The 218366-nt window shown below is 61.9% G+C and carries 261 protein-coding genes, 3 tRNA genes and 8 pseudogenes (2 of these 272 running past the window's edge); 97 read left to right on the top strand and 175 right to left on the bottom strand.

Features of this window, described 5'->3' with window-relative positions; all coding sequences use genetic code 11:
* The 3 genes from V6657_RS06850 to V6657_RS06840 all read right to left on the bottom strand — a co-directional run.
* A protein-coding gene (locus tag V6657_RS06850; protein ID WP_248694682.1) for an autotransporter-associated beta strand repeat-containing protein crosses the window boundary here: on the bottom strand, window positions 1–202 show its 5' portion. Its footprint begins 2141 nt before the window's first position; 202 of the gene's 2343 nt are visible here — the first part of the coding sequence; it begins with the start codon at window positions 200–202; its stop codon lies off the left edge, out of view.
* A gap of 354 nt (window positions 203–556) precedes the next feature.
* On the bottom strand, window positions 557–1264 hold the full coding sequence (locus V6657_RS06845; protein ID WP_048932662.1) for an outer membrane beta-barrel protein: 708 nt from the start codon (window positions 1262–1264) through the stop codon (window positions 557–559).
* 133 nt (window positions 1265–1397) lie between these two features.
* Window positions 1398–2417, bottom strand: a complete 1020-nt coding sequence (locus tag V6657_RS06840) for a M23 family metallopeptidase (protein WP_053166321.1) — start codon at window positions 2415–2417, stop codon at window positions 1398–1400.
* Window positions 2418–2829: 412 nt separating this feature from the next.
* On the opposite strand from V6657_RS06840, the gene V6657_RS06835 reads away from it, so the two are divergent.
* The 4 genes and pseudogenes from V6657_RS06835 (at window position 2830) to V6657_RS06820 (ending at window position 6626) form a co-directional block, all read left to right on the top strand.
* A tRNA-Ser gene (locus tag V6657_RS06835) sits at window positions 2830–2920 on the top strand.
* A 421-nt stretch (window positions 2921–3341) separates the two neighbouring features.
* Window positions 3342–4160: a site-specific DNA-methyltransferase gene (locus V6657_RS06830; RefSeq protein ID WP_048932663.1), complete on the top strand. Its 819-nt coding sequence runs from the start codon at window positions 3342–3344 to the stop codon at window positions 4158–4160.
* Window positions 4157–5605 (top strand): ISL3 family transposase, encoded by a 1449-nt coding sequence (locus V6657_RS06825; protein ID WP_048932664.1) that lies wholly within the window; start codon window positions 4157–4159, stop codon window positions 5603–5605. Before V6657_RS06830 ends, V6657_RS06825 begins: the two co-directional genes overlap by 4 nt.
* An 83-nt stretch (window positions 5606–5688) precedes the next feature.
* Window positions 5689–6626 (top strand): annotated as a pseudogene (locus V6657_RS06820) (SOS response-associated peptidase family protein).
* A 3-nt stretch (window positions 6627–6629) separates the two neighbouring features.
* On the opposite strand, the gene V6657_RS06815 reads toward V6657_RS06820, so the two are convergent.
* From V6657_RS06815 to V6657_RS06740, 16 genes are all read right to left on the bottom strand, one after another.
* Window positions 6630–6887 (bottom strand): hypothetical protein, encoded by a 258-nt coding sequence (locus V6657_RS06815; protein ID WP_048932666.1) that lies wholly within the window; start codon window positions 6885–6887, stop codon window positions 6630–6632.
* The gene (locus V6657_RS06810; RefSeq protein ID WP_048932667.1) at window positions 6884–7297 is read right to left on the bottom strand and encodes a hypothetical protein; all 414 of its coding nucleotides are present in this window, start codon (window positions 7295–7297) and stop codon (window positions 6884–6886) included. The genes V6657_RS06815 and V6657_RS06810 overlap by 4 nt, the downstream gene beginning before the upstream one ends.
* Entirely contained in the window at window positions 7281–7472 is a 192-nt protein-coding gene (locus V6657_RS06805; protein ID WP_338755022.1) for a hypothetical protein, read from the bottom strand. The genes V6657_RS06810 and V6657_RS06805 overlap by 17 nt, the downstream gene beginning before the upstream one ends.
* Window positions 7436–7837, bottom strand: a complete 402-nt coding sequence (locus tag V6657_RS06800) for a hypothetical protein (RefSeq protein ID WP_338755021.1) — start codon at window positions 7835–7837, stop codon at window positions 7436–7438. The genes V6657_RS06805 and V6657_RS06800 overlap by 37 nt, the downstream gene beginning before the upstream one ends.
* A gap of 59 nt (window positions 7838–7896) precedes the next feature.
* Window positions 7897–8442, bottom strand: a complete 546-nt coding sequence (locus V6657_RS06795; RefSeq protein ID WP_048932669.1) for a glycoside hydrolase family 19 protein — start codon at window positions 8440–8442, stop codon at window positions 7897–7899.
* Window positions 8435–8758: a hypothetical protein gene (locus V6657_RS06790; RefSeq protein ID WP_232317462.1), complete on the bottom strand. Its 324-nt coding sequence runs from the start codon at window positions 8756–8758 to the stop codon at window positions 8435–8437. Before V6657_RS06790 ends, V6657_RS06795 begins: the two co-directional genes overlap by 8 nt.
* Before the next feature lie 157 nt (window positions 8759–8915).
* Window positions 8916–10967, bottom strand: a complete 2052-nt coding sequence (locus V6657_RS06785) for an acyltransferase family protein (protein WP_048932670.1) — start codon at window positions 10965–10967, stop codon at window positions 8916–8918.
* Between the two features lie 42 nt (window positions 10968–11009).
* A complete protein-coding gene (locus tag V6657_RS06780) occupies window positions 11010–11546 on the bottom strand; it encodes a hypothetical protein (protein ID WP_048932671.1) in 537 nt (178 codons plus the stop codon).
* 9 nt (window positions 11547–11555) lie between these two features.
* On the bottom strand, window positions 11556–13226 hold the full coding sequence (locus V6657_RS06775) for a hypothetical protein (RefSeq protein WP_338755012.1): 1671 nt from the start codon (window positions 13224–13226) through the stop codon (window positions 11556–11558).
* Between the two features lie 55 nt (window positions 13227–13281).
* Entirely contained in the window at window positions 13282–13761 is a 480-nt protein-coding gene (locus V6657_RS06770; RefSeq protein ID WP_338755011.1) for a hypothetical protein, read from the bottom strand.
* A gap of 187 nt (window positions 13762–13948) precedes the next feature.
* Window positions 13949–15076 carry a baseplate J/gp47 family protein gene (locus V6657_RS06765; protein ID WP_048932673.1) on the bottom strand — a complete coding sequence of 376 codons (1128 nt, stop codon included), beginning with the start codon at window positions 15074–15076 and terminating at the stop codon, window positions 13949–13951.
* A 1-nt stretch (window position 15077) separates the two neighbouring features.
* Window positions 15078–15458, bottom strand: a complete 381-nt coding sequence (locus V6657_RS06760) for a hypothetical protein (RefSeq protein WP_048932674.1) — start codon at window positions 15456–15458, stop codon at window positions 15078–15080.
* Window positions 15455–16099: a phage baseplate assembly protein V gene (locus V6657_RS06755; RefSeq protein WP_338755009.1), complete on the bottom strand. Its 645-nt coding sequence runs from the start codon at window positions 16097–16099 to the stop codon at window positions 15455–15457. The genes V6657_RS06760 and V6657_RS06755 overlap by 4 nt, the downstream gene beginning before the upstream one ends.
* 20 nt (window positions 16100–16119) lie before the next feature.
* Window positions 16120–17265 (bottom strand): hypothetical protein, encoded by a 1146-nt coding sequence (locus V6657_RS06750; RefSeq protein WP_048932676.1) that lies wholly within the window; start codon window positions 17263–17265, stop codon window positions 16120–16122.
* A gap of 55 nt (window positions 17266–17320) precedes the next feature.
* The gene (locus tag V6657_RS06745; RefSeq protein ID WP_048932677.1) at window positions 17321–18283 is read right to left on the bottom strand and encodes a hypothetical protein; all 963 of its coding nucleotides are present in this window, start codon (window positions 18281–18283) and stop codon (window positions 17321–17323) included.
* Window positions 18284–18291: 8 nt separating this feature from the next.
* The gene (locus V6657_RS06740) at window positions 18292–20070 is read right to left on the bottom strand and encodes a hypothetical protein (RefSeq protein WP_048932678.1); all 1779 of its coding nucleotides are present in this window, start codon (window positions 20068–20070) and stop codon (window positions 18292–18294) included.
* On the opposite strand from V6657_RS06740, the gene V6657_RS06735 reads away from it, so the two are divergent.
* A complete protein-coding gene (locus tag V6657_RS06735; RefSeq protein ID WP_152959354.1) occupies window positions 20069–20305 on the top strand; it encodes a hypothetical protein in 237 nt (78 codons plus the stop codon). The genes V6657_RS06740 and V6657_RS06735 overlap by 2 nt on opposite strands.
* On the opposite strand, the gene V6657_RS06730 is transcribed toward V6657_RS06735, so the two are convergent.
* The 35 genes from V6657_RS06730 to V6657_RS06560 form a co-directional block, all read right to left on the bottom strand.
* Window positions 20302–20772, bottom strand: a complete 471-nt coding sequence (locus V6657_RS06730; protein WP_048932680.1) for a bacteriophage-related protein — start codon at window positions 20770–20772, stop codon at window positions 20302–20304. The genes V6657_RS06735 and V6657_RS06730 overlap by 4 nt on opposite strands.
* Before the next feature lie 126 nt (window positions 20773–20898).
* Complete coding sequence (locus V6657_RS06725) at window positions 20899–21303, bottom strand: hypothetical protein (RefSeq protein WP_338755020.1); 405 nt, start codon at window positions 21301–21303, stop codon at window positions 20899–20901.
* Window positions 21303–21734, bottom strand: a complete 432-nt coding sequence (locus V6657_RS06720; RefSeq protein WP_048932682.1) for a hypothetical protein — start codon at window positions 21732–21734, stop codon at window positions 21303–21305. The genes V6657_RS06725 and V6657_RS06720 overlap by 1 nt, the downstream gene beginning before the upstream one ends.
* 60 nt (window positions 21735–21794) lie before the next feature.
* Entirely contained in the window at window positions 21795–23327 is a 1533-nt protein-coding gene (locus V6657_RS06715; RefSeq protein ID WP_048932683.1) for a tail protein, read from the bottom strand.
* Between the two features lie 78 nt (window positions 23328–23405).
* On the bottom strand, window positions 23406–23555 hold the full coding sequence (locus tag V6657_RS06710; protein ID WP_182570810.1) for a hypothetical protein: 150 nt from the start codon (window positions 23553–23555) through the stop codon (window positions 23406–23408).
* A gap of 3 nt (window positions 23556–23558) precedes the next feature.
* On the bottom strand, window positions 23559–24401 hold the full coding sequence (locus tag V6657_RS06705; RefSeq protein WP_048932684.1) for a hypothetical protein: 843 nt from the start codon (window positions 24399–24401) through the stop codon (window positions 23559–23561).
* Window positions 24402–25052, bottom strand: coding sequence for a hypothetical protein (locus tag V6657_RS06700; protein WP_048932685.1), 651 nt, complete (start codon window positions 25050–25052; stop codon window positions 24402–24404).
* Window positions 25053–25061: 9 nt separating this feature from the next.
* On the bottom strand, window positions 25062–25487 hold the full coding sequence (locus V6657_RS06695; protein WP_048932686.1) for a hypothetical protein: 426 nt from the start codon (window positions 25485–25487) through the stop codon (window positions 25062–25064).
* A gap of 1 nt (window position 25488) precedes the next feature.
* Window positions 25489–25884, bottom strand: coding sequence for a hypothetical protein (locus tag V6657_RS06690; protein ID WP_053166325.1), 396 nt, complete (start codon window positions 25882–25884; stop codon window positions 25489–25491).
* A complete protein-coding gene (locus V6657_RS06685) occupies window positions 25885–26151 on the bottom strand; it encodes a hypothetical protein (RefSeq protein ID WP_048932687.1) in 267 nt (88 codons plus the stop codon). It lies immediately after the preceding gene.
* 66 nt (window positions 26152–26217) lie between these two features.
* Complete coding sequence (locus tag V6657_RS06680) at window positions 26218–27507, bottom strand: P22 coat - protein 5 family protein (protein WP_048932688.1); 1290 nt, start codon at window positions 27505–27507, stop codon at window positions 26218–26220.
* A 62-nt stretch (window positions 27508–27569) separates the two neighbouring features.
* Window positions 27570–28346, bottom strand: coding sequence for a DUF6651 domain-containing protein (locus V6657_RS06675; protein WP_048932689.1), 777 nt, complete (start codon window positions 28344–28346; stop codon window positions 27570–27572).
* A gap of 139 nt (window positions 28347–28485) precedes the next feature.
* Window positions 28486–29889, bottom strand: a complete 1404-nt coding sequence (locus tag V6657_RS06670) for a DUF4055 domain-containing protein (protein WP_048932690.1) — start codon at window positions 29887–29889, stop codon at window positions 28486–28488.
* A 14-nt stretch (window positions 29890–29903) separates the two neighbouring features.
* A complete protein-coding gene (locus tag V6657_RS06665) occupies window positions 29904–31307 on the bottom strand; it encodes a terminase family protein (protein ID WP_048932691.1) in 1404 nt (467 codons plus the stop codon).
* The gene (locus V6657_RS06660) at window positions 31261–31731 is read right to left on the bottom strand and encodes a DUF2280 domain-containing protein (RefSeq protein WP_008783755.1); all 471 of its coding nucleotides are present in this window, start codon (window positions 31729–31731) and stop codon (window positions 31261–31263) included. The genes V6657_RS06665 and V6657_RS06660 overlap by 47 nt, the downstream gene beginning before the upstream one ends.
* 49 nt (window positions 31732–31780) lie before the next feature.
* Window positions 31781–32416, bottom strand: coding sequence for a putative metallopeptidase (locus tag V6657_RS06655; RefSeq protein ID WP_048932692.1), 636 nt, complete (start codon window positions 32414–32416; stop codon window positions 31781–31783).
* Between the two features lie 136 nt (window positions 32417–32552).
* Window positions 32553–32628, bottom strand: a tRNA-Met gene (locus V6657_RS06650).
* 565 nt (window positions 32629–33193) lie between these two features.
* The gene (locus V6657_RS06645; protein ID WP_171017934.1) at window positions 33194–33367 is read right to left on the bottom strand and encodes a hypothetical protein; all 174 of its coding nucleotides are present in this window, start codon (window positions 33365–33367) and stop codon (window positions 33194–33196) included.
* Window positions 33368–33735: 368 nt separating this feature from the next.
* A complete protein-coding gene (locus V6657_RS06640; protein WP_048932693.1) occupies window positions 33736–34035 on the bottom strand; it encodes a hypothetical protein in 300 nt (99 codons plus the stop codon).
* Between the two features lie 26 nt (window positions 34036–34061).
* Window positions 34062–34421: a phage protein NinX family protein gene (locus tag V6657_RS06635; RefSeq protein WP_048932694.1), complete on the bottom strand. Its 360-nt coding sequence runs from the start codon at window positions 34419–34421 to the stop codon at window positions 34062–34064.
* The gene (locus tag V6657_RS06630; protein WP_048932695.1) at window positions 34418–34843 is read right to left on the bottom strand and encodes a hypothetical protein; all 426 of its coding nucleotides are present in this window, start codon (window positions 34841–34843) and stop codon (window positions 34418–34420) included. The genes V6657_RS06635 and V6657_RS06630 overlap by 4 nt, the downstream gene beginning before the upstream one ends.
* An 11-nt stretch (window positions 34844–34854) precedes the next feature.
* Window positions 34855–35130: a Ref family recombination enhancement nuclease gene (locus V6657_RS06625; protein WP_048932696.1), complete on the bottom strand. Its 276-nt coding sequence runs from the start codon at window positions 35128–35130 to the stop codon at window positions 34855–34857.
* Complete coding sequence (locus V6657_RS06620) at window positions 35127–35489, bottom strand: hypothetical protein (RefSeq protein WP_137884590.1); 363 nt, start codon at window positions 35487–35489, stop codon at window positions 35127–35129. Before V6657_RS06620 ends, V6657_RS06625 begins: the two co-directional genes overlap by 4 nt.
* 263 nt (window positions 35490–35752) lie before the next feature.
* Window positions 35753–36292, bottom strand: a complete 540-nt coding sequence (locus V6657_RS06615) for a DUF1367 family protein (RefSeq protein ID WP_053166329.1) — start codon at window positions 36290–36292, stop codon at window positions 35753–35755.
* The gene (locus V6657_RS06610; RefSeq protein WP_137884589.1) at window positions 36289–36699 is read right to left on the bottom strand and encodes a hypothetical protein; all 411 of its coding nucleotides are present in this window, start codon (window positions 36697–36699) and stop codon (window positions 36289–36291) included. Before V6657_RS06610 ends, V6657_RS06615 begins: the two co-directional genes overlap by 4 nt.
* Window positions 36700–36817: 118 nt before the next feature.
* Complete coding sequence (locus V6657_RS06605; RefSeq protein WP_048932698.1) at window positions 36818–37030, bottom strand: hypothetical protein; 213 nt, start codon at window positions 37028–37030, stop codon at window positions 36818–36820.
* Entirely contained in the window at window positions 37027–37860 is an 834-nt protein-coding gene (locus tag V6657_RS06600; RefSeq protein ID WP_082170127.1) for an HNH endonuclease, read from the bottom strand. Before V6657_RS06600 ends, V6657_RS06605 begins: the two co-directional genes overlap by 4 nt.
* The gene (dnaB, locus tag V6657_RS06595) at window positions 37857–39224 is read right to left on the bottom strand and encodes a replicative DNA helicase (RefSeq protein WP_048932699.1); all 1368 of its coding nucleotides are present in this window, start codon (window positions 39222–39224) and stop codon (window positions 37857–37859) included. Before dnaB (V6657_RS06595) ends, V6657_RS06600 begins: the two co-directional genes overlap by 4 nt.
* Window positions 39221–39496, bottom strand: coding sequence for a hypothetical protein (locus V6657_RS06590; protein WP_338755019.1), 276 nt, complete (start codon window positions 39494–39496; stop codon window positions 39221–39223). Before V6657_RS06590 ends, dnaB (V6657_RS06595) begins: the two co-directional genes overlap by 4 nt.
* 32 nt (window positions 39497–39528) lie before the next feature.
* Window positions 39529–40053, bottom strand: a complete 525-nt coding sequence (locus V6657_RS06585; RefSeq protein WP_338755018.1) for a hypothetical protein — start codon at window positions 40051–40053, stop codon at window positions 39529–39531.
* Window positions 40053–40217, bottom strand: coding sequence for a hypothetical protein (locus V6657_RS06580; protein ID WP_160315277.1), 165 nt, complete (start codon window positions 40215–40217; stop codon window positions 40053–40055). Before V6657_RS06580 ends, V6657_RS06585 begins: the two co-directional genes overlap by 1 nt.
* Window positions 40214–40507 carry a hypothetical protein gene (locus tag V6657_RS06575; protein ID WP_048932700.1) on the bottom strand — a complete coding sequence of 98 codons (294 nt, stop codon included), beginning with the start codon at window positions 40505–40507 and terminating at the stop codon, window positions 40214–40216. The genes V6657_RS06580 and V6657_RS06575 overlap by 4 nt, the downstream gene beginning before the upstream one ends.
* Window positions 40508–40520: 13 nt before the next feature.
* On the bottom strand, window positions 40521–40709 hold the full coding sequence (locus V6657_RS06570) for a hypothetical protein (protein WP_048932701.1): 189 nt from the start codon (window positions 40707–40709) through the stop codon (window positions 40521–40523).
* On the bottom strand, window positions 40706–41101 hold the full coding sequence (locus tag V6657_RS06565) for an XRE family transcriptional regulator (protein WP_338755017.1): 396 nt from the start codon (window positions 41099–41101) through the stop codon (window positions 40706–40708). Before V6657_RS06565 ends, V6657_RS06570 begins: the two co-directional genes overlap by 4 nt.
* Before the next feature lie 103 nt (window positions 41102–41204).
* Window positions 41205–41477, bottom strand: coding sequence for a YdaS family helix-turn-helix protein (locus V6657_RS06560; protein WP_338755016.1), 273 nt, complete (start codon window positions 41475–41477; stop codon window positions 41205–41207).
* 74 nt (window positions 41478–41551) lie between these two features.
* Here V6657_RS06560 and V6657_RS06555 point away from each other — a divergent pair, with 74 nt between their 5' ends.
* From V6657_RS06555 to V6657_RS06415, 29 genes and pseudogenes are all read left to right on the top strand, one after another.
* Window positions 41552–42370 carry a S24 family peptidase gene (locus V6657_RS06555; RefSeq protein ID WP_048932703.1) on the top strand — a complete coding sequence of 273 codons (819 nt, stop codon included), beginning with the start codon at window positions 41552–41554 and terminating at the stop codon, window positions 42368–42370.
* Window positions 42371–42444: 74 nt separating this feature from the next.
* On the top strand, window positions 42445–42723 hold the full coding sequence (locus V6657_RS06550) for a hypothetical protein (protein WP_182587381.1): 279 nt from the start codon (window positions 42445–42447) through the stop codon (window positions 42721–42723).
* Between the two features lie 194 nt (window positions 42724–42917).
* Window positions 42918–43229: a hypothetical protein gene (locus tag V6657_RS06545; RefSeq protein WP_048932705.1), complete on the top strand. Its 312-nt coding sequence runs from the start codon at window positions 42918–42920 to the stop codon at window positions 43227–43229.
* A 7-nt stretch (window positions 43230–43236) separates the two neighbouring features.
* Complete coding sequence (locus tag V6657_RS06540) at window positions 43237–43398, top strand: hypothetical protein (protein ID WP_160315278.1); 162 nt, start codon at window positions 43237–43239, stop codon at window positions 43396–43398.
* Between the two features lie 15 nt (window positions 43399–43413).
* Entirely contained in the window at window positions 43414–43674 is a 261-nt protein-coding gene (locus V6657_RS06535; RefSeq protein ID WP_048932706.1) for a hypothetical protein, read from the top strand.
* Window positions 43675–43708: 34 nt separating this feature from the next.
* Window positions 43709–44026 (top strand): hypothetical protein, encoded by a 318-nt coding sequence (locus tag V6657_RS06530; RefSeq protein ID WP_048932707.1) that lies wholly within the window; start codon window positions 43709–43711, stop codon window positions 44024–44026.
* A 73-nt stretch (window positions 44027–44099) separates the two neighbouring features.
* Window positions 44100–44459, top strand: a complete 360-nt coding sequence (locus V6657_RS06525) for a hypothetical protein (protein WP_338755015.1) — start codon at window positions 44100–44102, stop codon at window positions 44457–44459.
* Window position 44460: 1 nt separating this feature from the next.
* Complete coding sequence (locus tag V6657_RS06520; RefSeq protein ID WP_171017933.1) at window positions 44461–44625, top strand: hypothetical protein; 165 nt, start codon at window positions 44461–44463, stop codon at window positions 44623–44625.
* Window positions 44625–44816 (top strand): hypothetical protein, encoded by a 192-nt coding sequence (locus V6657_RS06515; RefSeq protein ID WP_048932709.1) that lies wholly within the window; start codon window positions 44625–44627, stop codon window positions 44814–44816. Before V6657_RS06520 ends, V6657_RS06515 begins: the two co-directional genes overlap by 1 nt.
* A 19-nt stretch (window positions 44817–44835) precedes the next feature.
* Window positions 44836–45960, top strand: a complete 1125-nt coding sequence (locus V6657_RS06510) for a hypothetical protein (protein WP_053166333.1) — start codon at window positions 44836–44838, stop codon at window positions 45958–45960.
* Between the two features lie 45 nt (window positions 45961–46005).
* Window positions 46006–46806: a hypothetical protein gene (locus V6657_RS06505; RefSeq protein ID WP_048932710.1), complete on the top strand. Its 801-nt coding sequence runs from the start codon at window positions 46006–46008 to the stop codon at window positions 46804–46806.
* Window positions 46799–47416 carry a lambda exonuclease family protein gene (locus tag V6657_RS06500; RefSeq protein WP_082170129.1) on the top strand — a complete coding sequence of 206 codons (618 nt, stop codon included), beginning with the start codon at window positions 46799–46801 and terminating at the stop codon, window positions 47414–47416. The genes V6657_RS06505 and V6657_RS06500 overlap by 8 nt, the downstream gene beginning before the upstream one ends.
* Window positions 47417–47464: 48 nt before the next feature.
* Entirely contained in the window at window positions 47465–47743 is a 279-nt protein-coding gene (locus V6657_RS06495) for a hypothetical protein (protein ID WP_048932712.1), read from the top strand.
* Window positions 47744–47900: 157 nt separating this feature from the next.
* Entirely contained in the window at window positions 47901–48269 is a 369-nt protein-coding gene (locus V6657_RS06490; RefSeq protein WP_048932713.1) for a DUF1566 domain-containing protein, read from the top strand.
* Window positions 48270–48299: 30 nt separating this feature from the next.
* The gene (locus V6657_RS06485) at window positions 48300–48755 is read left to right on the top strand and encodes a DUF1566 domain-containing protein (RefSeq protein ID WP_048932714.1); all 456 of its coding nucleotides are present in this window, start codon (window positions 48300–48302) and stop codon (window positions 48753–48755) included.
* Between the two features lie 19 nt (window positions 48756–48774).
* Window positions 48775–48942: pseudogene (locus tag V6657_RS06480) on the top strand (four helix bundle protein); the annotation flags it as partial.
* A gap of 20 nt (window positions 48943–48962) precedes the next feature.
* Complete coding sequence (locus V6657_RS06475; protein WP_053166335.1) at window positions 48963–49568, top strand: hypothetical protein; 606 nt, start codon at window positions 48963–48965, stop codon at window positions 49566–49568.
* Between the two features lie 5 nt (window positions 49569–49573).
* Window positions 49574–49726 (top strand): annotated as a pseudogene (locus V6657_RS06470) (reverse transcriptase); the annotation flags it as partial.
* Window positions 49720–50364 carry a hypothetical protein gene (locus V6657_RS06465; protein WP_048932715.1) on the top strand — a complete coding sequence of 215 codons (645 nt, stop codon included), beginning with the start codon at window positions 49720–49722 and terminating at the stop codon, window positions 50362–50364. The pseudogene V6657_RS06470 and the gene V6657_RS06465, both read left to right, overlap by 7 nt.
* Window positions 50361–50699 carry a hypothetical protein gene (locus V6657_RS06460; RefSeq protein WP_338755014.1) on the top strand — a complete coding sequence of 113 codons (339 nt, stop codon included), beginning with the start codon at window positions 50361–50363 and terminating at the stop codon, window positions 50697–50699. Before V6657_RS06465 ends, V6657_RS06460 begins: the two co-directional genes overlap by 4 nt.
* Window positions 50696–50920 carry a hypothetical protein gene (locus tag V6657_RS06455; protein ID WP_338755013.1) on the top strand — a complete coding sequence of 75 codons (225 nt, stop codon included), beginning with the start codon at window positions 50696–50698 and terminating at the stop codon, window positions 50918–50920. The genes V6657_RS06460 and V6657_RS06455 overlap by 4 nt, the downstream gene beginning before the upstream one ends.
* Window positions 50913–51191: a hypothetical protein gene (locus V6657_RS06450; RefSeq protein WP_137884582.1), complete on the top strand. Its 279-nt coding sequence runs from the start codon at window positions 50913–50915 to the stop codon at window positions 51189–51191. The genes V6657_RS06455 and V6657_RS06450 overlap by 8 nt, the downstream gene beginning before the upstream one ends.
* The gene (locus tag V6657_RS06445) at window positions 51184–51417 is read left to right on the top strand and encodes a hypothetical protein (protein WP_137884581.1); all 234 of its coding nucleotides are present in this window, start codon (window positions 51184–51186) and stop codon (window positions 51415–51417) included. Before V6657_RS06450 ends, V6657_RS06445 begins: the two co-directional genes overlap by 8 nt.
* A complete protein-coding gene (locus V6657_RS06440) occupies window positions 51417–51806 on the top strand; it encodes a hypothetical protein (protein ID WP_048932718.1) in 390 nt (129 codons plus the stop codon). Before V6657_RS06445 ends, V6657_RS06440 begins: the two co-directional genes overlap by 1 nt.
* A gap of 319 nt (window positions 51807–52125) precedes the next feature.
* Entirely contained in the window at window positions 52126–52386 is a 261-nt protein-coding gene (locus tag V6657_RS06435; RefSeq protein ID WP_248694665.1) for a DUF4224 domain-containing protein, read from the top strand.
* Between the two features lie 32 nt (window positions 52387–52418).
* Window positions 52419–53492: an integrase gene (locus tag V6657_RS06430; protein WP_338755004.1), complete on the top strand. Its 1074-nt coding sequence runs from the start codon at window positions 52419–52421 to the stop codon at window positions 53490–53492.
* 592 nt (window positions 53493–54084) lie between these two features.
* On the top strand, window positions 54085–54903 hold the full coding sequence (locus V6657_RS06425) for a site-specific DNA-methyltransferase (RefSeq protein ID WP_048932663.1): 819 nt from the start codon (window positions 54085–54087) through the stop codon (window positions 54901–54903).
* Window positions 54900–56347: pseudogene (locus V6657_RS06420) on the top strand (ISL3 family transposase). The gene V6657_RS06425 and the pseudogene V6657_RS06420 overlap by 4 nt, the downstream one beginning before the upstream one ends.
* Window positions 56348–56430: 83 nt before the next feature.
* Window positions 56431–57368: pseudogene (locus tag V6657_RS06415) on the top strand (SOS response-associated peptidase family protein).
* 3 nt (window positions 57369–57371) lie between these two features.
* Here the strand turns inward: V6657_RS06415 and V6657_RS06410 are convergent.
* The 16 genes and pseudogenes from V6657_RS06410 to V6657_RS06335 form a co-directional block, all read right to left on the bottom strand.
* Window positions 57372–57629 (bottom strand): hypothetical protein, encoded by a 258-nt coding sequence (locus tag V6657_RS06410; protein WP_048932666.1) that lies wholly within the window; start codon window positions 57627–57629, stop codon window positions 57372–57374.
* Window positions 57626–58039, bottom strand: a complete 414-nt coding sequence (locus tag V6657_RS06405; RefSeq protein WP_048932667.1) for a hypothetical protein — start codon at window positions 58037–58039, stop codon at window positions 57626–57628. Before V6657_RS06405 ends, V6657_RS06410 begins: the two co-directional genes overlap by 4 nt.
* On the bottom strand, window positions 58023–58580 hold the full coding sequence (locus V6657_RS06400) for a hypothetical protein (protein WP_048932668.1): 558 nt from the start codon (window positions 58578–58580) through the stop codon (window positions 58023–58025). Before V6657_RS06400 ends, V6657_RS06405 begins: the two co-directional genes overlap by 17 nt.
* Window positions 58581–58640: 60 nt before the next feature.
* A pseudogene (locus V6657_RS06395) lies at window positions 58641–59184 on the bottom strand (glycoside hydrolase family 19 protein).
* Window positions 59177–59500 carry a hypothetical protein gene (locus tag V6657_RS06390; protein ID WP_232317462.1) on the bottom strand — a complete coding sequence of 108 codons (324 nt, stop codon included), beginning with the start codon at window positions 59498–59500 and terminating at the stop codon, window positions 59177–59179. The pseudogene V6657_RS06395 and the gene V6657_RS06390 overlap by 8 nt, the downstream one beginning before the upstream one ends.
* A gap of 157 nt (window positions 59501–59657) precedes the next feature.
* The gene (locus V6657_RS06385) at window positions 59658–61709 is read right to left on the bottom strand and encodes an acyltransferase family protein (RefSeq protein ID WP_048932670.1); all 2052 of its coding nucleotides are present in this window, start codon (window positions 61707–61709) and stop codon (window positions 59658–59660) included.
* 42 nt (window positions 61710–61751) lie between these two features.
* The gene (locus V6657_RS06380) at window positions 61752–62288 is read right to left on the bottom strand and encodes a hypothetical protein (protein WP_048932671.1); all 537 of its coding nucleotides are present in this window, start codon (window positions 62286–62288) and stop codon (window positions 61752–61754) included.
* Between the two features lie 9 nt (window positions 62289–62297).
* Window positions 62298–63968 carry a hypothetical protein gene (locus V6657_RS06375; RefSeq protein WP_338755012.1) on the bottom strand — a complete coding sequence of 557 codons (1671 nt, stop codon included), beginning with the start codon at window positions 63966–63968 and terminating at the stop codon, window positions 62298–62300.
* Between the two features lie 55 nt (window positions 63969–64023).
* A complete protein-coding gene (locus tag V6657_RS06370; RefSeq protein WP_338755011.1) occupies window positions 64024–64503 on the bottom strand; it encodes a hypothetical protein in 480 nt (159 codons plus the stop codon).
* Window positions 64504–64690: 187 nt separating this feature from the next.
* A complete protein-coding gene (locus V6657_RS06365; protein WP_048932673.1) occupies window positions 64691–65818 on the bottom strand; it encodes a baseplate J/gp47 family protein in 1128 nt (375 codons plus the stop codon).
* A gap of 1 nt (window position 65819) precedes the next feature.
* Window positions 65820–66119 (bottom strand): phage tail protein, encoded by a 300-nt coding sequence (locus tag V6657_RS06360; RefSeq protein ID WP_338755010.1) that lies wholly within the window; start codon window positions 66117–66119, stop codon window positions 65820–65822.
* 76 nt (window positions 66120–66195) lie between these two features.
* Window positions 66196–66840 (bottom strand): phage baseplate assembly protein V, encoded by a 645-nt coding sequence (locus V6657_RS06355; protein WP_338755009.1) that lies wholly within the window; start codon window positions 66838–66840, stop codon window positions 66196–66198.
* Window positions 66841–66860: 20 nt separating this feature from the next.
* Window positions 66861–68006 (bottom strand): hypothetical protein, encoded by a 1146-nt coding sequence (locus V6657_RS06350; RefSeq protein WP_048932676.1) that lies wholly within the window; start codon window positions 68004–68006, stop codon window positions 66861–66863.
* 55 nt (window positions 68007–68061) lie between these two features.
* Window positions 68062–69024 carry a hypothetical protein gene (locus V6657_RS06345; RefSeq protein ID WP_048932677.1) on the bottom strand — a complete coding sequence of 321 codons (963 nt, stop codon included), beginning with the start codon at window positions 69022–69024 and terminating at the stop codon, window positions 68062–68064.
* A gap of 8 nt (window positions 69025–69032) precedes the next feature.
* A complete protein-coding gene (locus V6657_RS06340; protein WP_338755008.1) occupies window positions 69033–69200 on the bottom strand; it encodes a hypothetical protein in 168 nt (55 codons plus the stop codon).
* A gap of 56 nt (window positions 69201–69256) precedes the next feature.
* Window positions 69257–70810: a hypothetical protein gene (locus V6657_RS06335; RefSeq protein WP_338755007.1), complete on the bottom strand. Its 1554-nt coding sequence runs from the start codon at window positions 70808–70810 to the stop codon at window positions 69257–69259.
* On the opposite strand from V6657_RS06335, the gene V6657_RS06330 reads away from it, so the two are divergent.
* Window positions 70809–71045, top strand: a complete 237-nt coding sequence (locus V6657_RS06330) for a hypothetical protein (protein ID WP_152959354.1) — start codon at window positions 70809–70811, stop codon at window positions 71043–71045. The genes V6657_RS06335 and V6657_RS06330 overlap by 2 nt on opposite strands.
* On the opposite strand, the gene V6657_RS06325 is transcribed toward V6657_RS06330, so the two are convergent.
* The 34 genes from V6657_RS06325 to V6657_RS06160 form a co-directional block, all read right to left on the bottom strand.
* Window positions 71042–71512, bottom strand: a complete 471-nt coding sequence (locus V6657_RS06325) for a bacteriophage-related protein (protein ID WP_048932680.1) — start codon at window positions 71510–71512, stop codon at window positions 71042–71044. The genes V6657_RS06330 and V6657_RS06325 overlap by 4 nt on opposite strands.
* 166 nt (window positions 71513–71678) lie before the next feature.
* Window positions 71679–72044 carry a hypothetical protein gene (locus V6657_RS06320; RefSeq protein ID WP_048932681.1) on the bottom strand — a complete coding sequence of 122 codons (366 nt, stop codon included), beginning with the start codon at window positions 72042–72044 and terminating at the stop codon, window positions 71679–71681.
* Window positions 72044–72475: a hypothetical protein gene (locus V6657_RS06315; protein WP_048932682.1), complete on the bottom strand. Its 432-nt coding sequence runs from the start codon at window positions 72473–72475 to the stop codon at window positions 72044–72046. Before V6657_RS06315 ends, V6657_RS06320 begins: the two co-directional genes overlap by 1 nt.
* A gap of 60 nt (window positions 72476–72535) precedes the next feature.
* Complete coding sequence (locus V6657_RS06310; RefSeq protein WP_048932683.1) at window positions 72536–74068, bottom strand: tail protein; 1533 nt, start codon at window positions 74066–74068, stop codon at window positions 72536–72538.
* A 78-nt stretch (window positions 74069–74146) separates the two neighbouring features.
* Window positions 74147–74296 carry a hypothetical protein gene (locus V6657_RS06305; protein ID WP_182570810.1) on the bottom strand — a complete coding sequence of 50 codons (150 nt, stop codon included), beginning with the start codon at window positions 74294–74296 and terminating at the stop codon, window positions 74147–74149.
* Window positions 74297–74299: 3 nt separating this feature from the next.
* Window positions 74300–75142: a hypothetical protein gene (locus V6657_RS06300; RefSeq protein WP_048932684.1), complete on the bottom strand. Its 843-nt coding sequence runs from the start codon at window positions 75140–75142 to the stop codon at window positions 74300–74302.
* Window positions 75143–75793 carry a hypothetical protein gene (locus V6657_RS06295; protein WP_048932685.1) on the bottom strand — a complete coding sequence of 217 codons (651 nt, stop codon included), beginning with the start codon at window positions 75791–75793 and terminating at the stop codon, window positions 75143–75145.
* A gap of 9 nt (window positions 75794–75802) precedes the next feature.
* Entirely contained in the window at window positions 75803–76228 is a 426-nt protein-coding gene (locus V6657_RS06290) for a hypothetical protein (RefSeq protein ID WP_048932686.1), read from the bottom strand.
* A gap of 1 nt (window position 76229) precedes the next feature.
* On the bottom strand, window positions 76230–76625 hold the full coding sequence (locus V6657_RS06285) for a hypothetical protein (protein WP_053166325.1): 396 nt from the start codon (window positions 76623–76625) through the stop codon (window positions 76230–76232).
* Window positions 76626–76892, bottom strand: coding sequence for a hypothetical protein (locus tag V6657_RS06280; RefSeq protein ID WP_048932687.1), 267 nt, complete (start codon window positions 76890–76892; stop codon window positions 76626–76628).
* A gap of 66 nt (window positions 76893–76958) precedes the next feature.
* A complete protein-coding gene (locus V6657_RS06275) occupies window positions 76959–78248 on the bottom strand; it encodes a P22 coat - protein 5 family protein (RefSeq protein ID WP_048932688.1) in 1290 nt (429 codons plus the stop codon).
* 62 nt (window positions 78249–78310) lie between these two features.
* The gene (locus tag V6657_RS06270; protein WP_048932689.1) at window positions 78311–79087 is read right to left on the bottom strand and encodes a DUF6651 domain-containing protein; all 777 of its coding nucleotides are present in this window, start codon (window positions 79085–79087) and stop codon (window positions 78311–78313) included.
* Between the two features lie 139 nt (window positions 79088–79226).
* Window positions 79227–80630 carry a DUF4055 domain-containing protein gene (locus V6657_RS06265; RefSeq protein ID WP_048932690.1) on the bottom strand — a complete coding sequence of 468 codons (1404 nt, stop codon included), beginning with the start codon at window positions 80628–80630 and terminating at the stop codon, window positions 79227–79229.
* Between the two features lie 14 nt (window positions 80631–80644).
* Window positions 80645–82048: a terminase family protein gene (locus V6657_RS06260; RefSeq protein ID WP_048932691.1), complete on the bottom strand. Its 1404-nt coding sequence runs from the start codon at window positions 82046–82048 to the stop codon at window positions 80645–80647.
* The gene (locus V6657_RS06255) at window positions 82002–82472 is read right to left on the bottom strand and encodes a DUF2280 domain-containing protein (RefSeq protein ID WP_008783755.1); all 471 of its coding nucleotides are present in this window, start codon (window positions 82470–82472) and stop codon (window positions 82002–82004) included. The genes V6657_RS06260 and V6657_RS06255 overlap by 47 nt, the downstream gene beginning before the upstream one ends.
* A 49-nt stretch (window positions 82473–82521) precedes the next feature.
* Window positions 82522–83157: a putative metallopeptidase gene (locus tag V6657_RS06250; protein ID WP_048932692.1), complete on the bottom strand. Its 636-nt coding sequence runs from the start codon at window positions 83155–83157 to the stop codon at window positions 82522–82524.
* Window positions 83158–83297: 140 nt separating this feature from the next.
* Window positions 83298–83373: transfer RNA gene (locus tag V6657_RS06245), tRNA-Met, on the bottom strand.
* A gap of 565 nt (window positions 83374–83938) precedes the next feature.
* Window positions 83939–84112 (bottom strand): hypothetical protein, encoded by a 174-nt coding sequence (locus V6657_RS06240; RefSeq protein WP_171017934.1) that lies wholly within the window; start codon window positions 84110–84112, stop codon window positions 83939–83941.
* 368 nt (window positions 84113–84480) lie between these two features.
* Window positions 84481–84780 carry a hypothetical protein gene (locus V6657_RS06235; RefSeq protein ID WP_048932693.1) on the bottom strand — a complete coding sequence of 100 codons (300 nt, stop codon included), beginning with the start codon at window positions 84778–84780 and terminating at the stop codon, window positions 84481–84483.
* Between the two features lie 26 nt (window positions 84781–84806).
* Window positions 84807–85166 (bottom strand): phage protein NinX family protein, encoded by a 360-nt coding sequence (locus V6657_RS06230; RefSeq protein WP_048932694.1) that lies wholly within the window; start codon window positions 85164–85166, stop codon window positions 84807–84809.
* Complete coding sequence (locus tag V6657_RS06225) at window positions 85163–85588, bottom strand: hypothetical protein (RefSeq protein ID WP_048932695.1); 426 nt, start codon at window positions 85586–85588, stop codon at window positions 85163–85165. The genes V6657_RS06230 and V6657_RS06225 overlap by 4 nt, the downstream gene beginning before the upstream one ends.
* An 11-nt stretch (window positions 85589–85599) precedes the next feature.
* The gene (locus tag V6657_RS06220; RefSeq protein ID WP_048932696.1) at window positions 85600–85875 is read right to left on the bottom strand and encodes a Ref family recombination enhancement nuclease; all 276 of its coding nucleotides are present in this window, start codon (window positions 85873–85875) and stop codon (window positions 85600–85602) included.
* Window positions 85872–86234 carry a hypothetical protein gene (locus V6657_RS06215; protein ID WP_137884590.1) on the bottom strand — a complete coding sequence of 121 codons (363 nt, stop codon included), beginning with the start codon at window positions 86232–86234 and terminating at the stop codon, window positions 85872–85874. Before V6657_RS06215 ends, V6657_RS06220 begins: the two co-directional genes overlap by 4 nt.
* Before the next feature lie 263 nt (window positions 86235–86497).
* Window positions 86498–87037, bottom strand: a complete 540-nt coding sequence (locus V6657_RS06210) for a DUF1367 family protein (protein ID WP_053166329.1) — start codon at window positions 87035–87037, stop codon at window positions 86498–86500.
* Entirely contained in the window at window positions 87034–87444 is a 411-nt protein-coding gene (locus tag V6657_RS06205) for a hypothetical protein (protein ID WP_137884589.1), read from the bottom strand. The genes V6657_RS06210 and V6657_RS06205 overlap by 4 nt, the downstream gene beginning before the upstream one ends.
* Before the next feature lie 118 nt (window positions 87445–87562).
* Window positions 87563–87775 carry a hypothetical protein gene (locus V6657_RS06200; RefSeq protein ID WP_048932698.1) on the bottom strand — a complete coding sequence of 71 codons (213 nt, stop codon included), beginning with the start codon at window positions 87773–87775 and terminating at the stop codon, window positions 87563–87565.
* The gene (locus V6657_RS06195) at window positions 87772–88605 is read right to left on the bottom strand and encodes an HNH endonuclease (RefSeq protein WP_082170127.1); all 834 of its coding nucleotides are present in this window, start codon (window positions 88603–88605) and stop codon (window positions 87772–87774) included. Before V6657_RS06195 ends, V6657_RS06200 begins: the two co-directional genes overlap by 4 nt.
* Window positions 88602–89969, bottom strand: coding sequence for a replicative DNA helicase (gene dnaB, locus V6657_RS06190; RefSeq protein WP_048932699.1), 1368 nt, complete (start codon window positions 89967–89969; stop codon window positions 88602–88604). Before dnaB (V6657_RS06190) ends, V6657_RS06195 begins: the two co-directional genes overlap by 4 nt.
* Window positions 89966–90796: a hypothetical protein gene (locus V6657_RS06185; RefSeq protein ID WP_338755006.1), complete on the bottom strand. Its 831-nt coding sequence runs from the start codon at window positions 90794–90796 to the stop codon at window positions 89966–89968. The genes dnaB (V6657_RS06190) and V6657_RS06185 overlap by 4 nt, the downstream gene beginning before the upstream one ends.
* Window positions 90796–90960 carry a hypothetical protein gene (locus tag V6657_RS06180; RefSeq protein ID WP_160315277.1) on the bottom strand — a complete coding sequence of 55 codons (165 nt, stop codon included), beginning with the start codon at window positions 90958–90960 and terminating at the stop codon, window positions 90796–90798. Before V6657_RS06180 ends, V6657_RS06185 begins: the two co-directional genes overlap by 1 nt.
* Complete coding sequence (locus V6657_RS06175; RefSeq protein WP_048932700.1) at window positions 90957–91250, bottom strand: hypothetical protein; 294 nt, start codon at window positions 91248–91250, stop codon at window positions 90957–90959. Before V6657_RS06175 ends, V6657_RS06180 begins: the two co-directional genes overlap by 4 nt.
* 13 nt (window positions 91251–91263) lie before the next feature.
* A complete protein-coding gene (locus V6657_RS06170) occupies window positions 91264–91452 on the bottom strand; it encodes a hypothetical protein (RefSeq protein ID WP_048932701.1) in 189 nt (62 codons plus the stop codon).
* Complete coding sequence (locus tag V6657_RS06165) at window positions 91449–91871, bottom strand: XRE family transcriptional regulator (protein ID WP_338755005.1); 423 nt, start codon at window positions 91869–91871, stop codon at window positions 91449–91451. The genes V6657_RS06170 and V6657_RS06165 overlap by 4 nt, the downstream gene beginning before the upstream one ends.
* Before the next feature lie 85 nt (window positions 91872–91956).
* Window positions 91957–92220, bottom strand: coding sequence for a YdaS family helix-turn-helix protein (locus tag V6657_RS06160; protein WP_048932702.1), 264 nt, complete (start codon window positions 92218–92220; stop codon window positions 91957–91959).
* Window positions 92221–92294: 74 nt separating this feature from the next.
* Between V6657_RS06160 and V6657_RS06155 the strand changes: the two genes are divergently transcribed.
* The 25 genes and pseudogenes from V6657_RS06155 to V6657_RS06035 all read left to right on the top strand — a co-directional run bounded on the left by V6657_RS06155 (window position 92295) and on the right by V6657_RS06035 (window position 104238).
* Complete coding sequence (locus V6657_RS06155) at window positions 92295–93113, top strand: S24 family peptidase (RefSeq protein WP_048932703.1); 819 nt, start codon at window positions 92295–92297, stop codon at window positions 93111–93113.
* Window positions 93114–93187: 74 nt separating this feature from the next.
* Complete coding sequence (locus V6657_RS06150; protein WP_182587381.1) at window positions 93188–93466, top strand: hypothetical protein; 279 nt, start codon at window positions 93188–93190, stop codon at window positions 93464–93466.
* Between the two features lie 194 nt (window positions 93467–93660).
* Window positions 93661–93972, top strand: coding sequence for a hypothetical protein (locus V6657_RS06145; RefSeq protein WP_048932705.1), 312 nt, complete (start codon window positions 93661–93663; stop codon window positions 93970–93972).
* Between the two features lie 7 nt (window positions 93973–93979).
* Entirely contained in the window at window positions 93980–94141 is a 162-nt protein-coding gene (locus V6657_RS06140; RefSeq protein WP_160315278.1) for a hypothetical protein, read from the top strand.
* A gap of 15 nt (window positions 94142–94156) precedes the next feature.
* Window positions 94157–94417 carry a hypothetical protein gene (locus V6657_RS06135; protein WP_048932706.1) on the top strand — a complete coding sequence of 87 codons (261 nt, stop codon included), beginning with the start codon at window positions 94157–94159 and terminating at the stop codon, window positions 94415–94417.
* A 34-nt stretch (window positions 94418–94451) separates the two neighbouring features.
* Window positions 94452–94769, top strand: a complete 318-nt coding sequence (locus V6657_RS06130) for a hypothetical protein (protein ID WP_048932707.1) — start codon at window positions 94452–94454, stop codon at window positions 94767–94769.
* A gap of 12 nt (window positions 94770–94781) precedes the next feature.
* Window positions 94782–95204 carry a hypothetical protein gene (locus V6657_RS06125; RefSeq protein WP_048932708.1) on the top strand — a complete coding sequence of 141 codons (423 nt, stop codon included), beginning with the start codon at window positions 94782–94784 and terminating at the stop codon, window positions 95202–95204.
* Between the two features lies 1 nt (window position 95205).
* On the top strand, window positions 95206–95370 hold the full coding sequence (locus tag V6657_RS06120) for a hypothetical protein (protein ID WP_171017933.1): 165 nt from the start codon (window positions 95206–95208) through the stop codon (window positions 95368–95370).
* The gene (locus V6657_RS06115; protein WP_048932709.1) at window positions 95370–95561 is read left to right on the top strand and encodes a hypothetical protein; all 192 of its coding nucleotides are present in this window, start codon (window positions 95370–95372) and stop codon (window positions 95559–95561) included. The genes V6657_RS06120 and V6657_RS06115 overlap by 1 nt, the downstream gene beginning before the upstream one ends.
* 19 nt (window positions 95562–95580) lie before the next feature.
* Window positions 95581–96705: a hypothetical protein gene (locus V6657_RS06110; RefSeq protein WP_053166333.1), complete on the top strand. Its 1125-nt coding sequence runs from the start codon at window positions 95581–95583 to the stop codon at window positions 96703–96705.
* A gap of 45 nt (window positions 96706–96750) precedes the next feature.
* The gene (locus tag V6657_RS06105; protein ID WP_048932710.1) at window positions 96751–97551 is read left to right on the top strand and encodes a hypothetical protein; all 801 of its coding nucleotides are present in this window, start codon (window positions 96751–96753) and stop codon (window positions 97549–97551) included.
* Entirely contained in the window at window positions 97544–98161 is a 618-nt protein-coding gene (locus V6657_RS06100; RefSeq protein ID WP_082170129.1) for a lambda exonuclease family protein, read from the top strand. Before V6657_RS06105 ends, V6657_RS06100 begins: the two co-directional genes overlap by 8 nt.
* A 48-nt stretch (window positions 98162–98209) precedes the next feature.
* Complete coding sequence (locus V6657_RS06095; RefSeq protein ID WP_048932712.1) at window positions 98210–98488, top strand: hypothetical protein; 279 nt, start codon at window positions 98210–98212, stop codon at window positions 98486–98488.
* 157 nt (window positions 98489–98645) lie between these two features.
* Window positions 98646–99014 carry a DUF1566 domain-containing protein gene (locus V6657_RS06090; protein WP_048932713.1) on the top strand — a complete coding sequence of 123 codons (369 nt, stop codon included), beginning with the start codon at window positions 98646–98648 and terminating at the stop codon, window positions 99012–99014.
* A 30-nt stretch (window positions 99015–99044) separates the two neighbouring features.
* The gene (locus tag V6657_RS06085) at window positions 99045–99500 is read left to right on the top strand and encodes a DUF1566 domain-containing protein (protein WP_048932714.1); all 456 of its coding nucleotides are present in this window, start codon (window positions 99045–99047) and stop codon (window positions 99498–99500) included.
* A gap of 19 nt (window positions 99501–99519) precedes the next feature.
* Window positions 99520–99687 (top strand): annotated as a pseudogene (locus tag V6657_RS06080) (four helix bundle protein); the annotation flags it as partial.
* Between the two features lie 20 nt (window positions 99688–99707).
* Window positions 99708–100313, top strand: coding sequence for a hypothetical protein (locus V6657_RS06075; protein WP_053166335.1), 606 nt, complete (start codon window positions 99708–99710; stop codon window positions 100311–100313).
* Between the two features lie 5 nt (window positions 100314–100318).
* Window positions 100319–100471, top strand: a pseudogene (locus V6657_RS06070) (reverse transcriptase); the annotation flags it as partial.
* Window positions 100465–101109 carry a hypothetical protein gene (locus V6657_RS06065; RefSeq protein WP_048932715.1) on the top strand — a complete coding sequence of 215 codons (645 nt, stop codon included), beginning with the start codon at window positions 100465–100467 and terminating at the stop codon, window positions 101107–101109. The pseudogene V6657_RS06070 and the gene V6657_RS06065, both read left to right, overlap by 7 nt.
* On the top strand, window positions 101106–101666 hold the full coding sequence (locus V6657_RS06060) for a hypothetical protein (RefSeq protein ID WP_048932716.1): 561 nt from the start codon (window positions 101106–101108) through the stop codon (window positions 101664–101666). The genes V6657_RS06065 and V6657_RS06060 overlap by 4 nt, the downstream gene beginning before the upstream one ends.
* Entirely contained in the window at window positions 101659–101937 is a 279-nt protein-coding gene (locus V6657_RS06055) for a hypothetical protein (protein ID WP_137884582.1), read from the top strand. The genes V6657_RS06060 and V6657_RS06055 overlap by 8 nt, the downstream gene beginning before the upstream one ends.
* A complete protein-coding gene (locus tag V6657_RS06050) occupies window positions 101930–102163 on the top strand; it encodes a hypothetical protein (RefSeq protein ID WP_137884581.1) in 234 nt (77 codons plus the stop codon). The genes V6657_RS06055 and V6657_RS06050 overlap by 8 nt, the downstream gene beginning before the upstream one ends.
* Window positions 102163–102552, top strand: coding sequence for a hypothetical protein (locus tag V6657_RS06045; protein ID WP_048932718.1), 390 nt, complete (start codon window positions 102163–102165; stop codon window positions 102550–102552). The genes V6657_RS06050 and V6657_RS06045 overlap by 1 nt, the downstream gene beginning before the upstream one ends.
* Before the next feature lie 319 nt (window positions 102553–102871).
* Entirely contained in the window at window positions 102872–103132 is a 261-nt protein-coding gene (locus V6657_RS06040) for a DUF4224 domain-containing protein (RefSeq protein WP_248694665.1), read from the top strand.
* Between the two features lie 32 nt (window positions 103133–103164).
* Window positions 103165–104238, top strand: a complete 1074-nt coding sequence (locus tag V6657_RS06035) for an integrase (RefSeq protein ID WP_338755004.1) — start codon at window positions 103165–103167, stop codon at window positions 104236–104238.
* Window positions 104239–104558: 320 nt separating this feature from the next.
* On the opposite strand, the gene V6657_RS06030 is transcribed toward V6657_RS06035, so the two are convergent.
* Window positions 104559–104840, bottom strand: coding sequence for a hypothetical protein (locus V6657_RS06030; protein ID WP_048932720.1), 282 nt, complete (start codon window positions 104838–104840; stop codon window positions 104559–104561).
* Between the two features lie 516 nt (window positions 104841–105356).
* Here V6657_RS06030 and V6657_RS06025 point away from each other — a divergent pair.
* Both V6657_RS06025 and V6657_RS06020 read left to right on the top strand, forming a co-directional pair.
* A complete protein-coding gene (locus tag V6657_RS06025; protein ID WP_048932721.1) occupies window positions 105357–107363 on the top strand; it encodes a CocE/NonD family hydrolase in 2007 nt (668 codons plus the stop codon).
* 542 nt (window positions 107364–107905) lie between these two features.
* On the top strand, window positions 107906–109477 hold the full coding sequence (locus tag V6657_RS06020; RefSeq protein ID WP_048932722.1) for a methyl-accepting chemotaxis protein: 1572 nt from the start codon (window positions 107906–107908) through the stop codon (window positions 109475–109477).
* Between the two features lie 67 nt (window positions 109478–109544).
* On the opposite strand, the gene V6657_RS06015 is transcribed toward V6657_RS06020, so the two are convergent.
* Together V6657_RS06015 and acs are read right to left on the bottom strand one after the other, a co-directional pair.
* Complete coding sequence (locus V6657_RS06015) at window positions 109545–111608, bottom strand: sodium:solute symporter family protein (RefSeq protein WP_082170131.1); 2064 nt, start codon at window positions 111606–111608, stop codon at window positions 109545–109547.
* A 28-nt stretch (window positions 111609–111636) separates the two neighbouring features.
* Window positions 111637–113619: an acetate--CoA ligase gene (gene acs, locus V6657_RS06010; protein WP_048932723.1), complete on the bottom strand. Its 1983-nt coding sequence runs from the start codon at window positions 113617–113619 to the stop codon at window positions 111637–111639.
* A 203-nt stretch (window positions 113620–113822) separates the two neighbouring features.
* On the opposite strand from acs, the gene V6657_RS06005 reads away from it, so the two are divergent.
* The 4 genes from V6657_RS06005 to murI all read left to right on the top strand — a co-directional run bounded on the left by V6657_RS06005 (window position 113823) and on the right by murI (window position 118035).
* Entirely contained in the window at window positions 113823–114782 is a 960-nt protein-coding gene (locus V6657_RS06005; RefSeq protein WP_082170137.1) for a DMT family transporter, read from the top strand.
* 34 nt (window positions 114783–114816) lie between these two features.
* Window positions 114817–115368 carry a hypothetical protein gene (locus tag V6657_RS06000; protein ID WP_048932724.1) on the top strand — a complete coding sequence of 184 codons (552 nt, stop codon included), beginning with the start codon at window positions 114817–114819 and terminating at the stop codon, window positions 115366–115368.
* A 275-nt stretch (window positions 115369–115643) separates the two neighbouring features.
* Window positions 115644–117167 carry a fumarate hydratase gene (locus V6657_RS05995; protein WP_048932725.1) on the top strand — a complete coding sequence of 508 codons (1524 nt, stop codon included), beginning with the start codon at window positions 115644–115646 and terminating at the stop codon, window positions 117165–117167.
* Window positions 117168–117186: 19 nt separating this feature from the next.
* The gene (gene murI, locus V6657_RS05990; protein WP_048932726.1) at window positions 117187–118035 is read left to right on the top strand and encodes a glutamate racemase; all 849 of its coding nucleotides are present in this window, start codon (window positions 117187–117189) and stop codon (window positions 118033–118035) included.
* Between the two features lie 41 nt (window positions 118036–118076).
* Here murI and V6657_RS05985 read toward each other — a convergent pair whose 3' ends face one another.
* The gene (locus tag V6657_RS05985; protein ID WP_048932727.1) at window positions 118077–119354 is read right to left on the bottom strand and encodes a dicarboxylate/amino acid:cation symporter; all 1278 of its coding nucleotides are present in this window, start codon (window positions 119352–119354) and stop codon (window positions 118077–118079) included.
* Between the two features lie 357 nt (window positions 119355–119711).
* Between V6657_RS05985 and V6657_RS05980 the strand changes: the two genes are divergently transcribed.
* Window positions 119712–120071 (top strand): DHCW motif cupin fold protein, encoded by a 360-nt coding sequence (locus V6657_RS05980; protein ID WP_048932728.1) that lies wholly within the window; start codon window positions 119712–119714, stop codon window positions 120069–120071.
* Here the strand turns inward: V6657_RS05980 and V6657_RS05975 are convergent, their stop codons facing one another.
* Window positions 120072–122387, bottom strand: a complete 2316-nt coding sequence (locus V6657_RS05975; RefSeq protein ID WP_048932729.1) for an ATP-binding protein — start codon at window positions 122385–122387, stop codon at window positions 120072–120074. It lies immediately after the preceding gene.
* A 543-nt stretch (window positions 122388–122930) separates the two neighbouring features.
* Here V6657_RS05975 and V6657_RS05970 point away from each other — a divergent pair.
* The 5 genes from V6657_RS05970 (at window position 122931) to hemP (ending at window position 127378) form a co-directional block, all read left to right on the top strand.
* Window positions 122931–123581 (top strand): energy transducer TonB, encoded by a 651-nt coding sequence (locus V6657_RS05970; RefSeq protein WP_048932730.1) that lies wholly within the window; start codon window positions 122931–122933, stop codon window positions 123579–123581.
* Window positions 123582–123626: 45 nt separating this feature from the next.
* Complete coding sequence (locus V6657_RS05965; protein ID WP_021194889.1) at window positions 123627–124355, top strand: MotA/TolQ/ExbB proton channel family protein; 729 nt, start codon at window positions 123627–123629, stop codon at window positions 124353–124355.
* A gap of 11 nt (window positions 124356–124366) precedes the next feature.
* Window positions 124367–124780, top strand: coding sequence for a biopolymer transporter ExbD (locus tag V6657_RS05960; RefSeq protein WP_021194890.1), 414 nt, complete (start codon window positions 124367–124369; stop codon window positions 124778–124780).
* Between the two features lie 141 nt (window positions 124781–124921).
* The gene (locus tag V6657_RS05955; RefSeq protein ID WP_082170132.1) at window positions 124922–126937 is read left to right on the top strand and encodes a BCCT family transporter; all 2016 of its coding nucleotides are present in this window, start codon (window positions 124922–124924) and stop codon (window positions 126935–126937) included.
* A 165-nt stretch (window positions 126938–127102) separates the two neighbouring features.
* Complete coding sequence (gene hemP, locus V6657_RS05950; RefSeq protein WP_048932731.1) at window positions 127103–127378, top strand: hemin uptake protein HemP; 276 nt, start codon at window positions 127103–127105, stop codon at window positions 127376–127378.
* A gap of 223 nt (window positions 127379–127601) precedes the next feature.
* On the opposite strand, the gene V6657_RS05945 is transcribed toward hemP, so the two are convergent.
* The 5 genes from V6657_RS05945 to V6657_RS05925 all read right to left on the bottom strand — a co-directional run bounded on the left by V6657_RS05945 (window position 127602) and on the right by V6657_RS05925 (window position 130276).
* Window positions 127602–128015, bottom strand: coding sequence for a heme-binding protein (locus tag V6657_RS05945; protein ID WP_021194893.1), 414 nt, complete (start codon window positions 128013–128015; stop codon window positions 127602–127604).
* A 284-nt stretch (window positions 128016–128299) separates the two neighbouring features.
* Window positions 128300–128530 carry a hypothetical protein gene (locus V6657_RS05940; RefSeq protein ID WP_048932732.1) on the bottom strand — a complete coding sequence of 77 codons (231 nt, stop codon included), beginning with the start codon at window positions 128528–128530 and terminating at the stop codon, window positions 128300–128302.
* Window positions 128531–128805: 275 nt separating this feature from the next.
* Window positions 128806–129126, bottom strand: coding sequence for a hypothetical protein (locus tag V6657_RS05935; RefSeq protein WP_048932733.1), 321 nt, complete (start codon window positions 129124–129126; stop codon window positions 128806–128808).
* Window positions 129127–129275: 149 nt separating this feature from the next.
* Window positions 129276–129515 carry a hypothetical protein gene (locus tag V6657_RS05930; protein ID WP_048932734.1) on the bottom strand — a complete coding sequence of 80 codons (240 nt, stop codon included), beginning with the start codon at window positions 129513–129515 and terminating at the stop codon, window positions 129276–129278.
* A gap of 263 nt (window positions 129516–129778) precedes the next feature.
* A complete protein-coding gene (locus V6657_RS05925) occupies window positions 129779–130276 on the bottom strand; it encodes a phasin family protein (RefSeq protein ID WP_048932887.1) in 498 nt (165 codons plus the stop codon).
* Window positions 130277–130454: 178 nt separating this feature from the next.
* Here V6657_RS05925 and V6657_RS05920 point away from each other — a divergent pair, with 178 nt between their 5' ends.
* The 4 genes from V6657_RS05920 (at window position 130455) to V6657_RS05905 (ending at window position 133034) form a co-directional block, all read left to right on the top strand.
* Window positions 130455–130706, top strand: a complete 252-nt coding sequence (locus tag V6657_RS05920) for a CsbD family protein (RefSeq protein WP_338755003.1) — start codon at window positions 130455–130457, stop codon at window positions 130704–130706.
* Between the two features lie 148 nt (window positions 130707–130854).
* Window positions 130855–131055, top strand: a complete 201-nt coding sequence (locus tag V6657_RS05915) for a glycine zipper 2TM domain-containing protein (RefSeq protein ID WP_048932736.1) — start codon at window positions 130855–130857, stop codon at window positions 131053–131055.
* Between the two features lie 155 nt (window positions 131056–131210).
* Window positions 131211–132173 carry a nodulation factor ABC transporter ATP-binding protein NodI gene (gene nodI / locus V6657_RS05910; RefSeq protein WP_048932737.1) on the top strand — a complete coding sequence of 321 codons (963 nt, stop codon included), beginning with the start codon at window positions 131211–131213 and terminating at the stop codon, window positions 132171–132173.
* A gap of 39 nt (window positions 132174–132212) precedes the next feature.
* Window positions 132213–133034: an ABC transporter permease gene (locus tag V6657_RS05905; protein WP_048932738.1), complete on the top strand. Its 822-nt coding sequence runs from the start codon at window positions 132213–132215 to the stop codon at window positions 133032–133034.
* A 70-nt stretch (window positions 133035–133104) separates the two neighbouring features.
* Here the strand turns inward: V6657_RS05905 and purF are convergent, their stop codons facing one another.
* The 22 genes from purF to V6657_RS05795 all read right to left on the bottom strand — a co-directional run bounded on the left by purF (window position 133105) and on the right by V6657_RS05795 (window position 157462).
* A complete protein-coding gene (purF, locus tag V6657_RS05900) occupies window positions 133105–134643 on the bottom strand; it encodes an amidophosphoribosyltransferase (protein ID WP_048932739.1) in 1539 nt (512 codons plus the stop codon).
* 97 nt (window positions 134644–134740) lie between these two features.
* Complete coding sequence (locus V6657_RS05895; protein ID WP_021194903.1) at window positions 134741–135238, bottom strand: CvpA family protein; 498 nt, start codon at window positions 135236–135238, stop codon at window positions 134741–134743.
* An 81-nt stretch (window positions 135239–135319) separates the two neighbouring features.
* Window positions 135320–136186, bottom strand: a complete 867-nt coding sequence (locus V6657_RS05890) for an SPOR domain-containing protein (protein ID WP_048932740.1) — start codon at window positions 136184–136186, stop codon at window positions 135320–135322.
* Window positions 136187–136288: 102 nt separating this feature from the next.
* Complete coding sequence (gene folC / locus V6657_RS05885; protein ID WP_048932741.1) at window positions 136289–137599, bottom strand: bifunctional tetrahydrofolate synthase/dihydrofolate synthase; 1311 nt, start codon at window positions 137597–137599, stop codon at window positions 136289–136291.
* A 105-nt stretch (window positions 137600–137704) separates the two neighbouring features.
* Window positions 137705–138577, bottom strand: a complete 873-nt coding sequence (gene accD / locus V6657_RS05880; protein WP_021194906.1) for an acetyl-CoA carboxylase, carboxyltransferase subunit beta — start codon at window positions 138575–138577, stop codon at window positions 137705–137707.
* Between the two features lie 37 nt (window positions 138578–138614).
* Window positions 138615–139412, bottom strand: coding sequence for a tryptophan synthase subunit alpha (trpA, locus tag V6657_RS05875; protein ID WP_048932742.1), 798 nt, complete (start codon window positions 139410–139412; stop codon window positions 138615–138617).
* 15 nt (window positions 139413–139427) lie between these two features.
* The gene (locus V6657_RS05870; protein WP_048932743.1) at window positions 139428–140246 is read right to left on the bottom strand and encodes a site-specific DNA-methyltransferase; all 819 of its coding nucleotides are present in this window, start codon (window positions 140244–140246) and stop codon (window positions 139428–139430) included.
* Window positions 140247–140262: 16 nt separating this feature from the next.
* Entirely contained in the window at window positions 140263–141456 is a 1194-nt protein-coding gene (gene trpB, locus V6657_RS05865; protein WP_048932744.1) for a tryptophan synthase subunit beta, read from the bottom strand.
* Between the two features lie 98 nt (window positions 141457–141554).
* A complete protein-coding gene (locus V6657_RS05860; protein ID WP_048932745.1) occupies window positions 141555–142256 on the bottom strand; it encodes a phosphoribosylanthranilate isomerase in 702 nt (233 codons plus the stop codon).
* Window positions 142257–142270: 14 nt separating this feature from the next.
* Window positions 142271–143095: a tRNA pseudouridine(38-40) synthase TruA gene (gene truA, locus V6657_RS05855; protein WP_048932746.1), complete on the bottom strand. Its 825-nt coding sequence runs from the start codon at window positions 143093–143095 to the stop codon at window positions 142271–142273.
* A gap of 82 nt (window positions 143096–143177) precedes the next feature.
* Entirely contained in the window at window positions 143178–146099 is a 2922-nt protein-coding gene (gene tapV, locus V6657_RS05850; RefSeq protein WP_048932747.1) for a FimV/HubP family polar landmark-like protein TapV, read from the bottom strand.
* A gap of 401 nt (window positions 146100–146500) precedes the next feature.
* Window positions 146501–147604 carry an aspartate-semialdehyde dehydrogenase gene (asd, locus tag V6657_RS05845; protein ID WP_021194913.1) on the bottom strand — a complete coding sequence of 368 codons (1104 nt, stop codon included), beginning with the start codon at window positions 147602–147604 and terminating at the stop codon, window positions 146501–146503.
* Between the two features lie 331 nt (window positions 147605–147935).
* Window positions 147936–149006 carry a 3-isopropylmalate dehydrogenase gene (leuB, locus tag V6657_RS05840; RefSeq protein WP_048932748.1) on the bottom strand — a complete coding sequence of 357 codons (1071 nt, stop codon included), beginning with the start codon at window positions 149004–149006 and terminating at the stop codon, window positions 147936–147938.
* 29 nt (window positions 149007–149035) lie between these two features.
* Window positions 149036–149686 carry a 3-isopropylmalate dehydratase small subunit gene (gene leuD, locus V6657_RS05835; protein ID WP_048932749.1) on the bottom strand — a complete coding sequence of 217 codons (651 nt, stop codon included), beginning with the start codon at window positions 149684–149686 and terminating at the stop codon, window positions 149036–149038.
* A 23-nt stretch (window positions 149687–149709) separates the two neighbouring features.
* Complete coding sequence (leuC, locus tag V6657_RS05830; RefSeq protein WP_048932888.1) at window positions 149710–151119, bottom strand: 3-isopropylmalate dehydratase large subunit; 1410 nt, start codon at window positions 151117–151119, stop codon at window positions 149710–149712.
* 221 nt (window positions 151120–151340) lie between these two features.
* Window positions 151341–152642: a citrate synthase gene (gene gltA / locus V6657_RS05825; protein WP_021194918.1), complete on the bottom strand. Its 1302-nt coding sequence runs from the start codon at window positions 152640–152642 to the stop codon at window positions 151341–151343.
* 119 nt (window positions 152643–152761) lie between these two features.
* Complete coding sequence (locus tag V6657_RS05820; protein WP_048932750.1) at window positions 152762–153049, bottom strand: succinate dehydrogenase assembly factor 2; 288 nt, start codon at window positions 153047–153049, stop codon at window positions 152762–152764.
* A gap of 56 nt (window positions 153050–153105) precedes the next feature.
* Entirely contained in the window at window positions 153106–153807 is a 702-nt protein-coding gene (locus V6657_RS05815; protein WP_048932751.1) for a succinate dehydrogenase iron-sulfur subunit, read from the bottom strand.
* An 18-nt stretch (window positions 153808–153825) separates the two neighbouring features.
* Window positions 153826–155604 (bottom strand): succinate dehydrogenase flavoprotein subunit, encoded by a 1779-nt coding sequence (gene sdhA / locus V6657_RS05810; RefSeq protein ID WP_048932752.1) that lies wholly within the window; start codon window positions 155602–155604, stop codon window positions 153826–153828.
* Window positions 155605–155607: 3 nt separating this feature from the next.
* On the bottom strand, window positions 155608–155973 hold the full coding sequence (sdhD, locus tag V6657_RS05805) for a succinate dehydrogenase, hydrophobic membrane anchor protein (RefSeq protein ID WP_048932753.1): 366 nt from the start codon (window positions 155971–155973) through the stop codon (window positions 155608–155610).
* 10 nt (window positions 155974–155983) lie between these two features.
* On the bottom strand, window positions 155984–156394 hold the full coding sequence (sdhC, locus tag V6657_RS05800; RefSeq protein WP_048932754.1) for a succinate dehydrogenase, cytochrome b556 subunit: 411 nt from the start codon (window positions 156392–156394) through the stop codon (window positions 155984–155986).
* 255 nt (window positions 156395–156649) lie between these two features.
* Window positions 156650–157462, bottom strand: coding sequence for a GntR family transcriptional regulator (locus V6657_RS05795; RefSeq protein ID WP_048932755.1), 813 nt, complete (start codon window positions 157460–157462; stop codon window positions 156650–156652).
* 355 nt (window positions 157463–157817) lie between these two features.
* On the opposite strand from V6657_RS05795, the gene V6657_RS05790 reads away from it, so the two are divergent.
* The 10 genes from V6657_RS05790 to V6657_RS05745 all read left to right on the top strand — a co-directional run bounded on the left by V6657_RS05790 (window position 157818) and on the right by V6657_RS05745 (window position 170441).
* Window positions 157818–158807: a malate dehydrogenase gene (locus tag V6657_RS05790; RefSeq protein WP_021194926.1), complete on the top strand. Its 990-nt coding sequence runs from the start codon at window positions 157818–157820 to the stop codon at window positions 158805–158807.
* Between the two features lie 101 nt (window positions 158808–158908).
* Complete coding sequence (locus V6657_RS05785; RefSeq protein ID WP_048932756.1) at window positions 158909–159889, top strand: CoA ester lyase; 981 nt, start codon at window positions 158909–158911, stop codon at window positions 159887–159889.
* Between the two features lie 12 nt (window positions 159890–159901).
* On the top strand, window positions 159902–160798 hold the full coding sequence (gene prpB, locus V6657_RS05780; RefSeq protein WP_048932757.1) for a methylisocitrate lyase: 897 nt from the start codon (window positions 159902–159904) through the stop codon (window positions 160796–160798).
* Between the two features lie 256 nt (window positions 160799–161054).
* On the top strand, window positions 161055–161600 hold the full coding sequence (locus V6657_RS05775; RefSeq protein ID WP_048932758.1) for a hypothetical protein: 546 nt from the start codon (window positions 161055–161057) through the stop codon (window positions 161598–161600).
* Between the two features lie 36 nt (window positions 161601–161636).
* Window positions 161637–163088: a bifunctional 2-methylcitrate dehydratase/aconitate hydratase gene (locus V6657_RS05770; RefSeq protein WP_048932759.1), complete on the top strand. Its 1452-nt coding sequence runs from the start codon at window positions 161637–161639 to the stop codon at window positions 163086–163088.
* Window positions 163089–163164: 76 nt separating this feature from the next.
* Complete coding sequence (acnA, locus tag V6657_RS05765; RefSeq protein ID WP_048932760.1) at window positions 163165–165870, top strand: aconitate hydratase AcnA; 2706 nt, start codon at window positions 163165–163167, stop codon at window positions 165868–165870.
* 198 nt (window positions 165871–166068) lie between these two features.
* A complete protein-coding gene (locus tag V6657_RS05760) occupies window positions 166069–166365 on the top strand; it encodes a hypothetical protein (RefSeq protein ID WP_048932761.1) in 297 nt (98 codons plus the stop codon).
* Between the two features lie 83 nt (window positions 166366–166448).
* The gene (locus V6657_RS05755) at window positions 166449–167660 is read left to right on the top strand and encodes a DUF2863 family protein (RefSeq protein ID WP_048932762.1); all 1212 of its coding nucleotides are present in this window, start codon (window positions 166449–166451) and stop codon (window positions 167658–167660) included.
* Window positions 167661–167866: 206 nt separating this feature from the next.
* The gene (locus V6657_RS05750) at window positions 167867–169453 is read left to right on the top strand and encodes an ABC transporter substrate-binding protein (protein ID WP_048932763.1); all 1587 of its coding nucleotides are present in this window, start codon (window positions 167867–167869) and stop codon (window positions 169451–169453) included.
* 148 nt (window positions 169454–169601) lie between these two features.
* The gene (locus tag V6657_RS05745; protein ID WP_048932764.1) at window positions 169602–170441 is read left to right on the top strand and encodes a hypothetical protein; all 840 of its coding nucleotides are present in this window, start codon (window positions 169602–169604) and stop codon (window positions 170439–170441) included.
* A 62-nt stretch (window positions 170442–170503) separates the two neighbouring features.
* On the opposite strand, the gene V6657_RS05740 is transcribed toward V6657_RS05745, so the two are convergent.
* The gene (locus V6657_RS05740) at window positions 170504–171649 is read right to left on the bottom strand and encodes a M14-type cytosolic carboxypeptidase (protein WP_048932765.1); all 1146 of its coding nucleotides are present in this window, start codon (window positions 171647–171649) and stop codon (window positions 170504–170506) included.
* A 14-nt stretch (window positions 171650–171663) separates the two neighbouring features.
* On the bottom strand, window positions 171664–172437 hold the full coding sequence (yaaA, locus tag V6657_RS05735; RefSeq protein ID WP_048932889.1) for a peroxide stress protein YaaA: 774 nt from the start codon (window positions 172435–172437) through the stop codon (window positions 171664–171666).
* 37 nt (window positions 172438–172474) lie between these two features.
* Here yaaA and V6657_RS05730 point away from each other — a divergent pair, with 37 nt between their 5' ends.
* Both V6657_RS05730 and V6657_RS05725 read left to right on the top strand, forming a co-directional pair.
* Window positions 172475–172978: a putative toxin-antitoxin system toxin component, PIN family gene (locus V6657_RS05730; protein WP_048932766.1), complete on the top strand. Its 504-nt coding sequence runs from the start codon at window positions 172475–172477 to the stop codon at window positions 172976–172978.
* A gap of 12 nt (window positions 172979–172990) precedes the next feature.
* Window positions 172991–174175 (top strand): pyridoxal phosphate-dependent aminotransferase, encoded by a 1185-nt coding sequence (locus V6657_RS05725; protein ID WP_048932767.1) that lies wholly within the window; start codon window positions 172991–172993, stop codon window positions 174173–174175.
* 8 nt (window positions 174176–174183) lie between these two features.
* Here the strand turns inward: V6657_RS05725 and V6657_RS05720 are convergent, their stop codons facing one another.
* From V6657_RS05720 to V6657_RS05710, 3 genes are all read right to left on the bottom strand, one after another.
* Window positions 174184–175086: a DMT family transporter gene (locus tag V6657_RS05720; RefSeq protein ID WP_048932768.1), complete on the bottom strand. Its 903-nt coding sequence runs from the start codon at window positions 175084–175086 to the stop codon at window positions 174184–174186.
* 541 nt (window positions 175087–175627) lie between these two features.
* Window positions 175628–175906 (bottom strand): hypothetical protein, encoded by a 279-nt coding sequence (locus V6657_RS05715; protein WP_053166337.1) that lies wholly within the window; start codon window positions 175904–175906, stop codon window positions 175628–175630.
* A 411-nt stretch (window positions 175907–176317) separates the two neighbouring features.
* Complete coding sequence (locus V6657_RS05710) at window positions 176318–176974, bottom strand: glutathione S-transferase (RefSeq protein ID WP_048932769.1); 657 nt, start codon at window positions 176972–176974, stop codon at window positions 176318–176320.
* Window positions 176975–177096: 122 nt separating this feature from the next.
* Here V6657_RS05710 and V6657_RS05705 point away from each other — a divergent pair, with 122 nt between their 5' ends.
* Genes V6657_RS05705 through V6657_RS05690 form a run of 4 tightly spaced genes read left to right on the top strand, consistent with a single transcriptional unit; the run spans window position 177097 to window position 181279 of the window.
* Entirely contained in the window at window positions 177097–178605 is a 1509-nt protein-coding gene (locus V6657_RS05705) for a 3-hydroxyacyl-CoA dehydrogenase (protein ID WP_048932770.1), read from the top strand.
* Between the two features lie 30 nt (window positions 178606–178635).
* On the top strand, window positions 178636–179415 hold the full coding sequence (locus tag V6657_RS05700) for an enoyl-CoA hydratase (RefSeq protein ID WP_048932771.1): 780 nt from the start codon (window positions 178636–178638) through the stop codon (window positions 179413–179415).
* A gap of 10 nt (window positions 179416–179425) precedes the next feature.
* Window positions 179426–180157: a histidine phosphatase family protein gene (locus V6657_RS05695; protein ID WP_048932772.1), complete on the top strand. Its 732-nt coding sequence runs from the start codon at window positions 179426–179428 to the stop codon at window positions 180155–180157.
* 33 nt (window positions 180158–180190) lie between these two features.
* Entirely contained in the window at window positions 180191–181279 is a 1089-nt protein-coding gene (locus V6657_RS05690; RefSeq protein ID WP_048932773.1) for a phosphotransferase, read from the top strand.
* 9 nt (window positions 181280–181288) lie between these two features.
* Here the strand turns inward: V6657_RS05690 and V6657_RS05685 are convergent, their stop codons facing one another.
* Together V6657_RS05685 and V6657_RS05680 are read right to left on the bottom strand one after the other, a co-directional pair.
* A complete protein-coding gene (locus V6657_RS05685; protein ID WP_048932774.1) occupies window positions 181289–181699 on the bottom strand; it encodes a glyoxalase in 411 nt (136 codons plus the stop codon).
* Complete coding sequence (locus V6657_RS05680) at window positions 181696–182400, bottom strand: SDR family oxidoreductase (protein ID WP_048932775.1); 705 nt, start codon at window positions 182398–182400, stop codon at window positions 181696–181698. Before V6657_RS05680 ends, V6657_RS05685 begins: the two co-directional genes overlap by 4 nt.
* A gap of 119 nt (window positions 182401–182519) precedes the next feature.
* On the opposite strand from V6657_RS05680, the gene V6657_RS05675 reads away from it, so the two are divergent.
* The gene (locus V6657_RS05675; RefSeq protein WP_048932776.1) at window positions 182520–183479 is read left to right on the top strand and encodes a LysR family transcriptional regulator; all 960 of its coding nucleotides are present in this window, start codon (window positions 182520–182522) and stop codon (window positions 183477–183479) included.
* Window positions 183480–183495: 16 nt separating this feature from the next.
* On the opposite strand, the gene V6657_RS05670 is transcribed toward V6657_RS05675, so the two are convergent.
* Together V6657_RS05670 and V6657_RS05665 are read right to left on the bottom strand one after the other, a co-directional pair.
* The gene (locus V6657_RS05670; protein WP_048932777.1) at window positions 183496–184533 is read right to left on the bottom strand and encodes a transporter; all 1038 of its coding nucleotides are present in this window, start codon (window positions 184531–184533) and stop codon (window positions 183496–183498) included.
* A gap of 133 nt (window positions 184534–184666) precedes the next feature.
* Window positions 184667–185611 (bottom strand): LysR family transcriptional regulator, encoded by a 945-nt coding sequence (locus V6657_RS05665; protein WP_048932890.1) that lies wholly within the window; start codon window positions 185609–185611, stop codon window positions 184667–184669.
* A 92-nt stretch (window positions 185612–185703) separates the two neighbouring features.
* Here V6657_RS05665 and V6657_RS05660 point away from each other — a divergent pair, with 92 nt between their 5' ends.
* The 4 genes from V6657_RS05660 to V6657_RS05645 all read left to right on the top strand — a co-directional run bounded on the left by V6657_RS05660 (window position 185704) and on the right by V6657_RS05645 (window position 189129).
* On the top strand, window positions 185704–186168 hold the full coding sequence (locus V6657_RS05660; RefSeq protein ID WP_048932778.1) for a PaaI family thioesterase: 465 nt from the start codon (window positions 185704–185706) through the stop codon (window positions 186166–186168).
* A 56-nt stretch (window positions 186169–186224) separates the two neighbouring features.
* The gene (locus V6657_RS05655) at window positions 186225–187484 is read left to right on the top strand and encodes an acyl-CoA dehydrogenase family protein (protein ID WP_048932779.1); all 1260 of its coding nucleotides are present in this window, start codon (window positions 186225–186227) and stop codon (window positions 187482–187484) included.
* 162 nt (window positions 187485–187646) lie between these two features.
* Complete coding sequence (locus tag V6657_RS05650) at window positions 187647–188339, top strand: glutathione binding-like protein (RefSeq protein ID WP_048932780.1); 693 nt, start codon at window positions 187647–187649, stop codon at window positions 188337–188339.
* A gap of 130 nt (window positions 188340–188469) precedes the next feature.
* The gene (locus V6657_RS05645; RefSeq protein WP_048932781.1) at window positions 188470–189129 is read left to right on the top strand and encodes an isoprenylcysteine carboxylmethyltransferase family protein; all 660 of its coding nucleotides are present in this window, start codon (window positions 188470–188472) and stop codon (window positions 189127–189129) included.
* A 16-nt stretch (window positions 189130–189145) separates the two neighbouring features.
* Here the strand turns inward: V6657_RS05645 and V6657_RS05640 are convergent, their stop codons facing one another.
* The 30 genes from V6657_RS05640 to nuoF all read right to left on the bottom strand — a co-directional run.
* Window positions 189146–189448: a hypothetical protein gene (locus V6657_RS05640; protein WP_048932782.1), complete on the bottom strand. Its 303-nt coding sequence runs from the start codon at window positions 189446–189448 to the stop codon at window positions 189146–189148.
* A gap of 77 nt (window positions 189449–189525) precedes the next feature.
* On the bottom strand, window positions 189526–190158 hold the full coding sequence (gene ureG / locus V6657_RS05635) for an urease accessory protein UreG (protein WP_031329372.1): 633 nt from the start codon (window positions 190156–190158) through the stop codon (window positions 189526–189528).
* Between the two features lie 5 nt (window positions 190159–190163).
* Window positions 190164–190853, bottom strand: a complete 690-nt coding sequence (locus V6657_RS05630) for an urease accessory UreF family protein (protein WP_048932891.1) — start codon at window positions 190851–190853, stop codon at window positions 190164–190166.
* Window positions 190846–191484 carry an urease accessory protein UreE gene (gene ureE / locus V6657_RS05625; RefSeq protein ID WP_048932783.1) on the bottom strand — a complete coding sequence of 213 codons (639 nt, stop codon included), beginning with the start codon at window positions 191482–191484 and terminating at the stop codon, window positions 190846–190848. The genes V6657_RS05630 and ureE overlap by 8 nt, the downstream gene beginning before the upstream one ends.
* Window positions 191485–192121: 637 nt before the next feature.
* Window positions 192122–193840, bottom strand: a complete 1719-nt coding sequence (gene ureC / locus V6657_RS05620; protein WP_048932784.1) for an urease subunit alpha — start codon at window positions 193838–193840, stop codon at window positions 192122–192124.
* 22 nt (window positions 193841–193862) lie between these two features.
* A complete protein-coding gene (locus tag V6657_RS05615) occupies window positions 193863–194168 on the bottom strand; it encodes an urease subunit beta (protein WP_048932785.1) in 306 nt (101 codons plus the stop codon).
* A 12-nt stretch (window positions 194169–194180) separates the two neighbouring features.
* Window positions 194181–194798 (bottom strand): HupE/UreJ family protein, encoded by a 618-nt coding sequence (locus tag V6657_RS05610; protein WP_048932786.1) that lies wholly within the window; start codon window positions 194796–194798, stop codon window positions 194181–194183.
* A gap of 26 nt (window positions 194799–194824) precedes the next feature.
* Complete coding sequence (gene ureA, locus V6657_RS05605) at window positions 194825–195127, bottom strand: urease subunit gamma (protein ID WP_021194965.1); 303 nt, start codon at window positions 195125–195127, stop codon at window positions 194825–194827.
* Between the two features lie 51 nt (window positions 195128–195178).
* On the bottom strand, window positions 195179–196066 hold the full coding sequence (locus tag V6657_RS05600; RefSeq protein ID WP_048932787.1) for an urease accessory protein UreD: 888 nt from the start codon (window positions 196064–196066) through the stop codon (window positions 195179–195181).
* Between the two features lie 90 nt (window positions 196067–196156).
* Window positions 196157–196849: an urea ABC transporter ATP-binding subunit UrtE gene (urtE, locus tag V6657_RS05595; protein ID WP_048932788.1), complete on the bottom strand. Its 693-nt coding sequence runs from the start codon at window positions 196847–196849 to the stop codon at window positions 196157–196159.
* A 1-nt stretch (window position 196850) separates the two neighbouring features.
* Complete coding sequence (gene urtD / locus V6657_RS05590) at window positions 196851–197702, bottom strand: urea ABC transporter ATP-binding protein UrtD (RefSeq protein WP_048932789.1); 852 nt, start codon at window positions 197700–197702, stop codon at window positions 196851–196853.
* Entirely contained in the window at window positions 197699–198883 is a 1185-nt protein-coding gene (gene urtC / locus V6657_RS05585) for an urea ABC transporter permease subunit UrtC (RefSeq protein WP_048932790.1), read from the bottom strand. Before urtC ends, urtD begins: the two co-directional genes overlap by 4 nt.
* A 1-nt stretch (window position 198884) precedes the next feature.
* Window positions 198885–200516 carry an urea ABC transporter permease subunit UrtB gene (gene urtB, locus V6657_RS05580; protein WP_048932892.1) on the bottom strand — a complete coding sequence of 544 codons (1632 nt, stop codon included), beginning with the start codon at window positions 200514–200516 and terminating at the stop codon, window positions 198885–198887.
* Between the two features lie 108 nt (window positions 200517–200624).
* Complete coding sequence (urtA, locus tag V6657_RS05575; RefSeq protein WP_048932791.1) at window positions 200625–201887, bottom strand: urea ABC transporter substrate-binding protein; 1263 nt, start codon at window positions 201885–201887, stop codon at window positions 200625–200627.
* Window positions 201888–202153: 266 nt separating this feature from the next.
* On the bottom strand, window positions 202154–202633 hold the full coding sequence (locus V6657_RS05570; protein WP_048932792.1) for a MaoC family dehydratase: 480 nt from the start codon (window positions 202631–202633) through the stop codon (window positions 202154–202156).
* 39 nt (window positions 202634–202672) lie between these two features.
* The gene (locus tag V6657_RS05565) at window positions 202673–203143 is read right to left on the bottom strand and encodes a MaoC family dehydratase (protein ID WP_048932793.1); all 471 of its coding nucleotides are present in this window, start codon (window positions 203141–203143) and stop codon (window positions 202673–202675) included.
* A gap of 58 nt (window positions 203144–203201) precedes the next feature.
* A complete protein-coding gene (locus V6657_RS05560; RefSeq protein WP_048932794.1) occupies window positions 203202–204332 on the bottom strand; it encodes an acyl-CoA dehydrogenase in 1131 nt (376 codons plus the stop codon).
* A 24-nt stretch (window positions 204333–204356) separates the two neighbouring features.
* The gene (locus V6657_RS05555; RefSeq protein ID WP_048932795.1) at window positions 204357–205553 is read right to left on the bottom strand and encodes an acyl-CoA dehydrogenase family protein; all 1197 of its coding nucleotides are present in this window, start codon (window positions 205551–205553) and stop codon (window positions 204357–204359) included.
* Window positions 205554–205762: 209 nt separating this feature from the next.
* On the bottom strand, window positions 205763–206224 hold the full coding sequence (locus V6657_RS05550; protein WP_048932796.1) for a DUF1178 family protein: 462 nt from the start codon (window positions 206222–206224) through the stop codon (window positions 205763–205765).
* Between the two features lie 136 nt (window positions 206225–206360).
* On the bottom strand, window positions 206361–206981 hold the full coding sequence (locus V6657_RS05545; RefSeq protein ID WP_048932797.1) for an NUDIX hydrolase: 621 nt from the start codon (window positions 206979–206981) through the stop codon (window positions 206361–206363).
* Between the two features lie 45 nt (window positions 206982–207026).
* Window positions 207027–207332, bottom strand: coding sequence for a DUF2818 family protein (locus V6657_RS05540; protein WP_048932798.1), 306 nt, complete (start codon window positions 207330–207332; stop codon window positions 207027–207029).
* A 13-nt stretch (window positions 207333–207345) separates the two neighbouring features.
* Complete coding sequence (nuoN, locus tag V6657_RS05535; RefSeq protein WP_048932799.1) at window positions 207346–208821, bottom strand: NADH-quinone oxidoreductase subunit NuoN; 1476 nt, start codon at window positions 208819–208821, stop codon at window positions 207346–207348.
* A 16-nt stretch (window positions 208822–208837) separates the two neighbouring features.
* The gene (locus tag V6657_RS05530; protein WP_048932800.1) at window positions 208838–210304 is read right to left on the bottom strand and encodes an NADH-quinone oxidoreductase subunit M; all 1467 of its coding nucleotides are present in this window, start codon (window positions 210302–210304) and stop codon (window positions 208838–208840) included.
* Window positions 210305–210316: 12 nt separating this feature from the next.
* Complete coding sequence (gene nuoL, locus V6657_RS05525; protein ID WP_048932801.1) at window positions 210317–212377, bottom strand: NADH-quinone oxidoreductase subunit L; 2061 nt, start codon at window positions 212375–212377, stop codon at window positions 210317–210319.
* A 29-nt stretch (window positions 212378–212406) separates the two neighbouring features.
* Window positions 212407–212718, bottom strand: coding sequence for an NADH-quinone oxidoreductase subunit NuoK (gene nuoK / locus V6657_RS05520; RefSeq protein ID WP_021194982.1), 312 nt, complete (start codon window positions 212716–212718; stop codon window positions 212407–212409).
* Between the two features lie 17 nt (window positions 212719–212735).
* Complete coding sequence (locus V6657_RS05515) at window positions 212736–213368, bottom strand: NADH-quinone oxidoreductase subunit J (protein WP_048932802.1); 633 nt, start codon at window positions 213366–213368, stop codon at window positions 212736–212738.
* Between the two features lie 146 nt (window positions 213369–213514).
* Window positions 213515–214006 (bottom strand): NADH-quinone oxidoreductase subunit NuoI, encoded by a 492-nt coding sequence (gene nuoI, locus V6657_RS05510; RefSeq protein ID WP_003261939.1) that lies wholly within the window; start codon window positions 214004–214006, stop codon window positions 213515–213517.
* A 20-nt stretch (window positions 214007–214026) separates the two neighbouring features.
* Window positions 214027–215091 (bottom strand): NADH-quinone oxidoreductase subunit NuoH, encoded by a 1065-nt coding sequence (gene nuoH, locus V6657_RS05505; protein WP_021194984.1) that lies wholly within the window; start codon window positions 215089–215091, stop codon window positions 214027–214029.
* Between the two features lie 8 nt (window positions 215092–215099).
* Window positions 215100–217451 (bottom strand): NADH-quinone oxidoreductase subunit NuoG, encoded by a 2352-nt coding sequence (gene nuoG, locus V6657_RS05500; RefSeq protein ID WP_048932803.1) that lies wholly within the window; start codon window positions 217449–217451, stop codon window positions 215100–215102.
* A 12-nt stretch (window positions 217452–217463) separates the two neighbouring features.
* A protein-coding gene (gene nuoF, locus V6657_RS05495; RefSeq protein ID WP_048932804.1) for an NADH-quinone oxidoreductase subunit NuoF crosses the window boundary here: on the bottom strand, window positions 217464–218366 show its 3' portion. 393 nt of this gene lie beyond the right edge of the window; 903 of the gene's 1296 nt are visible here — the last part of the coding sequence; its start codon lies beyond the right edge, outside the window; the stop codon is at window positions 217464–217466.

Raw genomic sequence — 218366 nt, 5'->3', positions numbered from 1 at the left:
CGGTGGCCGTTGAATCGATATTGATGGTGACATTGGTGCTACCGGCAACCGCATTCACCGACGGAATGCCCGGATTCGAGCAATTGACCGTCGTACCACTGGTCGGCGCTGTCGACGAACAGGCGGCGTAGGCACCAACGGGCATCGTGCCAGTAATAATCGCCATCCCGCCAACACCCAGACTCCACGCATTCTTATTCATTTTTTTCTCTCGCAATATGATGGGGGCCATTGCTACAGATTGTTGCGCTCGTGTTTATAACATCGGCCAGGATTGCCTAGCAACAACTGGAAATGAAGCGAAGATTGATTTGCAGTACCAGCCAAACCGACCTAAATTCCTCTGCTGTGCCTGCACATGGCGCCCTGCCGGAGCCCTACACGAAGTCGGCAATCAAGCGCCGTTTCGCGTAAACGAAAATCGCTCGGAAACGCAGCCCGAGCGATTTTTTTCCATCAGATGCGAAAACGCCCGGCGCGCATCAACGCTCCGGGCGTAAAACCAACACGGTGGGTTCTCCAACGTGGTGATTAGGAAGGTATCGCAGACAGGTTTTTAGAACTTGTAACGTGCACCCAGATAGATTTCGTGCGAAACCAGTTTGGCGCGCAGCATTTCATCTTGCATGCCGACAGCGTTGGTGAATGCGTTCCAACCGCTTTCCGTCTTGCCCATATCGACATAGCGGTAGCCCAGGTCCAGGGTCAGCTTCTTGATCGGGGAGTACGAAACACCCGCACCCAGCGACCACGCCAAATTAGTCTGGCTTGCAGAGTTGAACGGACCGCCAAAACCATTGGCCGGATTGATCTGCGCGCCTTCCGATTTCAGCATGGACAGACCCAGACCGCCCATGGCGTACACCGACACGTTCTTGGCCACCGCGAAGTCGCGGTACACATTGGCCATCAGGCGTTGCGATTTGATGTCGTGATAGTTGTTGCTGGGCCAACGGGTCGAACCGCTCACAAAGGAATCAGTACGCGGCAGCGTGTATTCACCTTCGACGCGCCAGCCGTTGGCGAAGTCGTAACCCAGCGCGAACGAACCCGTGACGAGATTGGCACTGTCGTCAATCGAAACGAAGCTACCGATCCGCGGGCGCGCAGTGGAAGCCATGTCGTCGGCCTTGTGCTTAGCACCCACGATGCGAGCAGCGCCGTAGTAGCCCTCTTCCTTTGAAGCATCGGCGGTGGCTTGGGCGAATGCCGCGCCCGAGAACAGCAGCGCCAGCGCGCCGGGCAGTGCAAGAGTCTTGATCATGAAAACGGTCCTTGAAACGATGAGAGGAGAGAGACCTCCATCGTAAGAAGCGCACCGTTCTCGTTGAACCCGGTTGGCTACGGGTGGCGCCTCCGTAGCGCTACGGAGGCGGACCGCAGACTTGGCACACGCATCAACACACGTTGCTCTGGGCGGCAGAAGTCGCCACCACCGATGCCGGCCCAGCGCCGGCAAGACGCGTCATCGCCAAGGTGGCAACACGCTGGAATGCCGCGAGTTGATCGCCGCGTAGGGCTTGCGTACTTGCTTTGTGAATCAAGGCAAGCGGATCGATAGGACGATCGGCACGACGGACTTCGAAATGCAGGTGCGGTCCGGTTGCCGTGCCGGTACGACCAACCGCACCAACACGTTGAGCGCGATCGACGGACATTCCCACCCGGAGCTTGGGTTCGATCTTGGAGAGATGCGCGTAGTAGGACGTGTGGCCATCTGCATGCCGGATGACCACATATTTTCCGTAGCCGCGCCGCTCATTGCCGATATGCGCAACCACGCCTGCCTCGGAAGCTCGCACAGCCCTGCCGATCGGTGCCGCAAGGTCCACACCGGAGTGTCCGTGATGGACACCCGTGACAGGATGCGTGCGCTCGCCAAAATCCGAGCTGATGCGGGTTGCCTGAACCGGCAAGGTGAAACGCAGCCCCGCCATGAGCGTGCCGTCGAATCGGTAGTAGTCGCCCTGCGGACGCTCGTTCGTTGCAAACCAAACGCCTGCATAGCGCTTGCCCTGGAACTGCACTTCGATTGCGGTCAGACGGATGGCCTGCTCGCAGCAAGCCTCTGCAACGGGTTCGTAGGCGACACGGAAGTAGTCGCCCGCCACGCCTCGCGCCGACATGTCGACGTTTCCGCGAAGCAGTCGCGTGATCTGCTGCAGCAGGTCACCCGGCAGATCCGCACGCGCGAGCGCCTTGCGAAGCGTGCTCGCAATCTCGCCTGCTCGCATGCCGGATTGCGAATCTGCTGTCGGCGACGACATCGCAGAGGCACCCCACGGCGCACGGGAGGGATTGGAGAAACGCACATCGACAAGGTTGCCAGCCGTCGGCGTGAATGCCACGTTCGACACTGCTGGCGCATCCGCTACCGGCGTCACGCCCAATGCGGGTACGGGGATGACAGCCGTCATGGATCCGTACAGCAGGGCAAGACAAGCGCATAGCGACCGCCGGACTCGACGCGCCGGGATAATGTTGCCTGCAAGGCGACCTTGTTCGCGTGCGAGACGGGAGAAAGGCAGGTCGAACTGCATGGCGTCATCACTCGCTTGAGAAAGAAACTGAAAATCGGGTCATGCCGCACGACACAAAAATTTGCGTCACGCTAGGCACCGGGGTCGAATGTACCGATGCGTTCCGTGCGGGTGTATAAGACCTGTCCGATTTGGCGCAGCGAATTGCGCCCTGGCTGGCGGCAGCGTGTTGGCAGGTGGCGAATGGCTCGCTTCCCGTGAGATTCGTGTCGACGCATCACCGAACTTGGGCCGAGACCACGTGCGGGGCTTGGCGTCCTTGCGCGGTGTGCTACAATCGCGGGCTTCCGGAGAGATGGATGAGTGGTTGAAGTCGCACGCCTGGAAAGCGTGTATAGGTTAATAGCCTATCAGGGGTTCGAATCCCCTTCTCTCCGCCAAGTATTCATAAGGCTTTGCAGGCCGCCAAGCGCAATGCTTGGGTCATAGATCGCCTGCTGGGTCATTGCGATTCGCCAAAGCGCGGTTTTCGCAAAAACTTTCCCCTTCAGTCGACACCAGGTTCGCGCTCGTATGAGTCACACGGGTAGCTGCTGTTCCGCAACCCCCGATCACACCCCGCCACTACGTTCAAAAATAGCCCATCGCCTTGTCCTTCAAGCTCGCAGATGGCATGTGAGCACGTGCAGCACGTGCGCTCACGGTAGAACCAGACGATGTCGCTGGCCGCTAGATCTCCTCTGAGACCTGGGCATATTGGTTTGCTCATACTGTATAAATATGGCTCTGCGGAATAACGTGTGTAATTCATGATTCTCGAATATAATTAAAATTCGGAATAACGTGTGGAACGAGGGATTCATGAGCAGCGTAACCAAAGTGAAAATTGGCTCGGCAACTTTGTATTGCGGTGATTGCCTGGAAGTGATGTCGGAGATGAGCGATGAGTGCGTCGACGTCACGGTCACCAGTCCGCCCTACAACATGGGACTCATCCCGGGCGGCGGCGGGAAAGGCATGTACAAGCCTGGGGCGGCCAACAAAGGAGGACGGTTCCGGGATGGTTACGGCCTGCATTCGGACGCGCTTCCTCAGGGCGAATATGACGACTGGCAGCGGAAATGTCTTTCTGAAATGTGGCGGCTCTCCAAGCAAGCCGTCTTTTACAATCATCGGCCACGCGTCGAGCATGGAACGATACGAGTTCCCTTGTCCTTTAACTTCGGAGAGGCCCTTCTTCGACAAATCATCATTTGGGACCGCGGAACTGGAATTGATGTGAATCTTAGGCATTACTGCACGCGCCAAGAGTGGGTGATGCTTTTCGCAAAGCAGTCGTTTTCGCTGAAGAGCCATTCCGCTTCTGGAAGCGGAGATGTGTGGCGGCTTGGCATGGAGCGGCAGGAAACAGGGCATCCGGCTCCGTTCCCAGTCGCACTTCCCGAAACTGTAATCGAGACCACTGGTGCGGGCGTTCTGTTTGACCCATTCATGGGCAGCGGAACGACTGGGGTTGCGTGTGCGCGGCGCGGGAAACAATTCATTGGCATTGAACTTGAGCCGAAGTTTTTCGACATCGCCTGCGAGCGCATCTCAAATGCCGAACGGCAAGGCTGCGGGCTTTTTGCTCCTGCCGAAATTGCAGAGCAACACGGCCTGTTCGACGCGAGTGTTGCATGACTGACATTCTTGACCTTCCAGGCTGGGAGCCGACCGCCGTCCGTACCGAAGACGACCAGTACGTTATCTCGGCTGACTACACAGTTTTGCCCGAAGCATGTCAAAAATGCGGCGTAATTGGCCGAGTTTATAAGCACGGCCCCAAAATGATCATTTTCCGAGATAGCCCTATTCGGGGCCGTCCGGTGAGTATCGAAGCCAATGCCCAGCGCTTCAGGTGCCGCGAGTGCGGCGGCACGTTCATCCAGCCGCTGGGCGGCATCCACCCGGCGACGCGCATGACGGCTCGTTGCGTCCAGTACATCGAAGAGCAGTGCCTCCGGGACACCTTCACTCGTATCGCCGAGCACGTCGGCTGCGATGACAAGACCGTCCGCACGTTGGCCGGCGACTACATCGAACGCCTGAACGCTGAGTACAAGCCTTGGCTGCCAGAATGGCTGGGCATCGACGAGACGCAGATTGACGGCAAGCTCCGGTGCATCATCACCGACGTCGTCAACCGGGTTCCCATCGACATGCTGCCCGACCGCGACAAGCCGCTCGTGACTGCGTGGCTGCATCAGTTCAAGGAGCGCGGCGGCGTCAAGGGCCTCGCTATCGACATGTGGAAGCCGTACAAGGATGCCGCGCAATCCGTCTTCCCTGGCCTGCCGGTCGTTGTCGACAAGTTTCACCTGGTAAGAATGGCGAACCGCGCCATGGACGACATCCGAATCACGCTGGCCAGGGACCAGGAGAAGGCCGTGGGTCGGGACTGGATGCGGCGCAAGGCATTGCTCCGGATGCGCTACAAGAACCTCGACGAGCAGGGTCGCTTCAACCTCCAGATGTGGCTGGACAACGAGCCGCACGTGGCGACCGCCTACCGGCTGAAGGAAGCGTTCTACGACATCTACGACGCGCCGTCCAAGGCCGACGCCGCGGAGCGACTGGACGAATGGCGCAAGTCTGTGCCAGCCGCCATGAAGAAGGGCAAGAAGAGCTTTCAGCCGTTGCTCACGTCCACCCGTAACTGGCGCGAGGAGATGCTCGCCTACTTCGACCACCCGATTTCGAACGGCTACACGGAAGCCCTGAACGGCGTGGCGAAGGTCATTAACCGTGCCGGCCGGGGCTACAGCTTCGAGGTGCTGCGCGCCAGGCTGCTGTACGGAAAACTGCACAAGAAGGAACCAGTGGAGGGCCACATGAAGAAACGAACTGCCTACCAGGTGGAAAGGCAAGTCGCGCTCGTCGAAGCGCTCGGAAGCCGGTGTGGGTCGTGCAACGGCATCTTCGACCCCGACGAGTTGGAGGCACATACACTTCCACCCATCACAAAGGATGAGATTCGCCGCGAAGCGAACCGGCGCGCCTACCCGAAACGGGCGTACGTCTGCTCGACTTGCTATCAGCGATTCCACACGGAGAGGGCTAGTCATGGCTCACAGCCTTCCACATGATTTTCCGCAGAGCCATAAATATACAGCACTCTGGACATGCCAATCGGCTGCTTTAACATGGCCCCACCCCACGGGAGCAAACCATGTGCTACTCCGCCCAGATCAAGGCCGACTACAAGCGGTTCGTTCGCGAGTACGGCGCCGTCATGTCTCTTGACGCATTCTCGCGCCTGGTGACGGAGTACTTCCAGAATCCGGGGTCGGTGAAGTTCCCGAAGGCAATGGCCGCGCCGTTCTTGGAATCACCCGAGACCGAAGAGGAAAAGAAGATCGCCGACGTGCTGCGGGCCAGCATGGAAGCGGAGGAAATCCGGCTGCTGCAGGAACTCGCCAAGCAAACGGAGCGCCTGGAAAACGCGCAGGCGTCGCTGGCAGCAAAGCCAACAAAGAAAGCGGCCGACGAGGTGCGCATCGCCTCCAACAAGATCGCGTGGGCCAAGGGCAAGCTCGAAGACCTGAAGAGCACTGAGATCAAGCCGCGCGACTCGCGCATCTTCCCAGGCTGGTATGCGCCAGTGATGGTGTGGGAGAACGGCCGCCGCGTGGTCAAGCCCATGCGATACCAGTGTCGGCCGGCCGGCAAGCCGGCGTTCTACGACACCAAGTACCCGAGCACGTACAACGCCAGGATGGACAATTTGCGGGGATTTTGGAAGGGGCAATACGGCCACACGCACGGCGTGGTGCTGGTCGATGCGTTCTACGAGAACGTGGCCGGGCCGGAGGAAAGAACATCGTGCTGGAGTTCCGGCCGGATCCGCCGCAGACGATGCTGGTGGCTTGCGTGTGGTCGCACTGGCGCGCGACGAAGCCGGGTGAACAGGATCTACTGTCGTTCGCGATTATCACCACGGACCCGCCGCCGGCGATTTCAGAGGCTGGCCATGACCGCTGTCCGGTGCCAATCAAGCCAGAAGACCTCGATGCGTGGCTCAACCCAGACCCGAACGACCTCGACGCGATGGACGAGATCCTGCGCGACAACGGGATGCCGCGCTTCGTGCACAGCGTCGCTGGCTGACGGCTACTGGCAAGCGGCCAAAGCCGCGCGCAAACGCGCCTCGTACCCCTTTCGCAACTCGACCTCAGCCAGCGCGGCCTTGTAGAAATCGAAGTCACTGGCCGACGAAGGCACCGCGGCGAGCGGCCACGCCGGCACGGGGACGTCCGGCGCCTTGCATGGCACGGGAACCGGCACTTTCACCTCCACGGGCTTCTCAATGACCTGCGGCGCGTTGGCGCAGCCGGCCAACAGTAGGCACAGCAATGCGGCCCGGATCATGGTTGGCTCCCGCTGTAGCTCACGCGCAGGGCGTGCAGCGACGCGCAGGCATCGACGCCAGGCTGTTGTGCCAGGATGCGGCCGGCGGCAATGCTGTACTTGGCCTGATCGGCTTGGGCCGCCTTGTCGGCGGCCGCAGCTGCTGCCTCGCGCGCAATCGCCGCCTTCTGCATGTCGGTAACGGCCTGACTCTGCCGCGCCAGGGATGCGCCCAGTGCCTGGTTGTCGCCCTCGGCTTTCGCGAGAGCCGTTTGCACTTTCGCCAGTTCGGCGCGTGCCGCATCTCGCTCGTGCTTGTAGATCATACCGACGGCGGCGGCCATGCCGATCACCAGAAGGACCGCCACGATCAAGATGCGCTTCACGTCGCCAAAAAGCCAGTCGATGGCCTTCTCAATCAGCATCAGCATGGTGGATCACCTCGTTCGGTGTGAATTGGTAGCCCTCGATCGCGTACCGCTGTGCGATCCAGAGCGGGAACGGCATGTCGTGGATGCCGGCGTCCTTGCCCGTGTGGTGCTGCTTGCAGAGCAGTAGCCCATTCACGGTCATGTCGTCGACGAACAGGTATGGGTCAGCCGGCACCAAGTACTGCGCTGCCGCCCTCCCTTCAACGGCGGGTGCCGCCACGGCCTTGGCACCCTTGAAGAAGCCATCCCAGTCGAACGCCGCTGCGCGCGCGCAAACTCGCCGGCCTTCGCCTGTGCGGCGACGCGCTCCCAGTTGATGAGATTGGCCAGCGACCGCTCGATCGGATGGTGATGCGCCTCCAACGGGTGGCCGCTCTCTTCCGCCGTGGCGTTGCAAATGAAGCAGCGGCCGCCCTCGCGCTCGATCAGCTGCTTCTTCGTGTGCGTGAACAGCGCGGTCGTGACGCGGGCTTCGTGCCCGGGCAGCAGCACGTCGACGGCCAACGTCTCTTTCTCTTCGTGGGTATCAGTGACGGCCATATGGCCCTCCAGAAACGCAAAGCCCCGCGCGCGGCGGGGCTGTGTCGAGTGAGTGTGGATCAGCCTTTCAGCGCAGCCTTTGCGCGCTCCCAGAGCGCCCGGCGGTCGGCAATGCCGTTCGTGCCACCGTTGATAGCCCGCGTGAGCCCAACGAAGTCGCCGCGATCGGCAAACCGGTTCAGGTTGTGCTGCACCCAGAACCACGCGGCCGATGCGGCTGCGTTCTGCGGCTTCTCCAGCAGTTCGGGCTGTGTGATCAGGTCGAGGCCAAGGGCCGCGCCGCAATCGGCGTAGTTCTTGCGGCCAGTGATCTGAATGAGGCCTCGCCCCATGAACCGTTTGCCGTCGCCCGGCTGCGCGTTGCCGAGGTCCGCCCTGCCCTCGTATCGCACCTGGGCCGGCGTCGGCCCCCAGATCTCGCGCAGGTAGCGCAGCTGGCCGGATTCATGCCCGACCTGTGCCAGGAAGGCTGCAGCACGTGCCGGAGTGTTGATCTGCCGGAACAGCATCACGTCAGACAGGATGGGGGCGAACACATCCGCGCGCGCGCCGGCCAGCGGCATGATCGCGTGCAGCTGTGTGGCAGTGACAAGAGGGTCAGACATTCGTGCCACCTGCTGCGATCTTGCGCGCGTCGTCCACGACCTCGGCGGCAATCTCCGCCAGGTCCTTGTCCTTGCGCTTGTTCAGGAAGTTGAAGGCCCAGCGGACAATCGACCAGCCTGGCAGCCCGCAAACGAAGTAGATGCCACCCAGCGCCATGGCCCCGTTGGTCGTGGTCATCCAGGTGGCCAGTCCCCAGTACTGGATCACCGCCGCACCTCCGCATAGGCTGGCCACCACCGTCGAGATCAGGGCAACTGCCCATTCACCGCGCGTTCGCGGCAGCGTCATCACCATCACCACAATCGTCGCAAGCACGCTCGCACCTCCTGCCACGGCGGCCGGGCCGCCTAAGGCTTTGAAAGCGGCCGCACCTGCGGCCCCGCTGCCGCGCTGCCGCTGATTGGTTCAGACATTCAGACCCCCAGAAATGAGAAAAGCCCGCACGTAGCGGGCTATGTTGTTTGATCACAAATCAGTTTGCTGTTGCCAGCGGCTTTGTCCCTGGCGGCGGTCCGGCGATCTTTTTCTTGCCAAAAATGCTTTGGAGGTCAGAGAACCCTTCCCGCACCAAAAATTGACTACCAGCGCGGCTCATGTGGCCGCTGTCAGCCCACAGGATCTTGTCGCCGTCTGTGGTCTTACACTTTACGTCCCCGCACATAATCTTGAACGGATCGAACACTTCCACGTTGTGGGTCGTGAGGTAAGGAAGCAACCGCGACCGATACTCCCCATCGATTTCTTTCGCAACCCAGACATTCGAGTCACATAGATTCTTCTTCGTGAATTTGAATACTCGAAGCGTGCAGGATCGCGGATCTATCCCAGATGGCGGCGTCAAGAATACGACCACCTTTTTGCCCAACTTCTGGTAGTAATCGACCGTTCTTGCGAAGGATTGATAGAAGCTCTCAGGCGTTTCCTTGTACTCACCCTTCAAATTTGCCAGTCCCTTAGCCCAGTCCAATCCCTTGGCGTACAGAGGCCAATTCGAAGGGAGCACTACGGTGTCCACAGACGGTGTTTCGGCAATGTACCGCTTCGCGAAGTCCGTTATTTCTCTGCAGTACGAGGGGCCGTAGTCCAGCAGCATCGGGCACAGACCACGCCCGAACTGGTAATAGGAAACGTCGCCTGTCCGGCGCACGTATTCGTTCATCACCTCTGAATACGCGTTCGAAACGCTGTCGCCGATCAGGACGACATTCGGCGGTGTCGTCGGCAGACGATCAGCACCGCAACCGTCGCGATTGGGCGCCAGCCCAGTGGAATACTGACACGTGTGAATGAACGGGTAATCGAACTTGTTGGCGCTATTGATGATTGCGGCCTGGCGGAACTCAAGCCCGTTTTTCGCGAAAGTCACATACCCGACGATGCCGACCACGGCCAAGCTAAACACGAGCCCGAGTTGCGCGAGAGAAGATTTCGATGAGCCAAAGCGAATTGGGCGCTCGATCAATCGATACGTCAACCAGGCGAGGAAAAAGCTCAAGGCAACGGCGCCGACTCGAACTTCGATCGCAGGCTCGCCGGCATCGATAATGTGCGGGAACGACAGAAGGGGCCAATGCCAGAGATACAGGGGATAGCTGATCAAGCCGACAAACACCATCGCCCTGTTGCCGATGACATACCGGTTGATCAACGTATTGGGGCCCGCCGCGATCATCAACGCTGCACCTACGACTGGCAACAGTGCGAGCCATCCTGGGAAATGTTCGCTCTTGACGAGCGAAAACGCGACCGACCCGATAAGCGCGAGGCCGAAGGCCGACATTACATTCGCACAAACCACCTTCGTGCGCTGGGGCCAAACAGACAGCAACGCGTTGACGGTATTGCGCTTGAATGTCGTCAGGTAAGCCAGAATCGCGCCGACCATCAATTCCCAGCCACGTGATTGCGGGAAAAAGAAAGTCTCAGTCGGCGCAGCAGCCACGTCACGCACATTCAACGAGAACGAAATGACGGTCAGCACCAGAATGACGGCCAACGCATTGAAACGAAGGCGCCATACAACCACCATCAAGAGCGGGTAGAAAATGTAAAACTGCTCTTCTATGGACAACGACCAGAGGTGAAGAAGTGGCTTCAGCGCAGACTGATTATCAAAATAACCCGCCTCACTCCAGAGCACGAAGTTCTGCGCGAAGCCGGCGCCAGCAGCTATGTGCTTGCCAAGCTGCTTGAGCTCGTCCGGCAATAGCAGGAACCATCCAAGCGCAAAGCATGCTACCAGCGTCAGAATCAATGCTGGGAAAATCCGCTTGATGCGGTGCGAGTAGAACCGCACGAAGCTAAATTCGCCTCGCTCAAGACCATCAAAGATGATCCCGGAGATCAAGAAGCCGGAGATCACGAAGAACACGTCTACCCCAACAAATCCACCAGGGAAATAGTCAGGAAAAGCGTGGAAAGCCACTACGGTGAGGATCGCAATGGCTCTGATCCCGTCAATATCTGGGCGGTATGAAGCGGGCACTATATTGCCCACAGCGGCATCTGGTTTCATGGCGCGCATAATATCGCGTTTCCCCGTACCAGCCCTAATATACGAGCTGCATCAGCCCCAAGTGATGGTCAGCACATCGGATACGCTCGTCGCGGCATTGATTTGCGAGACAAGGTCCGCGTACTTCTGTTGTGCGGCCACGCGGAACGCCAGCCAATCGGTGTTGACCTGTTGGACTTGTGCAGCAGAGTGCGGAGCCAGCGACCAGACATCGGAGTTGGCGCACCAAATCGGCGTCGCCCACGTCGTGGCTGCGCCGACGGCAGCGGACACGGCGCTTTGAAGATTTCGCTGGTCGGTGTCCTGCGATGGATAGTTGCGTACTGTGCCTAGTGCCGAGGACGGAAAGCCTGACACCAATGCTGCTGCGCAGGCAGCGTTGATCTTGTTGATCTGAGCAGCCCGCGCGGCTGCGAGTGGTTGGACCGAGGCTGGCGCAGAAGATGAGTGCGGCTGCAACGTCACTGGCACATTCAGCGTAGTGCCATCCTGTGCCTTGAATGAATAGACGCCACCCATTGAGGTGACCACCACATCGTTCTCGAATGCATAGATCTGCTGCGTTGCGGTGTCAATGAATGTTTTCATGAATTACCTTTAACGAAGTTCGGACCAAGACAAGGTGTTAGCGGAGCCGACACTTACGACATAAGTCCCACCACTGGGTACGAGCGCGGTAGCCGCTACAACAGACCCAGAAATGGGCTGCACGCTAAACCCACATGTAACCCCATTCACTGCGATTGAAAGCGCGCCGTTAGAAGCTGTTGTCGTTGCGTTCACATAGACAATGATTGGTTTACCCGTGGAATTCGTGTAGGTCGTCCCGGATGCGCGCGACGCGGTGACATTCGTGAATGTCTGCCCAACACCAACAACCTGGCTCTGATTCACCGCATGGCCGCTTTGCGTGGAGGCTCCGACTGCCAATGGCGAGTACTGCAGGGATGCGGAGCCCTTCTGTGCCCATCGCGTACCACTCCCATCCGGCGTCAACGTAACTTCGCAGAATTGCGGCACATTGATCGATGAAAGTGCAGATGGTCCTGCATCAATTGTGTCAGTGCCGTTTGCTGCAACAGTTAGGCTGCCGCTACCAATGTTGATGATGTTGAACTGGGAGCCTTGCGGTATCAAAACTGAGGGCAGCGTGATTGTTTGGCCGGGACCACCATAGAAAATGATGAGTTGTCCAATCTGCGAATTTGTGAGGGTCGCAGATGTTGAATAGGACGACGAGCCGTTGTAGCTGCCACGCATCGCCTGCGCTTGTCCCAACTGCAAGGCGTGTTGGCTCTGCGTGGCGGGGGCGACTTGAACGGCCGCGCCCGTGCACTCGATCAGCACAAAAGAGCTGATGTCAGCCTTGTAGACGACTTGGCATTTGCCGTTCGCAACGACCTCATTACCCTGAAGTGCAGCGTGCGCGCCGCCCACGAGAGGAACAGCGCCGAGGCCGTTCACGTTGAGCGTGGACGCTCCGGTGTTGGCAGTCTTGGCCTTGAACCACAGCACCATGCCATCGGTCAGTGCCGTGACCGGCGGGCTGTAGCTGACAACGTAGGTGTTGGCGCTGCCGGTGTCCGACGCTACCGTCAGCAACGACTGCTGGATCGCGTGGAGCAAATCGGCCGGCAGGATTGGCGCATTCGTCGCCTGCGTGATGTTTGCGGACGTGATCGTCGACTGACCATTGGCTACGGTGACAACCCATAGACCGGTGTAACCAGAGTCTGGCGCTGGTGTTGTCTGAGTGCCGGTAGTCGCGGCGGTACCCGCTTTGGCGCTGATCACGACTGCGCCCTTGCGGGTCGTGGACTGCGGTGTGCCGCTGTTATTCGGGCCCGACCAAGCTTGCGACGGATTGCTCGCGTTGTAGTACGGCAGCGTGGTGTTGTCGGTGTCCGAATCCTGGTACGTGGCCTGGATCAAGTAGTTGATGCTCTGGCCACCGGTGGCCGGCGCCGGGCAACTCAGCGTGACGGCATCGAGCGAGATGCCTTGCTTCAGGATGCTGTGCGTCGTGTCCGCAGCGAGCGACGAGTAGGCTGTCGCGTCCACATTGACCAAGCTGTACATCTCGCCGGGATTGACGTTCACCTGCAGCGACGCTGGCGACGTAGGTACGCATGCAAGACCGTTCACAATGGTCGACGTGCCGAGCATCGCGGCTGCGAGCTTGGCGACAGCCAGCATGCCGAACTTGTTGGTCCGGAGAACATCGGTTTCCAGAGGGATCTGGCCCGGATAAACGATGACGCGATCCATCGCGACTCCATAAAAAAGGCGCCCGAAGGCGCCTTGCGTGGTTATGTGAGGTAGGTCAGTTCGAAATGCGGGTCCAGACGACTGTTGCCACGGGCTTTACGCTATCGATGGCCGCGTAGATGTCTGCGTCGCTTACGGCGCCCTGAATCATCGAGAGCGACGCGTACTCTTCCTGCGACGGCGTGTTGTACGCGCCGGTTGAGTAGCCGTAGCCTGCGACGTTCGGAATGCCAGCGCCGGCCGGTCTGTAGGCAATCACAAAGGCCTGATACGGCATGAGCATCGAACCATAGGCTCCTGCCATTCCGTAGCCGATGTACGGACCGCCATACACGCCGGTGTCTAGCGGTCGTAGTGGCTCGATGATCGTCGGCGTGCGGCCCGTCAGATCCTGCAGCACCTTGATGAGCCCTGCGCGCGTTGCGCGCTCGCGGAACAGGTTGATCAGGATGCGATTGCGGAACGACGTGTCGGACTGATTGGCCGCCCGCAGCAGCGCGGCGCCGAAAAATCCGCGGCAATCATGTCCAGCCACCCATCGGTGGCCGTCTTGATCCGCGTCTGCAGACGGCCGTAGGCCAACAGGCTGTAGAAGTATGCGAGCGCGTATGCCAGCCCCTGCAGCAGTCCATTCAGAACGGGCGAGGACGCTTCATCGCCAAACCACTGCGGCAACTGTGAGCGAATCCGGTGGTAGATGTCTTGTTGGTCACCAGTTGCCATCACGCCACCGTCACAGAAGTTGCCTTGATGACTTGCTGGCTTGTGGCCGTCAGGTCAGCGGTGCCGCTGTTCAATGTCACGCCTGTAACGTTCGTCACGCTGGGGGAAGCGTCGTATGCCACCTGCGCGAGCCGGGAGAACGGAAGTGTCGTGCCCAGCGGCAGTGCGTTGATGTACGACGTGAGCGCGTTCTTGACCACCAGAGCCGTCGCCGCATGGTCGGCGCCGGCGGCTGTTGAGATCGTCATTGCAACACTCGCGTTCACAACCACCGGCGCGAACACGCCGAACGTGCTGGTCAGCGGGCGCACTGCATCAATGGCATTAGCCACGGTTGCGAGCAACGTACTCGACGGCGAGCCGGTTCCATCATCCACCACAACGTAGAAATAGCCGTACTGCGTCGCGCCGGCGTAGGTCTGATTCTCGACAAGCGAGTACACCAGACCCTGCTTCAGCGACGTGATGGCATATCCGACTGCGTTCTTTGTCGCCTTTGACAAGCTCGCCACGTACGCAATGAAGCGCGTGCGCAACGCCGTGTCAGACTCGGCATCGGTGCCGTTCGTGAATGCGGCCGTATTGGTCACCGTATCGACGCCTGAAATCGCGCCGGCGATGACGGAAACTGACCCTGCGACGGCGTTACCAGCAGCGCCAGCGGTGAGCGCCTGAACCGGCACCGTCACGTTTCCGACGCCGGCCGCGATGACATATCCGCCCAGGCCTGCGTTGTATGCTGGGTTCGTCGTGTCGATCGTGACGGTGAATTGCTGTGTGCCGTCGGCCGTCTGCACGGTCGCCCCCACGGGCACCAGGACCTGCTGGGTCGTAGTGAACCGGGAGAAGGTGACGATCCCGGTGGCGGCCACCGCAGGCAAGCGCGTCACACCGAAGTCAGCAACCCAGGAATCGAGGTCAGCGCCACTCGATGTCGCCGCGCGAGTGATAGCCAGCACCTGCAACAACAAGCCCTCCAGCCACACCACAACGGCCGCATTCGCCTCGACGATCGCGCGCAACACCGATCCGACCGTCAGGTCGACTAGCACCTTCGCATAGCCCTGGATCGCGGAGACCTGATTCCGGACGAGCGTCACCCAATCCTGCGTCTGCAAGCTGGCCATGTCAGTTGTTCACGTTGAATTTGAGGGTTACGGGACGGCGCGTGACCGAGCTGGTGTAGCGGATGTGCACGCTCACGCCGTTCGTGATCGCCGCGACATCGACCTCCGGCTCAGGCGTCTGTGCAACACCCTTCTCCTGCTTCACCTGGGCGCGAATCAGCCCGCGCAGCGCGCCGACATCGAGCGTCTGGCCGATCTTCTGCGGCAAGCCGGCGCCATAGTCCTGGTGGAAGATGTAGTCGCCCGGATTGGTCACCAGCCGGCGCACGATCCGCTGCTGGGTGCGTGTATCCGCGTTCACCAAGCCGATGTCGCCTGTCGGAGACGTGCCGATGTCGCCCCCCACCCAGTGGTTGACGTCATTCAGGAGCTGCTGAGTCATACGACTGTCCCGGTGTTGCTGCTGCCTGTCTGCACGCCGGTGTGCTTGTGCGTGTCGTCGATCCGGTGGCCATTGGCGGACACTTGACCCGTGAACTGGGTGTTGCCGTTGATGCTCATGGAATTGCCGGAGCCGTTGTTTCCGGAGACAGCCATGCCGGCCTGGCCGGTGATGGTCTGTGTCACAAGTAGAGTGCCGTTGATCTGCATCGGCCCAGTGTGGTTCCACTGCGGCGCCTGGCTGGTGAGCGTTCCCGCGCTGATGAGCGTGACCGTGCCGTCGTTGTGGAACTGCAGCTTGGAGCCTGAAGCGTGCGTCAGGAAGAATTCGCCTGCTTGCGCGCCAGTGGGACGCTGCTGATCGCTGAAAATCCGGCCGCTGATGACGCCGTTCTCGATCTCGCCGTCGATGAATTGAACGATCACCTGATCGCCGATGCTCACTGGCGCATCAAGACCCCAACCATTGCCAACCCACGGTGTGCCCACTGGTAACCAGCCCGTCAGGGTGTTATCCGGCAAGTCTGGATCGATCGGCATGAGGTGAACACGCGCCGACGCTGTACCCGGATCGTAGCTGGTGACAATACCGACCTTGCTGTGCGACTTGCCGTCTTGCGCCAGCTGTGCCGCCAGCGCCATCTGATTGCGCAGTTGACTGATCATATGGACGGCACCGTCTCAGGATTGATGTTCTTGGCAGAGATGTCCATGACATACCCCTCGTCGAGGCTCATAGACCGCGTGATGCCGTCAACGTAGTAGTCCTGGTCGAACTTCGTGCCAGTGCCAGTCAGCCGAAGCATGGAAGTTTGGGTCAGGATGTTGTCGGCCGGCAGGCGTGCGCGCAGCTTCATCTCGTGCTGCGTGATCTCGTGGTGGATCTGTGCTGCCAGTTTGTCCGCGCCGGCCTGGTCAAGACCGCCACGGGTAATGCTATAGACCTGGGTATTTCCGAACGGTGAAGCTTTCCCTGCCTGGGTAGTCTTCGGCTTGCTCGGGTAGTAGCCAGTCACGGACTTGCTCGTCTTGAGGCTCGGCGACTTCACCACCACAGTGATGCCCTTTGCTACTGTCAGGCTGCGCGATGTTCGCAGGGTCTGGAAATTCGCGGTTGGAACGCCTTGTTCATTGACTTCCCAGCGCAATTCGTAGGGTTCCGGGGGCGCGGGCGGCCGTGGGCCAAAGTTCAACGTGCGGCCCGTGACATAGCAAGCGAAACCCTCTTGCTGGGCCAGCCAGGTCAACAAGTCCCATTCGCTGCGACGGTCAGTCATGCTGACGTGGTCGCGGGCGTAGAGGCTGCCTGCGAGCGTCGTCGTAGCTGGCCCTGCCACGCTCAGCCCGTGTGAAGCGGCCAGCTTGGCCGCGACCTGAGACGACGTCAGGTTCTGATACTGGATCGTCGTCTTGGCGTCGATGAACACCGCCGTCAGGTCGCGACCAGTGAGTGACAGCATCGTCGACACAGGGTCGAACTCGATGTCATCGATCCGGCCGTAGATCAAGCTATCCAGATCGGCCTCAGTGAAGCTGAGTGGATCGTCGGGAAAACCGGCAAGGATCTCAATGAACGCCTCGCTCTGGCTTGAGAACCAGTTCGCGTCCACCTCCGGCGGCAACGCGCTCGACGGAATCGACACCCGAAACGTATCCGCTTGGTAAAACGTGTTGTTGTCGACCGACCATGACTCCCACGGGACGATCACGGCCGGCGGATACACGCCATTCGTCGCTGCGCCAGTCACTTTGACCATGGCGCGCGGGCGCCGCGCAATTGGCTGCGCCGGGAGGTCGTTCAGGCTCATGGAAATGAAAAGCCCCGCACAAAGCGGGGCTGATGTGTTGAGGCTAGTTGGTCGGCTATGCGTTCACTACGCCGCCGACATCGTCTTTGGTCGGAGGAATCGTCACGGTTGCAATGCCATTGATCTGAGGGTCGCCGCCGAGCTGCGGGTTGGCCTTAGCTAGGCCGGTCCACGCCATCGCGTCACCGTACTCCTTCGCGGCGATCTTCATCAGGTTGCCGGCCGCCACGGTTTGCTGCTTGGCGCTGCTGTAGATCGAGCCGATGTTGCCCTGGATTCGCCCGACGACGCGGTCCAACTGCACCAGCGTCGGCAGGTTCTGCGCCGCGACGATCTGCTGTGTGATCTTGCTGACCTGCGTGCTGATGGGGTTGTTCGGCAGGATGCCGCCCAGTGTCGTCACGTTCATCAGCGTGTTGTTGGTCTGCGCAATCAACGTCTGCGCCTGCGTGCGGAACGCCGCGATCGGCTGCAGCACGCCGTTCAGCGTCGATTGGGCGGCGTTGGCGAAGCTGGATACGCCTTGGATCGCTGACTGCACACTGCTGAATAGGCTACCCAGCGTCGAATCGCTGATCGATGACATCAGGCCTGACGCTGTGCCCAAGTCGCCCGAGATCAGGTCGTCGATGCCAGGCTCTCCGAGGCCGGCGGTTGACAGCGTCAGATCCTGCACCACCTCGCATGTGATGGTGTACGGGATCTGGTAGAAGCGCTGGAAGTCCGCGCGGAAATCGCGGATGACTACCACGAAGTCCAGTTCCGACCACGTGAGTTGTTGTGGCTCTCCCGCCTCACGCATCATGTCCAACTGCCGCGCGCGGACCAGCGCGCTCTCACCGAGCAACCAGCCAGACCACGAGATTGGGCGCGTGAAGCCGCCCATGGCGTCGACGACTTTGACGCCGCCGACGAGGCGGTGCACAGCAAGCGCCTGCTCGCCACCGAACGGGATCGACTCGGGGATTTCCTGCTGCTGGAACTGGAAATCGCCGAGTTGGAGGATGAGGTCTGGCATGGATCAGGTCACAGTGCTGAGGGGCGCAGGGATGCGGCGGGGTCGAAAGTGCCGGGGCCGGTCTGTGGGCGTCCCAGCTCGGTTCCAAGCTGATTCCACATAACGGTGCCCACCTTGCGGCCATCCATGTTCACATCGCCTTTGAGCACGATCGGCTTCTGGTCGGCTGGCTTCACGTACTGGCTTGGCGCGCCTAACTCACCGGCATCCACACGAGATTGTGCAGTGGGCGTTAGACGGGCTCCGCCTTCATGCTTTGCCGCTTCAATCTCTGTGGGGGAGATCGGCCGGAACGCATATGCAGCCGCCGCCAGCGTTCCAAGGACCGCCACAACAAGTCCAATAGGGCTCACAAGAGCGCCAAGAGCACCCACTAGCGTCGCCGAGCCGGCGCCAGCGATCGAAGACGCAATGCCGGAGATGCCAATCAGACTGAGTGCCGACAAAGCGCTCTTCAGAAGCAGCACGCCGCCGCCCAGTAGCATCAGGCCCGATAGCGCCAAGCCAGTCGCCACGGCCAGTTTGGTGATCGTCGGGTGGTCATTGGCGAACTTCGTCAGCCGCTCCACACCGTTGGCGAGCATCGTCAAGCCCTTCGTGGCCAAATCGAGCAAGCCGCCATTACGAGCCAGCGCCAACTGGAAATCCTCGATTTTCTTGGCCAAGTTCTGCTGTGCCATCAGTCGCTGGTTGGCGGGGTCGTTGGCAACGTCAGATGCGCCCTTGGACTTGTCGTATGCCTCAAGCGATTCATGCAGCACAGCCATCTGGCTCATGATCTTGTTGAAGACCTTGGCGCCATTGGTGCCGAAGATGATCGCGTTTTCGCGCTCGCGGTCTGTCTGTGAAGTGATCCCCGCCGACTGATACCGGCGCATGATTTCTTCGGTGTAGCCGATGATGTTGGTCGCCTGCAGCCGAGCCAGATCGGTTGTCTGCTGCTTTCCCGTCTCATCGGTCATGCCGAGGCGCTGCATTTCCTCTTTCAGGCGCCGCGGCATCAGCGCCATCATGCCGTTGGTGCGCGTGTACGCCGTACGCAGGCCCACGGCGGTGGTGCTGCCGCCCAACTCGCCAATGATCGGCTCCAGACCGCCGAATACCGTCCGCAGATCCTGCTGGTTTGTGGCCGAGCTGCCGTAGGCGAAAAACTGCTTGAGTTGGCGCTCATCAACCATCTTGCCGCTCGATTGAACGGTCTTGAAGACACCGTCAGCGATTTCCTGAGCGCGCTTCGTGTCGCCCAAGCCGCCCATCATTTCGACGGTCTTGTTCAAGTTGCGCATCGCGTGCTCGGCTGCCGCGTGTGTCGGTCCGCTGAGCGTCTGCATAGCCACCTCGTAGGTGGCGAGCACAGGCGTCATGGTCTTGGCGGCTTCGAGCGCCTTGTCCCCGGACATGCCAGACTGCCGGAATGCGCCCTGCGCCTCCGAGAAGATACGCATCCGGTCCAAAACGGACGTGTTGATGATCTTGGTCGCCTCAACGAACTTCTCAGCGTCCTTGATCTGACTATCGCCCAAGCCCATTTGGCGCATCCGAGCGAGGAATCGCTCGTACTCCATGGCCTTGTCTAGCGGCGCCTCGAACATCTTCAGGCCGGCCGCACCAGCACCGGCTAGAATACTGCCAGCGGCCGCCATCTTGCCGATTTTGGCGATGCGCGCTTCAAGGGCCTTGGCATCGGTGTCAGCGGCCTTGAAATACCGCGACAGCGTGGCCAATCCGCGAGTGACGTTCTCGACCAGCGAGATCTGTACCGCGATTTTGTAGGCGTCGATGCTCATGGGTGTTTTCTTTCGCGTTCACGAATGGCTGGCTGACCGGGTGAGCTTCATCCAGTACCCCAGGATTCGCCGCATCCGCCCAGCGAAGATGCGGAGCGCCTATGTGCCTCAAAAGCCCAGCACGCCGACAGCTGTCATTCTTGGAGTCGCCAGCATCGCCGGACTGCTTGTCGGCGCGGCGCTTATCGCCGCTGGCGCGTTCGTGATTTACCTAGCGGTCTCGAATCTTTTCTAGACCTTGTAGTCGAGCGAATTGCCGCCGACGATCCAGGTTATCACGGCCCCGCCGACCAGCTTTTTCACCTCGTCGATACTCTCGTAGGCCGCAGCCCCAAGAAACGGCCGGGGCGGAATCTTGTCTGTGCCCAGCTCTTGGTAGACGGCAATGTCCGACGTGGACCCGATCGCCGCTTCCAGGCCGTGCGTCTCATGACTGATGGAATCGCGCAGCGCGCCCGTGCGCAGCAGAGGATCGTTCTCGGTGAAACCTTTGCGAACGCGGTCTTCCTTCGTACTGTCCGCCAGTTCCGGCCAAGCGTCGTGCATACCGTTGGCGCCCTGGTATTCGCCAATCTTGCCCTTGGCCGCGCGCTCGATATGATCTGCAGCCTTATCGAGGCCCTTCTCAAGAGCCTTGTGCGCTGCAACCTCAGCCAGCGCCAAGTGCGCGGCAAAAGAAGCGAGATCTCCAAATTCCTTCATCGCTCCCGCTCCTTGAATGACATGGTGTTGAGATCGAACTCCGCACCATGGAACTCGCTGCACTTGATGGCCATGGCGTGGCGCATCGTTTCGTCCACAGAAAATGCGACGTCGAACGGAACACCGTTATGCACGAGCCACATTGCCTCGTGAAACGGGCCGTCCGTCAGGAGTTTTTAGCTCGGCCTCCGGCGCGGCTTGGCGCACGAAGTTGTCGGCTACGCCGCGCTGGGCGGCCTCGTTGCCCTCGTCACCCAGGCGCTGATACAGCGCGCGCAACTGGGCTTCGGTGGCAGGTGTCGGCACCGGATCGCCGTCGATCGCGCTCACGTACTTCAGATGCGCAACCTCGGCCAGATAGAGCATGTTCAGCTCGCTTCCACCGGCCGCCTTCGCGAAGTCCAGGTTCGCCAGAGGATTCGGCTTGCGCAGTGTGATCTTTCGTCCCAGCGCGTCGTCCACCACGACTTCGCGCGCGGCGCTCTTGATCAGTTGTTCAGACGGGGTCGGGTTAATGGTCACACTGGTCATCAGGCCACCTTGATGCGGCGCGAGGCCACGAAGTTGATCGACTGCTTGATGGTGGCGTCGCCCGCGCGGTTGCCGGCATCGGCCAGCGTCATGAGAACGCCGTCATAGCGGAATTGGGACACCGCGCCGTTGGCTTCCTGAATCGTCTCGTAGATCTGGGCGGGCGATTCGTTGATGCCGGCGTAGTAGTTCGCCTCAAGCTGGGCGAAGTAGTTGTCGAGCGTCGCGTCCTGACGCTCAATGTCGAATGAACCCGACCAGCCGTCGAAGAAGCGCACGTGATCGGTGATGCCGTCCAGGCGCTTGACGCGCACGTCGGTCACATCCTGCTTGCTCTTGAAGGCGGTGATCTTGTTCGGCTGCAGTGCGCCCGTGGAGGTCTGAATGACCAGCGTATAGTCGCGCCCGACCGAGTAACCTTGAATCGGCATTGCGTTCTCCGGAAAGAGAGCGCCCCGCGCGCGGCGGGGCAATCAGATTGGGTGGGTGCGTTACTGGTTGCTGGTCGAGGTCCGAATCACCGTGGCCTGCGAGCCTTCCACGTTGACCAGGAACTTCTCGATGACCGACAGGTAGATCACCTTCACGTCGGCTTGCATATAGCCAAGCGCCACGCGGTTCGTCGGGTTGTTGTTGGCGTCGATCTGCACCGAAAACGCCGGGCCGCCATTGACCGCGCCGATCATGCCCTGCTGCTCCATCGAGCTCAGGAAGTTCGACAGCGTGGCCGCCGCCTGCGCGCGCACCGTAGCCGACTGCAGCTGACCCACGTACTTGCCCATGCCTGCATTGATGGTGCTGGCGATGTAGTTGGTCATGCGCGTGTAGTTGTCACCCTGCGTGAGCGCGTTCGAGCTGCTGTTGTGGCCGCAGCGGCAGCCGAAGTAGGAGCCGCCCGGCACCGGGTTGGTAATGAGGTCGATTCCTGCTTGGATCAGCGTCTGCAGCTCAGCCGAGCTGTACGTCTGGTTGGCGAACGACTTCTGCGTGCCGACAACACCGTAGATCGGCTTGTTCAGGCTGCTGTTCTGCGGCGACAGGTTGGCCAGCAGGCCGGCGACAAACGCCTGCGGCGAGACCAGCCGCGTCACGCCGTTGACCGTGTCCAGCCAGTACACCCAGTCACCAAACAGCAGCTTGAAGGCGTAGCTGTCGATGCCGGCCGTGCTCTTGGTGCTGACCGCGTTGGTGATCGTGTCGCCGGCCGGCCCCACCCCGATCATGTAGATGCCCTCGGACAGCCCGAAGGACACCTGCGTCGCCCAGGTGGTCGAGTCCGAGCAGTCAGCCAGCATGGCCACCGACACGCCCTGGTTGCGCAGCGCGTACATGCCCTTGCGCGGGATCGTGTCCTGGCCGATCAGCACCGAGCCGGAGATCGTCGTTGCACCGTCCGTTCCGCCGGACAGCGTGAAGCTGGCCGCCGTCGGCGCCGTGGTGCCAGCACCGGCCGCCGCAGTGATGATCTGCGAAGGGCCGCGCTGCACGCTGGTGCCGTTGTTGATGGCGGCGGCGATGGCAGCCCACAGCGGATTGCCCGACAGGCCGGCGCCGATGTTGTCGAACACTTCCGGGTTGAGCGTCGGTGCGGCAACCGTCACCTTCCAGGTGCCAGCGGCGCTGCCATTGGCCAAGGCCACAGTGACGGTGTTGCCCAGCGTGCCGGTGTACTTGGCCGTCAGCGTCAGGCAGTTGGTCTGCACCGCAGCCGTTGCGGCCGTGTCCGTGCCGTCCGTCACGCGCACGCAGCGGAAGTTGTTGGCGCCCTGTTGGACCGCCACAGCCACCGCCGTGCCCATGTCGTACGTGCGATTCTGGATCGCACCAAAGGCCTGGGCGTACATGGCCATGTTGCCGATGATGGTCGGCGAGTTGGTCGGGCCCCAGGTTGCCGTGCCGACGACGCCCAGCACATTGGTGGGCACGCCGTTTAGCAACGCCACCTGCGGCGGAACAATCTGGACGTACAAGTCCGGGACGATGAGGGCAGTCGTATTGATGCTGCCCTGCTGGACGATCGGCATTCGCGCCTCCGAGAAACGAAAAAGCCGCCCGGAGGCGGCACAAAGATGGGGATGCCGCGCGCTGGCGGCGAGGGTTGGCTACTTCTTCGCCTTCGGAGGCGCGTCGTCAGCGACCTGCACGACGTATGCGGACTGCTCACTGGCCAGCACGGCCTGGATGGCGTCCTGCTCAGTGATCTCGTCGCCCTGCTTGTAGGTGCCGAACGGCACGTTCACAACCAGTTTCATGTGTCACTCCACGATGGTCTTGATGGGGAATTGCGCGTCGAGCGACGGGCCGGCGCTGACGTTCTCGACTGTCGCGGTGATCTGCGTGAGCGTCTGGCTCTGGAACGTCGAAAACTCCACCGCATACATCAAGTCGCGGCGGTAGATGCCCTCTTTCTGCTGGCTGTCGTCCTGGCGGCTGCTCTTGTAGCGCAGCGTGGCGCTGCTTTGGTCGGCCAGCGTCAGGTGGATTTGGCCAGAAAGCGCCGAATCGATCGCAGAAGCAATCGGGTCGCGCTGATCAAAGCAGTTGGCCCAGACAGTGACCATAAAGCCCTGCTCCTGCCGGCGCGTCTCGCGCACCGCGACGCCCTGGCCGCCGACGCGCGGCGAGATGTACTTTGCGCCCGGGATCATCACCACCGCGCCGGCCGCCGTCGCCGTCTGGTCAACGTTTACCAGTGCCGCAAGCGCGGTTGCGATGCTGGCCAGCGTGTCGCCAGCCTGCACCGCATAAACGTATGCCTTGTTGTCGACCACCAGCGCTGCGTTCTGCGGCGTGCTGACCGATCCGCCGACCGTCACGGCCTGGCCGGATAGTGTCAGGGTGACGGTATTGACCGGCGCCGTCGGCGTCGACCAGTCCGACATGCTCGAATCGACCACGCGCAGCATGTTCGGCTGCGGGAAGACCGACACGTGAACGTTGCCGGCGGAGAGATACGTGCGCAGCTGACCCGAATCCGGCCATCCGCTATACACCAACACTGGCGCGCCGGTAATCGACGGCTGGCTCGTCCCGTTCGGGTACACGATGCCGGCAATCGTCGTCACCAGCGCCGCGGAGACGTCAGAAATGTCGGCCATTTACGGGTGAACCTCGTTGACGTTGAGTTTCCAGCTCTGGTCGGTTCGCTGAGCGCCCGCCACCTGAAAACGTCGCGCCATGTCGTCGATGAGGATGTCGCCCGAGCCAAACTGGATAGGGACGCTCGCAGGCATCATGACCACAAAGCCGTGCTCATCGGCCGATGTCGGCAGCACATCATGCTTGCGCGTGCGGCCGCCGAACAGGATCGATGCCGGCCAGCCTGCGCCGCCCTTAGTGCCCAGCACATAAGTGTCTTCGGTCGCGCACTTGCCGGAGTAGCCTACGGCCCCAACGCCGCTCGGCGTCGTCGTGCGCGTGACCCACACCTTTGCGTTGCACTCCACCGTGAGGATGGGCAACTCGTCCTGCATCCCAGCGATGAAATGCAGGTTCGTGCCGCGCTGCAGGTAGTCACCGACCTGCGTGAGACGGCCGTCGATCAGGCAGTACCAATACGGCTTATCCGGCAGATTCGGCTTCGTGTACGTCCAGTCCTGGGCGTTGAATGAGGCATTCAGGCTGGCGACCTTGTTGGTCAGCGGGTTGGCGGTGCTGGCCGGGCGGTAGACGTCATAGACGTAGCCGATCCGCTTGGCCGACTTCGCGTAGCCTGCGTAGATCTTCGCTTGCAGCTTGGCTGCGTCCATCGGTTTTCCTCAATCCAGCGTCAGAGCGTCGACGCCGTTGCCGCAGTCGGTCTGAAAGTGGCATGCCACTGATACTGCCTCTATCGCGGAGCAGCCGAGATGCATGGCCGCCTCTGCAAAGTCGCGCCCAGAGCCGAACGCGACCTTTTCGGATTCGATCGGCATGGGGAAAGGACCAGTGCTGTACACCGCTAGGCTGCCGCGACAGACCACGATCAACGAGGCCAGATCCTCGCGGGCCTTAGCCGGAAAATCTCGCGGCACTGCGCCAGCTTTGAACCACTCGCGTATCTCGGCTGCAACATCCCAATCGCCGGTCATTGCGAGCAACTGCTCGCCGTGGCGTTGAATCTTGGTGACGGTACGTGCCAAGCCCACGGAAGTGGCGCGCTTGTCTGCGGCCAGTGTCTTGCCATCCCACACGATCACGGTCATGTCAGGCCCTGCCGATGCTGATACCGCCATCGCCCAACGCTGGGCCAGGCGCAATGCCGATGAAGCCGCACATGCGGCGACGCCACGAGTCGAAAAGCGCGTCCCGATCGCGTTGCTCGCGCGGGTTGTGCTTCCATACAGCCGCAGCATCGGTGTCGAGGTTGTCGCCAGTCGCCGGGATCGCGCTTTCCAGCGCCGCAAGGTTGGTCAGGTAGACGTTGATCAGCGTCGTCTCTTCCTCCGGCCGGAGGTTGGTCAGGCGATGGTTCAGTGTCTGCCACGTGCCAGGCGAGACCCACCCGTAGGCGAAGTCCCGGTTGTCATCGACAACCGAGTCCGCGAGCAGCGGGTAGCCGGCGTAGCGACGCACGTCCGAAAGCTGCTGCGCGGTCAGCATTTATTCGATCTCCCAGCCGCCCGGACGGTAGTTGTCCACCTCGTCGGGGTGCACTTGAGCGCTATGCGGCTCTGGATACTGCTCGGGGTCGCGCACCATCGTGACGAACTCGATTTCGTCCTGACCCTTCGGCGCATCAGCGAGGATCTTGGCCTGCTCTTCTGCCGACAGGGCGTTGAATTGCTCTTCGGTCAAGCCAGCGGCTGCCAGCGCCGCGGCGCGTGCGTCGGCCACCTTGGCCACAGTCTTCTTTGTGGTTCCTGCCATGGGAATCTCCTGTGACGCGGCGCCCGGAGCATCCGCCCTGGGCGCCGCGGCGCGTGCGTCGGCCGATTAGCCGAGCAGCAGCGCGGTGTGTTCCGGCTTGATGTTGGCCCAGCCGTATGCCACCGCCACTTCGTAGCGGACGCGACGGTATTGCTTGTACATCGACACCTCGAACGCGAGGCCGCTTCGTGCGTCCTGAATCATCATGCGGTCATCGGCCATGTCGCCCTCTTCCGGCAGAGCCGGGGCGCGGGTAGCCAGCACGATTGCGGTGCGCGCAAACGCCATGTTGGTAGTGAACGCTGCAGAGACAGTCACGGCGGCTCCGGTATTGAGCGCTTGCATCAGCCCAGGGGCGGCGATGGTGAATGCGCCGCCGCTCAGCGCGCCAGTCACAACGTACTTACGCGGATCGCCATTGAACGACACAACATCGCCGGCAAGCACGGTGCCGGTACCGGTCTGCACCGGGATCGACGTTGCGCCCTTGGCCAGCGCGCCATTGGTGACGTAGCTGGCGCCCGTGCCAGGCGTGTGGATGCCGACGCCCGCCGATTCACGCACCTTGAAGCCTTGCAGCTCAAGCAGCGTGCCTTGGGCGCGCAGCTCGGTCGTGCCGGCTTCGTTTGCCTTCGTCAGCTGGGCCAGCGTGCGCAGGTTCGCGCCAGCAGTCGTGTCGATCACGCATTGCAGGTCCGAGAGCGGCGCACCGTTGTCCGACAGGATCTTGCGAGCCTGAGCGGTGTCACCGAGCGCAGTGGCGAAGGGCGTGGTGCCTGCAGTGCCCGTGGCGCGCGAAGCCGTAGCCGCGAGCGTGGCGACGTTGGCTTCGATTTCGTTCGTCAGGGTACGCATAGCCTGAGCGACCTGATTCACACGGATGTTGGTGTAGCCAGGGCCGCTGTTGACGCCCTTTTGCTCTTCACCGGTCCAGCGGAACGGCACCATGCGCGACTTGGTGATGATGATCGGGGTGTTACCCACGGACTGATCACCGTCATCCGGCGGCAGCTGGCCGGGCGTCACGTCTTCTGCAGCCGAGGCCGGTGCGATCGGCACGCGAACCGCTTGATTGAGCGCGGCACGCTCTGCGGACGCATCGAGCGTCACCGATGGGATGAAACCAACCAGTTCGCGCGAGACGATGTCGAGCGCCTCATACAAATCCGGCACCAGTTGCGTCAGCGTGTTGGAGCCGGCGACGAAGCCGTCACGCATCGGTCGCGCCACCTGGTCGACCAGCGCGTCATAGAGCCATGCGCCGACCTTGGCCATGGTAGCCATCGGGTAGACGGCCGCAACGGCCGCAAATGCCGCGAGCACAAGCACGCGGACCTTGGAAAAGATGCTTTTCATGTGGGCGGGCCCTCAAATGAAAAAGCCACCCGAAGGTGGCTTGAATCTTGATGGAAGGACAGTCAGTCCGTGATGGTTACGTTCGGGTCACGCGCCGTTTTGGATTGCTCCGCAGGCGAGAGACTTGCGAGCTGTGCGCGGGTAATCGTGCGCACACCACTACCGCCACCATTGCCGCCAGAGGCGCCGCCCCCGCTTGCACCTGTGCCCTTCAGGATGGTGTCCCGGTGGGGGTAGTGCTCGATGAGGACTTCCAGCGCTTCGTCGAAGGCTGCCAGTTCGCCAGGATTGGTGCGGCTGAAGATCTTGTTACCGGACTTGTCGTACGCGACGACATTGCCGTTTTCGACCTTGAACGCGTCACCAAAACGGGCCTGCACGAGGTCGGCCGGGATGGTCAACTTTTCCGCGATCATCTTCGAACGCGCGAAACTGCCGCCGACCTTTTCCTGCACCAAAGCCGACTGAAGATCGTCACGCTCCTTCATAACCGGCGCGTACTTCTCTTCCACAGCTTTGATTGCTTCGGCCTTCACCCGCTCGACTTCGCCGGCATCCACCAGCTTCTTGTCGTCCAGGTTCTTGACGATCGTCAGAGCCTTCGCCGCAGCGGCCGCATCGGTCAAACCGGCGTCCTTGAACGGCTTCAGCGCAGCTTCTGCTGCTTCCTTCGCTTCACGGTGCGTCTTGGCCTCGCCGTTCAGCCGGCCGATCGTGGCGACCGTGCCGTCACCGTCGAACGGCGCTTCTTTGCCGTCGGGATGAACGAACACGGGCAGCTTCTGACCGTTGACTTCCTGCAGAACGATGTGACCTTCGGCGTCGTACTTGAATGGCATGGTGGCTTACTCCGGGCATCCGCCCAATGTTCCTGTGCGGCATCCGCCGCGTTTCGTCCTCAGGCATCCGCCGTCTGGACACGAAAAAGGCCGCAGGGGTTAGCTGCGGCCTCGGTTAATCGGTGCGGCACTTGGCCGCTCAGTCGTTGATCTGTGCCGTCCCAGGCTTGGGTCGGTTCTTCTTGATGCGCTCCTGCTCGCCGACCCAGTTCAATTCGGGGCTTACAACGCCACGGCGCTGGGTTTCGCGGAACAGCGTCTCATCCGACAGCGTGCCGTCGACGTTCATGTCCCGCAGCAGTTCTAGCGATGCCTCGGCCAGCGATGCGACGCCGAAGTCCTGGAAGATCTGGATGTGACCACCTTCCTGCTCGCCAACCCACTCGGCGGCAAGCTGCAAAGCGCCATCCAGGCTGTCTTCTAGCCCCTGAACGATCCGCTGCAGCGCGCATGTGCCAGGCTCGTTATCCGCCCGTGTCTGCGTAACGCTGGTGTTGCCGGGCTTGATGACCAGCAGCTCGGCGCCGATCTGGCGCATGCGGTCTTCGAGATCGAGCAACGAGAGTCGCCCTGCTTCGATGGCTGCGCCACCGTGCTCGACGTACTTCAGGTCGCCGTTTTCATCTTCGCACTTGACCGCCGCAGCACCGCCGACGGTGATCTTGTTGTCGCCGAGCATCTTGGCGAACAGGATCGGCACGCGCGCGACATGCAGAATCGTCTGCTGGTCGCTCTTCGACTGCCAGTGCTCGACGTTCATGTAGGCCAGCTCGGCCAGCGGCGGCACGCCAGTCATGAAGCCGGTGCGCTTGCCGTAGAACGGAACGAACGGGATACGCTTCAGGCTGACGGCGCCCTTGTCGTACAGAATCCAGTCCGGCTTGAGCGCATCGACCGACTTCTCCGACTTTCGCCAAACCTCCCACCGGCCCGGATACAGCACGCGGACCTGCTCGATCTCGACCTCGCCGAATTCGCCGTCTTCCTCCACGACGGTTTCCAGCAACCGAAGCTGCGTCAGCGTCTCGACGCCATTGATGCGCTGCGATCGCCAGCCCAAGATGTTGCCGGCAAGAATCTGCACGAAGTAAGGCCGCACGCCCGCCTGTTTCTCATCGGCGAGCGTCTTGTAGAGCCGGCGGCCGCGCTTGTCCGTCGTTCTGGGGAAGTCGACCAGGATGCCGCCAATCCCGCGCGCCAGCGCCTCCATGCACAGGCTGTCGGCGAAGCTGTGCAGGTTGCGGCCCTGGAGATCGATGTCCTCCGACCATTCCTTGATGCGCGCAGGCACGTCATCACCGTAGGTGATCGGCTTGGCGAACGGCTTGCCCGTCAGAACCTCGACCGTACGCGAGAACGCCGGGAACAGGGTCGCCGTGGCTACGCGGTTCTTGTAGGCATCGTCCAGCTCGTTCGGCCACTGCGGCAGATACAGCTTGCCAGCCTTGCGCATGGCCGATGTGCCGCCCATGAGGGCATCGATCAGCGGCCAGTCTTCGGCCATTGCTGACACGGCCTTAGATGGTGTGCGGACGTCGCTCATGCGTGGGTTTTCAGTTATGCGGCCAGCGGCTCGACAGTTGTTTCGGTTTTCTTGGCGCTGCAGCGGTACCGGACTACATCAGATGCGTGGTCTTCGGCCGCAGTGTCAACGTCGTCTTGGTCGCGCTGGTCGCGCGGAAGCACAGGCAGCGTCCGGATGATGTGTGTGCAGGTGTTGAACACGTAGAAGCCAGGCAATTCGTTCCCGCTCGCCTGCTTGAGCAGCTTGCGGATCATTTCCCAGCCGTTCTTCCGGCTGCCTGGCGACTTATCAGCCTTGTTCCACCGGACACGCTCCTTTGCCATGTCATCGGCGATGCAATTGCCGTTCTGCGTGTCGAAGATCGACGTATCGGCCGGGCCGGGCCGCACTTGGTACGGCATCGCCTTCTCGCGCTTGACGATCTCGCGCGCAATGTCGACGGCCAGCATCTTGCAGCCCTCATTTGGCTTGCCGTTCCAGCCGTACCACTCGGCAATCGCGAAGATCGACCCGCGCGGGAAATGCCGCTTGGAGCCATCCGCCAGCGTTGCCGCAGTGCCATCGCTCTCAGCGAACCAAATGACCGAGAAAGGCTTGCTGCTGCCCCAGTCGAATCCGCGGTCAACGCGCCACGACGACGGGATAGCGAATGGCGCCAAAACGTGTACCGGGCGGCTCCACAGGTCGTCGAACATGCCGCCTGCAACGATGTCCCAGTCACCATCCCTCATCGCGCGGACAAGCTCTGGACTGCCCAAGCCCTCCAGAGTGCTGGAATAGTCCGGGTCAGACTCGGCCATCGACGGGTTGTCGGCCAGCTTGGCCGGGATGTACTGCCGGCGCTTGCCGCCCTCTTTCGGCGGCATTTGGGTTATCGCCTTCGGCGGCGCAATGTCGATGAACGCCGCTTTTACCCAGTTGTGCCCGACGCCCCCAGGGTTAGAGCCGCAAATGATGCGCGGGAACAGGCCGCGATAGCGCTCTGGCACCTTCAAGCCACCCAGGCGGCAGCGGCCGCGCAGGTAGCGGTAAATCTTCTCGGTGAAGTGCGTCAGCTCATCGATCAGAAGCACATGGATCTGCGCGCCCTGATACTTGATGACGTCCTTCTCGTACTGGCAGTGGCAAAGGTGGATCTTCGAGCCGTTCCAGAACTCGATGAAGTTCTTCGACCAGTTGATCTTGGCGTGGCCGCCTTCGATCCACTCTGAAAGCAGCGCCGGAAAGCCAGAATGGCCCTCCATGTGGTTCTTATGCAGGTCGTCCGACAGGCGCCGGAAGATGTAGACCTGCAGGCCGGGTATGTCGACGCACCAGGCGATCGATGCGACCCGCATCAGGTGCGACTTACCGCCGCCGGCAGCACCGCCATACAGCAGCTCGGTCGCTTCAGTTAGAAACGCCTCCGTCTGGCGCTCGTGTAGGCAAAGTTCCATTGAGCACCAACCTCAGTTCCGGCGTCTTCACCTCGCCCGAATGCTCCAATCGATGCTTGTTCGTGAAAGTGCCGCCAGCCTCTTTCGCCGCCTGCTCAAGCAGTTGGCTGACCATCGCGACGTTGCCCTGCTTCTCAGCCTTCACCAGAAGGCGGTTCAGCACCCGCAGGCGGTAGGCCTGATTTGCGATCGGGATCGACCCGGTTTCGGCAAGGAACTGCTTTCGGGTCTCTTCGAAGAGTTCGCGCCATTTCTTGCTTAGGGCGGCGCCGATCTTCTTGCTGGGGTCGTACGCCTCGCATTGCTGGCGACTGACCGTCAATCCGAATTGCTCTTTGACGGCGTCGGATACCTGATGGGGTGTGTCAAAGCAGGCCAACGCCTGCACGATGAACGCTTTCACGTCATCAGTGAGCGTTGCCATAATGTGAAATCTCGTCTAAGTCGCGTCTAAGCTATGCGGCTCTAGCCAATCATGTCCCACACGCACGTGCGACATCGATGCGCGCCACCTCCGGAGTGCAGTTCGCCGCAGACACCAGCTTGGCCAGCATCCCGTTGGAATCGCCTATGCCGTACCTACGCACCACGCCAACGAACTCCTCGACGTCATGTCCGCGCAGGAACAGCTTCGGTAATCCATCCTTGGTGAAGGCCGGGGCGCCGAAGGCATCCGTCTCTTGGCCGATGTGGTAAAGCTCGTGCTCCACCAGCGCGCAGAACTCAGCGTCTGAGCAATTAGCGCAGTACTCGGCATCCAGCGTGATGAGCCAGGCTGGCACGCGGCCGAACCACTCTGCGAGCTGCTGCTCCTGCCGCCCGCGTTGCCAGCGCCCTACCCGGAACACAACCTCCTCGGTCTGCCCAAGCACGTGGCGGCCCTGCTTTACGTACCGCTCGGCCGCCCAGAGAAATGCGATGTCAGCATCCAACAGATGGGCGTGCTCATCGTTATGGAGCGGCCCTTCCTCGATGATCTGCGACCTCACCCAGTCGGCCATGTCCTTGGCCGGCTCGTAGTGGTGGGTCCAGTTCTCGGGATCAAGCAGGAACTCAGGCGGCCGCGGGCGAGCTAGCACGTCAACTGCGCTGGTCAGGCGTTTGGCCACCGCTCCGCCTTGGGGTGCCGTTCGGACTGGTGTGTGTGCATGTTGGTCTCGACAAAAACAACGCGCCGGCCGAAGCCAAGCGGGCGCTAAGGTCGCCTTTCGAGCGACGGAGGAGACAGCGATGAAGTCGTGAAACTGGTTGCGGAGGGTGGATTTGAACCACCGACCTTCGGGTTATGAGCCCGCCGCTCGTTCCGCTGAGCTACCCCGCATTGATCTGTGCGCGGGCTCTGCACCCACCTGCCGGCTTGCGTACCGGGGCTTTCCTCTGGCGGGCAGCGTAGGAATCGAACCCAACTCGGCGCGGATTTGGAGACCGGCCTGCTCCCTGAGCTACCACCCTCACGGCTACGCTCGCATCCTCATTCGGCCTTCCGGAGATAGCCCGGGGCTTACTGCGAGAGCGCCACACGCGGCCTTCGGGGCATCGTCCCATCGGCGAGCGTATGCGTGAAGGTGCCGGTTGCGCCCGGCGTTCCCTGCTACAGGAACCGCTTCGCCACCCTTTCGAGCGCGTGCAAGTTGAGGGGCCGGTGCTGAATTCCTCCGGCATATCCGTCTGGGCCACGGACGCCTCCTGATTAACGGCTTCCAGCGCGCATCAGCCTGCGCATTCCCTCACCCAAACCGCCAGCCCGTTCGCCTGTCGGGGCAAATCCCTGTTGGCGCGCTTAGCCCGTGTGGGCAGCCTGCGGTTTGGGTGAAGCGGCTGGATTCAGCCGTACAGGGCGCAAAGCCACACGCCCCACCAGATGTACATCGAGATCGGGGCGAACATCAGTCTGCGTCCTTGGTGAACAGCGATTCGGCCCGGATGCGCGCCAGCGACATACGTGCGAGCTTGCGGGCCTGCTCGCGCTTCTCGGCCGCCGCTTCCTCTTCCTGCTTCCGCTCCAATACCAGCATGGGGTCGCGGTAGCAGTGCGACGGGAGAGCGGTGGAGGTTTCCATGGGCCGGAAAGCAAAAAGCCCGCTCATTGGCGGGCTTGGGTGCTGCGCTTCGTCTGAGGACAAGCATCCCTCCGAATGGATGCTGTCGCGGTCAGAGCCGGAAACGCCGCAAGGGCTTCAGTAATCTACGCGCAGGATAGTACAGGCGAGATCAGTTTACAAGGGGTTTTGATCTTGGCCTAGTAGCTTAGCGATGCGCCTCCCCTAGTACGCCACCTATGGCGCGTCTTTCCAGAAAAATCCCTCGGAGCCGTCATGGCACCGCGCCCAATACCGTAGTTGCAACCGCATGGGCTGCCATTCCGACGGCTGATGCCATCGCCATTCACCTGTCGGACTCATCTCTGCGATCTCGCTCATTCCTCCTCCTAGCCAGCCGATCCCGGCAGCGAGTCCTCCCCATCTGCCCTTGCGATCAATCTGCGCAATCGTCGCCCCAACTTGTTCGCTTGCCAGCAGCAGCAATGTTCCTGTTGGCCCTCAACTACACACGCATGACATGGTTTGATGCCCTTCAACTGCGCGACAATATCTTCGATGTCAGCGCCAACCTCGGCGTTGATGCGCTCAATGACATGGGCAATGCGCTCATCGAAACCTGCCGACGCATTCAGTGCAAGCTGCTTCGCATCGCCCAACTCCATGATGATATAGCGCTTTTCGCTCATCACTCCTCCTATCCTGCCGATTGCTGCTACGCGTTAATGTCCGGCACGTCGTCGCCGAACTTACTGGCAACGTGGGCGCGCATGGCGGCAACCAATGGTGAGGCACTCTCAAAAGATGGGCCTTCCGAATTGGTGAATGCCTCCCACCTGTCCTGAGTCCTATCCGGTGAATCCGCTGGAAGAAACAGCAGGCTAATAAGACCCCGCTCAATGAGCGGGCCGCCGTCGCCCCAGTTGCTACTTGGCGCGAAGTCCGCCAGATCGCCATCGACGAACACATACAGATGGGGATGCAGACCCTTCTCGAACGCGCTATCGATTTCTAGGCCCTCAGCTTTCGCCACCCAGTAGTCAAGAAGCGCGCCCTCCAGTTCCGCCACCTTCATACCGTTTCCCCTTGCGTCATCCGGCGCACCGTTTCCGCCATTGTCACACGCGCCACCTCCCCGTCAATCACGTGCGCCGCGATCGAATGCGCCTTCGCCAGCCGCACCTTCCAGTGCTTTAGGGTGTGGTGCGACGCGCCGTACTTGCGCACGAGGATGCGGCAGACGATCTCTGGCGGGAACTGGTGGACGTAGTAGTACTGGAGCAGGCGCTTCGAGATGGGATCGGCGATGCGCTGCCAGGCGCGCTCAACCAGCCAGCCGTCTTGCACGTCGCGCGGGATGGGTGGCTCGGCCACGGTGCCCTTCTCGGCGTCGCGCAGGGCCGTGGCCAGCTTTGCCCACGAGGCGCAGCACTGCGGTTGCGAGCGCGGGTCACGGACCACTGCTGCCCAATTTTCGAGGCGCTTCTCAATTCCCATTCCCCGCTTCCTCAGCTGTTCAGTTCTTCAATCGTCCAGGCCAGCAGATCGACCTCGTCTGCCTTCACCTGCTTGAGCGCCATGCGGTTGCCATGGATTCCGGTCTTGCCGCGGTGATGCTCCGGGCAGAGAGGTACAGCCAGCCAGTTCTCCGCGCGCTGCGCCATCCCCTGCCCTTCACGCACATGGTGGATTTCGGCCGGCGTCTCGCCGTACCCCAGTCGCCGGCACAAGATGCATCCCAGCGCGGCTACGCGGCCTAGGTAGTCCTTTTCGGCCCGGGTCAATTTCGCCCCCTATCCCGCAGAGCGATCTCCAAAGGATGCTTCGCAAGCGCCTCCAGCAACGTTGAATTGTTGATGCCCAAGTGCTTGGCCCATTGCGCAACGTTCATGCGCTTGCCGTCAAACTCAATCCAGCGGACGCTTTTGCGGTTTTCGTTCTGTTGTTGGCGTGTCGCCCAGCGGCAGTTTCCGGGCTCATAGCCGCGTGACCCGTCAAGCCGATCAATCGACATGCCTGCAGGCGGCTCTCCCATATCTGCAAGGAAGTTCTCGAAACTCTTCCATCGATCACAAACCTTCACTCCTCTCCCGCCGTATTGCTCGTAGCCCGAGGCCGATTTGATTTCGCAGCGAGCGATCATTCCAGACCAAATCTTGTACGCGCGGGTAGGCTTTCGGCTCGCGCACGCTCCGTGCCTGGTCATCTTCTTCGCAACAAGTTCGCGACGCAGGCAACCGCAACTCTTGGTCTTTCCGCTTTTCAGTGAAGGATGGCCAACCAGTTTCTCTGTGCCGCACGTGCATACACAAAGCCAAGAGCGGTGCGCTTTGTCGGACGACATCTCGCGAAGAACAGTCAGGCGTCCGAACGTCTGTCCCGAAAGGTTTTCACGCCATGCCCTGGTCATAGGAACCCCATCACCTTGTTCACAACCTCATCTAGCTGCGCACGGTTCGCGTAGTTGCTCAGCACGTGCTCAAGGAGAACATCAGCTACAGCCGAATACAGTTCCTCGAACTCAGGCTGTTCCATGTTCGCGAAGCTGATCGATCGGGCTTTCAGTTTCATGGCACCGTCGATGCGGAAGGTCTGTTCGTAGTAACCGGCCAGAATCGTCACATCCTCGCGAAACTGCTCAAAGTTCTTAGCGACGGGCAGACCTTTGTGCGTCTTGTGCTTTCGACCGGGATCCCAAGCCTCATAGCCCACATTGAGCAGCGCGAAGAACTTGCGATGGAATTTGGAGTTCCGCTTTTGTACGGTCTTGATCTCCACCATCTCGCCGGGCTCCAGGTTGAACAGGCCGTTCACGAACCGGCGCCATTGCTTCTTGCCCTTTTCGCCCAGGCCGTCGATGGCGCCGAACAGCACGCGGCGGGCGGCGGCGCGATCCACCTCGGGGATTGCTACGGGCGCCTGCTTCACGAGGGTGATTTCGCTCATCGTCCAGCCTCCTGAAAAACGGTCTTGATCGCGGCTGCCACTGTGCGGCGGTTGGCCGAATCGGCCAGTTCCGCGCCCAGCGCGAGTGCCGCACCGATGGCGCGGTACTCATCGCCCGAACAGCCCCACTTGCCGGCGGCGTTGCCGCGCTTGAACACGCCGCGAATGGCCTCTAGGCCCTCGGCAGCGATGCGCTTTTCGTGATCGGTCAATTCGCGCGACAGGACGGCGGCGAGGTTCACGGCAGCGGCCAGCGTGTGGGCGCCACGCTCAGTTCCGGTGCCTTCCTTGAAGCCCTCCAGCGTGCCCAGCGGCGTGAGCTGCAGGTCGGTCTTCATTTCCTGCGACAGGCCGAACACCAGCGGCAAGCCGCAGGCGCGCGGGCGGTAGCTTGAACGCTTGCGCATCACGCCCTCGCCAGCCGAACGCGATTCCACCGACAGTTAGGCGCCCGGTGCCCGAAGCCTCCGCAGTAGCAACAGAAGCCGTTCCAGTCGTCTGCTCGCGTACCCTTTTCTGCGTCCATCACACGATCCCCTGTTTCCGAAGCCACTCGACCCGCGCATCGGCCACCTGCTCAATCGCCGCCACGAACTTCTTGCACGGCTTCTTGCGCAGCGCGTCGTAGCGCACCGACTTGATTTCCTCTTCCGCGCACTTGCCGCGCCCCATCAGCGCAGCGCCGCGGTCCTCCTGCAGCGAGAACTTTGTGCAGTCCACGCAGCGAACGTCGCTCATGCAGCCCTCCCGATTGCCTGTTGCAGCATGCGCAGCGCCATGCCGCTCTTAACCTGATCCGTGGTGAAGCGCAGGACGCGCCAGCCGAGCACGGCGGCAGTGGAGTACTTGATGCAGTCGGCCTCAAAACCGGAGCCGCGCGAATGCCTGCCATTGACCCAGTGACCGCCCTCCACCTCGACTGCCAACATCTCGTCGACAAAGGCCACGTCAAAACGCCATTTGCGCTCAGGGGCGAACTTGTATTCGCGGCACCAGCCGGATATAGCCTTCTCGGAAAGTTGCTGGCAGAGCATTTCTTCTCCCGGCGAGCGGGGCTTACCCTCAGACCAACTTTTCCCGATCGCGATGTATCGAACCAAGGTGTCTGAAATGCCGTACGTTCTCGCAATCGCCTTTTTTGCGATGCCCTGCTTTACCAACGAGCGGATCTCCGCAACCTGGCTTTCTGTCAGCTTGGCTCTGCCGTTGCTCTCACCATTGGCGGCACGACCCTTGCGCTTCTTGTCGACCATGTTGTCCGCGAGGCTGCCGGCCTGAAGATGGTCGGGCCTTACGCATAGCGGGTTGTCACAGACATGCATCACACACATCCCCGCAGCCAAAGGACCATGGGCTGCGACGTACGAAGCGACGTGCGCGCCAACGTTCTTGCCGTCGACTCGGCATGCGCCGTAACCATTTCCGGTGCGACCGCCAGTCCATTCCCAGCAGTACAAGCTGCGCTTAATCCGCGCACCGAATTTGCGCAGAAACTCGTTATCGGTCACATCATCCTCAATGCCAGCAGCCCGAAGGTGCAGCGCGAAGGTTTCTTCGCCCAGGCTCACATGTCACCCCGCAAGCTGTGCCGGGATGCGTGCCGCGGTTCCGGCGGCGTGTATCCGCGCTGCAAGTCGTGAAACAGCGTGAACTCGCCCTGATAAGCCAGCGGCACCATGCCGGTTTCGCCCTGGCGCTGCTTACCGATGAGCACCTCGCAAATGCCTTTGGCCTGGCTGTCCGGGTGATACACCTCGTCCCGGTACAGGAACATGATCGTGTCCGCGTCCTGCTCGATTTCGCCAGAGTCGCGCAGGTCGGCCATGCTCGGGCGCTTGTCGGCGCGGTTCTCCAGCCCGCGATTGAGCTGCGCGAGTGCAATGATCGGAATGTCAAGTTCCTTGGCTAGCGCCTTCAGGCCGCGCGAGTAACTGCCAACCTCTTGGTTGCGGTTTTCGCTCGGGCCGCCGGTCATCAGGCCCAGGTAATCGATCACGAGTAGATTCAGACCATGCTTGCGCTTGATGATGCGTGCCTTGCTGCGGACTTCAAGCAGCGTGAGAGCGGGCTGATCGTCCAGGTACAGGTTGAGATCGGAGATCTTTGCCGTGGCCGCGGTAAGCGAATTCCAGTCCTCGTTAGTCATCAGCTCCGGCACCCGCAGGCGGCGAAGCTGAACCTTGCCAAGCATGGCGATGTTCCGCTGGTGAAGCTGCGCCTTCGGCATTTCCATCGACAGCACCAGCGCGGAATAATCGCGTGCCACGTTGTTGCAGATGTTCAGCGCGAAGGCGGTCTTGCCCATCGCAGGGCGGCCGGCAACGATCACCAGTTCGCCGCCGCGCATGCCGCCGCCCAGTTTGTCGTCCAGATCCCGGAAGCCGGTTGGGATTGCCTTAACCTTTCCCTCTGCCTCGGCCTGCAACTGGTCAAAGTAGTTACCAAGGTCATCACTCGCCTTGACGGGCTCGCTCTTGACACGTTCTCGCGCCAATGCCTCCAGCTTCGATTGAACGCGATCAACCACAATCCGTGCCTCGTCCGCGCCAACAATCATTTCTGGCACATCCGCTGCCAGCAGCAAAAGCTGTCGTTTGACGGCCTTGTCACGAACCACGGCGGCATAGCGGCGGATGTTGGCCGCGCTGGGCGTGTTCTGCACCAACGCGTTCAGGTACGACAAGCCGCCAACTTGCTCGGCTGCGCCCTTCGCTGCAAAGCGTTCGTAGACCGTCACCACGTCCGCAGGTTGCCCTGCGGTGATGAGTTCACAGATCGCGCCAAAAATCTCGGCATGGTCTGCACGGTAAAAGTGCTCGCGGGCCAGTCCATCAATGCGGTCAACGGCATCGTTGTCGAGCATCAAGCCGCCGAGCACCGACTGTTCAGCCTCAATGCTTTGGGGCGTTACAAAATCATCGCGCGCGGTCATGCAGCCTTCCGGTTGTGAAATTGCTTTGCTTGCTGCCCGACGCTTGTCAGCTCGAACACCCCATCGGGCTTGCAGACCCACAGCCGGTAGTAGCCCTTGGTCACGTAGTTCGTGAAATGTCGTTGCCAGTCGGCCTGCAAGCGCGCTGCATTTGCGCCGCCGTCCAGGTGCTCATGGCAGAACACATCCCATGCCAGTTCGAGAAAATCGGCCGGCAGGCCAACACCTTCCACGTACTCCATGAGCGGCGCATACGTCGTCACTGGCTTCACCCCGTTTGCCCTGCAGGCAGCGAGGAAGGTCTTCAGTGCGGTGCGCGGCTTACGTTCCCGCTTGGGTTTTTTCTCGGCTTTTGTCTCAGCCCCCTCGTCGCCGGTAGGCATGGGGGGTTGGGGGGATTGTTTACTTCTTCTTTATTCTTCTCTTCTTTAGGTAACGGCGAAGTAACGCTGCCAGCGTTACCGGCATCGTTACCTTTTGAGTTAGCCTTGTGCTTTGCGACGCGCTTTGCCGTCAAAGCACGGCTCTTTGCGGTCTCGCCGTTGTGCCGATCGAAGTTCGGAAGCGAAATTCCCTCGTCGGAAATGATCAGCCAGCCCACTTTGGCCATCGCATTTGCGAATCCGGTAACACCTGCGATGCGATCCAGTAACGCTGCACTAACGCCAGGAGCGTTACCTTCAAGAGTGTGCTGATCGAACCAACGCCAGACACGCAGCAACTTGCCGACGGTCAAATCCGGATCGTCCCAACCCATCGCAACGGTCAAAGCCAGCACCTCCGGCTTTTCCGGCGTATCGACCTCGAACTTGATCCAGTTGCCAGCCATTACTGCGAGCCTCCTGGAGCAGGAATGATCTTGTCGAGTTCACGCTTGGCTTCAGCGCAAAGCTGCACGCGCACCTCGATCGATTGGGCAACCGTCATGCGATGCAGTAGCTCATCCAGCAGTTGCCGGCGCCTGTCGACTACGGGCTGAGATTGGGCGCTCATTGGAACAGGCTCCCCTGCTTTGCCGGCACCTTGACGGCTTGCACAGTGCGGCCAGTCACTGCGCACTTACGCTCACCAGCCAGCACCAGGCGCCCCGCGGCGATGAGTTCGTTGCGCCGGCCCGAGACGCTGGATTTCTCCATATTCAAGAGAAACGCGATCTCGGCGATGGTGGCCGTTTCGACGGCTTCGACACATTCGACAATGCGGTCGCACTGCAGCTTTGCAGTGGTGCGCGTAGGCGCGCTGTAATACGCGTCGATCGACGACGCGGCAACGTTGGTGCGCATGTCCCGCCCTCTCTCAATGGCGATCTGCTTGCTCGGACTGGATCAGCAGATGCCCTACCCTCGAAAACGCCTCTAGCAGCTTTGGATCGGCGTTCGCCTGTTCCTCCACGTCGGCCAGGATTGCAGCCCGGTCTTCGCCGTGTCTCTCTGTGGCGCGCTTCATCGCCTCGCGGGCGACGCGCAACGCCTCTTGTTCGTTCATGCGTTCCTCGATGCGATGACTTCTTCCATGAGCGTCAATTGAGCGAGCCGGGACAGGTACTGGCTGATTGCCCGGTTGCCGAGCACCCGCTCCACAGCGTGGATGTGCTCAGCGGGCAGCGACCGACGGCCGTTGCCCTTCGTATCACTGGCGGATGCATGGAAGTAGTCGCTGACGTGCGGCGCGTACAGGCCGCAAAGCTCGGCCAGCGTGCGCTTCTGCAGATGCGGGTTGGCCCGGTTTTCCCAGGCAACCACGCACGCCGCGCGGAAGCTGTCGCAAGCCGCGATGATGTGCGGCGGGAGAAAACGTGCCGCCGCTGGGTTCGAATGGATCGCCGCGCTCGGAACCCCAAGCTGGGCGCGGGTTTCAAGGCTCTCGGTCGTTTGCATTTTTTTTGTTGTGATAGTGAAAAATCATCGAATTACCGGTTGGATTACCGGTTGGCCTTGAGGCCGAATAAAGGGCATCGAAACCCGATGCCCTTTCGCTTCTTCAGATGCCGCTACTTCGATCGCTTCCTTCCTTCCAGTCCGGCCAAATCTGTTGCCAGTCGTCGGGGCGCAAATCCTTGCGCGTAACAACGCAGTTGGTCGCGCGCTCGATTCCGATGCAGTTCTTCGGATCTGGACGCCGACCGCCGTATCCGTGTCGCCACTGGCGGATCTGGGCGTTGCTCTTGACCTCATAGCCAAGGCTTTGCATCCGCTCGCGAAGCTGTGCGACAGAGAGGGCGCCATCCGATGAAAGGTATTGATCGAGGTTCATGCAGCAATACTAGTAGCATTTGCTACCTTCCGCAAGTAGCCAATGCTTCTAGTAGCGCATGCTACGTTGCGGCCATGAACGAAAAAGAGATTCAGGAATGGCGCGTTCAGCGTCTTAAGGCTGCCGTGGACAAAGTTGCCGACGGCAACGTGACGGCGTTCGGCAAACGGCTCGGCTACAAGGACGGCGCCTTTGTCCGGCAAATGCTGTCCGGCAATCGGCCAGTCAGCGAAAAGACGATCCGTACAATCGAAGAGCTGCCTGGCATGTCACAGTGGTTCTTTCGCCCTCTAAAACTTCCCTCGTTAAGCTCGGAAGTAGCGTGGGCGCTGGAGGAAGCCGACCGACTTGATCGTGAACGAGAACTATCCGAGGCCGAAGAGGCTGCGTTGAAGAAGATTGCGGAAAGCACGGGCTTCCCTGCTCGGCCTATTTCTGTCTACAGCTCGCTCGAAGAACTGCCGCCGGAGACCACCGTTCTGATCACTCACGTCGACGTCGCGTTGTCCGCCGGCAATGGGCGCGAGACTTGGCACATCGAAGAAAAAGAGCCGCTGCCCTTTCAAGCAGACTACATCCGGCGTCTGGACGCGAGCCCGAAGAACTTGGTGGCAGTGAAAGTGCGGGGCGACAGCATGGAGACACGCCTCTTTAACGATGACACTGTCGTGGTGGACAGAGCCGATAAGCGCATCCCTGCAAGCGGCGGGGTCTTCGCTGTGGTCTATGCAGGGGAGATGTTGGTGAAACGCCTGTTTAAGCTGCCCAACGGTTCCATTGACATTGTTAGCGACAATCCTAAGTACAAGTCGCTGGTTGTCCCACCTGATCAGCTTGAACACGTCGACATCGTCGGCCGGGTGAAATACCGATCTGGCATGGGGGATTTCTGATGCGAGCTGTTGAACCTGCTCTGATCGCCCTTCTTGCAAGCTTGCTGGCCACGCCTGCGGCCCTCGCAAAAGACATGTCCGATGCGGAGCTCAAAGCCGTTGGGTCATCGTGGAAACGCCGCTGCGCTGACCTCGCGGCAGCTGAAGCCCAGCCAACGCTTGAGAAGCGGTGCTATGACGGGTTTTTGCGTGGCCTCAAGGAAGTGGACGACCTGCGGACCGACAACACGATCTCGGAGCAGATGTGGGACACCTGTAAAGCCGAGAGCGGGTTCAACTACACGGGGGATTTCCACGCTTGGGCAGCCTGCATGCGCGTAGCCCGCACACGGCCAGGCCTACGCGACTATTGAAAGCGGCATCGATTTATACCGGGCGAACGCCCATCGCCATAAAAGCCCGCCAAGTGCGGGCTTTTTTGTTGCCCGCCCCCACCTGTTACAAATTTCCACTCCATCAGTAGCATTTGCTACTTGCTATCGCTAGTAGCATTCGCTACTATTCCTCCATCGACGCACCACACGGTGCCAACAGATGGAGAGCAGCGATGGTCAACGCAGTCACCCAGACGGAACGCCTTGTGTGCGAAGCCCTTGTGGCCAACGGCATGTACTGCGCGGACCAGGGCCTCGACGACACGCACGTCTACATGGCGCCCATTGCGAACGCGCTCCTGCGCAATGACCTTGGCGATGCCGCGATGGCTTCGCTCGGCCGCGAGCTGGTGCAGCAGTTCCTGCGCGACATCCGCAATGCCGTGGCCGAGGAAGAGAAAGCCGCCGACGCCCTGCTCGCCGAAGAGGAATCGCGCGGCCGGCTGGAGCGCTCGCTCGGCATGTCCCTGCCCCACGCAGCGTGAGGCCTCGATGACCTACGAAGAGACCCGCGTTCTGGTTGTGCTGTTTGGCTTCGTTGCAGTTTTGGCGATCTTTGCCGGTGCGTGCCTGTGGGCCACACGTGGAAGCCGACAGATCGAAACGTTTCTAGATGAGCTGGACGACGAGCGCGCGCAGAAGCGGCGCTACTGATGAGGGGATGACGAAATGGCAACGTTCCAGAAAGCACAGATTGTGAATCCGCGAGATTTTCTGCCGGCCTACCAAGTCACCACGGAAGAAGGCCCGATGACTTGCCTGCCGGATGAGGCATACGCGGTGGGCGTGACGATGGGCGACGGCACGGCCTACCTGCATGAAGTCCGATTCGACTACACACCGGCTGGCCGTGATGCTGCTGGTCGTTTGTGGGCGCGTGTGCATGCGGCGCGTCAGATCAATTTGGCGCACTGGGAACAGATCGCCTAACCGCCGCCACTGAACAACCAGCAGGGGATGAGACATGAAAACGATTGAGATCAAGGGCTGGATCTTCGCTGAGCCCAAAGAGCCTTGGGAAGGTGATGGTCTGAAGTATCACTTCAGTTCCATCGACTACGAGCGATGGGCGAAAGAAGGGATGCGCGGCTATGGCAAGTACACCAAGGTCGCGGAGCACACCATCGTTGCTGAGGTACGCGATGACGTTGATCCGGCCGCCGCGATGATCCGCGCGCTGAACGCTGAGAAGGATCACCTGCGCAAGGAATGCAACGCGAAGGTGGCAGACATCAACGAGCGCATCGGCAAGCTGCAGGCGCTGACGTTCGATCCGGCCTAAATGGAGCCTGGCATGCGCGACCCAATGGCCGGCAAATACAAGCGGGACTACAAGCTCGAATTTGAGATCGCGCGTGGTTCTGGATGGCGAGCCAGGTGAACTGGCGTGGGGTGTTCACGACTACGAAGCGATGACGTTCGCATCGGCAGACGTGCGCTTGATCTTCTATCCGCACAAGACGTCGGCCGGTAACTATCACCTGCGTATCCGGGATCAGGCCAGCAAGGATAAGGAGCGTGCCCAGTCACTGATGGATCGCCTGCAGATCGGCTCTGGACACTCATGCACCTTCCAAACGAATCGCCAGCATGGGGGCGATTTTATGCGGCAAAGCAAGCTGGCCGATCAACTTGGCGTCGAATTTGGATGGGCACGCAAAGTTGCTTTTGAGCATGTCTACGGCAATAGCCGTAAGAAAAAAACGGGAGCCTGAAATGCACCTGACAGATGACCAAGCCGCGCAGCGCGTGGCAGACCGCGAGAATCGCCAGGCAGAACTCGCACGGCGCAAGCGCAACAACATGCTGATGAACATCGCTGCGCTCGGAGTGATGGTCTACGTGGCAGTCGTCGAACTCATCCGCCACGGGGTGCTGTGATGCGCGTACCCACACCCGAGATCGTCGACTACCACGAGTACCGCACGCTGGCCGAGGCATTTGGCCCGGGCTCGCAGCTCGCCACACAGCCCACCTGGAAAGACTGGGCAACGGCCATCGCCACCGGCATCGGTTGCGGCGCAGTGATGGCGTTTGTCGTCGGCTGCGCGGCCGGCGCGCTGATTCGATAACAACGAGGAGAAAACCAAGATGACCGAAGCTGAGAAAACCACTGCGCTCACATTGCCCGAGCGCGCCGCAATTGCGCTTGGCACCAAAGAGCATGAAGCCAATCTGCTGGCGCTGGCAAAAAAGCACGCAGACATCGTCGAGATCAAGAACCCCGCAGGCCGTGAGCAATGCCATGGCGCCATGATGACGTTGGCCAACGCGCGTATCGCCATCAGCAAGGCGGGCAAGGAAGCGCGCGACGACGCTACCAAGTTCTCGAAGGCCGTGATCGAAGAAGAGAAGCGACTGATCGCGATCATCGAACCGGAAGAAGATCGCCTGCGCGGCCTGCGTGATGCATGGGATGCGGAGCGCGAGCGCGAAAAGCTGGCCAATGCCGAAGCTGAAAAGCGCCGGATTGCCACGCTGCAAGAGCGTATCGCCGAAATCCGTGGCGCGGTCGCTGCAGCGGCCACATGCAAGCCGGCCTTGGTCTTGGAACACATCGGCGACATCGAGCGCATGGTGATCGACGCCTCGTTTGAGGAATTCCAAGGACAAGCCCAGCTTGCCAAGGACGAAACGCTCGACAAGCTGCGCGAGCTCCACGCCCAAGCGGTTGCCCGCGAAGAAGAAGCGGCGCGCCTGGCTGCGGAGCGCGAAGAACTCGATCGCCTGCGTCGTGAAGAAGCAGAGCGCCAAGCGCAAGCCGCTGCCGCACGCGCAGAAGAAGAGCGTCGCCTAGCGGCTGAACGCGAAACCCAAGAAGCGCAATTGCGCGCCGAACGTGAAGCGCACGAGCGCCAGCTCGCCGCCGAGCGCGCCGAGGCCGACCGCGTTGCCCGCGAGAAGTTGGCAGCCGAAGAAGCTGAACTGAGTGCACAACGCGCAGCACAGGAAGCGGAAGCGCGTCGTCTTGCCGAAGAGCGCGCCCAGTTGGAACGCCAACAGCGCGAGGTCGAAGAGCAACGTAAGCGCGAAGAAGCGCAACGCGCGGCAGCGGCACAGGCAGCCGACGAACAGTTGCGCGGCGCTGCTCATCTGCTTCTGGCGGCCTGCAAGGCAGCGCTGGTCGAAGGCCCGGACATGTTCTGCGCTGCACAGCTGCGCTCGGCAATCGACGCCGCCGAAGTGGTCGAAGCCGAAATGCCTAAAGCAGCTTAACCATCACCCATTACACCCGGCCGAGTCTAGGGTTAGGAGTCCATCGTGAGCGAAGTAGCAGCAATCCAGCCGCAGCAGTTTGACCTTTCCCCACGCAATCTGCAGGAGGCCATGGAGTTTGCCGGACATCTGGCGGATTCCTCGATCGTGCCCAAGGACTTTCAGGGCAAGCCCGGCAACGTGCTTGTTGCGATCCAGTGGGGCATGGAGCTTGGACTCAAGCCCATGCAGGCCATGCAGAACATCGCCGTGATCAACGGTCGCCCCTCGCTCTGGGGTGATGCGGTGCTCGCGTTGGTTCTGGCATCCCCGGCCTGCGAGTACGTCAACGAGTACGACGAAAACGGCACGGCAGTCTGCGTGGTGAAGCGCCGTGGGCACGACGAGCACGTCGAGCGTTTCGGGGACGCCGAAGCCAAAACGGCCGGCTTGCTGAACAAGTCTGGGCCGTGGACACAGTATCCGAAGCGAATGAAGAAGATGCGCGCACGCGCGTTCGCGCTGCGCGACAAATTCAGCGACGTGCTGAAGGGCATCCCGATTGCGGAAGAAGTCATGGACATCCCCACGGAACGAGACATCACGCCGCGCAACGCTTCACCCTCGCAAATCGCCCAAGCGGCGCTTCCGAAGCCCGCTGAGCGAGACGACCGCCTCAACAACATCATCACCGACCTGGAGATCGTAGCCAAGGAAGGCGGCGCCGATCCGCTTGCCGATGCATGGGGAAAGTTGACCAAGGATGACCGCAAGGCCATCGGCCCTGACGAACTGTCGCGCCTCAAAGCGCTGACCGGTGAGGCTGCGCCGACCGATGTTCAAGCTCAGGAGCAAAGCAATGGCTGATCAGCGCACAGAAGAGTGGCACCAAGCCCGTGCCGGCAAGCTGACCGCCTCGTGCTTTGTCGACATCATCAGTACCACCAAGGGCGGCAAGCCCACCGCAGCACGAGGCACGCTCATGCGCAAGCTGGCATTTGAACGCATGGCAGGCACCCCCGCGCACGAAATTGGCGGGCGGGCTCTGACGTGGGGTACTGAGGTCGAGGAGGCAGCCGTCCAGACGTACGAACTCGTCAGCGGCAACATCGTCGAGCGTAGCCCTTTTGTCGTGCACCCTCGATATGACTTCATTGGCGCTTCCCCCGATGGCTTGGTAAGCGCCGTCGGCGGCATTGAAATCAAGTCTCCGCACGATGAAGCCGTCCACATCAACACGTGGCTCTGCGGCATGCCTGAGGAACACATGCCGCAGGTGCAGGGAAACATGATGGTCACCGGCCGCGCCTGGTGGGACTTCATCAGCTACGACCCGCGCCAGTGTGAGCGCCTTCGACTGTACGTGCAGCGCATTCTTCGCGACGACCATTTCATCAGCGAAATGCTGGGCGCCCTTCTGCAGTTCGAAGCCGAACTGCAGCAGATGGTCGCGGAACTGGAGCGCAAGAGCGCCTGATAACGCTCTGACCACCACCCCAACCTCCACATATCGCCCGAGACTGATATGCAACGAACCACAAGCAAGCAGCCTGCACACCTAGTAAAGCGCGTCAGCAAGATCCGCGAAGAGACGACGGCAAAGGTACTCGCGGCGCTGCTCTCGGCGGGCACAGGTGGGCTCACGATCATGGAGATGGTGACGCTCACCGGCCTCTCGGAGAGTTGCTGTCGGGCGCGTGTGCAGGTGTTGCACGGCGAGGGAAAAGCGCGTGTGTGCGACTCCGCGATGTTCGCAACCATGCGCCTATCGAAGCATGGGGGCTGGGCAGCGAACCGAGCTTGACGGTCGAAGAATGGCGAAAGCGCAGCGACGAGCATGCAGAGGAAGAGATGCGTGCTGATGTGAAGCGTCGGCATGCGTGTTGGACAGCGAAGTGGAAGCCGCACAGGCCAACTGAGGCGGCTTGGTTCTGACGATTTTTCAACCAGTAGGAGAGCACATGCAACAAATCCAAATCCCGCCGCTCAGCGAAGGTGAGATCTACCTCTGCGGCCTGATCAACGCAACCGGCGATGTAACCCACACGATCCTGCTTCCCGCTGAGGCGGAAACGCGCATGACTTGGCCTGACGCCATGGAATGGGCCAAGAGCCTGAATGCTGATCTTCCGACACGTGCTGAATTGGTGATCGCGTATGAGCAGCACCGCAGCCAATTCAAGCAAGCCGCGTACTGGTCGAACACGCCGGACGACGATCCCGAATATGCCGGCTGGGCTTGGTTTCAGCTCTTCTGCCTCGGCAGCCAGTGCATCATCCAGCAGAGCCCCGTGTTGCGCGCCCGTGCCGTCCGCAGATTGACGATTTAACCCTTCATCCATTTTCAGGAGAAGTCAGCAATGACGCCAACGCTTGAAGCAGTCGAAGCAAAGCAAGCCGAGATCACCGCCATGATCGAGGCAATCCGCAAGGCAGCTGCGCGCGAATACAAGGTCGCCGGCGGCACGATCCAACTGAACCCCGGCGAGCAGTATGCCGGCTTCATTCTCGGCAAAGACGGCGAGCCCGATCATCACCTGATCCTCCTCCCCGGCGATGAAGCTGAACTGAACTGGGACGACGCCAAGCAGTGGGCCAAGGAACAGGGCGGCGAGTTGCCGACGCGCCGCGAGCAATCGCTTCTGTACGCCAATCTCAAAGATGAGTTCCAGGGCACCTGGTACTGGTCCGGAGAGGCTCGCGAGCGCGAGTCCGGCTGGGCTTGGTGTCAGGGTTTCGGCTACGGCGGCCAGAGCGGCATCAGCCGCGACGACGAGTTGCGCGCCCGTGCCGTCCGCAGATTGATCCTTTTGTAATTTAACAATTACATCCACCGTGGCACTGCACACAAACCTTCCGATCTACAAAGCGGCCTATGGGTTGCTGGACGTGGTGACGGACCTGGTCAAGAACATGGCCCGCGACTTCAAGCGCAGCATCGGCGAGAAGATCAGCGCAGAGTGCATCGAGATCATGGTTCTGGTCTTCCGCGCAAATGTCGCAGATGGCATTAAAGCTCAGACATGAACAAGAACGGCAACATCAAGCACGGTTATCACGGTTCGCTGACGTATCGGCGCTGGAAGGCCATGCGTCAACGCACATCGATCAGCAGCCGCGATGCGCATCACGCCAAGCACTACGACGGCGTGACCTGCTGCGAGCGTTGGGCCAGCTTTGAGGTATTCCTCTCGGATATGGGCGAATGCCCAGAAAAGCACACGCTTGATCGTTTTCCGAATGCAAACGGCAACTACGAGCCTGGGAATTGCCGTTGGGCAACGATGGCTGAGCAAAACGCCAACCGTTCGAGCTGCATCCTCATCACGCGCGATGGCGTAACCAAGACGGCCACCGAATGGGCGCGAACATTAGGACTGAATCCATCGACAGTTATCGAACGTCTACGCCGCGGTTGGAGCCATGAGCAGTCGTTGGCCGATCCTTGCAGAACATCGCGCGGCAAGTCCTATCCAACTGAAACCCTCTCGTTTCAGGGAACAACCAAACTGCTTATCAATTGGGCCAAAGAAATCGGGATGACGCCCAATGCGCTCAGGATGAGGCTGCGTCTCGGTTGGTCAGTTGAACGCGCATTGACGCAGCCGAAGAAGACATCCACACGATGACAGAAAACAGCTACCTCGGGCTGCTGAGGCAAGCGACGGCAAGCCACCACGACCGCGCGCAGGTTGCCAACGTAGTGCGCTCGCGCGGCCATGCCGTGAACAGACAACTTACAAAGGCGTTCCGCGCCGCCCGCGAACAGGAGAAGAAGACATGCTGAGTAAGGAACGAATCATCGAAATCGGCAAGCGTTATTTCAAGGAAGGGCACAACCCAGATTCGGTGCCGTTCTTCGTTGCCGCTGCTGAAGACTGCATCAAAGAAGCCCTGCGCGCACAGGCTGATGCGGGGTCGAAGATGCACGACGCAGCAACGCTCGATGCGGCAATCACCATCGTTTGCAATGCGCGCGACGCCCTTGGCGCGGGTACTGAATTCCCTTACGACGCGCAAGAGCGCTCGACTGTTGGGCCATACCTTGACGGCATCGAGGACAAATTGCGGGCGCTGTATGACACCCACTCCTCCGCCCCAGCAGCGCAGGCGTTGAGCGATGGGGAAATCCAAGCGTTGTGGAATGAGGCATGCCACGACACGCCGCAGAAGCCGGGATGGTGCCGACACATCCGCTTTGCGCGCAGCATTGAAAGCGCCATTCTCACTCGCAGCGCCGCGACTGTGGCCGAGCCGAGCGAGGCGCCCGGTTTTGTCCTTGTCCCGCTTGAGCCCACAGCGCAGATGCGGAAGGCCGCTGCCGATGCTTGGTTGGACTGTGATAGCAGGATGGTTCTCAACAAAGCTGCAGCTGCTCTGAAGGCAGGCATCGCCGCAGCTGCTAAACACGCGGGGGTCAAATGATAGATTTCGATACGTGGTGGAACTCTGCTGCGGCAGATGAGTTTCGCGCCCAGCATGAAGACATGGACGGCAATGCCTTCCGGCCTGTGTGGGATGCAGCTATACAAGCCGCCCAACAGCAGGCCGAGCCGGTGGGGGATGAGCGCAAGGCGTTTGAGACGTGGGCGCAGAGCAAGAATATGCACTTAGCCAAGGGGAATTGTGGTTGGTATATTAGTGCCCCAACGCACGAAGCGTGGCAAGGTTGGCAAGCTTGCGCCGCCCAGTCCGCCCAGTCCTGCCAGCGGGCGGGCGTGGCGGAGGGTGGTGCTTCTATTCCGCAGACTTCAGCATGAATGCCTCCAATCCGGCGAACTGGGGCACTGTCATGCTCACTCGGGATGACGCTGGCCGCAAATGGTGGCACGCCTTGTCGGACGAAGAGCGCGAAAAGATTGACCTTTTTGTGTCTGGTCGCGGGACTACGTTTGATGCCGCAATGAAATCCGCGAACGAGAAAGCCGTCATCGCCGCCGCGCCCACACCGGCAGCGCAGGGAGGGGATGGCCATGAGTGATTTGGCAAAGCACTCGCTGCAACGTGGCGCCCAATACCCGTTCGACGCTACAGATGAATGGTGGGTTGGAGACGGCACGAACCCGCCACCAGCCGTAGATTGGGCGCACGCTGCTGCGCGCGGAATTCTCCATGACTTGACCGACCGTCGCGGCATTAAGCAGGGCTTTGCCGGGATCGATCACGAGGTACGCGTCGAAATTGTTGAGTCAATCGCAAACATCGTCCGCGCAGCGGCAGCACTGGCAGATGCGGGATGGCGGGATGAGTGAGAAGAGCATACCTCTGCCGCCAACGCTGCCGCAGCACCTGCTTGCAACGATTGGGGAATACGGCATGGCTCGCACTGACGGAGTCAGCCAAGCAGAAATAGAGGCGCGCTGGCTTGCTCTGATCGGCGGCATCAAACGATATGCCGTTGACTATGCAATCAGCGTTGTTGCACAACCGCCCGCAACGAGCGCGCCAACAACCAAGGACACTGGTGGGGAGAGGTGATGGCTCTCAGACCTGAATCCATGACGTTTGAGATGCCTCAGCGCCCCAAGCCAATCGAGTTCGCAATTCAGGAACCACTGGATCCAATGGACTTGATGGTGGCGCGCGAGAACCCCGCCGCTTTCGTCTCTCGTATGAAGAACGTCATGGCGGCCAAGCTCGCGCGGATGATCGTGGAGAAATGCCAGCTTTTCGAGGTGCCCGACTTTGCCAGGCTGAGTAGAGACCCATGCTTGCGCTTGCAATTCACCATCAACGACCGAGGCATGTACACAAACTGGCTCCCTCAAGAGCGCCAAGAAGGCAAGGAAGAGGGATTCAAGATCGGATACAAACGGGCCATCGACACTGTGCCTTATGGCCTTGAACCTGGGCAGTACTACGAATGACCCAACAATCAGCCCTGAGCAGGATATTGGAGACGAGCGCGCCCCGCTTCTGCCGCCGCTCGCTCTGCATCTTCTTGCGTGTCGTAAGCGCCGCCGCTCACCTCCTCGCATCGGGTCGAGCTGCCGTCGACTGCATGCCAAGCAAGTGGTTGCCAAGACCCGTTTCTGCACGGGTAAGCATGCCCTGTAACCGGCGGCGCAGCGTTGTGGAGTTCTTCCATGGTGGCCTCTCTTTGATAGGGATGGCCCTCACGCTAGAGCAAAGACACAGAAGCTGCAATCGACTACGAAAAGTCGTTACTCATTCCGTAACACCAGCATGACCGAAACAGCAGCACGAATCATCGAAACAACCTGCAGGAACTGGAAAATGTTTCTCACCGCCAACGAACTCGAACGCCTGACCGGGCGCAAACGGTCGGACGCCCAGGACCGCGCGCTGAACTCGATGGGCATTGAGCACATCAAGCGTGCAGACGGGCGTATTCTGGTTGCGCGTGAGCACGTCGAGCACTTGCTTGGAGTGAAGCAGGAGACGCGACGCGTCCGCGAGCGCGAACTTGATCGGAGCCTGATGTAATGCCACCCAAGCGCAAAGCCGAGAATCGCGGCTTGCCGGCGCGCTGGCAACTACACCACGGCGCGTACTACTACCGTGTGCCGCCTGGCCTTGAAGAGCATTGGGATGGCAAGAAGCGTTTCCGCTTGGGCTCATCACTGCCAGAGGCCTATCGTGCCTGGCGGCAACGCATGGACGTGCAAGACAATTGCCGGACGATCGGCGATCTGCTCGACCGGTACGCCTTAGAGGTGATCCCCGAAAAGGAACCCAGCACTCAGGCTCACCACGAACTATGCGTCAAGCGACTGCGCATCCAGTTTAACAAGTGGGCACTGAGCGAACTCAAACCGCGCCATGTCTACGAGTACGTCGATACGCGCACGAAGGAAGTTAGAAAGCCCGACGGCACTCGCGCCAAGGTGAAAGCGCCCACCGCTGGCAAGAAGGAAATCGAGGTCTTGTCGCACGCGTTCACGATGGCCGTTTCCTGGGGCTACATCGACCGCCATCCGTTCAAGAACGAGGTGCGATTCAAGGGCGAGCAACCGCGCGACCGCTATGTAGAGGATTGGGAACTGGACGAGTGCATGGCCCTCACCTCCAAGCGGAAGAAAGGCAGCGTGCGCGCCGCGCAGGCGTACATCGCACTTAAACGCATCACCGGCATGGCCCGCGGCGACCTCCTACGCATCAACGTCACGACCGACCTGAAAGACGACGGCATCCACATCCAGCGCCACAAGACGCGCAAGAAGACCGGTAAGCGGACTATCTACACCTGGACGCCAGAGCTGCGTGAAGCAGTGAACGCCGCATTGGCCGCGCGGCCGGTGCATATCTCGCCCTGGCTATTCTGCAACCGTGACGGCGAGTGCTACATCAATGAGGAAACTGGCCGGGCTGGGGGATGGGAATCACTGTGGCGCGGCTTCATGGAGCGTGTGCTCACCGAGACCAAAGTGAAGGAGCCGTTCAACGAGCACGACATCCGCGCGAAGGCCGCGAGCGATGCGGAAACACTTGAGCATGCGCAGGCCCTGCTCTCTCATGCGGACAGCCGGACGACGAAGCGGATCTACCGGCGCAAGGCTGAGGTCGTTGCGCCCTTGAAGACCCGGAAGTGATGGGTCATTGGAAAGTGTCACTATCAATGAAATCAGAGGTTTACGAGCGTCGCGCAAGCAAAACAATGACCCATTACAACTGACGTAACAGATTGATTTGACTTAGAAAATTGAAAGTGGGGAGCATAGGTTAATAGCCTATCAGGGGTTCGAATCCCCTTCTCTCCGCCAAGTATTCATAAGGCTTTGCAGGCCGCCAAGCGCAATGCTTGGGTCATAGATCGCCTGCTGGGTCATTGCGATTCGCCAAAGCGCGGTTTTCGCAAAAACTTTCCCCTTCAGTCGACACCAGGTTCGCGCTCGTATGAGTCACACGGGTAGCTGCTGTTCCGCAACCCCCGATCACACCCCGCCACTACGTTCAAAAATAGCCCATCGCCTTGTCCTTCAAGCTCGCAGATGGCATGTGAGCACGTGCAGCACGTGCGCTCACGGTAGAACCAGACGATGTCGCTGGCCGCTAGATCTCCTCTGAGACCTGGGCATATTGGTTTGCTCATACTGTATAAATATGGCTCTGCGGAATAACGTGTGTAATTCATGATTCTCGAATATAATTAAAATTCGGAATAACGTGTGGAACGAGGGATTCATGAGCAGCGTAACCAAAGTGAAAATTGGCTCGGCAACTTTGTATTGCGGTGATTGCCTGGAAGTGATGTCGGAGATGAGCGATGAGTGCGTCGACGTCACGGTCACCAGTCCGCCCTACAACATGGGACTCATCCCGGGCGGCGGCGGGAAAGGCATGTACAAGCCTGGGGCGGCCAACAAAGGAGGACGGTTCCGGGATGGTTACGGCCTGCATTCGGACGCGCTTCCTCAGGGCGAATATGACGACTGGCAGCGGAAATGTCTTTCTGAAATGTGGCGGCTCTCCAAGCAAGCCGTCTTTTACAATCATCGGCCACGCGTCGAGCATGGAACGATACGAGTTCCCTTGTCCTTTAACTTCGGAGAGGCCCTTCTTCGACAAATCATCATTTGGGACCGCGGAACTGGAATTGATGTGAATCTTAGGCATTACTGCACGCGCCAAGAGTGGGTGATGCTTTTCGCAAAGCAGTCGTTTTCGCTGAAGAGCCATTCCGCTTCTGGAAGCGGAGATGTGTGGCGGCTTGGCATGGAGCGGCAGGAAACAGGGCATCCGGCTCCGTTCCCAGTCGCACTTCCCGAAACTGTAATCGAGACCACTGGTGCGGGCGTTCTGTTTGACCCATTCATGGGCAGCGGAACGACTGGGGTTGCGTGTGCGCGGCGCGGGAAACAATTCATTGGCATTGAACTTGAGCCGAAGTTTTTCGACATCGCCTGCGAGCGCATCTCAAATGCCGAACGGCAAGGCTGCGGGCTTTTTGCTCCTGCCGAAATTGCAGAGCAACACGGCCTGTTCGACGCGAGTGTTGCATGACTGACATTCTTGACCTTCCAGGCTGGGAGCCGACCGCCGTCCGTACCGAAGACGACCAGTACGTTATCTCGGCTGACTACACAGTTTTGCCCGAAGCATGTCAAAAATGCGGCGTAATTGGCCGAGTTTATAAGCACGGCCCCAAAATGATCATTTTCCGAGATAGCCCTATTCGGGGCCGTCCGGTGAGTATCGAAGCCAATGCCCAGCGCTTCAGGTGCCGCGAGTGCGGCGGCACGTTCATCCAGCCGCTGGGCGGCATCCACCCGGCGACGCGCATGACGGCTCGTTGCGTCCAGTACATCGAAGAGCAGTGCCTCCGGGACACCTTCACTCGTATCGCCGAGCACGTCGGCTGCGATGACAAGACCGTCCGCACGTTGGCCGGCGACTACATCGAACGCCTGAACGCTGAGTACAAGCCTTGGCTGCCAGAATGGCTGGGCATCGACGAGACGCAGATTGACGGCAAGCTCCGGTGCATCATCACCGACGTCGTCAACCGGGTTCCCATCGACATGCTGCCCGACCGCGACAAGCCGCTCGTGACTGCGTGGCTGCATCAGTTCAAGGAGCGCGGCGGCGTCAAGGGCCTCGCTATCGACATGTGGAAGCCGTACAAGGATGCCGCGCAATCCGTCTTCCTGGCCTGCCGGTCGTTGTCGACAAGTTTCACCTGGTAAGAATGGCGAACCGCGCCATGGACGACATCCGAATCACGCTGGCCAGGGACCAGGAGAAGGCCGTGGGTCGGGACTGGATGCGGCGCAAGGCATTGCTCCGGATGCGCTACAAGAACCTCGACGAGCAGGGTCGCTTCAACCTCCAGATGTGGCTGGACAACGAGCCGCACGTGGCGACCGCCTACCGGCTGAAGGAAGCGTTCTACGACATCTACGACGCGCCGTCCAAGGCCGACGCCGCGGAGCGACTGGACGAATGGCGCAAGTCTGTGCCAGCCGCCATGAAGAAGGGCAAGAAGAGCTTTCAGCCGTTGCTCACGTCCACCCGTAACTGGCGCGAGGAGATGCTCGCCTACTTCGACCACCCGATTTCGAACGGCTACACGGAAGCCCTGAACGGCGTGGCGAAGGTCATTAACCGTGCCGGCCGGGGCTACAGCTTCGAGGTGCTGCGCGCCAGGCTGCTGTACGGAAAACTGCACAAGAAGGAACCAGTGGAGGGCCACATGAAGAAACGAACTGCCTACCAGGTGGAAAGGCAAGTCGCGCTCGTCGAAGCGCTCGGAAGCCGGTGTGGGTCGTGCAACGGCATCTTCGACCCCGACGAGTTGGAGGCACATACACTTCCACCCATCACAAAGGATGAGATTCGCCGCGAAGCGAACCGGCGCGCCTACCCGAAACGGGCGTACGTCTGCTCGACTTGCTATCAGCGATTCCACACGGAGAGGGCTAGTCATGGCTCACAGCCTTCCACATGATTTTCCGCAGAGCCATAAATATACAGCACTCTGGACATGCCAATCGGCTGCTTTAACATGGCCCCACCCCACGGGAGCAAACCATGTGCTACTCCGCCCAGATCAAGGCCGACTACAAGCGGTTCGTTCGCGAGTACGGCGCCGTCATGTCTCTTGACGCATTCTCGCGCCTGGTGACGGAGTACTTCCAGAATCCGGGGTCGGTGAAGTTCCCGAAGGCAATGGCCGCGCCGTTCTTGGAATCACCCGAGACCGAAGAGGAAAAGAAGATCGCCGACGTGCTGCGGGCCAGCATGGAAGCGGAGGAAATCCGGCTGCTGCAGGAACTCGCCAAGCAAACGGAGCGCCTGGAAAACGCGCAGGCGTCGCTGGCAGCAAAGCCAACAAAGAAAGCGGCCGACGAGGTGCGCATCGCCTCCAACAAGATCGCGTGGGCCAAGGGCAAGCTCGAAGACCTGAAGAGCACTGAGATCAAGCCGCGCGACTCGCGCATCTTCCCAGGCTGGTATGCGCCAGTGATGGTGTGGGAGAACGGCCGCCGCGTGGTCAAGCCCATGCGATACCAGTGTCGGCCGGCCGGCAAGCCGGCGTTCTACGACACCAAGTACCCGAGCACGTACAACGCCAGGATGGACAATTTGCGGGGATTTTGGAAGGGGCAATACGGCCACACGCACGGCGTGGTGCTGGTCGATGCGTTCTACGAGAACGTGGCCGGGCCGGAGGAAAGAACATCGTGCTGGAGTTCCGGCCGGATCCGCCGCAGACGATGCTGGTGGCTTGCGTGTGGTCGCACTGGCGCGCGACGAAGCCGGGTGAACAGGATCTACTGTCGTTCGCGATTATCACCACGGACCCGCCGCCGGCGATTTCAGAGGCTGGCCATGACCGCTGTCCGGTGCCAATCAAGCCAGAAGACCTCGATGCGTGGCTCAACCCAGACCCGAACGACCTCGACGCGATGGACGAGATCCTGCGCGACAACGGGATGCCGCGCTTCGTGCACAGCGTCGCTGGCTGACGGCTACTGGCAAGCGGCCAAAGCCGCGCGCAAACGCGCCTCGTACCCCTTTCGCAACTCGACCTCAGCCAGCGCGGCCTTGTAGAAATCGAAGTCACTGGCCGACGAAGGCACCGCGGCGAGCGGCCACGCCGGCACGGGGACGTCCGGCGCCTTGCATGGCACGGGAACCGGCACTTTCACCTCCACGGGCTTCTCAATGACCTGCGGCGCGTTGGCGCAGCCGGCCAACAGTAGGCACAGCAATGCGGCCCGGATCATGGTTGGCTCCCGCTGTAGCTCACGCGCAGGGCGTGCAGCGACGCGCAGGCATCGACGCCAGGCTGTTGTGCCAGGATGCGGCCGGCGGCAATGCTGTACTTGGCCTGATCGGCTTGGGCCGCCTTGTCGGCGGCCGCAGCTGCTGCCTCGCGCGCAATCGCCGCCTTCTGCATGTCGGTAACGGCCTGACTCTGCCGCGCCAGGGATGCGCCCAGTGCCTGGTTGTCGCCCTCGGCTTTCGCGAGAGCCGTTTGCACTTTCGCCAGTTCGGCGCGTGCCGCATCTCGCTCGTGCTTGTAGATCATACCGACGGCGGCGGCCATGCCGATCACCAGAAGGACCGCCACGATCAAGATGCGCTTCACGTCGCCAAAAAGCCAGTCGATGGCCTTCTCAATCAGCATCAGCATGGTGGATCACCTCGTTCGGTGTGAATTGGTAGCCCTCGATCGCGTACCGCTGTGCGATCCAGAGCGGGAACGGCATGTCGTGGATGCCGGCGTCCTTGCCCGTGTGGTGCTGCTTGCAGAGCAGTAGCCCATTCACGGTCATGTCGTCGACGAACAGGTATGGGTCAGCCGGCACCAAGTACTGCGCTGCCGCCCTCCCTTCAACGGCGGGTGCCGCCACGGCCTTGGCACCCTTGAAGAAGCCATCCCAGTCGAACGCCGCTGCGCGCGCGCCAAACTCGCCGGCCTTCGCCTGTGCGGCGACGCGCTCCCAGTTGATGAGATTGGCCAGCGACCGCTCGATCGGATGGTGATGCGCCTCCAACGGGTGGCCGCTCTCTTCCGCCGTGGCGTTGCAAATGAAGCAGCGGCCGCCCTCGCGCTCGATCAGCTGCTTCTTCGTGTGCGTGAACAGCGCGGTCGTGACGCGGGCTTCGTGCCCGGGCAGCAGCACGTCGACGGCCAACGTCTCTTTCTCTTCGTGGGTATCAGTGACGGCCATATGGCCCTCCAGAAACGCAAAAGCCCCGCGCGCGGCGGGGCTGTGTCGAGTGAGTGTGGATCAGCCTTTCAGCGCAGCCTTTGCGCGCTCCCAGAGCGCCCGGCGGTCGGCAATGCCGTTCGTGCCACCGTTGATAGCCCGCGTGAGCCCAACGAAGTCGCCGCGATCGGCAAACCGGTTCAGGTTGTGCTGCACCCAGAACCACGCGGCCGATGCGGCTGCGTTCTGCGGCTTCTCCAGCAGTTCGGGCTGTGTGATCAGGTCGAGGCCAAGGCCGCGCCGCAATCGGCGTAGTTCTTGCGGCCAGTGATCTGAATGAGGCCTCGCCCCATGAACCGTTTGCCGTCGCCCGGCTGCGCGTTGCCGAGGTCCGCCCTGCCCTCGTATCGCACCTGGGCCGGCGTCGGCCCCCAGATCTCGCGCAGGTAGCGCAGCTGGCCGGATTCATGCCCGACCTGTGCCAGGAAGGCTGCAGCACGTGCCGGAGTGTTGATCTGCCGGAACAGCATCACGTCAGACAGGATGGGGGCGAACACATCCGCGCGCGCGCGGCCAGCGGCATGATCGCGTGCAGCTGTGTGGCAGTGACAAGAGGGTCAGACATTCGTGCCACCTGCTGCGATCTTGCGCGCGTCGTCCACGACCTCGGCGGCAATCTCCGCCAGGTCCTTGTCCTTGCGCTTGTTCAGGAAGTTGAAGGCCCAGCGGACAATCGACCAGCCTGGCAGCCCGCAAACGAAGTAGATGCCACCCAGCGCCATGGCCCCGTTGGTCGTGGTCATCCAGGTGGCCAGTCCCCAGTACTGGATCACCGCCGCACCTCCGCATAGGCTGGCCACCACCGTCGAGATCAGGGCAACTGCCCATTCACCGCGCGTTCGCGGCAGCGTCATCACCATCACCACAATCGTCGCAAGCACGCTCGCACCTCCTGCCACGGCGGCCGGGCCGCCTAAGGCTTTGAAAGCGGCCGCACCTGCGGCCCCGCTGCCGCGCTGCCGCTGATTGGTTCAGACATTCAGACCCCCAGAAATGAGAAAAGCCCGCACGTAGCGGGCTATGTTGTTTGATCACAAATCAGTTTGCTGTTGCCAGCGGCTTTGTCCCTGGCGGCGGTCCGGCGATCTTTTTCTTGCCAAAAATGCTTTGGAGGTCAGAGAACCCTTCCCGCACCAAAAATTGACTACCAGCGCGGCTCATGTGGCCGCTGTCAGCCCACAGGATCTTGTCGCCGTCTGTGGTCTTACACTTTACGTCCCCGCACATAATCTTGAACGGATCGAACACTTCCACGTTGTGGGTCGTGAGGTAAGGAAGCAACCGCGACCGATACTCCCCATCGATTTCTTTCGCAACCCAGACATTCGAGTCACATAGATTCTTCTTCGTGAATTTGAATACTCGAAGCGTGCAGGATCGCGGATCTATCCCAGATGGCGGCGTCAAGAATACGACCACCTTTTTGCCCAACTTCTGGTAGTAATCGACCGTTCTTGCGAAGGATTGATAGAAGCTCTCAGGCGTTTCCTTGTACTCACCCTTCAAATTTGCCAGTCCCTTAGCCCAGTCCAATCCCTTGGCGTACAGAGGCCAATTCGAAGGGAGCACTACGGTGTCCACAGACGGTGTTTCGGCAATGTACCGCTTCGCGAAGTCCGTTATTTCTCTGCAGTACGAGGGGCCGTAGTCCAGCAGCATCGGGCACAGACCACGCCCGAACTGGTAATAGGAAACGTCGCCTGTCCGGCGCACGTATTCGTTCATCACCTCTGAATACGCGTTCGAAACGCTGTCGCCGATCAGGACGACATTCGGCGGTGTCGTCGGCAGACGATCAGCACCGCAACCGTCGCGATTGGGCGCCAGCCCAGTGGAATACTGACACGTGTGAATGAACGGGTAATCGAACTTGTTGGCGCTATTGATGATTGCGGCCTGGCGGAACTCAAGCCCGTTTTTCGCGAAAGTCACATACCCGACGATGCCGACCACGGCCAAGCTAAACACGAGCCCGAGTTGCGCGAGAGAAGATTTCGATGAGCCAAAGCGAATTGGGCGCTCGATCAATCGATACGTCAACCAGGCGAGGAAAAAGCTCAAGGCAACGGCGCCGACTCGAACTTCGATCGCAGGCTCGCCGGCATCGATAATGTGCGGGAACGACAGAAGGGGCCAATGCCAGAGATACAGGGGATAGCTGATCAAGCCGACAAACACCATCGCCCTGTTGCCGATGACATACCGGTTGATCAACGTATTGGGGCCCGCCGCGATCATCAACGCTGCACCTACGACTGGCAACAGTGCGAGCCATCCTGGGAAATGTTCGCTCTTGACGAGCGAAAACGCGACCGACCCGATAAGCGCGAGGCCGAAGGCCGACATTACATTCGCACAAACCACCTTCGTGCGCTGGGGCCAAACAGACAGCAACGCGTTGACGGTATTGCGCTTGAATGTCGTCAGGTAAGCCAGAATCGCGCCGACCATCAATTCCCAGCCACGTGATTGCGGGAAAAAGAAAGTCTCAGTCGGCGCAGCAGCCACGTCACGCACATTCAACGAGAACGAAATGACGGTCAGCACCAGAATGACGGCCAACGCATTGAAACGAAGGCGCCATACAACCACCATCAAGAGCGGGTAGAAAATGTAAAACTGCTCTTCTATGGACAACGACCAGAGGTGAAGAAGTGGCTTCAGCGCAGACTGATTATCAAAATAACCCGCCTCACTCCAGAGCACGAAGTTCTGCGCGAAGCCGGCGCCAGCAGCTATGTGCTTGCCAAGCTGCTTGAGCTCGTCCGGCAATAGCAGGAACCATCCAAGCGCAAAGCATGCTACCAGCGTCAGAATCAATGCTGGGAAAATCCGCTTGATGCGGTGCGAGTAGAACCGCACGAAGCTAAATTCGCCTCGCTCAAGACCATCAAAGATGATCCCGGAGATCAAGAAGCCGGAGATCACGAAGAACACGTCTACCCCAACAAATCCACCAGGGAAATAGTCAGGAAAAGCGTGGAAAGCCACTACGGTGAGGATCGCAATGGCTCTGATCCCGTCAATATCTGGGCGGTATGAAGCGGGCACTATATTGCCCACAGCGGCATCTGGTTTCATGGCGCGCATAATATCGCGTTTCCCCGTACCAGCCCTAATATACGAGCTGCATCAGCCCCAAGTGATGGTCAGCACATCGGATACGCTCGTCGCGGCATTGATTTGCGAGACAAGGTCCGCGTACTTCTGTTGTGCGGCCACGCGGAACGCCAGCCAATCGGTGTTGACCTGTTGGACTTGTGCAGCAGAGTGCGGAGCCAGCGACCAGACATCGGAGTTGGCGCACCAAATCGGCGTCGCCCACGTCGTGGCTGCGCCGACGGCAGCGGACACGGCGCTTTGAAGATTTCGCTGGTCGGTGTCCTGCGATGGATAGTTGCGTACTGTGCCTAGTGCCGAGGACGGAAAGCCTGACACCAATGCTGCTGCGCAGGCAGCGTTGATCTTGTTGATCTGAGCAGCCCGCGCGGCTGCGAGTGGTTGGACCGAGGCTGGCGCAGAAGATGAGTGCGGCTGCAACGTCACTGGCACATTCAGCGTAGTGCCATCCTGTGCCTTGAATGAATAGACGCCACCCATTGAGGTGACCACCACATCGTTCTCGAATGCATAGATCTGCTGCGTTGCGGTGTCAATGAATGTTTTCATGAATTACCTTTAACGAAGTTCGGACCAAGACAAGGTGTTAGCGGAGCCGACACTTACGACATAAGTCCCACCACTGGGTACGAGCGCGGTAGCCGCTACAACAGACCCAGAAATGGGCTGCACGCTAAACCCACATGTAACCCCATTCACTGCGATTGAAAGCGCGCCGTTAGAAGCTGTTGTCGTTGCGTTCACATAGACAATGATTGGTTTACCCGTGGAATTCGTGTAGGTCGTCCCGGATGCGCGCGACGCGGTGACATTCGTGAATGTCTGCCCAACACCAACAACCTGGCTCTGATTCACCGCATGGCCGCTTTGCGTGGAGGCTCCGACTGCCAATGGCGAGTACTGCAGGGATGCGGAGCCCTTCTGTGCCCATCGCGTACCACTCCCATCCGGCGTCAACGTAACTTCGCAGAATTGCGGCACATTGATCGATGAAAGTGCAGATGGTCCTGCATCAATTGTGTCAGTGCCGTTTGCTGCAACAGTTAGGCTGCCGCTACCAATGTTGATGATGTTGAACTGGGAGCCTTGCGGTATCAAAACTGAGGGCAGCGTGATTGTTTGGCCGGGACCACCATAGAAAATGATGAGTTGTCCAATCTGCGAATTTGTGAGGGTCGCAGATGTTGAATAGGACGACGAGCCGTTGTAGCTGCCACGCATCGCCTGCGCTTGTCCCAACTGCAAGGCGTGTTGGCTCTGCGTGGCGGGGGCGACTTGAACGGCCGCGCCCGTGCACTCGATCAGCACAAAAGAGCTGATGTCAGCCTTGTAGACGACTTGGCATTTGCCGTTCGCAACGACCTCATTACCCTGAAGTGCAGCGTGCGCGCCGCCCACGAGAGGAACAGCGCCGAGGCCGTTCACGTTGAGCGTGGACGCTCCGGTGTTGGCAGTCTTGGCCTTGAACCACAGCACCATGCCATCGGTCAGTGCCGTGACCGGCGGGCTGTAGCTGACAACGTAGGTGTTGGCGCTGCCGGTGTCCGACGCTACCGTCAGCAACGACTGCTGGATCGCGTGGAGCAAATCGGCCGGCAGGATTGGCGCATTCGTCGCCTGCGTGATGTTTGCGGACGTGATCGTCGACTGACCATTGGCTACGGTGACAACCCATAGACCGGTGTAACCAGAGTCTGGCGCTGGTGTTGTCTGAGTGCCGGTAGTCGCGGCGGTACCCGCTTTGGCGCTGATCACGACTGCGCCCTTGCGGGTCGTGGACTGCGGTGTGCCGCTGTTATTCGGGCCCGACCAAGCTTGCGACGGATTGCTCGCGTTGTAGTACGGCAGCGTGGTGTTGTCGGTGTCCGAATCCTGGTACGTGGCCTGGATCAAGTAGTTGATGCTCTGGCCACCGGTGGCCGGCGCCGGGCAACTCAGCGTGACGGCATCGAGCGAGATGCCTTGCTTCAGGATGCTGTGCGTCGTGTCCGCAGCGAGCGACGAGTAGGCTGTCGCGTCCACATTGACCAAGCTGTACATCTCGCCGGGATTGACGTTCACCTGCAGCGACGCTGGCGACGTAGGTACGCATGCAAGACCGTTCACAATGGTCGACGTGCCGAGCATCGCGGCTGCGAGCTTGGCGACAGCCAGCATGCCGAACTTGTTGGTCCGGAGAACATCGGTTTCCAGAGGGATCTGGCCCGGATAAACGATGACGCGATCCATCGCGACTCCATAAAAAAGGCGCCCGAAGGCGCCTTGCGTGGTTATGTGAGGTAGGTCAGTTCGAAATGCGGGTCCAGACGACTGTTGCCACGGGCTTTACGCTATCGATGGCCGCGTAGATGTCTGCGTCGCTTACGGCGCCCTGAATCATCGAGAGCGACGCGTACTCTTCCTGCGACGGCGTGTTGTACGCGCCGGTTGAGTAGCCGTAGCCTGCGACGTTCGGAATGCCAGCGCCGGCCGGTCTGTAGGCAATCACAAAGGCCTGATACGGCATGAGCATCGAACCATAGGCTCCTGCCATTCCGTAGCCGATGTACGGACCGCCATACACGCCGGTGTCTAGCGGTCGTAGTGGCTCGATGATCGTCGGCGTGCGGCCCGTCAGATCCTGCAGCACCTTGATGAGCCCTGCGCGCGTTGCGCGCTCGCGGAACAGGTTGATCAGGATGCGATTGCGGAACGACGTGTCGGACTGATTGGCCGCCCGCAGCAGCGCGGCGCCGAAAAATCCGCGGCAATCATGTCCAGCCACCCATCGGTGGCCGTCTTGATCCGCGTCTGCAGACGGCCGTAGGCCAACAGGCTGTAGAAGTATGCGAGCGCGTATGCCAGCCCCTGCAGCAGTCCATTCAGAACGGGCGAGGACGCTTCATCGCCAAACCACTGCGGCAACTGTGAGCGAATCCGGTGGTAGATGTCTTGTTGGTCACCAGTTGCCATCACGCCACCGTCACAGAAGTTGCCTTGATGACTTGCTGGCTTGTGGCCGTCAGGTCAGCGGTGCCGCTGTTCAATGTCACGCCTGTAACGTTCGTCACGCTGGGGGAAGCGTCGTATGCCACCTGCGCGAGCCGGGAGAACGGAAGTGTCGTGCCCAGCGGCAGTGCGTTGATGTACGACGTGAGCGCGTTCTTGACCACCAGAGCCGTCGCCGCATGGTCGGCGCCGGCGGCTGTTGAGATCGTCATTGCAACACTCGCGTTCACAACCACCGGCGCGAACACGCCGAACGTGCTGGTCAGCGGGCGCACTGCATCAATGGCATTAGCCACGGTTGCGAGCAACGTACTCGACGGCGAGCCGGTTCCATCATCCACCACAACGTAGAAATAGCCGTACTGCGTCGCGCCGGCGTAGGTCTGATTCTCGACAAGCGAGTACACCAGACCCTGCTTCAGCGACGTGATGGCATATCCGACTGCGTTCTTTGTCGCCTTTGACAAGCTCGCCACGTACGCAATGAAGCGCGTGCGCAACGCCGTGTCAGACTCGGCATCGGTGCCGTTCGTGAATGCGGCCGTATTGGTCACCGTATCGACGCCTGAAATCGCGCCGGCGATGACGGAAACTGACCCTGCGACGGCGTTACCAGCAGCGCCAGCGGTGAGCGCCTGAACCGGCACCGTCACGTTTCCGACGCCGGCCGCGATGACATATCCGCCCAGGCCTGCGTTGTATGCTGGGTTCGTCGTGTCGATCGTGACGGTGAATTGCTGTGTGCCGTCGGCCGTCTGCACGGTCGCCCCCACGGGCACCAGGACCTGCTGGGTCGTAGTGAACCGGGAGAAGGTGACGATCCCGGTGGCGGCCACCGCAGGCAAGCGCGTCACACCGAAGTCAGCAACCCAGGAATCGAGGTCAGCGCCACTCGATGTCGCCGCGCGAGTGATAGCCAGCACCTGCAACAACAAGCCCTCCAGCCACACCACAACGGCCGCATTCGCCTCGACGATCGCGCGCAACACCGATCCGACCGTCAGGTCGACTAGCACCTTCGCATAGCCCTGGATCGCGGAGACCTGATTCCGGACGAGCGTCACCCAATCCTGCGTCTGCAAGCTGGCCATGTCAGTTGTTCACGTTGAATTTGAGGGTTACGGGACGGCGCGTGACCGAGCTGGTGTAGCGGATGTGCACGCTCACGCCGTTCGTGATCGCCGCGACATCGACCTCCGGCTCAGGCGTCTGTGCAACACCCTTCTCCTGCTTCACCTGGGCGCGAATCAGCCCGCGCAGCGCGCCGACATCGAGCGTCTGGCCGATCTTCTGCGGCAAGCCGGCGCCATAGTCCTGGTGGAAGATGTAGTCGCCCGGATTGGTCACCAGCCGGCGCACGATCCGCTGCTGGGTGCGTGTATCCGCGTTCACCAAGCCGATGTCGCCTGTCGGAGACGTGCCGATGTCGCCCCCACCCAGTGGTTGACGTCATTCAGGAGCTGCTGAGTCATACGACTGTCCCGGTGTTGCTGCTGCCTGTCTGCACGCCGGTGTGCTTGTGCGTGTCGTCGATCCGGTGGCCATTGGCGGACACTTGACCCGTGAACTGGGTGTTGCCGTTGATGCTCATGGAATTGCCGGAGCCGTTGTTTCCGGAGACAGCCATGCCGGCCTGGCCGGTGATGGTCTGTGTCACAAGTAGAGTGCCGTTGATCTGCATCGGCCCAGTGTGGTTCCACTGCGGCGCCTGGCTGGTGAGCGTTCCCGCGCTGATGAGCGTGACCGTGCCGTCGTTGTGGAACTGCAGCTTGGAGCCTGAAGCGTGCGTCAGGAAGAATTCGCCTGCTTGCGCGCCAGTGGGACGCTGCTGATCGCTGAAAATCCGGCCGCTGATGACGCCGTTCTCGATCTCGCCGTCGATGAATTGAACGATCACCTGATCGCCGATGCTCACTGGCGCATCAAGACCCCAACCATTGCCAACCCACGGTGTGCCCACTGGTAACCAGCCCGTCAGGGTGTTATCCGGCAAGTCTGGATCGATCGGCATGAGGTGAACACGCGCCGACGCTGTACCCGGATCGTAGCTGGTGACAATACCGACCTTGCTGTGCGACTTGCCGTCTTGCGCCAGCTGTGCCGCCAGCGCCATCTGATTGCGCAGTTGACTGATCATATGGACGGCACCGTCTCAGGATTGATGTTCTTGGCAGAGATGTCCATGACATACCCCTCGTCGAGGCTCATAGACCGCGTGATGCCGTCAACGTAGTAGTCCTGGTCGAACTTCGTGCCAGTGCCAGTCAGCCGAAGCATGGAAGTTTGGGTCAGGATGTTGTCGGCCGGCAGGCGTGCGCGCAGCTTCATCTCGTGCTGCGTGATCTCGTGGTGGATCTGTGCTGCCAGTTTGTCCGCGCCGGCCTGGTCAAGACCGCCACGGGTAATGCTATAGACCTGGGTATTTCCGAACGGTGAAGCTTTCCCTGCCTGGGTAGTCTTCGGCTTGCTCGGGTAGTAGCCAGTCACGGACTTGCTCGTCTTGAGGCTCGGCGACTTCACCACCACAGTGATGCCCTTTGCTACTGTCAGGCTGCGCGATGTTCGCAGGGTCTGGAAATTCGCGGTTGGAACGCCTTGTTCATTGACTTCCCAGCGCAATTCGTAGGGTTCCGGGGGCGCGGGCGGCCGTGGGCCAAAGTTCAACGTGCGGCCCGTGACATAGCAAGCGAAACCCTCTTGCTGGGCCAGCCAGGTCAACAAGTCCCATTCGCTGCGACGGTCAGTCATGCTGACGTGGTCGCGGGCGTAGAGGCTGCCTGCGAGCGTCGTCGTAGCTGGCCCTGCCACGCTCAGCCCGTGTGAAGCGGCCAGCTTGGCCGCGACCTGAGACGACGTCAGGTTCTGATACTGGATCGTCGTCTTGGCGTCGATGAACACCGCCGTCAGGTCGCGACCAGTGAGTGACAGCATCGTCGACACAGGGTCGAACTCGATGTCATCGATCCGGCCGTAGATCAAGCTATCCAGATCGGCCTCAGTGAAGCTGAGTGGATCGTCGGGAAAACCGGCAAGGATCTCAATGAACGCCTCGCTCTGGCTTGAGAACCAGTTCGCGTCCACCTCCGGCGGCAACGCGCTCGACGGAATCGACACCCGAAACGTATCCGCTTGGTAAAACGTGTTGTTGTCGACCGACCATGACTCCCACGGGACGATCACGGCCGGCGGATACACGCCATTCGTCGCTGCGCCAGTCACTTTGACCATGGCGCGCGGGCGCCGCGCAATTGGCTGCGCCGGGAGGTCGTTCAGGCTCATGGAAATGAAAAGCCCCGCACAAAGCGGGGCTGATGTGTTGAGGCTAGTTGGTCGGCTATGCGTTCACTACGCCGCCGACATCGTCTTTGGTCGGAGGAATCGTCACGGTTGCAATGCCATTGATCTGAGGGTCGCCGCCGAGCTGCGGGTTGGCCTTAGCTAGGCCGGTCCACGCCATCGCGTCACCGTACTCCTTCGCGGCGATCTTCATCAGGTTGCCGGCCGCCACGGTTTGCTGCTTGGCGCTGCTGTAGATCGAGCCGATGTTGCCCTGGATTCGCCCGACGACGCGGTCCAACTGCACCAGCGTCGGCAGGTTCTGCGCCGCGACGATCTGCTGTGTGATCTTGCTGACCTGCGTGCTGATGGGGTTGTTCGGCAGGATGCCGCCCAGTGTCGTCACGTTCATCAGCGTGTTGTTGGTCTGCGCAATCAACGTCTGCGCCTGCGTGCGGAACGCCGCGATCGGCTGCAGCACGCCGTTCAGCGTCGATTGGGCGGCGTTGGCGAAGCTGGATACGCCTTGGATCGCTGACTGCACACTGCTGAATAGGCTACCCAGCGTCGAATCGCTGATCGATGACATCAGGCCTGACGCTGTGCCCAAGTCGCCCGAGATCAGGTCGTCGATGCCAGGCTCTCCGAGGCCGGCGGTTGACAGCGTCAGATCCTGCACCACCTCGCATGTGATGGTGTACGGGATCTGGTAGAAGCGCTGGAAGTCCGCGCGGAAATCGCGGATGACTACCACGAAGTCCAGTTCCGACCACGTGAGTTGTTGTGGCTCTCCCGCCTCACGCATCATGTCCAACTGCCGCGCGCGGACCAGCGCGCTCTCACCGAGCAACCAGCCAGACCACGAGATTGGGCGCGTGAAGCCGCCCATGGCGTCGACGACTTTGACGCCGCCGACGAGGCGGTGCACAGCAAGCGCCTGCTCGCCACCGAACGGGATCGACTCGGGGATTTCCTGCTGCTGGAACTGGAAATCGCCGAGTTGGAGGATGAGGTCTGGCATGGATCAGGTCACAGTGCTGAGGGGCGCAGGGATGCGGCGGGGTCGAAAGTGCCGGGGCCGGTCTGTGGGCGTCCCAGCTCGGTTCCAAGCTGATTCCACATAACGGTGCCCACCTTGCGGCCATCCATGTTCACATCGCCTTTGAGCACGATCGGCTTCTGGTCGGCTGGCTTCACGTACTGGCTTGGCGCGCCTAACTCACCGGCATCCACACGAGATTGTGCAGTGGGCGTTAGACGGGCTCCGCCTTCATGCTTTGCCGCTTCAATCTCTGTGGGGAGATCGGCCGGAACGCATATGCAGCCGCCGCCAGCGTTCCAAGGACCGCCACAACAAGTCCAATAGGGCTCACAAGAGCGCCAAGAGCACCCACTAGCGTCGCCGAGCCGGCGCCAGCGATCGAAGACGCAATGCCGGAGATGCCAATCAGACTGAGTGCCGACAAAGCGCTCTTCAGAAGCAGCACGCCGCCGCCCAGTAGCATCAGGCCCGATAGCGCCAAGCCAGTCGCCACGGCCAGTTTGGTGATCGTCGGGTGGTCATTGGCGAACTTCGTCAGCCGCTCCACACCGTTGGCGAGCATCGTCAAGCCCTTCGTGGCCAAATCGAGCAAGCCGCCATTACGAGCCAGCGCCAACTGGAAATCCTCGATTTTCTTGGCCAAGTTCTGCTGTGCCATCAGTCGCTGGTTGGCGGGGTCGTTGGCAACGTCAGATGCGCCCTTGGACTTGTCGTATGCCTCAAGCGATTCATGCAGCACAGCCATCTGGCTCATGATCTTGTTGAAGACCTTGGCGCCATTGGTGCCGAAGATGATCGCGTTTTCGCGCTCGCGGTCTGTCTGTGAAGTGATCCCCGCCGACTGATACCGGCGCATGATTTCTTCGGTGTAGCCGATGATGTTGGTCGCCTGCAGCCGAGCCAGATCGGTTGTCTGCTGCTTTCCCGTCTCATCGGTCATGCCGAGGCGCTGCATTTCCTCTTTCAGGCGCCGCGGCATCAGCGCCATCATGCCGTTGGTGCGCGTGTACGCCGTACGCAGGCCCACGGCGGTGGTGCTGCCGCCCAACTCGCCAATGATCGGCTCCAGACCGCCGAATACCGTCCGCAGATCCTGCTGGTTTGTGGCCGAGCTGCCGTAGGCGAAAAACTGCTTGAGTTGGCGCTCATCAACCATCTTGCCGCTCGATTGAACGGTCTTGAAGACACCGTCAGCGATTTCCTGAGCGCGCTTCGTGTCGCCCAAGCCGCCCATCATTTCGACGGTCTTGTTCAAGTTGCGCATCGCGTGCTCGGCTGCCGCGTGTGTCGGTCCGCTGAGCGTCTGCATAGCCACCTCGTAGGTGGCGAGCACAGGCGTCATGGTCTTGGCGGCTTCGAGCGCCTTGTCCCCGGACATGCCAGACTGCCGGAATGCGCCCTGCGCCTCCGAGAAGATACGCATCCGGTCCAAAACGGACGTGTTGATGATCTTGGTCGCCTCAACGAACTTCTCAGCGTCCTTGATCTGACTATCGCCCAAGCCCATTTGGCGCATCCGAGCGAGGAATCGCTCGTACTCCATGGCCTTGTCTAGCGGCGCCTCGAACATCTTCAGGCCGGCCGCACCAGCACCGGCTAGAATACTGCCAGCGGCCGCCATCTTGCCGATTTTGGCGATGCGCGCTTCAAGGGCCTTGGCATCGGTGTCAGCGGCCTTGAAATACCGCGACAGCGTGGCCAATCCGCGAGTGACGTTCTCGACCAGCGAGATCTGTACCGCGATTTTGTAGGCGTCGATGCTCATGGGTGTTTTCTTTCGCGTTCACGAATGGCTGGCTGACCGGGTGAGCTTCATCCAGTACCCCAGGATTCGCCGCATCCGCCCAGCGAAGATGCGGAGCGCCTATGTGCCTCAAAAGCCCAGCACGCCGACAGCTGTCATTCTTGGAGTCGCCAGCATCGCCGGACTGCTTGTCGGCGCGGCGCTTATCGCCGCTGGCGCGTTCGTGATTTACCTAGCGGTCTCGAATCTTTTCTAGACCTTGTAGTCGAGCGAATTGCCGCCGACGATCCAGGTTATCACGGCCCCGCCGACCAGCTTTTTCACCTCGTCGATACTCTCGTAGGCCGCAGCCCCAAGAAACGGCCGGGGCGGAATCTTGTCTGTGCCCAGCTCTTGGTAGACGGCAATGTCCGACGTGGACCCGATCGCCGCTTCCAGGCCGTGCGTCTCATGACTGATGGAATCGCGCAGCGCGCCCGTGCGCAGCAGAGGATCGTTCTCGGTGAAACCTTTGCGAACGCGGTCTTCCTTCGTACTGTCCGCCAGTTCCGGCCAAGCGTCGTGCATACCGTTGGCGCCCTGGTATTCGCCAATCTTGCCCTTGGCCGCGCGCTCGATATGATCTGCAGCCTTATCGAGGCCCTTCTCAAGAGCCTTGTGCGCTGCAACCTCAGCCAGCGCCAAGTGCGCGGCAAAAGAAGCGAGATCTCCAAATTCCTTCATCGCTCCCGCTCCTTGAATGACATGGTGTTGAGATCGAACTCCGCACCATGGAACTCGCTGCACTTGATGGCCATGGCGTGGCGCATCGTTTCGTCCACAGAAAATGCGACGTCGAACGGAACACCGTTATGCACGAGCCACATTGCCTCGTGAAACGGGCCGTCCGTCAGGAGTTTTTTAGCTCGGCCTCCGGCGCGGCTTGGCGCACGAAGTTGTCGGCTACGCCGCGCTGGGCGGCCTCGTTGCCCTCGTCACCCAGGCGCTGATACAGCGCGCGCAACTGGGCTTCGGTGGCAGGTGTCGGCACCGGATCGCCGTCGATCGCGCTCACGTACTTCAGATGCGCAACCTCGGCCAGATAGAGCATGTTCAGCTCGCTTCCACCGGCCGCCTTCGCGAAGTCCAGGTTCGCCAGAGGATTCGGCTTGCGCAGTGTGATCTTTCGTCCCAGCGCGTCGTCCACCACGACTTCGCGCGCGGCGCTCTTGATCAGTTGTTCAGACGGGGTCGGGTTAATGGTCACACTGGTCATCAGGCCACCTTGATGCGGCGCGAGGCCACGAAGTTGATCGACTGCTTGATGGTGGCGTCGCCCGCGCGGTTGCCGGCATCGGCCAGCGTCATGAGAACGCCGTCATAGCGGAATTGGGACACCGCGCCGTTGGCTTCCTGAATCGTCTCGTAGATCTGGGCGGGCGATTCGTTGATGCCGGCGTAGTAGTTCGCCTCAAGCTGGGCGAAGTAGTTGTCGAGCGTCGCGTCCTGACGCTCAATGTCGAATGAACCCGACCAGCCGTCGAAGAAGCGCACGTGATCGGTGATGCCGTCCAGGCGCTTGACGCGCACGTCGGTCACATCCTGCTTGCTCTTGAAGGCGGTGATCTTGTTCGGCTGCAGTGCGCCCGTGGAGGTCTGAATGACCAGCGTATAGTCGCGCCCGACCGAGTAACCTTGAATCGGCATTGCGTTCTCCGGAAAGAGAGCGCCCCGCGCGCGGCGGGGCAATCAGATTGGGTGGGTGCGTTACTGGTTGCTGGTCGAGGTCCGAATCACCGTGGCCTGCGAGCCTTCCACGTTGACCAGGAACTTCTCGATGACCGACAGGTAGATCACCTTCACGTCGGCTTGCATATAGCCAAGCGCCACGCGGTTCGTCGGGTTGTTGTTGGCGTCGATCTGCACCGAAAACGCCGGGCCGCCATTGACCGCGCCGATCATGCCCTGCTGCTCCATCGAGCTCAGGAAGTTCGACAGCGTGGCCGCCGCCTGCGCGCGCACCGTAGCCGACTGCAGCTGACCCACGTACTTGCCCATGCCTGCATTGATGGTGCTGGCGATGTAGTTGGTCATGCGCGTGTAGTTGTCACCCTGCGTGAGCGCGTTCGAGCTGCTGTTGTGGCCGCAGCGGCAGCCGAAGTAGGAGCCGCCCGGCACCGGGTTGGTAATGAGGTCGATTCCTGCTTGGATCAGCGTCTGCAGCTCAGCCGAGCTGTACGTCTGGTTGGCGAACGACTTCTGCGTGCCGACAACACCGTAGATCGGCTTGTTCAGGCTGCTGTTCTGCGGCGACAGGTTGGCCAGCAGGCCGGCGACAAACGCCTGCGGCGAGACCAGCCGCGTCACGCCGTTGACCGTGTCCAGCCAGTACACCCAGTCACCAAACAGCAGCTTGAAGGCGTAGCTGTCGATGCCGGCCGTGCTCTTGGTGCTGACCGCGTTGGTGATCGTGTCGCCGGCCGGCCCCACCCCGATCATGTAGATGCCCTCGGACAGCCCGAAGGACACCTGCGTCGCCCAGGTGGTCGAGTCCGAGCAGTCAGCCAGCATGGCCACCGACACGCCCTGGTTGCGCAGCGCGTACATGCCCTTGCGCGGGATCGTGTCCTGGCCGATCAGCACCGAGCCGGAGATCGTCGTTGCACCGTCCGTTCCGCCGGACAGCGTGAAGCTGGCCGCCGTCGGCGCCGTGGTGCCAGCACCGGCCGCCGCAGTGATGATCTGCGAAGGGCCGCGCTGCACGCTGGTGCCGTTGTTGATGGCGGCGGCGATGGCAGCCCACAGCGGATTGCCCGACAGGCCGGCGCCGATGTTGTCGAACACTTCCGGGTTGAGCGTCGGTGCGGCAACCGTCACCTTCCAGGTGCCAGCGGCGCTGCCATTGGCCAAGGCCACAGTGACGGTGTTGCCCAGCGTGCCGGTGTACTTGGCCGTCAGCGTCAGGCAGTTGGTCTGCACCGCAGCCGTTGCGGCCGTGTCCGTGCCGTCCGTCACGCGCACGCAGCGGAAGTTGTTGGCGCCCTGTTGGACCGCCACAGCCACCGCCGTGCCCATGTCGTACGTGCGATTCTGGATCGCACCAAAGGCCTGGGCGTACATGGCCATGTTGCCGATGATGGTCGGCGAGTTGGTCGGGCCCCAGGTTGCCGTGCCGACGACGCCCAGCACATTGGTGGGCACGCCGTTTAGCAACGCCACCTGCGGCGGAACAATCTGGACGTACAAGTCCGGGACGATGAGGGCAGTCGTATTGATGCTGCCCTGCTGGACGATCGGCATTCGCGCCTCCGAGAAACGAAAAAGCCGCCCGGAGGCGGCACAAAGATGGGGATGCCGCGCGCTGGCGGCGAGGGTTGGCTACTTCTTCGCCTTCGGAGGCGCGTCGTCAGCGACCTGCACGACGTATGCGGACTGCTCACTGGCCAGCACGGCCTGGATGGCGTCCTGCTCAGTGATCTCGTCGCCCTGCTTGTAGGTGCCGAACGGCACGTTCACAACCAGTTTCATGTGTCACTCCACGATGGTCTTGATGGGGAATTGCGCGTCGAGCGACGGGCCGGCGCTGACGTTCTCGACTGTCGCGGTGATCTGCGTGAGCGTCTGGCTCTGGAACGTCGAAAACTCCACCGCATACATCAAGTCGCGGCGGTAGATGCCCTCTTTCTGCTGGCTGTCGTCCTGGCGGCTGCTCTTGTAGCGCAGCGTGGCGCTGCTTTGGTCGGCCAGCGTCAGGTGGATTTGGCCAGAAAGCGCCGAATCGATCGCAGAAGCAATCGGGTCGCGCTGATCAAAGCAGTTGGCCCAGACAGTGACCATAAAGCCCTGCTCCTGCCGGCGCGTCTCGCGCACCGCGACGCCCTGGCCGCCGACGCGCGGCGAGATGTACTTTGCGCCCGGGATCATCACCACCGCGCCGGCCGCCGTCGCCGTCTGGTCAACGTTTACCAGTGCCGCAAGCGCGGTTGCGATGCTGGCCAGCGTGTCGCCAGCCTGCACCGCATAAACGTATGCCTTGTTGTCGACCACCAGCGCTGCGTTCTGCGGCGTGCTGACCGATCCGCCGACCGTCACGGCCTGGCCGGATAGTGTCAGGGTGACGGTATTGACCGGCGCCGTCGGCGTCGACCAGTCCGACATGCTCGAATCGACCACGCGCAGCATGTTCGGCTGCGGGAAGACCGACACGTGAACGTTGCCGGCGGAGAGATACGTGCGCAGCTGACCCGAATCCGGCCATCCGCTATACACCAACACTGGCGCGCCGGTAATCGACGGCTGGCTCGTCCCGTTCGGGTACACGATGCCGGCAATCGTCGTCACCAGCGCCGCGGAGACGTCAGAAATGTCGGCCATTTACGGGTGAACCTCGTTGACGTTGAGTTTCCAGCTCTGGTCGGTTCGCTGAGCGCCCGCCACCTGAAAACGTCGCGCCATGTCGTCGATGAGGATGTCGCCCGAGCCAAACTGGATAGGGACGCTCGCAGGCATCATGACCACAAAGCCGTGCTCATCGGCCGATGTCGGCAGCACATCATGCTTGCGCGTGCGGCCGCCGAACAGGATCGATGCCGGCCAGCCTGCGCCGCCCTTAGTGCCCAGCACATAAGTGTCTTCGGTCGCGCACTTGCCGGAGTAGCCTACGGCCCCAACGCCGCTCGGCGTCGTCGTGCGCGTGACCCACACCTTTGCGTTGCACTCCACCGTGAGGATGGGCAACTCGTCCTGCATCCCAGCGATGAAATGCAGGTTCGTGCCGCGCTGCAGGTAGTCACCGACCTGCGTGAGACGGCCGTCGATCAGGCAGTACCAATACGGCTTATCCGGCAGATTCGGCTTCGTGTACGTCCAGTCCTGGGCGTTGAATGAGGCATTCAGGCTGGCGACCTTGTTGGTCAGCGGGTTGGCGGTGCTGGCCGGGCGGTAGACGTCATAGACGTAGCCGATCCGCTTGGCCGACTTCGCGTAGCCTGCGTAGATCTTCGCTTGCAGCTTGGCTGCGTCCATCGGTTTTCCTCAATCCAGCGTCAGAGCGTCGACGCCGTTGCCGCAGTCGGTCTGAAAGTGGCATGCCACTGATACTGCCTCTATCGCGGAGCAGCCGAGATGCATGGCCGCCTCTGCAAAGTCGCGCCCAGAGCCGAACGCGACCTTTTCGGATTCGATCGGCATGGGGAAAGGACCAGTGCTGTACACCGCTAGGCTGCCGCGACAGACCACGATCAACGAGGCCAGATCCTCGCGGGCCTTAGCCGGAAAATCTCGCGGCACTGCGCCAGCTTTGAACCACTCGCGTATCTCGGCTGCAACATCCCAATCGCCGGTCATTGCGAGCAACTGCTCGCCGTGGCGTTGAATCTTGGTGACGGTACGTGCCAAGCCCACGGAAGTGGCGCGCTTGTCTGCGGCCAGTGTCTTGCCATCCCACACGATCACGGTCATGTCAGGCCCTGCCGATGCTGATACCGCCATCGCCCAACGCTGGGCCAGGCGCAATGCCGATGAAGCCGCACATGCGGCGACGCCACGAGTCGAAAAGCGCGTCCCGATCGCGTTGCTCGCGCGGGTTGTGCTTCCATACAGCCGCAGCATCGGTGTCGAGGTTGTCGCCAGTCGCCGGGATCGCGCTTTCCAGCGCCGCAAGGTTGGTCAGGTAGACGTTGATCAGCGTCGTCTCTTCCTCCGGCCGGAGGTTGGTCAGGCGATGGTTCAGTGTCTGCCACGTGCCAGGCGAGACCCACCCGTAGGCGAAGTCCCGGTTGTCATCGACAACCGAGTCCGCGAGCAGCGGGTAGCCGGCGTAGCGACGCACGTCCGAAAGCTGCTGCGCGGTCAGCATTTATTCGATCTCCCAGCCGCCCGGACGGTAGTTGTCCACCTCGTCGGGGTGCACTTGAGCGCTATGCGGCTCTGGATACTGCTCGGGGTCGCGCACCATCGTGACGAACTCGATTTCGTCCTGACCCTTCGGCGCATCAGCGAGGATCTTGGCCTGCTCTTCTGCCGACAGGGCGTTGAATTGCTCTTCGGTCAAGCCAGCGGCTGCCAGCGCCGCGGCGCGTGCGTCGGCCACCTTGGCCACAGTCTTCTTTGTGGTTCCTGCCATGGGAATCTCCTGTGACGCGGCGCCCGGAGCATCCGCCCTGGGCGCCGCGGCGCGTGCGTCGGCCGATTAGCCGAGCAGCAGCGCGGTGTGTTCCGGCTTGATGTTGGCCCAGCCGTATGCCACCGCCACTTCGTAGCGGACGCGACGGTATTGCTTGTACATCGACACCTCGAACGCGAGGCCGCTTCGTGCGTCCTGAATCATCATGCGGTCATCGGCCATGTCGCCCTCTTCCGGCAGAGCCGGGGCGCGGGTAGCCAGCACGATTGCGGTGCGCGCAAACGCCATGTTGGTAGTGAACGCTGCAGAGACAGTCACGGCGGCTCCGGTATTGAGCGCTTGCATCAGCCCAGGGGCGGCGATGGTGAATGCGCCGCCGCTCAGCGCGCCAGTCACAACGTACTTACGCGGATCGCCATTGAACGACACAACATCGCCGGCAAGCACGGTGCCGGTACCGGTCTGCACCGGGATCGACGTTGCGCCCTTGGCCAGCGCGCCATTGGTGACGTAGCTGGCGCCCGTGCCAGGCGTGTGGATGCCGACGCCCGCCGATTCACGCACCTTGAAGCCTTGCAGCTCAAGCAGCGTGCCTTGGGCGCGCAGCTCGGTCGTGCCGGCTTCGTTTGCCTTCGTCAGCTGGGCCAGCGTGCGCAGGTTCGCGCCAGCAGTCGTGTCGATCACGCATTGCAGGTCCGAGAGCGGCGCACCGTTGTCCGACAGGATCTTGCGAGCCTGAGCGGTGTCACCGAGCGCAGTGGCGAAGGGCGTGGTGCCTGCAGTGCCCGTGGCGCGCGAAGCCGTAGCCGCGAGCGTGGCGACGTTGGCTTCGATTTCGTTCGTCAGGGTACGCATAGCCTGAGCGACCTGATTCACACGGATGTTGGTGTAGCCAGGGCCGCTGTTGACGCCCTTTTGCTCTTCACCGGTCCAGCGGAACGGCACCATGCGCGACTTGGTGATGATGATCGGGGTGTTACCCACGGACTGATCACCGTCATCCGGCGGCAGCTGGCCGGGCGTCACGTCTTCTGCAGCCGAGGCCGGTGCGATCGGCACGCGAACCGCTTGATTGAGCGCGGCACGCTCTGCGGACGCATCGAGCGTCACCGATGGGATGAAACCAACCAGTTCGCGCGAGACGATGTCGAGCGCCTCATACAAATCCGGCACCAGTTGCGTCAGCGTGTTGGAGCCGGCGACGAAGCCGTCACGCATCGGTCGCGCCACCTGGTCGACCAGCGCGTCATAGAGCCATGCGCCGACCTTGGCCATGGTAGCCATCGGGTAGACGGCCGCAACGGCCGCAAATGCCGCGAGCACAAGCACGCGGACCTTGGAAAAGATGCTTTTCATGTGGGCGGGCCCTCAAATGAAAAAGCCACCCGAAGGTGGCTTGAATCTTGATGGAAGGACAGTCAGTCCGTGATGGTTACGTTCGGGTCACGCGCCGTTTTGGATTGCTCCGCAGGCGAGAGACTTGCGAGCTGTGCGCGGGTAATCGTGCGCACACCACTACCGCCACCATTGCCGCCAGAGGCGCCGCCCCCGCTTGCACCTGTGCCCTTCAGGATGGTGTCCCGGTGGGGGTAGTGCTCGATGAGGACTTCCAGCGCTTCGTCGAAGGCTGCCAGTTCGCCAGGATTGGTGCGGCTGAAGATCTTGTTACCGGACTTGTCGTACGCGACGACATTGCCGTTTTCGACCTTGAACGCGTCACCAAAACGGGCCTGCACGAGGTCGGCCGGGATGGTCAACTTTTCCGCGATCATCTTCGAACGCGCGAAACTGCCGCCGACCTTTTCCTGCACCAAAGCCGACTGAAGATCGTCACGCTCCTTCATAACCGGCGCGTACTTCTCTTCCACAGCTTTGATTGCTTCGGCCTTCACCCGCTCGACTTCGCCGGCATCCACCAGCTTCTTGTCGTCCAGGTTCTTGACGATCGTCAGAGCCTTCGCCGCAGCGGCCGCATCGGTCAAACCGGCGTCCTTGAACGGCTTCAGCGCAGCTTCTGCTGCTTCCTTCGCTTCACGGTGCGTCTTGGCCTCGCCGTTCAGCCGGCCGATCGTGGCGACCGTGCCGTCACCGTCGAACGGCGCTTCTTTGCCGTCGGGATGAACGAACACGGGCAGCTTCTGACCGTTGACTTCCTGCAGAACGATGTGACCTTCGGCGTCGTACTTGAATGGCATGGTGGCTTACTCCGGGCATCCGCCCAATGTTCCTGTGCGGCATCCGCCGCGTTTCGTCCTCAGGCATCCGCCGTCTGGACACGAAAAAGGCCGCAGGGGTTAGCTGCGGCCTCGGTTAATCGGTGCGGCACTTGGCCGCTCAGTCGTTGATCTGTGCCGTCCCAGGCTTGGGTCGGTTCTTCTTGATGCGCTCCTGCTCGCCGACCCAGTTCAATTCGGGGCTTACAACGCCACGGCGCTGGGTTTCGCGGAACAGCGTCTCATCCGACAGCGTGCCGTCGACGTTCATGTCCCGCAGCAGTTCTAGCGATGCCTCGGCCAGCGATGCGACGCCGAAGTCCTGGAAGATCTGGATGTGACCACCTTCCTGCTCGCCAACCCACTCGGCGGCAAGCTGCAAAGCGCCATCCAGGCTGTCTTCTAGCCCCTGAACGATCCGCTGCAGCGCGCATGTGCCAGGCTCGTTATCCGCCCGTGTCTGCGTAACGCTGGTGTTGCCGGGCTTGATGACCAGCAGCTCGGCGCCGATCTGGCGCATGCGGTCTTCGAGATCGAGCAACGAGAGTCGCCCTGCTTCGATGGCTGCGCCACCGTGCTCGACGTACTTCAGGTCGCCGTTTTCATCTTCGCACTTGACCGCCGCAGCACCGCCGACGGTGATCTTGTTGTCGCCGAGCATCTTGGCGAACAGGATCGGCACGCGCGCGACATGCAGAATCGTCTGCTGGTCGCTCTTCGACTGCCAGTGCTCGACGTTCATGTAGGCCAGCTCGGCCAGCGGCGGCACGCCAGTCATGAAGCCGGTGCGCTTGCCGTAGAACGGAACGAACGGGATACGCTTCAGGCTGACGGCGCCCTTGTCGTACAGAATCCAGTCCGGCTTGAGCGCATCGACCGACTTCTCCGACTTTCGCCAAACCTCCCACCGGCCCGGATACAGCACGCGGACCTGCTCGATCTCGACCTCGCCGAATTCGCCGTCTTCCTCCACGACGGTTTCCAGCAACCGAAGCTGCGTCAGCGTCTCGACGCCATTGATGCGCTGCGATCGCCAGCCCAAGATGTTGCCGGCAAGAATCTGCACGAAGTAAGGCCGCACGCCCGCCTGTTTCTCATCGGCGAGCGTCTTGTAGAGCCGGCGGCCGCGCTTGTCCGTCGTTCTGGGGAAGTCGACCAGGATGCCGCCAATCCCGCGCGCCAGCGCCTCCATGCACAGGCTGTCGGCGAAGCTGTGCAGGTTGCGGCCCTGGAGATCGATGTCCTCCGACCATTCCTTGATGCGCGCAGGCACGTCATCACCGTAGGTGATCGGCTTGGCGAACGGCTTGCCCGTCAGAACCTCGACCGTACGCGAGAACGCCGGGAACAGGGTCGCCGTGGCTACGCGGTTCTTGTAGGCATCGTCCAGCTCGTTCGGCCACTGCGGCAGATACAGCTTGCCAGCCTTGCGCATGGCCGATGTGCCGCCCATGAGGGCATCGATCAGCGGCCAGTCTTCGGCCATTGCTGACACGGCCTTAGATGGTGTGCGGACGTCGCTCATGCGTGGGTTTTCAGTTATGCGGCCAGCGGCTCGACAGTTGTTTCGGTTTTCTTGGCGCTGCAGCGGTACCGGACTACATCAGATGCGTGGTCTTCGGCCGCAGTGTCAACGTCGTCTTGGTCGCGCTGGTCGCGCGGAAGCACAGGCAGCGTCCGGATGATGTGTGTGCAGGTGTTGAACACGTAGAAGCCAGGCAATTCGTTCCCGCTCGCCTGCTTGAGCAGCTTGCGGATCATTTCCCAGCCGTTCTTCCGGCTGCCTGGCGACTTATCAGCCTTGTTCCACCGGACACGCTCCTTTGCCATGTCATCGGCGATGCAATTGCCGTTCTGCGTGTCGAAGATCGACGTATCGGCCGGGCCGGGCCGCACTTGGTACGGCATCGCCTTCTCGCGCTTGACGATCTCGCGCGCAATGTCGACGGCCAGCATCTTGCAGCCCTCATTTGGCTTGCCGTTCCAGCCGTACCACTCGGCAATCGCGAAGATCGACCCGCGCGGGAAATGCCGCTTGGAGCCATCCGCCAGCGTTGCCGCAGTGCCATCGCTCTCAGCGAACCAAATGACCGAGAAAGGCTTGCTGCTGCCCCAGTCGAATCCGCGGTCAACGCGCCACGACGACGGGATAGCGAATGGCGCCAAAACGTGTACCGGGCGGCTCCACAGGTCGTCGAACATGCCGCCTGCAACGATGTCCCAGTCACCATCCCTCATCGCGCGGACAAGCTCTGGACTGCCCAAGCCCTCCAGAGTGCTGGAATAGTCCGGGTCAGACTCGGCCATCGACGGGTTGTCGGCCAGCTTGGCCGGGATGTACTGCCGGCGCTTGCCGCCCTCTTTCGGCGGCATTTGGGTTATCGCCTTCGGCGGCGCAATGTCGATGAACGCCGCTTTTACCCAGTTGTGCCCGACGCCCCCAGGGTTAGAGCCGCAAATGATGCGCGGGAACAGGCCGCGATAGCGCTCTGGCACCTTCAAGCCACCCAGGCGGCAGCGGCCGCGCAGGTAGCGGTAAATCTTCTCGGTGAAGTGCGTCAGCTCATCGATCAGAAGCACATGGATCTGCGCGCCCTGATACTTGATGACGTCCTTCTCGTACTGGCAGTGGCAAAGGTGGATCTTCGAGCCGTTCCAGAACTCGATGAAGTTCTTCGACCAGTTGATCTTGGCGTGGCCGCCTTCGATCCACTCTGAAAGCAGCGCCGGAAAGCCAGAATGGCCCTCCATGTGGTTCTTATGCAGGTCGTCCGACAGGCGCCGGAAGATGTAGACCTGCAGGCCGGGTATGTCGACGCACCAGGCGATCGATGCGACCCGCATCAGGTGCGACTTACCGCCGCCGGCAGCACCGCCATACAGCAGCTCGGTCGCTTCAGTTAGAAACGCCTCCGTCTGGCGCTCGTGTAGGCAAAGTTCCATTGAGCACCAACCTCAGTTCCGGCGTCTTCACCTCGCCCGAATGCTCCAATCGATGCTTGTTCGTGAAAGTGCCGCCAGCCTCTTTCGCCGCCTGCTCAAGCAGTTGGCTGACCATCGCGACGTTGCCCTGCTTCTCAGCCTTCACCAGAAGGCGGTTCAGCACCCGCAGGCGGTAGGCCTGATTTGCGATCGGGATCGACCCGGTTTCGGCAAGGAACTGCTTTCGGGTCTCTTCGAAGAGTTCGCGCCATTTCTTGCTTAGGGCGGCGCCGATCTTCTTGCTGGGGTCGTACGCCTCGCATTGCTGGCGACTGACCGTCAATCCGAATTGCTCTTTGACGGCGTCGGATACCTGATGGGGTGTGTCAAAGCAGGCCAACGCCTGCACGATGAACGCTTTCACGTCATCAGTGAGCGTTGCCATAATGTGAAATCTCGTCTAAGTCGCGTCTAAGCTATGCGGCTCTAGCCAATCATGTCCCACACGCACGTGCGACATCGATGCGCGCCACCTCCGGAGTGCAGTTCGCCGCAGACACCAGCTTGGCCAGCATCCCGTTGGAATCGCCTATGCCGTACCTACGCACCACGCCAACGAACTCCTCGACGTCATGTCCGCGCAGGAACAGCTTCGGTAATCCATCCTTGGTGAAGGCCGGGGCGCCGAAGGCATCCGTCTCTTGGCCGATGTGGTAAAGCTCGTGCTCCACCAGCGCGCAGAACTCAGCGTCTGAGCAATTAGCGCAGTACTCGGCATCCAGCGTGATGAGCCAGGCTGGCACGCGGCCGAACCACTCTGCGAGCTGCTGCTCCTGCCGCCCGCGTTGCCAGCGCCCTACCCGGAACACAACCTCCTCGGTCTGCCCAAGCACGTGGCGGCCCTGCTTTACGTACCGCTCGGCCGCCCAGAGAAATGCGATGTCAGCATCCAACAGATGGGCGTGCTCATCGTTATGGAGCGGCCCTTCCTCGATGATCTGCGACCTCACCCAGTCGGCCATGTCCTTGGCCGGCTCGTAGTGGTGGGTCCAGTTCTCGGGATCAAGCAGGAACTCAGGCGGCCGCGGGCGAGCTAGCACGTCAACTGCGCTGGTCAGGCGTTTGGCCACCGCTCCGCCTTGGGGTGCCGTTCGGACTGGTGTGTGTGCATGTTGGTCTCGACAAAAACAACGCGCCCGCCGGCCGAAGCCAAGCGGGCGCTAAGGTCGCCTTTCGAGCGACGGAGGAGACAGCGATGAAGTCGTGAAACTGGTTGCGGAGGGTGGATTTGAACCACCGACCTTCGGGTTATGAGCCCGCCGCTCGTTCCGCTGAGCTACCCCGCATTGATCTGTGCGCGGGCTCTGCACCCACCTGCCGGCTTGCGTACCGGGGCTTTCCTCTGGCGGGCAGCGTAGGAATCGAACCCAACTCGGCGCGGATTTGGAGACCGGCCTGCTCCCTGAGCTACCACCCTCACGGCTACGCTCGCATCCTCATTCGGCCTTCCGGAGATAGCCCGGGGCTTACTGCGAGAGCGCCACACGCGGCCTTCGGGGCATCGTCCCATCGGCGAGCGTATGCGTGAAGGTGCCGGTTGCGCCCGGCGTTCCCTGCTACAGGAACCGCTTCGCCACCCTTTCGAGCGCGTGCAAGTTGAGGGGCCGGTGCTGAATTCCTCCGGCATATCCGTCTGGGCCACGGACGCCTCCTGATTAACGGCTTCCAGCGCGCATCAGCCTGCGCATTCCCTCACCCAAACCGCCAGCCCGTTCGCCTGTCGGGGCAAATCCCTGTTGGCGCGCTTAGCCCGTGTGGGCAGCCTGCGGTTTGGGTGAAGCGGCTGGATTCAGCCGTACAGGGCGCAAAGCCACACGCCCCACCAGATGTACATCGAGATCGGGGCGAACATCAGTCTGCGTCCTTGGTGAACAGCGATTCGGCCCGGATGCGCGCCAGCGACATACGTGCGAGCTTGCGGGCCTGCTCGCGCTTCTCGGCCGCCGCTTCCTCTTCCTGCTTCCGCTCCAATACCAGCATGGGGTCGCGGTAGCAGTGCGACGGGAGAGCGGTGGAGGTTTCCATGGGCCGGAAAGCAAAAAGCCCGCTCATTGGCGGGCTTGGGTGCTGCGCTTCGTCTGAGGACAAGCATCCCTCCGAATGGATGCTGTCGCGGTCAGAGCCGGAAACGCCGCAAGGGCTTCAGTAATCTACGCGCAGGATAGTACAGGCGAGATCAGTTTACAAGGGGTTTTGATCTTGGCCTAGTAGCTTAGCGATGCGCCTCCCCTAGTACGCCACCTATGGCGCGTCTTTCCAGAAAAATCCCTCGGAGCCGTCATGGCACCGCGCCCAATACCGTAGTTGCAACCGCATGGGCTGCCATTCCGACGGCTGATGCCATCGCCATTCACCTGTCGGACTCATCTCTGCGATCTCGCTCATTCCTCCTCCTAGCCAGCCGATCCCGGCAGCGAGTCCTCCCCATCTGCCCTTGCGATCAATCTGCGCAATCGTCGCCCCAACTTGTTCGCTTGCCAGCAGCAGCAATGTTCCTGTTGGCCCTCAACTACACACGCATGACATGGTTTGATGCCCTTCAACTGCGCGACAATATCTTCGATGTCAGCGCCAACCTCGGCGTTGATGCGCTCAATGACATGGGCAATGCGCTCATCGAAACCTGCCGACGCATTCAGTGCAAGCTGCTTCGCATCGCCCAACTCCATGATGATATAGCGCTTTTCGCTCATCACTCCTCCTATCCTGCCGATTGCTGCTACGCGTTAATGTCCGGCACGTCGTCGCCGAACTTACTGGCAACGTGGGCGCGCATGGCGGCAACCAATGGTGAGGCACTCTCAAAAGATGGGCCTTCCGAATTGGTGAATGCCTCCCACCTGTCCTGAGTCCTATCCGGTGAATCCGCTGGAAGAAACAGCAGGCTAATAAGACCCCGCTCAATGAGCGGGCCGCCGTCGCCCCAGTTGCTACTTGGCGCGAAGTCCGCCAGATCGCCATCGACGAACACATACAGATGGGGATGCAGACCCTTCTCGAACGCGCTATCGATTTCTAGGCCCTCAGCTTTCGCCACCCAGTAGTCAAGAAGCGCGCCCTCCAGTTCCGCCACCTTCATACCGTTTCCCCTTGCGTCATCCGGCGCACCGTTTCCGCCATTGTCACACGCGCCACCTCCCCGTCAATCACGTGCGCCGCGATCGAATGCGCCTTCGCCAGCCGCACCTTCCAGTGCTTTAGGGTGTGGTGCGACGCGCCGTACTTGCGCACGAGGATGCGGCAGACGATCTCTGGCGGGAACTGGTGGACGTAGTAGTACTGGAGCAGGCGCTTCGAGATGGGATCGGCGATGCGCTGCCAGGCGCGCTCAACCAGCCAGCCGTCTTGCACGTCGCGCGGGATGGGTGGCTCGGCCACGGTGCCCTTCTCGGCGTCGCGCAGGGCCGTGGCCAGCTTTGCCCACGAGGCGCAGCACTGCGGTTGCGAGCGCGGGTCACGGACCACTGCTGCCCAATTTTCGAGGCGCTTCTCAATTCCCATTCCCCGCTTCCTCAGCTGTTCAGTTCTTCAATCGTCCAGGCCAGCAGATCGACCTCGTCTGCCTTCACCTGCTTGAGCGCCATGCGGTTGCCATGGATTCCGGTCTTGCCGCGGTGATGCTCCGGGCAGAGAGGTACAGCCAGCCAGTTCTCCGCGCGCTGCGCCATCCCCTGCCCTTCACGCACATGGTGGATTTCGGCCGGCGTCTCGCCGTACCCCAGTCGCCGGCACAAGATGCATCCCAGCGCGGCTACGCGGCCTAGGTAGTCCTTTTCGGCCCGGGTCAATTTCGCCCCCTATCCCGCAGAGCGATCTCCAAAGGATGCTTCGCAAGCGCCTCCAGCAACGTTGAATTGTTGATGCCCAAGTGCTTGGCCCATTGCGCAACGTTCATGCGCTTGCCGTCAAACTCAATCCAGCGGACGCTTTTGCGGTTTTCGTTCTGTTGTTGGCGTGTCGCCCAGCGGCAGTTTCCGGGCTCATAGCCGCGTGACCCGTCAAGCCGATCAATCGACATGCCTGCAGGCGGCTCTCCCATATCTGCAAGGAAGTTCTCGAAACTCTTCCATCGATCACAAACCTTCACTCCTCTCCCGCCGTATTGCTCGTAGCCCGAGGCCGATTTGATTTCGCAGCGAGCGATCATTCCAGACCAAATCTTGTACGCGCGGGTAGGCTTTCGGCTCGCGCACGCTCCGTGCCTGGTCATCTTCTTCGCAACAAGTTCGCGACGCAGGCAACCGCAACTCTTGGTCTTTCCGCTTTTCAGTGAAGGATGGCCAACCAGTTTCTCTGTGCCGCACGTGCATACACAAAGCCAAGAGCGGTGCGCTTTGTCGGACGACATCTCGCGAAGAACAGTCAGGCGTCCGAACGTCTGTCCCGAAAGGTTTTCACGCCATGCCCTGGTCATAGGAACCCCATCACCTTGTTCACAACCTCATCTAGCTGCGCACGGTTCGCGTAGTTGCTCAGCACGTGCTCAAGGAGAACATCAGCTACAGCCGAATACAGTTCCTCGAACTCAGGCTGTTCCATGTTCGCGAAGCTGATCGATCGGGCTTTCAGTTTCATGGCACCGTCGATGCGGAAGGTCTGTTCGTAGTAACCGGCCAGAATCGTCACATCCTCGCGAAACTGCTCAAAGTTCTTAGCGACGGGCAGACCTTTGTGCGTCTTGTGCTTTCGACCGGGATCCCAAGCCTCATAGCCCACATTGAGCAGCGCGAAGAACTTGCGATGGAATTTGGAGTTCCGCTTTTGTACGGTCTTGATCTCCACCATCTCGCCGGGCTCCAGGTTGAACAGGCCGTTCACGAACCGGCGCCATTGCTTCTTGCCCTTTTCGCCCAGGCCGTCGATGGCGCCGAACAGCACGCGGCGGGCGGCGGCGCGATCCACCTCGGGGATTGCTACGGGCGCCTGCTTCACGAGGGTGATTTCGCTCATCGTCCAGCCTCCTGAAAAACGGTCTTGATCGCGGCTGCCACTGTGCGGCGGTTGGCCGAATCGGCCAGTTCCGCGCCCAGCGCGAGTGCCGCACCGATGGCGCGGTACTCATCGCCCGAACAGCCCCACTTGCCGGCGGCGTTGCCGCGCTTGAACACGCCGCGAATGGCCTCTAGGCCCTCGGCAGCGATGCGCTTTTCGTGATCGGTCAATTCGCGCGACAGGACGGCGGCGAGGTTCACGGCAGCGGCCAGCGTGTGGGCGCCACGCTCAGTTCCGGTGCCTTCCTTGAAGCCCTCCAGCGTGCCCAGCGGCGTGAGCTGCAGGTCGGTCTTCATTTCCTGCGACAGGCCGAACACCAGCGGCAAGCCGCAGGCGCGCGGGCGGTAGCTTGAACGCTTGCGCATCACGCCCTCGCCAGCCGAACGCGATTCCACCGACAGTTAGGCGCCCGGTGCCCGAAGCCTCCGCAGTAGCAACAGAAGCCGTTCCAGTCGTCTGCTCGCGTACCCTTTTCTGCGTCCATCACACGATCCCCTGTTTCCGAAGCCACTCGACCCGCGCATCGGCCACCTGCTCAATCGCCGCCACGAACTTCTTGCACGGCTTCTTGCGCAGCGCGTCGTAGCGCACCGACTTGATTTCCTCTTCCGCGCACTTGCCGCGCCCCATCAGCGCAGCGCCGCGGTCCTCCTGCAGCGAGAACTTTGTGCAGTCCACGCAGCGAACGTCGCTCATGCAGCCCTCCCGATTGCCTGTTGCAGCATGCGCAGCGCCATGCCGCTCTTAACCTGATCCGTGGTGAAGCGCAGGACGCGCCAGCCGAGCACGGCGGCAGTGGAGTACTTGATGCAGTCGGCCTCAAAACCGGAGCCGCGCGAATGCCTGCCATTGACCCAGTGACCGCCCTCCACCTCGACTGCCAACATCTCGTCGACAAAGGCCACGTCAAAACGCCATTTGCGCTCAGGGGCGAACTTGTATTCGCGGCACCAGCCGGATATAGCCTTCTCGGAAAGTTGCTGGCAGAGCATTTCTTCTCCCGGCGAGCGGGGCTTACCCTCAGACCAACTTTTCCCGATCGCGATGTATCGAACCAAGGTGTCTGAAATGCCGTACGTTCTCGCAATCGCCTTTTTTGCGATGCCCTGCTTTACCAACGAGCGGATCTCCGCAACCTGGCTTTCTGTCAGCTTGGCTCTGCCGTTGCTCTCACCATTGGCGGCACGACCCTTGCGCTTCTTGTCGACCATGTTGTCCGCGAGGCTGCCGGCCTGAAGATGGTCGGGCCTTACGCATAGCGGGTTGTCACAGACATGCATCACACACATCCCCGCAGCCAAAGGACCATGGGCTGCGACGTACGAAGCGACGTGCGCGCCAACGTTCTTGCCGTCGACTCGGCATGCGCCGTAACCATTTCCGGTGCGACCGCCAGTCCATTCCCAGCAGTACAAGCTGCGCTTAATCCGCGCACCGAATTTGCGCAGAAACTCGTTATCGGTCACATCATCCTCAATGCCAGCAGCCCGAAGGTGCAGCGCGAAGGTTTCTTCGCCCAGGCTCACATGTCACCCCGCAAGCTGTGCCGGGATGCGTGCCGCGGTTCCGGCGGCGTGTATCCGCGCTGCAAGTCGTGAAACAGCGTGAACTCGCCCTGATAAGCCAGCGGCACCATGCCGGTTTCGCCCTGGCGCTGCTTACCGATGAGCACCTCGCAAATGCCTTTGGCCTGGCTGTCCGGGTGATACACCTCGTCCCGGTACAGGAACATGATCGTGTCCGCGTCCTGCTCGATTTCGCCAGAGTCGCGCAGGTCGGCCATGCTCGGGCGCTTGTCGGCGCGGTTCTCCAGCCCGCGATTGAGCTGCGCGAGTGCAATGATCGGAATGTCAAGTTCCTTGGCTAGCGCCTTCAGGCCGCGCGAGTAACTGCCAACCTCTTGGTTGCGGTTTTCGCTCGGGCCGCCGGTCATCAGGCCCAGGTAATCGATCACGAGTAGATTCAGACCATGCTTGCGCTTGATGATGCGTGCCTTGCTGCGGACTTCAAGCAGCGTGAGAGCGGGCTGATCGTCCAGGTACAGGTTGAGATCGGAGATCTTTGCCGTGGCCGCGGTAAGCGAATTCCAGTCCTCGTTAGTCATCAGCTCCGGCACCCGCAGGCGGCGAAGCTGAACCTTGCCAAGCATGGCGATGTTCCGCTGGTGAAGCTGCGCCTTCGGCATTTCCATCGACAGCACCAGCGCGGAATAATCGCGTGCCACGTTGTTGCAGATGTTCAGCGCGAAGGCGGTCTTGCCCATCGCAGGGCGGCCGGCAACGATCACCAGTTCGCCGCCGCGCATGCCGCCGCCCAGTTTGTCGTCCAGATCCCGGAAGCCGGTTGGGATTGCCTTAACCTTTCCCTCTGCCTCGGCCTGCAACTGGTCAAAGTAGTTACCAAGGTCATCACTCGCCTTGACGGGCTCGCTCTTGACACGTTCTCGCGCCAATGCCTCCAGCTTCGATTGAACGCGATCAACCACAATCCGTGCCTCGTCCGCGCCAACAATCATTTCTGGCACATCCGCTGCCAGCAACAAAAGCTGTCGTTTGACGGCCTTGTCACGAACCACGGCGGCATAGCGGCGGATGTTGGCCGCGCTGGGCGTGTTCTGCACCAACGCGTTCAGGTACGACAAGCCGCCAACTTGCTCGGCTGCGCCCTTCGCTGCAAAGCGTTCGTAGACCGTCACCACGTCCGCAGGTTGCCCTGCGGTGATGAGTTCACAGATCGCGCCAAAAATCTCGGCATGGTCTGCACGGTAAAAGTGCTCGCGGGCCAGTCCATCAATGCGGTCAACGGCATCGTTGTCGAGCATCAAGCCGCCGAGCACCGACTGTTCAGCCTCAATGCTTTGGGGCGTTACAAAATCATCGCGCGCGGTCATGCAGCCTTCCGGTTGTGAAATTGCTTTGCTTGCTGCCCGACGCTTGTCAGCTCGAACACCCCATCGGGCTTGCAGACCCACAGCCGGTAGTAGCCCTTGGTCACGTAGTTCGTGAAATGTCGTTGCCAGTCGGCCTGCAAGCGCGCTGCATTTGCGCCGCCGTCCAGGTGCTCATGGCAGAACACATCCCATGCCAGTTCGAGAAAATCGGCCGGCAGGCCAACACCTTCCACGTACTCCATGAGCGGCGCATACGTCGTCACTGGCTTCACCCCGTTTGCCCTGCAGGCAGCGAGGAAGGTCTTCAGTGCGGTGCGCGGCTTACGTTCCCGCTTGGGTTTTTTCTCGGCTTTTGTCTCAGCCCCCTCGTCGCCGGTAGGCGATGGGGGTTGGGGATTGTTTACTTCTTCTTTATTCTTCTCTTCTTTAGGTAACGGCGAAGTAACGCTGCCAGCGTTACCGGCATCGTTACCTTTTGAGTTAGCCTTGTGCTTTGCGACGCGCTTTGCCGTCAAAGCACGGCTCTTTGCGGTCTCGCCGTTGTGCCGATCGAAGTTCGGAAGCGAAATTCCCTCGTCGGAAATGATCAGCCAGCCCACTTTGGCCATCGCATTTGCGAATCCGGTAACACCTGCGATGCGATCCAGTAACGCTGCACTAACGCCAGGAGCGTTACCTTCAAGAGTGTGCTGATCGAACCAACGCCAGACACGCAGCAACTTGCCGACGGTCAAATCCGGATCGTCCCAACCCATCGCAACGGTCAAAGCCAGCACCTCCGGCTTTTCCGGCGTATCGACCTCGAACTTGATCCAGTTGCCAGCCATTACTGCGAGCCTCCTGGAGCAGGAATGATCTTGTCGAGTTCACGCTTGGCTTCAGCGCAAAGCTGCACGCGCACCTCGATCGATTGGGCAACCGTCATGCGATGCAGTAGCTCATCCAGCAGTTGCCGGCGCCTGTCGACTACGGGCTGAGATTGGGCGCTCATTGGAACAGGCTCCCCTGCTTTGCCGGCACCTTGACGGCTTGCACAGTGCGGCCAGTCACTGCGCACTTACGCTCACCAGCCAGCACCAGGCGCCCCGCGGCGATGAGTTCGTTGCGCCGGCCCGAGACGCTGGATTTCTCCATATTCAAGAGAAACGCGATCTCGGCGATGGTGGCCGTTTCGACGGCTTCGACACATTCGACAATGCGGTCGCACTGCAGCTTTGCAGTGGTGCGCGTAGGCGCGCTGTAATACGCGTCGATCGACGACGCGGCAACGTTGGTGCGCATGTCCCGCCCTCTCTCAATGGCGATCTGCTTGCTCGGACTGGATCAGCAGATGCCCTACCCTCGAAAACGCCTCTAGCAGCTTTGGATCGGCGTTCGCCTGTTCCTCCACGTCGGCCAGGATTGCAGCCCGGTCTTCGCCGTGTCTCTCTGTGGCGCGCTTCATCGCCTCGCGGGCGACGCGCAACGCCTCTTGTTCGTTCATGCGTTCCTCGATGCGATGACTTCTTCCATGAGCGTCAATTGAGCGAGCCGGGACAGGTACTGGCTGATTGCCCGGTTGCCGAGCACCCGCTCCACAGCGTGGATGTGCTCAGCGGGCAGCGACCGACGGCCGTTGCCCTTCGTATCACTGGCGGATGCATGGAAGTAGTCGCTGACGTGCGGCGCGTACAGGCCGCAAAGCTCGGCCAGCGTGCGCTTCTGCAGATGCGGGTTGGCCCGGTTTTCCCAGGCAACCACGCACGCCGCGCGGAAGCTGTCGCAAGCCGCGATGATGTGCGGCGGGAGAAAACGTGCCGCCGCTGGGTTCGAATGGATCGCCGCGCTCGGAACCCCAAGCTGGGCGCGGGTTTCAAGGCTCTCGGTCGTTTGCATTTTTTTGTTGTGATAGTGAAAAATCATCGAATTACCGGTTGGATTACCGGTTGGCCTTGAGGCCGAATAAAGGGCATCGAAACCCGATGCCCTTTCGCTTCTTCAGATGCCGCTACTTCGATCGCTTCCCTTCCTTCCAGTCCGGCCAAATCTGTTGCCAGTCGTCGGGGCGCAAATCCTTGCGCGTAACAACGCAGTTGGTCGCGCGCTCGATTCCGATGCAGTTCTTCGGATCTGGACGCCGACCGCCGTATCCGTGTCGCCACTGGCGGATCTGGGCGTTGCTCTTGACCTCATAGCCAAGGCTTTGCATCCGCTCGCGAAGCTGTGCGACAGAGAGGGCGCCATCCGATGAAAGGTATTGATCGAGGTTCATGCAGCAATACTAGTAGCATTTGCTACCTTCCGCAAGTAGCCAATGCTTCTAGTAGCGCATGCTACGTTGCGGCCATGAACGAAAAAGAGATTCAGGAATGGCGCGTTCAGCGTCTTAAGGCTGCCGTGGACAAAGTTGCCGACGGCAACGTGACGGCGTTCGGCAAACGGCTCGGCTACAAGGACGGCGCCTTTGTCCGGCAAATGCTGTCCGGCAATCGGCCAGTCAGCGAAAAGACGATCCGTACAATCGAAGAGCTGCCTGGCATGTCACAGTGGTTCTTTCGCCCTCTAAAACTTCCCTCGTTAAGCTCGGAAGTAGCGTGGGCGCTGGAGGAAGCCGACCGACTTGATCGTGAACGAGAACTATCCGAGGCCGAAGAGGCTGCGTTGAAGAAGATTGCGGAAAGCACGGGCTTCCCTGCTCGGCCTATTTCTGTCTACAGCTCGCTCGAAGAACTGCCGCCGGAGACCACCGTTCTGATCACTCACGTCGACGTCGCGTTGTCCGCCGGCAATGGGCGCGAGACTTGGCACATCGAAGAAAAAGAGCCGCTGCCCTTTCAAGCAGACTACATCCGGCGTCTGGACGCGAGCCCGAAGAACTTGGTGGCAGTGAAAGTGCGGGGCGACAGCATGGAGACACGCCTCTTTAACGATGACACTGTCGTGGTGGACAGAGCCGATAAGCGCATCCCTGCAAGCGGCGGGGTCTTCGCTGTGGTCTATGCAGGGGAGATGTTGGTGAAACGCCTGTTTAAGCTGCCCAACGGTTCCATTGACATTGTTAGCGACAATCCTAAGTACAAGTCGCTGGTTGTCCCACCTGATCAGCTTGAACACGTCGACATCGTCGGCCGGGTGAAATACCGATCTGGCATGGGGGATTTCTGATGCGAGCTGTTGAACCTGCTCTGATCGCCCTTCTTGCAAGCTTGCTGGCCACGCCTGCGGCCCTCGCAAAAGACATGTCCGATGCGGAGCTCAAAGCCGTTGGGTCATCGTGGAAACGCCGCTGCGCTGACCTCGCGGCAGCTGAAGCCCAGCCAACGCTTGAGAAGCGGTGCTATGACGGGTTTTTGCGTGGCCTCAAGGAAGTGGACGACCTGCGGACCGACAACACGATCTCGGAGCAGATGTGGGACACCTGTAAAGCCGAGAGCGGGTTCAACTACACGGGGGATTTCCACGCTTGGGCAGCCTGCATGCGCGTAGCCCGCACACGGCCAGGCCTACGCGACTATTGAAAGCGGCATCGATTTATACCGGGCGAACGCCCATCGCCATAAAAGCCCGCCAAGTGCGGGCTTTTTTGTTGCCCGCCCCCACCTGTTACAAATTTCCACTCCATCAGTAGCATTTGCTACTTGCTATCGCTAGTAGCATTCGCTACTATTCCTCCATCGACGCACCACACGGTGCCAACAGATGGAGAGCAGCGATGGTCAACGCAGTCACCCAGACGGAACGCCTTGTGTGCGAAGCCCTTGTGGCCAACGGCATGTACTGCGCGGACCAGGGCCTCGACGACACGCACGTCTACATGGCGCCCATTGCGAACGCGCTCCTGCGCAATGACCTTGGCGATGCCGCGATGGCTTCGCTCGGCCGCGAGCTGGTGCAGCAGTTCCTGCGCGACATCCGCAATGCCGTGGCCGAGGAAGAGAAAGCCGCCGACGCCCTGCTCGCCGAAGAGGAATCGCGCGGCCGGCTGGAGCGCTCGCTCGGCATGTCCCTGCCCCACGCAGCGTGAGGCCTCGATGACCTACGAAGAGACCCGCGTTCTGGTTGTGCTGTTTGGCTTCGTTGCAGTTTTGGCGATCTTTGCCGGTGCGTGCCTGTGGGCCACACGTGGAAGCCGACAGATCGAAACGTTTCTAGATGAGCTGGACGACGAGCGCGCGCAGAAGCGGCGCTACTGATGAGGGGATGACGAAATGGCAACGTTCCAGAAAGCACAGATTGTGAATCCGCGAGATTTTCTGCCGGCCTACCAAGTCACCACGGAAGAAGGCCCGATGACTTGCCTGCCGGATGAGGCATACGCGGTGGGCGTGACGATGGGCGACGGCACGGCCTACCTGCATGAAGTCCGATTCGACTACACACCGGCTGGCCGTGATGCTGCTGGTCGTTTGTGGGCGCGTGTGCATGCGGCGCGTCAGATCAATTTGGCGCACTGGGAACAGATCGCCTAACCGCCGCCACTGAACAACCAGCAGGGGATGAGACATGAAAACGATTGAGATCAAGGGCTGGATCTTCGCTGAGCCCAAAGAGCCTTGGGAAGGTGATGGTCTGAAGTATCACTTCAGTTCCATCGACTACGAGCGATGGGCGAAAGAAGGGATGCGCGGCTATGGCAAGTACACCAAGGTCGCGGAGCACACCATCGTTGCTGAGGTACGCGATGACGTTGATCCGGCCGCCGCGATGATCCGCGCGCTGAACGCTGAGAAGGATCACCTGCGCAAGGAATGCAACGCGAAGGTGGCAGACATCAACGAGCGCATCGGCAAGCTGCAGGCGCTGACGTTCGATCCGGCCTAAATGGAGCCTGGCATGCGCGACCCAATGGCCGGCAAATACAAGCGGGACTACAAGCTCGAATTTGAGATCGCGCGCGTGGTTCTGGATGGCGAGCCAGGTGAACTGGCGTGGGGTGTTCACGACTACGAAGCGATGACGTTCGCATCGGCAGACGTGCGCTTGATCTTCTATCCGCACAAGACGTCGGCCGGTAACTATCACCTGCGTATCCGGGATCAGGCCAGCAAGGATAAGGAGCGTGCCCAGTCACTGATGGATCGCCTGCAGATCGGCTCTGGACACTCATGCACCTTCCAAACGAATCGCCAGCATGGGGGCGATTTTATGCGGCAAAGCAAGCTGGCCGATCAACTTGGCGTCGAATTTGGATGGGCACGCAAAGTTGCTTTTGAGCATGTCTACGGCAATAGCCGTAAGAAAAAAACGGGAGCCTGAAATGCACCTGACAGATGACCAAGCCGCGCAGCGCGTGGCAGACCGCGAGAATCGCCAGGCAGAACTCGCACGGCGCAAGCGCAACAACATGCTGATGAACATCGCTGCGCTCGGAGTGATGGTCTACGTGGCAGTCGTCGAACTCATCCGCCACGGGGTGCTGTGATGCGCGTACCCACACCCGAGATCGTCGACTACCACGAGTACCGCACGCTGGCCGAGGCATTTGGCCCGGGCTCGCAGCTCGCCACACAGCCCACCTGGAAAGACTGGGCAACGGCCATCGCCACCGGCATCGGTTGCGGCGCAGTGATGGCGTTTGTCGTCGGCTGCGCGGCCGGCGCGCTGATTCGATAACAACGAGGAGAAAACCAAGATGACCGAAGCTGAGAAAACCACTGCGCTCACATTGCCCGAGCGCGCCGCAATTGCGCTTGGCACCAAAGAGCATGAAGCCAATCTGCTGGCGCTGGCAAAAAAGCACGCAGACATCGTCGAGATCAAGAACCCCGCAGGCCGTGAGCAATGCCATGGCGCCATGATGACGTTGGCCAACGCGCGTATCGCCATCAGCAAGGCGGGCAAGGAAGCGCGCGACGACGCTACCAAGTTCTCGAAGGCCGTGATCGAAGAAGAGAAGCGACTGATCGCGATCATCGAACCGGAAGAAGATCGCCTGCGCGGCCTGCGTGATGCATGGGATGCGGAGCGCGAGCGCGAAAAGCTGGCCAATGCCGAAGCTGAAAAGCGCCGGATTGCCACGCTGCAAGAGCGTATCGCCGAAATCCGTGGCGCGGTCGCTGCAGCGGCCACATGCAAGCCGGCCTTGGTCTTGGAACACATCGGCGACATCGAGCGCATGGTGATCGACGCCTCGTTTGAGGAATTCCAAGGACAAGCCCAGCTTGCCAAGGACGAAACGCTCGACAAGCTGCGCGAGCTCCACGCCCAAGCGGTTGCCCGCGAAGAAGAAGCGGCGCGCCTGGCTGCGGAGCGCGAAGAACTCGATCGCCTGCGTCGTGAAGAAGCAGAGCGCCAAGCGCAAGCCGCTGCCGCACGCGCAGAAGAAGAGCGTCGCCTAGCGGCTGAACGCGAAACCCAAGAAGCGCAATTGCGCGCCGAACGTGAAGCGCACGAGCGCCAGCTCGCCGCCGAGCGCGCCGAGGCCGACCGCGTTGCCCGCGAGAAGTTGGCAGCCGAAGAAGCTGAACTGAGTGCACAACGCGCAGCACAGGAAGCGGAAGCGCGTCGTCTTGCCGAAGAGCGCGCCCAGTTGGAACGCCAACAGCGCGAGGTCGAAGAGCAACGTAAGCGCGAAGAAGCGCAACGCGCGGCAGCGGCACAGGCAGCCGACGAACAGTTGCGCGGCGCTGCTCATCTGCTTCTGGCGGCCTGCAAGGCAGCGCTGGTCGAAGGCCCGGACATGTTCTGCGCTGCACAGCTGCGCTCGGCAATCGACGCCGCCGAAGTGGTCGAAGCCGAAATGCCTAAAGCAGCTTAACCATCACCCATTACACCCGGCCGAGTCTAGGGTTAGGAGTCCATCGTGAGCGAAGTAGCAGCAATCCAGCCGCAGCAGTTTGACCTTTCCCCACGCAATCTGCAGGAGGCCATGGAGTTTGCCGGACATCTGGCGGATTCCTCGATCGTGCCCAAGGACTTTCAGGGCAAGCCCGGCAACGTGCTTGTTGCGATCCAGTGGGGCATGGAGCTTGGACTCAAGCCCATGCAGGCCATGCAGAACATCGCCGTGATCAACGGTCGCCCCTCGCTCTGGGGTGATGCGGTGCTCGCGTTGGTTCTGGCATCCCCGGCCTGCGAGTACGTCAACGAGTACGACGAAAACGGCACGGCAGTCTGCGTGGTGAAGCGCCGTGGGCACGACGAGCACGTCGAGCGTTTCGGGGACGCCGAAGCCAAAACGGCCGGCTTGCTGAACAAGTCTGGGCCGTGGACACAGTATCCGAAGCGAATGAAGAAGATGCGCGCACGCGCGTTCGCGCTGCGCGACAAATTCAGCGACGTGCTGAAGGGCATCCCGATTGCGGAAGAAGTCATGGACATCCCCACGGAACGAGACATCACGCCGCGCAACGCTTCACCCTCGCAAATCGCCCAAGCGGCGCTTCCGAAGCCCGCTGAGCGAGACGACCGCCTCAACAACATCATCACCGACCTGGAGATCGTAGCCAAGGAAGGCGGCGCCGATCCGCTTGCCGATGCATGGGGAAAGTTGACCAAGGATGACCGCAAGGCCATCGGCCCTGACGAACTGTCGCGCCTCAAAGCGCTGACCGGTGAGGCTGCGCCGACCGATGTTCAAGCTCAGGAGCAAAGCAATGGCTGATCAGCGCACAGAAGAGTGGCACCAAGCCCGTGCCGGCAAGCTGACCGCCTCGTGCTTTGTCGACATCATCAGTACCACCAAGGGCGGCAAGCCCACCGCAGCACGAGGCACGCTCATGCGCAAGCTGGCATTTGAACGCATGGCAGGCACCCCCGCGCACGAAATTGGCGGGCGGGCTCTGACGTGGGGTACTGAGGTCGAGGAGGCAGCCGTCCAGACGTACGAACTCGTCAGCGGCAACATCGTCGAGCGTAGCCCTTTTGTCGTGCACCCTCGATATGACTTCATTGGCGCTTCCCCCGATGGCTTGGTAAGCGCCGTCGGCGGCATTGAAATCAAGTCTCCGCACGATGAAGCCGTCCACATCAACACGTGGCTCTGCGGCATGCCTGAGGAACACATGCCGCAGGTGCAGGGAAACATGATGGTCACCGGCCGCGCCTGGTGGGACTTCATCAGCTACGACCCGCGCCAGTGTGAGCGCCTTCGACTGTACGTGCAGCGCATTCTTCGCGACGACCATTTCATCAGCGAAATGCTGGGCGCCCTTCTGCAGTTCGAAGCCGAACTGCAGCAGATGGTCGCGGAACTGGAGCGCAAGAGCGCCTGATAACGCTCTGACCACCACCCCAACCTCCACATATCGCCCGAGACTGATATGCAACGAACCACAAGCAAGCAGCCTGCACACCTAGTAAAGCGCGTCAGCAAGATCCGCGAAGAGACGACGGCAAAGGTACTCGCGGCGCTGCTCTCGGCGGGCACAGGTGGGCTCACGATCATGGAGATGGTGACGCTCACCGGCCTCTCGGAGAGTTGCTGTCGGGCGCGTGTGCAGGTGTTGCACGGCGAGGGAAAAGCGCGTGTGTGCGACTCCGCGATGTTCGCAACCATGCGCCTATCGAAGCATGGGGGCTGGGCAGCGAACCGAGCTTGACGGTCGAAGAATGGCGAAAGCGCAGCGACGAGCATGCAGAGGAAGAGATGCGTGCTGATGTGAAGCGTCGGCATGCGTGTTGGACAGCGAAGTGGAAGCCGCACAGGCCAACTGAGGCGGCTTGGTTCTGACGATTTTTCAACCAGTAGGAGAGCACATGCAACAAATCCAAATCCCGCCGCTCAGCGAAGGTGAGATCTACCTCTGCGGCCTGATCAACGCAACCGGCGATGTAACCCACACGATCCTGCTTCCCGCTGAGGCGGAAACGCGCATGACTTGGCCTGACGCCATGGAATGGGCCAAGAGCCTGAATGCTGATCTTCCGACACGTGCTGAATTGGTGATCGCGTATGAGCAGCACCGCAGCCAATTCAAGCAAGCCGCGTACTGGTCGAACACGCCGGACGACGATCCCGAATATGCCGGCTGGGCTTGGTTTCAGCTCTTCTGCCTCGGCAGCCAGTGCATCATCCAGCAGAGCCCCGTGTTGCGCGCCCGTGCCGTCCGCAGATTGACGATTTAACCCTTCATCCATTTTCAGGAGAAGTCAGCAATGACGCCAACGCTTGAAGCAGTCGAAGCAAAGCAAGCCGAGATCACCGCCATGATCGAGGCAATCCGCAAGGCAGCTGCGCGCGAATACAAGGTCGCCGGCGGCACGATCCAACTGAACCCCGGCGAGCAGTATGCCGGCTTCATTCTCGGCAAAGACGGCGAGCCCGATCATCACCTGATCCTCCTCCCCGGCGATGAAGCTGAACTGAACTGGGACGACGCCAAGCAGTGGGCCAAGGAACAGGGCGGCGAGTTGCCGACGCGCCGCGAGCAATCGCTTCTGTACGCCAATCTCAAAGATGAGTTCCAGGGCACCTGGTACTGGTCCGGAGAGGCTCGCGAGCGCGAGTCCGGCTGGGCTTGGTGTCAGGGTTTCGGCTACGGCGGCCAGAGCGGCATCAGCCGCGACGACGAGTTGCGCGCCCGTGCCGTCCGCAGATTGATCCTTTTGTAATTTAACAATTACATCCACCGTGGCACTGCACACAAACCTTCCGATCTACAAAGCGGCCTATGGGTTGCTGGACGTGGTGACGGACCTGGTCAAGAACATGGCCCGCGACTTCAAGCGCAGCATCGGCGAGAAGATCAGCGCAGAGTGCATCGAGATCATGGTTCTGGTCTTCCGCGCAAATGTCGCAGATGGCATTAAAGCTCAGACATGAACAAGAACGGCAACATCAAGCACGGTTATCACGGTTCGCTGACGTATCGGCGCTGGAAGGCCATGCGTCAACGCACATCGATCAGCAGCCGCGATGCGCATCACGCCAAGCACTACGACGGCGTGACCTGCTGCGAGCGTTGGGCCAGCTTTGAGGTATTCCTCTCGGATATGGGCGAATGCCCAGAAAAGCACACGCTTGATCGTTTTCCGAATGCAAACGGCAACTACGAGCCTGGGAATTGCCGTTGGGCAACGATGGCTGAGCAAAACGCCAACCGTTCGAGCTGCATCCTCATCACGCGCGATGGCGTAACCAAGACGGCCACCGAATGGGCGCGAACATTAGGACTGAATCCATCGACAGTTATCGAACGTCTACGCCGCGGTTGGAGCCATGAGCAGTCGTTGGCCGATCCTTGCAGAACATCGCGCGGCAAGTCCTATCCAACTGAAACCCTCTCGTTTCAGGGAACAACCAAACTGCTTATCAATTGGGCCAAAGAAATCGGGATGACGCCCAATGCGCTCAGGATGAGGCTGCGTCTCGGTTGGTCAGTTGAACGCGCATTGACGCAGCCGAAGAAGACATCCACACGATGACAGAAAACAGCTACCTCGGGCTGCTGAGGCAAGCGACGGCAAGCCACCACGACCGCGCGCAGGTTGCCAACGTAGTGCGCTCGCGCGGCCATGCCGTGAACAGACAACTTACAAAGGCGTTCCGCGCCGCCCGCGAACAGGAGAAGAAGACATGCTGAGTAAGGAACGAATCATCGAAATCGGCAAGCGTTATTTCAAGGAAGGGCACAACCCAGATTCGGTGCCGTTCTTCGTTGCCGCTGCTGAAGACTGCATCAAAGAAGCCCTGCGCGCACAGGCTGATGCGGGGTCGAAGATGCACGACGCAGCAACGCTCGATGCGGCAATCACCATCGTTTGCAATGCGCGCGACGCCCTTGGCGCGGGTACTGAATTCCCTTACGACGCGCAAGAGCGCTCGACTGTTGGGCCATACCTTGACGGCATCGAGGACAAATTGCGGGCGCTGTATGACACCCACTCCTCCGCCCCAGCAGCGCAGGCGTTGAGCGATGGGGAAATCCAAGCGTTGTGGAATGAGGCATGCCACGACACGCCGCAGAAGCCGGGATGGTGCCGACACATCCGCTTTGCGCGCAGCATTGAAAGCGCCATTCTCACTCGCAGCGCCGCGACTGTGGCCGAGCCGAGCGAGGCGCCCGGTTTTGTCCTTGTCCCGCTTGAGCCCACAGCGCAGATGCGGAAGGCCGCTGCCGATGCTTGGTTGGACTGTGATAGCAGGATGGTTCTCAACAAAGCTGCAGCTGCTCTGAAGGCAGGCATCGCCGCAGCTGCTAAACACGCGGGGGTCAAATGATAGATTTCGATACGTGGTGGAACTCTGCTGCGGCAGATGAGTTTCGCGCCCAGCATGAAGACATGGACGGCAATGCCTTCCGGCCTGTGTGGGATGCAGCTATACAAGCCGCCCAACAGCAGGCCGAGCCGGTGGGGGATGAGCGCAAGGCGTTTGAGACGTGGGCGCAGAGCAAGAATATGCACTTAGCCAAGGGGAATTGTGGTTGGTATATTAGTGCCCCAACGCACGAAGCGTGGCAAGGTTGGCAAGCTTGCGCCGCCCAGTCCGCCCAGTCCTGCCAGCGGGCGGGCGTGGCGGAGGGGTGGTGCTTCTATTCCGCAGACTTCAGCATGAATGCCTCCAATCCGGCGAACTGGGGCACTGTCATGCTCACTCGGGATGACGCTGGCCGCAAATGGTGGCACGCCTTGTCGGACGAAGAGCGCGAAAAGATTGACCTTTTTGTGTCTGGTCGCGGGACTACGTTTGATGCCGCAATGAAATCCGCGAACGAGAAAGCCGTCATCGCCGCCGCGCCCACACCGGCAGCGCAGGGAGGGGATGGCCATGAGTGATTTGGCAAAGCACTCGCTGCAACGTGGCGCCCAATACCCGTTCGACGCTACAGATGAATGGTGGGTTGGAGACGGCACGAACCCGCCACCAGCCGTAGATTGGGCGCACGCTGCTGCGCGCGGAATTCTCCATGACTTGACCGACCGTCGCGGCATTAAGCAGGGCTTTGCCGGGATCGATCACGAGGTACGCGTCGAAATTGTTGAGTCAATCGCAAACATCGTCCGCGCAGCGGCAGCACTGGCAGATGCGGGATGGCGGGATGAGTGAGAAGAGCATACCTCTGCCGCCAACGCTGCCGCAGCACCTGCTTGCAACGATTGGGGAATACGGCATGGCTCGCACTGACGGAGTCAGCCAAGCAGAAATAGAGGCGCGCTGGCTTGCTCTGATCGGCGGCATCAAACGATATGCCGTTGACTATGCAATCAGCGTTGTTGCACAACCGCCCGCAACGAGCGCGCCAACAACCAAGGACACTGGTGGGGAGAGGTGATGGCTCTCAGACCTGAATCCATGACGTTTGAGATGCCTCAGCGCCCCAAGCCAATCGAGTTCGCAATTCAGGAACCACTGGATCCAATGGACTTGATGGTGGCGCGCGAGAACCCCGCCGCTTTCGTCTCTCGTATGAAGAACGTCATGGCGGCCAAGCTCGCGCGGATGATCGTGGAGAAATGCCAGCTTTTCGAGGTGCCCGACTTTGCCAGGCTGAGTAGAGACCCATGCTTGCGCTTGCAATTCACCATCAACGACCGAGGCATGTACACAAACTGGCTCCCTCAAGAGCGCCAAGAAGGCAAGGAAGAGGGATTCAAGATCGGATACAAACGGGCCATCGACACTGTGCCTTATGGCCTTGAACCTGGGCAGTACTACGAATGACCCAACAATCAGCCCTGAGCAGGATATTGGAGACGAGCGCGCCCCGCTTCTGCCGCCGCTCGCTCTGCATCTTCTTGCGTGTCGTAAGCGCCGCCGCTCACCTCCTCGCATCGGGTCGAGCTGCCGTCGACTGCATGCCAAGCAAGTGGTTGCCAAGACCCGTTTCTGCACGGGTAAGCATGCCCTGTAACCGGCGGCGCAGCGTTGTGGAGTTCTTCCATGGTGGCCTCTCTTTGATAGGGATGGCCCTCACGCTAGAGCAAAGACACAGAAGCTGCAATCGACTACGAAAAGTCGTTACTCATTCCGTAACACCAGCATGACCGAAACAGCAGCACGAATCATCGAAACAACCTGCAGGAACTGGAAAATGTTTCTCACCGCCAACGAACTCGAACGCCTGACCGGGCGCAAACGGTCGGACGCCCAGGACCGCGCGCTGAACTCGATGGGCATTGAGCACATCAAGCGTGCAGACGGGCGTATTCTGGTTGCGCGTGAGCACGTCGAGCACTTGCTTGGAGTGAAGCAGGAGACGCGACGCGTCCGCGAGCGCGAACTTGATCGGAGCCTGATGTAATGCCACCCAAGCGCAAAGCCGAGAATCGCGGCTTGCCGGCGCGCTGGCAACTACACCACGGCGCGTACTACTACCGTGTGCCGCCTGGCCTTGAAGAGCATTGGGATGGCAAGAAGCGTTTCCGCTTGGGCTCATCACTGCCAGAGGCCTATCGTGCCTGGCGGCAACGCATGGACGTGCAAGACAATTGCCGGACGATCGGCGATCTGCTCGACCGGTACGCCTTAGAGGTGATCCCCGAAAAGGAACCCAGCACTCAGGCTCACCACGAACTATGCGTCAAGCGACTGCGCATCCAGTTTAACAAGTGGGCACTGAGCGAACTCAAACCGCGCCATGTCTACGAGTACGTCGATACGCGCACGAAGGAAGTTAGAAAGCCCGACGGCACTCGCGCCAAGGTGAAAGCGCCCACCGCTGGCAAGAAGGAAATCGAGGTCTTGTCGCACGCGTTCACGATGGCCGTTTCCTGGGGCTACATCGACCGCCATCCGTTCAAGAACGAGGTGCGATTCAAGGGCGAGCAACCGCGCGACCGCTATGTAGAGGATTGGGAACTGGACGAGTGCATGGCCCTCACCTCCAAGCGGAAGAAAGGCAGCGTGCGCGCCGCGCAGGCGTACATCGCACTTAAACGCATCACCGGCATGGCCCGCGGCGACCTCCTACGCATCAACGTCACGACCGACCTGAAAGACGACGGCATCCACATCCAGCGCCACAAGACGCGCAAGAAGACCGGTAAGCGGACTATCTACACCTGGACGCCAGAGCTGCGTGAAGCAGTGAACGCCGCATTGGCCGCGCGGCCGGTGCATATCTCGCCCTGGCTATTCTGCAACCGTGACGGCGAGTGCTACATCAATGAGGAAACTGGCCGGGCTGGGGGATGGGAATCACTGTGGCGCGGCTTCATGGAGCGTGTGCTCACCGAGACCAAAGTGAAGGAGCCGTTCAACGAGCACGACATCCGCGCGAAGGCCGCGAGCGATGCGGAAACACTTGAGCATGCGCAGGCCCTGCTCTCTCATGCGGACAGCCGGACGACGAAGCGGATCTACCGGCGCAAGGCTGAGGTCGTTGCGCCCTTGAAGACCCGGAAGTGATGGGTCATTGGAAAGTGTCACTATCAATGAAATCAGAGGTTTACGAGCGTCGCGCAAGCAAAACAATGACCCATTACAACTGACGTAACAGATTGATTTGACTTAGAAAATTGAAAGTGGGGAGCATAGGTTAATAGCCTATCAGGGGTTCGAATCCCCTTCTCTCCGCCAGAATTCACGCAAAACGCCCGCCCACGCGGGCGTTTTTGTTTTCTGCCCCACCCTCTACCCACAAAAACAAAAGGCCCCGTCTCCCGACAGGGCCCTTTGCATCCCACGTGCCGACACGTCATGCGTGCCGGCATCCCCCTCGCATAGCCTCAGTGCAGCGTTGCCGGCGCCTCGCTCAGCAACAGCGTCTGCGTAACCTGTTCGCGGATCGACTGGGCCTTCATCAGCAGGCGCAGCGCAATGTCCGCACCGCGGCTTACAGCCACACGTTCAATGAAGGCCGTGCGTGCGCGCTCGTTCAAGGTGGCGACATGCGCCGCTTCTGACCACACCTGCCAGGCGGCGGGCTGACCGGCAAACTGCTCGCGGCGGCGCAGCAGGTCCGAATCAATGGCAGCGGCAATTTCGACGTCCTGAATGGTGCGGTTCATGGTGGCCCCTTCTGTCTGTGCGTGGCGCCCTGTGCCGGGCGGGTCTGACCGGATTACGCAACGTCTGTGCCAGTTTCAATGACAGGGCGATGGCCGCGGTCTTGCCCGACTCGCGCGCGGGACGCACCTGTTTGAAACGCAATACCGGCAAGCCTTCGCGCACCGTATCCCTACGTCGGTGGGGTGCAAATTTCTCATCCGAAAATGGCCCGAAACGTGCGTTTCCTCGACGTTCGTTACGCGCCGCGTTACGTAACGCGGTGGCTGTTTCGGGCCAGGAACACGCGGATCTGGCGGCGCCAAGCCCACCGCGTGCCGTATGCCGATAGGCATGCTTGGTGCTTCATCGATCGCGCCCAAGCCGCTGGCGCGTGGTCGACCGTGTCACCCACCCCTCCTCGCACCTGTCCTTCCGCTTGACCCGCTTCCTGATCGGGAGCGACCTGCCGCATGCCGCCCCCTCGGCATGCCGGCCATCCCCCCACACAAATAAGAGCAGTCAAAAGGAGACACCCCATGCAGATGGGCCACCCACGTGTGCGGCTAGGCCGCACGTTGACATCGGCGCTGTTGTGCGCGGTGCTCACACTGTCGGGCTGCGGCGGCGGTGACAGCGGCAGCGTCGCCACCATCGGCAGTACCCCGACCGCTTCAAACACCACCGTACCGCCGGCCAAACCGGCTGCCACCAACTGGACCACGCTTGGCACCCGCGCCACGCCCGCACAACCCGGCACGTCCATCACGACCAACGCAAGCGCCAAGTGGGTCGACTACAACCCGCCCGTGCTCTACGCCGGTATCGCACGGCAAGCCACGCAGTACATCACGATGCCCGACGGCACCAAGCTGGCCGCCTATGTCACGCTGCCGGCAGACGCCTCGGGCAACCCCGCCACCGGTGCTTTCCCGACGGTGCTCGTGCAGACCTCGTACAACGGCGGCAACGCACAGTACACGGCGTCGATCGGCACCGCGCTGGGCGGAGCCGACCCCTACATCGTCCAGCACGGCTATGCGACGGTGGTAGTGGACGTGCGCGGTACAGGCCAGTCGCAAGGCACGTGGGATGCATTTGGGGCGGATGAACAGAGCGACTACGGCCACGTGGTCGACTGGGTCACGCAGCAGCCCTGGAGCAACGGCGCGATCGGCCTGTACGGTGTGTCGTACCTCGGCATTACGACCGTCATCACGGCGGCGCAGAACCATCCGGCGGTCAAGGCGGCGTTTCCCATCGTGCCCATTGGCGACGGCTACCGAGACATCGTCTTCACCGGTGGGCAGACCAACCTGACGTTCATTCCGGCGTGGTTCGGGCTGGTGTCGGTGCTGAGCCTGACCGATCCGACACTGGTGACCAACCCGACGATCGGCCTGCCTGCGGTGCTGCAGCACTTGGTGTCTGCGGTGACGACCTTCCAGTTGCCGACCATGCTGCAAGCCTTGCTCGGTACAACCGCCACCGCGTATGACGGCGCGTTCTGGGCAACACGCTCGCCGCTGGAGAACGACGGCAAAATCAAGGTGCCCACCTTCGTGGTCGGAGGCCTGCACGACCTCTTCCAGCGCAGTGAACCGCTCACCTACGAAGCCATCAAGACGCAGGCACCGGCCAAGCTGCTGATCGGCCCGTGGACGCACTTGCAAGCAGCACTCGGCAGCGGGTTGCCGGTCGACGGCGTGCCACCGCTCAACCACATTCAGTTGCAGTGGTTCGACCAGTATGTGAAGGGCATGAGCGTGGGCGCCGATGCGTTGCCCAATGTCACCCAGTACGTCACCGGCTATGGCCACTACATCACCGCGACGGACTGGCCGCATCCGCAGGTGCAGGCACAAGCGCTCTATCTGCGGGGTGACAGGAGCTTGTCGACCAGTGCACCGGCCGCCAATGAAGCGGCCAACCAGGTGATTCAGCAACCGCTGAACGGCGCGTGCTCGATCAGCCTGTCGCAATGGACGGCGGGCCTGACCGGCTTTGTCCCGCTGCCCTGCCAGACCGATGACACCCTCGCCGAGGCCGCTGACGTGAAATTCGAGACACCGCCCATGCCCGCGGATACCTATCTCAACGGCCCGATCGAAGCTGATGTGTGGATCTCCACCACCGCGCTCGATGCCGGTGTATCGGTGCGCATTGATGATGTGGATGCAGCGGGCAACGTGACGCCGCTCACCGATGGCCTCCAGACGGCTTCGCTGCGTGCGGTGGATGCTAGCCGCTCACGCTTGATGAACGGCCTGATGATCCAGCCGTGGCATCCGTTCACGCCGGACTCCGCGCAACCGCTCACGCCGGGCAAGGCCGTGCTGGTGCCGGTGGAAGTGTTCCCGACCAGCGCGCTGATCGCCAAGGGCCACAAGCTGCGCGTGGCCGTGGGCGCAAGCAACCTGCCGCAGGGCGTGCCGCCACTGCCCACCTTGCTCAACTCGCTGATCGGCGTACTGACGATCTATGGCGACGCGGCTCACCCATCCAGGGTTGTACTGCCGGTCGTGCCGGCATCCGCCATTCAGTAAACGAGGTTCATTCGCATTATCGGCCCGCCCTTTCCGGCGGGCTTTTCTATTTACACACAGAGAACGGTAGAGATATGTAGGCGGATTAATACATAGCTCGGAAACGTTTCTTATATGAATCAACGCCTCGAACCGAATTTATACCTGACTTAAATTAATCAAAATAAGGTATTTACCCCTTCACTTGGCGAGTGATTCGTAAAATCCATCACGCAATCCGGAATTGTGTGACGACCGCAGCCGTAAAAAGCGCTAAGCCTTATAGATCAAGGCCTCCACGGCCTTAGAAAGAACTAAGTGGAAACCTGCACAAAATTGATGTTCAGGTTTTCCAGGCCCCGCCGATAACCCCGTGAAGATCAACGAAATCAAACCGGAATAACCGGTCTCACCTCTCCAACGGAGACGCTGTCGAAGTCCGCAGCAAACAGCAATAAAACGGTGGCAGGTTCGCCCGCTTCTCCCGTGCCATACCGGGCAGCCAGGCCAATCACGATTGCACCCATCCCGTAAGACTGGAGGACGCTGTGAACCTTTCCCAGATGACCATCAAGGCCAAGCTCACTGCAGGCTTTGGCGTGCTGGCAGCCATTGTCGTCGTGGTATCAGGCATGTCGTTGCACGCACTGTCCAATTCGACCGAAGGTTTTTCCAATTTCGTGCACGGCATCAACGCCCGTGCCGCAGCTGCCACGGAAGTGCGTACCGCAGTGGATCGCCGCGCCATTGCCGCACGCAACCTGGTGCTGGTAGTGACGCAGCAAGACCTGGAACAGGAGAAGGCCGAGGTATTCCGCGCGCACGAAGACGTGCAGAAGCAACTCAAGCTGCTCAAGGAACTGATTGCCAACGCCAAGGACGCCACCGATCGCGGCCGCGCGCTGGTGGCCGACATCGACAGCGTGGAGTCGCGCTACGGCCCGGTGGCGACCGATATCGTGTCGCTGGCACTGGCCGGCAAGCGCGAGGAAGCCATCCAGAAAATGGACAACAACTGCCGCCCGCTGCTGGCCGCACTGGTCAAGGCCACGGAAGCCTACGCCGCCTATACCCGCGAGCGCCAGGAGCAGCTTGTGCAGGACTACGACGCCAACTACGCCAACCAACGCAACATGCTGATCGCGCTGTCGATTGGCGCGGCACTGCTGGCGGTGATTGCGGGCATGATCATCACGCGCTCGATTACGCAGCCGATCCGTGTTGCTGTGGACGTGGCCAAGACCGTAGCGCGCGGCGATCTGAGCAGCCGCATCGACGTACGCGGCAAGGATGAAACCAGCCACCTGCTCTCTGCCCTGCGCGACATGAACGGCCGCCTGACGGAAATCGTCGACAAGGTGCGTGACAGCAGCGGCAGCGTGGCTGGTGCAGCCAAGCAGATCGCCGCCGGCAACGCCGACCTGAGCCAACGCACGGAAGCACAGGCGTCGTCACTGCAGGAAACAGCGGCCAGCATGGAGGAGCTGACCTCCACCGTGAAGCAGAACGCCGACAACGCACAGCAAGCCACGGCGCTGGCAGCCAACGCATCGGAAGTGGCGCAGAAAGGCAGCACGGTGGTGAGCCAAGTGGTGTCGACCATGCAGGACATCAGCGACCGCTCCAGCAAGATTGCCGACATCACCGGCATCATCGAGGGCATCGCCTTCCAGACCAACATCCTCGCGCTGAACGCTGCGGTGGAAGCCGCGCGCGCCGGCGAGCAAGGCCGCGGCTTTGCGGTGGTTGCCAGCGAGGTGCGCAGCCTGGCACAGCGTTCGTCCACGGCGGCCAAGGAGATCAAGGAACTGATCGCCTCGTCAGTGGAACGCATTCACGATGGCTCCACGCTGGCAGGCGAAGCGGGTCACACCATGACCGAAGTCACGCAGGCCGTGGCGCGTGTCACGCACATCATGGAAGAGATTGCCGCTGCTTCAATCGAACAAAGGCGCGGCATCGAGCAAGTCAACCAGGCGATCTCGCAGATGGACGAAGTCACGCAGCGCAACGCGGCGCTGGTGGAAGAAGCCGCGGCCGCCTCGCAATCGCTGCAGGATCAGGGGCAGGAACTCAACGCGGCGGTGGCCTTCTTCCGCATCGATCCGCACGCCGTGCATACCGCGCACGCCTAAGCCGCACACCGTATTCTCCAAGCCGTCATTGAGCCCGCTGCCGAGAGGTCGCGGGCTTTTTTTTGGCCTACAGCGGATCACGCAGATAGCTGACCAGTTTGTCGACCACCGGCCGGTTCGGCTTGGTCAGCAGGCTGACGGCTATGGCCGCCACAAACCCGGCCGGCACACCAAATGCGCCGGAGGCGATCGGGTCCACACCAAACCACGGCTGACCTAGGATGCCCGTCATGCGCGTGAAGAACGGATAGTTGACGAAGATGTAATAGACGCTCACCGCCAGCCCGGTGAGCATGCCGGCAATGGCCCCCGCGCGGTTAGTGCGTTTCCAGAACACCCCCAGCACCAACACCGGGAAAAAGCACGAAGCCGCCAGCGAAAACGCCGCCCCCACCAGGAAGAGAATGTTGCCGGGCTTGAGTGAGGTCACGTACGCCGCCAGCAACGCCACAGCCAGCAACACCACCTTGGCGCTGGTCACGCGCCGCTGATGGCTGGCCGTGTTGTCGATCATGTGGAAGTACACGTCATGCGACAGCGCATTGGCAATCGTCAGCAGCAGGCCGTCAGCCGTCGACAGCGCAGCCGCCAGCGCACCAGCGGCAATCAGCCCAGACAGCACATACGGCAGCCCGGCGATCTCGGGCGCCGCCAGCACCACCATGTCCGGCTGGATCATCACCTCTGCCCACTGGACGATGCCGTCGCCATTGATGTCGCGCAGCGTCAGAACAGCCGGGTCGACCTTGCGCCACGGCACAATCCATTGCGGCAGATCGGCAAACGGCGTGCCCACCAGATGCTGCAGCAGGTCCAGCTTGACGAGCGCCGCCAGCGCCGGCGCCGAGACATAGAGCAGCGCCACGAAGAACAGCGTCCAGCTCACCGAGTTGCGTGTCTCGCGCACGGACGGCGTGGTGTGAAAGCGTGTGAGGATGTGCGGCAGGCTGGCCGTGCCCACCATCAGGCAGAACACCAGCAGCACGAAGTTCAGCCGCTCGGTGCCGCGCTCGGCCTCAGATTTGGACGGAAACGGCTCGCTGGACGGAGGTGCGGCGCGACTGCGCTCCAGGGCCGCTTCACGCTCCAAGTTCCACAGAATCGACGCGCTGGCCGCATCCGCAGGAAACTCCTCGCGCGCACGCTCCAGCGTCTTGATCTCGCGCAGCGGTGCATTGCGCTCACGCGCCAGCTTCAGCTGCGTGTTCAGCGCCTCGCGCGACTCCTCGAACGATTGCGGCAACCGGGCAATGCGCTCCTGCAGCGCCTGCGCTTCGGCCAGAAAATGATCGCGCACACGCTGCTCGGCCGGGTCATGGGCAATGCGCAGCTCCTCCTTTTCGATCTGCTGCAGCAAATGACCGGTGGAAAGCTGCGGCACCGGATCGTGATACCGATGCCAGCCAATCAGCCCCACCACGCCCAGGAACGACACGATCATGATGATGTACTGCGCCACCTGCGTCCAAGTCACGGCACGCATGCCCCCCAGGAACGAGCACACCAGAATGCCCGCCAACCCGAAGAACACGCCCACCGAAAACTCCACGCCGATGAAACGCGTCACCACCAGCCCCACGCCCTGAATCTGCGCGACAAGGTAGACGAAGGAACACAGCGTCGCGCCCAGTACAGCAATACCGCGCACCACCGAACTGCCGCCGCGCTCGCCATTGCCATAGCGTGTGGCGAGAAAGTCCGGCACGGTGTAGCCACCAAACTTGCGCAGGTATGGCGCCAGCAGAAAGGCGACCAGGCAATAGCCGCCAGTCCAGCCCATCACATAGGCCAGCCCCTCATAACCCGAGGCAAACACGATGCCCGCCAGGCCGATGAACGAGGCTGCGCTCATCCAGTCGGCCGCGGTGGCCATGCCGTTGAAGAACGCGGGCACGCGGCGCCCGGCCACGTAGTACTCAGTCAGATCCGCCGTGCGGCAGATCAGCCCAATGCACGCATAGATGGCGATGGTGACGAACAGGAACACATAACCGAGCCACACCCCCGGCCCGCGCACGTGCTCGATCGCGCCCATCATGACGATGAACAGCAGCAGCCCTACGGTGTAGAGCCCGTAATACAGAAACAGCCGCTTGCGAAAGCGGCTGTCTTGTTGGGGGTCAGCGGCCAAGGTTGGCGACCTGTCTCTAGAGACCGCGTTAGCGCGTTTCCTTCAACTGGTCGAGGATGGCCGGGTTCTCCAGCGTGGACGTGTCCTGCGTGATGTCCTCGCCCTTGGCCAGCGAGCGCAACAGCCGGCGCATGATCTTGCCCGAGCGCGTCTTGGGCAGGTTGTCGCCAAAACGGATGTCCTTGGGCTTGGCGATCGGGCCGATCTCCTTGCCGACCCAGTTGCGCAGTTCGGTGGCAATCTGCTTGGCCTCGTCGCCATCGGGGCGCGAGCGCTTGAGCACGACGAACGCGCAAATGGCCTCGCCCGTCATGTCGTCGGGGCGGCCCACCACTGCCGCTTCAGCCACCAGCGGATTCGCCACCAGCGCCGATTCGATCTCCATCGTGCCCATGCGGTGGCCCGAGACGTTCAGCACGTCGTCGATACGGCCCATGATGGTGAAGTAGCCGGTGTCCTTGTCGCGGATGGAGCCATCGCCCGCCAAGTACAGCTTGCCGCCCAGCTCTTCCGGGAAGTAGCTCTTCTTGAAGCGCTCCGGGTCGCCCCAGATTGTGCGGATCATCGACGGCCACGGACGCTTGACGACCAGGATGCCGCCTTGCCCGTTCGGCAAGTCCTGCCCGGTTTCATCGACGATGGCGGCCATGATGCCCGGCAGCGGCAACGTGCACGAGCCCGGCACCAGCGGCGTGGCGCCCGGCAGCGGGGTCATCATGTGGCCGCCGGTTTCGGTCTGCCAGAAGGTATCGACCACCGGGCAACGGCCGCCGCCGATGTTCGTGTGGTACCACATCCAGGCTTCTGGGTTGATCGGCTCGCCCACGGTGCCCAGCAGGCGCAGGCTCGACAGGTCGTATTGCTTCGGGTGGACTTTCTCGTCCGCCTCAGCGGCCTTGATGAGCGAGCGGATGGCCGTCGGCGCGGTATAGAAGGTGTTGACCTTATGGCGGGCGATCATGTCCCAGAAACGGCCAGCGTTCGGGTAGGTCGGCACGCCTTCAAACACGACCTGCGTGGCGCCGGCAGCCAGCGGCCCGTAGGCAATATAGGTGTGGCCGGTCACCCAGCCGATGTCGGCCGTGCACCAGAAGACATCGTCGGGCTTGAGGTCGAAGGTCCACTGCATGGTCAGCAGCGCCCACAGCAGGTAGCCGCCCGTGCTGTGCTGCACGCCCTTCGGCTTGCCGGTCGAACCCGAGGTGTAGAGGATGAACAGCGGATGCTCGGCGCCCACCGGGGTGACTTCGCAGGTGTCCGGCTGGCCGGCTTCAACTTCGTCCATGGCGCGATCACGGCCATCCACCCAGTTCACATTGCCACCGGTGCGGCGGTAGACGATCACGTGCTTGACGGCGTCGGTGCCCTCCATGGCCAGCGCTTCATCGGCGATGGCCTTGAGCGGCAGCGCCTTGCCGCCGCGCATCTGCTCATCCGCCGTGATGAGCGCCACGGCGCCCACGTCAACAATGCGCTCCTGCAGCGATTTGGCCGAGAACCCACCAAACACCACCGAGTGCGTCGCACCAATACGTGCGCAGGCCTGCATGGCAACGATGCCTTCCACCGACATCGGCATGTAGATGACGACACGATCGCCCTTCTTGATGCCCAGTGCCTTCAAGCCATTGGCAAAACGACAGACGCGTGCATGCAGTTCGCGATAGGTGACCCGGGTGACCTTGCCATCGTCGGTTTCGAAGATGATGGCGACCTTGTCGGCATTGCCGTTCTCAAGGTTGCGCTCGAGGCAGTTGTACGAGGCGTTGATCTCGCCGTCTTCAAACCACTTGTAAAACGGTGCGTTGGATTCATCCAGCACCTTGCTGAACGGCTTGTGCCAGAGCAGGTGCTCGTGTGCGAGGCGCGCCCAGAAGCCTTCGTAGTCGTGCTCAGCCTCGGCGCACAGGGCACGGTAGGCGTCCATGCCGGCGATGTTGGCCTGTTTGACGAAGGACTCGGGCGGGTCGAAGACGCGCAGTTCCTGCAGAACAGATTCAATGCCAGCCATGTTGTCTCCTGATAGCGGTGTCTGTAATCGTTTTGCGGCGAATCTAAGCGGCTGACCTGACTCCAGCCTTACGTATCCGACGCCGCAATTTGACGCGAAGGGCATTACTATAATGCGTCACTCAGCACTGCGGCGCGCATCGCAATGCAACATGGCCGGCTTGAAAGCCGCGCCCCGTGCCGCTTTCCACCCAATTCGTCATCGTGCCCATCCACGCCCTTTTCCTGATTGCTGCCATGGCACTGGTCGGCAGCAACGTCGGTTTCGGCAAATCGATCGTCGCCGTCATGCCGGTGATGCTGTTTGCGTTGCTGCGCTTTCTGATTGCCATCGTGTGCATGGCGCCGTGGTACAAGCCGTCGCGCATGCGACGGGTGACGCGCGGGGAATGGACCAACCTCTTCCTGCAGGCGTTCTTCGGCACGTTCGGTTTCACGCTGCTGATGCTCAACGGCGTGAAGCTCACCTCGGCGCTGGCTGCCGGCATCATCACCAGCACGATCCCGGCCACTGTGGCGCTGCTGTCATGGTTGGTGCTGCGTGAGAAGCCATCGGGACGTACCTTCGTCTCGGTGGTGCTGGCCGTGGCGGGTGTGGCCATTCTCAACGCCTATCGCGGCGGCGAATCGTCCGGCACGGCACCCGCCGATGCGGCACAGGCGCTGCTGGGCAATGCGCTGGTGATGGGGGCGGTGCTGTGCGAGTCGATCTACGTGATCCTGTCGCGGCGCCTGACACAAACGTTGCCCGCCATCGAGATCTGTGCGTACACGCACCTGATCGGCGGCCTGCTGATGCTGCCGCTGGGCCTGGTGCCGCTGCTGACGTTTGATGCATCGAGCGTGCCCGCATCCGTCTGGGGCCTGGTGGTCTGGTACGCGCTGTCGGCCAGCATCTTTTCGTTCTGGCTGTGGATGAAGGGCATTCGGCACGTGCCAGCGCACTTGGCCGGCGTGTTCACCTCGGTGCTGCCGATTGCCGCAGCCACTTACGGCATCGTCGCGCTGGGTGAGACGCCCGGCTGGCCGCATGCCGTGGCACTGGCTTGCGTGGTGGCCGGCATCTTGGTGGCGAGTTGGCCAGCGCGGCCACGCTTGCCGGTGCGGCGTGGGCGGGTGGTCGATCCGCTGGACCCGCTTGATCCGTCGCTGGATCGCGAATAACAACACCCTCAACCGCGCGACACATCGCCACCTCATGAACCGCTATTTCCGCCTTGGCAGCCTGCGCGTCTTCGGCGCCCCCGTCTATGTCCACTGGACTGTCCTGGCTGTGTCGGCCGTCCTGCTGGCGTATTCCATCAAGGCGCCTTTCACTGCATTGGCAGCGTTGGGGTCGTACTTCGGCATCATCCTGCTGCACGAGACCGGACACGCCTACCTTGCACGGCGTGCAGGTGCCCGCGTCGAGGCCATCTACCTTGGCCTCTTCCACGGCATGTGTGTGCATGAGGTACCTGCACGCCAACGGGACATCTATGTGATTGCCTGGGGTGGCGCGCTGGCACAGCTTGCGGTGGCCCTGCCATTGATCCTGCTGGCCAATCTCACACCCGCCGCGCGTTGGCCGATCATCGGCGAGGTGGTGCTGTATCTCGGTTACGTGAGCCTGCTGGTCGCGGCCGTCAACCTGATTCCGGCGCCGGGGCTTGATGGCGAGCACGCGTGGCGCCTGCTGCGCTGGCCAAGTGGACTTCACAAGCAGAATGCAGCGGCCAAACGACCGAAACATCTGCGCCGGGTCAAGTAGCGCTGCGGGCCGAGAAGGGATGGACCGCCTCATCTCGCGCCCACCCGGCGGGCGAGGCTGCCGGAGCACATTGACGCGGCAGCCCTGTCAGCGCATCGATTCCGACGAATCCGCTCGGACAATCCAGCCCCGACATTGGGTGTATGATCTGCGGCTGTTCTGAGCCAGCGGCGCCCGCCGCTGGTGCGTAGTGCAAATCACTGCGGCGCATCACTGCCGGTGATCATTGCCCTACCGCATCCCCGGTTTCTCATTCCTATACGTTGGTCCCCACCATGACCGTCATTCGTCAAGAAGACCTCATCCAGAGCGTCGCCGACGCGCTGCAGTACATCAGCTACTACCACCCGATGGACTACATCACTGCTCTGGGCCGTGCCTATGAGCAGGAACAAAGTCCCGCGGCCAAGGACGCCATCGCGCAGATCCTGACCAACAGCCGCATGTGTGCAGAGGGCAAGCGCCCGATCTGCCAGGACACCGGCATCGTCACCGTGTTCCTGAAGGTGGGCATGAACGTGCGCTGGGACGGCGCCACGATGAGCCTGGAAGACATGGTCAACGAAGGCGTGCGCCGCGCGTACAACGACGTCGACAACAAGCTGCGCGCAAGCGTGCTGGCTGACCCCGCCGGCAAGCGCACCAACACGAAGGACAACACCCCGGCCGTGATCAACATGTCGATCGTGCCGGGCGATACGGTGGACGTGATCGTTGCCGCCAAGGGCGGCGGCTCGGAAGCCAAGTCGAAGTTCGTGATGCTGAATCCGTCCGACTCGATCGTCGACTGGGTGCTCAAGACCGTGCCGACCATGGGCGCCGGCTGGTGTCCGCCGGGCATGCTGGGCATCGGCATTGGCGGCACGGCGGAAAAGGCCATGCTGCTGGCCAAGGAAGCCCTGATGGAGCCGATCGACATTCAAGACCTGATCGCCCGCGGCCCGAGCAACCGCGCAGAAGAACTGCGCATCGAGCTGTACGAGAAGGTCAACGCGCTGGGCATTGGCGCACAAGGCCTGGGCGGCCTGGCCACCGTGCTCGACGTGAAGATCCTGGACTACCCGACGCACGCCGCCAACCTGCCGGTCGCGATGATCCCGAACTGTGCCGCCACCCGCCACGCGCACTTCACGCTGGACGGCAGCGGCGTTGCCAAGCTGGAAGCGCCGGACCTGTCGCAATGGCCGAAGGTTGAGTGGGCACCGAACACCGAAACGTCGAAGCGCGTGGACCTGAACGCGCTCACGCCGGAAGAAGTCGCCTCGTGGAAGCCGGGCCAGACCCTGCTGCTCAACGGCAAGATGCTGACCGGCCGCGACGCCGCGCACAAGCGCATCGCCGACATGCTGGCCAAGGGCGAGAAGCTGCCGATCGACTTCACCAACCGCGTGATCTACTACGTCGGCCCGGTCGACCCGGTGCGTGATGAAGTCGTCGGCCCGGCAGGCCCGACTACGGCTACCCGCATGGACAAATTCACCGAAACGATGCTCGCCCAGACGGGCCTGATCGCCATGGTGGGCAAGGCTGAGCGTGGCCCGGTTGCCATCGAGTCCATCCAGAAGCACAAGTCGGCCTACCTGATGGCCGTGGGCGGTGCCGCTTACCTGGTGTCGAAGGCGATTCGTGGCTCCAAGGTGCTGGCGTTTGAAGACCTGGGCATGGAAGCCATCTACGAGTTCGACGTGAAGGACATGCCTGTGACCGTTGCCGTGGACAGCTCGGGCACGTCGGTCCACAAGACCGGCCCGGCGGAATGGCAAGCGAAGATCGGCAAGATTCCGGTCGCCGCAGCCTGATCTGCTCAACGTCTCCATCGTGACGACACGCGCGCAGACACCGGTCGGGGTCTTTGACTCCGGCCTCGGAGGGCTCTCCGTCCTGCGCGCGATTCGCGCCGAACTGCCGGCCGAATCGCTTCTCTACCTGGCGGATTCCCGCCATGCCCCGTACGGGGAAAAATCTCCCGAATACATTGCTGATCGCACGCTGCGAGCGTGTGAGTGGCTGGTCGAGCAAGGCTGCAAGGCGCTGGTGATCGCGTGCAATACCGCCACGGCGCAAGCCGTGCACGTGCTGCGTGAAAAGCTCGCAGTGCCGGTGATTGGCGTCGAGCCCGGCCTGAAGCCTGCGGTCGCGCACTCCAAGAGTCGCGTGGTGGGTGTATTGGCCACGGAGAGCACTCTGCGCAGCGAAAAATTCGCGCGCCTGCTGGCAGCGGTCTCTGGCGATTGCAAAGTGATAAGCCAGCCGGGCTATGGCCTCGTCCCGCTGATCGAACGCGGCGACACGCACTCCCCCGCCGTGCTGGAACTGCTGCAAGCCTATCTACAGCCGATGCTGGATGCCGGCGCCGACACGCTGGTGCACGGCTGCACGCACTACCCCTTTCTGGAAGACGCCATCCGCGAGATTGCGGGCGATCGGCTGACGCTGATCGACACTGGTCATGCCGTTGCGCGCCATCTGGGCCGTACGCTAGCTGCGGCGCAATTGCAGGCCACGGGCAACGCTGCGTCACCGCGCTTCATGAGCACCGGTGATGTGCTCCCGCTGCAAGCCATGGTGGCTGCCTTGTTGGGCGAGGCTCCCATGGCGCAGCACGTGGACATTGGCGACGCGCCGCTCACCCCGGCGGCAACCGCGCTCGCTTCGCAAGCTGAATAAAAAAAACGCCACCTGGGTAGGTGGCGTTTTTACTTTGGGCTTCAGCCGAGGTTCGGCTGCGCGGCAGGCTCAGCCACTTCGGCTTCACTGTCCTCTTCAGCCGGTTCGTACTTCGCCACCACGGCAGTGGCCAGGCTGTTGCCGATCACGTTGGTGGCCGTGCGGCCCATGTCGAAGAATTGGTCGATACCGATGATCAGCAGCAGGCCAGCTTCCGGCAGGTGGAACATCGGCAGCGTGGCCGCCACCACCACCAGCGAGGCACGCGCCACACCGGCCATGCCCTTGCTCGTAAGCATCAGCACCAGCAGCAGCGTGACTTGCTGCGTGAAGCTCATCTGGATGTTGTAGGCCTGCGCGATGAACAGCACCGCAAACGCCTGGTACATCATCGAGCCATCGAGGTTGAACGAGTAACCCAGCGGCAGCACGAAGCTGGCGACGCGCTTGGGCACGCCAAACTTCTCCAGCGCTTCCATCGTCTTCGGGTAGGCCGATTCGCTGCTGGCCGTGGCAAACGCCAGCATGGTCGGTTCACGGATCAAGCCCAGCAGACGCCCCAGCGAGCGGCCCAGCAGCACGTAACCAGCGAAGAACAGGATCGCCCACAGCAGCGCCAGCCCCAGGTAGAACTCGCCGATCAGCTTGCCGTAGGTGACCAGCACGCCCACGCCTTCCACCGTGATGGCGGCGGCCATAGCGGCAAACACGCCCAGCGGTGCGAAGCGCATCACGTAGTCGGTAATGCGGAACATCAGCTTGGTCAGTTCTTCCAGGCCACGGCCGATCACGCTTTCCATCGGGTTCTTCATGGTCGACAGCGCGGCGCCGAAGAACAGGGAGAACACCAGGATCTGCAGGATCTCGTTGTTGGCCATCGCCTCCACGATGCTGCGCGGGAAGACGTGCGTGATGAAGGCCTTGAGCGTGAAGTCACCCGTCTTCAAACCCGACGTTGCCGCCATGTCGGGCAGCGGCAGATTCATGTGCACGCCCGGCTGGAAGAAATTGACCAGCAGCATGCCCAGCGCCAGCGACGTGGCCGACGCACACACAAACCAGATCATCGCGCGCAGGCCCACGCGACCAACCGCGCTGCCACCGCTCATGCTCGCCAGCCCCGTCACCAGGGTCGAGAACACCAGCGGCGCGATGATCATCTTGATCATGCGCAGGAAGATGTCGGTGATGATGCTGAAGTACGAAGCGATGTCCTTGGCCGCCGCAGCGTCCTTGGCGTATTCGTGGCAGCCCCAGCCGACGGCAATGCCCAGCACCATGGCAATGCCGATGTGGGAGGTCAGACGTTTGGTGTTCAAGACTTTCTCCAGGAATTCCCCGGGGCCGGAGGGCGGTCACGGGCCAGCGGATCTTGTGTGGGCCAAGGGCGGCCCAAGTTCGTCACGCTTTGTAAAAAGCGAGGATATTAGACAAGCAGATGGCGATCGTTATGTCGATGTTGCATGGCAACATGCAAATTTTGCATAGATTACCGGGGGCCGACCCGGGGCTCGGGCCGATGCCGCACAGGCATTGGCGTCGCGCATCGCGAGCAAGATTATTGATCGGTGCGCAATGCCGTCGGCGCATACCAACAAGCGCCCTTTGGCGCACACGCAATGCGGCGCCCGCGCCACTGCTACCATCGTGGAACGGCAAACCCACAGGACCCCACGATGAAGATGGCCCCCTTCGCTTTCGGCACGACCGACTGGTCTGTTGTCGAGCCCACCGAACACACTGGCCAAATGGACGAAAACGGCAATGGCGGCATGGCCCTCTGGCGCACACGCTACTTTGGTGACGAGCCCAACCGCATCCGCGTGCGCATGGTCGAGTACACGCCCGGCTACCTGGCCGACCACTGGTGCAAGAAAGGTCACATCCTGTTCTGCCTGGACGGCGAACTGGAAACCACGCTGGAAGACGGCCGCAAGTTCACGCTCACGCCCGGTATGAGCTACCAGGTGGGGGATGATGCCGAGGCGCATCAGTCCTATACGAAGACGGGCGCCCGGCTCTTTATTGTTGATTGATCACCGCGGTGTAAAACCAATCGACCGCCGCTCACGCAACTCCGGCTTGATCGAATGCTCCTGCCGCAGTTGCGCAAGAAACGCCTCCGGCTCCAGCGCCTCGCCCAGCAGCAGCGATTGCTGCTTGACCACCGCAAAGTCGCCCGGCGTGAGCATGTCGAGCGAGGCCAGAATCTCGCGCCACACGGGCTTGAGCGCATCCGCATTGCCACCCAGTGCCTCGGCAATGAACATCTGCTCGCGCTGGGCCCGCATCAGTGGCCTGAAGCGGATCTTGAATGCAAAGCGCCGCAGCGCAGCCTCATCCAGCCGATCGAACAGGTTGGTCGTGCAGATGAAGATGCCGTCAAAGCGCTCCATGCCCTGCAGCATCTCGTTGACTTCCGACACCTCGTAGTTGCGCACCGCACCCTGGCGGCTCTGCATGAAGCTGTCAGCCTCGTCGAGCAGCAGGAGCGCGCGCTCTTCTTCAGCGCGCGAGAACATGGCGGCAATCTGCTGCTCCGTCTCGCCCACGTACTTGCTCATCAGGTCTGAGGCGCGGCGGATCATCAGCGGCACGTCGAGTTGGCTGGCGATGTGCTCGGCCAACACCGTCTTGCCCGTGCCCGGCGGCCCGAAGAAGCACAGCGTGCCGCGCTTGCGTGCGCGCAGCGCTTCAATCACCCGCTCCACGGGGAAGCGCGTCTCGAGGTTCAAATAGTCGAGCTTGTATTCGGTGACGACACGGTGCGCCGGCACTTCGGGGCGCAAGCCCATGGCCTGATCTGCATGATCGAGCTGGCGCACGATCAACGATTCCGCCGATTCCTCCATCGCCGGCTGCGTCAGGCGTGCGAAGCGCGCGGCCGAGTCGATCTGCGCAGGCGTGAGCGTCTTGCGCGCCGCCAGCTTGGCCATGAAGGCATCCGACACTTCCAGCCCTTCCAGGTGCTTGCGGATGATGCTCTCGCGCACGGTCGGCGGCGGCACCTTCAACTCAAGATGGAACTGGAAGCGCCGCAGGTAGGCCGGATCGATCTGCCGGATCGAGTTCGATACCCAGATCACCGGCACCGGGTTCTGCTCCAGCGTTTGATTGACCCACGCCTTGCCGTTGACGGAGCCGCGCGGCTCTTCATGCCCGAACAGGCTCATGAGCTCGCGTGTCGGGCCAGGGAATACGTCTTCCACTTCGTCAAACAGCAACACGGCGCCAGGCCGCCCCCGCAGGAACGCCTGCGAGACCTGCAGTGAGCGATAGCGGTCTTTGCCGGAGAGGCTGTTGCCATCCTTGTCGAGGCAATCCACCTCATACAGCTCGCAGCCGGCATCGCGCGCCAGCACGCGCGCCAGTTCGGTCTTGCCGGTGCCGGGCGCGCCGTACAGCAGGATGTTCACGCCCACGGCACGCGTCTGCGAAGCGTTTTCCAGCAAGGCGGTCAGATAGCGCGCGTCGGTCTCGACGTGCGGATAGTCGGATTGCGCCAGCGTGGTCGGCGGCGCGGGACGCGTGAAGACAGCCATCATCTCCGCCTCACTCGCGTAGTCGCCCAGCAGCACGTGCAGCAGACGATCGGAGATACGCATCAGGTCGCCCAGATCCGTGACGCTGTTCTCGGGCAACGGCGGCTCGATCAGGCCAAGCGTTTCCAACCGCGAACCGGGGCGCAGGGAGGCGGCCACCTCGGCGGTGCTCGCGCCTGCCAGCCCCGCCAGCAGTTGGAAGGCCTCCTGGCTGTGAGCGACCTTGCAATCGACCATCACGGCACGCAGATCGCGCTTGTACTTCACCAGCGACGCGAACAACAGCAGCGCGCGCTCATGCGGCGGCAGGCCCAGCACGCGCGCCAGCATGTCGATGTTGCCGACCAGCAGCACGCGCTCACTGGATAGTCGCTCGCCCAGGGCATCGCACGAGGCCCCAAACACGGTGAACATGTCCTTAGCGTGATGCTTGACGTACTCGTCGAGGTAGTAGAACAGCGAGCTTTCGTCAAAGGCGCTGCTCCACTGGCCGTGGCGGTCCATGAAGGTGGGCAGATCCAGCTTGCCGACGGCGCGCCAGCCCGGCATATCGGCGCAGCGCGCGGCCAGGAACCGCTGCAAGCGCTGGATGACCGTCACGGGCCAGATCAGCTCCGGCGCGCAAACGGTGAGAATGTCGTTGATGTTGGTGCGCAGATTGAAGCGCAGGCCCATCGCACAGACCGTACGCAACGCAAATTGCGCGCACATGGAGTCCAGTGACGACAACAGCGATTGAGGCTGCCTGCCGCCCGTGGGGACGAACGTACCATCGTCGGCGTCGTCCAGGCTGAGATTGTCTTCATCCATGGTCGCCCCCTATTCACCGCTTCCCCGTTCACGGTTGGCCGGCCGGTCACCGTGTTTGAATGCTTTTCATCCTAGCGTGTTTGCACGCACTGCGTACCCGGGTCGACCCCCATGTCCGCAAATTGCGGGCCCGTGAAACCCACACGACCAAAGCGCCTGGGCAGGCAGTTCTCCGCTATCCGTCATCTGGATGTGCAGCTCGCCCCACGAAAGACGTCGAAAGGATCATGGGATTTTTCGCAAATAGGAATCATTATCGTTTATACTTTTTCTTATCGCTGCAATAGGCTGAAACAAAGTCGCACCCCGACTGTCGCAACACTGTTGCATGTTGCGGGCCTAAAATACCTGTCATGTCGGCAGCGACCCTGCCGACACCAACACTAGGCGCCATGGAACTGCTCCTGAGTCTGCTTATCAGCATCGGGGTTTCGCTCATCATGTTCGGCAAGCGCTGAAGCCGAGCCTTGTTGAGCGGTTGCTCTGCCAACGCCCATTGCCGCACTCCGCCCTATTTTTTCCGCTCTCGATTCCCGGTCGTTGATGATTCACCCTCGTACTCTCAAGATTCTGGTGGTCGTGCTGTTGCTGCACGCGGGCGTGCTGATGCTGATTCAGCTTGGCCTGATCCAGTCGCCACTGAGCAAGGAGGAGCCGCCTGAGTTGCAGGTCAACCTCATCCCCGCCACGCCAGAGCCCATCAAGCAGCCGGAGCCGCCCAAGCAGCAGCCGGTCAAGCAGGAAGCGCCCAAGCAGGTGAACATCGTCAAGCCGGTGCCGCAACCCAAGCCGACACCGATGCCGACGCCCAACCTGCCGCCGTCGGACAACGCGCCCGTGGCGCCCGCCACGCCGCCCGCACCACCGGCTCCACCCGCAGAACCCGCACCGGCCCCTGCGCCAAGCGGCCCGATCAGCGTCGGCATCAACGACATCCAGTGCAGCGATCCGCAGCCGGGGTATCCGTCGATGTCGCAAAAGATGGGCGAGGAAGGCCGCGCCATGGTCAAGCTCTCCATCGGCACTGCGGGTGAAGTCACCAATGTGGCGCTCACGTCGTCTTCCGGTTCGCCGCGCCTGGATCGTGCCGCTACTGAGGCTGCCCGCTCCATCAAGTGCACCCCGTACAAGCAAAACGGCCATGCTGTGCCCGTTGTGGCAAGCAAACCGTATGTCTTCAAGCTCGATAATTAACCCATTCCGACTCTCGCTTCATCAGGACAACTCAGGAAACCCATCATGCAGGAACTCGGTCTTTCCCATCTCTGGACACAAGGCGATATCGTCGCGCGCGGCACGGCCATTCTGCTGCTGATCATGTCGCTCGCCTCGTGGATCGTCATCCTCACCAAGGCGTGGGACATCGTGCGCCTGAAAGGCATGGCGCAAGGCGCTGAAAAGCGCTTCTGGCACTCCGACGACTTCGACCACGCCATGCAGACGCTTGGCAGCCCCAAGGACAACCCGTTCTACGCACTCGCGCAAACCGGCCGCGAAGCCGCGCAGCACCACCGCGCCAGCCAGCCGCAACTGCACGATGTGATGGACATCTCTGACTGGCTTACGCGCTCGCTCAAGAGCGCGATCGATGAGTCGGTCGGCCAGATGCAATCGGGCCTGGCCGTGCTGGCCTCGGTGGGTTCGACGGCACCGTTCGTCGGCCTATTCGGCACGGTGTGGGGCATCTATCACGCCCTGCTGGGCATCGGCGCATCGGGCGTGCCGACCATCGACAAGGTGGCGGGCCCCGTGGGCGAATCGCTCATCATGACGGCCTTCGGTCTGGCCGTGGCCATTCCGGCCGTGCTGGGCTACAACGCACTCACGCGTGGCAACAAGTCCATCATCGCCAAGCTCAACCGCTTCGCGCATGACCTGCACGCCTACTTCGTGACCGGTGCGCGCCTGCGTCCGGGCGCCTCGCGCGACGATGCCAGCGTCCGTCTGGCCTCGGTCAAGCAGCAGTAAGGAGAGCCACCATGGCCTTCGGTACCTTCGACAACGATGACGAGGTGATGAACGAGATCAACATGACGCCGCTGGTCGACGTCATGCTGGTGCTGCTCATCATCTTCATCATCACCATTCCCGTGATCAACCATGCGGTGAAGATCGACCTGCCGCGCGCATCGAACAAACCCGACGACGCCAAGCCGCAAAGCGTGAATGTCGAGATCAACGCGCAAGGTCAGGCGTTCTGGAACAACCAGCCGGTGGATGAAGCCACGCTGCAGGCCAACATTGCACAGGCCGCGCAACAGCAGCCACAGCCGGAGATGCACCTGCGTGCGGATCGCAACGTCCGCTACGAGCGTGTGGCTCAGGTGATGGCTGCCATCCAGCGTGGAGGCCTGGCGCGCATCGGCTTCGTGACGGAGCCTGAACGCAACTAAGGCAGCTGACGCGACATCCCGCTGCATCGCCTCGAACCCCCGTCTTTGCACGGGGGTTTGTCATTTCTGGCACCTTCCATTTGCAATGGAGCGGCGCTGGCGGTACTTTTGCGGCCATCCCCGCAATCAGAAGGATCCTACATGGCAAGTTCTTCCGCCCCTTCCGACATCGCGTCGCCGCGCACCACCCTGGTTCCACAGGTCGTTGTGCCATCGCTGGTCGTACTGGTCCTGCTGCTCGTGTTGTGCACCGTACAGCCCGAGCTGGCCGACCGCGCCTTCGGCGTCGCACAACGCTGGGTCACAGGGCACTTCGACTGGTTCTACATGCTGGCGGTCACGGGCTTCCTGGTGTTCTTGATCGTCGTGGCGGCCAGCCGGTTCGGTGACATCCGCCTGGGCCCTGACGAGGCCGAACCCGAGTTCAGTTTCGTCTCCTGGACGGCGATGCTCTTCGCAGCCGGCATGGGCATCGGGCTGATGTACTTCGGCGTGGGCGAACCGATGCAGCACTACCTGCAACCGCCGACCGTCGCGCCGCAGACCGCCCTCGCCGCGCGCGAAGCGATGCTCTCCACCTTCTTCCACTGGGGCCTGCATGCCTGGGCCATCTACGGTGTGATGGGCCTGGCGCTGGCGTACTTCGCGTTCCGCTACAACCTGCCGCTCACCATGCGCTCGGGCCTGTATCCCATCCTGCGTGAACGCATCAACGGTGTGCTGGGCCATGGGGTGGATGCCTTCGCCCTGATCGGTACGATTGCCGGCATTGCCACCACGCTCGGCTACGGCGTGCTGCAGCTCGGCGCGGGCCTGCATCAGGTGGCGGGGTGGCAAACCGATTCCGACACCTTCCGCGTGGGCCTCATCTGCGTGGTGGTGCTGCTGGCCGGTGCGTCGGCTGCGTCGGGGCTCGGTAACGGCGTGCGCCGGCTCTCGGAGCTGAACCTGACGCTGGCCTTCCTGCTGCTGGCCTTCGTCATCATTGCCGGCCCGACAGTGTTCCTGCTGCAAGCCTTCAGTGAGAACGTCGGCAACTACCTGTCGAACCTGGTCAACCTGTCATTCCGCACCTTTGCCTATACGCCACCCAACGCGTCTGGCTGGTTCAGCGGCTGGACGATTCTCTATTGGGCGTGGTGGGTATCATGGTCGCCGTTCGTCGGGATGTTCATTGCGCGCATCTCACGCGGGCGCACGGTGCGGCAGTTCGTGATCGGCGTGCTGATCGTGCCGACCGCGTTCAACCTGCTGTGGATGACCGCCTTCGGCAACAGCGCAATCTGGCTCGACACGCATCAGGCGGCCGGCGACCTCGCGCGCACCGCAGGCAATGTCGATGCCCTGCTCTTCCACTTCTTTGATTACTTTCCCGGCACCACGGCACTGTCGTGGCTGGCCATCGTGCTGATCGCCGTGTTCTTCGTGACCTCAGCCGATTCCGGCGCGTTCGTGATCGACACGATTGCCTCGCGCGGTGCTGTGCATTCGCCAGTGTGGCAGCGGCTCTTCTGGGCGGTCGTGCTCGGGGCGACTGCCGCCATCCTGATGCTGGCCGGCGGCCTCAAGGCCTTGCAGGCGATGACGCTGGTGGCGGCCCTGCCGGTCGCGATCATCATGGCGCTGCTTTGCTATGGCCTGTGGCGTGGCATGTCGGCCGACCGCGCGCACTACTCCCGCGAACTGGCCCCCGCCACATCCTTCTGGAGCGGCCAGCGCTGGCGCCAGCGTCTTGCGCAGATGGTGAACCCGTCCACCGAAGCGGATGTGCGCACGTTCCTCGCCAGGCAAGTGCTGCCGGCCATGAACGACGTGGTGAGAGAACTGAGCCGGCGCGGCATCGAGGCGCACGTGCTCGAAGCCGAAGACAGCGTGCGCCTGGTCATCCCCGATCCATCGGACCGCGATTTCGTCTACGGCGTGCGCAGCGCGAGCAAAGCACTGCCCGTCGCGACACCAAGCCAGGCAGCGGCCCCCGACCACGCGCTCACCCACGAGCCCGTCACCTTCTTCGAAGATGGTCGCGAGGGCTACGACATCGAGTACCTGCGCGGCGAAGAAATCATCGCCGACATCCTGCGCCACTACGAGCGCTACCGCGCCCAACGCACAGACGAGCGAACGACCCTCCTGCGCGAAGCGCCGGGTCATACCTGACACGCAACCGGGCCACGTGCCCGGTTTCTTTTTTCAGGGCTGGCGGGCAGTCATCAGCACATCGTCAGATGTCACTTGTAATGATAACGATTCTCATTTAGACTGCTTGGCATTCGCTGGAATCCCTTGCCAGTCAACGCTTTTCCGCCAGCCAGGACCTTCACCATGAATGCTGCCGAACACCAAGATGCAGGACGCACCGTGACCCGCCGTCGCCACGTCATCGTGGCCCGCCAGCGCCCGGCTGGTCTCAATGCCACACCGGCCACCGCGCCCGCCGCAGCACCAGCCGTTGAGGCCACCCCCGCAACCATCGGTGATACGCGGGTCATGACTTCCGAACAATTGTTTGCCGGCCAGAGCGCTGTCGCCATCCGTCACAACGGTGCGATCTACACGCTGCGCGTCACGCGCTTCGGCAAACTGATCCTGACCAAGTAACACGCAGCACGTACTGACTTTTGTGGGGACGTCTCTCTCAGGAGACATTCGGCAGTAGCCAGCCATCGTCATTTCGCGTTGGCAGACACCAGACCCGTCTGCCGGACGACTGCCAGCCAAGCCGTTCTTTCCCGCCAGTTCCCATCCGGGCGCGCCCAAAGAAAAAGGGCGCGACCTACGCCGCGCCCTTCTCCATCGATTCGCGTTTTTCGCGATCAGCAACTCAGCAGATCACGTGCACGGCGGCAATGCCCGCCTTAGCGATCTGCACATCTTCCGCCGACTTCACACCCGACACACCGACGGCACCGGCGCATACGCCTTCCACCAGCACGGGCACACCGCCCTCAAGCATGCCTTGCAGATGCGGCGCCGACAGGAACGAGATGCGGCCGTTGTTGATGATGTCTTCGTAGACCTTCGATTCACGGCGGCCCAGCGCGGCCGTACGCGCCTTCTCCGGTGCGATGTACGACGAGATGGTCGCGCAACCGTCCATGCGGCGCAGGCCCATCAGATGGCCGCCATCGTCAACCACGGCAATCGTCACGGCCCACTGGTGCGCGCGTGCCTCCTTCTCGGCGGCATCCAGGATCTTGGTGACATCGTCCTGGCACAGGCAGGGCTTGGTTTTCATGACTCGTTCTCCTTGGTTGTGGTGATGCAAGTGTGCGAAGGCTGCGTATTGCTGGCAGTGGGCTCGCATAGGGCGAAAGTATGCCATTGGCCTGCGTTGCTGCTACAGCGCGATCCTGACTACCTGACGCAAATGAGCCGATACATCTCGTGTCTTCAGTATCGTCGCGCATGCGCCGCGCGCCAGTTCTTCTTGCCGACCTTAGCACGCGCTGCGCACACGGAAGATGTGCAAAGAAAAAGCCCGGGAATAGCCCGGGCTTGATGTTGCGATGCGATAGACAATCACGTGCCGCTACCCTGAGGCTTTCCGTCGGCACAAGCGCCGTCGGTGTATGGGTCGGCACGCCCCATCCTGGCCCCATCGGTGTAGGGATCTGCGCGGCTGATCTTCTGGGCAGGCTGGTAGGGATCGATCGAGCCGGCGTGCGCCACCCCCGCGCCGAGCACGAGCGCCAGGCTGCCAGCAGCCACCGCGAGGGTGCGCACAGCAAAGCGTTGCGTTGTGACTTGCATGGAAACTCCTTCGGTCATTGCACTGCAAACATGACGCGCGCCAGTGCTGGCGCACGTATCCGCACGCGCTTCATGCGGATGTCATATCGACCGGGCAAACCTTGCCTGCGTTCAGTACCGCACCGCTTTGTCGCGTGAGCGCCTCTGCAACGCCTGCCCGTTCTGCGGTTGGACGCAAACGCTGTGCCGTCCCGCACCGAGTTGTACTTGTTCGTACACTGCATGCAGGCAAAGAAAAAGGCTCCCGAAGGAGCCTTTCTCGTGCGATGTGTGGCTTAGCGCCAGCGACGCCAGTGGTAGCCATCGTAGTAGCGATAGCGCGGACCCCAGCGATACCAGCCTGGGTCCACCACGACAGGCGGCGGCCCGTAGTACACGGGTGCCGGTGCGCCGTAGTAGACCGGGGGCGGCGGCGGATAGTACGCCGGCGGCGGCGGTGGATAATAGACCGGAGCCGGCGCCACATACACAGGCGCGACCGGCACACCAATCCCAATGCCGACGCTTACGTGCGCCGACGCCATCTGCGGCACCGCCAGCACGGCCAGTGCGGCTGCACCTGCCATCAACAGCCCATTGCGTCGAATCATGTTCATCACCTGCAGCTAGAAAGCGCCTGGCAAGCACCGCAGCCAGCGCCAATTACGGTATCTGTATTGTATGCAGGCCCACCGTCACAGGTGATACGGTAGGGGCGAATTGGTAACAGAACGTAACGCCACATAGCTGCGGAATCCCGCGCAACTCAATTCCACGCAGGGCTGCAATCGAACTGGCCGGCAGCGATCATCGCTTCGGCATAGGCCCGTGCAGCTTCAAGTGCGCTACCAGCATTCGAATACGTATTGATCGATTCGCGCACAGTGGTGCGCGGTAGCAAGATTTCACCGTCGCTTACGCGCAGGATGCTGACTTCTGCACGCCAGGCGTCGGGGGAAATTTCATAGGCAGAGACTTCGATCTTGCAATCGTCTCGGAAGGTCATAGGTCCTCCGGTTCGCGTTGAGGGATCGTGCTGCGTGCATCAATGCACGAACAACCACATCAGCAGCAACACGAACGCGGGAAGGCCCAGGAACCATGCAACCAGGTAGGGCACGATCACCTCCTTCATGTTGATGGACATGTAGGAAGTGTAGAGATCGGCGCCTGACGCGCGTATCGAAGCCTGTCCGCAACACCCTGTAGGACTGCGCCGAAATCCATGTCGGCCCACTGCCGACGAATTTCACCCGTATGGAGGAGTACTCAATGCGCGGTGTCGTTCCTGGCGGTAACGCCACTTGCCTCGGAAGCGGCAACCTCTGCCGCTTCCGCAGCAGCCACCTCCAGCCCGACAGATGCCTTGAGAAACTTCACGGCCACCTCGGTGCCCGGAGGCGCGGCGTCGGCCAGGTTCTCTGCGACGAAGCCCCATTGACGACGCACTTCATCACCATGACGCTGCAGCGCGCGCGTGATGCCGTTCTGTGTTTGCACACCGATTTCGATGAAGTTGCGCGTATAGCCGGACACGCGTTCTCCGGCGGGCTGCAGAAACTGCGCCTGCGCACCGAACCACTGTCCGGCATCCTGCGCGCCGGCCGCGTCGTGCAGGCACTGCTCGGTCTCTCCAAAGCTGGCCTTGAGTGCCTGGAGATTGAGCCCGATCAGGCGATTGACGCCGTCAACAGCTTCTTCCGTAACGGCCAGCCACGCCTCGATCTGCGATCGGTGCAGGATGCCGAGTTGCTCTAGAGTCATCATGTCGCTTTCTCCCTCGTGGGTCGTGAGAATGGTGAACAGATCCGGCACGTGCCAACGCGGCCGGGCGTTTCAGTGTAGCCATCGGTCAAGCCTATTTCCGTGACATCACCCGTTTGTCCTACAGGTCTTTCGGACAACGTCACCTGGGCGCAAGCACCACACGCCATATGCTGCAACGGTGGCGCTGCGCCACGCGCCAATGCCGGTGGGCGCCCCTGCACCGGCCGATCAACAAAGGGGTCGAACCATGAACAAGGACCAAGTGAAGGGCCGTCTGCAAGAAGCGAAAGGCAAGATCAAGGAAGTGGCCGGCAAGGTGACCGGCGATGAAAAAACACAGGTCAAGGGCAACATCGAAAAAAACATCGGCAAAGCTCGCGCCACCATGGGCGATGTTCGTGAAGATGTGAAGAAGACGCTGGACCGTTAGCAATACGCAAGAAAGGGCGGAACTTCCGCGCCGGAATCCGCGTTGCATGTGTGGGAATCGGCTGACACCGTTTTCAGGCATCGGTCCCTGCACATGGCACCGTGCACGGCCTTTAATACAGGCATACGAACGATAAAAGGAGTGTGCTATGCGTGCCTTCGTATCCTTGTTACTGGCGGCCGTGTTGGCATCCGTCAGCGGATGCGCGGACATGACGCCAAGGCAGCGGAACACGGCGCTCGGCGCAGCCGCGGGCGGTGTCGCCGGGGCGGCCATCTGGGGCGGCCCGGGTGCCACGCTGGGTGGTGCGGCACTGGGTGGTGTGATTGGTAACACCATCGGCAAATAAGCCCACCATACGCAGCGAAGATGTGCTGCAGGCAGGGGCCAGACAGTGTTGTCTGGCCCTTTTTGTTATCTGAGCGTGGTCAGCGCCATCGCACAATCCCCTCATACGCATATGCCGACGCAAGCGCATAATCAGCGTTTTGCAACGGAGGCGATGTGCGATACGAGCAACAGGGCTTTGGCGTGAGCAGCACACCGATCCTGAGCGTCGACGGCTTGCGCAAGCGCTATGGAGATCAAACGGTCGTCGACAACCTGAGTTTTTCCGTACGGCGCGGCCAATGCTTCGGCCTGCTGGGCCCCAATGGGGCCGGCAAGACCACTACGCTGCGCATGCTGCTTGGCATGACGATGCCCGATGCGGGCGCGCTGCAACTGTGCGGTGAGGCGGTTCCCGAGTTTGCGCACCGTGCACGCATGCGTGTGGGCGTGGTGCCGCAGTTCGACAACCTCGACCCCGATTTCACCGTCTCGGAAAACCTGCGCATCTTCGGCCGCTACTTTGGCCTGTCCTCCGCGGCCATCCGCGAGCGCATCCCTGCCCTGCTGGAATTCGCGCGGCTTGAGCAAAAAGCCGATGCGCCGGTACGTGCGCTCTCCGGCGGCATGAAGCGCCGGCTGACCGTGGCGCGCGCACTCATTAACGACCCGGACATCCTCGTCATGGACGAGCCCACTACCGGGCTCGATCCGCAAGCCCGCCACCTGATCTGGGAGCGCCTGCGTTCACTGCTGGCCGGTGGCAAGACCATCCTGCTGACCACGCACTTCATGGAAGAGGCCGAGCGCCTGTGCGACGAACTCTGCGTGATCGACAACGGTCGCAAGATCGCGCAAGGCAAGCCGCACGAACTCATCGCTCGCGAGATCGGCTGCGACGTGGTGGAAGTCTATGGCGACGATCTCTCCGCCCTGCGCACGCTGCTCGAGCCCCTTGCCGAGCGCGTAGAGACCAGCGGCGAAACCCTCTTCTGCTACGCCCGCGATCCGCAGCCGCTGGTGGCCACCCTGCGCACGCAGACCGAAACGCACACCATGCCCGGCCTGCGCTACCTGCACCGCCCCGCTAATCTTGAAGACGTGTTCCTGCGCCTGACGGGCCGCGAGATGCGGGATTGATGCGGCGTGATTCATGCAGCGCGATTGAACGAGCTACCCATGTCCAACGAAGCCACTCTTACCGCAGCTCCGCAACAGGCGTATCCACAATCGCTGCGGCCGCTCAATTTCCGGAACTGGCAGACCATCTGGCTGCGCAACTTCATGGTCTGGCGCAAGCTTGCCATTCCGTCGCTCGCCGGCAATCTGGCCGATCCGATGATCTACCTGTTTGGTCTCGGGCTCGGCCTGGGCCTGCTGGTCGGGCATATCGACGGTGTGTCGTACATCGCGTTCCTGGCCGCCGGCACGGTGGCTTCCAGCACGATGATGTCAGCGAGCTTCGAAGCGATGTACTCGGCGTTCTCGCGCATGCACGTACAGCGCACGTGGGAAGCCATCCTCTATGCGCCGCTCACCCTGGGTGACGTGGTACTCGGCGAACTGATCTGGGCGGCCAGCAAGTCCGTGCTCTCGGGTCTGGCGATCATGCTGGTGGCGGGCGCTCTCAGCTATGCATCGATGCCGCAGGCGTTGCTCGCCTTGCCTGTCATCGTGCTCACGGGTTTCACGTTCGCCTGCCTGGCAATGAACATGACGGCGCTCGCGCCAAACTACGATTTCTTCATGTTCTATCAGACGCTGGTGATCACGCCGATGATGTTGCTCTCGGGCGTGTTCTTCCCACTGTCGCAACTGCCAGCGCCCGTGCGCGCGATCACGAACGTGCTGCCGCTGCCGCACGCGGTGGAGCTGATCCGCCCACTGATGCTGGGCCGCACACCGGACAACGTTCTGCTGCATCTGGGTGTGCTGCTGCTCTACGCTGCTGTCGCGCTCGTGCTGTGCCTGTGGCTGCTGCGCCGTCGCATGCTGAAGTAACGTGGTCAACCAAGCGCCCAACAAAAAGCCCGTCACGTAGACGGGCTTTTTTATTGGCGATGAGGAACGATTACTCGTTCACAGCCGAACGTTGCAGGTGCAGTTGCGTACGCGGATCATCGTTCTGCGCGTTGTCGCGATCCGCACTGGCGGCCGAGCTGTTGCGCGCGGTCTCCAGACGATCGAGATATGCCTCGTCGATATCGCCCGTCACGTACTTGCCATCAAAGCACGACGCGTCAAAGTCCTTGAGCGCCGGGTTGACGTCGCGCACGGCGCGCTTCATGTCTTCCACGTCCTGGTACACGAGTTGATCGGCGCCGATGATCTTGGCAATTTCTTCGTGTGTGCGGCCGTAGGCCACCAGTTCACCGCGCGTCGGCATGTCGATGCCGTACACGTTCGGGAACTTCACCGGCGGCGCGGCCGAAGCGAAGATCACCTTCTTCGCGCCCGCGTCACGTGCCATCTGCACGATTTCCGACGAGGTCGTGCCACGCACGATGGAGTCATCGACGATCAGCACGTTCTTGCCCTTGAACTCAATCGCCATGGCGTTGAGCTTCTGGCGCACCGACTTCTTGCGCACGGCCTGGCCCGGCATGATGAAGGTGCGGCCCACGTAGCGGTTCTTGAAGAAGCCCTCGCGGTACGGCACGCCCAGGTGGTTGGCCACCTGCATGGCGGCCGGACGCGACGAATCCGGAATCGGCATCACCACGTCGATCGGGTCGGTCACCTCACGCTTGATCTTCTCGGCCAGGTAATCGCCCATGCGCAGACGCGCGTCGTACACCGACACGCCATCCATGCGCGAATCCGGACGTGCCAGGTACACGTACTCAAAAATGCACGGCGAGAGCACCGGGTTCTGGGCGCATTGCTTGGTGTGCAGCTTGCCTTCGAGGTCGATGAAGATCGCTTCGCCGGGCGCCACGTCGCGCTCGAACTTGAAGCCGATCCCTTCCAACGCCACGGATTCGGAGGCGACCATGTATTCGATCTTGCCGTCCGGCGTTTCCTGGCTACCCAGCGCCAGCGGGCGGATGCCGAACGGATCACGCACGGCCAGCACACCGTAGCCGGAGATCTCGGCTGCGATGGCGTACGAACCACGCACACGGCGGTGCAAGCCTTCCACGGCGGTGAAGATGGAGTCGCGGTTCAGCGGGATGTCATTGCTGGCGCGTTGCAGTTCATCGGCCAGCACGTTCAGCAGGACTTCAGAATCCGACTGCGTGTTGATGTGACGACGATCGCGTCGGAACATCTCTTCGCGCAGTTGATCGGAGTTGGTCAGGTTGCCGTTATGCGCCAGCACAATGCCGAACGGCGCATTGACGTAGAACGGCTGGGCCTCTTCCTCGCTGGAAGAGCCAGCGGTCGGATAACGCACCTGGCCGATGCCGCTCGTGCCCGGCAGGCCGCGCATGTTGCGCGTGCGGAACACGTCACGCACCATGCCATTGGCTTTGTGCATATGGAAGGTGTTGCCAGCCGCAGTGGCAATGCCAGCCGCATCCTGCCCCCGGTGTTGCAGAAGCAGCAGGCTGTCATAGATCAGCTGATTGACGGGCGTGGAGGAAACCACGCCAACGATACCGCACATGTCGATCTCCAGCGAGAGCGTATTGGTGGCGCCCGCACCCGTTGCCGGCGCCGAAAAAGCTTCCCAGATCGTCTAGCTGGTGGCCAGACGCTCCGGATCAATAGTGAACATACTTCGCGACGTCAGGCGGCAGCAGCGGCTTGGCAGCACGCGCAGCTTCCTCCGCATACGGCCGGCTGATCGCATCGCGCCAGAACGGTTGCTCGGGCAGGCTGGTAAAGCCCGCCACCGTCATCAGCACGAGGATGATCACGCCACCGCGTGCCAGCCCGAACACCATGCCCAGGCCGCGATCCGCGGGCTTGAGCCCAGCGCTTGCCAATGCCGCCGAGAGCAGCGCCCCCACCAGCGACGTCGCAATCACCGTCACGATAAACAGTAGGACGAAACCGAGAATGGTGCGCGCCACCGGTCCACCCGGTAGCGACTCTGGCATCCAGCCTGCGGCGACACCCGAAAACGTATACGCCACCCACGCGGCAAACAACCACCCAAGCAACGCCAGCACTTCGCGAATCAGCCCGCGAAACAACCCGATCAGCGCAGACGTGACGACGATGAACAGCACGCCATAGTCAAAGAAAGTCGGTTGCATCGGACAGCGGCTTGGATTGACTTTGACTGAGGGTAGCGTGACAGGTCAGTGAATCTGGCGAGTGCACGTGATCCAGCATCGTTATTGCTGCACAAGCTTGGGCGTCAGGCCAATCTGCTCGGCGCGCTTCTGTGCGGCTTCCGCTGCGGCGCGATCGTTGAACGGGCCTGCGCGCAACAGCGCCAGATCGCCCTTCTCAGGCACCTTCTTGTGTTCGATGTAGCCGGGAATCTTCTCGGCCTTGAGCTTGCCCAGCCAGTTGCGCGCGCGGTCTTCGGACGCGAAGGCGCCAATCAGCAGGACGAACTTGTTGCCGCTGGCATCTGCACTGGGCGTGGCAGCTTGCGGCGCTGGCTGAGCCGGTTTGGCGGCGGGCTTGGCATCTGCGGGCGGTGTCAGGCTGGCCACCGTCTTGGGCGGAGTCGGCTTGGCCGACGGCGTGTTCTGTGCAGGCGCGGGCGTGCTGGGTGACGACGCTTCCGCAGAAGCAACCACCTCTTCGCCCTGGTCGAGCGCCTGCGGTTGATCTGCCGACGAGCCCGGTGCACGCGGCGCAGAGCGACGGCTCGCTACCTTGGGTTCATCGGTGGACGCCTTGGCGCCTCGGTCGATCGGTTGATCCTGAATCTGCACGGCCACCGCATCGGTCACGGGGCGTGGCTTGGCGTCGAACACCAGCGGCAACACCACCACGGCAGCGCCCACCAGCACCACCGCGCCGATCAATCGACGACGGGCGCGCTGCTTTTGCGGGAGTTCGGGGTCGAGACCATCGTCGTCATCGTCCGTACGGCGAGAGGCACGGCTACGGGAGTTCGAAGATGCGCGGGACGAGGTGCGCGATTCATGGACCGCATCGCGGGCCACATCGGCGGCACTGCCAGCGGCGCCGCGCGAGCGTTCGCCTTCAGCGTTTTTGCGGGAGGAGAAGATGGAAAACAGTCCCATGGATTGCGCTCGGTTTGGCTCTCAGACGATGCATGCGAGGGCAGCGCCGACGCCAGGGTCGTCCTGTGACCCGGCGCTGCCCAATGTTGGCAATGCGCTTGGCTAGTGCGCGCGGTTCTTGCGCTCCGCAAGCACACCAGCAACGGTGAAGAACGATCCGAAGACCACGATTCTATCATCCTCAGTCGCACGCTCCATGGCGTTGCGATAGGCTGTGGCGGGATCGCTGAATGTGCTGACGCTCGACTCCTTGCCCGGCTGGAAGCCGGCGTCCGTCAATGCCTGCTCCAGGCGCGCGGCGCTGGCCGCACGCGGTGTCGGCAGATCGGTCAGACACCAATGGTCGACCTTGTCGAGCATGTGACCGAGCACCCCGGCGATGTCCTTGTCCTGCATGGCACCGAACACCGCGTAGGTGTAGCGGAAGAAGCCCATGTTTTCGAGGTTCTGACCGAGCGCTGCTGCCGCATGCGGGTTATGCGCCACATCCAGAATCACTGCAGGACGACCTGCCATGACCTGGAAACGGCCCGGCAACGCCACCTGCGACAACCCCAGGCGCACGTCCTGCGCGGAAATTGGCAACCGGTCGCGCACCGACTCCAGCGCCGCCAGGGCCGCCGAGGCATTCAGCAACTGATTCGCACCGCGCAGTGCCGGATAGCCGAGGCTCGGCCAGCGCCGCCCCCGTCCGCTGAAACCCCACTGCTGCTTGTCGCCCTGGAAGTTGAAATCGCGGCCGATCAACCAAAGGTCAGCACCAACGGCCTCGGCTTGCTTGACCAGCGAAATCGGCGGCACCGGATCGGAGCAGATTGCCGGCTTGCCCGGGCGGAAGATCCCCGCCTTCTCGAAGCCGATCGCCTCGCGCGTGTCGCCCAGATAGGTCATGTGGTCCAGATCGACGCTGGTAATGATGGCGCAATCCGTGTCGATGATATTGACCGCATCCAGACGCCCGCCCAGACCCACTTCGAGAATGACCGCATCGAGCCCCGCGTTGGCAAAGAGATGCATGATCGCCAGCGTGGTGAACTCGAAATACGTCAGGCTGACCGGCTCACCGTGGTCGTCACTGAGGCTGCAGCGCGCGCGCTCTACGGCTTCGAAATGCGGCAGCAGCATCGCGTCGGTGGCGATCTCGCCATTCACGCGGGCGCGTTCGTTGAAATCGATCAGGTGTGGCGACGTATGGCAGCCAACCTTGTAGCCGGCGGCCAGCAGCATCGCCTCCAGCATCGAGCAGGTCGAGCCCTTGCCGTTGGTGCCGCCAACCGTAAAGACGACGGATGTGAACTCCAGACCCAGCACGTCACGCACGCGGCTGATGCGGGCCAGGCCCATGTCGATGCCGACCGGGTGAGCGGTTTCCAGGTGGGCCAGCCAATCGGGAAGGTTATCGAATGTAGGCATGCGAACGATGAGTGGCGCGGCCGGGGTGGCGTTGAGGCAAACCTGCCGCGCAAAAACAAGAAGCGCGGACTCTCGCCCGCGCTTCGGTTCAACAGGTGTGGTGCATCAGGCCAGTGCGTCGGCCGGTTGCTTCTGCAAGAGCGCCAGCAGCTCGGCAATCTCGCGGCGCATGTTGCGGCGGTCGACGATCATGTCGATGGCGCCCTTCTGCAGCAGGAACTCGGCACGCTGGAAGCCTTCCGGCAGCTTCTCGCGCACAGTCTGCTCAATCACGCGCGGGCCGGCAAAGCCGATCATTGCCTTGGGTTCAGCGATCACCACATCGCCCATAAAGGCAAAGCTGGCGGACACACCGCCGGTGGTCGGATCGGTCAGCACGCTGATGAACGGCAGCTTGGCCTCGGCCAGCTTCTGGATCATCGCCGTGGTCTTGGCCATCTGCATGAGCGACAGCAGGCTTTCCTGCATACGCGCACCGCCCGATGCCGTCACGCAGATGAACGGCACCTTCTGCTCCAGCGCCATCTGCGCGCCGCGTGCAAAGCGCTCTCCCACCACCGAGCCCATCGAGCCGGTCATGAACTCAAACTCGAAGCAGGCCACCACCACCGGCAGCGCATGAATGGCGCCACCCAGCACGACCATTGCATCGGTCTCGCCGGAGTTGTCCATGGCGGCCTTGATGCGGTCGGGGTATTTCTTGCTGTCCTTGAACTTGAGCGGATCGACCGGGAGGATCTCCTGGCCCAGCTCATAGCGGCCTTCGGCGTCCAGCAGCGCATCCAGGCGAGCACGCGCGCCGATGCGCATGTGGTGGTCGCACTTCGGGCAGACGTGCAGATTGGCTTCGATGTCGGTACGGTACAGCACCGACTCGCAGGCCGGGCATTTGATCCAGAGGCCTTCCGGAATGCCCTTGCGTTGCGACGGATCGGTCTGTTGGATCTTGGGCGGAAGCAGTTTGTCCAGCCAGCTCATGCGTGCTCCTTGAATGCGCTCGCGCGAAGAATGTGACTCAGGCGTCCAGCGCCTGGCGGATCTCCGCGATGAAATCAGTCAAGCATTGTACCGCTTGTTCGCGCGGAGCCTCTTCAAGCAATTGCACAATGCGGGATCCGATGACCACGGCATCGGCAACGCCACCGATGGCACGTGCAGTTGCCGCATCACGGATGCCGAAGCCGACGCCCACTGGCAGCCGCGCGTGCTGGCGAATCTGCGGGATGCGTGCAGCCACGGCATCCAGATCGATGGTCGCCGCGCCGGTCACACCCTTGAGCGAGACGTAGTAGATGTAGCCACTGGCCACGCGGGCGATCTGCGCAATACGCGCCTCGGTGGATGTCGGCGCCAGCAGAAAGATCGGATCGATCCCGGTGGCCTTCATGGCCTTGGCGAAGTCCTCGCACTCCTCAGGTGGGTAATCGACCACCAGCACGCCGTCCACGCCTGCTTCAGACGCAGCCTTGGCGAAGGCGTCAACGCCCATGCGCTCGATCGGATTGGCATAGCCCATTAACACCACGGGCGTCGTGGCATCCGTGGCGCGGAACGTGCGCACGTATTCCAGCACCGTACGCAGGCCCACCTTCTGGGCCAATGCGCGTTCAGACGCACGTTGAATAACCGGGCCGTCGGCCATCGGGTCAGAAAACGGCACACCCAGCTCGATGACGTTGGCGCCGCCCTTCACCAGCGCGTGCATGAGGTCAACGGTCATCTCGGGGTACGGATCGCCCGCCGTGATGAACGGGATCAGGCCCTTGCGGCCCTGTGCGGACAACTGCGAAAAGGTTTGAGCGATGCGGGACATAGGGGGATCGGTTTGTCAGGCGACCTTGATGGTGTCAGGCGCCTCAGATTCAGTCGGTTGTGCGTTGGCAGCAGCGGCATGCACAGCAGCCACGCGCTCGCGTGCTACACGGCAATAGTCGGCGTTGATCTCGAAGCCGGCAAAGCGGCGGCCAAGCCTTGCGCTCGCCGCAGCCGTGGTGCCACTGCCCAGGAACGGGTCCAGCACCAGGCCGCCCGGCGGGCAGCTTGCCAGGATCATGCGTTCCACCAGTTCCAGCGGCTTCTGCGTCGGGTGCTCCGCGCGCTCCGGGTCTTGCCGGTGCAGGCGCGACACGCTCCACACGTCCTTCGGGTTGTAGCCGACTTCCAGCCACTTCTTGCCCTCAAAACGCTTGCGGCTGCGCGCTTTCTTCGTCTCGGCGTCGTACGGAATGCGCACGGCATCGACGTCAAAGTAGTAGTCGCGCGAAGCAGCAAAGAAGCCGATGTTGTCGTGCACCGACGAGAACTTGCGCGTGCTGCCCCCCATGCTGGGCACGCGGCGGTCCCAGATGATCTCGTTGATCATCATGAGACGCTGCTTGAGCATCACGAACAGTTCCGGCGCGTATTGCCACGTGCAGAACAGGTAGAGCGAGCCGTTGCGCGCCAGCTTGGGAACCACCGCATCGATCCAGCGTTCGGACCAGGCCAGGTAGGCATCGCCCGACAGCTTGTCGGAGTCATTGCCGTAATCCTTGCCCAGCCCGTACGGCGGATCGGCGATGACGAGGTCCACGCTGCCGTCGGCCAGATGCCCGACCCCGGTAATGCAGTCCTCGTTGAAGATGCCGTCGATGGCGCGCTCGGTCATGCGGGTGCCAGTGCCGTTAGAGTGTGATGCCGGAGAATTCGGCGACGGTGTGCATGTCCTTGTCGCCGCGGCCCGACAGGTTCACCAGCAGGATCTTGTCCTTCGGTAGCGTCGGTGCCAGCTTGCAGGCATACGCCAGCGCATGGCTCGATTCCAGCGCAGGGATGATGCCCTCCATGCGACACAGGTCGTGGAAGGCCTGCAGCGCTTCCTTATCGGTAATCGGGACGTATTCCGCGCGGCGCGCGTCCTTCAACCAGGCGTGCTCAGGGCCGACGCCCGGGTAGTCCAGGCCTGCCGAGATCGAGTGCGTTTCGATGATCTGGCCGTCGTCATCCTGCAGCAGATACGTGCGGTTGCCGTGCAGCACACCCGGCGAGCCGCCCGTAAGCGACGCGGCATGGCGGCCCGTCTCGATGCCCTCGCCCGCCGCTTCCACGCCGATCAGCTTCACGTCGGTGTGGTCGATGTACGGATAGAAGATGCCCATGGCGTTGGAGCCGCCGCCCACGCAGGCGATCACGGCGTCCGGCTGACGGCCGATCATCTCGGGCATCTGCACCTTGCACTCCTCGCCGATCACGGCTTGGAAGTCGCGCACCATCATCGGATACGGGTGCGGACCGGCCACCGTGCCGATGATGTAGAACGTGTCGGCCACGTTGGTCACCCAGTCGCGCATCGCTTCGTTCAGCGCGTCCTTGAGCGTGCGCGAGCCGGATTCCACCGGCACCACGGTCGCGCCCAGCAGCTTCATGCGATAGACGTTGGCGGCCTGGCGGCGGACGTCTTCGCTGCCCATGTAGACGACGCATTCCATGCCGTAGCGTGCGGCAATGGTGGCCGTGGCCACGCCGTGCTGGCCGGCGCCGGTTTCGGCAATCACGCGCGGCTTGCCCATGCGGCGTGCCAGCAGCGCCTGGCCGATGACGTTGTTCACCTTGTGTGCGCCGGTGTGGTTCAGGTCTTCGCGCTTGAGGTAGATCTGCGCGCCGCCGCAGTGCTCAGTCAGGCGGGCTGCGTGATAGATGGGCGACGGACGGCCGACGAAATGCTTCAGCTCGTACTCGTATTCCTTGATGAATTCGGGATCGTGCTGGTAGCGCGCATAGGCGTCGCGCAGCTCATCCAGCGCGTGGGACAGCGTTTCCGCAACGAAGGTGCCGCCGTAAGGGCCGAAGTGGCCGTGGGCGTCGGGCAGGTTGTACATGGCAATCTCTCGAGGCATCCGCCGCAGCCCAACGACATGGGGGCGTATCGGCGGAAGAATTCAGGAAGGCGCGAACCGCGAGAGGTCCTGGCTATCGCTCAGGCCTGAACCGATGCGCTCAGGGCGGCATCGGCCTCACGGACCGCACGCACGAATGCGGTCATGCGGGCGTGGTCTTTTACGCCCCGTGCGGCCTCGATCCCGCTGCTGACGTCAACAGCGTAGGGCCGCACGCGCTCAATCGCGCCAGCGACGTTTTGCGCGCTCAACCCACCACTCAAAACGAGCCGAGGAGCGGCGCTTGGGGTTGGCGAGGATGGCGATTGCGGGAGCCATTGCGAGGGAATCAGGGTCCAGTCGAAGACGTGGCCGCCACCGCCATACCCCTCAACAAATGCGTCGAGCAGCAGGCCTTGGGCAGTGGCAAACCGATCGGCGAATTCTACCAAATCGGCCCCAGGCTGAACACGCAGGGCCCGCAGCCAGGGCAGCCCCACCTTGCCGGCAATTTCTGCGCATTGTTCTGGCGTCTCATCCCCATGGAACTGGAGCAACGTCAGCGGCACTTGGTCGAGTACGCGGGCGATGTCGTCGGTGCTGGCGTTGACGAACAGGCCCGTCACGGTGACGAACGGACCGGCGCGGCGGGCAAGCTCTGCCGCCCGCTCGGTGGCGACATAGCGCGGGCTGGGCGGGTAGAACACCAGCCCGATGGCATCCGCGCCGAGTGCGACGGCGTGATCGACGTCGGCAGGCTGGGTCAGGCCGCAGAGCTTGATGCGGGTTCGGTGCAACGACATGGCAGAAGTGGGATTCACAGGCCGGCGTGCTCGTCGAACACGCCTCGAAACAGGCTGGCCGATGCCGGGGACGCAGGCAACGAGAAACCATCAGGATAGCCGACCTCTGCCAGATACAGGCCGTCGGGCATGAATGTGGGCGCAGCAGCCACGCGGCTGCGGGCGGCCAGCACATCGGCCATCCACGATGCCGGCTGTCGGCCCCGGCCGATCGCGACCAGGCAGCCCATGATGTTGCGCACCATGTGATGCAGGAAGGCACTGCCGCGAATGCGTACGAACACCCACTCACCCTCGCCCCGCACCTCCATCGAATACATCGTCTTGACCGGCGACTTGGCCTGGCATTCCGCCGCTCGGAAGGAGGAAAAATCGTGCTCGCCGACCAGCACCTGCGCGGCTTCGTGCATGGCAGCGACATCAAGCGACTTGCCGGGCGGCAGCATGACGTAGCCGGCCTTGCCCTCGAGCAGCGGCGCCCGCGTCGGCCCGAAGGTCAGCGCGTAGTAGTACGTACGGCGATGGGCGGAGAAGCGTGCATGAAAATCTTCCGGCATCTCCTGCGCCCAGCGCACAGCCACGGTCGACGGCAGAAAAGCGTTGGTGCCACGCACCCACGAGAACGGATCGCGTACGAGGTCGGTGTCGAGGTGCACAACCTGCCCCAGCGCATGCACGCCTGCGTCGGTGCGGCCAGCGACAGTCGTCTGCAGTGGCACGCCGGCAAACTGGCCCAATGCAGCCTCCAGCATGTCTTGCACAGTATTGCCGTGTGGCTGCGATTGCCACCCCGAAAACGCGGCACCGTCGTACTGGATGCCGAGCGCGATGCGCGTCATGCCTTGTGAATCCTCGTGCGGAAAGAAAAACGCCGGCAGGATACCACCCTGCCGGCGCTGGCGATGCTTGAGGCTGGGCCGATCAGCCGATCTGACGCATCAGAGCCTGAGCCTCGGCGTGGAACGAGGGGTCGCCCAGATCCAGCACTTCCTGCAGCAGTTCGCGTGCCCCTTCCTTGTCGCCGATCTCGATATAGGCCTTGGCCAGATCGAACTTGATCTGCAAATCGCGCACGCCATCGGCACCATGCTCGCCAGACAGCGTGTGCGGCAGGTTGGTGTCCAGGCGGATGGCCGATTGCGGCTCATCGTTGGCGACATGTTCATGCTCGGCGTGATGCGGCTCGGCATCGAGGTGCATCGGCGCTTGCGACAGATCCGTCGGCTGGGCCCAGGCCGGCAGGCTTTCTTCGGCCACGGCAGCCGGAGCAACCGGTGCAGCCTCGGTTGCCGGCGGCGTCGGGTTCAGATCCAGCGACAGGTCCGACAGGTCCATGTGCATCGGCGGTGCAGATACCGGCTGATAAGCCTCACCAGCGTGTGCATTGAACTGCGGCAGATCGATCTCCGGCTCGGCGTGCGGCTTGAACACCTCTGCCGCTTCAGCCGATGCGGTGATCGGGTCGCCAGCGGCCGGGGCCGGGAACGACTCCAGCGGCAGGTCCAGATCGGCCAGGGCCGGAGCCTTGGTCGATGGAGCCGACGGATCCAGATCCGGAGACAGTGTGGTCCAGTCGTCGCCACGGCGGGTGGTTTCACCCGTCACGGTCGGCTTGAAGGCTTCGGCAGCAGCGACTGCACCGACGCCTGCCAGAGCAGCGGCACCGGCAGCTACAGCACCTGCGTGACTGTGCTCGGCGGACGTTTCGGCGCCAGGATGATGCCCATCACCTTGCACCGTCAGGTACAGCGGATTGGCAGGGTCAAACTTGCGACCCATTGCAGCAGCCTCGGCCCATTCCGGAGAGGCGGCGCCGACTTGCGCCAGCATTTCTTCTGCAATGGTCTGGAAGCCGTGTGCGTCCTGACGATTTGCGTAAATTTCCATCAACTTCAAACGAATAGCTTGGCGATCCGGATGTTGTTCCAGCGCCTCGCGCAAAATTTCCTCGGCCTGCACATCGCGACCGTAGGCGATATAAACATCCGCTTCAGCAATCGGATCGACTTCGTTGCTCTCGTTGCTGCCGCCAATGCGGAAATCCGCACCAAACACGCTGTGCTGCGAGGTATCAACGCTCTGGCCACCTGCCGCACCGAACAGCGAGTTGGCACCCGCCATCACGGTGCTTTCCTGCGACAGCAAGCTGTCCTGGAAGCCGTGCGCTTGCTCAGGCTTCTGCTGGCGACGGCGATACACTGCCAAGCCGCCCAGCAGAGCCACCACCACCGCACCCAGGCCCAGGGCCATCGGGTTGCCCAACACGGACGAGAGGAACGATTCTTCTGCGATCGGTGCCGGCGGCGCCACCACGACTGGGGCCTTCTTCGGAGCAGCAGCCGGAGCCGATGCGGCAGCAACCGGCGCGCTGGCCGCTGCCTGCGGAGCCGAGGCCGCAGCCACTGTTGCAGACGCAGCTTCCGGCGCGGACGCTGCTGCGGCAGTTGCCGAAGCAGCCGGTGCTGCAGGGGCGGTCTCTGCCGGAGCGGCAGCAACTGGTTGGGCGGCCTGTTGAGCCGGTGCCGGCGTGGACGAAGCCGGCGCGTTGGCGGCCGCTACAGCAGGTGCTGCCGTTGCCGGCGCAGTGCCCGCAGCCGGCTTGGCTGCACTGGCGGCCTTGGCCAACTCGGCGTTCTTCAGCTCCACCAGACGTTGCATGTCGGAGAGGTTCTTCTCCAACTGGGCAACGCGCGATTCCATATCCTTGAGCGCACGCTCCTTGGCGACGAGCTCTTCATCACGGGCAGCTGCGTTGGCTTTGCCGGTGCGATCAGCCTTCGACAGGCGCAGCTCGTCACGGCCGCTGGCCGCCGGCGTTGCCTGATCCTGCACACGGGCCGACACACTGCCACTTTGCTGGCGTGCCGAATCGGTGTCGGTGGCGGCGTTGGCTTCAGCGGCGGTGGCCAGGCGATTGCGATAGCCGGCAAAGCCAGAAGTCTGCGCAACCACCTCGCGGCGCGCTTCACGCGGCGAGACCTTCTGCGCATCCGCCTGTGACGGCACCTTCAGCACGGAGCCAGTACGCAGGCGGTTGATATTGCCGCCAATGAAGGCATTGGGGTTGTTGCGGTACATCGCCAGCAGCATCTGGTCGAGCGACACAGCGTCCTGGCCTTGCGAGGCCGTCGACGCGATGTCGTACAGGCTGTCGCCGCGCTGCACGGTATACGAACCGCCCGGCGTAGCATCCGGCGCTGAGGCGGCCGGTGCGGCCTGCTGCGGGCGCGCAGCCTGACGAGTTGCAGCACGTGGCTGACGTGCCGGCGCAGTTGATGCAGGCGCCGTAGCCGGGGCTGCAGCTTGCGGCTGAGCGGCCGGTGCGGGCGCAACAGACTCTGCGGCGCCCGGCGTCGTAGCCTGCACCACCGGCGTCGGTGCGAAATTCTGTGCGGTATTGCTGGAGCCCACCGGGTCCAGCAAGAAGGTATAGGCGCGCGAAACGTGGCCGCTTGCCCAGTTCAGGTCGACCAGCACATCGACAAAAGGCTCGGCGACGGGCTGAGTGGAGCGCAGGCGCACCACGTAATTGCCATTCGACTGGCGCTCCAGCGATGCACGCAGCGAGGAGACGATTGGGTTGTAAGTCAGGCCGGCACGCGAATAGGCATCCGGAGTCGCCAGCTTGGCGACCAGGTTTTGCGCCTCTTCGGCCGTGACGCCGGTCAGATCGATTTCGGCCTGCAGCGGCTGGCCAAGGCTGGAACGCACATGCAGCGCGCCGAAACCAGCTGCGTGCGCTGCGGGCTGGATCAGCAGCAGGCTTGCCGCAGCAATGGCGACGGCCGACCAGGTAGGACTGCGATGGGACGTTTCTCTCCGGCGGTATTGGCTCACCCTCACCTTCGACTCCGTTATCTTTTAATGTGCAAACGAACTTAACATCAACGAGTTAGCGCAGCAAGTTCACCCAATAGGCGAAAAGCTGAGGGTTCGAACCGCCGTCGATTTTTATCAAAACGACACAATTGGCGAGATTCTGAAGCATCCGACGTACCCCCCGGAATGCGAATGCTTCGACGTGGCGCTAACTATTCCCCGTAACTGTCCACCCCACGAAAGGGTGGACGGCTTTCATACCGCAATTCTGGCCGCTATTGTGTACCAACGTTACAGCCCGTGGGCGGCCAGATGGCACAACGCCGCGCAGGCCGCGCGGCGTTGGTAGAAAAAGCGCACTTTCTGTTGTCAGGCCGCAACGACAATCACCGCCACCTGACCCGACAACGAATGCAAAGCCGGGGTCACTTGCCCAGCAGGATGCGCAACGTGCGACGCAGCGGTTCCGCCGCGCCCCAGAGCAGTTGGTCGCCGATCACGAAGGCGCTCACGTATTCCGGCCCCATGTTCAGCTTGCGTACGCGGCCCACGCCGATCTGCAGGCCACCAGTGATGGACGCCGGCGTCAGTTCCTTCTCGGTGATGCTGCGATCGTTCGGCACCCACTTCACCCACGGGTTGCCCGAGCGGATGATCTGCTCGATCTCTTCGAGCGGCAGGTCGCGCTTGAGCTTGAGCGTCAGGCCCAGGCTATGGCAACGCATCGCGCCGATGCGCACGCACAGGCCATCCACCGGAACCGGCTGCGCGTTGCCCAGAATCTTGTTGACCTCGGCCTGACCCTTCCACTCTTCCTTCGACTGGCCGTTGTCGAGCTGCTTGTCGATCCAGGGGATCAGACCGCCAGCCAGCGGCGCCGGGAAGAACTCGGTCGGCACATCTTCGCGGATGGTCTTGGCGACCTTGCGATCGATGTCCAGGATGGCGGACGCCGGGTTGGCCAGTTCGTCAGCCACCGCGCCGTGGATCACGCCCATGCCCTTAAGCAGTTCGCGCATGTGGTTCGCGCCACCGCCCGATGCGGCTTGGTAGGTCATCGAGCTGACCCACTCGACCAGGCCTTCGCGGAACAGACCGCCCACGCCCATCAGCAGGATGGAGTTGGTGCAGTTGCCACCGATGAAATTCTTGGTGCCGGCCGCCACCGCATTCTTGATCAGGCCCAGGTTGACCGGGTCCAGCACGATCACGGCGTCGTCTTCCATGCGCAGGGTCGACGCGGCGTCGATCCAGTAGCCGTTCCAGCCAGCAGCGCGCAGCTTCGGGAAGACTTCGGTGGTGTAGTCACCGCCTTGGCACGTGATGATCGTGTCGCAAGCCTTCAGCGCTTCGATGTCGTTGGCGTCAGCCAGAGGCGCATCCGTCTTGGCGAATGCAGGCGCCTTGCCGCCAGCGTTGCTGGTGCTGAAAAACACCGTATCGATCAGGTCGAAATCCTTTTCTTCCTGCATGCGCTGCATCAGCACGCTGCCAACCATGCCGCGCCAACCGACGAGACCTACCTTCATGATGTGGAACCCTTAGTGAATTTCCCCGCCTCGTGCGCCCGGCGGTGACCGCGCGGGGAAGGCGAACGGACACGACCGGACGATCTACGAGATCGTTTTTTTCGTAATGGTTTTGGTGGTCGTGCGAATCTCGACAGTCGCAATGCGTGCGCGTGCGGCAGCGCCCGTGGCAGCGATTGCCAGGGTGCCCAGAATGCCGAAGAGAAGCGCGGTCGAGATCATTCGTAAAAATATACACGATTTGACGGACACACAATGCGCTGCAACATGCGTTCGCCGAAAAAAAACGTTGCGGCGCGTCATCTGACGGCGCCGCAACGTGCGCGATGAATTACAACGCGGCCAACACCGCTTCGCCCATCTCCACCGTGCCGACCTGCTTGCAGTCCGGCGTCAGGATGTCGCCGGTGCGATAGCCCTGGGCCAGCACCTTCTTGACGGCATTCTCGATGCGATCAGCCTGCTCGGCCTTGCCCAGCGAGTAGCGCAGCATCATCGCCGCCGACAGGATCGTCGCCAGCGGGTTGGCGATGCCCTTGCCCGCAATGTCAGGCGCCGAACCGTGCGACGGCTCGTACAGGCCCTTGTTGTTCGCATCCAGCGACGCCGACGGCAGCATGCCGATCGAGCCCGTCAGCATGGCCGCCTCGTCCGACAGAATGTCGCCGAACATGTTGCCGGTGACGATCACATCGAAGTTCTTCGGCGCCTTCACGAGCTGCATGGCCGCGTTGTCGACGTACATGTGCGACAGCTCGACCTCGGGGTACTCCTTGTGCACGTCGGTGACGATGTCCTTCCAGAACTGGAACGTCTCGAGCACGTTGGCCTTGTCGACGCTGCACAGCTTCTTGCCGCGCTTGGCAGCCGCTTGGAAGGCGACGTGCGCGATGCGACGGATTTCCGGCTCGGCATAGCGCATGGTGTCGAAGCCTTCGCGCGCACCAGCGAACAGGCCGTCCGGTGCTGCACGCACGCCGCGGGGCTGGCCAAAGTAGATGTCGCCAGTCAGTTCACGCACGATCAGGATGTCGAGGCCACCCACAATTTCGGGCTTCAGGCTCGATGCGCCGGCCAGTTCCGGATAGCAGATCGCCGGACGGAAATTGGCGAACAACTGCAGATGCTTGCGAAGGCCGAGAATGGCCTGCTCGGGGCGCAGTTCGCGCGCCAGCGTGTCGTACTTCCAATCGCCCACGGCGCCGAACAGGATGGCGTCAGCCTCCTTGGCGAGCTTGAGCGTGTCTTCCGGCAGCGGATGGCCCTTGGCTTCATAGCCGGCGCCGCCCACCGGGGCGAATTCCATCTCGAATGACTCGCCCAGCGCGTTCAGCACCTTGACGGCCTCGGCCACGATTTCCTTGCCAATGCCGTCGCCCGGCAATACTGCAATTTTGGTCATGCGTATTTCCCTGTTGTTCTAGTGTCAGCTCAGCCGACGAGCTTGTGTGCGAGCCACGGCATCTTGGCCAAGCGCTGCGCTTCGTAGGCCTTGATCTGATCCGCATAGCGCAGGGTCAGACCGATGTCGTCGAAGCCGTTGAGCAGGCAGTACTTGCGGAACGCCGTGATGTCGAACGGATACGCTGTACCACCCGGCGTGACGACGACCTGCTTGTCCAGATCCACCGTCAACTGATAGCCAGGGAACGCCAGCGTCTCGTTGAACAGGTGGTCGACTTGCGACTCCGTCAGCACGATCGGCAGCAGGCCATTCTTGAAGCAGTTGTTGAAGAAGATGTCGGCAAAGCTCGGCGCGATGATGGCGCGGAAGCCGTACTGCTGCAGCGCCCACGGTGCGTGCTCACGCGAGCTGCCGCAGCCGAAGTTCTTGCGCGCCAGCAGCACCGATGCGCCCTGATAGCGCGGTTGGTTCAGCACGAAGTCCGGGTTCAGCGGACGCTTGCTGTTGTCCTGGCCGGGTTCGCCGACGTCCTTGTAGCGCCATTCGTCGAACAGGTTCGGGCCAAAGCCCGTGCGCTTGATCGACTTGAGGAATTGCTTCGGGATGATGGCGTCGGTGTCGACGTTTTCGCGGTCGAGCGGAGCCACGAGGCCGGTGTGGATGGTGAATTGTTCCATGATTGCTCTCTCTATCCTGCCGCTCAAGCGAGCTTGCGCACGTCGACGAAGTGGCCTTCCAGCGCGGCCGCAGCGGCCATCGCCGGGCTCACCAGATGGGTGCGGCCACCCGCGCCCTGACGGCCTTCGAAGTTGCGGTTGGAGGTCGATGCGCAACGCTCGCCCGGGTCGAGGCGGTCTGCGTTCATCGCCAGACACATCGAGCAACCCGGCTCGCGCCATTCAAAGCCTGCCGCCTTGAAAATCTTGTCGAGCCCTTCGCGCTCAGCCTGTTCCTTCACGAGGCCCGAGCCCGGCACGACCATCGCCAACTTCACGTTGGACGCGATGCGCTTGCCCAGCTTCTGCACAACCCATGCGGCAGCGCGCATGTCTTCGATGCGGCTGTTGGTGCACGAGCCGATGAAGACCTTGTCGATGTTGATATCGCTGATCGCCACGTTCGGCTGCAGACCCATGTATTCGAGCGCGCGCTCCATGGCGTTACGCTTGTTCGGGTCCTTTTCCTTGTCGGGATCCGGCACGCGGTCTTCGATGCTGACCACCATTTCCGGCGACGTACCCCAGCTCACCTGCGGGCGGATCTCTTCGGCACGCAGTTCCACCACGTGGTCGAAGTGGGCGCCTTCGTCAGAATGCAGCGTGCGCCAGTAGGCGACAGCCTGTTCCCACTCCACGCCCTGCGGCGCGAACGGGCGGCCCTTGATGTATTCCAGCGTGACGTCGTCCACGCCAATCATGCCGGCACGTGCGCCGCCTTCGATCGCCATGTTGCACACCGTCATACGGCCTTCCATCGACAGCGCGCGGATGGCCGAGCCGCCGAATTCCATGGCGTAACCCGTGCCGCCCGCCGTGCCGATCTTGCCGATGATGGCGAGCACGATGTCCTTGGCGGTGCAGCCGCGCGGCAGCGTGCCTTCCACCTTCACGAGCATGTTCTTACTCTTCTTGGCGAGCAGCGTCTGCGTGGCCAGCACATGTTCGACTTCCGACGTACCGATGCCGTGCGCCAGCGCGCCGAATGCGCCGTGCGTGCTGGTGTGCGAATCACCGCAGACCACCGTCATGCCCGGCAGCGTCGCGCCCTGCTCCGGCCCGATCACGTGCACGATGCCCTGACGTTTGTCGTTCATCTTGAATTGCGTGATGCCATAGCTATCGCAGTTGGCATCGAGCGTGTCGACCTGCAGCTTGGAGACCGGATCGGCAATACCGTGCGAGCGGTCGGTGGTCGGCACGTTGTGGTCCGACACAGCCAGGTTGGCGCTGATGCGCCAGACCGGACGCTGCGCCAGCTTCAGGCCTTCGAACGCCTGCGGGCTCGTCACTTCGTGCAGCAATTGACGATCGATGTAGAGCACGGTCGTGCCATCGTCTTCGGTATGAACGACGTGGTCGTCCCAGAGTTTGTCGTAGAGCGTCTTGGCCATGATGCGATCCGTGCACAACGCGCCTCAATTTTTGGATTCGAGGCGGCTGCGCGAGCAGTTTCGTGGGGAGTGATCGATTATGCCACCCGGTGCATTGCACACCGGACGTGACTGACGAAAGGGGGTTTCGTCATTTCGCGAAAGCTCGCCCGGGCAATCTTCGGGCAACAAAAAACCCCGCCGGTCTCCCAGCGGGGTTCTTGTGAAGCGGAAAGACTGGCTTAGCGCTTGTCGATCGCCGGCACTTCGCGCGTAGCGGCGCCGTTGAACAGTTGGCGCGGACGGCCGATCTTGTATTCCGGATCGGTGATCATCTCTTCCCACTGCGAGATCCAGCCCACCGAACGGGCCAGCGCGAAGATGCAAGTGAACATCGACGACGGGATGCCCAGCGCGCGCTGCACGATACCCGAGTAGAAGTCGACGTTCGGGTACAGCTTGCGGCTGACGAAGTACTCATCTTCCAGCGCAATCTTTTCCAGCTCCATGGCGAGCTTGAACAGCGGGTCGTTGTGCAGGCCCAGTTCGTTCAGCACTTCATGGCAGGTTTCGCGCATCAGCTTGGCGCGCGGGTCGTAGTTCTTGTACACACGGTGGCCAAAGCCCATCAGGCGCACGCCGCTGTTCTTGTCCTTGACCTGCTTGATGAACTCGGGAACCTTGTCCACCGAGCCGATCTCTTCCAGCATGTTCAGTGCGGCTTCGTTCGCACCACCGTGCGCCGGGCCCCACAGGCAAGCGATACCGGCAGCGATCGCGGCGATCGGGTTCGTGCCCGACGACCCCGCCAGACGCACCGTCGACGTCGACGCGTTTTGCTCGTGATCGGCGTGCAGAATGAAGATGCGGTCCAGAGCACGCTCCAGCACCGGGTTCACCTTGTAGTCTTCACACGGCGTGGCAAACATCATGCGCATGAAGTTGCCGGTGTACGACAGGTTGTTCTGCGGGTAGATCAGCGGCTGGCCGATGTTGTACTTGTATGCCATGGCCACCAGCGTCGGCAGCTTGGCGATCAGGCGGATCTGCGAGATCTCGCGCTCGCGCGGGTCGTTGATATTGGCAGCATCCGGGTAGAACGCGCTCATCGCACCCACCAGGCCCGTCAGCACGGCCATCGGGTGGGCGTCACGGCGGAAACCGCGCAGGAAGAACTGCATCTGCTCGTGCACCATGGTGTGATTCGTCACCACATGGTTGAACTCTTCCTTCTGCTTGGCGTTGGGCAGTTCGCCCTTCAGCAGCAGGTAGCAGATTTCCATGAAATCGCACTTGCTGGCCAGATCGTCGATGGCGTAGCCGCGGTACAGCAGCTCACCCTTGTCGCCGTCGATGTAGGTGATCTTGGAATTGCACGACGCAGTCGACATGAAGCCGGGGTCGTACGTGAACTTGCCCGTCTGACCGTACAGCTTGCGGATGTCGATCACGTCCGGGCCAACCGTGCCCTTGTAGATCGGCAGCTCAACGCTGGGCGAGCCATCGGAAAACGATAGGGTGGCTTTCACTTCGGACGGCGTCATGTCGGTTTCCTTCTCTGCTGTTATGAAATGAATACGGGAGACTCCCGCTAGACGGATCGCAGAGGCGCCGGGGGGCAGCTGGATCGATTCGTCTTGCGGCAACCTCTCGCGCGCCGGTGTCAGACCGAGCGCAGCAAGACCAGGACGTGCTTGACTTCTGGCACGTCGAGATCACCTTCCGGCTCCTTGCGTGCAAGCAGGAGATCCATCAGGTCGTTGTCGGGCAGATCGAACAACTGCGAGAGTGCGGCAACGTCATCATCCGACAGTTCCGTCTCGTAGCGGTTGAAGAAGCGCTCGACGATGATATCGTTCTCCAGCAAACCGCGTCGGGCACGCCAGCGCAAACGCGCGCGTTTGTGCGGATCGGACTGGTGCGAGAACGTCTGAGTATTCACAGCTGTCATGCTCTAAAAAACGCGTCGCCGGAAAACCGCTCCGGCGACGCTGGGTGCTTTGCGATTTACACCGCGCGGCGGACCATCAATTCCTTGATCTTGCCGATGGCCTTGGTCGGGTTCAGACCCTTCGGGCACACATCGACGCAGTTCATGATGGTGTGGCAGCGGAACAGGCGATACGGGTCCTCGAGGTTGTCGAGGCGCGCATTGGTCGCTTGGTCACGGCTGTCGGCGATGAAGCGGTAGGCCTGCAGCAGGCCTGCCGGGCCGACGAACTTGTCCGGGTTCCACCAGAACGACGGGCACGACGTCGAGCAGCTCGCGCACAGAATGCACTCGTACAGGCCGTCCAGCTCTTCACGCTCTTCCGGCGACTGCAGACGCTCCTTCTCGGGCGGCGGCTCGTCGTTGATCAGGAACGGCTTGATCGAGTGGTACTGGTTGAAGAAGTGCGTCATGTCGACGATCAGGTCGCGCACTACGGGCAAGCCCGGCAGCGGACGCAGCACGATCTTCTCCGGCAGCTCACGCATGTTGGTCAGGCAGGCCAGACCATTCTTGCCGTTGATGTTCATGGCGTCCGAGCCGCACACGCCTTCACGGCACGAACGACGGAACGCGATCGACTCGTCGAGCTTCTTCAGCTTGACCAGCGCGTCGAGCAGCATGCGCTCATGACCGTCGAGTTCGACCTCGTAGGTCTGCATGCGGGGGGCTGCGTCCTTGTCCGGATCGTAGCGATAGACTTCAAAAATACGCTTCATTTTTGTGGGTCCTTCCGGTTAGAACGTACGGGCCTTGGGCGGCACGCTTTCAACCGTCAACGGCTTCATCGTCACGGGCTTGTATTCCAGGCGGTTGCCCTCGCTGTAGAACAGCGTGTGCTTGAGCCAGTTCTCGTCGTCACGGTTCGGGAAATCGCTGTGGGCGTGTGCGCCGCGCGATTCCTTACGTGCAGCCGCCGACACCATCGTCGCCTTGGCGACTTCCACCAGGTTGGCCACTTCCAGCGCTTCGACGCGCGCGGTGTTGAACACCTTGGACTTGTCCTTCAGGTGGATGTTGGCGCCACGCTCAGCCACTTCCAGAATGCGTTCGACGCCTTCGTCCATGAGCTTTTGCGTGCGGAACACGCCGGCATGCGACTGCATGTTGCGGCGGATGTCGTTGGCGACGTCCTGTGCGTATTCGCCCGAGCTGGACGAATCCAGCTTGGCCAGGCGCGACAGCGCACGGTCTGCAGCATCAGCCGGCAGCGGCTTGTGCTCGCGGTTCTTCAGGTTCTGCGCAACGATGTGGTTGCCAGCCGAACGGCCGAACACCACCAGGTCCAGCAGCGAGTTCGTGCCCAGGCGGTTGGCGCCGTGCACCGACACGCAAGAGCATTCGCCGATCGCGTAGAAGCCATTGATGACTTCATTCGGGTTACCGTTCTTCGGCGCCACGACCTGACCGTGATAGTTGGTCGGGATGCCGCCCATCTGGTAGTGGATGGTCGGCACAACCGGGATCGGTTCCTTGATGGCGTCCACGTTGGCGAACTTCAGGCCGATCTCACGGATGGACGGCAGACGCTTCATGATGGTCTCGGCACCGACGTGGGTCAGGTCGAGCAGCACGTAGTCGCCGTTCGGACCACAGCCACGGCCTTCCTTGATTTCCTGGTCCATCGAGCGCGACACGAAGTCACGCGGTGCCAGATCCTTCAGCGTCGGAGCGTAACGCTCCATGAAGCGCTCGCCATCCTTGTTACGCAGGATGCCGCCTTCGCCGCGCACGCCTTCCGTGATCAGCACGCCCGCGCCGGCCACGCCGGTCGGGTGGAACTGCCAGAATTCCATGTCTTCCAGCGGCACGCCTGCGCGCGCGGCCATACCCAGGCCGTCACCGGTGTTGATGAAGGCGTTGGTGGAAGCTGCGTAAATACGGCCGGCACCGCCCGTGGCGAACAGCGTCGTCTTGGCTTCGAGGATGTAGACCTCGCCGGTTTCCATTTCCAGCGCGGTCACGCCCAGCACGTCGCCGTCCTGGTCGCGGATCAGATCCAGCGCCATCCATTCGACGAAGAAGTGGGTCTTGGCGCGCACGTTGCGCTGGTACAGCGTGTGCAGCAGCGCGTGGCCGGTACGGTCAGCAGCGGCGCACGCACGTTGCACCGGCTTCTCGCCGTAGTTCGACGTGTGACCGCCAAACGGACGCTGGTAGATGGTGCCATCCGCGTTGCGGTCGAACGGCATGCCGAAGTGTTCCAGTTCATAGACCACGTTCGGCGCCTGGCGGCACATGAACTCGATCGCATCCTGGTCGCCGAGCCAGTCGGAACCCTTGATGGTGTCGTAGAAGTGATAGTGCCAGTTGTCTTCGCTCATGTTGCCCAGCGAAGCACCGATACCACCCTGCGCCGCAACGGTGTGCGAGCGGGTGGGGAAAACCTTCGAGAGCACGGCCACTGAGAGGCCGGCTTCTGCGAGTTGAAGCGATGCGCGCATGCCCGCACCGCCTGCACCGACGATCACGACGTCGAACTTGCGACGCGGCAGACCCGTCTTGACTGCGACCATGACTTAAACCCTCCAGAGAATCTGAGCTGCGTAGCCCGCACAACCGACGAGCCACAGAATCGTCAACACTTGCAGCGTCAAACGCACTGCCACGGGTTTCACGTAGTCCATCCAGATGTCACGCACGCCAATCCAGGCGTGATACGTGAGCGACAGGAAGGCTACGAACGTCAGCAGCTTCATCCACTGGTTGGCGAACAGGCCAGCCCAGCTTTGATACGACGTGTCTTTCGAGAGCAGGAACGCGGCCAGCAACACAACGGTGTAAACCGCCATGACCACAGCGGTGACGCGTTGCGCGAGGAAATCCTTCAGGCCGTAGTGCGCGCCAACGACGAGGCGCTTGGGACCGATATTGTTATTTGCCATCAGGAGCTCCTCAGAACAGGCCGAACAGCTTGGCGCCGAACACAACGGTCAGCAGCAGGCTGACGATCAGCACGCTCACAGCCGACTTGGCCGAGGTGGCCTTGTCGATACCGACATGCAGATCGAGGAGGAGATAACGGATGCCGGCGCAGAAGTGGTGCAGGTAAGCCCAGATCAGTGCAAGCACGACAACCTTGGCGAAACCACCGGACAGAAGCGCCGTGAACTTGGCGAAACTGATCTCCGACGTGAGACTTTGCTCGAGCAAGTACAGCACGAACGGAAGAAGAAGGAACATCAGTGCACCGCTGGCACGATGCAGGATGGACACCTTACCGGCCCAGGGCAAACGGTAGCGGGCGAGATCGCCCAAACCGATGTTCCTGAATTCCGGTCTGGCTTTCTTGACGGCTTCTGCCATGTCAGACCCCATTGGCTAATCAACTAACAAAACTGCTTTGCACAAATCCGCACGATTCTATCGCGCTTTTGTTGCGCAGCGCACCAATAATTCCACTCGGCGCGCTCCACTTTTGTGCTTCCTGCCCTCGCCTGCCAGTGGCGTCATGCGCGGGCAATTATCTGTTCTACATCCTCTTCGTGACGCGCAATACGCTGTTGCACGTCGCACAAATCAAGACGCCGCCACCCCGCATAGCAGGCTGGCGGCGCGTCATCAATTCAACTCGTTCTGGTAGTAGTGCCGCGTCGTGACGTACAGGCCACGGCGCAGCTCCACCGGCTTGTCGCCGAACGTATGCGACACGCGCTCCACCGACAGCAACGGCGATCCAGCCTGCACCGACAGCAGCGCTCCCGTAGCCGCGTCCGCCGCCACAGCGCGGATGCGCTCGGTGGCACGCAACATGCGTACACCGAATTCCGTCTCGAAGAACGCGTACATTGGGCCCTTCCACTCGGTCAGCTTTTCAGCCGTCAACCCTTTGAAACTTGCGCCCGGTAGCCAGATCTCTTCAAACACCGTCGGCTCGCCGGAGAAGAACAGCACGCGGCGGATCTGCACAACGCTGTCACCAGCCTTGAGATCGAGCAGACGGGCAATCTCGGCGGGGGCGCGCATGCGCTTGCACTCCAGCACGCGACTGCTCGGGTAGTGCTGCTCACCCTGCTCCGGCATCAATCGCAGGAAGCGGAACTGCACACCCTCTTCGTAATGTGTGGTGACGAACGTGCCCTTGCCCTGACGGCGTGCCACCAGGTTTTCGGCAGCCAGTTCGTCGATCGCCTTGCGTACGGTGCCCTGGCTCACCTTGTAGCGGGCGGCCAATTCCATTTCGCTGGGGATCATTTCGCCCGGTTTCCATTCGCCGGCTTGCAGGCTCTGCAGGATCAGCGTCTTGATTTGCTGATACAGCGGGCTGAACGTGGGTGACCCGCCCCCAGCACCCGCAGACGCGGGCTGTGCGCCCGCCTCACCGCCATTGGACGGCGGCACGACGGCGGATTGAGGGCTGGATGTACTCGACATAACTGGCGATTTCACCACAAAAGCCTCAAACGCGTCCAGCCCGTTTATAGAATGTCTTATGTCTTATATAAGACAGAAGATCAATTGACTTTCAAACGAGGCCAGCCCTACACTCGCGCCTGTTCCGGACGACGGGCTTCGCACTTGCGTCGGCAGGCTTCAAGATCCATCGCAAGGGTGTTTCCACTTCGTCATGCGGACGCAGTAAACTGCGAGGCTCTTGCCCAATCCGAGCCGACCGCCCACGAGGCGCCGACCGTTGCCGGCAATGCCTGCGAGGCTGCACCGACATCCCGCCAGGATGCCCCGCCGCGCGCAGTGCGATCCGCTTTTCACACCCATTTGGAGAGTTCTCATGGCAAAAGCACCCATGCGCGTCGCAGTGACCGGCGCCGCTGGTCAGATCGGTTACGCCCTGCTGTTCCGTATCGCCTCGGGCGAAATGCTGGGCAAGGATCAGCCCGTCATCCTGCAACTGCTGGAAATTCCCGATGAGAAGGCCCAGAAGGCGCTCAAGGGCGTGATGATGGAGCTCGACGACTGCGCCTTCCCGTTGCTGGCTGGCATGGAAGCCCACTCCGATCCGATGACCGCGTTCAAGGACGTGGACGTGGCCCTGCTGGTGGGCGCCCGCCCCCGCGGCCCGGGCATGGAGCGCGCTGACCTGCTGTCGGCCAATGCCCAGATCTTCACGGCGCAGGGCAAGGCACTGAACGCCGTTGCCTCGCGCAACGTCAAGGTGCTGGTGGTCGGCAACCCGGCCAACACCAACGCCTACATCGCCATGAAGTCGGCGCCGGACCTGCCGCGCGAGAACTTCACCGCCATGCTGCGCCTGGACCACAACCGTGCCCTGTCGCAGATCGCCGCCAAGACCGGCAAGCCGGTGTCGAGCATCGAGAAGCTGTTCGTGTGGGGCAACCACAGCCCGACGATGTACGCCGACTACCGTTACGCCACGATCGACGGCAAGAGCGTCAAGGACATGATCAATGATCCGGTGTGGAACAACGACGTGTTCCTGCCGACCGTCGGCAAGCGCGGCGCCGCCATCATCGAAGCGCGCGGTCTGTCGTCGGCTGCTTCGGCTGCTGGCGCTGCCATCGACCACGTACGCGATTGGCTGCTGGGTTCGAACGGCAAGATCGTCACGATGGGCATCCCGTCCAACGGCGATTACGGCATCCCGCAAGACGTGATGTTCGGCTTCCCGGTCACGACCGCCAACGGCAAGTACGAAGTGGTCAAGGGTCTGGAGATCGACGAGTACAGCCAAGGCAAGATCAAGATCACGCTCGACGAATTGGAAGGCGAGCGCGCTGGCGTGCAGCACCTGCTGGGCTGAAACGCATGATCTGACGAAAAACCGGAGTGGATCGGCAACGAACCCTCCGGTTTTTTTACACCAACAAGGCGTCACGCACGCCACAAACCCGATACGACGCAGTGCACCCCACCGAGGTTTTGTTCCAGGACGACGACGCCCCGGCCCAATTGCCGGTCTGCGATCACTATGCAGGCGCAGAGAAACTCATGCGCAAGTCGCTCGCCCTGCAACAAACCCTTGGCCCCGTCTTCGATATCACGTTTGACTGCGAAGACGGCGCCGCCGTCGGCCAGGAACGCGCCCATGCCGAACTGGCCGCTGCGCTCATCAATAGCGACGACAACCACTTCAACCGCGTCGGCGTCCGCATCCACGACCCGAACCACGATGCGTGGACGCAGGATGTCGACATCCTCATCAGCCAGGCCGGCAGCCGCCTCGCCTATGTGACCGTGCCCAAGGTGCGCGACGTGGTGGAGGTGGCCCGCGTGACCGATCGCGTCAATCAGGCCGCGCGTGCAGCCGGCATCGCGCGACACCTGCCGATCCACGTGCTGATCGAAACGCATGGGGCGCTGGCGCAGGTGTTCGACATTGCATCGCTGGTGCAGGTGGAATGCCTGAGTTTCGGGCTGATGGATTTCGTCTCCGCGCACAACGGTGCGATTCCGGGTGCGGCGATGGGTTCTCCGGAGCAGTTCGAGCATCCGCTGATCCGCCGTGCGCTGACCGACATTTCCGCCGCGTGCCACGCCCACGGCAAGGTCCCGTCGCACAACGTCAGCACCGACATCAAGCATCCGGACCGCGCTGGCACCGACGCAACGCGCGCCCGAAACGAATTCGGCTACCTGCGCAAATGGAGCATCCACCCGGACCAGATCACGCCAATCGTTTCCGCGTTCCGCCCGTCGCACGAAGAAGTGACACAGGCGGCCGCCATTCTTGCGGCAGCGCAGGATGCGTCATGGGGCCCGATCCAGCACGACGGCCGCCTGCACGACCGCGCAAGCTACCGCTACTGGTGGGCTGTGCTGCAACGTGCGCACACCACCGGCGTCGACATGCCGCCTGAAGCCGCCAAGCGCTTCTTCGAGTAAAAGGAGATTGCCATGACCGACAACACCCCAGGCAGTGCAGGCGCCCGCTTCCGCCAGGCGTTGGTCGAAGAATCGCCGCTGCAAATTGTCGGCACGATCAACGCGAACCACGCGCTGCTGGCCAAACGTGCCGGCTACCGTGCGATCTATCTGTCGGGCGGCGGCGTGGCAGCGGGCTCGCTGGGCCTGCCGGACCTCGGCATCTCGGGCCTGGACGACGTCCTGACTGACGTGCGCCGCATCACCGATGTGTGCGATGTGCCGCTGCTGGTGGACGTCGACACGGGCTTCGGTGCCTCCGCGTTCAACGTGGCGCGCACGACCAAGTCGCTGATCAAGTTTGGCGCCGCAGCCATGCATATCGAAGACCAGGTCGGCGCCAAGCGCTGCGGCCATCGCCCCAACAAGGAGATCGTCTCCAAGGACGAGATGGTCGACCGCATCAAGGCCGCCGTTGACGCGCGCACCGACGCCAGCTTCGTCATCATGGCCCGCACGGACGCACTGGCCGTCGAAGGTTTTGAGCGGGCGCTCGAACGCGCCGTGGCCTGCGTGGAAGCCGGCGCGGACGCGATCTTTCCCGAGGCGATGACCGATCTGTCGATGTACCGCAGGTTCGTCGACGCCGTGAAGGTACCGGTGCTTGCCAACATCACTGAATTTGGCCAGACGCCGCTGTTTACGCGCGACGAACTGGCCTCGGTGGGCGTATCGATGATCCTGTATCAGCTGTCGGCATTCCGCGCGATGAACAAGGCGGCGGAGAACGTCTACGCTGCCATTCGCCGCGACGGCACGCAGAAGAACGTGGTCGACACCATGCAGACGCGCATGGAACTGTACGACAGCATTGGTTACCACGAGTACGAAGCCAAGCTGGACGCGCTGTTCGCCCAGAACCGCAGCTGAGCGACGTTTGCTCATGTCCATCACCACACATCGACAAGGAGAGCGGCCAGGGCAAGAAAGGCAAGAGGAACGTCGCCCGGACCCTGGCTGTACGTGGCCAACACCCCCCGTTTGGGCGAAGGGTTGCGTCGCCATGTAACAGAACGTTGGGCACGGCGTGCAAATCGGTCAAAATACCGGCCGGTGCGCGAAATGCCGTGGCAATCCCAGACTGCGGCAGTCGCCTCCCCCATCCTGTCCTACCGAAGGAAACTTTATGAACAAGTTCATCGTGGGCGCCTGCGCCGGCGTTCTTTCGCTGGCCGCGTCGCAATACGCAGCCGCCCAGACCACCACGCCCGCCAAGCCGGCTGCCAAGAAGGCCCCGGCCAAGAAGAAGACCACCAAGAAGGCGGCCCCCGTTGCCGCAGCCAAGCCGGACGGCGTGCAATGGAAGTGCGAACTCGGCAACGAGTTCTACGTCGCCGGCGACATGACGCGCGATCAGATCATCAAGCTGCACTGGAAGGGCAAGAACTACGACCTGCCGCGCCAGCTGACCCGCACCGGCGCCGACCGCTACTTCGACCAGAAAACCGGCTTCGACCTGGTGGTCATCCCGGCCAAGGCCATGCTGTTTGACCGCAACGAAGGCCACCGCCTGGCCGACGAGTGCCAGACCGCCGAAATGGCCGCTGGCGCACCGGCGCCGACGCAAGCCGGCGCCCTGCGCGCTCCGGCCGGCCTGCCGCTGATGCTGCAAGACAACGCCGCTCCGGCACCGGCCCCCGCGCCGGACGCCGCCCAGCCGGCCAAGCAGTAACGCGAATCAACGCGAGCGGCCCGCAGGAGCCCCCTCATGTCCGCACCGGTTGCGAACATCCGCCCGAAACCTGACACGGTCATCGTCGACATCGTTGACTACGTGACCGAGTCCAAGCTCACCAGCAAGACGGCCTATGAAACGGCCCGCCATTGCCTGCTGGACACCTTGGGCTGCGGGCTGGAGGCGCTGTCGTATCCGGCGTGCACCAAGCTCCTGGGGCCCATCGTGCCGGGAACCATCGTGCCCAACGGCGCGAAGGTCCCGGGCACACAATTCCAGCTGGATCCGGTACAGGCCGCCTTCAACATCGGCGCCATGATCCGCTGGCTGGATTTCAACGACACGTGGCTGGCTGCCGAATGGGGCCATCCGTCGGACAACCTCGGCGGCATCCTGGCCGTGGCGGATTGGTTGTCCCGCACGAACCTCGCCAACGGCAAGAAGCCGCTGGTGATGAAAGACGTACTGACCGCGATGATCCGCGCCCACGAGATCCAGGGCTGCATCGCGCTCGAAAATGCATTCAACAAGGTGGGGCTGGACCACGTCGTGCTGGTCAAGGTGGCCACCACCGCGGTGGTCGGGCAATTGCTCGGGCTATCGCGTGACGAAATCATCAACGCCGTGTCGCTGGCGTGGGTCGATGGCCAGGCGCTGCGCACCTACCGCCACGCGCCGAATACCGGCAGCCGCAAATCATGGGCGGCAGGCGATGCGACCAGCCGCGGCGTGCGCCTGGCGCTGATGGCCAAAACGGGCGAAATGGGTTATCCCTCTGCCCTCACTGCCAAGGGTTGGGGCTTCTACGATGTGTCCTTCAAGGGCCAGCCGTTCAAGTTCCAGCGCAAATACGGCACGTACGTGATGGAAAACGTACTGTTCAAGATCAGCTTTCCGGCCGAATTCCATGCGCAGACCGCTGCGGAAGCGGCCATGACACTGCACAGGGCCATTGCCAAGGCCGGCAAGGCCGTCGACGACATCGAACAGATCACGATCCGCACGCACGAAGCGGCGCTGCGCATCATCGACAAGCAAGGCCCGCTGAACAACCCGGCGGACCGCGACCACTGCATCCAGTACATGGTCGCTGTGCCCCTCATCTTCGGCCGACTGACGGCGGAAGACTACGAAGACACCGTCGCCCGCGACCCGCGCATCGATGCGTTGCGTAAGAAGATCGCGTGCGTGGAAGACAAGCAGTTCACCAAGGATTACCACGACCCCGAGAAGCGTTCGATCGCCAATGCGATCACCATCCGGTTCAAGGATGGCAAAACGCTCAAGGAAGTCGTGGTGGAATACCCCATCGGCCACAAGCGGCGGCGCAAGGAAGGCATGCCGCTGCTGGTGGAGAAGTTCAGGACCAACCTGGCCCGCCGTTTTCCGGCCAGGCAGCAGGACGCGATCCTGGCGGTATCGCTGGACCAGAAGACGCTGGAAGCGATGCCGGTCAATGCGTATGTCGATTTGTACGTGATTTAATTTGGAGTTGGTCGATCTGATGTATCCGCAAGGGGCGCTCTGGTGCCCCGCGCATCCTTAAGCCTGGAGTCATGCCATGCCCCACAACCTGAAAAAAACACTCAAGGAATTCAAGATCAACGGCGGCCAGACCGGCAAGTTCCATTCCCTGCCGCAACTGGGCAAGGAACTGGGCGTGGCGATCGAGCGCCTGCCGGTGTCGATCCGGATCGTGCTGGAATCCGTGCTGCGCAACTGCGACGGCAAGAAGGTGACCGAAGAGCACGTCGAGCAACTGGCCAACTGGAAGCCGAACGCCGAGCGCGTTGACGAGATCCCGTTCGTGGTCGCCCGCGTGGTGCTGCAGGACTTTACCGGCGTGCCGCTGCTGGCCGACTTGGCCGCCATGCGCAACGTGGCCGAGCGCATGGGCAAGAACCCCAAGAAGATCGAGCCGCTGGTGCCGGTCGACCTGGTGGTGGACCACTCGGTGCAGGTGGACCACTTCCGCGAGAAGAAGGCGCTGGACCTGAACATGCAACTGGAGTTCTCGCGCAACAACGAGCGCTACCAGTTCATGAAGTGGGGCATGCAGGCATTCGACACGTTTGGCGTGGTGCAGCCGGGCTTCGGCATCGTCCACCAGGTCAACCTGGAATACCTGGCACGCGGCGTCCATAAGAAGGACGGCGTGTACTACCCGGATACGCTGGTCGGCACCGACAGCCACACCACCATGATCAACGGGATCGGCGTGGTGGGCTGGGGCGTGGGCGGCATCGAAGCCGAAGCCGGCATGCTGGGCCAGCCGGTGTACTTCCTGACGCCGGACGTGGTGGGCGTGGAGCTGAAGGGCCGCCTGCGCGAAGGCTGCACGGCCACCGACCTGGTGCTCACCATCACGGAAATGCTGCGCAAGGAGAAGGTCGTCGGCAAGTTCGTCGAATTCTTCGGCGAAGGCACGGCCAGCCTGTCGCTGCCGGACCGCGCGACCATCGGCAACATGGCGCCGGAATACGGCGCCACGATGGGCTTCTTCCCGGTGGACGAAAAAACCATCGACTACTTCAAGGGCACAGGCCGCACGAAGGAAGAAATCGCCGCGTTCGAGGGCTACTTCAAGGCACAGAAGCTGTTCGGCATCCCGAAGGCTGGCGAGATCGACTACACCAAGACGCTGACGCTGGACCTGAGCACCGTGGCCCCGTCGCTGGCCGGTCCGAAGCGCCCGCAAGACCGTATCGAAATCGGCAACGTGAAGTCGACGTTCTCGTCGTTGTTCGCCAAGCCGGTTGCCGAAAACGGCTTCAACAAGAACGTCGACGACCTCGACAAGACCTTCACGACGACCAACGGCGTGGATGTGAAGAGTGGCGACGTGCTGATCGCGGCCATCACCTCGTGCACGAACACCTCGAACCCGAGCGTGTTGCTGGCTGCCGGCCTGCTGGCCAAGAAGGCCGTGGAAGCTGGCTTGGAAGTCGCCCCGCACATCAAGACCTCGCTCGCCCCGGGCAGCCGCGTGGTGACGAAGTACCTGGAAGCCGCCGGCCTGCTGCCGTACCTGGAAAAACTGGGCTTTGGCGTGACGGCCTATGGCTGCACGACGTGTATCGGCAACGCGGGTGACCTGACGCCGGAACTGAACGAAGCCATCGTGAAGAACGACATCGTGGCTGCCGCCGTGCTGTCGGGCAACCGTAACTTCGAAGCGCGTATCCACCCGAACATCCGCGCCAACTTCCTGGCCTCGCCGCCGCTGGTGGTGGCTTACGCGATTGCCGGCAACGTGACGCGCGACCTGATGACCGAGCCGGTCGGCAAAGGCAAGAAGGGCAAGGACGTGTATCTGGGCGACATCTGGCCGACCTCGGAGGAGATCGCCAAGCTGATGAAGTTCGCGATGAACGCCGACACGTTCCGCACGAACTACGAGCAGGTCAAGAAGCCGTCCAAGCTGTGGGCCAACGTCAAGGGCACGAAGGGTCAGGTCTACGACTGGCCGAAGTCGACATACATCGCCGAGCCGCCGTTCTTCGAAGGCTTCGGCATGACGCCGGCGGCCGCTTCGGCATCGGTGTCGGGCGCACGCGCGCTGGGCGTGTTTGGCGATTCCGTGACGACCGACCACATCTCCCCGGCCGGCTCGATCAAGGAAACGTCGCCGGCAGGCAAGTACCTGCTGGCCAACGGCGTGCTCAAGGCCGACTTCAACAGCTACGGCTCGCGCCGCGGCAACCATGAGGTGATGATGCGCGGCACGTTCGCCAACGTGCGCATCAAGAACCTGATGATCCCGCCGAAGGCTGATGGTTCGCGCGTGGAAGGCGGCGAAACGCTGTTCCAGCCGAGCGGCGAGCAAATGTCGATCTACGACGCGGCCATGAAGTACATCGCCGAAGGCACGCCGACGGTCGTGTTTGGCGGCGAAGAGTACGGCACGGGCAGCTCGCGTGACTGGGCCGCCAAGGGCACGCAGCTGTTGGGTGTGAAGGCCGTGATCGCACGCAGCTTCGAGCGTATCCACCGCTCGAACCTGGTCGGCATGGGCGTGCTGCCGTTGCAATTCAAGGGCAACGACTCGGTGCAGTCGCTGGGCATCGTGGGCGACGAGACCTTCGACATCGAGGGCCTGGAAGGCGAAATCAAGCCGCAACAGGACGTCACCCTGGTGATCAAGCGCGCCAACGGCGAGACCACGCGTGCACAAGTGCTGCTGCGTATCGATACGCCGATCGAAGTCGACTATTACAAGCACGGCGGTATCCTGCCGTTCGTGCTGCGTCAGCTGCTGGCTGCCTAAGCCTAGTCGCTGCGCTGGTGCAGTTCGGAAGCCGGCTCTTCGGAGCCGGCTTTTTTATGGCTGCCCAATCAAACAACGTGACGAGACTCCAACCAACGCACAGCCTTTGGTAGAGTGTGCCGATTAGGCCGCGTGGCGGAGCGCTCGCCCATCGCCCGGCCCATCTTCAATCGCCCCATCCGCAGGAGCCTCGCACCCATGGCCAAAGTGGTTCTCGCCCTACTCGTCGTGGCGGCTGCCGTGTTCTACATCCTGTTCAAGGCGCCGCAGATCGATGCCCAGGCGCCGGCAGCGCCCTTGCCGCCCAACGCCACGACCGCCGCCGCTGCGCCCGTCCCGCCACCTCCGCCAATGGAGCCTGTCGCTTCCGGCGTCGCGCCAATTACGCACGCAAGCGCCCCGGCAGCATCGGAGCCCGCCGCTGCACTGGCACCAGCAACTCCTGCGGCGAGTGGCGTTGCCGCCGAAGCTTCGGCGCCTGCTGCGAAACCCTAGCGCTTTCGCTGACAAAGCGGCACACGAAAGCGACCAAGGGTAAAATAACGCCCCTTCTTTCCAATCGACCGGTACGGCACAGCATGGCAGGATTCCGCTCCAAGGCCCCCCAACGTCTTTCCCCCGATGCAGAACGGCTTGTTGCCGATGCGCTGGCGCTTGATGCGTCAGGCAGTCGCATCGAAGACGTCTACTGGGAACAACGGCTGTCCGAACGTCTTTCCCGGCTGCTCAAGAACGGCAGCCAGACTGCACTCGACGCCGCGCTCGACCACTTGCTCAAGCACAACGAGGAAGCCTCCGATGTGCTGGCCGAACAGGCCGAGACACTGGCCGAATCGGCGGTGCTCACTTCAGGGGGCATCGAATATGATGCGCTGCTGATTGCGGCGCCCATTCTCGCGCACACACGCTACATGATTCCGTCGGGCTCCATCAAGCCGGAACTGGCGCAGACGCTGCAGGTGCATTTGCAAGCGCACGTGTTTGCCTCCAACGCGCGTGTGGCGCTCGCGCCGTACCTGTACAGCATCGACCAGCTCCCGCGCACGCACTCCGATACTTTTGCGCTCACGCACAAGTTGGCGGCGTATGCGCTGTCAGGCCAACAGCCCAAGGTGGACCTGCGCGACATGCCCGAAACGGCGCCCATCCTGGCCGATCCGCGCTACCTGGTCGCCATCGTCATGGCCCAGCACGGGCAACCGCTGTTCCGCTGGCAGGAAGACGCTAAAGAACACCACGCCGAGCGCTCCACTTGCCTCGAGCAATGGCGCGAGCAGGTCACGCCGACCATCTCCACGCTGATGCCCGGTTGCGAGTTCGAACTGCTGCTGCCGGATGCTTTCTTCCTGTCCTGCCGCGAATCCGACAAGCAGATCCGCCCGCTCACCGTGCGCGCCGCCGTCAACTACCTGCAGGGCGCCCTCGACATACCGGCCAACCGCTTCGGGGCCATCATCGGTGCGTTCGGTGAAGAGCAGATCGAGGAATACCGCGTGGCCTTCACGGTGCGCGGCGAGAAAGACCTCATCTACGGCATCGTCTGGCCTGTCTATGGCCGCGATGGCGGCGCCACGGATGTCACCGCAGAAGGCGAGCCCGGCAGCCCGCTGGAGCAGATCTGCGACGAGCTGCGTGCGTGCGGCATCGAAGACATCTTCCGCCATGGCCAGCTCTTCGAGCCGGAATACTGCGAAGACTGCGGCGCCCCGCTCTATGCGGATCGCTCCGCCGAGATCGTGCACGCCGAAATGCCGGAAGACGCGCCGACTCAGCAACCGCTGTTCCACTGACGTACTGACCTGCAATGCAGATCTCCAAAGCCACCTTCGGGTGGCTTTTTTATTGCTGCATGATCGCCTACAACGCGCGGTCATATTGATTGTCAGTTTGCGTCGCACGCGGTTTGGCGGCCTGCGGCACAATGACGGTCTCTCGCCACTTGGCATCACCACCCGCATCACTGCCCCGCCTCACCGCCGAAACCAAGGAGCCCCCGATGGCATATCGCCCCTTCCTTCGCGCCCTGATCCGCAACATCGCCGCATGTGCGCTAGCCAGCGCTGCCGCGGCGCCGTTCGCCGCGCATGCCGACGACCTGCGCATCGGTCTGTCCGCCGACGTCACGTCGATGGACCCGCAGTGGAACAACGCCGGCCCCAACAACGCCATGGCTCTGCACGTCTTCGAGTCGCTGGTCTTCCTCGACAAGAACGGCCGCTACACGCCAGGCCTGGCCACCTCGTGGAAGGCTGTCGACCCCAACACGTGGGAGATCAAGCTGCGCCCGAACGTGAAATGGAGCGACGGCACGCCCTTCACCGGTGAAGACGTGAAAGCCTCCATTGAGCGCCCGGCACGCCTGACCAATAGCCCGGGCCCGTTCACGAGCTACACCAAGTCGATCACCGAGGTGCAGATCGTCGATCCGCTCACGGTGCGGTTGAAGGTGTCGATTCCGAACTACGCCAGCATCCCGAATGACCTGAACAGCCTGCCGATCATCCCCAAGAAGGTCGCAGAGGCTTCACAGGCAGATTTCGATGCCGGCCGCGCCATGATCGGCACGGGCCCGTTCCTGTTCGACCACTTCACGCGCGGGCAGGAGATCGTGCTGAAGAAGAACCCGAACTACTGGGGCCGTGTGCCGCAGTGGGACAAGGTCACCTTCAAGATCATCACCGACAACGCCGCGCGTACGGCCGCCCTGCTCTCTGGTGACGTGGATGTGGTGGAAGCCGTGCCCGCAGCGGATGTGCCGCGCATCAAGCAGAACGCCAAGTTCCACCTCGAGCAGCAGGTGTCGTGGCGCACGATCTTCTGGCAGATGGACCAGAGCCGTGACGTATCGCCGTTTGTTACGGACAAGGCCGGCAAGCCGCTCGCGAAGAATCCGTTCAAGGACCACCGCGTGCGTGAAGCCGTGGCACTCGCCATCAACCGCGATGCGATCGTCTCGCGCGTGCTGGAGGGCCAGGGCGTGGTGGCATCGAACATCGTGTCCCCCCAGATCTTTGGGCACCCGGGCGGCAAGCCGATTCCGTATGACGCGGAGCGCGCGAAGAAATTGCTGGCCGAGGCAGGTTATCCGAACGGTTTCGGGCTCACGCTGCACGCCACTAACAATCGCTACCTGAACGACGCGCAGGTTGCGCAAACCACCGCGCAACTGCTCACGCGCGTCGGCATTCAGACCAAGGTGGAAACGCTGCCTGTGGCGGCGTATTTCACGCGTGCACGCCAGGGCGAGTTCTCGTTCATGATGCTGGGCTGGGGCTCGGTGGCGGCAGATGTGGCGCTGCGCAGCATTCTCGGCACGCCCAACGCACAAACCGGCTACGGCAGCTGGAACTGGGGCCGCTACAGCAATCCGGAACTGGACAAGCTTGTGCAGACGTCGCTCTCGACGGTATCGAGCGAACAGGCCCACGAGCAGGCCGCCAAGACCGCTGCACGCTTTGCGCAGACTGACTACGCGATCATTCCGTCGCACCATCAGCTCGCTACATGGGCCATGCGCAAGGGCATCAAATACGAGGCGCGCACTGATGAGTGGTCGCTCGCATGGTTGTTCACCAAGCAATGATGATCACTTGGTAACCAACACCGTGCCGTAACGCGCTGTTACAGCAAAATCGCTTGATGTGCCGCATTGGGGAAAGCTACAGGAACTTTCGGCCTTAGCTTTCCTCTATCATGGCGATTTTCCACGCCGACACCCTGTAACACTCGTGATGTTGCGACCCAAACTACTCTGTCTCGGCGTCGTCGCTTTGCTGGCCGCCTGCTCCAACTTGCAGACTGAACCGACCAACGCGTCGGCCCAGGCCACCAACGCCACGCCGAGTACTTCAGCCGCACAGGCCAAGCCGGCCACGCAGCCCGTACCAACCACGCCACCGATCGTCTTCGGCTCGACCGATGCCAGCGGAACCACCACGGTCAACCTGCCGGCCAAGGACAAGATGAGCCTGTCGGAGTACCGCGCGCAGACCCGTGACCGCCTGATCCAATCCGAAGGTGCCCGCCCCGACGTGGCCGACTGCGCTGCGCATGCGAGCTGGATCATTCCGCGCTCGACCAACTTCGATCAGTTCCGCCTGCCGACTGGCGCGCTGTCCAATGACCAGGCCAAGGTCGAGCCATGGGACTCGCGCTTCTCGTCGAGCAAGCAAGGCGCGGTCAAGGTATCGAGCGTCGTCAGCTTCAATGCCGCTGTGCACAAGCGCGGCACGGGCAATGACCAGTGGGAGCCGGTGCGCGTGCGCTGCGGCTATGACGAAGGGATGATGCTGGCGTACGAACTGCTCGACGCCAACGGCCAGCCGTTCGCCGCCCCTGCTGCTGCGCCGTCATCGTCGACGGCGCGCACGCACTGCCGCCGCGGCCATCGCTGCGCAACCACCTCGGCTGTACACGGCAAGAGCACCGCCAAGGGCAAGGCCGCGACGAAGTCCACAGCCAAGTCTGCGAAGAGCAGCGGCACGGCCAAGACCAAGTCCACCTCGACTGGCAAAACCACCGCCAAGTCGACGGCCAAAAAGACGACGAAGAAGTCGACCTCCGGCCAGTAAAAACAAACGCGCCGCCAGAATCCTGGCGGCGCGTTTTGCATTGGTGACCTCGGCGCGATCGTTCAGCCGAGATACTCCAGGATCGCCTGCAGCATCGCCGCACCCAGTGCAGCGCTACGGGCCCCATCCCAGCCCACGCGGGCATCGGGCAGATCAGCGTTGTCCTTGAACGGCATTTCCAGCGTCAGCGACAGGCAACCATATGTGTGCCCGATGTATTTCGAGGCGAGCTTGAGCGCGTCTTCGTTGTACTTGCTGGCTTCGTAGCCGTATTGCGTCTGGAAATCCGGTGATGCACGCAGGAAGGCCGCCACAAAGCGGTCCTGATCGGCACGCTGCGCATCGGTAAAGCCCGGCAGCATCTCACTGCCTGCCACGAACACATGGGGCAACGCCTCATCGCCGTGAATGTCGAAGAACAGATCGACGCCGGTCTGCTCGATGGCCTGGCGCACGCACAGCACTTCGGGGCTGCGCTGCGCGTCGGGCTCCATCCATTCGCGATTCAGGTTGGCACCGGCGGCGTTGGTGCGCAGGTTGCCAAGCGACGAGCCATCCGGGTTCATGTTCGGCACGATATGGAAGACGGCGCGCTCGGCGAGCACACGGCCAATCGGATCACCGCCCCAAACACCTTGACGCGTCAGGCGCGCAAGCAGCCCTTCGACGAACCACTCGGCCATCGTCTCGCCCGGATGCTGGCGCGCGATGATCCACACGTTCTTTTTTCCGGGGCCCGGCTCACCGACGGTGATGCTGGTCATGTCGCGCCCCTGCACCGTGCTGCCGAGGCGCTGCGTGCGCACACCGGGCTTGGTCTGCGCTGCGGCCACCAGCGACAGGTGGCGCTCGTCCGAGTAGGGCTCGAAATACGCAAACCAGATGCTGTCGTGCTCGGGCGTGACTTCGATGGTCATCGTCTTGCCGTCGTAGCGCGTCGGCACACGGAACCAGTGCTCGCGGTCGTATGAGGCGACGGCCTGATAGTCCTTCCAGCCGGCGGGGTACGTGCATTCGCCGGCGTTTTCCAGCGCCAGCTTGCACGCCTGGCCTTGCACGCCCTGCAGGCGGAAGTGGAACCACTGCGTGAAGTCGGCGTGCGAATCACGTCGGATGCGCAGGCGGATGGCATCCGCGCGCGTGGCATCGACGACCTCGATGGCGCCGCTGTCGAACGTGCTGGAAATATGCGGTTGGTTGGCAGTCATGTCGGCTCCTGTCATCAGGTGAGCTTGCGGCGGAAGACCCAGCGCTCGTCATCGGAATCGGCCGCGTCAAACGCATAGCCGTCGACATCGAACACTTTGAGCTTGCGAGGATCGGTGATGCGGTGCTCGATCGCGTAACGCGCCATCAGCCCGCGCGCACGCTTGGCATAGAACGAAATGATCTTGTATTGCCCATTCTTCCAATCCTCGAAGATGGGCGTGACGATGCGCGCCTTGAGCACCTTGGGCCGCACTACCTTGAAATACTCTTCCGACGCGAGGTTGACGAGCACGGGGTCATCGTCCTGCTTGAAGAGCTTGTTGAGCGCCAACGTCACATCATCGCCCCAGAAGCTGTAGAGGTCTTTGCCGTGCGGATTGGCCAGGCGCGTACCCATTTCCAGGCGATACGGCTGCATCCAGTCGAGCGGGCGCAGCACGCCGTACAGGCCCGACAGAATCCGCAGATGCTGTTGCGCGAACTGCAGATCGTCCGCCGACAGCGAATTGGCATCGAGCCCGCCATAGACATCGCCATCGAAGGCCAGCGCGGCCTGCTTGCTGTTCTCGGCGGTGAATTCGGTGGACCAATCCCCGTAGCGGGTGGCATTGAGCACCGCCAACGGGTCGGAAATCTTCATCAGCGTGCCGATCTGGGCTGGCGACAGCTTGCGAAGCACGTCGATGAGTTCTGCGGAGCGCGCGATGAAATCGGGCAGCGTGTGGGTCTTGATGCGCGGCGGGGTGTCGTAGTCGAGCGACTTGGCCGGCGAGAGGACGATGATCATGTCAGAATCGCGGTTCACAAGTCTGGAATTGTATCGAATGGCGGACGCTGCTGCCCCGGCCCAAACCCCAGCGCCACGCGTGGTGCTGGACTCCAACATCTGGGTCGACATCCTCATCTTTGACGACGCCGGTGCGCGCCCCATTCGCGCCGCGCTGGAAGCTGGCCGGCTGGATGCCATCATCAGCCCCGCGTGCCGCGAAGAACTGCGCCGCGTGCTGGACTATCCGCAGTTCGCGCACTACGCCGTCGATGCGCAAGCGGCGCTGGCCTGGGTCGACCGCGTGACCCGCTCGGTGGCGGATCCGGAAGAAGCGGCCCGCGCGCAGGGCGAAACCTTCGTCCCGCGCTGCAAAGACCGCGACGACCAGAAATTCCTCGCGCTGGCCGATGCCGCCAACGTTGCCTATCTCGTCTCCAAGGACAAGGCTGTGCTCAAGCTCAAGCGCCGCATGGCCAAGTATTGCGACGTGGCGGTGCTGCCGCCCAAGCAGTTCGTCGCGCTGGTCCAATTGGAGAGCACTTCCACCATTCAAGCCTGAAGCCGTTTCATCATGACCACTGCTGCCCTGTCCGCTGATTCGCTCGCGCCCATCGCTCCGCCGCCCTCGCGGCTGCCCAACGTTGGCACCACCATCTTCACCGTGATGTCGGCGCTGGCCGTGGAAAAGCAGGCCGTCAACCTGGGCCAGGGCTTCCCAGATTTCGATTGCGACCCGCGCATCGTCGATGCGGTATCCGATGCCATGCGCGCCGGCCTGAACCAGTACCCGCCGATGACCGGTGTACCCGCACTGCGCCACGCCATCGCCGCGAAAGTCGCCACGCTCTACGGCCACACGTACGACGCCGATCGCGAAATCACCATCACCGCCGGCGCCACGCAAGCACTGTTGACCACGGTGTTGTGCTGCGTGCATCCGGGCGACGAAGTGATCGTCTTCGAGCCGACGTACGACAGCTACATCCCGTCGATCGAGCTGGCCGGCGGCAAGGTCGTGCCGATCACGCTGAACGCGCCGGACTTCCGCATCCCGTTCGACACGCTGGCTGCGGCCATCACGCCGCGCACGCGCCTGATCATGCTCAACACGCCGCACAACCCGACGGGCACCGTCTGGCATGCGGACGACATGCAAAAGCTGGCCGAGATCCTCGAGCCGACGAACGTGCTGCTGCTCTCCGACGAGGTGTACGAGCACATGGTGTACGACGGCGTGCCGCATGCGTCGGTCGCGCGCATTCCCGAGCTGGCGCGGCGCGCCTTTGTGGTGTCGAGCTTCGGTAAGACGTATCACGTGACGGGCTGGAAGGTCGGCTACGTGGCTGCGCCGGCCGCACTCATGGCGGAGTTCCGCAAGGTGCACCAGTTCAACGTGTTCACCGTCAACACACCAGTGCAGCACGGCCTCGCGAACTATATGGCCGATCTGCGACCGTATCTGGAGTTGCCGGCGTTCTATCAGCACAAACGCGACCTGTTCCGCGCGGGGCTTGCGAAGACGCGCTTCAAGCTGCTGCCCTGCCAGGGCACGTACTTCCAGTGTGTGGATTACAGCGCCATCTCCGACCTGCCTGAGGCCGAATTCGCCAAGTGGCTGACGAGCGAGATCGGCGTGGCGGCGATCCCCGTGTCGGCGTTCTACTCTCAGCCGCACGAATCGGGCGTGGTGCGCTTTTGCTTCGCCAAGAAAGACGAAACGCTCCAACTTGCGTTGGAGCGTTTGGCGAAGATATAGCCTCTCACTCAGTTTGCAATGAGGGTCTGCCGCCGCTTGGCATAGACGTTGAATAGGCCACTCATTGCAATCACCAAAATACCGAGTATTGAAAACCAGCTAGGTATCTCATGAAACACGAGATAGCCCAGCAGTACGGCCCAGATCAGGTGCGTATAGGTAAATGGTGCGGCCGCAACTGGGCTGATGTGCTCGAACGCCCGAATCAAAAGAAAGTGCCCCGTGCCAGTGGTGAGGCCAAGCCCCAGCACAAGCGGCAAATCCGACCACGCCGGAAACGCCCAGCTCTGTTGCCATGTAAAGCTGGTTGCAATCAACCCCACCAAGCCAAGAATAAAGTGGGTGGTCACGGGATGCTCAGCCCCCACGAATCTGCGGGTCATGATCTGGTATAGGCCGTAGCAGATCGCCGAGGCCAGTGGGAACAATGCCCCCGCGTTCACATTGGCGCTCGGCCGCACAATCAGCAGCACACCAACAAAGCCGCAAAGGACTGCGAACCAGGAATAGGCGCTCACGCGCTCCTTCAGTAATGGCGCTGATAACGCTGTCACCACCAGTGGCGCCAGAAAATTGATGGCGGTCGCTTCTGCCAGCGCAACATACTGTAATCCGGTCATGAACAAGAACGTCACCGCCACCAAGAGCAACGCCCTGAGCACCTGAGCAACAGGCTGACGCGTCTTCAGCAGCCGAGACCGCATAAACGGACCAAACACCACAAGCATAAATGTTGTGTGGGTCAGATAGCGGATCCACAACAACTCGCTCACTGGGTAGCTGGCCGTTAAGTGTTTTGACAACGCATCGTATGTGGCAAACAAAACCATTGCCATCAAAACATAGGCCGTCGCTCTCGCTCCCCGGTAGGGCGTTTCCCGCGCAATGGGTACCTGCAACTGTGCAGTCATGCCGCGCACGCCTCGTGACCATCGAACGAAGGAACGTCACTGGCTATTGACGTTGGATCAAAGATCCGATTTCCCCTGCACGCAAACGCTCTGAAATTCCACAAAGAGGAGGCCACATAAACACGCTGAACCCATCTGTTCGCCCTGCCGTTCTCATCAAAGGTTGCGGAAAAGGCATCGCGCGAGTGCAAGGCAAATCGATTATCGACATATATGAACGTGCCCGGTGTAATGTCGACGGCATGGGCCACAGTTCGAATTGCTTCATGGAAATTTCTAAGCGCTATCTCGGCACGAGTATTAGTAGGGACCATCATGCCTCGGTAGAGCGCAGCATTGACCCGAGGTAGTGCACGTGGGCCATACAGCAAAGCACAAGCGTCCGTATGCTCCCGGTCACCAAAGAAGAGCCCTCTCCATCGATAGGGGAGCTGAATAATGAAATGATTCCCATAGAGGGTGGCGACATCCTCCTTGTCCAACAACGCTAGTGCCGCTCTTGAATCAGAAACACGTGTACGAGGCGCCGCAACATCATGTCTCACACCAAGCAATGCAACCCTGCAGGCGAATAGTCCTCCGGCGCCATGAAGCGAAGCGCAGCATTCTCGGTATGGAAATCGAGTTCAACTTCTGAACCACGCCAATGGAGCTCACGCTTGCTGTCCTTCTGTGGGACAAGATTAACAACAAGCTCCTGACCCTCAAAGACAATGGAATAGGGCTCCCCAGTCAGCGCCGCTAGACCAACAAGCTGATTCTCACTGAGGACACCACGCTTAAAGGGCTTTCCGCTTTCATGCGGGAAAGGACTCCCCATCACTTATCATCCGTGGGGAGGTTGTAAATCACGACGTATGGATTAGGTGCCTTGGATGCCCGCTGAGCCTCAAGCAACTCAAGGATCGATTGTGGTAGACACTGGCTCAGCCTCGACCTAACGTCACGAATGTATGGCTCGCTTCCGCCAGGACAATAGGGGATTTGCGCGACCGCTTTTCGGATCGCATTGCTCTGTTCCGTCGTTAGCTCAATCTCCAAACGCTGACGCTGCATGACGCGCTCACTCCCAGATAAGCATTGAACAGCGGCTTTGCTAGGACACAACGCCCTCGCTCCGCATTCGAGAATGTCATCATGGCGTGTTGACGCACTGCGGGTCCATAGGACGAATCTAAAGTCCGCGCCGCCCTGACAGTGCGCACTGCAACAGCATGGACAGCGCCTGACGCTACGCCCGCTTACTGGCGTAATGCGCCAGCATCTGCTCCAGATTCGCCTTGCTGTCTGCGCGCACCTTCTGCACGTTCGGGTTCTCGGCCATCGCAGCAAGATAGGGCTTGATGCCCTCGACCTGTGCCAGCAGGTCTTCCCCGTAGATGATCTTGGTGGCCTGGCTGACCAGCGGGAAGTGCACGATGGCAGCGCAGTCCGCAATCGTGAACGTGTCACCCGCCACGTACGGCGCGAACTTGAACAGCTTGGCCGCCGCCGGGATGTTCTTCTGCAACTGCTCGCGCGTTTTCGCTTTCAGGTTGTCGCTGATCTTGCCGCCGAAAAACGCTTCGGGAAACAGCTGACGCGCCACCAACTCCAGGTGCAGCTCCAGGAAGGTCACGACCTCGCGCACCTTGGCCGCCTGGAACGGATCAGCCGGAACCAGCGGATGCTCCGGGTAGCGCGCCTCCAGATAGTCGACGATGACCTGCGATTCGCACATGCCGCGATCGCCATCCTTCAGATAGGGCACCTTGTGCAGTGGCGAGATCTCACCGTCGGTCTGGTCGGGCCAGCGCAGCGACTCTTCAAACGGAAGGCCCTTCTCCAGTAGCGCGAGCTTGACCTTGTTGTAGTAGTTGCTCGCGGCAAAACCGTATAGCGTCAGCATGAAGCACTCTCTCCTTGGGTGGCGCTGTGTGATGGAAGCGCCCATTATGGTTGGCGTGGATGCCTAAAATCGCACGCTCGTGCTATTTTAGCCAGACTTCTTTCGATCGAAGCGAATTTCATATGCAGACTATCGGGATTGTAGGGACCGGCGCCATGGGGCGCGGCATTGCGCAGATCGCGGCCCAGGCCGGCCTGGGCGTCAAGCTGTTCGACGCCAACCCGCCCGCCGTGGAAGCGGCGTGTACAGCACTGGCCGACACGCTGGCCAAGCTGGCTGCCAAGGGCAAGCTCACGGCGGAGGAAGCCGACGCCACCGTGGCGCGCCTGATCCCTGCCGGCGCCCTGACCGATTTGGCCGACTGCGATCTCGTCGTTGAAGCCATCGTCGAGAAACTGGAGGTCAAGCGCGACCTCTTCCGCCAGCTCGAAGACATCGTCCGCGCCGACGCGATCCTGGCGTCGAACACGTCGTCGCTGTCGATCACGGCCATTGCCACGGCCTGCAAGCACCCCGAGCGCGTGGCCGGCTTCCACTTCTTCAACCCCGTGCCGCTGATGAAGGTGGTCGAGGTGATCGACGGCCTGCGCAGCGCGCCCGCTACTGGCGATGCCTTGGCCGCACTGGCCAAGCGCATGGGCCATACGCCCGTGCGCTGCATCGACATGCCGGGCTTCATCGTCAACCACGCCGGGCGTGGCATGAACACCGAAGGCCTGCGCGTGGCGCAGGAAAGCGTGGCCGCCTATGCCGACATCGACGCCATCATGCGCGAGCAGGCAGGCTTCCGGATGGGCCCGTTCGAGCTGATGGACCTGACCGGGCTGGACGTCTCGCACCCGGTGATGGAATCGGTCTACCGCCAGTTCTATGAGGAGCCGCGCTATCGCCCCTCGCAGATCACAGCGGTGCGCTTTGCCGGCGGTATCCTGGGCCGTAAGACGGGCGAAGGCTTCTATCGCTACCCCGAGGGGCAGAAGCAGGTGCCGGCCGAAGCGCCGGTGCCCACCACGCGCCCGTCGTCCGTATGGATCAGCCGCGCGCATGAAGCAGGCCATGCTGCGGCACAGCGCCTGATGCTCGATCTGGGCATCACGCCGGAAGCGGGCGCCAAACCGTCTGCCGATGCGCTCATCATCGTCACGCCGCGTGGGCTGGATGCCACTGCGTGTGTGACTGCCGAAGGGCTGGATGCGCGCCGCACCGTGGCGCTCGACACGCTCTATCCGTTTGCGGCCACCAAGCGCCGTACGCTGATGACCACGCCCGCCACCGACCACGCCTACCGCGACGCCGCACATGGTCTGCTCGCCTCCGACGGCGTGCCCGTGACGGTGATCCGCGATTCGGGTGGCTTTGTCGCGCAGCGCATCGTCGCGTGCATCGTCAACATTGCGTGCGATATCGCCCAGCAGCGCATCGCCACGCCCACCGACATTGATCTCGCTGTCACGCTGGGCCTGGGCTATCCGCAAGGGCCGCTGGCGCTGGGCGACACGCTGGGCACGGGCGCCATCCTTGAAGTGCTGCAGAACCTGTACGTGCTCTATGGCGACCCGCGTTATCGCCCGAGCCCGTGGCTGCTGCGCCGTGCCCGTTTGGGCATGTCGTTGTTGACGCCGGACGCCTAACCCCTACCCTCCCGACACGAGGCCATTGCCATGACCGCGCAACTGCTCTCCCAACGCATCGGCTCAACGCTAGTGCTTGTTCTGTCCAACCCCGACGCACGCAACGCACTGGACCCGGTGATGTACACCGCGTCGATGGAGGCCCTGGATCGCGCCGCCAACGACAACGAGATCCGCGCCGTCATCTTCACCGGCGCAGGCAACGCGTTCTGCGCGGGTGGCAACCTGAATCGCCTGCTGGAAAACCGCAGCAAACCCAAGAGCGTGCAGGAAGAAGGCATCGACGCGCTCAACCATTGGATTGAAACGATCCGCACCTTCCCCAAGCCGGTGATTGCGGCAGTGGAAGGCCCGGCGGCGGGCGCAGGCTTCTCGCTGGTGCTGGCGTGCGACTTTGCGATTGCCGCATCGGATGCGAAGTTCGTGATGGCGTATGTGAACGTCGCGCTTACGCCGGACGGCGGCGGCTCGTGGCACATCGCGCGCTTCCTACCGCGTCCGCTGGCGAGCGAGATCATCATGCTCGGCAAGCCTGTGGGCGCAGAACGACTCGCGCACTTCGGCCTCATCAACGAAGTCGTCAAACCCGGCGAGGCACTGGACCATGCGCTGCTGCTGGCAGAGAAACTCGCGGCGCAATCACCACATGCGGTCGGCCGCATCAAGGGCCTGATCGCCAACGCGGAAGACGCTTCACTGCACGATCACCTCAAAGCCGAACAGCACAGCTTTGTCGAAGCACTGCACCATGCCGATGGCAACGAAGGCATCTCTGCCTTCCTGCAGAAACGCAAACCGCAATACCGCTGAGCCGCTGAGCATGATTCCGTTCCCAACATCCAACCGTCGGCGCATCTATCTGATGCGCCATGGCGCCGTCACGTACTTTGACGAGACCGGCCGCCCGATCGAGCCCGACACCGTGCCGCTCAATGAAGAGGGCCGCAAGCAAGCGACTGCTGCTGGGCGCACCTTTGCGGCAGAGAACATCCTGTTCGATCGCGTGATCGTCAGCGGCTTGCCACGCACGGTGGAAACCGCACAGCGCGTGCTGGCGGAAATGCCCGCGATGCAGGCGCGCGGCGTCACGCTTGAGCAATGGCCCGAGCTGCAGGAAATCCGTGGCGGCAAGCTGGGAGAGATTCCCGAGCACGAACTAGCGCAAGCGTTCATCGGCGTATTCGAAGGCACCGTACCGGAGGAACGCCGCTTCCTGAACGGCGAGAGCATCGGCGAATTTCTCAACCGCGTGATCCCGGCGCTCACGCATCTGCGCGCCCTGCCCGATTGGGACACCGTGCTGCTGGTGCTGCATGGCGGCACCAACCGCGCGATCCTCTCGCACGCCATCACCGGTGGTGAGCGCGTGTTCTTTGGCAACCTCGCGCAGACGGCTGGCTGCATCAATGCACTCGATGTGGGTGAGAGCCCAAGCGACTGGGTGCTGCGCATGAGCAACTTCTCGCCGCCCTCGCCTGTGCACTTTGGCTCGCGGCTGACGACGATGGAGGTCTTGCTGCAGCAATACCTTCGCTATCGCAATCCCGCCTGAACCCATCAAAGAACAAGATTCGGAGACACCCCCATGGCACAAACGGAGCAGCAGGATTTCTCGGCCTTCGAAGGCACGCGGCCGGTGGCAGACCAGCAGAAGTTCGACATCGGCGCGCTGGAGGCGTGGATGCGCGAACACGTGACGGGCTTTGCTGGCCCGCTCACCGTGGAGCAGTTCAAGGGCGGCCAGTCGAACCCGACCTTCAAGCTGATCACGCCGTCGCGTACGTATGTGATGCGCGCCAAGCCCGGCCCGAAGGCGAAGCTGCTGCCGTCCGCGCATGCCATCGAGCGCGAGTACCGCGTGATGGACGCGCTCGCCAAAACCGACGTGCCGGTCGCCAAAATGTACGCGCTGTGCGAAGACGAAGCCGTGATCGGCCGCGCCTTCTACATCATGGAATTCGTGCAGGGCCGCGTGCTGTGGGACCAGGCGCTGCCCGGCATGGCACCTGCCGAACGCACTGCCATCTACAACGAGATGAACCGCGTCATCTCCGCGCTGCACACGGTGGACTACGCCGCGATTGGGCTCGCCGACTACGGCAAACCCGGCAACTATTTCGCGCGCCAGATCGAGCGCTGGAGCAAGCAGTACAAGCTGTCGGAAACCGAGTCGATTCCGGCAATGGACAACCTGATCGAATGGCTGCCCAAGCACGTGCCGCAAGAGGCAGAAGAAATCACCAGCATCGTCCACGGCGACTACCGGCTCGACAACCTGATCTTCCACCCGACGGAACCTCGCGTACTGGCCATCCTCGATTGGGAACTGTCGACGCTGGGGCATCCGCTGGCCGACTTCAGCTACCACTGCATGAGTTGGCACATCGAGCCGGGGCAGTTCCGCGGCGTGGCCGGATTGGACTTTGCCGCCTTGGGCATCCCGACGGAAGCCGAGTACATCCGCCAATACGAAGAACGCACCGGCCGCCGCATCACCGGCGACTGGAACTTCTACCTCGCCTACAACATGTTCCGCATTGCCGGCATCCTGCAGGGGATCATGAAGCGCGTGGTGGACGGCACGGCGTCTTCGGCGCAGGCGCTAGAAGCGGGCAAGCGCGCCCGCCCGATGGCCGAGCTGGGCTGGAAATACGCCCAGCAGGCCGGCGCCTGATTCAGCGATTCACTCGTACTCGCGCGCCGCTTCCAACGGACCGGACAGCGGCGCCTCCAGCTCAAGCACCACCCCAGCCAACTGCACGAAGATCTGCGCTGCCGGCCGATCGGGGTGCTTGCGCACCTGGTGCGGCATCCCGCTTTCGCGCACGGCGGCCAACACATCGGCCGCATCCCTCCTCGTGCGAAAGGCGACGTGCGAAAACACCAGCTCCGGGCTGTCGTCCTCCCGGCCCTCCTTGTCCACCAGATGCACCAGCGCATCGCCGTTCTGGTACAGCCATGTGCCAGGAAACGGAAACGCCGGACGCGGCCCCGGTTTCCAGCCGAGCACATCGGCGAAGAACTTGAGGATGGGCGCGTCACCTGCCACGTGAAAGTTCACATGGTCGAATGTCCAATCGCTGTCTGAACTCATAGCAAACCGCCTCCTTCAATGTCGATGATGGCGCCGGTCATGAAGCCGTTGGTCATGGCCAGCAGATAGCCCTGGGCGAGGTCGTCCGGCGTGCCGACACGGCCGACCGGCAACCCGGCGCCGATGCGCGCGAGCATGGCCTCGCGATCCGCCGGCGCGCCCCACACTTCCGTATCCACTACACCGGGGCTGACCACGTTGACGCGGCGCGGCGCCAATTCCTTCGCAAGGTTCTTGGCCGCCGCTTCCACCGCTGCGTTGATGGACGCGCGCAGCAGCCCGCTCGCCGTCGGCTTGCGCGAGAGCAGCCCAGACGTGAGCGTGATCGACGCGCGCTCTGCCAGATAGGGCAGCGCAGCCTGCACCGCCATCAGCGCGGCAAACAGCTTGGTGCCGAAGCCCTGCTCCAGATCGGCGCGTTGCAGCGAGGCAAACGGCGGCGGGCTCGTGCGCGAGCCGATGGTGATGACAAGATGATCGATCTTGCCACCGGCCGCAGCCTGCACTAGCGCACTGCCCAGCGAAGCGGTGTCATTCGCGTCGACAGCAATCCCATGGATGCCGCCGTCTGTCTTGGCCGAGCGGCCCAGCACCGTCACGCGAGCGCCAGCGGCCGCCGCCGCACGTGCGACTGCCTGCCCAATGCCCGCCGTACCGCCCAACACCACCACCGCTTGGTCCTGCAAGGTCGTCGAAGTCATGCCAATGCTCCTTTGAGAAGAAAGAAAAAAAACCGTCAATCGATGGCGGTGATTCTTCCATCAAACAAACACAAGATAATCCGTCTATGCTTTGATGATTCTCCAAACACGCTTTGACAATGATCGCCCTCGACGACCTCCGCCTGCTGGTGCGCATTGCTGACGCCGGCAACCTCTCTGCCGCTGCCCGGCAGCTCGGCTGGCTGCCCGCCACCGCCAGCGCTGCACTCAAGCGCGTGGAAACCGAACTGGGCGCCCGCCTGTTCGAGCGCACGACGCGCAGCATGCGGCCCACCGAAGCCGGCCAGCGTTATCTAGGGTATGCAAGGCAGGCGCTGGAAGCATTGGATGAAGGCGCAGAAAGCCTCGGCCAGGACCGCACTGAACTGGCGGGCACCATCCGCATTGCCGCCACGTCAGACCTGGGGCGGCACATCCTGCGCCCGTGGCTGGATGCCTTCTGCGACGTGCACCCCGGCGTGCGCGTCACCCTGGTGCTGGGCGACCGGCTGGCCGACCTGATGCGCGAAGACCTCGATTTCGCACTGCGCTACGGGCATCTGCAGGATTCCGCACTGGTGCGGCGGCCGCTGGCATCGCATCCGCGCGTGATCGTGGGGGCGCCGTCGTATTTCAAGCAACACGGCCGCCCTGCGCACCCGAGCGATCTGGCCGACCACCGCTGCCTGATCCTGCTACGCAACGGCGAGCCCGTTACGCGTTGGCAGCTCACACACTCTAGCGGCCCCGCCCCGCTGGACGTACGCGGCGATTTCCAGTGCGATGACGGCGCCGTCGTGCGCGACTGGGCCGTCGCCGGGCGCGGGCTGGCTTTCAAGTCATGGTTGGATGTCGCGCAGGACGTGTACGCCGGGCGATTGGAGGTTGCGCTGCCCGCATGGAGCCACGCGCCTACACCGCTGCAACTCGTGAGCCTCGCGCGCCGCCATCGCCCGGCACGGCTGACGGCCTGCGCGGAGTTCCTCGCCGAGCGCTTTGCGGAGTTCAGCGCACGCTATCCGTTCCCATCAGCCAAGGCTGCAGCGACATCGCCCAAGGTCATCGCTGCTAAGCGGTGATCACTCGGCCTGCGCGTTACTGGTTGTTGCGGCGACGAACCACCCACCACGCGATCAGCGCAGTAAATCCTGCGACCAGCCCCACCATCATCCAGAAACCGTGGTGGTTCTCGGCCAGCGGTACACCACCGACGTTCATGCCGAACAGGCCCGCCACGATGTTGATCGGCAGCGCGAGCACGGTCACGAGCGTCAGCGTGAACAGCGTGCGGTTGTTCTGTTCGTCCAAGCGCGCGATCACCTCTTCCTGCAGCAGCTTGATGCGTTCGATCAACCCGCTCATGTCACGCAGCACGACGGAGAACTCTTCGGTCGACTCACGCAACTGCTGCACATCTTCCGGATGGAGCCACACCGGCGGACGGGAGAGCAGGCGGAACACCGAACCCGGCTCAGGCGCCAGCATGCGCTGCAGGCGCACCAGCACCCGGCGAGTGCCGGCAAGCTCCTGCCGCCCTGAAGTGATTTTTGAAGCGAGAAAACGGTCTTCGATGCGGTCGATGTCGATACCGGTGGTGCGCACGATCTGCGTCATCAGGTCCGCCTGATCGCACATCAGGTGGCCCAGCAGGTTGGCCGGCGAGCGAAACGTCTCGCCGTTGCGCACGCATTCGCGCAGCCTGTCGACCGAATGCAGCGGCTTGCGGCGCAAGGTCACCAGCAGGCGCCGATGCGCATACACCCACTGCGTTGCAACCTGCGTGGGCGTGCGCTCGAAATCGAAGATCACGTCGTTGAAGACGGCCACCAGCGCCCCATCCTGCTGCTCGATGCGCGTGGAGTGCGCCTCCTCGCCCAGCATCTCGAGAAACGGTTGCGGCAAATCAAGATGGCTTTGTAGCCAACGCATGCACCCCGCACGCGACAGGTTGAAGTGCAGCCAGATGAACGCGTCATCGGCGCACTCCGTGTTGTCGTGTCCGGCACGCTCCAGCGCGTCGCCGATCTGCGAAGAATCCAGGGCAACGCCGGGCCGGCCTGGCTCGAAGCGAAAGCCGCAGATAAGACCGGTGTTGTCGGATTGAAAACTGATCGCGGACGCTGTCGCAGTCATACATCACGAGGGAAGACGGTTTGCCAGGAAGCGCAGCCGCTCGACAGCCGAATGCCATCAATCTGTCATCAACCGGCATGGCAAAGCCATTTGCGCTGCGCAGCCCCGATGATTGCGTTCGGCTTCGGGTTCGTCAACGTCCGTCGGCAAAGGCGGCAACGGCATCGTCCAACGCCACCTCGGCCATCGCCGCGAAGATGTGATCGCGCAGCCAGCGGCCGGCGGCATCCTGGTCGCTGTTGGCGTGCCAGTAGAGGTACAGCTCCAGCGCCGGCACGTTGAACGGCAGCGGCAGCATGACGTTGCCGTACGGCTCGTTGGCGATGCGCGCGTAGCGTATTGGTAGCGTGACGAGCCAATCGGTGCAGCTGACGACGCGGCACGCCGCCGGATAGTGCTGGCAGCGCAGACGCACCCGGCGCTCGCGCCCTAGCCGGCGCAACTCCACGTCTTCCAGCCCCGCCCCGCGCCGCCGTGACGACACTTGCACATGCTCGCAGGCCAGGTAGCGGTCCAGCGTGAGCGGCGCCTGCGTAATCGGGTGGCCGGGGCGCGCCAGCACCACCATCGGGTCTGACAGGATCGGCGCATGGCGAATGGCCGCGGACGCCGGCAGCAGAATGTCCGCCACTGCGTCGATGGTGCCGGCCAGCAGCTCGGCTTCCAGCTGGCGGCGGTCGCCCCGCACCGTGGTCACGTCGATGCGCGGCGCTTCCTTGGCAATCGCCGCCATCAGGGGCGGCAGCAGCGTCGCCTCCAAGGCATCGCGCATCGATATGGTGAAGCGGCGTTCACTCGTGGCCGGATCAAAGCGCGTGCCCTCACGCAAGGTGCGCTCGAAGCCCTGCAGCGATGTCCGCACCTCGGCAATCAGGGTCCGGGCCAGCGGCGTCGGCACCATGCCCTGCCCACGCCGCTCGAACAGCGGGTCGTCAAACAGCTCGCGCAACCGCCCCAGCGCATGGCTGACCGCCGGTTGCGTCAGGTTGAGCGTGCGCGCTGCCGCCGTAATCCCACCCTCCGTATAGATGGCGTCGAAAACGACGAACAGGTTGAGGTCGACCCGCGATATATGCATGGTTTTGATGAATGGCAATCTACGAAATTCATTTTTCTTATTGTATGTGAAGGCTTAAGCTGCGTGCATTGATGTGAGTGAGGCTACGTGCCATGACCACAGCCACCGACCTGACCGCGCCGACTGTGCCCGCCGGCTTCGACCTGCTGAACAAGCCGAGCCCCTTCCTGACGATGCTGGGGCCGGTGTACGCGCGAGGCATGGGGGCGTCGATGGTGATGGGCTTTCATGTGCGGCACCACCACCTGAACCGGCGCGGCATCCTGCATGGCGGCGTGGTTGCATCGCTGGCCGATGCGGCACTCGGCTACTGCCTGGCCGATCCTGCCAGCGGCAATAGCAACGAAGGTGTGCTGGCCATGTCCACCGCCAGCCTCACTGTGGATTTCATCGCCTCAGCGGGTGAAGGCGACTGGATCGAGATCACCCCAGAGGGGTTGCGCACCGGCAGCAAGCTGGCCTTTGCGCAGGCCCTGTTTCATCGTGGCGACCGGCTGATCGCACGTGCGAGCGCCGTGTTTGCCGTGCTTGGCGGCCGCATCACCACGCCCGCCTGAGCTGACTGGATGGATTGCGCGTTCGAGACGCTTGTTCGATGTACTGAGGAGACACCATGAATTTCGATTACACGCCCAAGGTCAAGGAGATGCAGGAACGCCTGCTCGCCTTCTTCGACCAGCACATCTACCCGAACGAGCAGCGCTTCTACGAAGAGATCGAAGCCAACCGCCGCGCGGGCAATGCCTGGATTCCGACCAAGGTGATCGAAGAGCTCAAGCCGCTGGCTCGCAAGGCCGGGCTGTGGAACCTGTTCCTGCCCCGCTCGCCGCGCGCGCCGGAAGGCCTGTCGAACCTGGAATACGCCCCGCTGTGCGAGATCATGGGCCGCGTGCCCTGGGCGCCGGAAGTGTTCAACTGCTCTGCGCCGGACACCGGCAACATGGAAACGCTGGAGCGCTACGCGTCTGAAGAACTGAAAGACCGCTGGCTGGAGCCGCTGCTGCGCGGCGAGATCCGCTCGGCCTTCCTGATGACCGAGCCGGCCGTGGCCTCGTCGGACGCCACCAACATCGAATGCCGCATCGAGCGCCAGGGCGACGAGTACGTCATCAACGGCCGCAAGTGGTGGTCGTCGGGTGCCGGCGACCCGCGCTGTGCCGTCTACATCGTCATGGGCAAGACCAACCCGGACGCTGGCCGCCACGAGCAGCAATCGATGATCGTGGTGCCCGCCGATGCGCCGGGCATCACCGTCATGCGACCGCTGACCGTGTTCGGCTACGACGATGCGCCGCACGGCCACATGGAAGTCGACCTGAAGAACGTGCGCGTGCCAGTAGGCAACATCCTGCTGGGTGAAGGCCGCGGCTTTGAGATCGCACAGGGCCGCCTGGGCCCGGGCCGTATCCACCACTGCATGCGCAGCATCGGCGTGGCTGAACGCGCGCTGGAACTGATGTGCAAGCGCCTGTCGTCGCGCGTGGCGTTCGGCAAGGCCATCGCACAGCACAGCGTGTGGCACGAGCGCATTGCCGAAGCACGCTGCATGATCGAACAGGCCCGCCTGCTGACGCTGAAGGCCGCATACATGATGGACACCGTCGGCAACAAGGTCGCCAAGGCCGAGATTGCGATGATCAAGGTCGTGGCCCCGAACATCGCCTGCCAGATCGTCGACTGGGCGATCCAGGCGCACGGCGGCGGCGGCGTGTCGGGCGACTTCCCGCTGGCGTCGGCCTACGCGCACCAGCGCACGCTGCGTCTGGCCGATGGTCCGGATGAAGTGCACCGCGCCGCCATCGCCAAGCTGGAGCTGGCCAAGCACCTGCACCTGAAAGACGTTGTCGACATGCCGGTCACGCGCGGCTCCTGATCTGCCGCACGGCTGTACCGTTCACTCCTTAACCCCGCCTTGAGCGGGGATTTTTTTTGCCCGTGCCCACCGTCTGCGCGTTTTTCCGTTCTGTGCTGGAATGGAACACTTTGCGGGCTTGCTGAAGGCTCGTACGTCTCTTCCCTCCCAGGAGCCAACTCGATGATCGACGTCTATAGCTGGGCCACGCCCAACGGGCACAAAGTGCACATCATGCTGGAGGAATGCGAGCTGCCTTATCGCGTTCACGGCATCAACATCGGCGCCGGCGACCAGTTCAAGCCCGACTTCCTGAAGATCAGCCCGAACAACAAGATTCCCGCCATCGTCGATCAGGACGGCCCAGACGGCAAACCGATCTCGCTGTTCGAATCGGGCGCGATCCTGCTGTACCTCGCCGGCAAGACCGGCAAGTTCATCCCCGAAGACGTGCGCGGTAAGTACGACGTGCTGCAATGGCTGATGTTCCAGATGGGCGGCGTCGGCCCGATGCTCGGCCAGGCACACCACTTCCGCATCTACGCACCCGAGAAGATCGAGTACGCGATCAACCGCTACAGCAACGAGGCCAAGCGCCTGTATGGCGTGATCGACAAGCGCCTGTCCGAATCAAAGTACCTGGGCGGCGCGGACTACTCCATCGCCGACATCGCCACGTGGCCGTGGCTGCGCAGCTGGAAGAACCAGGGGATCGAGCTGTCGGATTACCCCAAGCTGCAGCGCTGGTTTGAAGCCATTGAAGAACGCCCCGCCGTGCAGCGCGCGGTCAAGGTGTTGGCCAAGGAGCGCCCAGCGCTGCAAGACGACAAGGCAAAGGAGATCCTCTTCGGCGCAACGCAATATCAACGCCGCTGATTGCCCGTCTTTGCTTCAGGAAATAGGCCGCGCGATGTGATCTGGCGCGGCCTTTTCTTTTGGGCGCTATCAATGCAGCCATCAGGCACGAGGCCTACACTGGGCGCATTCGGATTCTCTTGAGGCACTCATGGCGGCATCGGCCAAGCTTGGCGTTGGAGCGGTGATTTCGGTACTCGGCTACCTCGCGCTGGCCGCGTGGGGCTGGGGCGGCATTGGTCCGCTGCTGGCGCATCCCGCGCGTGTGGCATTGGTGGTGGTGACCATCGCGTTGACCATTGCCGCGCTGTTCGCTGGCGGCAACCTCAGTTCCGGCGAACGCGAAGATCGATCCAACCGCTGGGTGCTGCCGGTGTTCGGCCTGATCGGCATCGTCAGTGCCTGGCTGCCGGCGTATACCGATCGGCTCAACCTGTGGTGCATCGACGGGGATGCCGTGCGGTGGCTCGGCGTCGTGCTCTACGCTGCCGGCGGCGCGCTGCGACTATGGCCGGTGCACGTGCTCGGCAACCGGTTCAGCGGGCTGGTGGCGATCCAGCCAGGCCATACGCTGGTGACCGGCGGGATCTACCAATACGTGCGCAACCCAAGCTACCTGGGGTTGCTCGTGAGTACGCTGGGCTGGGGGCTGGGGTTCCGGGCACTGGCCGGCGTGGTGCTGACGCTGCTGCTGATTCCCCCGCTGGTTGCACGCATGCGCGCGGAGGAAGCCCTGCTGCAATCGCAATTCGGCGCGGAGTACGACGCGTACCGCGCCCGAACCTGGCGCCTGATTCCCGGGTTGTATTGACGCGGATGCGCCAGTCTCAGCTCGACAACGCAAAACACTGGACGTCGGGCGCCGTGTACACCGTCGGATAGGGTGCACGAGGCCCGCTTTGCAACCGCAACGGTTGCGTGGCCAGCACTTCGGCTTCGTTGCGCTCACGGGTGCTCAAGGGCGCAGGTGGCGGGGCAGGCAGGTGCACCGGCTGATTCACAGCACAGCGCACCGGCTTTCCATCGGCCAATCGCACATCCATCGTGTAGTACGGCCCGACGATGGCTGGCGCGCATGCGGCAACGCCCAGCGCCGCCAGCATCAGCATCACCCTATGCAGCGTCCTCATCACGCACCTCCACGGCACACGGCTCGTCACGTCCCTGCCGGTTTGACCAGTCACGCTCCAAGCAAGTGCCGGCCGCATCAGGCCGAGGCAGAAGCGCTCAGCATGCCCTGCCGCTCGATGAAGCGGATGACCTCATCCAGCCCGCCCTGCGCACGCAGGTTGCACATCACAAAGGGACGGTCGCCGCGCATCTTGCGCGTGTCGCTCTCCATCACCTCCAGATTGGCGCCGACGTACGGTGCCAGATCCGTCTTGTTGATGATGAGCAGATCGGACTTGGTAATACCCGGCCCGCCCTTGCGCGGAATCTTCTCCCCGCCCGCCACGTCGATCACGTAGATGGTCAGGTCCGACAACTCCGGGCTGAACGTGGCAGCCAGGTTGTCACCGCCGGATTCAATGAAGACCACGTCCGCATCGGGAAACTTGGAGAGCATGCGGTCCACCGCCTCCAGGTTGATCGACGCATCTTCGCGGATGGCGGTGTGCGGACAGCCGCCGGTCTCCACGCCCATGATGCGCTCCGCCGGCAATGCACCGGAGATGGTCAGCAGGCGCTGGTCTTCCTTGGTGTAGATGTCGTTGGTGATCGCCACGAGATCGTAGCGCTCGCGCATGGCCTTGCAGAGCATCTCAAGCAGCGTGGTCTTGCCGGAGCCCACCGGGCCGCCCACGCCAACGCGCAGGGCTGGAAGTTTCTTGGTACGCATGATGTTCATGAACGAAAGAGTCTTGAGTATTGGGTCTCATGCCGGGCCGACAACACACCCAGCCCCGGCGAAAATGTCGACAGTTCCGGCGGATGACACGCCGCGCGGCGTGTAGCTTCTTCCACCGCGTTTGCAACCGCGGCATGCAGGCCAAAGAGAATGCGCTGCCCCGCCGCCTGCCCAAGCGGCACGGCCTTCACCGCCGCCGCCATCTGGTTTTCGACCCACGCAAAGCAATACGCTGTCACACCGTCGTGCGGATCAACGTTCAGTGCGGCAGCGGCCGCCGCAAATGCCGTCGGAAACGTCACCGACGCACGCGCCGACAGCGCTGCGCGCAATGCATCGTTGCCCCATTCCATCTGCTGGATCAGACGATTGAGCGACCAGCCCGTCTGCGAGGTTTCCAGCCGCAGCTCACGCGTTTCGCGTGTGGCAAGAAACCACGCATCGCGCTCGGCCACGGCATCGAAGCGACCGGCTTGCCAGTCGGCAAATTGCAGTAGCCACAACGGGGCCTCGCACGCGGCAAGCACGTCGAGCCCTTCGGCAATCCACTTTGCAGCGGATGCCTCGTCGCTCACATGCTGCACATCCACGGCCGCCTCCAGCCCCTGCGAATAGCTGAACGCGCCCACCGGCAATGCGGGAGATGCGAGATGCAGCAACGCGGTCAGTTGGGCAACGCTAGTCATGGTGATGGTGGTGATGGCCGCAGCCGGGACCATGCACATGACCGTGGTTGTGATCGTGATCGTGGCCATGGGCATGACTGTGCCCGTGGTCATGCGAGTGGCCGTGATCGTGACCATGGTGTTCGTTGTACAGCGCCTGCGCGGCCGCGTAGTCCTCTTCGAACGTTGCGTCGTGGCCATGGCGATGGCCGCCACCGTACGCACCGGCCTCTGGCTCGAACGGCGCTTCCACATGCGTAACAGTCACGCCCAAGCGCACCAGCATGTCTTCGAGCACTGGATCGGCTTCGAGCTGCAGTGCGTCGGCGCTGACCTGCACGGGTGTGTGGCGATTGCCGAGGTGGTAGGCCGCGCGCATCAGGGCGAGGCGGTTGTCGCTGGTCACGCGCAATACCTGCTCCGGTGCGGCTTGCACTTCCACCAGCGTGCCGTCTTCGGCCACCAGCACATCGCCGCCGCGCATGACAGTGCCGCGCGTCAGCACGACAGCCACTTCGCGGCCATCGTTGAGCGTGGCGCGCAGGCGGCTGCGGCTGCGCTCCAGAAACGGCAGTACCAGCTTGGGGGCGCGCTTGACCAATACGGAGGCCAGGCCGTGTGGCGTGGGGAGGTGTTTGGTGATGGAAAGCATGGTTGGGACTTAATCAGAATTCGACTGGAGACCGCTTAGCGTGGTGGTGCATCCCCTATTTCACCCCCTGCCGGGGGCGACTCACTTTCTTTGTCTTGCCAAAGAAAGTAAGCAAAGAAAGGCGCGCCCGAGATGGCGAAACACTCCTTGAATTTATGTCGCAGGGAGGGAGGGGAGGCAAACTCGCTTCGCTCAAACAAGCCTCCCCTCTTTTTCCTCCCTGCAACAGAAATTCAAGGCGCCATCTAGGGCAGTGAACAGCAAACAATCTCCTGCTCGTGCACCACTCCGTATAGCAGATCAACTCCCGTGCTACAAAGCTCGCATTGCGCACACGCACTGCTATGCACGCATCACGCGAGCTTGGCACTCACGCATGTTCCGCGTCGGTTTGGCCGTTGACGTTCCTGCCCTAGATGGCGCCTTGAATTTTCGTAAGCGGGCGGAAAAAAGACGGGGAACTGTTTGAGCGCAGCGAGTTTTCCCCTTCCCCGCCCGGTTGCAAAAATTCAAGGGGAAGTCGCCATCTCGGGCGCGCCTTTCTTTTGCTTACTTTTCTTTGGCAAGACAAAGAAAAGTGAGTCGTGCCCGGCAGGGTACGAAAGGGGGATGGACCACCAGCGCCCCACCCCCAAACCTAAAACAAAAAATACCGCTGCGCCATCGGCAACACCTCAGCCGGCTCGCAAGTCAGCACCATCCCATCCGCTACCACCTGATAAGTCTCCGGATCCACGCTGATGTCAGGCTGCCAGTCGTTATGAATCATGTCCGCCTTGGTAACGCTGCGCGTGCCCTTGACCACCGCCGTGGTCTTGGCAAGGCCATAGCTTTCCGCCACACCGGCAGCAGCAGCCGATTGCGACAGGAAGCTCAACGACGTGCGCCCCAGCGCCCCACCTGCCGATCCAAACATCGGCCGATAGTGAACAGGCTGCGGCGTGGGGATCGACGCATTGGCATCACCCATCGCCGCCGAGGCAATCATGCCGCCCTTCAAGATCAAGCTGGGCTTCACGCCAAAGAACGCGGGCTTCCACAGCACCAAGTCCGCCCACTTGCCGACTTCAACGGAGCCGACTTCGTGCGCAATGCCGTGCGTGAGCGCCGGGTTGATCGTGTACTTCGCCACGTAGCGCTTCACGCGGAAGTTATCGTGCCCACCACGCGCATCGTTCGGGTCCCCTGCCAGCTTGCCGCGCTGCACCTTCATCTTGTGCGCGGTCTGCCAGGTACGCAGCACGACTTCGCCGACGCGGCCCATGGCCTGCGAGTCGCTGGAGATCATCGAGAACGCGCCCAGGTCGTGCAGGATATCTTCGGCAGCGATCGTTTCGCGGCGGATGCGGCTCTCGGCAAAGGCGATGTCTTCGGCAATGGACGCGTCGAGGTGATGACACACCATCAGCATGTCGAGGTGCTCGTCCAGCGTGTTGACGGTGAACGGCCGCGTTGGGTTCGTCGACGACGGCAGCACGTTCGACTCGCCGCACACGCGGATGATGTCGGGCGCATGCCCGCCGCCCGCGCCTTCGGTGTGATACGTGTGGATCGTGCGGCCCTTGAACGCCGCAACGGTGGCCTCCACAAAGCCCGATTCGTTCAACGTATCGGTGTGGATGGCGACCTGCGTGTCGGTATCCTCGGCCACGCCCAGGCAGCAGTCGATGGCGGCGGGCGTAGAGCCCCAGTCTTCGTGCAGCTTCAGGCCGATCGCGCCGGCGTCGACCTGCTCGCGCAGCGCACCCGGCAGACTGCCGTTGCCCTTGCCCAGGAAGCCGATGTTCATCGGGTAGGCATCGGCGGCCTGCAGCATGCGCTGCATGTACCACGGGCCGGATGTGCACGTGGTGGCGTAGGTGCCGGTGGCCGGCCCTGTACCGCCGCCAATCATCGTCGTCACACCGCTGTTGAGCGCTTCGTCAATCTGCTGCGGGCAGATGAAGTGGATGTGCGTGTCGACGCCGCCTGCGGTGACGATCATGCCCTCGCCCGCGATGATCTCGGTGCCCGGCCCGATGACGATGGTCACGCCGGGCTGGATGTCCGGGTTGCCTGCCTTGCCGATCGCTGCGATGCGGCCGTTCTTCAAACCGATGTCGGCTTTGACGATGCCCCAGTGGTCGATGATCAGCGCGTTGGTGATGACGGTGTCGGCGCAGTCCTTCGATTCGCGCTGGCTCTGGCCCATGCCGTCGCGGATGACCTTGCCGCCGCCGAATTTGACTTCCTCGCCGTAGACGGTGAAGTCGCGTTCGACTTCGACGATGAGGTCGGTGTCGGCCAGGCGGAGGCGATCCCCTGTGGTGGGGCCGAACATTTCCGCATAGGCGCGGCGGTTGATCTTGAGTGTCATGTCCGTTCCTTCTGCGTCAGCTTTACAGCTTGCCCATCACACGGCCCGCAAAGCCGTAGACCACGCGGTCGCCAGCCAGCGCCACGAGTTCGACCGTGCGTTCCTGCCCCGGCTCGAAGCGCACGGCAGTGCCAGCAGCGATGTTCAGCCGGTAGCCACGTGTGGCATCGCGGTCAAAGCGCAGCGCGTCGTTGACTTCATAGAAGTGGTAGTGCGAGCCGATCTGCACGGGGCGGTCACCGGTGTTGGCCACCGTCACCGTCAGCGTGGGCCGGCCCACGTTCAATTCGAGTTCGCCGTCTTGCGGCAGGAGTTCACCGGGGATCATGGTGTGCCTCGCTCAGACGGCCGCAGCCAGCAGGCCCGCGCCGTACAGCGCCACGCCCACACCCGACAGACGCGCCAGCCAAGCCAGGCGCGGCTTGAGCGCAAACCCTGCGCCGATACCGGCGGTATGCAGCAGCGCCGTCGCTACGGCAAAGCCGCCAACGAAGTACGGGAACATGGCCTGTGCGCCAGCCGGGAATTCCGTGCCGTGCGCATAGCCGTGGAACAGTGCAAACGCGCCGCACAGGAGCGCGCCACCCCATGTCGGCAGTTGTGCGCGCGCGGCAATCAGCAGGCCGAACACCAGCAGCGATGCGGCGATCATCGGCTCGGCCATCGGCAACGCCACACCGCCTGCGCCGAGCAGTGCACCGATGACCATCAGCGAGACGAAGGCAATCGGCGCCCACAGCGCATCACGAACCGAACGCGAGGCCAGTGCACTCCACACGCCCACGGCCACCATTGCCAGCAGGTGGTCGGCGCCGGTCAACGGATGCAGGAAACCGGCGAGCAGGCTGCCCTCGGCGGTATGGCCCGGATGCCCCGGGTGCGCGAAGGCAATGGAAGCGCCCAGCGTAAGCGCAATAGCCGCAGTGGGCCGGACGAAGCGAGACAGGGTGTGCGTCATGGCAGGACTCGTTCTGTGATTGGCGTTCAAACAATCGGGTGATGGACGGTAACCAGCTTGGTACCGTCCGGGAATGTGGCTTCGACTTGGATATCGGGAATCATCTCGGCCACGCCGTCCATCACGTCTTCACGTGAGAGCAACGTGGTGCCGTAGTGCATCAACTCGGCCACCGTGCGGCCATCGCGCGCACCTTCCATGATCGCGGCGCTGATGAAGGCGACGGCTTCCGGGTAGTTGAGCTTGAGGCCGCGGCCTTTGCGGCGCTCGGCCAGCAAGGCAGCGGTGAAGATCAGCAGCTTGTCTTTTTCGCGCGGGGTCAGTTCCACGAGGGGCTCTCTTCGGTGAGGTTCTTTGGAAGTTCAATCGGGCGAGCAGGCTTACGTCGCCCACAAGCGCAGCGGACGGCCCGCCACGCCGTGCATCGGTTCGCGCAGCGTCAGCCATGTCTGTGACAGCAACGCACGTGCATCTTCGGGCCGCTGTGCGAGCACGCGCAGCAGCAAAACGTTTGGCAATCCAGGCACATCCTGAGTGAGACACGTCACGCCAGCACGCAGGGTGTCGTTGTACGGCAGGTGTTCGGCCATCGCTTCGGCCAGGGCTTCGGTGGCGCCCTCGCCTACCGCCCAGAGTGTGCCGACGACATGGAAACCCGCCATGCCCGTCGTCGTGTTCAACACGGGCGATTGCGCGTCGAATGCGGCCGACTCGATCCACAGCGGCCGGCCGTTGCAGCGCAATGCCGTATGCATGGCGATGCGACCTTCGGCCCACGACTCGCCGGCGGCGTGACGGCCGAGCATGGTGGTATCCCAGCCAATGGCGGTGGCGCCAGGGGCCAAGTCCAGCGTCAGGTCGATGACCGGGCACGCTTGGTTGAAGACGATGTTCTCTTGCGGCAGCCAGTCGAGCCGCGCCCCGGCTTCCGCACGGATGGCAACCCGCTGCGTGGCCGTACGGCCGAGCGACTTGTACCACTTGGTTGCGCCGGGCGTGGTCAGCACGGCATGCGCATCGGTGCCCAGTTCGACGTCGATGTCGAGCACATCGCCGCCGGCAATACCTGCTGGCGGGTGCAGCATGACCACATGGCACACACCCTCGCCTTCCGGGTACAACGCCTTCTGCACACGCAGCGGTCCACGATGGCGGCACTCGGCCAGCACGGTCCGTCCCCCCCGGCGCGCAAACGCCAGCCGCAGGGAGGCTTCCCAGGACGCGAAAGAATCGGTCTGCGGCGGAACAGGAAAATCGGGATGGCGCATCAGTGGTGCTGCACTGCAGCTCGGATTTTTCCCATCATAGCCAGATGCCGCAGGTTTCGCACTCGACTTTTTCTGCAAGACACCTGTGCGTCAAACAGCGACCAGATCACGTACGCCATCGGCTTCCATGTTGGCGCCATCGCCCTGGGCGATCACCTCGCCGCGGCTCATGACGACGTAGCGATCGGCAATGCTGCGGGCGAAGTCGTAGTACTGCTCGACCAGCAGCACCGACATGCCGAATTCATCCACCAGCCGGCGCAGTGTGCGGCCAATCTCCTGAATGATCGACGGCTGGATGCCCTCGGTCGGCTCGTCCAGGATCAGCAGGCGCGGCTCGCTCATCAACGCGCGACCGATGGCCAGTTGCTGCTGCTGCCCGCCGGAGAGATCGCCCCCGCGCCGCCCCTTCATCTCCTTGAGCACCGGGAACAGCTCGTAAATCGAATCGGGCACCTTGGATGGCGCACGCTTGGCGGCGGCCCCGATCAGCAGGTTCTCTTCTACCGTCAGGCGCGGAAAGATCTCGCGGCCCTGCGGCACATAGGCGAGGCCCTGCGAAACACGCTCGTACGCGGGCAGCTTCTGGATAGCATGCCCTTCCCAATCGATCGCGCCGCTGGCGGTGGGAACGACGCCCATCAGGCACTTGAGCAGCGTCGTCTTGCCGACGCCGTTGCGGCCGAGCAGCGTGGTCAGCTTGCCTGCCGGCACCTCGAAGCTGACATTGCGCAGGATGTGGCTGCCGCCGTAGAACTGGTTCAGTTGAGCAATGGTCAGCATGTCAGCGCCCTAGGTAGGATTCGATCACGCGCTCGTCACGCTTGACGGCATCGAGCGTGCCTTCGGCCAGGACGCTGCCTTCCGCCAGCACGGTCACGCGCCCCGTCTCCCCCGCCAGCGCGGCAACGAACTCTATGTCGTGCTCCACCACCATGATCGAGCATGAGCCGCGCAGGCCGTTGAGCAGCGTGGCAAGCTGCATCGTCTCTTCATCCGTCATGCCGGCGACGGGCTCGTCGAGCAGCAGCAGTTGCGGCTGTTGCATCAGCAACATGCCGATCTCCAGCCGCTGCTTCTGGCCATGCGAGAGCAGCCCGGCGGGCCGATACGCTTCCGCCTCCAGGTGAATACGGCCGAGCGTTTCTTCGATGCGCTGGCGGCCGTCGTTCAGCAGGCGCGCGCGCAGCGACACCCACCAGCGCTTGTCAGCCTTCATCGCCAGCTCCAGGTTTTCCCACACGGTGTGCTGCTCGAACACCGTGGGCTTCTGGAACTTGCGGCCGATGCCGATCTGCGCGATACGCGGCTCGGTCAGGCGCAGCAGGTCGATGCTCTGGCCGAGGAAGACGCGGCCCGTCACATCGGCGTTGCGCGGCCCGGTCTTGCCGGTGATCACGTCCATCATCGTGGTCTTGCCGGCGCCGTTGGGGCCGATGATGCAGCGCAGCTCGCCGTGGTCAATCGACAGCGTGAGCGCGTTCAGCGCGCGAAAGCCGCCAAAGCGCACCGTCACATCTTCGAGATACAGGATGGCGCCGTGCGAAACGTCAATCGTGTCCGGCTCGACCAGGTGGCCCATGCCAGTGGCGGTGCCGGTCTCCGCGCGGTCCGGGAGTTCGGTGAAAGTGCTCATGCGTGGTCTCCGGCGGGCGGTGCGGCAGTGGCCGCCTTGGCTTCAGGTGCCTTGCCTTGTGCAGGCGCGCGCTTCTGCATACGCAGCTTGCCCAACACCCCCAGCACGCCGTTCGGCAGATACAGCGTCACCAGCACAAAAATCGCACCGAGCACGAACAGCCAGTACTCCGGCACCCACGCCGTGAGCAACGTCTTGGCGCCGTTGACAAGGAACGCGCCGATGATCGGGCCAATCAACGTGCCACGTCCGCCCACAGCCACCCACACCGCCATTTCGATCGAATTGCCCGGCGACATCTCACCCGGGTTGATGATGCCGACCTGCGGCACGTACAGCGCGCCCGCAATCCCGCACAACACCGCCGAGAACGTCCACACGAACAGCTTGTAGCCGAGCGGGTTGTAGCCGGAGAACATCACGCGCGCCTCGGCATCGCGGATGGCGGTGACGACGCGGCCGAACTTGGAGGTGACGATAGCCCGGCAGGCAATGAAGGCGAGCACCAGTGCGATGAACGTGGCGACAAACAGCACCGTGCGCGTCGGCAATGCCGAGATCGGGAAGCCGAGAATGCGCTTGAAGTCTGTAAAGCCGTTGTTGCCGCCAAAGCCCGTTTCGTTGCGGAAGAACAGCAGCATGGCCGCGTACGTCATCGCTTGCGTGATGATCGACAGGTAAACGCCCTTCACACGCGAGCGGAAGGCGAAGAAGCCGAACAGCCACGCGAGCACACCGGGCACCAGAATCACCAGCAGCATGGCCCACGCGAAGTGCTCGGTGCCGTGCCAGAACCAGGGCAACTCCTTCCAGTCGAGGAAGACCATGAAATCCGGCAGGTCGCTTTTGTACACGCCTTCGCGGCCGATGGAGCGCATCAGGTACATGCCCATCGCATAGCCGCCCAGCGCGAAGAACACGCCGTGGCCGAGGCTCAAAATGCCGCAGTAGCCCCACACCAAGTCGAGCGCCAGCGCAGCCAACGCGTAGCACATGATCTTGCCGATCAACGTGAGCGCATACGCCGACAGATGCAGCGGGCTGCCCTCCGGCACCAGCAGTGCACACACCGGCGCCCCGATGCAGACGATGAGCGACACCAGCACCAGCGCAGACCACCCGCGCCGCGACAGCAACGGCATGCGCGCCGGAATATCGAGTTTGAATTGAGTCGTCGTCATATCAGGCCTCCGCGCTGCGGCCCTTGAGGGCGAACAGGCCCTGCGGACGCTTCTGGATGAACAGCACGATCAGCACCAGCACGATGATCTTCGCCAGCACCGCGCCGTAGAACGGCTCGATGAACTTGTTGATGAGCCCCAGCCCAAACGCACCGATGATGGTGCCGGCCAACTGCCCCACCCCACCCAGCACCACGGCCATGAACGAATCGATGATGTAGCTCTGGCCGAGGTCCGGCCCGACGTTGCCGATTTGCGAAAGCGCGCAGCCGCCCAGCCCAGCAATGCCTGCACCGAAGGCGAAGGCGTAGCTGTCGACCTTCCACGTACGCACGCCCACGCAGGCGGCCATCGTGCGGTTCTGCGTCGTGGCGCGTACGAACAGGCCGAGACGCGTGCGGTTGAGCACCGCCCACGCAATCGCCACTACCGCCAGCGCAAACACCAGGATCACCAGCCGGTTGTACGGCAGGATCAACCCCGGATACAGCGCGATACCACCGCTCATCCAGCTCGGGTTGGCCACCTCTACGTTCTGTGCACCGAAAATCGAGCGTACGGCCTGCATCAGCAGCAGGCTGATCCCGAACGTGGCGAGCAGCGTTTCCAACGGGCGGCCGTACAGGTGGCGCAGCACCAGCCGCTCCAGCGCAAAGCCGACGACTGCGGCCGCCAGAAAGGCTGCAGGCAATGCTGCAGGCAGATACCAGTCGAACGCGTTCGGGAAGTGGGAGCGGAAAATCGTTTGCACCACGTACGTGGCATATGCGCCGATCATCAGAAACTCGCCGTGCGCCATGTTGATGACGCCGATCAGGCCGTAGGTGATGGCCAGCCCCAGGGCAGCCAGCAGCAGCACCGAGCCCAGGCTGAGGCCTGCGAATAGGTTGCCCACCAGTTCGGTCTTGCGTTGTTGCGCAGACAGGCTATCGAGTGCCTGTTGTGCAGCGGTGCGCAGTTCGTCATCGGCGCCGCTGTCCTTGGCAAGCAGCGGCAGCAGGCGCTGGCGCGTTTGCGGGTCGGTGTCGTTGGCCAGCAGCTTGAGCGCTTCGAGCTTTTCGGCATGCGTGCCGTCGTCGAGCGCGAGGTTGGCCCACAGCAAATCGAGCTTGGCGCGCAAGGCGGCATCGGTCTCATGCTTGCGTGCGGCATCGACGATCGGGCGCGAGGCCGTCTCCGGATGCGCCAGTAACGTATCCACCGCCTGCGCACGCACAGCGCGGTCCGGCGATTGCAGCACAAAGCTGCTCGCCGCGCTTTCCACTTGCGAGCGCAGCGCGTTGTTCAGTGTGAGGGATTGCAGGTCTTCGGCCTTGACGGTGACGGGTTGGCCCGAGATCGCGTCCAGATAGCGCTCACCATCCTGGCGCACCATGCCGGCGGCGGGTGCGAAGAACAGCGCATCGTTCTGCAGCGCCTGCAGGATGGGGCCGGCCTGTTCGGCAGGCGCGGCAGCCAATGCGTTGAGCGTCTTCACCTTGGCATCGAAGTCGTCTTCGGCCAGGGGCTTGAGGTCAGCCTGGGTCAGCGGTTGCCCTGCGGCCCACGAAGCGGCAGCAGGCACGGCGGCCAGGCACAGCGCGCACAGCAGTGCGGCAAGAGAATGAGACAACCAGCGAGACAAACGCATCATGGCAATCCGATGCGTGGCACCCCGCAGATACCGAGCAGGGGCCACGTCGTACAGCGTCATTCGAAAGACCGGCTACAACATCATGCGCAACCGATCTGCCTGATCACATCACTTGCTTGCAACCATGTCAGGCTTGCCTTCGTTGCCCGGAATGTACGGGCTCCACGGCTTGGCGCGGATCACCGTTGGCGTCTTCCACACGACGTTGAACTGACCATCGCCGCGCACCTCGCCGATCATCACAGGCTTGCTGAGGTGATGGTTGTTGTTCATCACCAGCGTAAAGCCCGACGGCGCCTTGAACTGCTGGCCGTACATCGCCTGGCGCACCTTGTCCACGTCGGTGGTGCCGGCCTTCTCGACGGCTTGCTTCCACATCATGATGCCGACGTAGGTGGCTTCCATCGGGTCGTTGGTGACGCGCTTGTCGCCGCCCGGCAGGTTGTTGGCCTTGACCCATGCGGCCCACTTCTTCTTGAAGTCGTCGTTGACGGGGTTCTTGACGGACATGAAGTAGTTCCATGCGGCAAGCTGGCCGGCCAGCGGCTTGGTGTCGATGCCGCGCAGTTCTTCCTCACCCACCGAGAACGCCACCACCGGCACGTCCTTGGCCTTCAGGCCGGCGTTGCCGAGTTCCTTGTAGAACGGCACGTTCGAATCGCCGTTGATGGTGGAGATCACTGCCGTCTTGCCGCCCTGCGAGAACTTCTTGATGTTGGCAACGATGGTCTGGTAATCCGAGTGGCCGAACGGCGTGTAGACCTCTTCGATGTCGCTGTCCTTCACACCCTTGCTGTGCAGGAACGCGCGCAGGATCTTGTTGGTCGTGCGCGGATACACATAGTCGGTACCCAGCAGGAAGAAGCGCTTGGCGCCGCCGCCCTCCTTGCTCATCAGGTACTCCACCGCCGGAATGGCTTGCTGGTTCGGGGCCGCACCGGTGTAGAAGACGTTCTTCGACATCTCTTCGCCTTCGTACTGCACCGGATAGAACAGCAGGCCGTTCAGTTCCTCATACACCGGCAGCACCGACTTGCGCGACACCGACGTCCAGCAGCCAAACGTGACAGCCACCTTGTCCTGCGTCAGCAGGCCGCGCGCCTTCTCGGCAAACAGCGGCCAGTTCGAGGCCGGATCCACCACCACCGGCTCCAGCTTGCGGCCGAGCACGCCGCCGCTCTTGTTGATCTCGTCGACGGTCATCAGCGCCACATCTTTCAGCGACGTTTCCGAGATGGCCATGGTGCCCGACAGCGAGTGCAGGATGCCGACCTTGATCGGCTCTTTTGCCTGAGCAAACGCAAAATTCGACACGGACAACAGTGCTGCAGCACCAACGGCTGACAGCTTCAACAGCGCACGACGTTTCATTGCGGCTCCTTGGGTCTATTGGTGGAGAGAACGACTCCCGGGAGCCAAAAGTGCAACTACCGTGCCATCACTTTTCGCTCATCGGATGGGAAATCCGCGCCAAAACGGTGCCAAATCCGCGCCAGTTGCGCGCATTGGTCTCGGGTGATGCGCACGCATGGGGCACGCGCAGACAAGCACAAAACCAGCCAAACGCAAGAAGATCGCAGCAAGAAAAACAAAAGGCCGGCATTGCGCCGGCCCCTTCAGACAGATGGAAAAGTCGCTCAGGAATAGCGTCGCGAGATCGATTCCGCCACGCAAACCGGGCGCTCCTGCCCTTCGCGTTCGATGGTCACCGCCCAGGTCAGTTGCGCACCGGCCAACGCGAGGGCATTCGGCAACGGTGGCAGCACTTCCATCTCCAGCAGCGTTACGCGCGCGCGCACGCGGCTGCCCACCGGCACCGGCGCTGTAAAGCGGACCTTGTTCAGGCCGTAGTTCACGCCCATCTTCACGTCCGGCATGCTGATCGCATTCGCCATCAGCATCGGCAGCAGCGAAAGCGTCAGGAAGCCGTGCGCCACCGGTGCCCCAAACGGCGACTCGCGCTTGGCACGCTCCACATCCACATGAATCCACTGGTGATCGCCCGTCGCCTCGGCAAACAGATTGACCTGCTGCTGTGTGATCTCGGTCCAATCGCTCACCGCGACTTCCTGACCAATCAATCCTTGCAGCTCGTCGAGCGATTCAATGATGCGCATCTGGGTTGTCTCCTTGTTGTTGTGTGATGGCGATTCCAATCAGGCGGCAGGACGTCGCCCGAACAGGCCCATGCCCGTTACCGTGCAGACCAGCTCGCCGCGCTGGTTGTGTGCTTCCCAGCGGTTGATCGCCACGCCGCGATCCGGCTTCGACTGCGACGGTTTGATCTCCATGCACGTGCTCGACACCGACAGCGTGTCGCCCGGATACACGGGCTTCATCCAGCGGATTTCGTCCACGCCCGGCGAGCCCATGCTGGCTGCCTTGCCAAGAAAGCCCGTCACCATCAACCGCATCATGATCGAGCAAGTCATCCAGCCGCTGGAGATGATGCCGCCGTAGATGCTGTGCTTGGCGGCCTCCGCATCGATGTGGAACGGCTGCGGATCGTACTGCCGCGCGAAGGTCAGAATCTCTTCTTCAGTGACGGTGTAGGTGCCCATCTGCAGCGTACGCCCCACTTCAAAGTCATCGAAGTAGAACTGGTACGGTAGCGTTGCTTCTGCCATGTCGTCTCTCCTCAAAATGACAACGCCCCGTGAGAACACGGGGCGCTGAAGGATGTCGTTACGCTCCTTGCTGGAAGCCCGGCAGCGATGCGAAGCGTGCCAGGTGATGGTCCACGTCGCCGAGCGTCGTGTTGATCATCGTCAGCCGCTTGAACATGTGTGCGGCCGGCAGTTCGTTCGTCACGCCCATGCCACCGTGCAACTGCACGGCTTCCTGGCCAACGTCACGTGCAGCCTGGCCAACGCGTGCCTTGGCAGCCGACACGTAGCGACGGCGTGCTTCGACATCGCCGTCCTCAAAATGCGCAGCGGCCAGATACGTGATCGAACGCGCCTGCTCGGCATGGATGAACATGTCGACCATGCGATGCTGCAGTGCCTGGAAACGCGCGATGGGCACGCCAAACTGCTGACGCGTCTTCGTGTATTCCAGCGTGGCGGCGTTCAGCGCGTCGATCAGGCCGACGGCCTCGGCGCAGAGCAGCACGCAACCCAGGTCGGCCACCGCATCGATGGTTTCCCATGCGTCGCCAGCCTTGCCCAGCAGCGTGGCGGGTGCGTTGTCGAAGCGGATGTCGGCTGCGTGCAGGTTGTCGATGGTGCGGTAGTCCTTGACCGTTACGCCTGCGGCATCGCGGTCGACCACAAACAGCGACAGGCCAGCGGTATCGCGTGCCTCACCACCCGTACGCGCGGAGACGATCAGCTTGTCGGCCTGTGCGCCATGCACGACCACGGCCTTCTCGCCGGTGATCGTCCAGCCGCTGCCCTGCTGCGCAGCCCGCGTGGTGATGTTGAAAAGTTCGTAGCGCGATTGGCGCTCGCTGAAGGCAACCGCCAGCTTGACGGCGCCGCCGGCCACCTGCTCCAGCAGCGCATCCTGACCGCCGGCCAGCTTCAGCGCCTGCGTACCAAGCACGGTGGCCTGATACGGCTCCACCACCAGGCCGCGGCCCAGCTGCTGCATCACCACCAGCAGGTCCATCGCACGGCCGTCGAAACCGCCTTGCGCTTCCGGCACCGGCAGCGCGGTCAGGCCCAGTTCGGCGATGCTATCCCACGCGCTCTGCGACACGCCCTCCGGCGAGTACACGATCTTGTTGCGCGCCTCGAAACCGTAGTCCTTATCAACAAAGCGGCGCACTGCATCGGCCAGTTGCTTCTGTTCGTCGGTGAACGAGAAATCCATGGTTGTCTCCGTTATCCGTTCTAATCAGACGCCGAGGATCATCTGCGAGATGATGTTGCGCTGGATCTCGTTCGACCCGCCGTAGATGGAGGTCTTGCGATAGTTGAAGTAGTACGGTGCGAGCGGTGCTGCATCGTTGTCGCCGGTCACAGCCTGCTGGTGTTCGCCTTCCAGATAGCTCGGGTCGAACGGCTGAGCGTACGGGCCAACCGCCTCGACCATCAGCTCGGTCAGCATCTGTTGAATCTGCGTGCCCTTGATCTTGAGCAGCGACGCCTCGGGGCCGGGGCCCTTGCCGGCGTTCTCGCTCGACACCACGCGCAGCACGGTGATCTCCAACGCCATCAACTCAATTTCCAGCGATGCCACCTTGGCGGCGAACACCGGATCCTGCAGCAGCGGCTTGCCATTCTTCTGATGTTGCAAGGCGACGCGCTTGAGGAACGCCAGCTCGCGCTTCGAGTGCCCGACGCGTGCAATGCCGGTGCGCTCGTGGCCGAGCAGGTACTTGGCGTACGTCCAGCCACGGTTTTCCTCGCCGATGAGGTTGTCGACCGGCACCTTCACGTTGTCGAAGAACACCTCGTTCACTTCATGCTCTTCGTCCAGCATGATGATCGGGCGCACGGTAATGCCCGGCGTCTTCATGTCGATCAGCAGGAACGAGATGCCTTCTTGTTTCTTGGCATCCGGGTCGGTACGGACCAGGCAGAAGATCATGTCGGCGTGCTGGCCGAGCGTGGTCCAGGTCTTCTGGCCGTTGACGATGTAGTGATCGCCTTCGCGCACGGCGCGGGTCTTGACCGAGGCGAGATCGGAGCCCGAACCCGGCTCGGAGTAGCCCTGGCACCACCAGTCGGTGCAATCGACAATGCGCGGCAGGAAGTAGCGCTTCTGCGCTTCGTTACCGTACTTCATGATCACGGGCGCGACCATGCTGACGCCGAACGGCAGCACGCCAGGCGCGCCAATCTGCGCGCACTCTTCGTCCCAGATGTGCTTTTGGATGGGGGACCAGCCGGTACCGCCCCACTCGACCGGCCAGTGCGGTACCGACCAGCCCTTGCCCGCCAGTGCCTTGTGCCAGCGAACGAAATCTTCGCGGTTCAGGCGGCGGTGGTTCAGCACCTTGTCTTGAATGTCCTTGGGCAGATTGGCTTGCAGCCAGCCGCGGACTTCCTGGCGGAACGCATCATCGGCCGCCGAGTAGTTCAGATCCATGCCTGTCTCCTGTGGTTGGCGCTCCACCGTGGCAAATCGGCGGAGCACATTCTGTCGGACCGGCGCGGACCTGCGAGCCTACTCACGATCCTACTGCGCGCCCCGATCTTGGTCTTGCGATGCTCGCCGTACACTTGTACGACTGCGCTTCTCAGACCAACCTCGGGTCGCTCGCTACGGATCGTAAGCAGGCTCAGGAATCGAGGCGACTAGTGCACGGGCTGCTTGAGCGCATCGGGCACCAGCAGCGGCATCACCTCGATGCCTTCCTCTGCCAGTTCCTGCGCTTCCTCCCGAGACGTCGTCCCGCGAATGCCCCGCTCCGGCGCCTCGTCGTAGTGCATGCGACGCGCCTCTTCTGCGAACCGGTCGCCAACGTCCTCAGTGTTGGCCAGGACATGGCGCACGGCTTTCAGGTAGAGCTGTTTCAAGGCTGCGGGCGCACCACCCTCGCCTTCTGCTGTCTTGGCGGTGCCGCCTTTCTGGGCGCTCTCCGCACGTGAGGACGACAGATTCAGGCGCGGCGCACTCGGCAAGCGCTCAACCTCGTTGTGACCGCAAACCGGGCACGTCAACAGCCCGCGCTCTTGCTGCGATTGCAGGTCGGCATCGGAGCCGAACCAGCCTTCGAAGCGGTGGTCATTGGTACAACGGAGGTCCAGCACTTTCATGATCGGTCCAGCGCATGGGGATGAGTGTATCCCCGATTCGAAAATTTGTGAACGGTCGTGCTAATTTTTTCGCACGACCGTTCGCTATGGTAACAACGACAGGAAAAAGGCGTGATCAGACGGCTACGCAAGAGGCTCAGGCAGCACCCGGCGTCCATGCGCCCGACAGAATCTTCTCGAGCCAGAACGTGCCGATGATGGTCTTCACGTCGGAAATCTTGCCTGCACGCACCCAGTCGATCAACTGGCCTGCGGGCGTGATGAAGGTCTCAAGGAATTCACCTTCGTCGAGCATCGCCTCGCCCTGCGCGAGATCGCGCGCGAGATAGATGTCGATGAACTCGGTGGAATACGAGATGACCGGATGGATGCGTGTGAGGTAATCCCAGCGCTCAGCCGTGTAGCCGGTTTCTTCAACCAGCTCGCGCTTGCCGCACGCCAGCGCCCCCTCTTGCGGGTCAAGCTTGCCAGCGGGGAATTCGATCATCACCTTGCCTACGGGATAGCGGAACTGACGCTCCATCAGCACGGTACCGTCGTCAAACAGCGGGATCATCATGACCGCACCTGGGTGGATCAGGTATTCGCGGCTGGCATTGCGGCCGTCCGGCAGGCGGACGATGTCCTGCTTGAGCGTGAGGAACTTACCCTGATGCATCAAGGCCGATGCGACCTGGGTCTCGCGCAGGCCGGCATCCGGGTCAGACGCCGTGTCTGCAGATGCGGGGATCGTGGATGCGGGATTGGTATCGGACATGGCGCTCTCTCATGCCGAGACAGCGGGTGCCTGCCCGGCGGGTGATCAACGGGAGTGGCGAACCAGGTATTGCCACGTAAAGCCGGGAAACGCGAACACCAGCATCAGGCAAGCGGTGATTGCGTAGAACTGCCAGCCTTGCGGGAAGGCATTACCCTGGCTCGATTCAATGCCGAAGCCGATCAACCCCACCACAGCATACATGGCGATCAGCTCGGTGCCTCGCAGCCAGAATGGCTTGCGCGGCCAGCGTGCCGGCACCAAGGCCAGCACGCGTTGATTGACGAACGGCAGGTTGGCACAGATCAGTGCCAACACGATGACAAACAAGCCGCCCGTCGATGCGTTCATTGCATGCGCCCGATTACGAAGCCAGCGTCAGGCGGATTGCCTGGTAGCACAGAGCCATCAGGCTGGCCGGGAAGATGCCCAGCAGCAGCACCAGCAGACCGTTGACCGACAGTACCGAACGCAGGCCGAAGGTGGCTTCCACCGGACCCTCATCTGTCGGCGCATCAAAGTACATGACCTTGATGACGCGCAGGTAGTAGAACGCGCCCACCAGCGAGAACAGCACTGCCACGATGGCCAGCCACGACATACCAGCATCGACCACCGCACCCAGCACCGACAGCTTGGCGTAGAAGCCGACCGTCGGCGGCAGACCTGCCAGCGACATCATCATGAACAGCGTCAGCAGCGCAAACCACGGGCTCTTCTTCGACAAGCCCTTCAGGTCAGCAATGTCTTCTGCCTCATAGCCCTTGCGCGACAGCAGCAGGATGATGCCGAAGGCGCCCAGCGTGGTCAGCACGTAGGTCACGGCGTAGAACATCGACGCGCTATAAGCCTGGGCCGTCAGGTCCGGCTTGCCGGCACTCACGCCCGACAGCAGACCCAGCAGCAGAAAGCCCATGTGCGAGACCGTCGAATACCCCAACAGGCGCTTGAAATTCGTCTGCACTACGCCGGTGATGTTACCGATGGCCAGCGAAAGCACAGCCAGCACGATCAGCATGTTCTGCCAGTCGAACGCCAGCGGCAGCAAGCCTTCGACCAGGATGCGCAGCGTCATGGCAAATGCAGCCAGCTTCGGCGCACCGGCGATCAGCAGCGTCACGGCCGTCGGCGAACCCTGATACACGTCGGGCACCCACATGTGGAACGGTGCCACGCCCAGCTTGAAGGCCAAGCCAGCTACCAGGAACACCACGCCGAACACCAGAATTGTCTTGTTGATGTTGCCAGTATTGATCTGGCGGAACACTTCGCCCAGGTCCAGCGAGCCGGTCGCACCGTAGATCATCGACATGCCGTACAACAGCAGACCCGACGCCAGTGCGCCGAGGATGAAGTACTTCATCGCCGATTCCGACGAGACATTCGCGCCGCGGCGTAACGCCACCAGCGTGTACGAAGCGAGCGACAGCAGTTCCAGGCCCAGATACAGCGTCAGGAAGTTGTTGCCAGTGATCATCACCACCTGACCGCCAAGCGTGAACAGCGCGAACATGTAGAACTCGCCGTTGTACATGTCGCGATCGGCCAGGTACTTGCGCGTGTAGACCAGCGTCACGAACACCGCCAGTGCTGCCACGGAGCACAGCACGTTGGCCATCGGGTCGATCACGGCCAGGTTGCTGAACACGTAGTGCGTTTCACCGGCCGCCGCATTGATGGCAAACCAAACGGTCAGCACCAGCGTGATCGTCAACGCCACCGGATAGGCAACGCTGCTGCGATTCTGACCGCGCGCCAGGTCGATCCAGTTGACGGCACCGATGCCGAGCGCGAGGAAGATGATCGGGGCGATAGCCGCCATGGATGAGGACAATTGCATGGTTTCTTCTCCCCGCTTACAGCTTGCTCTGAGCCACGTGGGTGAGGAGATTCACCACGGACGCATGCATGACATCGGTAAAGGGCTTCGGATACAGGCCCATGTAAAGCGTTGCGATCGCCAGCACGCCGAGCATGAAGAATTCACGGCAGTTCAGGTCTTTCAGTTCTGCCACGTGCTTGTGCGTCACGTCGCCGAAGATCACGCGTTTGACCATCCACAGCGAATACGCTGCGCCGAAGATCAGCGCGGTAGCCGCGAGCAGGCCGATCCAGAAGTTGTACTTGACCGAACCCAGAATCACCATGAATTCGCCGACGAAGCCCGAGGTGGCCGGCAGACCGCAGTTGGCCATCGCAAAGAACACAGACAGCGCGGCGAACTTCGGCATCGTGTTCACCACACCGCCGTAATCGGCGATCTGGCGCGAGTGCACACGGTCATACAGCACACCGATACACAGGAACATTGCGCCCGAGATGAAACCGTGCGAGATCATCTGGACGATACCGCCCTCGATACCGATCTCGTTGAAGATGAAGAAGCCCAGCGTGACGAAGCCCATGTGCGCGATCGATGAATACGCGACCAGCTTCTTCATGTCGGCCTGCACCAGTGCGACCAGGCCGATGTAGATCACGGCGATCAACGAGATCGCGATAATGAACGCGGACAGGTTGTGGCTCGCGTCCGGCGCGATCGGCAGCGAGAACCGCAGGAAACCGTAGGCGCCGAGCTTCAGCATGATGGCAGCCAGCACCACGGAACCGCCGGTCGGCGCTTCCACGTGGGCGTCCGGCAGCCAGGTGTGCACCGGCCACATCGGCACCTTCACGGCAAAGGCCATGAAGAACGCGATGAAGATCAGGATCTGCTCGTTCATCGACAGCTTGACCTGATGCCACTGCAGGATCTCGAACGTACCGCTGTGGAAGTACAGGTACAGCAGCGCAACCAGCGTCAGCAGCGAGCCCAGCAGCGTGTACAGGAAGAACTTGAACGCTGCGTACACGCGGTTCGGGCCGCCCCACACGCCGATGATGATGTACATCGGGATCAGCGTGGCTTCGAAGAACACATAGAACAGCATGCCGTCGAGCGAAGCGAACACGCCGATCATCAGACCCGACAGGATCAGGAACGCGGCCATGTACTGCGCGACGCGTTCGGTAATCACTTCCCAGGCTGCGATCACCACAATCACCGTGATGAACGCGGTCAGCACCACGAACCACATCGAGATGCCGTCGACACCCAGGTAGTAGTTGATGTGGAAGCGCTCGATCCAGCTCGACTTCTCGACGAACTGCATCGCGGCAGTCGCCTTATCGAAACGCGTGATCAAAGGCAGCGTGATCACAAAGCTGATCAGCGAGCCGATCAGCGACATCCAGCGGACATAACCGGGATTGCGGTCTGAGCCCGAGGCCAGCACCAGCACGCCGAAGAAGATCGGCAGCCAGATCGCAAAAGACAGAACCATTTTTGTTATCCCTTATTTGCCCGCCAGGAACACGAAGTACGTCAGCAGGCCAACCGTGCCGACAATCATCGCGAACGCATAGTCATAGATGTAGCCGGACTGGAGCAGGCGCACGACGCTCGCGAACCAACCCACCAGACGCGCGCTGCCGTTCACGACCACGCCGTCGATCACGCCCTGATCGCCACCCTTCCACAGGCCACGGCCAAACTTGACCGCACCGTTGGCGAAGACGATCTCGTTGATCTTGTCCATGTAGTACTTGTTGTCCAGCAGCTTATAGAGGCCGGAGAAACGCTTGGCAATCGCAGCCGGAATGTCCGGGCGCTTCAGGTAGAAGAACCACGACAGCACCACACCCGACACCAACAGGATGAACGGCACCGAGGTAAAGCCGTGCACCGCCATCTCAACCCAACCGTGGAAGTCTTCGCCCAGCACCTTCATGGCCTCGTGGTTCTCGCCGTTGAAGATCACCTGTGCGAATGCCACGCCATGCTTGAAGAACTCGCCGAACAACATCGGCTGGATGGCCCAGGCGCCGATCACTACCGACGGAATGGCCAGCAACACCAGCGGCAGCGTCACCACCCACGGCGACTCGTGCGGCTTCTGGCCTGGGGCCAGACCGTGATGATGGTCAGCGGTCTCTTCTTCGTCGTGATGGTTGCCTTCGTGGTGCGTGTGTTCCTTGCCAAAGCGCTCTTCACCGTGGAACACCAGGAAGTACATGCGGAACGAGTAGAACGCCGTCACGAACACGCCACCCAACACGGCCCAGTAAGCAAACTGAGCGCCCGGCAGATGCGATTCCGCCACCGCTTCGATGATCGAATCCTTCGAGTAGAAACCCGAGAAGAATGGCGTACCGATCAGCGCCAGCGAACCCACCAGCGACGTCAGCCACGTGATCGGCATGTACTTGCGCAGACCGCCCATGTTGCGCATGTCCTGATCGTGGTGCATGCCGATGATGACCGAGCCCGCACCGAGGAACAGCAACGCCTTGAAGAATGCGTGCGTCATCAGGTGGAACACGGCCACTTGGTACGCCGAGGCACCTAGCGCCACCGTCATATAACCGAGCTGCGACAGCGTCGAGTACGCCACCACGCGCTTGATGTCGGTCTGGATGATGCCCAGGAAACCCATGAACAGCGCGGTGATCGCCCCGATGACCAGCACGAACGACAGCGCGGCGTCCGACAGTTCGAACAGCGGCGACATGCGCGCAACCATGAAGATACCGGCGGTCACCATGGTGGCCGCGTGGATCAGTGCGGAAATCGGGGTCGGACCTTCCATCGAATCCGGCAGCCACACGTGCAGCGGGAACTGTGCCGACTTACCCATCGCGCCGATGAACAGGCAGATGCAGGCGACCGTCAGCATGTGCCAGTCGGTGCCCGGGAAACCGATCGTCGCCAGGTTGTCGCGGGCGGCAAACACATCCGCATAACTCAGGCTACCGCTGTAGGCCAGCAGCAGGCCGATGCCGAGCACGAAGCCGAAGTCACCCACGCGGTTGACCAGGAACGCCTTCATGTTGGCGTAGATAGCCGTCGGGCGCTTGAACCAGAAACCGATCAGCAGGTACGACACCAGGCCCACCGCTTCCCAGCCGAAGAACAGCTGCAGGAAGTTGTTGCTCATCACGAGCATCAACATCGAGAAGGTGAACAGCGAGATGTAGGCGAAGAAACGGTTGTAGCCGTCGTCTTCCGCCATGTAGCCGATGGTGTAGATGTGCACCATCAGCGAGACGAAGGTCACCACGCACATCATCATCGCGGTGAGCGAATCGATGAGGAAGCCGACTTCCATCTTCAGCGAGCCGACCGTCATCCATTCGTAGACGGTCGCGTTATAGCCAGCGCCGTTGATGACGTCGAGCAGCACCGACACCGACAGGATGAAGGCGATTGCCACACCGAGGATGGTGACGCTGTGGGACGTCTTGCGGCCGATCTTCTCGCCGAAGAACTTCGTGCCGAACAGCCCGGCGATCGCTGAGCCGGCCAGCGGCGCAAGCGGGATCGCCAGCAGCAGGTTGGGATTGAGCGTAGTAGCCATTAGGAGCTTCTTATCAGTGGATACGCCGATCAGCCCTTGAGGCTGTCCAGATCGTCAACGTTGATGGTGTCCAGGTTACGGAACAGCACCACCAGGATGGCGAGACCAATCGCGGATTCCGCCGCGGCCACCGTCAGGATGAAAAACACGAACACCTGCCCCGCCAGGTCACCCAGGTAATGGGAAAACGCGACGAAGTTCATATTGACCGCAAGCAGCATCAGTTCGATTGCCATCAGCAGCACGATGACGTTCTTACGGTTCAGGAAGATGCCGACGATGCTGATGGCAAACAGCACCGCGCCGAGCACGAGGTAATGGGCAAGGGATAGCGAAGACATATGGATACTCCCGGGGCTCAGCTGTTGGAATCAGCCGAAGCTGCGCCTGCTGCCTTTTCGGCCGGCATCGAAACCAGGCGCACACGGTCCTTGCGCTGCACACGAAGCTGATCGGCCACCTTCTGGGTCTTGGCGTCCTTACGGCGACGGGCCGTCAGCGCCACGGCAGCGACAATCGCCAGCAGCAGCACAATGCCCGCAACTTCGAAGGCGTAGATGTAATCGGTGTAGATCAGCTTGCCGAGCGCCTGCGTATTCGGGCCGTTGAAGCCCTTGGGCAATTCCTGCACAGGCTGTACGCGCCCCATGAAGGTCTTGGTCAGCACGACGGCCATTTCCAGGATGATGACCACGCCCACGAACGCCGCCAGCGGCACGTACGTCCAGAAGTCTCGTCGCAAGTGCTCGATGTCGATATCGATCATCATCACCACGAACAGGAACAGCACCATCACTGCCCCCACATAGACCAGCACCAGCGTGATGGCGAGGAATTCCGCCTTGAGCAGCATCCAGATCGCCGCTGCGGTGAAGAACGACAGCACGAGGAACAGCGCCGCGTGCACCGGGTTCTTCGCGGTGATGACCTTCAGCGCTGAGAGCACCAGCACCAGCGCGAAACAGTAGAAGATGATCGTCGTGATTTCCATGATCCTGGCGCGGGCCGTTTTGCGGCACGCGCTTGTCCAAAGCCGCGGCGGCATGATGCCGCCGTAGCTGGTTGGCTCACGAGGAGCCGTTGTCCTTCCGGAATTTCAACTGCGCCACTCACCGCTCGCACGGCGAGTGTCTTGAATCAGCGGTACTTCGCGTCAGCAGCCTTGTTCGCCGCGATTTCCGGCTCGAAACGGTCGCCCACGGCTAGCAGCATGTCCTTGGTGAAGTACAGGTCGCCGCGCTTCTCACCGTGGTATTCCAGGATGTGCGTCTCGACGATGGCATCCACCGGGCAAGCTTCTTCGCAGAAGCCGCAGAAAATGCACTTGGTCAGGTCGATGTCGTAGCGCGTGGTGCGACGGGTGCCGTCGTCACGCTGATCCGACTCGATCGTGATGGCCAGGGCCGGGCACACGGCTTCGCACAGCTTGCATGCGATGCAGCGCTCTTCCCCGTTCGGATAGCGACGCAGCGCGTGCAGACCGCGGAAACGCGGTGACAGCGGCGTCTTCTCTTCCGGGAAGAGCACAGTGATCTTGCGCGCAAACAGATAGCGCCCGGTCAACGCCAAGCCCTTGAAGAGTTCCTTCAGGAGCAGGCTGTTAAAGAATTCCTTGATGGCAAGCAACATGGTGCCTTCCTATTGTCCCGTTACTTCCAGATGTTCCACGGCGACACCAGCCAGATGGCAACGATGATCAGCCAACCCACGGTGAGCGGAATAAAGATCTTCCAGCCCAGGCGCATGATCTGGTCATAGCGATAACGCGGGAACGATGCGCGCAGCCAGATGAAGACCGACAGCAGCAGGAAAACCTTGATCAGCAGCCAGAAGAAGCCCGGAATCCAGTTGAACACCGGTGCATCGATCGGCGGCGCCCAGCCACCCAGGAACATGGTTGCCGTCATCGCAGAGATGACGATCATGTTGATGTACTCGGCCAAGAAGAACAGCGCGAACGCCATGCCCGAGTACTCGATCATGTGGCCGGCCACGATTTCCGACTCGCCTTCCACCACGTCAAACGGGTGACGGTTGGTTTCCGCCACGCCCGAGATGAAGTACACGCCGAACATCGGCAGCAGCGACAGCCAGTTCCACGACAGGATGTTCACACCGTGGTCTGCAAAGAAGCCGCGGTTCTGCGAGTTGACGATGTCCGACAGGTTCAGGCTGCCCGTCACCATCAGCACCGTCACGAGCGCGAAGCCCATGGCGATTTCGTACGAAATCATCTGAGCCGAAGCGCGCATCGCACCCAAGAACGCGTACTTGGAGTTCGAAGCCCAGCCGGCCAGGATCACGCCGTACACACCCACCGAGCTGATCGCCATCACATACAGCAGACCGGCGTTGATGTTCGACACCACAGCTTCGGCCTGGAACGGCACCACCGCCCAGATCGCCACAGCCGGCATCAGCACCATCAGCGGCGCAATGATGTACAGGCCACGGCTGACCTGGCTCGGCACCATGACTTCCTTGAGCAGGAGCTTGAGCACGTCGGCGATCGGCTGCAGCAGGCCCATCGGGCCCACGCGGTTCGGGCCCAGACGCACGTGCATCCAACCGATCAGCTTGCGCTCCCACAGGATCAGATAAGCCACGCACAGCAGCAGCGGCAGGATGATGCAGACCGCACGCACCAGCGTCCAGATCAGCGGCCACCAGCCGCCGAAAGTCGCCGTGCCGAAAGAAGTAATCGACTCGATCATGTTGACCCTTACACCGTAGCCGCCAGCGCGGACGATTCAACCTTTTCAACGCTCACCGCGCCGAACATCGCACCCAGTTGGGCCGATGCCTCAGTAGCGGCCGGCACACGGATCACGCCGGACGCCAGTGACTTGTCCAGCACCGCCGGCAGCACCACGCTACCCTGCCCTTGGGTCACGCGAACAGCATCGCCGTTGGCCAGACCCAGTTGTGCAAACAGATCGGCCGGCAGACCCGCGCGAACCGCAGCACGAGCAGCGGCCGTCAGTTGCAGCGAACCAGCGCGACGCACGATCGGATCAGCGTGATAGATGGGCACATCGGCCAGACGCTCGATGCCGGCAGCAGCAGCGGCCGGAGCAGCGGTTTGTGCCGTCGTCGCATTCGACAGACGATCGGTCACCGGCTTGGCCAGCACGTCGTTACGCACGACTTCCGAGGTGTCGTAATCGAAGCCCGACAGGTTCAGCAGGTTGCCCAGCACGCGCAGCACCTTCCAGGCCGGACGCGAATCGCCCAGGCTACGCACGACACCGCTGAAGCTCTGCGGCAGGCCTTCGCAGTTGACGAAGGTGCCCGAGGTTTCGGTAAACGGCGCGGTCGGCAGCAGCACATCCGCGTATTCCAGCGCAGCACGCGAAGCGAACGATGCCAGCACAATCACGGTGTCAGCCTGATCCAGCGCGGCACGTGCCTGCGTCGGGTTGGCCGTATCGAATTCCGGCTCGGCGCCCAGCAGCACGTAGGCGCGGCGCGGCTGTGCCAGCATGGCGGCAGCGTCCAGGCCATTGCTTTGCGGCAGCGCGCCGGCAATGTAACCACCGACGGTGTTGGCTGCTTCCGTCAGGAAGCCCAGCGTGGCGCCGGTCTGCTGCGCAACCCACTGGGCCAGCGCGTGCAGTTGCGAGAATTGCGGGTGTGCCACAGCGGCGTTGCCGAGGAACACAGCCTTGCGCTCACCCGAAGCCAGGCTTTCGGCGATGCGCTTGGCAACGTCACCTGCTTCAACGCCATCGGTACCATTCGGACGCTCAATGTTCTTAGCGACAGCAACCGCCACCGCCACTTGCGACAGGAGTGACAGCCATTGCGACGGCGCACCCAGCAGTTGCGTGGCAGGCATCAGCAGGTCTTCACCGCCAGCGCCGATCACATTCAGCTGCGAGCCCTTCTTGCCGGCCTGACGCAGACGTGCGGCCAGCAGCGGATGATCCTTGCGCAGGAACGCGCCCACCACCAGCGTGCGCTGCAACAGCGACACATCGGCGATCGGCATACCCAGCCACGGCGCACCCGTCGGCTTGACCGAGAAATCGGACTGACGCAGACGGAAGTCGACGTTGTCGCTGCCGATGCCGCGCACCAGCTTTTGCAGCAGGAACAGTTCTTCCAGCGTGCTGTGCGGGCTGGCCAGGGCACCGATCTGCTCGGCACCGTGGTCACGCTTGATCTCGTTCACGCCGTTGGCAACGTATTCCAGCGCCGTGGTCCAGTCGACGGCCTTCCACTGGCCACCTTGCTTGAGCATCGGCTGGGTCAGGCGGTCGTCGCTGTTCACGCCTTCGTATGCGAAGCGGTCCTTGTCGGACAGCCAGCATTCATTGATCGCTTCGTTGTCCAGCGGCAGCACGCGCATCACGCGCTGGTTCTTCGTCTGGACGATCACGTTGGCGCCCAGGCCGTCGTGCGGCGACACCGACTTACGGCGTGCCAGTTCCCACGTACGGGCCGAGTAACGGAACGGCTTGCTGGTGAGCGCGCCGACCGGGCAGAGGTCGATCATGTTGCCCGACAGCTCGGAGTCAACGGTCTGACCGACGAACGTGGTGATTTCGGAATGCTCACCGCGGTTGAGCATGCCCAGTTCCATCACGCCGGCCACTTCCTGGCCAAAACGGACGCAGCGCGTGCAGTGGATGCAGCGCGTCATCTCTTCCATGGAGATCAGCGGGCCCACGTTCTTGTGGAACACCACACGCTTCTCTTCCTTGTAGCGCGATTCGGACTTGCCATAGCCGACGGCCAGATCCTGCAGTTGGCACTCGCCGCCCTGATCGCAGATCGGGCAATCCAGCGGGTGATTAATCAGCAGGAATTCCATCACGGACTTCTGCGCCTTCACCGCCTTCTCGGAGTTGGTGAAGACCTTCATGCCCGCGGTGACCGGCGTAGCGCAGGCCGGCAGCGCCTTGGGCGCCTTCTCGACCTCGACCAGGCACATCCGGCAGTTGGCCGCGACCGACAGTTTGCGGTGATAGCAGAAGTGAGGAATGTAGGTGCCCGCCTGGCGAGCCGCCTCCATCACCAGGCTGCCTTCGGCAACCTCGACCTTCTTGCCATCGATTTCGATTTCAACCATGTTCTGCCACGCTTAAATGTAGGTGGGCACCATGCACTGCTTGTGTTCGACGTGATACGCGAACTCATCCCAGAAGTGCTTGAGCATGCCGCGGACCGGCATCGCGGCGGCATCGCCGAGCGCGCAGATGGTCCGGCCCATGATGTTTTCGGCCACGTTGTTGAGCAGGTCCAGGTCTTCCTGGCGGCCCTTGCCGTGCTCGATGCGATCGACCACGCGATACAGCCAGCCGGTACCTTCACGGCACGGCGTGCACTGGCCGCACGATTCCTCGAAGTAGAAGTACGACAGGCGCAGCAGCGATTTCACCATGCAGCGCGTTTCGTCCATCACGATCACGGCGCCCGAGCCCAGCATCGAACCCGCCTTGGCGATCGAGTCGTAGTCCATGTCGGAGGCCATCATCAGGTCGGCCGGCACAACCGGCGCCGACGAGCCGCCCGGGATGACTGCCTTCAGCTTCTTGCCGCCGCGCATGCCGCCAGCCAGCTCCAGGAGCTTGGAGAACGGCGTGCCCAGCGGAATCTCGTAGTTGCCCGGACGCTCCACGTCACCGGACACCGAGAAAATCTTCGAGCCGCCGTTGTTCGGCTTGCCCATCTTCAGGTAATTGTCTGGGCCGATCGACAGCAGGAACGGCACTGCTGCAAACGTCTCAGTGTTGTTGATCGTCGTCGGCTTGCCGTACAAGCCAAAGCTCGCCGGGAACGGCGGCTTGAAGCGCGGCTGGCCCTTCTTACCTTCCAGCGACTCGAGCAGCGCAGTTTCTTCGCCGCAGATGTACGCGCCATAGCCATGGTGCGCATGCAGCTGGAAGTTGAAACCGGAGCCCAGGATGTTGTCACCCAGGAAGCCGGCTGCACGCGCCTCTTCCAGCGCCTGCTCGAAAATCTTGTACTCGTTCCAGATCTCGCC

It is taken from the genome of Ralstonia sp. RRA (assembly GCF_037023145.1).
Classification (GTDB): domain Bacteria; phylum Pseudomonadota; class Gammaproteobacteria; order Burkholderiales; family Burkholderiaceae; genus Ralstonia.
Note: the sequence above shows the minus strand (reverse complement) of the source record. Positions and strands in the feature narration are given on the sequence as shown.

Excerpts from the sequence above, each read along its gene's own strand:
- V6657_RS06845 (WP_048932662.1), bottom strand. The coding sequence starts at position 1,264 with ATGATCAAGACTCTTGCACTGCCCGGCGCGCTGGCGCTGCTGTTCTCG.
- V6657_RS06840 (WP_053166321.1), bottom strand. The coding sequence starts at position 2,417 with ATGACGGCTGTCATCCCCGTACCCGCATTGGGCGTGACGCCGGTAGCG.
- V6657_RS06830 (WP_048932663.1), top strand. The coding sequence starts at position 3,342 with ATGAGCAGCGTAACCAAAGTGAAAATTGGCTCGGCAACTTTGTATTGC.
- V6657_RS06825 (WP_048932664.1), top strand. The coding sequence starts at position 4,157 with ATGACTGACATTCTTGACCTTCCAGGCTGGGAGCCGACCGCCGTCCGT.
- V6657_RS06815 (WP_048932666.1), bottom strand. The coding sequence starts at position 6,887 with ATGATCCGGGCCGCATTGCTGTGCCTACTGTTGGCCGGCTGCGCCAAC.
- V6657_RS06810 (WP_048932667.1), bottom strand. The coding sequence starts at position 7,297 with ATGCTGATGCTGATTGAGAAGGCCATCGACTGGCTTTTTGGCGACGTG.
- V6657_RS06800 (WP_338755021.1), bottom strand. The coding sequence starts at position 7,837 with ATGGCCGTCACTGATACCCACGAAGAGAAAGAGACGTTGGCCGTCGAC.
- V6657_RS06795 (WP_048932669.1), bottom strand. The coding sequence starts at position 8,442 with ATGTCTGACCCTCTTGTCACTGCCACACAGCTGCACGCGATCATGCCG.
- V6657_RS06785 (WP_048932670.1), bottom strand. The coding sequence starts at position 10,967 with ATGCGCGCCATGAAACCAGATGCCGCTGTGGGCAATATAGTGCCCGCT.
- V6657_RS06780 (WP_048932671.1), bottom strand. The coding sequence starts at position 11,546 with ATGAAAACATTCATTGACACCGCAACGCAGCAGATCTATGCATTCGAG.
- V6657_RS06775 (WP_338755012.1), bottom strand. The coding sequence starts at position 13,226 with ATGGATCGCGTCATCGTTTATCCGGGCCAGATCCCTCTGGAAACCGAT.
- V6657_RS06765 (WP_048932673.1), bottom strand. The coding sequence starts at position 15,076 with ATGGCCAGCTTGCAGACGCAGGATTGGGTGACGCTCGTCCGGAATCAG.
- V6657_RS06760 (WP_048932674.1), bottom strand. The coding sequence starts at position 15,458 with ATGACTCAGCAGCTCCTGAATGACGTCAACCACTGGGTGGGGGGCGAC.
- V6657_RS06755 (WP_338755009.1), bottom strand. The coding sequence starts at position 16,099 with ATGGCGCTGGCGGCACAGCTGGCGCAAGACGGCAAGTCGCACAGCAAG.
- V6657_RS06750 (WP_048932676.1), bottom strand. The coding sequence starts at position 17,265 with ATGAGCCTGAACGACCTCCCGGCGCAGCCAATTGCGCGGCGCCCGCGC.
- V6657_RS06745 (WP_048932677.1), bottom strand. The coding sequence starts at position 18,283 with ATGCCAGACCTCATCCTCCAACTCGGCGATTTCCAGTTCCAGCAGCAG.
- V6657_RS06735 (WP_152959354.1), top strand. The coding sequence starts at position 20,069 with ATGGGTGTTTTCTTTCGCGTTCACGAATGGCTGGCTGACCGGGTGAGC.
- V6657_RS06740 (WP_048932678.1), bottom strand. The coding sequence starts at position 20,070 with ATGAGCATCGACGCCTACAAAATCGCGGTACAGATCTCGCTGGTCGAG.
- V6657_RS06730 (WP_048932680.1), bottom strand. The coding sequence starts at position 20,772 with ATGAAGGAATTTGGAGATCTCGCTTCTTTTGCCGCGCACTTGGCGCTG.
- V6657_RS06725 (WP_338755020.1), bottom strand. The coding sequence starts at position 21,303 with ATGACCAGTGTGACCATTAACCCGACCCCGTCTGAACAACTGATCAAG.
- V6657_RS06720 (WP_048932682.1), bottom strand. The coding sequence starts at position 21,734 with ATGCCGATTCAAGGTTACTCGGTCGGGCGCGACTATACGCTGGTCATT.
- V6657_RS06715 (WP_048932683.1), bottom strand. The coding sequence starts at position 23,327 with ATGCCGATCGTCCAGCAGGGCAGCATCAATACGACTGCCCTCATCGTC.
- V6657_RS06710 (WP_182570810.1), bottom strand. The coding sequence starts at position 23,555 with ATGAAACTGGTTGTGAACGTGCCGTTCGGCACCTACAAGCAGGGCGAC.
- V6657_RS06705 (WP_048932684.1), bottom strand. The coding sequence starts at position 24,401 with ATGGCCGACATTTCTGACGTCTCCGCGGCGCTGGTGACGACGATTGCC.
- V6657_RS06700 (WP_048932685.1), bottom strand. The coding sequence starts at position 25,052 with ATGGACGCAGCCAAGCTGCAAGCGAAGATCTACGCAGGCTACGCGAAG.
- V6657_RS06695 (WP_048932686.1), bottom strand. The coding sequence starts at position 25,487 with ATGACCGTGATCGTGTGGGATGGCAAGACACTGGCCGCAGACAAGCGC.
- V6657_RS06690 (WP_053166325.1), bottom strand. The coding sequence starts at position 25,884 with ATGCTGACCGCGCAGCAGCTTTCGGACGTGCGTCGCTACGCCGGCTAC.
- V6657_RS06685 (WP_048932687.1), bottom strand. The coding sequence starts at position 26,151 with ATGGCAGGAACCACAAAGAAGACTGTGGCCAAGGTGGCCGACGCACGC.
- V6657_RS06680 (WP_048932688.1), bottom strand. The coding sequence starts at position 27,507 with ATGAAAAGCATCTTTTCCAAGGTCCGCGTGCTTGTGCTCGCGGCATTT.
- V6657_RS06675 (WP_048932689.1), bottom strand. The coding sequence starts at position 28,346 with ATGCCATTCAAGTACGACGCCGAAGGTCACATCGTTCTGCAGGAAGTC.
- V6657_RS06670 (WP_048932690.1), bottom strand. The coding sequence starts at position 29,889 with ATGAGCGACGTCCGCACACCATCTAAGGCCGTGTCAGCAATGGCCGAA.
- V6657_RS06665 (WP_048932691.1), bottom strand. The coding sequence starts at position 31,307 with ATGGAACTTTGCCTACACGAGCGCCAGACGGAGGCGTTTCTAACTGAA.
- V6657_RS06660 (WP_008783755.1), bottom strand. The coding sequence starts at position 31,731 with ATGGCAACGCTCACTGATGACGTGAAAGCGTTCATCGTGCAGGCGTTG.
- V6657_RS06645 (WP_171017934.1), bottom strand. The coding sequence starts at position 33,367 with ATGGAAACCTCCACCGCTCTCCCGTCGCACTGCTACCGCGACCCCATG.
- V6657_RS06640 (WP_048932693.1), bottom strand. The coding sequence starts at position 34,035 with ATGAGCGAAAAGCGCTATATCATCATGGAGTTGGGCGATGCGAAGCAG.
- V6657_RS06635 (WP_048932694.1), bottom strand. The coding sequence starts at position 34,421 with ATGAAGGTGGCGGAACTGGAGGGCGCGCTTCTTGACTACTGGGTGGCG.
- V6657_RS06630 (WP_048932695.1), bottom strand. The coding sequence starts at position 34,843 with ATGGGAATTGAGAAGCGCCTCGAAAATTGGGCAGCAGTGGTCCGTGAC.
- V6657_RS06620 (WP_137884590.1), bottom strand. The coding sequence starts at position 35,489 with ATGATCGCTCGCTGCGAAATCAAATCGGCCTCGGGCTACGAGCAATAC.
- V6657_RS06615 (WP_053166329.1), bottom strand. The coding sequence starts at position 36,292 with ATGAGCGAAATCACCCTCGTGAAGCAGGCGCCCGTAGCAATCCCCGAG.
- V6657_RS06610 (WP_137884589.1), bottom strand. The coding sequence starts at position 36,699 with ATGCGCAAGCGTTCAAGCTACCGCCCGCGCGCCTGCGGCTTGCCGCTG.
- V6657_RS06605 (WP_048932698.1), bottom strand. The coding sequence starts at position 37,030 with ATGAGCGACGTTCGCTGCGTGGACTGCACAAAGTTCTCGCTGCAGGAG.
- dnaB (WP_048932699.1), bottom strand. The coding sequence starts at position 39,224 with ATGACCGCGCGCGATGATTTTGTAACGCCCCAAAGCATTGAGGCTGAA.
- V6657_RS06585 (WP_338755018.1), bottom strand. The coding sequence starts at position 40,053 with ATGGCTGGCAACTGGATCAAGTTCGAGGTCGATACGCCGGAAAAGCCG.
- V6657_RS06580 (WP_160315277.1), bottom strand. The coding sequence starts at position 40,217 with ATGAGCGCCCAATCTCAGCCCGTAGTCGACAGGCGCCGGCAACTGCTG.
- V6657_RS06575 (WP_048932700.1), bottom strand. The coding sequence starts at position 40,507 with ATGCGCACCAACGTTGCCGCGTCGTCGATCGACGCGTATTACAGCGCG.
- V6657_RS06570 (WP_048932701.1), bottom strand. The coding sequence starts at position 40,709 with ATGAACGAACAAGAGGCGTTGCGCGTCGCCCGCGAGGCGATGAAGCGC.
- V6657_RS06565 (WP_338755017.1), bottom strand. The coding sequence starts at position 41,101 with ATGCAAACGACCGAGAGCCTTGAAACCCGCGCCCAGCTTGGGGTTCCG.
- V6657_RS06560 (WP_338755016.1), bottom strand. The coding sequence starts at position 41,477 with ATGAACCTCGATCAATACCTTTCATCGGATGGCGCCCTCTCTGTCGCA.
- V6657_RS06555 (WP_048932703.1), top strand. The coding sequence starts at position 41,552 with ATGAACGAAAAAGAGATTCAGGAATGGCGCGTTCAGCGTCTTAAGGCT.
- V6657_RS06550 (WP_182587381.1), top strand. The coding sequence starts at position 42,445 with ATGTCCGATGCGGAGCTCAAAGCCGTTGGGTCATCGTGGAAACGCCGC.
- V6657_RS06545 (WP_048932705.1), top strand. The coding sequence starts at position 42,918 with ATGGTCAACGCAGTCACCCAGACGGAACGCCTTGTGTGCGAAGCCCTT.
- V6657_RS06540 (WP_160315278.1), top strand. The coding sequence starts at position 43,237 with ATGACCTACGAAGAGACCCGCGTTCTGGTTGTGCTGTTTGGCTTCGTT.
- V6657_RS06535 (WP_048932706.1), top strand. The coding sequence starts at position 43,414 with ATGGCAACGTTCCAGAAAGCACAGATTGTGAATCCGCGAGATTTTCTG.
- V6657_RS06530 (WP_048932707.1), top strand. The coding sequence starts at position 43,709 with ATGAAAACGATTGAGATCAAGGGCTGGATCTTCGCTGAGCCCAAAGAG.
- V6657_RS06520 (WP_171017933.1), top strand. The coding sequence starts at position 44,461 with ATGCACCTGACAGATGACCAAGCCGCGCAGCGCGTGGCAGACCGCGAG.
- V6657_RS06515 (WP_048932709.1), top strand. The coding sequence starts at position 44,625 with ATGCGCGTACCCACACCCGAGATCGTCGACTACCACGAGTACCGCACG.
- V6657_RS06510 (WP_053166333.1), top strand. The coding sequence starts at position 44,836 with ATGACCGAAGCTGAGAAAACCACTGCGCTCACATTGCCCGAGCGCGCC.
- V6657_RS06500 (WP_082170129.1), top strand. The coding sequence starts at position 46,799 with ATGGCTGATCAGCGCACAGAAGAGTGGCACCAAGCCCGTGCCGGCAAG.
- V6657_RS06495 (WP_048932712.1), top strand. The coding sequence starts at position 47,465 with ATGCAACGAACCACAAGCAAGCAGCCTGCACACCTAGTAAAGCGCGTC.
- V6657_RS06490 (WP_048932713.1), top strand. The coding sequence starts at position 47,901 with ATGCAACAAATCCAAATCCCGCCGCTCAGCGAAGGTGAGATCTACCTC.
- V6657_RS06485 (WP_048932714.1), top strand. The coding sequence starts at position 48,300 with ATGACGCCAACGCTTGAAGCAGTCGAAGCAAAGCAAGCCGAGATCACC.
- V6657_RS06475 (WP_053166335.1), top strand. The coding sequence starts at position 48,963 with ATGAACAAGAACGGCAACATCAAGCACGGTTATCACGGTTCGCTGACG.
- V6657_RS06465 (WP_048932715.1), top strand. The coding sequence starts at position 49,720 with ATGCTGAGTAAGGAACGAATCATCGAAATCGGCAAGCGTTATTTCAAG.
- V6657_RS06460 (WP_338755014.1), top strand. The coding sequence starts at position 50,361 with ATGATAGATTTCGATACGTGGTGGAACTCTGCTGCGGCAGATGAGTTT.
- V6657_RS06455 (WP_338755013.1), top strand. The coding sequence starts at position 50,696 with ATGAATGCCTCCAATCCGGCGAACTGGGGCACTGTCATGCTCACTCGG.
- V6657_RS06450 (WP_137884582.1), top strand. The coding sequence starts at position 50,913 with ATGAGTGATTTGGCAAAGCACTCGCTGCAACGTGGCGCCCAATACCCG.
- V6657_RS06445 (WP_137884581.1), top strand. The coding sequence starts at position 51,184 with ATGAGTGAGAAGAGCATACCTCTGCCGCCAACGCTGCCGCAGCACCTG.
- V6657_RS06440 (WP_048932718.1), top strand. The coding sequence starts at position 51,417 with ATGGCTCTCAGACCTGAATCCATGACGTTTGAGATGCCTCAGCGCCCC.
- V6657_RS06435 (WP_248694665.1), top strand. The coding sequence starts at position 52,126 with ATGACCGAAACAGCAGCACGAATCATCGAAACAACCTGCAGGAACTGG.
- V6657_RS06425 (WP_048932663.1), top strand. The coding sequence starts at position 54,085 with ATGAGCAGCGTAACCAAAGTGAAAATTGGCTCGGCAACTTTGTATTGC.
- V6657_RS06410 (WP_048932666.1), bottom strand. The coding sequence starts at position 57,629 with ATGATCCGGGCCGCATTGCTGTGCCTACTGTTGGCCGGCTGCGCCAAC.
- V6657_RS06405 (WP_048932667.1), bottom strand. The coding sequence starts at position 58,039 with ATGCTGATGCTGATTGAGAAGGCCATCGACTGGCTTTTTGGCGACGTG.
- V6657_RS06400 (WP_048932668.1), bottom strand. The coding sequence starts at position 58,580 with ATGGCCGTCACTGATACCCACGAAGAGAAAGAGACGTTGGCCGTCGAC.
- V6657_RS06385 (WP_048932670.1), bottom strand. The coding sequence starts at position 61,709 with ATGCGCGCCATGAAACCAGATGCCGCTGTGGGCAATATAGTGCCCGCT.
- V6657_RS06380 (WP_048932671.1), bottom strand. The coding sequence starts at position 62,288 with ATGAAAACATTCATTGACACCGCAACGCAGCAGATCTATGCATTCGAG.
- V6657_RS06375 (WP_338755012.1), bottom strand. The coding sequence starts at position 63,968 with ATGGATCGCGTCATCGTTTATCCGGGCCAGATCCCTCTGGAAACCGAT.
- V6657_RS06365 (WP_048932673.1), bottom strand. The coding sequence starts at position 65,818 with ATGGCCAGCTTGCAGACGCAGGATTGGGTGACGCTCGTCCGGAATCAG.
- V6657_RS06355 (WP_338755009.1), bottom strand. The coding sequence starts at position 66,840 with ATGGCGCTGGCGGCACAGCTGGCGCAAGACGGCAAGTCGCACAGCAAG.
- V6657_RS06350 (WP_048932676.1), bottom strand. The coding sequence starts at position 68,006 with ATGAGCCTGAACGACCTCCCGGCGCAGCCAATTGCGCGGCGCCCGCGC.
- V6657_RS06345 (WP_048932677.1), bottom strand. The coding sequence starts at position 69,024 with ATGCCAGACCTCATCCTCCAACTCGGCGATTTCCAGTTCCAGCAGCAG.
- V6657_RS06330 (WP_152959354.1), top strand. The coding sequence starts at position 70,809 with ATGGGTGTTTTCTTTCGCGTTCACGAATGGCTGGCTGACCGGGTGAGC.
- V6657_RS06335 (WP_338755007.1), bottom strand. The coding sequence starts at position 70,810 with ATGAGCATCGACGCCTACAAAATCGCGGTACAGATCTCGCTGGTCGAG.
- V6657_RS06325 (WP_048932680.1), bottom strand. The coding sequence starts at position 71,512 with ATGAAGGAATTTGGAGATCTCGCTTCTTTTGCCGCGCACTTGGCGCTG.
- V6657_RS06320 (WP_048932681.1), bottom strand. The coding sequence starts at position 72,044 with ATGACCAGTGTGACCATTAACCCGACCCCGTCTGAACAACTGATCAAG.
- V6657_RS06315 (WP_048932682.1), bottom strand. The coding sequence starts at position 72,475 with ATGCCGATTCAAGGTTACTCGGTCGGGCGCGACTATACGCTGGTCATT.
- V6657_RS06310 (WP_048932683.1), bottom strand. The coding sequence starts at position 74,068 with ATGCCGATCGTCCAGCAGGGCAGCATCAATACGACTGCCCTCATCGTC.
- V6657_RS06305 (WP_182570810.1), bottom strand. The coding sequence starts at position 74,296 with ATGAAACTGGTTGTGAACGTGCCGTTCGGCACCTACAAGCAGGGCGAC.
- V6657_RS06300 (WP_048932684.1), bottom strand. The coding sequence starts at position 75,142 with ATGGCCGACATTTCTGACGTCTCCGCGGCGCTGGTGACGACGATTGCC.
- V6657_RS06295 (WP_048932685.1), bottom strand. The coding sequence starts at position 75,793 with ATGGACGCAGCCAAGCTGCAAGCGAAGATCTACGCAGGCTACGCGAAG.
- V6657_RS06290 (WP_048932686.1), bottom strand. The coding sequence starts at position 76,228 with ATGACCGTGATCGTGTGGGATGGCAAGACACTGGCCGCAGACAAGCGC.
- V6657_RS06285 (WP_053166325.1), bottom strand. The coding sequence starts at position 76,625 with ATGCTGACCGCGCAGCAGCTTTCGGACGTGCGTCGCTACGCCGGCTAC.
- V6657_RS06280 (WP_048932687.1), bottom strand. The coding sequence starts at position 76,892 with ATGGCAGGAACCACAAAGAAGACTGTGGCCAAGGTGGCCGACGCACGC.
- V6657_RS06275 (WP_048932688.1), bottom strand. The coding sequence starts at position 78,248 with ATGAAAAGCATCTTTTCCAAGGTCCGCGTGCTTGTGCTCGCGGCATTT.
- V6657_RS06270 (WP_048932689.1), bottom strand. The coding sequence starts at position 79,087 with ATGCCATTCAAGTACGACGCCGAAGGTCACATCGTTCTGCAGGAAGTC.
- V6657_RS06265 (WP_048932690.1), bottom strand. The coding sequence starts at position 80,630 with ATGAGCGACGTCCGCACACCATCTAAGGCCGTGTCAGCAATGGCCGAA.
- V6657_RS06260 (WP_048932691.1), bottom strand. The coding sequence starts at position 82,048 with ATGGAACTTTGCCTACACGAGCGCCAGACGGAGGCGTTTCTAACTGAA.
- V6657_RS06255 (WP_008783755.1), bottom strand. The coding sequence starts at position 82,472 with ATGGCAACGCTCACTGATGACGTGAAAGCGTTCATCGTGCAGGCGTTG.
- V6657_RS06240 (WP_171017934.1), bottom strand. The coding sequence starts at position 84,112 with ATGGAAACCTCCACCGCTCTCCCGTCGCACTGCTACCGCGACCCCATG.
- V6657_RS06235 (WP_048932693.1), bottom strand. The coding sequence starts at position 84,780 with ATGAGCGAAAAGCGCTATATCATCATGGAGTTGGGCGATGCGAAGCAG.
- V6657_RS06230 (WP_048932694.1), bottom strand. The coding sequence starts at position 85,166 with ATGAAGGTGGCGGAACTGGAGGGCGCGCTTCTTGACTACTGGGTGGCG.
- V6657_RS06225 (WP_048932695.1), bottom strand. The coding sequence starts at position 85,588 with ATGGGAATTGAGAAGCGCCTCGAAAATTGGGCAGCAGTGGTCCGTGAC.
- V6657_RS06215 (WP_137884590.1), bottom strand. The coding sequence starts at position 86,234 with ATGATCGCTCGCTGCGAAATCAAATCGGCCTCGGGCTACGAGCAATAC.
- V6657_RS06210 (WP_053166329.1), bottom strand. The coding sequence starts at position 87,037 with ATGAGCGAAATCACCCTCGTGAAGCAGGCGCCCGTAGCAATCCCCGAG.
- V6657_RS06205 (WP_137884589.1), bottom strand. The coding sequence starts at position 87,444 with ATGCGCAAGCGTTCAAGCTACCGCCCGCGCGCCTGCGGCTTGCCGCTG.
- V6657_RS06200 (WP_048932698.1), bottom strand. The coding sequence starts at position 87,775 with ATGAGCGACGTTCGCTGCGTGGACTGCACAAAGTTCTCGCTGCAGGAG.
- dnaB (WP_048932699.1), bottom strand. The coding sequence starts at position 89,969 with ATGACCGCGCGCGATGATTTTGTAACGCCCCAAAGCATTGAGGCTGAA.
- V6657_RS06185 (WP_338755006.1), bottom strand. The coding sequence starts at position 90,796 with ATGGCTGGCAACTGGATCAAGTTCGAGGTCGATACGCCGGAAAAGCCG.
- V6657_RS06180 (WP_160315277.1), bottom strand. The coding sequence starts at position 90,960 with ATGAGCGCCCAATCTCAGCCCGTAGTCGACAGGCGCCGGCAACTGCTG.
- V6657_RS06175 (WP_048932700.1), bottom strand. The coding sequence starts at position 91,250 with ATGCGCACCAACGTTGCCGCGTCGTCGATCGACGCGTATTACAGCGCG.
- V6657_RS06170 (WP_048932701.1), bottom strand. The coding sequence starts at position 91,452 with ATGAACGAACAAGAGGCGTTGCGCGTCGCCCGCGAGGCGATGAAGCGC.
- V6657_RS06165 (WP_338755005.1), bottom strand. The coding sequence starts at position 91,871 with ATGATTTTTCACTATCACAACAAAAAAATGCAAACGACCGAGAGCCTT.
- V6657_RS06160 (WP_048932702.1), bottom strand. The coding sequence starts at position 92,220 with ATGAACCTCGATCAATACCTTTCATCGGATGGCGCCCTCTCTGTCGCA.
- V6657_RS06155 (WP_048932703.1), top strand. The coding sequence starts at position 92,295 with ATGAACGAAAAAGAGATTCAGGAATGGCGCGTTCAGCGTCTTAAGGCT.
- V6657_RS06150 (WP_182587381.1), top strand. The coding sequence starts at position 93,188 with ATGTCCGATGCGGAGCTCAAAGCCGTTGGGTCATCGTGGAAACGCCGC.
- V6657_RS06145 (WP_048932705.1), top strand. The coding sequence starts at position 93,661 with ATGGTCAACGCAGTCACCCAGACGGAACGCCTTGTGTGCGAAGCCCTT.
- V6657_RS06140 (WP_160315278.1), top strand. The coding sequence starts at position 93,980 with ATGACCTACGAAGAGACCCGCGTTCTGGTTGTGCTGTTTGGCTTCGTT.
- V6657_RS06135 (WP_048932706.1), top strand. The coding sequence starts at position 94,157 with ATGGCAACGTTCCAGAAAGCACAGATTGTGAATCCGCGAGATTTTCTG.
- V6657_RS06130 (WP_048932707.1), top strand. The coding sequence starts at position 94,452 with ATGAAAACGATTGAGATCAAGGGCTGGATCTTCGCTGAGCCCAAAGAG.
- V6657_RS06125 (WP_048932708.1), top strand. The coding sequence starts at position 94,782 with ATGCGCGACCCAATGGCCGGCAAATACAAGCGGGACTACAAGCTCGAA.
- V6657_RS06120 (WP_171017933.1), top strand. The coding sequence starts at position 95,206 with ATGCACCTGACAGATGACCAAGCCGCGCAGCGCGTGGCAGACCGCGAG.
- V6657_RS06115 (WP_048932709.1), top strand. The coding sequence starts at position 95,370 with ATGCGCGTACCCACACCCGAGATCGTCGACTACCACGAGTACCGCACG.
- V6657_RS06110 (WP_053166333.1), top strand. The coding sequence starts at position 95,581 with ATGACCGAAGCTGAGAAAACCACTGCGCTCACATTGCCCGAGCGCGCC.
- V6657_RS06100 (WP_082170129.1), top strand. The coding sequence starts at position 97,544 with ATGGCTGATCAGCGCACAGAAGAGTGGCACCAAGCCCGTGCCGGCAAG.
- V6657_RS06095 (WP_048932712.1), top strand. The coding sequence starts at position 98,210 with ATGCAACGAACCACAAGCAAGCAGCCTGCACACCTAGTAAAGCGCGTC.
- V6657_RS06090 (WP_048932713.1), top strand. The coding sequence starts at position 98,646 with ATGCAACAAATCCAAATCCCGCCGCTCAGCGAAGGTGAGATCTACCTC.
- V6657_RS06085 (WP_048932714.1), top strand. The coding sequence starts at position 99,045 with ATGACGCCAACGCTTGAAGCAGTCGAAGCAAAGCAAGCCGAGATCACC.
- V6657_RS06075 (WP_053166335.1), top strand. The coding sequence starts at position 99,708 with ATGAACAAGAACGGCAACATCAAGCACGGTTATCACGGTTCGCTGACG.
- V6657_RS06065 (WP_048932715.1), top strand. The coding sequence starts at position 100,465 with ATGCTGAGTAAGGAACGAATCATCGAAATCGGCAAGCGTTATTTCAAG.
- V6657_RS06060 (WP_048932716.1), top strand. The coding sequence starts at position 101,106 with ATGATAGATTTCGATACGTGGTGGAACTCTGCTGCGGCAGATGAGTTT.
- V6657_RS06055 (WP_137884582.1), top strand. The coding sequence starts at position 101,659 with ATGAGTGATTTGGCAAAGCACTCGCTGCAACGTGGCGCCCAATACCCG.
- V6657_RS06050 (WP_137884581.1), top strand. The coding sequence starts at position 101,930 with ATGAGTGAGAAGAGCATACCTCTGCCGCCAACGCTGCCGCAGCACCTG.
- V6657_RS06045 (WP_048932718.1), top strand. The coding sequence starts at position 102,163 with ATGGCTCTCAGACCTGAATCCATGACGTTTGAGATGCCTCAGCGCCCC.
- V6657_RS06040 (WP_248694665.1), top strand. The coding sequence starts at position 102,872 with ATGACCGAAACAGCAGCACGAATCATCGAAACAACCTGCAGGAACTGG.
- V6657_RS06030 (WP_048932720.1), bottom strand. The coding sequence starts at position 104,840 with ATGAACCGCACCATTCAGGACGTCGAAATTGCCGCTGCCATTGATTCG.
- V6657_RS06025 (WP_048932721.1), top strand. The coding sequence starts at position 105,357 with ATGCAGATGGGCCACCCACGTGTGCGGCTAGGCCGCACGTTGACATCG.
- V6657_RS06020 (WP_048932722.1), top strand. The coding sequence starts at position 107,906 with ATGACCATCAAGGCCAAGCTCACTGCAGGCTTTGGCGTGCTGGCAGCC.
- acs (WP_048932723.1), bottom strand. The coding sequence starts at position 113,619 with ATGGCTGGCATTGAATCTGTTCTGCAGGAACTGCGCGTCTTCGACCCG.
- V6657_RS06000 (WP_048932724.1), top strand. The coding sequence starts at position 114,817 with ATGAACCGCTATTTCCGCCTTGGCAGCCTGCGCGTCTTCGGCGCCCCC.
- V6657_RS05995 (WP_048932725.1), top strand. The coding sequence starts at position 115,644 with ATGACCGTCATTCGTCAAGAAGACCTCATCCAGAGCGTCGCCGACGCG.
- V6657_RS05980 (WP_048932728.1), top strand. The coding sequence starts at position 119,712 with ATGAAGATGGCCCCCTTCGCTTTCGGCACGACCGACTGGTCTGTTGTC.
- V6657_RS05975 (WP_048932729.1), bottom strand. The coding sequence starts at position 122,387 with ATGGATGAAGACAATCTCAGCCTGGACGACGCCGACGATGGTACGTTC.
- V6657_RS05970 (WP_048932730.1), top strand. The coding sequence starts at position 122,931 with ATGATTCACCCTCGTACTCTCAAGATTCTGGTGGTCGTGCTGTTGCTG.
- V6657_RS05965 (WP_021194889.1), top strand. The coding sequence starts at position 123,627 with ATGCAGGAACTCGGTCTTTCCCATCTCTGGACACAAGGCGATATCGTC.
- V6657_RS05960 (WP_021194890.1), top strand. The coding sequence starts at position 124,367 with ATGGCCTTCGGTACCTTCGACAACGATGACGAGGTGATGAACGAGATC.
- V6657_RS05955 (WP_082170132.1), top strand. The coding sequence starts at position 124,922 with ATGGCAAGTTCTTCCGCCCCTTCCGACATCGCGTCGCCGCGCACCACC.
- hemP (WP_048932731.1), top strand. The coding sequence starts at position 127,103 with ATGAATGCTGCCGAACACCAAGATGCAGGACGCACCGTGACCCGCCGT.
- V6657_RS05945 (WP_021194893.1), bottom strand. The coding sequence starts at position 128,015 with ATGAAAACCAAGCCCTGCCTGTGCCAGGACGATGTCACCAAGATCCTG.
- V6657_RS05940 (WP_048932732.1), bottom strand. The coding sequence starts at position 128,530 with ATGCAAGTCACAACGCAACGCTTTGCTGTGCGCACCCTCGCGGTGGCT.
- V6657_RS05935 (WP_048932733.1), bottom strand. The coding sequence starts at position 129,126 with ATGAACATGATTCGACGCAATGGGCTGTTGATGGCAGGTGCAGCCGCA.
- V6657_RS05930 (WP_048932734.1), bottom strand. The coding sequence starts at position 129,515 with ATGACCTTCCGAGACGATTGCAAGATCGAAGTCTCTGCCTATGAAATT.
- V6657_RS05925 (WP_048932887.1), bottom strand. The coding sequence starts at position 130,276 with ATGATGACTCTAGAGCAACTCGGCATCCTGCACCGATCGCAGATCGAG.
- V6657_RS05915 (WP_048932736.1), top strand. The coding sequence starts at position 130,855 with ATGCGTGCCTTCGTATCCTTGTTACTGGCGGCCGTGTTGGCATCCGTC.
- V6657_RS05905 (WP_048932738.1), top strand. The coding sequence starts at position 132,213 with ATGTCCAACGAAGCCACTCTTACCGCAGCTCCGCAACAGGCGTATCCA.
- purF (WP_048932739.1), bottom strand. The coding sequence starts at position 134,643 with ATGTGCGGTATCGTTGGCGTGGTTTCCTCCACGCCCGTCAATCAGCTG.
- V6657_RS05895 (WP_021194903.1), bottom strand. The coding sequence starts at position 135,238 with ATGCAACCGACTTTCTTTGACTATGGCGTGCTGTTCATCGTCGTCACG.
- V6657_RS05890 (WP_048932740.1), bottom strand. The coding sequence starts at position 136,186 with ATGGGACTGTTTTCCATCTTCTCCTCCCGCAAAAACGCTGAAGGCGAA.
- folC (WP_048932741.1), bottom strand. The coding sequence starts at position 137,599 with ATGCCTACATTCGATAACCTTCCCGATTGGCTGGCCCACCTGGAAACC.
- accD (WP_021194906.1), bottom strand. The coding sequence starts at position 138,577 with ATGAGCTGGCTGGACAAACTGCTTCCGCCCAAGATCCAACAGACCGAT.
- trpA (WP_048932742.1), bottom strand. The coding sequence starts at position 139,412 with ATGTCCCGCATCGCTCAAACCTTTTCGCAGTTGTCCGCACAGGGCCGC.
- V6657_RS05870 (WP_048932743.1), bottom strand. The coding sequence starts at position 140,246 with ATGACCGAGCGCGCCATCGACGGCATCTTCAACGAGGACTGCATTACC.
- trpB (WP_048932744.1), bottom strand. The coding sequence starts at position 141,456 with ATGTACAACCTGCCCGACGCCCACGGCCACTTCGGCCCTTACGGCGGC.
- V6657_RS05860 (WP_048932745.1), bottom strand. The coding sequence starts at position 142,256 with ATGTCGTTGCACCGAACCCGCATCAAGCTCTGCGGCCTGACCCAGCCT.
- truA (WP_048932746.1), bottom strand. The coding sequence starts at position 143,095 with ATGACGCGCATCGCGCTCGGCATCCAGTACGACGGTGCCGCGTTTTCG.
- asd (WP_021194913.1), bottom strand. The coding sequence starts at position 147,604 with ATGAAGGTAGGTCTCGTCGGTTGGCGCGGCATGGTTGGCAGCGTGCTG.
- leuB (WP_048932748.1), bottom strand. The coding sequence starts at position 149,006 with ATGACCAAAATTGCAGTATTGCCGGGCGACGGCATTGGCAAGGAAATC.
- leuD (WP_048932749.1), bottom strand. The coding sequence starts at position 149,686 with ATGGAACAATTCACCATCCACACCGGCCTCGTGGCTCCGCTCGACCGC.
- leuC (WP_048932888.1), bottom strand. The coding sequence starts at position 151,119 with ATGGCCAAGACGCTCTACGACAAACTCTGGGACGACCACGTCGTTCAT.
- gltA (WP_021194918.1), bottom strand. The coding sequence starts at position 152,642 with ATGACGCCGTCCGAAGTGAAAGCCACCCTATCGTTTTCCGATGGCTCG.
- V6657_RS05820 (WP_048932750.1), bottom strand. The coding sequence starts at position 153,049 with ATGACAGCTGTGAATACTCAGACGTTCTCGCACCAGTCCGATCCGCAC.
- V6657_RS05815 (WP_048932751.1), bottom strand. The coding sequence starts at position 153,807 with ATGAAGCGTATTTTTGAAGTCTATCGCTACGATCCGGACAAGGACGCA.
- sdhA (WP_048932752.1), bottom strand. The coding sequence starts at position 155,604 with ATGGTCGCAGTCAAGACGGGTCTGCCGCGTCGCAAGTTCGACGTCGTG.
- sdhD (WP_048932753.1), bottom strand. The coding sequence starts at position 155,973 with ATGGCAAATAACAATATCGGTCCCAAGCGCCTCGTCGTTGGCGCGCAC.
- sdhC (WP_048932754.1), bottom strand. The coding sequence starts at position 156,394 with ATGGCAGAAGCCGTCAAGAAAGCCAGACCGGAATTCAGGAACATCGGT.
- V6657_RS05795 (WP_048932755.1), bottom strand. The coding sequence starts at position 157,462 with ATGTCGAGTACATCCAGCCCTCAATCCGCCGTCGTGCCGCCGTCCAAT.
- V6657_RS05790 (WP_021194926.1), top strand. The coding sequence starts at position 157,818 with ATGGCAAAAGCACCCATGCGCGTCGCAGTGACCGGCGCCGCTGGTCAG.
- prpB (WP_048932757.1), top strand. The coding sequence starts at position 159,902 with ATGACCGACAACACCCCAGGCAGTGCAGGCGCCCGCTTCCGCCAGGCG.
- V6657_RS05775 (WP_048932758.1), top strand. The coding sequence starts at position 161,055 with ATGAACAAGTTCATCGTGGGCGCCTGCGCCGGCGTTCTTTCGCTGGCC.
- V6657_RS05770 (WP_048932759.1), top strand. The coding sequence starts at position 161,637 with ATGTCCGCACCGGTTGCGAACATCCGCCCGAAACCTGACACGGTCATC.
- acnA (WP_048932760.1), top strand. The coding sequence starts at position 163,165 with ATGCCCCACAACCTGAAAAAAACACTCAAGGAATTCAAGATCAACGGC.
- V6657_RS05760 (WP_048932761.1), top strand. The coding sequence starts at position 166,069 with ATGGCCAAAGTGGTTCTCGCCCTACTCGTCGTGGCGGCTGCCGTGTTC.
- V6657_RS05755 (WP_048932762.1), top strand. The coding sequence starts at position 166,449 with ATGGCAGGATTCCGCTCCAAGGCCCCCCAACGTCTTTCCCCCGATGCA.
- V6657_RS05750 (WP_048932763.1), top strand. The coding sequence starts at position 167,867 with ATGGCATATCGCCCCTTCCTTCGCGCCCTGATCCGCAACATCGCCGCA.
- V6657_RS05745 (WP_048932764.1), top strand. The coding sequence starts at position 169,602 with ATGTTGCGACCCAAACTACTCTGTCTCGGCGTCGTCGCTTTGCTGGCC.
- V6657_RS05740 (WP_048932765.1), bottom strand. The coding sequence starts at position 171,649 with ATGACTGCCAACCAACCGCATATTTCCAGCACGTTCGACAGCGGCGCC.
- yaaA (WP_048932889.1), bottom strand. The coding sequence starts at position 172,437 with ATGATCATCGTCCTCTCGCCGGCCAAGTCGCTCGACTACGACACCCCG.
- V6657_RS05730 (WP_048932766.1), top strand. The coding sequence starts at position 172,475 with ATGGCGGACGCTGCTGCCCCGGCCCAAACCCCAGCGCCACGCGTGGTG.
- V6657_RS05725 (WP_048932767.1), top strand. The coding sequence starts at position 172,991 with ATGACCACTGCTGCCCTGTCCGCTGATTCGCTCGCGCCCATCGCTCCG.
- V6657_RS05720 (WP_048932768.1), bottom strand. The coding sequence starts at position 175,086 with ATGACTGCACAGTTGCAGGTACCCATTGCGCGGGAAACGCCCTACCGG.
- V6657_RS05715 (WP_053166337.1), bottom strand. The coding sequence starts at position 175,906 with ATGGGGAGTCCTTTCCCGCATGAAAGCGGAAAGCCCTTTAAGCGTGGT.
- V6657_RS05710 (WP_048932769.1), bottom strand. The coding sequence starts at position 176,974 with ATGCTGACGCTATACGGTTTTGCCGCGAGCAACTACTACAACAAGGTC.
- V6657_RS05705 (WP_048932770.1), top strand. The coding sequence starts at position 177,097 with ATGCAGACTATCGGGATTGTAGGGACCGGCGCCATGGGGCGCGGCATT.
- V6657_RS05700 (WP_048932771.1), top strand. The coding sequence starts at position 178,636 with ATGACCGCGCAACTGCTCTCCCAACGCATCGGCTCAACGCTAGTGCTT.
- V6657_RS05695 (WP_048932772.1), top strand. The coding sequence starts at position 179,426 with ATGATTCCGTTCCCAACATCCAACCGTCGGCGCATCTATCTGATGCGC.
- V6657_RS05690 (WP_048932773.1), top strand. The coding sequence starts at position 180,191 with ATGGCACAAACGGAGCAGCAGGATTTCTCGGCCTTCGAAGGCACGCGG.
- V6657_RS05685 (WP_048932774.1), bottom strand. The coding sequence starts at position 181,699 with ATGAGTTCAGACAGCGATTGGACATTCGACCATGTGAACTTTCACGTG.
- V6657_RS05680 (WP_048932775.1), bottom strand. The coding sequence starts at position 182,400 with ATGACTTCGACGACCTTGCAGGACCAAGCGGTGGTGGTGTTGGGCGGT.
- V6657_RS05675 (WP_048932776.1), top strand. The coding sequence starts at position 182,520 with ATGATCGCCCTCGACGACCTCCGCCTGCTGGTGCGCATTGCTGACGCC.
- V6657_RS05670 (WP_048932777.1), bottom strand. The coding sequence starts at position 184,533 with ATGACTGCGACAGCGTCCGCGATCAGTTTTCAATCCGACAACACCGGT.
- V6657_RS05665 (WP_048932890.1), bottom strand. The coding sequence starts at position 185,611 with ATGCATATATCGCGGGTCGACCTCAACCTGTTCGTCGTTTTCGACGCC.
- V6657_RS05660 (WP_048932778.1), top strand. The coding sequence starts at position 185,704 with ATGACCACAGCCACCGACCTGACCGCGCCGACTGTGCCCGCCGGCTTC.
- V6657_RS05655 (WP_048932779.1), top strand. The coding sequence starts at position 186,225 with ATGAATTTCGATTACACGCCCAAGGTCAAGGAGATGCAGGAACGCCTG.
- V6657_RS05650 (WP_048932780.1), top strand. The coding sequence starts at position 187,647 with ATGATCGACGTCTATAGCTGGGCCACGCCCAACGGGCACAAAGTGCAC.
- V6657_RS05645 (WP_048932781.1), top strand. The coding sequence starts at position 188,470 with ATGGCGGCATCGGCCAAGCTTGGCGTTGGAGCGGTGATTTCGGTACTC.
- V6657_RS05640 (WP_048932782.1), bottom strand. The coding sequence starts at position 189,448 with ATGAGGACGCTGCATAGGGTGATGCTGATGCTGGCGGCGCTGGGCGTT.
- ureG (WP_031329372.1), bottom strand. The coding sequence starts at position 190,158 with ATGCGTACCAAGAAACTTCCAGCCCTGCGCGTTGGCGTGGGCGGCCCG.
- V6657_RS05630 (WP_048932891.1), bottom strand. The coding sequence starts at position 190,853 with ATGACTAGCGTTGCCCAACTGACCGCGTTGCTGCATCTCGCATCTCCC.
- ureE (WP_048932783.1), bottom strand. The coding sequence starts at position 191,484 with ATGCTTTCCATCACCAAACACCTCCCCACGCCACACGGCCTGGCCTCC.
- ureC (WP_048932784.1), bottom strand. The coding sequence starts at position 193,840 with ATGACACTCAAGATCAACCGCCGCGCCTATGCGGAAATGTTCGGCCCC.
- V6657_RS05615 (WP_048932785.1), bottom strand. The coding sequence starts at position 194,168 with ATGATCCCCGGTGAACTCCTGCCGCAAGACGGCGAACTCGAATTGAAC.
- V6657_RS05610 (WP_048932786.1), bottom strand. The coding sequence starts at position 194,798 with ATGACGCACACCCTGTCTCGCTTCGTCCGGCCCACTGCGGCTATTGCG.
- V6657_RS05600 (WP_048932787.1), bottom strand. The coding sequence starts at position 196,066 with ATGCGCCATCCCGATTTTCCTGTTCCGCCGCAGACCGATTCTTTCGCG.
- urtE (WP_048932788.1), bottom strand. The coding sequence starts at position 196,849 with ATGCTGACCATTGCTCAACTGAACCAGTTCTACGGCGGCAGCCACATC.
- urtD (WP_048932789.1), bottom strand. The coding sequence starts at position 197,702 with ATGAGCACTTTCACCGAACTCCCGGACCGCGCGGAGACCGGCACCGCC.
- urtC (WP_048932790.1), bottom strand. The coding sequence starts at position 198,883 with ATGACGACGACTCAATTCAAACTCGATATTCCGGCGCGCATGCCGTTG.
- urtB (WP_048932892.1), bottom strand. The coding sequence starts at position 200,516 with ATGATGCGTTTGTCTCGCTGGTTGTCTCATTCTCTTGCCGCACTGCTG.
- urtA (WP_048932791.1), bottom strand. The coding sequence starts at position 201,887 with ATGAAACGTCGTGCGCTGTTGAAGCTGTCAGCCGTTGGTGCTGCAGCA.
- V6657_RS05570 (WP_048932792.1), bottom strand. The coding sequence starts at position 202,633 with ATGCGCATCATTGAATCGCTCGACGAGCTGCAAGGATTGATTGGTCAG.
- V6657_RS05565 (WP_048932793.1), bottom strand. The coding sequence starts at position 203,143 with ATGGCAGAAGCAACGCTACCGTACCAGTTCTACTTCGATGACTTTGAA.
- V6657_RS05560 (WP_048932794.1), bottom strand. The coding sequence starts at position 204,332 with ATGGATTTCTCGTTCACCGACGAACAGAAGCAACTGGCCGATGCAGTG.
- V6657_RS05555 (WP_048932795.1), bottom strand. The coding sequence starts at position 205,553 with ATGGATCTGAACTACTCGGCGGCCGATGATGCGTTCCGCCAGGAAGTC.
- V6657_RS05550 (WP_048932796.1), bottom strand. The coding sequence starts at position 206,224 with ATGAAAGTGCTGGACCTCCGTTGTACCAATGACCACCGCTTCGAAGGC.
- V6657_RS05545 (WP_048932797.1), bottom strand. The coding sequence starts at position 206,981 with ATGTCCGATACCAATCCCGCATCCACGATCCCCGCATCTGCAGACACG.
- V6657_RS05540 (WP_048932798.1), bottom strand. The coding sequence starts at position 207,332 with ATGAACGCATCGACGGGCGGCTTGTTTGTCATCGTGTTGGCACTGATC.
- nuoN (WP_048932799.1), bottom strand. The coding sequence starts at position 208,821 with ATGCAATTGTCCTCATCCATGGCGGCTATCGCCCCGATCATCTTCCTC.
- V6657_RS05530 (WP_048932800.1), bottom strand. The coding sequence starts at position 210,304 with ATGGTTCTGTCTTTTGCGATCTGGCTGCCGATCTTCTTCGGCGTGCTG.
- nuoL (WP_048932801.1), bottom strand. The coding sequence starts at position 212,377 with ATGGCTACTACGCTCAATCCCAACCTGCTGCTGGCGATCCCGCTTGCG.
- nuoK (WP_021194982.1), bottom strand. The coding sequence starts at position 212,718 with ATGTCTTCGCTATCCCTTGCCCATTACCTCGTGCTCGGCGCGGTGCTG.
- V6657_RS05515 (WP_048932802.1), bottom strand. The coding sequence starts at position 213,368 with ATGGAAATCACGACGATCATCTTCTACTGTTTCGCGCTGGTGCTGGTG.
- nuoI (WP_003261939.1), bottom strand. The coding sequence starts at position 214,006 with ATGTTGCTTGCCATCAAGGAATTCTTTAACAGCCTGCTCCTGAAGGAA.
- nuoH (WP_021194984.1), bottom strand. The coding sequence starts at position 215,091 with ATGATCGAGTCGATTACTTCTTTCGGCACGGCGACTTTCGGCGGCTGG.
- nuoG (WP_048932803.1), bottom strand. The coding sequence starts at position 217,451 with ATGGTTGAAATCGAAATCGATGGCAAGAAGGTCGAGGTTGCCGAAGGC.